The sequence below is a fragment of the Ruegeria marisrubri genome, assembly GCF_001507595.1.
Taxonomy (GTDB): domain Bacteria; phylum Pseudomonadota; class Alphaproteobacteria; order Rhodobacterales; family Rhodobacteraceae; genus Ruegeria; species Ruegeria marisrubri.
Genome location: NZ_LQBQ01000023.1, coordinates 169,478 through 365,478 on the forward strand (window position 1 = coordinate 169,478; position 196,001 = coordinate 365,478).

188 protein-coding genes, 2 tRNA genes, 1 pseudogene, 1 riboswitch and 1 other annotated feature (1 of these 193 cut by a window edge) are annotated in these 196,001 nt (G+C 62.5%); of the genes and pseudogenes, 108 read left to right on the forward strand and 83 right to left on the reverse strand.

Going from position 1 to position 196,001, the window contains the following annotated elements; all coding sequences use genetic code 11:
* Nucleotides 1-781, forward strand: partial view of a molybdopterin molybdotransferase MoeA gene (locus tag AVO45_RS11520; RefSeq protein ID WP_068347099.1) — the 3' portion only. Its footprint begins 509 nt before the window's first position; only the last 781 of its 1,290 coding nucleotides appear in the window; its start codon lies off the left edge, out of view; its stop codon occupies nucleotides 779-781.
* The gene (gene moaA / locus AVO45_RS11525) at nucleotides 771-1,778 is read left to right on the forward strand and encodes a GTP 3',8-cyclase MoaA (protein ID WP_068347100.1); all 1,008 of its coding nucleotides are present in this window, start codon (nucleotides 771-773) and stop codon (nucleotides 1,776-1,778) included. The genes AVO45_RS11520 and moaA overlap by 11 nt, the downstream gene beginning before the upstream one ends.
* A gap of 105 nt (nucleotides 1,779-1,883) precedes the next feature.
* Here the strand turns inward: moaA and AVO45_RS11530 are convergent, their stop codons facing one another.
* Entirely contained in the window at nucleotides 1,884-2,729 is an 846-nt protein-coding gene (locus tag AVO45_RS11530; protein WP_157770146.1) for a hypothetical protein, read from the reverse strand.
* A 659-nt stretch (nucleotides 2,730-3,388) separates the two neighbouring features.
* On the opposite strand from AVO45_RS11530, the gene AVO45_RS11535 reads away from it, so the two are divergent.
* Complete coding sequence (locus tag AVO45_RS11535; RefSeq protein WP_068347102.1) at nucleotides 3,389-4,693, forward strand: UDP-glucose dehydrogenase family protein; 1,305 nt, start codon at nucleotides 3,389-3,391, stop codon at nucleotides 4,691-4,693.
* A gap of 56 nt (nucleotides 4,694-4,749) precedes the next feature.
* Here AVO45_RS11535 and AVO45_RS11540 read toward each other — a convergent pair whose 3' ends face one another.
* From AVO45_RS11540 to AVO45_RS11575, 7 genes are all read right to left on the reverse strand, one after another.
* Complete coding sequence (locus AVO45_RS11540; protein WP_068347103.1) at nucleotides 4,750-6,186, reverse strand: mannose-1-phosphate guanylyltransferase/mannose-6-phosphate isomerase; 1,437 nt, start codon at nucleotides 6,184-6,186, stop codon at nucleotides 4,750-4,752.
* A 114-nt stretch (nucleotides 6,187-6,300) separates the two neighbouring features.
* Nucleotides 6,301-7,194, reverse strand: coding sequence for a UTP--glucose-1-phosphate uridylyltransferase GalU (galU, locus tag AVO45_RS11545; RefSeq protein WP_068347104.1), 894 nt, complete (start codon nucleotides 7,192-7,194; stop codon nucleotides 6,301-6,303).
* 863 nt (nucleotides 7,195-8,057) lie between these two features.
* Nucleotides 8,058-9,368 (reverse strand): HlyD family type I secretion periplasmic adaptor subunit, encoded by a 1,311-nt coding sequence (locus tag AVO45_RS11555; protein ID WP_068347109.1) that lies wholly within the window; start codon nucleotides 9,366-9,368, stop codon nucleotides 8,058-8,060.
* The gene (locus AVO45_RS11560) at nucleotides 9,365-11,104 is read right to left on the reverse strand and encodes a type I secretion system permease/ATPase (RefSeq protein ID WP_068347111.1); all 1,740 of its coding nucleotides are present in this window, start codon (nucleotides 11,102-11,104) and stop codon (nucleotides 9,365-9,367) included. The genes AVO45_RS11555 and AVO45_RS11560 overlap by 4 nt, the downstream gene beginning before the upstream one ends.
* Before the next feature lie 483 nt (nucleotides 11,105-11,587).
* The gene (locus AVO45_RS11565) at nucleotides 11,588-13,087 is read right to left on the reverse strand and encodes a heme biosynthesis protein HemY (protein WP_068347113.1); all 1,500 of its coding nucleotides are present in this window, start codon (nucleotides 13,085-13,087) and stop codon (nucleotides 11,588-11,590) included.
* 10 nt (nucleotides 13,088-13,097) lie between these two features.
* On the reverse strand, nucleotides 13,098-14,288 hold the full coding sequence (locus tag AVO45_RS11570; RefSeq protein ID WP_068347115.1) for a COG4223 family protein: 1,191 nt from the start codon (nucleotides 14,286-14,288) through the stop codon (nucleotides 13,098-13,100).
* A gap of 50 nt (nucleotides 14,289-14,338) precedes the next feature.
* On the reverse strand, nucleotides 14,339-15,064 hold the full coding sequence (locus AVO45_RS11575) for a uroporphyrinogen-III synthase (RefSeq protein WP_068347118.1): 726 nt from the start codon (nucleotides 15,062-15,064) through the stop codon (nucleotides 14,339-14,341).
* Between the two features lie 85 nt (nucleotides 15,065-15,149).
* Here AVO45_RS11575 and tsaD point away from each other — a divergent pair, with 85 nt between their 5' ends.
* The 4 genes from tsaD to AVO45_RS11595 are packed head-to-tail and all read left to right on the forward strand — an operon-like array spanning nucleotide 15,150 to nucleotide 17,899.
* Complete coding sequence (tsaD, locus tag AVO45_RS11580) at nucleotides 15,150-16,247, forward strand: tRNA (adenosine(37)-N6)-threonylcarbamoyltransferase complex transferase subunit TsaD (RefSeq protein WP_068347120.1); 1,098 nt, start codon at nucleotides 15,150-15,152, stop codon at nucleotides 16,245-16,247.
* The gene (locus AVO45_RS11585) at nucleotides 16,244-17,206 is read left to right on the forward strand and encodes an NAD(P)H-dependent glycerol-3-phosphate dehydrogenase (RefSeq protein ID WP_068347122.1); all 963 of its coding nucleotides are present in this window, start codon (nucleotides 16,244-16,246) and stop codon (nucleotides 17,204-17,206) included. The genes tsaD and AVO45_RS11585 overlap by 4 nt, the downstream gene beginning before the upstream one ends.
* 1 nt (nucleotide 17,207) lies before the next feature.
* Nucleotides 17,208-17,477 (forward strand): YciI family protein, encoded by a 270-nt coding sequence (locus AVO45_RS11590; protein WP_068347124.1) that lies wholly within the window; start codon nucleotides 17,208-17,210, stop codon nucleotides 17,475-17,477.
* On the forward strand, nucleotides 17,477-17,899 hold the full coding sequence (locus tag AVO45_RS11595) for an EVE domain-containing protein (protein WP_068347126.1): 423 nt from the start codon (nucleotides 17,477-17,479) through the stop codon (nucleotides 17,897-17,899). The genes AVO45_RS11590 and AVO45_RS11595 overlap by 1 nt, the downstream gene beginning before the upstream one ends.
* A gap of 267 nt (nucleotides 17,900-18,166) precedes the next feature.
* On the opposite strand, the gene AVO45_RS11600 is transcribed toward AVO45_RS11595, so the two are convergent.
* A complete protein-coding gene (locus tag AVO45_RS11600) occupies nucleotides 18,167-18,508 on the reverse strand; it encodes a DUF2853 family protein (protein WP_068347128.1) in 342 nt (113 codons plus the stop codon).
* A 228-nt stretch (nucleotides 18,509-18,736) separates the two neighbouring features.
* On the opposite strand from AVO45_RS11600, the gene trpB reads away from it, so the two are divergent.
* Nucleotides 18,737-19,945 carry a tryptophan synthase subunit beta gene (trpB, locus tag AVO45_RS11605; RefSeq protein WP_068347130.1) on the forward strand — a complete coding sequence of 403 codons (1,209 nt, stop codon included), beginning with the start codon at nucleotides 18,737-18,739 and terminating at the stop codon, nucleotides 19,943-19,945.
* A gap of 67 nt (nucleotides 19,946-20,012) precedes the next feature.
* Here trpB and ahcY read toward each other — a convergent pair whose 3' ends face one another.
* Together ahcY and AVO45_RS11615 are read right to left on the reverse strand one after the other, a co-directional pair.
* Entirely contained in the window at nucleotides 20,013-21,407 is a 1,395-nt protein-coding gene (gene ahcY / locus AVO45_RS11610; protein ID WP_205627889.1) for an adenosylhomocysteinase, read from the reverse strand.
* A 110-nt stretch (nucleotides 21,408-21,517) separates the two neighbouring features.
* On the reverse strand, nucleotides 21,518-21,832 hold the full coding sequence (locus AVO45_RS11615; RefSeq protein WP_068347134.1) for a hypothetical protein: 315 nt from the start codon (nucleotides 21,830-21,832) through the stop codon (nucleotides 21,518-21,520).
* Between the two features lie 205 nt (nucleotides 21,833-22,037).
* On the opposite strand from AVO45_RS11615, the gene AVO45_RS11620 reads away from it, so the two are divergent.
* Nucleotides 22,038-22,631, forward strand: coding sequence for an HD domain-containing protein (locus tag AVO45_RS11620; RefSeq protein ID WP_068347135.1), 594 nt, complete (start codon nucleotides 22,038-22,040; stop codon nucleotides 22,629-22,631).
* Between the two features lie 97 nt (nucleotides 22,632-22,728).
* On the opposite strand, the gene AVO45_RS11625 is transcribed toward AVO45_RS11620, so the two are convergent.
* From AVO45_RS11625 to AVO45_RS11635, 3 genes are all read right to left on the reverse strand, one after another.
* A complete protein-coding gene (locus AVO45_RS11625) occupies nucleotides 22,729-24,444 on the reverse strand; it encodes an adenylate/guanylate cyclase domain-containing protein (RefSeq protein ID WP_240482125.1) in 1,716 nt (571 codons plus the stop codon).
* Between the two features lie 154 nt (nucleotides 24,445-24,598).
* The gene (locus AVO45_RS11630) at nucleotides 24,599-25,153 is read right to left on the reverse strand and encodes an ActR/PrrA/RegA family redox response regulator transcription factor (RefSeq protein WP_068347136.1); all 555 of its coding nucleotides are present in this window, start codon (nucleotides 25,151-25,153) and stop codon (nucleotides 24,599-24,601) included.
* A gap of 85 nt (nucleotides 25,154-25,238) precedes the next feature.
* Entirely contained in the window at nucleotides 25,239-25,859 is a 621-nt protein-coding gene (locus AVO45_RS11635; protein ID WP_068347137.1) for an SCO family protein, read from the reverse strand.
* 90 nt (nucleotides 25,860-25,949) lie between these two features.
* On the opposite strand from AVO45_RS11635, the gene regB reads away from it, so the two are divergent.
* The 8 genes from regB to trxA all read left to right on the forward strand — a co-directional run bounded on the left by regB (nucleotide 25,950) and on the right by trxA (nucleotide 37,777).
* Complete coding sequence (regB, locus tag AVO45_RS11640) at nucleotides 25,950-27,347, forward strand: sensor histidine kinase RegB (protein ID WP_068347138.1); 1,398 nt, start codon at nucleotides 25,950-25,952, stop codon at nucleotides 27,345-27,347.
* Between the two features lie 69 nt (nucleotides 27,348-27,416).
* Nucleotides 27,417-28,925 carry a PAS-domain containing protein gene (locus AVO45_RS11645; protein WP_068347139.1) on the forward strand — a complete coding sequence of 503 codons (1,509 nt, stop codon included), beginning with the start codon at nucleotides 27,417-27,419 and terminating at the stop codon, nucleotides 28,923-28,925.
* Nucleotides 28,926-28,966: 41 nt separating this feature from the next.
* Nucleotides 28,967-29,440, forward strand: coding sequence for a tRNA (adenosine(37)-N6)-threonylcarbamoyltransferase complex ATPase subunit type 1 TsaE (gene tsaE / locus AVO45_RS11650; RefSeq protein ID WP_068347140.1), 474 nt, complete (start codon nucleotides 28,967-28,969; stop codon nucleotides 29,438-29,440).
* Complete coding sequence (locus AVO45_RS11655) at nucleotides 29,437-30,441, forward strand: aminoglycoside phosphotransferase family protein (RefSeq protein WP_068347142.1); 1,005 nt, start codon at nucleotides 29,437-29,439, stop codon at nucleotides 30,439-30,441. The genes tsaE and AVO45_RS11655 overlap by 4 nt, the downstream gene beginning before the upstream one ends.
* Nucleotides 30,438-31,124, forward strand: coding sequence for a nucleotidyltransferase family protein (locus AVO45_RS11660; RefSeq protein ID WP_068347144.1), 687 nt, complete (start codon nucleotides 30,438-30,440; stop codon nucleotides 31,122-31,124). The genes AVO45_RS11655 and AVO45_RS11660 overlap by 4 nt, the downstream gene beginning before the upstream one ends.
* Nucleotides 31,117-34,044, forward strand: a complete 2,928-nt coding sequence (addB, locus tag AVO45_RS11665) for a double-strand break repair protein AddB (RefSeq protein WP_068347145.1) — start codon at nucleotides 31,117-31,119, stop codon at nucleotides 34,042-34,044. The genes AVO45_RS11660 and addB overlap by 8 nt, the downstream gene beginning before the upstream one ends.
* Nucleotides 34,041-37,397, forward strand: a complete 3,357-nt coding sequence (addA, locus tag AVO45_RS11670) for a double-strand break repair helicase AddA (protein ID WP_068347147.1) — start codon at nucleotides 34,041-34,043, stop codon at nucleotides 37,395-37,397. Before addB ends, addA begins: the two co-directional genes overlap by 4 nt.
* 59 nt (nucleotides 37,398-37,456) lie before the next feature.
* Complete coding sequence (gene trxA / locus AVO45_RS11675; protein ID WP_068347149.1) at nucleotides 37,457-37,777, forward strand: thioredoxin; 321 nt, start codon at nucleotides 37,457-37,459, stop codon at nucleotides 37,775-37,777.
* Between the two features lie 270 nt (nucleotides 37,778-38,047).
* Here trxA and AVO45_RS11680 read toward each other — a convergent pair whose 3' ends face one another.
* A complete protein-coding gene (locus AVO45_RS11680; protein ID WP_068347151.1) occupies nucleotides 38,048-38,242 on the reverse strand; it encodes a DUF1127 domain-containing protein in 195 nt (64 codons plus the stop codon).
* A 195-nt stretch (nucleotides 38,243-38,437) separates the two neighbouring features.
* On the opposite strand from AVO45_RS11680, the gene hslV reads away from it, so the two are divergent.
* The 3 genes from hslV to AVO45_RS11695 all read left to right on the forward strand — a co-directional run bounded on the left by hslV (nucleotide 38,438) and on the right by AVO45_RS11695 (nucleotide 41,673).
* Entirely contained in the window at nucleotides 38,438-38,995 is a 558-nt protein-coding gene (gene hslV, locus AVO45_RS11685; protein WP_068347153.1) for an ATP-dependent protease subunit HslV, read from the forward strand.
* Nucleotides 38,996-39,064: 69 nt separating this feature from the next.
* Nucleotides 39,065-40,372 carry an ATP-dependent protease ATPase subunit HslU gene (hslU, locus tag AVO45_RS11690; protein ID WP_068347155.1) on the forward strand — a complete coding sequence of 436 codons (1,308 nt, stop codon included), beginning with the start codon at nucleotides 39,065-39,067 and terminating at the stop codon, nucleotides 40,370-40,372.
* An 80-nt stretch (nucleotides 40,373-40,452) separates the two neighbouring features.
* Nucleotides 40,453-41,673, forward strand: coding sequence for an MFS transporter (locus AVO45_RS11695; protein WP_068347157.1), 1,221 nt, complete (start codon nucleotides 40,453-40,455; stop codon nucleotides 41,671-41,673).
* On the opposite strand, the gene AVO45_RS11700 is transcribed toward AVO45_RS11695, so the two are convergent.
* Together AVO45_RS11700 and AVO45_RS11710 are read right to left on the reverse strand one after the other, a co-directional pair.
* A complete protein-coding gene (locus AVO45_RS11700) occupies nucleotides 41,670-42,257 on the reverse strand; it encodes a Smr/MutS family protein (protein ID WP_068347159.1) in 588 nt (195 codons plus the stop codon). The genes AVO45_RS11695 and AVO45_RS11700 overlap by 4 nt on opposite strands.
* A gap of 247 nt (nucleotides 42,258-42,504) precedes the next feature.
* Nucleotides 42,505-43,161, reverse strand: a complete 657-nt coding sequence (locus AVO45_RS11710; protein WP_068347163.1) for a Tim44/TimA family putative adaptor protein — start codon at nucleotides 43,159-43,161, stop codon at nucleotides 42,505-42,507.
* A 108-nt stretch (nucleotides 43,162-43,269) separates the two neighbouring features.
* Here AVO45_RS11710 and AVO45_RS11715 point away from each other — a divergent pair, with 108 nt between their 5' ends.
* Both AVO45_RS11715 and secB read left to right on the forward strand, forming a co-directional pair.
* The gene (locus AVO45_RS11715; protein ID WP_068347165.1) at nucleotides 43,270-43,770 is read left to right on the forward strand and encodes an FxsA family protein; all 501 of its coding nucleotides are present in this window, start codon (nucleotides 43,270-43,272) and stop codon (nucleotides 43,768-43,770) included.
* A gap of 54 nt (nucleotides 43,771-43,824) precedes the next feature.
* The gene (gene secB, locus AVO45_RS11720) at nucleotides 43,825-44,325 is read left to right on the forward strand and encodes a protein-export chaperone SecB (protein ID WP_068347167.1); all 501 of its coding nucleotides are present in this window, start codon (nucleotides 43,825-43,827) and stop codon (nucleotides 44,323-44,325) included.
* 25 nt (nucleotides 44,326-44,350) lie between these two features.
* Here the strand turns inward: secB and dnaQ are convergent, their stop codons facing one another.
* From dnaQ to AVO45_RS11740, 4 genes are read right to left on the reverse strand one after another with little or no spacing between them, the layout of a single operon-like run.
* Entirely contained in the window at nucleotides 44,351-45,076 is a 726-nt protein-coding gene (dnaQ, locus tag AVO45_RS11725; RefSeq protein WP_068347170.1) for a DNA polymerase III subunit epsilon, read from the reverse strand.
* Nucleotides 45,069-45,662: a dephospho-CoA kinase gene (gene coaE / locus AVO45_RS11730; protein WP_068347172.1), complete on the reverse strand. Its 594-nt coding sequence runs from the start codon at nucleotides 45,660-45,662 to the stop codon at nucleotides 45,069-45,071. Before coaE ends, dnaQ begins: the two co-directional genes overlap by 8 nt.
* The gene (locus AVO45_RS11735; protein WP_068347174.1) at nucleotides 45,659-46,492 is read right to left on the reverse strand and encodes a shikimate dehydrogenase; all 834 of its coding nucleotides are present in this window, start codon (nucleotides 46,490-46,492) and stop codon (nucleotides 45,659-45,661) included. The genes coaE and AVO45_RS11735 overlap by 4 nt, the downstream gene beginning before the upstream one ends.
* Complete coding sequence (locus AVO45_RS11740) at nucleotides 46,489-47,088, reverse strand: Maf family protein (protein ID WP_068347409.1); 600 nt, start codon at nucleotides 47,086-47,088, stop codon at nucleotides 46,489-46,491. Before AVO45_RS11740 ends, AVO45_RS11735 begins: the two co-directional genes overlap by 4 nt.
* Nucleotides 47,089-47,493: 405 nt before the next feature.
* Here AVO45_RS11740 and hemJ point away from each other — a divergent pair, with 405 nt between their 5' ends.
* From hemJ to AVO45_RS11775, 7 genes are all read left to right on the forward strand, one after another.
* Nucleotides 47,494-47,943 carry a protoporphyrinogen oxidase HemJ gene (hemJ, locus tag AVO45_RS11745; RefSeq protein WP_068347176.1) on the forward strand — a complete coding sequence of 150 codons (450 nt, stop codon included), beginning with the start codon at nucleotides 47,494-47,496 and terminating at the stop codon, nucleotides 47,941-47,943.
* Between the two features lie 124 nt (nucleotides 47,944-48,067).
* Nucleotides 48,068-49,339 carry a transcription termination factor Rho gene (gene rho / locus AVO45_RS11750; RefSeq protein WP_068347178.1) on the forward strand — a complete coding sequence of 424 codons (1,272 nt, stop codon included), beginning with the start codon at nucleotides 48,068-48,070 and terminating at the stop codon, nucleotides 49,337-49,339.
* A 31-nt stretch (nucleotides 49,340-49,370) separates the two neighbouring features.
* Nucleotides 49,371-50,657, forward strand: a complete 1,287-nt coding sequence (gene mnmE / locus AVO45_RS11755; RefSeq protein WP_068347180.1) for a tRNA uridine-5-carboxymethylaminomethyl(34) synthesis GTPase MnmE — start codon at nucleotides 49,371-49,373, stop codon at nucleotides 50,655-50,657.
* A 12-nt stretch (nucleotides 50,658-50,669) separates the two neighbouring features.
* A complete protein-coding gene (gene mnmG, locus AVO45_RS11760) occupies nucleotides 50,670-52,538 on the forward strand; it encodes a tRNA uridine-5-carboxymethylaminomethyl(34) synthesis enzyme MnmG (RefSeq protein ID WP_068347411.1) in 1,869 nt (622 codons plus the stop codon).
* The gene (gene rsmG / locus AVO45_RS11765; RefSeq protein ID WP_068347183.1) at nucleotides 52,535-53,158 is read left to right on the forward strand and encodes a 16S rRNA (guanine(527)-N(7))-methyltransferase RsmG; all 624 of its coding nucleotides are present in this window, start codon (nucleotides 52,535-52,537) and stop codon (nucleotides 53,156-53,158) included. Before mnmG ends, rsmG begins: the two co-directional genes overlap by 4 nt.
* Entirely contained in the window at nucleotides 53,151-53,954 is an 804-nt protein-coding gene (locus AVO45_RS11770; RefSeq protein WP_068347185.1) for a ParA family protein, read from the forward strand. The genes rsmG and AVO45_RS11770 overlap by 8 nt, the downstream gene beginning before the upstream one ends.
* A 20-nt stretch (nucleotides 53,955-53,974) precedes the next feature.
* Nucleotides 53,975-54,868: a ParB/RepB/Spo0J family partition protein gene (locus AVO45_RS11775; protein WP_068347187.1), complete on the forward strand. Its 894-nt coding sequence runs from the start codon at nucleotides 53,975-53,977 to the stop codon at nucleotides 54,866-54,868.
* On the opposite strand, the gene AVO45_RS11780 is transcribed toward AVO45_RS11775, so the two are convergent.
* Genes AVO45_RS11780 through rph form a run of 4 tightly spaced genes read right to left on the reverse strand, consistent with a single transcriptional unit; the run spans nucleotide 54,858 to nucleotide 57,686 of the window.
* Nucleotides 54,858-55,211 carry a YbaN family protein gene (locus tag AVO45_RS11780; protein ID WP_068347189.1) on the reverse strand — a complete coding sequence of 118 codons (354 nt, stop codon included), beginning with the start codon at nucleotides 55,209-55,211 and terminating at the stop codon, nucleotides 54,858-54,860. The two genes, AVO45_RS11775 and AVO45_RS11780, sit on opposite strands and share 11 nt — an antisense overlap.
* A gap of 3 nt (nucleotides 55,212-55,214) precedes the next feature.
* Nucleotides 55,215-56,333, reverse strand: coding sequence for a radical SAM family heme chaperone HemW (gene hemW, locus AVO45_RS11785; RefSeq protein WP_068347413.1), 1,119 nt, complete (start codon nucleotides 56,331-56,333; stop codon nucleotides 55,215-55,217).
* 28 nt (nucleotides 56,334-56,361) lie between these two features.
* Nucleotides 56,362-56,976, reverse strand: coding sequence for an RdgB/HAM1 family non-canonical purine NTP pyrophosphatase (rdgB, locus tag AVO45_RS11790; protein ID WP_068347191.1), 615 nt, complete (start codon nucleotides 56,974-56,976; stop codon nucleotides 56,362-56,364).
* A complete protein-coding gene (gene rph, locus AVO45_RS11795; protein WP_068347193.1) occupies nucleotides 56,973-57,686 on the reverse strand; it encodes a ribonuclease PH in 714 nt (237 codons plus the stop codon). The genes rdgB and rph overlap by 4 nt, the downstream gene beginning before the upstream one ends.
* A 111-nt stretch (nucleotides 57,687-57,797) precedes the next feature.
* Here rph and hrcA point away from each other — a divergent pair, with 111 nt between their 5' ends.
* Both hrcA and AVO45_RS11805 read left to right on the forward strand, forming a co-directional pair.
* Nucleotides 57,798-58,862 carry a heat-inducible transcriptional repressor HrcA gene (gene hrcA, locus AVO45_RS11800; protein WP_068347415.1) on the forward strand — a complete coding sequence of 355 codons (1,065 nt, stop codon included), beginning with the start codon at nucleotides 57,798-57,800 and terminating at the stop codon, nucleotides 58,860-58,862.
* Between the two features lie 10 nt (nucleotides 58,863-58,872).
* Nucleotides 58,873-59,436 (forward strand): nucleotide exchange factor GrpE, encoded by a 564-nt coding sequence (locus AVO45_RS11805; protein ID WP_068347195.1) that lies wholly within the window; start codon nucleotides 58,873-58,875, stop codon nucleotides 59,434-59,436.
* Between the two features lie 58 nt (nucleotides 59,437-59,494).
* Here AVO45_RS11805 and mutS read toward each other — a convergent pair whose 3' ends face one another.
* Complete coding sequence (gene mutS / locus AVO45_RS11810) at nucleotides 59,495-62,107, reverse strand: DNA mismatch repair protein MutS (protein ID WP_068347197.1); 2,613 nt, start codon at nucleotides 62,105-62,107, stop codon at nucleotides 59,495-59,497.
* Nucleotides 62,108-62,268: 161 nt separating this feature from the next.
* On the opposite strand from mutS, the gene AVO45_RS11815 reads away from it, so the two are divergent.
* Nucleotides 62,269-64,524 carry an NADP-dependent malic enzyme gene (locus tag AVO45_RS11815; protein WP_068347417.1) on the forward strand — a complete coding sequence of 752 codons (2,256 nt, stop codon included), beginning with the start codon at nucleotides 62,269-62,271 and terminating at the stop codon, nucleotides 64,522-64,524.
* 3 nt (nucleotides 64,525-64,527) lie between these two features.
* Nucleotides 64,528-65,403 carry a ribokinase gene (locus tag AVO45_RS11820; RefSeq protein ID WP_068347199.1) on the forward strand — a complete coding sequence of 292 codons (876 nt, stop codon included), beginning with the start codon at nucleotides 64,528-64,530 and terminating at the stop codon, nucleotides 65,401-65,403.
* Here AVO45_RS11820 and msrA (AVO45_RS11825) read toward each other — a convergent pair.
* Nucleotides 65,400-66,062: a peptide-methionine (S)-S-oxide reductase MsrA gene (msrA, locus tag AVO45_RS11825; RefSeq protein WP_068347200.1), complete on the reverse strand. Its 663-nt coding sequence runs from the start codon at nucleotides 66,060-66,062 to the stop codon at nucleotides 65,400-65,402. The two genes, AVO45_RS11820 and msrA (AVO45_RS11825), sit on opposite strands and share 4 nt — an antisense overlap.
* Before the next feature lie 143 nt (nucleotides 66,063-66,205).
* On the opposite strand from msrA (AVO45_RS11825), the gene AVO45_RS11830 reads away from it, so the two are divergent.
* Together AVO45_RS11830 and AVO45_RS11835 are read left to right on the forward strand one after the other, a co-directional pair.
* Entirely contained in the window at nucleotides 66,206-67,117 is a 912-nt protein-coding gene (locus AVO45_RS11830; protein WP_068347202.1) for a D-amino acid aminotransferase, read from the forward strand.
* Nucleotides 67,114-67,827 carry a sulfotransferase-like domain-containing protein gene (locus AVO45_RS11835; protein WP_068347203.1) on the forward strand — a complete coding sequence of 238 codons (714 nt, stop codon included), beginning with the start codon at nucleotides 67,114-67,116 and terminating at the stop codon, nucleotides 67,825-67,827. The genes AVO45_RS11830 and AVO45_RS11835 overlap by 4 nt, the downstream gene beginning before the upstream one ends.
* Before the next feature lie 36 nt (nucleotides 67,828-67,863).
* Here the strand turns inward: AVO45_RS11835 and AVO45_RS11840 are convergent, their stop codons facing one another.
* The 3 genes from AVO45_RS11840 to AVO45_RS11850 all read right to left on the reverse strand — a co-directional run bounded on the left by AVO45_RS11840 (nucleotide 67,864) and on the right by AVO45_RS11850 (nucleotide 69,892).
* Nucleotides 67,864-68,148 (reverse strand): SCP2 sterol-binding domain-containing protein, encoded by a 285-nt coding sequence (locus AVO45_RS11840; RefSeq protein WP_068347205.1) that lies wholly within the window; start codon nucleotides 68,146-68,148, stop codon nucleotides 67,864-67,866.
* Nucleotides 68,149-68,228: 80 nt separating this feature from the next.
* Complete coding sequence (locus AVO45_RS11845) at nucleotides 68,229-68,669, reverse strand: DUF1810 domain-containing protein (RefSeq protein WP_068347207.1); 441 nt, start codon at nucleotides 68,667-68,669, stop codon at nucleotides 68,229-68,231.
* On the reverse strand, nucleotides 68,666-69,892 hold the full coding sequence (locus tag AVO45_RS11850; RefSeq protein WP_068347419.1) for an argininosuccinate synthase: 1,227 nt from the start codon (nucleotides 69,890-69,892) through the stop codon (nucleotides 68,666-68,668). Before AVO45_RS11850 ends, AVO45_RS11845 begins: the two co-directional genes overlap by 4 nt.
* 155 nt (nucleotides 69,893-70,047) lie before the next feature.
* Between AVO45_RS11850 and ilvA the strand changes: the two genes are divergently transcribed.
* Entirely contained in the window at nucleotides 70,048-71,274 is a 1,227-nt protein-coding gene (gene ilvA, locus AVO45_RS11855; protein WP_068347421.1) for a threonine ammonia-lyase IlvA, read from the forward strand.
* 3 nt (nucleotides 71,275-71,277) lie between these two features.
* Here ilvA and AVO45_RS11860 read toward each other — a convergent pair whose 3' ends face one another.
* Nucleotides 71,278-71,604, reverse strand: coding sequence for an Hpt domain-containing protein (locus tag AVO45_RS11860; protein WP_068347210.1), 327 nt, complete (start codon nucleotides 71,602-71,604; stop codon nucleotides 71,278-71,280).
* A 149-nt stretch (nucleotides 71,605-71,753) separates the two neighbouring features.
* On the opposite strand from AVO45_RS11860, the gene AVO45_RS11865 reads away from it, so the two are divergent.
* Nucleotides 71,754-73,028 (forward strand): PP2C family protein-serine/threonine phosphatase, encoded by a 1,275-nt coding sequence (locus AVO45_RS11865; RefSeq protein ID WP_068347423.1) that lies wholly within the window; start codon nucleotides 71,754-71,756, stop codon nucleotides 73,026-73,028.
* Here the strand turns inward: AVO45_RS11865 and AVO45_RS11870 are convergent.
* Complete coding sequence (locus AVO45_RS11870; protein ID WP_068347211.1) at nucleotides 73,025-73,468, reverse strand: NUDIX hydrolase; 444 nt, start codon at nucleotides 73,466-73,468, stop codon at nucleotides 73,025-73,027. The two genes, AVO45_RS11865 and AVO45_RS11870, sit on opposite strands and share 4 nt — an antisense overlap.
* A gap of 76 nt (nucleotides 73,469-73,544) precedes the next feature.
* Here AVO45_RS11870 and hslO point away from each other — a divergent pair, with 76 nt between their 5' ends.
* From hslO to AVO45_RS11905, 7 genes are all read left to right on the forward strand, one after another.
* Nucleotides 73,545-74,531 (forward strand): Hsp33 family molecular chaperone HslO, encoded by a 987-nt coding sequence (hslO, locus tag AVO45_RS11875; protein ID WP_068347213.1) that lies wholly within the window; start codon nucleotides 73,545-73,547, stop codon nucleotides 74,529-74,531.
* The gene (locus AVO45_RS11880; RefSeq protein ID WP_068347215.1) at nucleotides 74,506-75,120 is read left to right on the forward strand and encodes a CoA pyrophosphatase; all 615 of its coding nucleotides are present in this window, start codon (nucleotides 74,506-74,508) and stop codon (nucleotides 75,118-75,120) included. The genes hslO and AVO45_RS11880 overlap by 26 nt, the downstream gene beginning before the upstream one ends.
* Entirely contained in the window at nucleotides 75,117-76,292 is a 1,176-nt protein-coding gene (locus AVO45_RS11885; protein ID WP_068347216.1) for a CCA tRNA nucleotidyltransferase, read from the forward strand. The genes AVO45_RS11880 and AVO45_RS11885 overlap by 4 nt, the downstream gene beginning before the upstream one ends.
* A 131-nt stretch (nucleotides 76,293-76,423) precedes the next feature.
* Nucleotides 76,424-78,262 carry an ABC transporter ATP-binding protein gene (locus AVO45_RS11890; RefSeq protein ID WP_068347218.1) on the forward strand — a complete coding sequence of 613 codons (1,839 nt, stop codon included), beginning with the start codon at nucleotides 76,424-76,426 and terminating at the stop codon, nucleotides 78,260-78,262.
* A 39-nt stretch (nucleotides 78,263-78,301) separates the two neighbouring features.
* Nucleotides 78,302-79,531: a class I SAM-dependent RNA methyltransferase gene (locus tag AVO45_RS11895; RefSeq protein ID WP_068347220.1), complete on the forward strand. Its 1,230-nt coding sequence runs from the start codon at nucleotides 78,302-78,304 to the stop codon at nucleotides 79,529-79,531.
* A 23-nt stretch (nucleotides 79,532-79,554) separates the two neighbouring features.
* On the forward strand, nucleotides 79,555-80,340 hold the full coding sequence (locus tag AVO45_RS11900) for an ion transporter (RefSeq protein ID WP_082688782.1): 786 nt from the start codon (nucleotides 79,555-79,557) through the stop codon (nucleotides 80,338-80,340).
* Nucleotides 80,341-80,401: 61 nt separating this feature from the next.
* Nucleotides 80,402-80,920, forward strand: a complete 519-nt coding sequence (locus AVO45_RS11905) for a L,D-transpeptidase family protein (protein ID WP_068347223.1) — start codon at nucleotides 80,402-80,404, stop codon at nucleotides 80,918-80,920.
* Nucleotides 80,921-80,927: 7 nt separating this feature from the next.
* Here AVO45_RS11905 and AVO45_RS11910 read toward each other — a convergent pair whose 3' ends face one another.
* The 7 genes from AVO45_RS11910 to cysQ all read right to left on the reverse strand — a co-directional run bounded on the left by AVO45_RS11910 (nucleotide 80,928) and on the right by cysQ (nucleotide 88,920).
* The gene (locus AVO45_RS11910; RefSeq protein ID WP_068347225.1) at nucleotides 80,928-82,361 is read right to left on the reverse strand and encodes a nodulation protein NodH; all 1,434 of its coding nucleotides are present in this window, start codon (nucleotides 82,359-82,361) and stop codon (nucleotides 80,928-80,930) included.
* Between the two features lie 6 nt (nucleotides 82,362-82,367).
* Nucleotides 82,368-84,068: a DUF5927 domain-containing protein gene (locus tag AVO45_RS11915; protein ID WP_068347227.1), complete on the reverse strand. Its 1,701-nt coding sequence runs from the start codon at nucleotides 84,066-84,068 to the stop codon at nucleotides 82,368-82,370.
* Nucleotides 84,065-85,051 (reverse strand): glycosyltransferase family 2 protein, encoded by a 987-nt coding sequence (locus tag AVO45_RS11920; protein WP_068347425.1) that lies wholly within the window; start codon nucleotides 85,049-85,051, stop codon nucleotides 84,065-84,067. Before AVO45_RS11920 ends, AVO45_RS11915 begins: the two co-directional genes overlap by 4 nt.
* Before the next feature lie 187 nt (nucleotides 85,052-85,238).
* Nucleotides 85,239-86,282: a glycosyltransferase family 2 protein gene (locus tag AVO45_RS11925; RefSeq protein WP_068347229.1), complete on the reverse strand. Its 1,044-nt coding sequence runs from the start codon at nucleotides 86,280-86,282 to the stop codon at nucleotides 85,239-85,241.
* Between the two features lie 7 nt (nucleotides 86,283-86,289).
* Nucleotides 86,290-87,273 carry a UDP-glucose 4-epimerase GalE gene (gene galE, locus AVO45_RS11930; RefSeq protein WP_068347230.1) on the reverse strand — a complete coding sequence of 328 codons (984 nt, stop codon included), beginning with the start codon at nucleotides 87,271-87,273 and terminating at the stop codon, nucleotides 86,290-86,292.
* A 49-nt stretch (nucleotides 87,274-87,322) separates the two neighbouring features.
* On the reverse strand, nucleotides 87,323-88,123 hold the full coding sequence (locus tag AVO45_RS11935) for a 3-deoxy-manno-octulosonate cytidylyltransferase family protein (protein WP_068347232.1): 801 nt from the start codon (nucleotides 88,121-88,123) through the stop codon (nucleotides 87,323-87,325).
* The gene (gene cysQ / locus AVO45_RS11940; RefSeq protein WP_068347427.1) at nucleotides 88,123-88,920 is read right to left on the reverse strand and encodes a 3'(2'),5'-bisphosphate nucleotidase CysQ; all 798 of its coding nucleotides are present in this window, start codon (nucleotides 88,918-88,920) and stop codon (nucleotides 88,123-88,125) included. The genes AVO45_RS11935 and cysQ overlap by 1 nt, the downstream gene beginning before the upstream one ends.
* A 121-nt stretch (nucleotides 88,921-89,041) precedes the next feature.
* Here cysQ and AVO45_RS11945 point away from each other — a divergent pair, with 121 nt between their 5' ends.
* The gene (locus tag AVO45_RS11945; RefSeq protein WP_205627882.1) at nucleotides 89,042-89,863 is read left to right on the forward strand and encodes an ABC transporter permease; all 822 of its coding nucleotides are present in this window, start codon (nucleotides 89,042-89,044) and stop codon (nucleotides 89,861-89,863) included.
* 10 nt (nucleotides 89,864-89,873) lie between these two features.
* Here AVO45_RS11945 and AVO45_RS11950 read toward each other — a convergent pair whose 3' ends face one another.
* Nucleotides 89,874-90,476, reverse strand: a complete 603-nt coding sequence (locus tag AVO45_RS11950; protein ID WP_068347234.1) for an alpha-ketoglutarate-dependent dioxygenase AlkB family protein — start codon at nucleotides 90,474-90,476, stop codon at nucleotides 89,874-89,876.
* Between the two features lie 210 nt (nucleotides 90,477-90,686).
* Between AVO45_RS11950 and dnaK the strand changes: the two genes are divergently transcribed.
* The 13 genes from dnaK (at nucleotide 90,687) to radC (ending at nucleotide 102,255) form a co-directional block, all read left to right on the forward strand.
* Nucleotides 90,687-92,594, forward strand: a complete 1,908-nt coding sequence (gene dnaK / locus AVO45_RS11955; RefSeq protein ID WP_068347236.1) for a molecular chaperone DnaK — start codon at nucleotides 90,687-90,689, stop codon at nucleotides 92,592-92,594.
* Between the two features lie 74 nt (nucleotides 92,595-92,668).
* On the forward strand, nucleotides 92,669-93,814 hold the full coding sequence (dnaJ, locus tag AVO45_RS11960; protein ID WP_068347238.1) for a molecular chaperone DnaJ: 1,146 nt from the start codon (nucleotides 92,669-92,671) through the stop codon (nucleotides 93,812-93,814).
* A gap of 133 nt (nucleotides 93,815-93,947) precedes the next feature.
* Nucleotides 93,948-94,054, forward strand: a riboswitch (TPP riboswitch).
* A gap of 45 nt (nucleotides 94,055-94,099) precedes the next feature.
* Nucleotides 94,100-94,903: a bifunctional hydroxymethylpyrimidine kinase/phosphomethylpyrimidine kinase gene (thiD, locus tag AVO45_RS11965; protein WP_068347240.1), complete on the forward strand. Its 804-nt coding sequence runs from the start codon at nucleotides 94,100-94,102 to the stop codon at nucleotides 94,901-94,903.
* Nucleotides 94,900-95,877: an FAD-dependent oxidoreductase gene (locus AVO45_RS11970; RefSeq protein ID WP_068347242.1), complete on the forward strand. Its 978-nt coding sequence runs from the start codon at nucleotides 94,900-94,902 to the stop codon at nucleotides 95,875-95,877. The genes thiD and AVO45_RS11970 overlap by 4 nt, the downstream gene beginning before the upstream one ends.
* A complete protein-coding gene (gene thiS, locus AVO45_RS11975) occupies nucleotides 95,861-96,055 on the forward strand; it encodes a sulfur carrier protein ThiS (protein ID WP_068347244.1) in 195 nt (64 codons plus the stop codon). The genes AVO45_RS11970 and thiS overlap by 17 nt, the downstream gene beginning before the upstream one ends.
* Nucleotides 96,056-96,057: 2 nt before the next feature.
* Complete coding sequence (locus AVO45_RS11980) at nucleotides 96,058-96,828, forward strand: thiazole synthase (protein ID WP_068347246.1); 771 nt, start codon at nucleotides 96,058-96,060, stop codon at nucleotides 96,826-96,828.
* Nucleotides 96,825-97,421, forward strand: coding sequence for a thiamine phosphate synthase (locus AVO45_RS11985; protein WP_068347248.1), 597 nt, complete (start codon nucleotides 96,825-96,827; stop codon nucleotides 97,419-97,421). Before AVO45_RS11980 ends, AVO45_RS11985 begins: the two co-directional genes overlap by 4 nt.
* Nucleotides 97,418-98,380, forward strand: a complete 963-nt coding sequence (locus AVO45_RS11990; RefSeq protein WP_068347250.1) for a HesA/MoeB/ThiF family protein — start codon at nucleotides 97,418-97,420, stop codon at nucleotides 98,378-98,380. The genes AVO45_RS11985 and AVO45_RS11990 overlap by 4 nt, the downstream gene beginning before the upstream one ends.
* Before the next feature lie 20 nt (nucleotides 98,381-98,400).
* Nucleotides 98,401-99,336, forward strand: a complete 936-nt coding sequence (locus AVO45_RS11995) for an ABC transporter substrate-binding protein (RefSeq protein WP_068347252.1) — start codon at nucleotides 98,401-98,403, stop codon at nucleotides 99,334-99,336.
* A complete protein-coding gene (gene tenA, locus AVO45_RS12000; RefSeq protein ID WP_205627883.1) occupies nucleotides 99,333-100,007 on the forward strand; it encodes a thiaminase II in 675 nt (224 codons plus the stop codon). Before AVO45_RS11995 ends, tenA begins: the two co-directional genes overlap by 4 nt.
* Nucleotides 100,004-100,732, forward strand: a complete 729-nt coding sequence (locus AVO45_RS12005; protein WP_068347254.1) for an ABC transporter ATP-binding protein — start codon at nucleotides 100,004-100,006, stop codon at nucleotides 100,730-100,732. The genes tenA and AVO45_RS12005 overlap by 4 nt, the downstream gene beginning before the upstream one ends.
* Nucleotides 100,729-101,463 (forward strand): ABC transporter permease, encoded by a 735-nt coding sequence (locus AVO45_RS12010; protein ID WP_068347256.1) that lies wholly within the window; start codon nucleotides 100,729-100,731, stop codon nucleotides 101,461-101,463. Before AVO45_RS12005 ends, AVO45_RS12010 begins: the two co-directional genes overlap by 4 nt.
* Nucleotides 101,464-101,499: 36 nt before the next feature.
* Nucleotides 101,500-102,255 (forward strand): RadC family protein, encoded by a 756-nt coding sequence (gene radC / locus AVO45_RS12015; RefSeq protein WP_068347258.1) that lies wholly within the window; start codon nucleotides 101,500-101,502, stop codon nucleotides 102,253-102,255.
* 180 nt (nucleotides 102,256-102,435) lie between these two features.
* Here the strand turns inward: radC and AVO45_RS12020 are convergent, their stop codons facing one another.
* Together AVO45_RS12020 and secA are read right to left on the reverse strand one after the other, a co-directional pair.
* Nucleotides 102,436-103,380 carry a hypothetical protein gene (locus AVO45_RS12020; protein ID WP_068347260.1) on the reverse strand — a complete coding sequence of 315 codons (945 nt, stop codon included), beginning with the start codon at nucleotides 103,378-103,380 and terminating at the stop codon, nucleotides 102,436-102,438.
* A gap of 102 nt (nucleotides 103,381-103,482) precedes the next feature.
* Nucleotides 103,483-106,188, reverse strand: a complete 2,706-nt coding sequence (secA, locus tag AVO45_RS12025; protein ID WP_068347262.1) for a preprotein translocase subunit SecA — start codon at nucleotides 106,186-106,188, stop codon at nucleotides 103,483-103,485.
* A 175-nt stretch (nucleotides 106,189-106,363) separates the two neighbouring features.
* On the opposite strand from secA, the gene AVO45_RS12030 reads away from it, so the two are divergent.
* Genes AVO45_RS12030 through mutT form a run of 3 tightly spaced genes read left to right on the forward strand, consistent with a single transcriptional unit; the run spans nucleotide 106,364 to nucleotide 108,843 of the window.
* Nucleotides 106,364-107,215, forward strand: a complete 852-nt coding sequence (locus AVO45_RS12030; protein ID WP_068347264.1) for a peptidylprolyl isomerase — start codon at nucleotides 106,364-106,366, stop codon at nucleotides 107,213-107,215.
* A gap of 6 nt (nucleotides 107,216-107,221) precedes the next feature.
* Complete coding sequence (argJ, locus tag AVO45_RS12035) at nucleotides 107,222-108,448, forward strand: bifunctional glutamate N-acetyltransferase/amino-acid acetyltransferase ArgJ (RefSeq protein WP_068347266.1); 1,227 nt, start codon at nucleotides 107,222-107,224, stop codon at nucleotides 108,446-108,448.
* Nucleotides 108,445-108,843 (forward strand): 8-oxo-dGTP diphosphatase MutT, encoded by a 399-nt coding sequence (gene mutT / locus AVO45_RS12040; RefSeq protein ID WP_068347268.1) that lies wholly within the window; start codon nucleotides 108,445-108,447, stop codon nucleotides 108,841-108,843. The genes argJ and mutT overlap by 4 nt, the downstream gene beginning before the upstream one ends.
* Nucleotides 108,844-109,023: 180 nt before the next feature.
* On the opposite strand, the gene AVO45_RS12045 is transcribed toward mutT, so the two are convergent.
* On the reverse strand, nucleotides 109,024-109,896 hold the full coding sequence (locus AVO45_RS12045; RefSeq protein ID WP_082688770.1) for a sulfotransferase domain-containing protein: 873 nt from the start codon (nucleotides 109,894-109,896) through the stop codon (nucleotides 109,024-109,026).
* Nucleotides 109,897-110,345: 449 nt separating this feature from the next.
* Here AVO45_RS12045 and AVO45_RS12050 point away from each other — a divergent pair, with 449 nt between their 5' ends.
* Nucleotides 110,346-111,344, forward strand: a complete 999-nt coding sequence (locus tag AVO45_RS12050) for a sulfotransferase family protein (protein WP_082688771.1) — start codon at nucleotides 110,346-110,348, stop codon at nucleotides 111,342-111,344.
* 157 nt (nucleotides 111,345-111,501) lie between these two features.
* On the opposite strand, the gene AVO45_RS19430 is transcribed toward AVO45_RS12050, so the two are convergent.
* Together AVO45_RS19430 and AVO45_RS19735 are read right to left on the reverse strand one after the other, a co-directional pair.
* Nucleotides 111,502-112,401: a sulfotransferase gene (locus AVO45_RS19430; protein ID WP_082688772.1), complete on the reverse strand. Its 900-nt coding sequence runs from the start codon at nucleotides 112,399-112,401 to the stop codon at nucleotides 111,502-111,504.
* Nucleotides 112,398-112,715: a hypothetical protein gene (locus AVO45_RS19735; RefSeq protein ID WP_157770147.1), complete on the reverse strand. Its 318-nt coding sequence runs from the start codon at nucleotides 112,713-112,715 to the stop codon at nucleotides 112,398-112,400. Before AVO45_RS19735 ends, AVO45_RS19430 begins: the two co-directional genes overlap by 4 nt.
* Nucleotides 112,716-113,124: 409 nt before the next feature.
* Here AVO45_RS19735 and AVO45_RS12060 point away from each other — a divergent pair, with 409 nt between their 5' ends.
* Nucleotides 113,125-115,302 carry a right-handed parallel beta-helix repeat-containing protein gene (locus tag AVO45_RS12060; RefSeq protein WP_068347275.1) on the forward strand — a complete coding sequence of 726 codons (2,178 nt, stop codon included), beginning with the start codon at nucleotides 113,125-113,127 and terminating at the stop codon, nucleotides 115,300-115,302.
* Between the two features lie 97 nt (nucleotides 115,303-115,399).
* On the opposite strand, the gene AVO45_RS12065 is transcribed toward AVO45_RS12060, so the two are convergent.
* Both AVO45_RS12065 and AVO45_RS19740 read right to left on the reverse strand, forming a co-directional pair.
* A complete protein-coding gene (locus AVO45_RS12065) occupies nucleotides 115,400-116,863 on the reverse strand; it encodes a lipopolysaccharide biosynthesis protein (RefSeq protein ID WP_082688773.1) in 1,464 nt (487 codons plus the stop codon).
* Nucleotides 116,864-116,906: 43 nt separating this feature from the next.
* Nucleotides 116,907-117,266 carry a hypothetical protein gene (locus AVO45_RS19740; protein WP_157770148.1) on the reverse strand — a complete coding sequence of 120 codons (360 nt, stop codon included), beginning with the start codon at nucleotides 117,264-117,266 and terminating at the stop codon, nucleotides 116,907-116,909.
* A 77-nt stretch (nucleotides 117,267-117,343) separates the two neighbouring features.
* Here AVO45_RS19740 and AVO45_RS12070 point away from each other — a divergent pair, with 77 nt between their 5' ends.
* On the forward strand, nucleotides 117,344-119,773 hold the full coding sequence (locus AVO45_RS12070; RefSeq protein WP_068347280.1) for a glycosyltransferase: 2,430 nt from the start codon (nucleotides 117,344-117,346) through the stop codon (nucleotides 119,771-119,773).
* A gap of 1,336 nt (nucleotides 119,774-121,109) precedes the next feature.
* Here AVO45_RS12070 and AVO45_RS20165 read toward each other — a convergent pair.
* The gene (locus AVO45_RS20165; protein ID WP_068347282.1) at nucleotides 121,110-121,466 is read right to left on the reverse strand and encodes a DUF6538 domain-containing protein; all 357 of its coding nucleotides are present in this window, start codon (nucleotides 121,464-121,466) and stop codon (nucleotides 121,110-121,112) included.
* Between the two features lie 222 nt (nucleotides 121,467-121,688).
* Here AVO45_RS20165 and AVO45_RS12080 point away from each other — a divergent pair, with 222 nt between their 5' ends.
* The 6 genes from AVO45_RS12080 (at nucleotide 121,689) to AVO45_RS12100 (ending at nucleotide 124,879) form a co-directional block, all read left to right on the forward strand.
* A complete protein-coding gene (locus AVO45_RS12080) occupies nucleotides 121,689-122,885 on the forward strand; it encodes a tyrosine-type recombinase/integrase (protein ID WP_082688774.1) in 1,197 nt (398 codons plus the stop codon).
* Nucleotides 122,882-123,490: a hypothetical protein gene (locus AVO45_RS12085; RefSeq protein WP_157770149.1), complete on the forward strand. Its 609-nt coding sequence runs from the start codon at nucleotides 122,882-122,884 to the stop codon at nucleotides 123,488-123,490. The genes AVO45_RS12080 and AVO45_RS12085 overlap by 4 nt, the downstream gene beginning before the upstream one ends.
* Before the next feature lie 96 nt (nucleotides 123,491-123,586).
* Nucleotides 123,587-123,757: a helix-turn-helix transcriptional regulator gene (locus tag AVO45_RS12090; protein WP_068347286.1), complete on the forward strand. Its 171-nt coding sequence runs from the start codon at nucleotides 123,587-123,589 to the stop codon at nucleotides 123,755-123,757.
* 174 nt (nucleotides 123,758-123,931) lie between these two features.
* Nucleotides 123,932-124,156 (forward strand): hypothetical protein, encoded by a 225-nt coding sequence (locus AVO45_RS12095; RefSeq protein ID WP_240482127.1) that lies wholly within the window; start codon nucleotides 123,932-123,934, stop codon nucleotides 124,154-124,156.
* 97 nt (nucleotides 124,157-124,253) lie between these two features.
* Nucleotides 124,254-124,424 (forward strand): hypothetical protein, encoded by a 171-nt coding sequence (locus tag AVO45_RS19745; RefSeq protein WP_157770150.1) that lies wholly within the window; start codon nucleotides 124,254-124,256, stop codon nucleotides 124,422-124,424.
* Nucleotides 124,424-124,879: a helix-turn-helix domain-containing protein gene (locus AVO45_RS12100; protein ID WP_068347289.1), complete on the forward strand. Its 456-nt coding sequence runs from the start codon at nucleotides 124,424-124,426 to the stop codon at nucleotides 124,877-124,879. The genes AVO45_RS19745 and AVO45_RS12100 overlap by 1 nt, the downstream gene beginning before the upstream one ends.
* Nucleotides 124,880-124,999: 120 nt before the next feature.
* On the opposite strand, the gene AVO45_RS19750 is transcribed toward AVO45_RS12100, so the two are convergent.
* Nucleotides 125,000-125,359 carry a hypothetical protein gene (locus AVO45_RS19750; protein WP_157770151.1) on the reverse strand — a complete coding sequence of 120 codons (360 nt, stop codon included), beginning with the start codon at nucleotides 125,357-125,359 and terminating at the stop codon, nucleotides 125,000-125,002.
* 139 nt (nucleotides 125,360-125,498) lie between these two features.
* Here AVO45_RS19750 and AVO45_RS12110 point away from each other — a divergent pair, with 139 nt between their 5' ends.
* Both AVO45_RS12110 and AVO45_RS19755 read left to right on the forward strand, forming a co-directional pair.
* Nucleotides 125,499-126,161, forward strand: coding sequence for a hypothetical protein (locus tag AVO45_RS12110; protein ID WP_068347291.1), 663 nt, complete (start codon nucleotides 125,499-125,501; stop codon nucleotides 126,159-126,161).
* Nucleotides 126,162-126,351: 190 nt separating this feature from the next.
* Complete coding sequence (locus AVO45_RS19755; protein WP_157770152.1) at nucleotides 126,352-127,002, forward strand: hypothetical protein; 651 nt, start codon at nucleotides 126,352-126,354, stop codon at nucleotides 127,000-127,002.
* 469 nt (nucleotides 127,003-127,471) lie between these two features.
* Here the strand turns inward: AVO45_RS19755 and AVO45_RS12120 are convergent.
* A tRNA-Leu gene (locus AVO45_RS12120) sits at nucleotides 127,472-127,558 on the reverse strand.
* Nucleotides 127,559-127,779: 221 nt separating this feature from the next.
* Between AVO45_RS12120 and AVO45_RS12125 the strand changes: the two genes are divergently transcribed.
* Nucleotides 127,780-128,763: a complex I NDUFA9 subunit family protein gene (locus AVO45_RS12125; RefSeq protein ID WP_068347293.1), complete on the forward strand. Its 984-nt coding sequence runs from the start codon at nucleotides 127,780-127,782 to the stop codon at nucleotides 128,761-128,763.
* Here the strand turns inward: AVO45_RS12125 and AVO45_RS12130 are convergent, their stop codons facing one another.
* The gene (locus AVO45_RS12130; RefSeq protein ID WP_068347294.1) at nucleotides 128,764-129,567 is read right to left on the reverse strand and encodes an undecaprenyl-diphosphate phosphatase; all 804 of its coding nucleotides are present in this window, start codon (nucleotides 129,565-129,567) and stop codon (nucleotides 128,764-128,766) included. It abuts the gene before it with no gap.
* A 230-nt stretch (nucleotides 129,568-129,797) separates the two neighbouring features.
* Between AVO45_RS12130 and AVO45_RS12135 the strand changes: the two genes are divergently transcribed.
* The 8 genes from AVO45_RS12135 (at nucleotide 129,798) to AVO45_RS12170 (ending at nucleotide 141,994) form a co-directional block, all read left to right on the forward strand.
* Entirely contained in the window at nucleotides 129,798-131,231 is a 1,434-nt protein-coding gene (locus AVO45_RS12135; protein ID WP_068347295.1) for an NAD(P)-dependent oxidoreductase, read from the forward strand.
* A gap of 5 nt (nucleotides 131,232-131,236) precedes the next feature.
* Nucleotides 131,237-131,674, forward strand: a complete 438-nt coding sequence (locus AVO45_RS12140; RefSeq protein ID WP_068347435.1) for a GFA family protein — start codon at nucleotides 131,237-131,239, stop codon at nucleotides 131,672-131,674.
* Nucleotides 131,671-136,203: a glutamate synthase large subunit gene (gltB, locus tag AVO45_RS12145; protein ID WP_068347296.1), complete on the forward strand. Its 4,533-nt coding sequence runs from the start codon at nucleotides 131,671-131,673 to the stop codon at nucleotides 136,201-136,203. The genes AVO45_RS12140 and gltB overlap by 4 nt, the downstream gene beginning before the upstream one ends.
* A gap of 172 nt (nucleotides 136,204-136,375) precedes the next feature.
* A complete protein-coding gene (locus AVO45_RS12150) occupies nucleotides 136,376-137,302 on the forward strand; it encodes a Hint domain-containing protein (protein ID WP_068347297.1) in 927 nt (308 codons plus the stop codon).
* Between the two features lie 39 nt (nucleotides 137,303-137,341).
* Nucleotides 137,342-138,082, forward strand: coding sequence for a monofunctional biosynthetic peptidoglycan transglycosylase (gene mtgA / locus AVO45_RS12155; RefSeq protein WP_068347298.1), 741 nt, complete (start codon nucleotides 137,342-137,344; stop codon nucleotides 138,080-138,082).
* A gap of 58 nt (nucleotides 138,083-138,140) precedes the next feature.
* Complete coding sequence (fzlA, locus tag AVO45_RS12160) at nucleotides 138,141-138,806, forward strand: FtsZ-binding protein FzlA (protein WP_068347299.1); 666 nt, start codon at nucleotides 138,141-138,143, stop codon at nucleotides 138,804-138,806.
* 75 nt (nucleotides 138,807-138,881) lie between these two features.
* The gene (gene queG / locus AVO45_RS12165; RefSeq protein WP_068347300.1) at nucleotides 138,882-139,919 is read left to right on the forward strand and encodes a tRNA epoxyqueuosine(34) reductase QueG; all 1,038 of its coding nucleotides are present in this window, start codon (nucleotides 138,882-138,884) and stop codon (nucleotides 139,917-139,919) included.
* A gap of 71 nt (nucleotides 139,920-139,990) precedes the next feature.
* Nucleotides 139,991-141,994, forward strand: coding sequence for a hydantoinase/oxoprolinase family protein (locus AVO45_RS12170; protein ID WP_068347437.1), 2,004 nt, complete (start codon nucleotides 139,991-139,993; stop codon nucleotides 141,992-141,994).
* Nucleotides 141,995-142,003: 9 nt separating this feature from the next.
* Here AVO45_RS12170 and msrA (AVO45_RS12175) read toward each other — a convergent pair whose 3' ends face one another.
* Complete coding sequence (gene msrA / locus AVO45_RS12175; RefSeq protein ID WP_068347301.1) at nucleotides 142,004-142,516, reverse strand: peptide-methionine (S)-S-oxide reductase MsrA; 513 nt, start codon at nucleotides 142,514-142,516, stop codon at nucleotides 142,004-142,006.
* Entirely contained in the window at nucleotides 142,513-142,962 is a 450-nt protein-coding gene (gene msrB, locus AVO45_RS12180) for a peptide-methionine (R)-S-oxide reductase MsrB (protein ID WP_068347302.1), read from the reverse strand. The genes msrA (AVO45_RS12175) and msrB overlap by 4 nt, the downstream gene beginning before the upstream one ends.
* Nucleotides 142,963-143,108: 146 nt before the next feature.
* Here msrB and AVO45_RS12185 point away from each other — a divergent pair, with 146 nt between their 5' ends.
* The gene (locus AVO45_RS12185) at nucleotides 143,109-143,630 is read left to right on the forward strand and encodes a glutathione peroxidase (RefSeq protein WP_068347303.1); all 522 of its coding nucleotides are present in this window, start codon (nucleotides 143,109-143,111) and stop codon (nucleotides 143,628-143,630) included.
* Here AVO45_RS12185 and AVO45_RS12190 read toward each other — a convergent pair.
* The 4 genes from AVO45_RS12190 to ade all read right to left on the reverse strand — a co-directional run bounded on the left by AVO45_RS12190 (nucleotide 143,606) and on the right by ade (nucleotide 148,344).
* The gene (locus tag AVO45_RS12190) at nucleotides 143,606-144,493 is read right to left on the reverse strand and encodes a DMT family transporter (protein WP_068347304.1); all 888 of its coding nucleotides are present in this window, start codon (nucleotides 144,491-144,493) and stop codon (nucleotides 143,606-143,608) included. The genes AVO45_RS12185 and AVO45_RS12190 overlap by 25 nt on opposite strands.
* Before the next feature lie 170 nt (nucleotides 144,494-144,663).
* Nucleotides 144,664-144,951, reverse strand: a complete 288-nt coding sequence (locus AVO45_RS12195; RefSeq protein WP_068347305.1) for an HU family DNA-binding protein — start codon at nucleotides 144,949-144,951, stop codon at nucleotides 144,664-144,666.
* Between the two features lie 130 nt (nucleotides 144,952-145,081).
* Entirely contained in the window at nucleotides 145,082-146,545 is a 1,464-nt protein-coding gene (locus AVO45_RS12200; RefSeq protein ID WP_068347306.1) for an AMP nucleosidase, read from the reverse strand.
* The gene (gene ade / locus AVO45_RS12205; RefSeq protein ID WP_068347307.1) at nucleotides 146,542-148,344 is read right to left on the reverse strand and encodes an adenine deaminase; all 1,803 of its coding nucleotides are present in this window, start codon (nucleotides 148,342-148,344) and stop codon (nucleotides 146,542-146,544) included. Before ade ends, AVO45_RS12200 begins: the two co-directional genes overlap by 4 nt.
* A gap of 111 nt (nucleotides 148,345-148,455) precedes the next feature.
* Here ade and AVO45_RS12210 point away from each other — a divergent pair, with 111 nt between their 5' ends.
* Complete coding sequence (locus tag AVO45_RS12210) at nucleotides 148,456-148,881, forward strand: VOC family protein (RefSeq protein ID WP_068347308.1); 426 nt, start codon at nucleotides 148,456-148,458, stop codon at nucleotides 148,879-148,881.
* Nucleotides 148,882-148,884: 3 nt separating this feature from the next.
* Here AVO45_RS12210 and AVO45_RS12215 read toward each other — a convergent pair whose 3' ends face one another.
* Nucleotides 148,885-149,763, reverse strand: a complete 879-nt coding sequence (locus AVO45_RS12215; RefSeq protein ID WP_068347309.1) for a LysR substrate-binding domain-containing protein — start codon at nucleotides 149,761-149,763, stop codon at nucleotides 148,885-148,887.
* Between the two features lie 123 nt (nucleotides 149,764-149,886).
* Here AVO45_RS12215 and AVO45_RS12220 point away from each other — a divergent pair, with 123 nt between their 5' ends.
* The 6 genes from AVO45_RS12220 to queF all read left to right on the forward strand — a co-directional run bounded on the left by AVO45_RS12220 (nucleotide 149,887) and on the right by queF (nucleotide 154,095).
* Nucleotides 149,887-150,642, forward strand: coding sequence for a class II aldolase and adducin N-terminal domain-containing protein (locus AVO45_RS12220; protein WP_068347310.1), 756 nt, complete (start codon nucleotides 149,887-149,889; stop codon nucleotides 150,640-150,642).
* 29 nt (nucleotides 150,643-150,671) lie between these two features.
* On the forward strand, nucleotides 150,672-151,661 hold the full coding sequence (locus AVO45_RS12225; RefSeq protein ID WP_068347311.1) for a sterol desaturase family protein: 990 nt from the start codon (nucleotides 150,672-150,674) through the stop codon (nucleotides 151,659-151,661).
* A 191-nt stretch (nucleotides 151,662-151,852) separates the two neighbouring features.
* Nucleotides 151,853-152,545 (forward strand): 7-cyano-7-deazaguanine synthase QueC, encoded by a 693-nt coding sequence (gene queC, locus AVO45_RS12230; RefSeq protein ID WP_068347312.1) that lies wholly within the window; start codon nucleotides 151,853-151,855, stop codon nucleotides 152,543-152,545.
* On the forward strand, nucleotides 152,545-152,901 hold the full coding sequence (gene queD, locus AVO45_RS12235) for a 6-carboxytetrahydropterin synthase QueD (RefSeq protein ID WP_068347313.1): 357 nt from the start codon (nucleotides 152,545-152,547) through the stop codon (nucleotides 152,899-152,901). The genes queC and queD overlap by 1 nt, the downstream gene beginning before the upstream one ends.
* The gene (gene queE / locus AVO45_RS12240) at nucleotides 152,898-153,617 is read left to right on the forward strand and encodes a 7-carboxy-7-deazaguanine synthase QueE (protein WP_205627884.1); all 720 of its coding nucleotides are present in this window, start codon (nucleotides 152,898-152,900) and stop codon (nucleotides 153,615-153,617) included. The genes queD and queE overlap by 4 nt, the downstream gene beginning before the upstream one ends.
* 10 nt (nucleotides 153,618-153,627) lie before the next feature.
* Complete coding sequence (gene queF, locus AVO45_RS12245; protein WP_068347314.1) at nucleotides 153,628-154,095, forward strand: preQ(1) synthase; 468 nt, start codon at nucleotides 153,628-153,630, stop codon at nucleotides 154,093-154,095.
* A gap of 5 nt (nucleotides 154,096-154,100) precedes the next feature.
* On the opposite strand, the gene AVO45_RS12250 is transcribed toward queF, so the two are convergent.
* Nucleotides 154,101-155,045 carry a GlxA family transcriptional regulator gene (locus AVO45_RS12250; RefSeq protein ID WP_068347440.1) on the reverse strand — a complete coding sequence of 315 codons (945 nt, stop codon included), beginning with the start codon at nucleotides 155,043-155,045 and terminating at the stop codon, nucleotides 154,101-154,103.
* Nucleotides 155,046-155,143: 98 nt separating this feature from the next.
* Between AVO45_RS12250 and AVO45_RS12255 the strand changes: the two genes are divergently transcribed.
* From AVO45_RS12255 to AVO45_RS12265, 3 genes are read left to right on the forward strand one after another with little or no spacing between them, the layout of a single operon-like run.
* Nucleotides 155,144-156,304 (forward strand): acyl-CoA dehydrogenase family protein, encoded by a 1,161-nt coding sequence (locus tag AVO45_RS12255; protein WP_068347315.1) that lies wholly within the window; start codon nucleotides 155,144-155,146, stop codon nucleotides 156,302-156,304.
* 2 nt (nucleotides 156,305-156,306) lie between these two features.
* The gene (locus tag AVO45_RS12260; protein WP_068347441.1) at nucleotides 156,307-158,370 is read left to right on the forward strand and encodes an acetate--CoA ligase family protein; all 2,064 of its coding nucleotides are present in this window, start codon (nucleotides 156,307-156,309) and stop codon (nucleotides 158,368-158,370) included.
* Entirely contained in the window at nucleotides 158,367-159,146 is a 780-nt protein-coding gene (locus AVO45_RS12265) for a carnitinyl-CoA dehydratase (protein ID WP_068347317.1), read from the forward strand. Before AVO45_RS12260 ends, AVO45_RS12265 begins: the two co-directional genes overlap by 4 nt.
* A 26-nt stretch (nucleotides 159,147-159,172) precedes the next feature.
* Here the strand turns inward: AVO45_RS12265 and AVO45_RS12270 are convergent, their stop codons facing one another.
* Entirely contained in the window at nucleotides 159,173-159,805 is a 633-nt protein-coding gene (locus tag AVO45_RS12270) for a class I SAM-dependent DNA methyltransferase (protein WP_068347319.1), read from the reverse strand.
* 88 nt (nucleotides 159,806-159,893) lie between these two features.
* Between AVO45_RS12270 and AVO45_RS12275 the strand changes: the two genes are divergently transcribed.
* Nucleotides 159,894-160,745: an SDR family oxidoreductase gene (locus tag AVO45_RS12275; RefSeq protein ID WP_068347320.1), complete on the forward strand. Its 852-nt coding sequence runs from the start codon at nucleotides 159,894-159,896 to the stop codon at nucleotides 160,743-160,745.
* A 5-nt stretch (nucleotides 160,746-160,750) separates the two neighbouring features.
* Here the strand turns inward: AVO45_RS12275 and dxs are convergent, their stop codons facing one another.
* The 6 genes from dxs to AVO45_RS12305 all read right to left on the reverse strand — a co-directional run bounded on the left by dxs (nucleotide 160,751) and on the right by AVO45_RS12305 (nucleotide 166,006).
* Nucleotides 160,751-162,679, reverse strand: coding sequence for a 1-deoxy-D-xylulose-5-phosphate synthase (dxs, locus tag AVO45_RS12280; protein ID WP_068347322.1), 1,929 nt, complete (start codon nucleotides 162,677-162,679; stop codon nucleotides 160,751-160,753).
* Nucleotides 162,680-162,694: 15 nt separating this feature from the next.
* The gene (locus AVO45_RS12285) at nucleotides 162,695-163,561 is read right to left on the reverse strand and encodes a polyprenyl synthetase family protein (RefSeq protein ID WP_068347324.1); all 867 of its coding nucleotides are present in this window, start codon (nucleotides 163,559-163,561) and stop codon (nucleotides 162,695-162,697) included.
* On the reverse strand, nucleotides 163,561-163,803 hold the full coding sequence (locus AVO45_RS12290; protein ID WP_068347326.1) for an exodeoxyribonuclease VII small subunit: 243 nt from the start codon (nucleotides 163,801-163,803) through the stop codon (nucleotides 163,561-163,563). Before AVO45_RS12290 ends, AVO45_RS12285 begins: the two co-directional genes overlap by 1 nt.
* Complete coding sequence (locus AVO45_RS12295) at nucleotides 163,800-164,726, reverse strand: histone deacetylase family protein (RefSeq protein WP_068347328.1); 927 nt, start codon at nucleotides 164,724-164,726, stop codon at nucleotides 163,800-163,802. The genes AVO45_RS12290 and AVO45_RS12295 overlap by 4 nt, the downstream gene beginning before the upstream one ends.
* A gap of 69 nt (nucleotides 164,727-164,795) precedes the next feature.
* On the reverse strand, nucleotides 164,796-165,497 hold the full coding sequence (locus AVO45_RS12300) for a response regulator (protein ID WP_068347330.1): 702 nt from the start codon (nucleotides 165,495-165,497) through the stop codon (nucleotides 164,796-164,798).
* The gene (locus tag AVO45_RS12305; protein ID WP_068347332.1) at nucleotides 165,494-166,006 is read right to left on the reverse strand and encodes a MarR family winged helix-turn-helix transcriptional regulator; all 513 of its coding nucleotides are present in this window, start codon (nucleotides 166,004-166,006) and stop codon (nucleotides 165,494-165,496) included. Before AVO45_RS12305 ends, AVO45_RS12300 begins: the two co-directional genes overlap by 4 nt.
* A gap of 161 nt (nucleotides 166,007-166,167) precedes the next feature.
* Between AVO45_RS12305 and AVO45_RS12310 the strand changes: the two genes are divergently transcribed.
* Nucleotides 166,168-167,034 (forward strand): branched-chain amino acid aminotransferase, encoded by an 867-nt coding sequence (locus tag AVO45_RS12310; RefSeq protein ID WP_068347334.1) that lies wholly within the window; start codon nucleotides 166,168-166,170, stop codon nucleotides 167,032-167,034.
* A gap of 60 nt (nucleotides 167,035-167,094) precedes the next feature.
* On the opposite strand, the gene cobO is transcribed toward AVO45_RS12310, so the two are convergent.
* Genes cobO through aroC form a run of 4 tightly spaced genes read right to left on the reverse strand, consistent with a single transcriptional unit; the run spans nucleotide 167,095 to nucleotide 170,485 of the window.
* Entirely contained in the window at nucleotides 167,095-167,694 is a 600-nt protein-coding gene (cobO, locus tag AVO45_RS12315) for a cob(I)yrinic acid a,c-diamide adenosyltransferase (protein ID WP_068347336.1), read from the reverse strand.
* 56 nt (nucleotides 167,695-167,750) lie between these two features.
* On the reverse strand, nucleotides 167,751-168,686 hold the full coding sequence (locus tag AVO45_RS12320; protein WP_068347338.1) for a DMT family transporter: 936 nt from the start codon (nucleotides 168,684-168,686) through the stop codon (nucleotides 167,751-167,753).
* A gap of 52 nt (nucleotides 168,687-168,738) precedes the next feature.
* Nucleotides 168,739-169,401, reverse strand: coding sequence for an HD domain-containing protein (locus AVO45_RS12325; protein ID WP_099045725.1), 663 nt, complete (start codon nucleotides 169,399-169,401; stop codon nucleotides 168,739-168,741).
* On the reverse strand, nucleotides 169,385-170,485 hold the full coding sequence (aroC, locus tag AVO45_RS12330; protein WP_068347341.1) for a chorismate synthase: 1,101 nt from the start codon (nucleotides 170,483-170,485) through the stop codon (nucleotides 169,385-169,387). Before aroC ends, AVO45_RS12325 begins: the two co-directional genes overlap by 17 nt.
* 254 nt (nucleotides 170,486-170,739) lie before the next feature.
* On the opposite strand from aroC, the gene AVO45_RS12335 reads away from it, so the two are divergent.
* Nucleotides 170,740-171,354 (forward strand): FMN-binding negative transcriptional regulator, encoded by a 615-nt coding sequence (locus AVO45_RS12335; RefSeq protein WP_068347343.1) that lies wholly within the window; start codon nucleotides 170,740-170,742, stop codon nucleotides 171,352-171,354.
* A 26-nt stretch (nucleotides 171,355-171,380) separates the two neighbouring features.
* On the opposite strand, the gene AVO45_RS12340 is transcribed toward AVO45_RS12335, so the two are convergent.
* The gene (locus AVO45_RS12340) at nucleotides 171,381-171,827 is read right to left on the reverse strand and encodes a c-type cytochrome (RefSeq protein WP_068347345.1); all 447 of its coding nucleotides are present in this window, start codon (nucleotides 171,825-171,827) and stop codon (nucleotides 171,381-171,383) included.
* 495 nt (nucleotides 171,828-172,322) lie between these two features.
* Between AVO45_RS12340 and petA the strand changes: the two genes are divergently transcribed.
* The 6 genes from petA (at nucleotide 172,323) to AVO45_RS12370 (ending at nucleotide 176,655) form a co-directional block, all read left to right on the forward strand.
* A complete protein-coding gene (petA, locus tag AVO45_RS12345) occupies nucleotides 172,323-172,883 on the forward strand; it encodes a ubiquinol-cytochrome c reductase iron-sulfur subunit (RefSeq protein ID WP_068347443.1) in 561 nt (186 codons plus the stop codon).
* Between the two features lie 12 nt (nucleotides 172,884-172,895).
* Complete coding sequence (petB, locus tag AVO45_RS12350; RefSeq protein ID WP_068347346.1) at nucleotides 172,896-174,227, forward strand: cytochrome b; 1,332 nt, start codon at nucleotides 172,896-172,898, stop codon at nucleotides 174,225-174,227.
* 18 nt (nucleotides 174,228-174,245) lie between these two features.
* On the forward strand, nucleotides 174,246-175,037 hold the full coding sequence (locus AVO45_RS12355) for a cytochrome c1 (protein ID WP_068347348.1): 792 nt from the start codon (nucleotides 174,246-174,248) through the stop codon (nucleotides 175,035-175,037).
* Between the two features lie 209 nt (nucleotides 175,038-175,246).
* Nucleotides 175,247-175,498 carry a PepSY domain-containing protein gene (locus tag AVO45_RS12360; RefSeq protein ID WP_068347350.1) on the forward strand — a complete coding sequence of 84 codons (252 nt, stop codon included), beginning with the start codon at nucleotides 175,247-175,249 and terminating at the stop codon, nucleotides 175,496-175,498.
* Nucleotides 175,499-175,504: 6 nt separating this feature from the next.
* The gene (locus AVO45_RS12365) at nucleotides 175,505-176,080 is read left to right on the forward strand and encodes a cytochrome b/b6 domain-containing protein (protein WP_068347352.1); all 576 of its coding nucleotides are present in this window, start codon (nucleotides 175,505-175,507) and stop codon (nucleotides 176,078-176,080) included.
* Between the two features lie 59 nt (nucleotides 176,081-176,139).
* On the forward strand, nucleotides 176,140-176,655 hold the full coding sequence (locus AVO45_RS12370) for a helix-turn-helix transcriptional regulator (protein WP_082688776.1): 516 nt from the start codon (nucleotides 176,140-176,142) through the stop codon (nucleotides 176,653-176,655).
* Here AVO45_RS12370 and mtaB read toward each other — a convergent pair.
* On the reverse strand, nucleotides 176,621-177,877 hold the full coding sequence (gene mtaB / locus AVO45_RS12375) for a tRNA (N(6)-L-threonylcarbamoyladenosine(37)-C(2))-methylthiotransferase MtaB (RefSeq protein WP_068347357.1): 1,257 nt from the start codon (nucleotides 177,875-177,877) through the stop codon (nucleotides 176,621-176,623). The two genes, AVO45_RS12370 and mtaB, sit on opposite strands and share 35 nt — an antisense overlap.
* Nucleotides 177,874-178,716, reverse strand: a complete 843-nt coding sequence (dapF, locus tag AVO45_RS12380) for a diaminopimelate epimerase (RefSeq protein WP_068347359.1) — start codon at nucleotides 178,714-178,716, stop codon at nucleotides 177,874-177,876. Before dapF ends, mtaB begins: the two co-directional genes overlap by 4 nt.
* A gap of 211 nt (nucleotides 178,717-178,927) precedes the next feature.
* On the opposite strand from dapF, the gene AVO45_RS12385 reads away from it, so the two are divergent.
* From AVO45_RS12385 to AVO45_RS12405, 5 genes are all read left to right on the forward strand, one after another.
* Nucleotides 178,928-179,003, forward strand: a tRNA-Lys gene (locus AVO45_RS12385).
* A gap of 408 nt (nucleotides 179,004-179,411) precedes the next feature.
* Entirely contained in the window at nucleotides 179,412-179,963 is a 552-nt protein-coding gene (locus tag AVO45_RS19890) for a type IIL restriction-modification enzyme MmeI (RefSeq protein WP_068347361.1), read from the forward strand.
* Nucleotides 179,948-180,385 carry a type IIL restriction-modification enzyme MmeI gene (locus AVO45_RS12395; protein WP_169796007.1) on the forward strand — a complete coding sequence of 146 codons (438 nt, stop codon included), beginning with the start codon at nucleotides 179,948-179,950 and terminating at the stop codon, nucleotides 180,383-180,385. Before AVO45_RS19890 ends, AVO45_RS12395 begins: the two co-directional genes overlap by 16 nt.
* A gap of 249 nt (nucleotides 180,386-180,634) precedes the next feature.
* Nucleotides 180,635-182,020 (forward strand): sensor histidine kinase, encoded by a 1,386-nt coding sequence (locus tag AVO45_RS12400; RefSeq protein WP_068347365.1) that lies wholly within the window; start codon nucleotides 180,635-180,637, stop codon nucleotides 182,018-182,020.
* Nucleotides 182,020-182,667, forward strand: coding sequence for a response regulator (locus AVO45_RS12405; protein ID WP_099045730.1), 648 nt, complete (start codon nucleotides 182,020-182,022; stop codon nucleotides 182,665-182,667). The genes AVO45_RS12400 and AVO45_RS12405 overlap by 1 nt, the downstream gene beginning before the upstream one ends.
* Nucleotides 182,668-182,673: 6 nt before the next feature.
* On the opposite strand, the gene AVO45_RS20055 is transcribed toward AVO45_RS12405, so the two are convergent.
* Nucleotides 182,674-183,522 carry a hypothetical protein gene (locus AVO45_RS20055; RefSeq protein ID WP_240482128.1) on the reverse strand — a complete coding sequence of 283 codons (849 nt, stop codon included), beginning with the start codon at nucleotides 183,520-183,522 and terminating at the stop codon, nucleotides 182,674-182,676.
* Nucleotides 183,523-183,874: 352 nt separating this feature from the next.
* On the opposite strand from AVO45_RS20055, the gene AVO45_RS12415 reads away from it, so the two are divergent.
* Nucleotides 183,875-184,363: a c-type cytochrome gene (locus AVO45_RS12415; protein ID WP_240482129.1), complete on the forward strand. Its 489-nt coding sequence runs from the start codon at nucleotides 183,875-183,877 to the stop codon at nucleotides 184,361-184,363.
* Nucleotides 184,364-184,418: 55 nt separating this feature from the next.
* On the opposite strand, the gene AVO45_RS12420 is transcribed toward AVO45_RS12415, so the two are convergent.
* The 5 genes and pseudogenes from AVO45_RS12420 to AVO45_RS12435 all read right to left on the reverse strand — a co-directional run bounded on the left by AVO45_RS12420 (nucleotide 184,419) and on the right by AVO45_RS12435 (nucleotide 189,400).
* The gene (locus AVO45_RS12420) at nucleotides 184,419-185,387 is read right to left on the reverse strand and encodes a cation diffusion facilitator family transporter (RefSeq protein ID WP_082688784.1); all 969 of its coding nucleotides are present in this window, start codon (nucleotides 185,385-185,387) and stop codon (nucleotides 184,419-184,421) included.
* 144 nt (nucleotides 185,388-185,531) lie between these two features.
* A pseudogene (locus AVO45_RS12425) lies at nucleotides 185,532-186,343 on the reverse strand (flavin reductase family protein).
* 252 nt (nucleotides 186,344-186,595) lie between these two features.
* Nucleotides 186,596-186,712 (reverse strand) — a sequence feature (AL1L pseudoknot).
* The gene (locus AVO45_RS20200; protein ID WP_157770154.1) at nucleotides 186,667-186,927 is read right to left on the reverse strand and encodes a transposase; all 261 of its coding nucleotides are present in this window, start codon (nucleotides 186,925-186,927) and stop codon (nucleotides 186,667-186,669) included. It overlaps the preceding feature by 46 nt.
* 137 nt (nucleotides 186,928-187,064) lie before the next feature.
* Nucleotides 187,065-188,210 carry a glycosyltransferase gene (locus AVO45_RS12430; RefSeq protein ID WP_205627885.1) on the reverse strand — a complete coding sequence of 382 codons (1,146 nt, stop codon included), beginning with the start codon at nucleotides 188,208-188,210 and terminating at the stop codon, nucleotides 187,065-187,067.
* 110 nt (nucleotides 188,211-188,320) lie between these two features.
* Nucleotides 188,321-189,400 (reverse strand): GumC domain-containing protein, encoded by a 1,080-nt coding sequence (locus AVO45_RS12435; protein ID WP_068347371.1) that lies wholly within the window; start codon nucleotides 189,398-189,400, stop codon nucleotides 188,321-188,323.
* A 548-nt stretch (nucleotides 189,401-189,948) separates the two neighbouring features.
* Here AVO45_RS12435 and AVO45_RS12440 point away from each other — a divergent pair.
* The gene (locus AVO45_RS12440; RefSeq protein WP_068347373.1) at nucleotides 189,949-191,397 is read left to right on the forward strand and encodes an O-antigen ligase family protein; all 1,449 of its coding nucleotides are present in this window, start codon (nucleotides 189,949-189,951) and stop codon (nucleotides 191,395-191,397) included.
* A 169-nt stretch (nucleotides 191,398-191,566) separates the two neighbouring features.
* On the opposite strand, the gene AVO45_RS12445 is transcribed toward AVO45_RS12440, so the two are convergent.
* The 4 genes from AVO45_RS12445 to AVO45_RS12460 all read right to left on the reverse strand — a co-directional run.
* On the reverse strand, nucleotides 191,567-192,733 hold the full coding sequence (locus AVO45_RS12445; RefSeq protein ID WP_068347375.1) for a polysaccharide biosynthesis/export family protein: 1,167 nt from the start codon (nucleotides 192,731-192,733) through the stop codon (nucleotides 191,567-191,569).
* A gap of 39 nt (nucleotides 192,734-192,772) precedes the next feature.
* Nucleotides 192,773-193,900, reverse strand: a complete 1,128-nt coding sequence (locus AVO45_RS12450) for a glycosyltransferase (protein WP_169796009.1) — start codon at nucleotides 193,898-193,900, stop codon at nucleotides 192,773-192,775.
* A complete protein-coding gene (locus tag AVO45_RS12455; protein ID WP_082688778.1) occupies nucleotides 193,897-195,084 on the reverse strand; it encodes a glycosyltransferase family 4 protein in 1,188 nt (395 codons plus the stop codon). Before AVO45_RS12455 ends, AVO45_RS12450 begins: the two co-directional genes overlap by 4 nt.
* Nucleotides 195,085-195,159: 75 nt before the next feature.
* Nucleotides 195,160-196,001: Ig-like domain-containing protein (locus AVO45_RS12460; protein ID WP_205627886.1), on the reverse strand; the 842-nt coding region annotated here is incomplete at its 5' end.

Below are 196,001 nucleotides of genomic sequence, written 5' to 3' on the forward strand. Positions count from 1 at the left end.
TCTGGCCCCGCGCCATGTCGGGCTGCTGGCGGCCAATGGCATCACCCGGGTCGAAGTCGTCCGACCGCCGCGACTGGCCGTGTTCTCGAGCGGCAACGAGGTCAGCGACGCGCCACGCGCGCCGGGGCAGATCCCGGACGCCAACCGTCCCATGCTGTTGGCGCTGGCGGCCCAGGCCGGGGCGGATGTGACCGATATGGGCATCCTGCCCGACGACCCCGGAACCATCGCCGATGCCCTTGACGGCCTTGATGAGAGATTTGATCTCGTCCTTACTTCCGGAGCCGTGTCGATGGGAGGCAAGGACAACATCCGGGGCGCGCTTGTGGCCGCCGGGGGCAGCGTCACGGGATGGCGGGTGGCCCTGAAACCGGGCAAACCGGTGATGTTCGGAAGGCTGGGCAGCACCGCGGTGACCGGCTTGCCCGGCAATCCCTTTGCCGTTCATGTGGGTTTTCACCTGTTCGTCGCCCCACAGATCGCCAGACTGGCGGGCACGGAACCTGCCCCCTTTGCACCGGTTCCGGCGCGCGCCGGTTTCAGTTGGCGCCGAAAGCCGGGACGCGCCGAAGTCTTTCCGGTGCGCCTTCGCGGATATGATGCGGGCGTGCCCATTCTGGAGCGGCTCGGGCGCAGTGTCTCGGCGACATTGTTTCCGCTGGCCCGGGCCGACGGGCTGGCCATCGTCCCCGCCGGGACCGACCGGGTCCGCCCCAGCGATCCGCTTCGCTGGCAACCGTTCGGAGTGGCATCCGCAGCGGAGGACCCCCATGCCCCTTGACACCACCCCAGCCCCGCTGACGGACGGGTTCGGCCGGGTGGTGAGCTATCTCCGCCTGTCGGTCACCGACCGGTGCGACCTGCGCTGCACCTACTGCATGGCCGAGAAAATGACGTTCCTGCCCAAGCGCGACCTGCTGAGTCTCGAGGAGCTGGCCCGCCTGTCTGACCTCTTCATCCGTCACGGCGTCCGCAAGCTCAGGATTACCGGCGGCGAGCCGCTCTTGCGGCGGGATGTGATGGACCTGTTCCGCGACTTGTCGCGGCACCTCCGATCCGGCGCGCTGGATGAACTGACATTGACCACGAACGGTACATTGCTGGCCCGCCACGCCGAGGATCTGGCGAAGTGCGGGGTGCGGCGGGTCAACGTGTCGCTCGATACACTGGACTCCCAACGCTACCGAGAGATCACCCGGCTGGGCGACATCCGCAGAGTTCTGGCCGGGATCGACGCCGCTCGGGAGGCCGGGCTGAAAGTCAAGCTGAACACGGTGGCCAGCCGGGGTGCGTTCGAGCGCGAAGTGGACGATCTGATCCGCTTTGCACATGGGCGCGGCATGGACCTGACACTGATCGAGGAAATGCCACTGGGCGAAACCGGCCTGAACCGCAGCGAAAGCGTGCTGTCGCTGCAAAGCCTTCGAGCCGATCTGGCGCGCCGTTGGATGCTGACCCCCGAACGGCACGACAGCGGTGGCCCGGCGCGCTATTTGAGAGTGGCCGAAACCGGCGGCCGGCTGGGTCTGATCTCACCCATGTCATGCAACTTCTGCGCGCTTTGCAACCGCGTGCGGCTAAGTTGCACCGGCCGGCTGTACACCTGCATGGGCGACGAAGGGTCGGTCGATCTGCGCGCGCCCCTGCGCCGGTCCGAGGTCGCCGCCCTCGCTGCCATCCGGACGGCGATTCTCATGAAGCCCGAGCGGCATCGGTTTGACCTTGCACGCATGGCGGCGCCGGCCGTGTCGCGTCACATGTCCGCGCTCGGCGGATGAATCCGGCCGCCGCCGAAACAGGAGCCGGCCAACGAACCTCGGAGGTCCTCACTTGGCCTTGTTCCTGTCCCTGGCACCGGTTGCGGCCCGAAATTTCCCTACACGTCACGAAGCGCCGCTTTCATGTGCGGGTTCCGTCGTGTAGGTCGTCCCCATCTTTTTTTCGGGGAATCGAGCCTTTTGCCGGGTTTCGGATTCGGGCGCGGCCAGCCAGTGCTCGCCCCCTCGAACGAAGGAAAGGACGAAGCTTAGCCTGCCCAGATGTTCCACCAGAACGGCATTCAGGTAAGCAATTCCCAACAACTCGACGGATTCCTCGAGGACCGCTATCAAGCCATAGATGCGATCCTTCGTGACGAAATCAGCGTAGGCGCCGCCAATCGCTTCGATCACGATCGCCCCGGACAGGAAAATCGCAGCACCCCAAAACAGCTGCCTGACCAATGGCTGCGGGCCTTTTCGAAAAAACGGGATGAAACAGATTGCCAATGTCAATGCCACAGCCACCCCGGCAAACACCCAGCCGTGGTCCTTGAAACGCTGCTTGGCGATCGGGGGCGGGATCTTTTCGTGAACCTGGGCGACTTCGTCATATGCCAGCACCAGGAAAAACAAGGCGATCAAAAGCCAATACAGGTTGAACAAGGCCCGCTGTTTTTTCTGCTGCGTGAAAAAGACCAGTAGCGAAAGCTGCGAGGCCGTGAACATGAGAAGATAACTCAGCAGAGTCGGAAAGCTGGTCTCGTTGTTGAGAATGAAGCGATCGGCAATCTCCTCGATCAAGTCGTTGTCGGTAAGGGATTTGATTTCCATCATGATGACAGAAAGGACGGCCATCGCTGGAATTCCGAAAATTATCAGCACCCAGAGATATTTCGCGGATAGCTGAATCCTGGGCTCATTCAGGGCACTGGATGCCCGGTCCGATTCACACATAACTTCACTCGTCATCTCTAATGAACCAACCCACTGAAAAATGGGCCATGGATTAGCGTTCTTCACCAAAGAACGCTCGGAACACGCTGCCGATAGTTTTCAATCCGCCTTCAAGCCAACAAACGGATTTGCCGGCTTGAATCCTACCCCAAGCCCGCCAGACCTTGTTTCACCCGAACCCAACCGCGCCTCTCATTGCGGGTTGCGCAACGGTGTTGGCAGTGCGGGATGATCACGGCCAACCCGTGCCGCCAATTTCCGCATGTTCCCGAAACGCCATTGTTTCCTTCTTGGCCTTTGCGTGAATCACAGCTTAGCACGAAATCGCACAAGCCGAAAATTTCATCGATTTCAGGGCTGTCTTATCCTGCAGCGTGGCGATGCTGCACGCGATTGAGGTTCGGTCGCAATGCCCCTGCAAGGCCGTTTGGTCACGTACTCGCACCCCGGTGACCGCGGCGATCACCGCAATGCCGGCATCCGCCGCAAAAGATCATGCTTGCATTCCCTGCCCACCTGCCGCATCCAACCAACATGATGATTTGCAAGTCCGCGCCAGTTTTTGACGCCTCGCACTTGTTTCGGTTGCAGGCAGGAGTTCAAACCGAGCATCCAGTATCGGCATGCAAATTTCGACGCAATTGATTTCCCAAGATTCATGAGGAGTAGGACACATGCGTGTCGCAATGATTGGAACCGGTTACGTTGGATTGGTCTCGGGCGTTTGTTTTTCGGATTTCGGACATGACGTGATCTGCGTGGACAAGGCCGCCGACAAGATCGAGATGCTGCAAGCTGGTGAGGTGCCGATCTACGAGCCCGGGCTGGATGTCTTGATGGCCAAGAACATCTCTGCGGGGCGGCTGAGCTTCACGACGGATCTGAGTGCTGCCGTTGACGGGGCGGATGCGGTATTCATTGCCGTGGGCACCCCGTCGCGACGCGGCGACGGCCATGCGGACGTCAGCTATGTGATGGCCGCAGCCGAGGAAATCGCGCGCGCCATGACCGGCTACACGGTGGTCGTGACCAAGTCCACGGTTCCGGTGGGCACCAACCGGCAGGTGAAGGACACCATTGCCCGGGTCAATCCGCAGGCCGAGTTCGACGTTGCCTCGAACCCGGAATTCCTGCGCGAAGGCGCGGCGATCTCGGACTTCATGCGCCCTGACCGTGTGGTCGTCGGGGTCGAAAACGACCGTGCCGCCGAGGTGATGGCCGAGATCTATCGCCCTCTCTATCTGCGGGACTTTCCGATCCTGACGACAGATCTGGAAAGCGCCGAGATGATCAAGTACGCCGCAAATGCCTTTTTGGCCACCAAGATCACCTTCATCAACGAAATCGCCGGCCTGTGCGAGCGGGTCGGCGCCGACGTCAAGCAAGTCGCGCGGGGCATCGGCCTGGATGGGCGCATCGGCAACAAGTTCCTGCATGCAGGTCCCGGCTATGGGGGATCGTGCTTTCCCAAGGACACTGCGGCGCTGGCGCGTATCGGGCAGGAACACGCCTTTCCGATGCGGATCACCGAAACCGTCATTCGCGTGAATGACGAGGTAAAGAAACGGATGTTGGACAAGATCCGGGATGCTTGTGACGGTTCGCTGAACGGAAAGACGATCACGGTTCTCGGAGTGACCTTCAAACCCAATACCGATGACATGCGGGATGCCCCGTCCCTGACCATTGTTCCCGCGCTCATCGGCGCCGGCGCAAAGGTGCAGGTCGTGGATCCCCAAGGCAAGACCTTTGGCGAGGCGCTGCTGCCTGGCGTGCAATGGGTGGAGGACCCCTATGAGGCCGCGGATGAGTCCGACATGGTGGTCTTGTTGACGGAATGGAACGAGTTCCGGGCGCTGAATCTCGTGCAACTGGCCGAAAAAATGAAGCACCCGCGGATGGTGGATCTGCGCAACGTCTATTCGCGCTCGGCCGCGGAAAAGGCCGGGTTCGAAACCTATGTCGGGGTCGGGCGCTGAACGGCTGCCACTGAATTTTCCACCCAGCGGCAACCGGAAACCCTGAAAAGGGTCCACTATTTGCGGGCGTATACGTCTTCGTAGCGGATGATGTCATCCTCACCCAGATAGGTGCCGGTCTGCACCTCGATCAGGACCATCGGCACCTTGCCCGGGTTTTCCATCCTGTGCACGGCGCCCACGGGGATGTAGACCGACTCGTTCTCGGTCACCAGCTTCACCTCGTCATCGATCGTGACCTTCGCCGTGCCTTCCACCACGATCCAGTGCTCGGACCGGTGGTGATGCGATTGCAGGCTGAGTGCGGCACCGGGATGAACGTGAATGCGCTTGACCTGGAACCTGTCTCCGATCGCAAGGCTTTCGAACCAGCCCCATGGACGGTGATCCACCGGCAGCTCTTCGGCCTGTTTCGCACCCTTGGCCTTCAGCGCGGTCACCGCCTGTTTCACGTCCTGGGCCTTGTCCATGCTGGCAACCAGAACCGCATCCGGCATCGCCACCGCGATCATGTTGTCCAGCCCCATGGCCACGAGTTCCTGGTTGCCCGCCTCCGAGCGCAACAGCACGTTGTGGCAGTCGATCGCGGTCACCTCACCGGAGGTCGCGACGCCCTCCTCATCCGGATTGCTGAGTTCCTGCACCGCCGACCAGCTGCCAAGGTCGGACCAACCCGCGGAATAGGGAACGACGCTAAGGTTCTTGGCTTTTTCCATCACCGCATAGTCTATGGAAATATCCGCGACCTCGGCCCAGGCCGCCGGATCAAGCCGCAGAAACCCAAGGTCAGCCCTGGCCTGCTCGACCGCTGCCCGCACCGGCGCCATCAGGTCGGGCGCGTGCGCCTGGAACGCAGCAAGGATGTCGCGCACCGCAAAAAGGAAAATGCCCGAGTTCCACAGATAGCTGCCGTCAGCCAGCATCTTCTTCGCAGTGTCCAGGTCCGGCTTTTCGACGAACCGGCCCAATGGCTGCGCCTTGCCGGTTCCGTCTGGAGAGGCCTGCAATTGCAGATAACCATAGCCGGTCTCGGGCCGGTCGGGCGTGATGCCGAAAGTCACGAGATCTTTCTGGTCTGCCGCCACCCGCGCCCCTTCGGCCACGGCAGCAAAAAAGGCTTTGGAATCAGGAATCACATGGTCCGAAGGCGCGACCAACATGATCGCATCCGGATCAGACGCGTTCAGATGCAGCGCCGCAGCCAGAACCGCAGGGGCCGTGTTGCGCCCCTCCGGTTCGATCAGGACGGTGCCCGGGTCAATTCCGACTTCAGCAAGCTGCTCGGTGACAATAAAGCGGAAATCGGAATTGGTCAGGACGATCGGCGCGGCGAAAGGCGCGTCTTCCGGGCCGCGCATCCGTTCGGCACAGGCCTGAAACAGGGTTTGTTTCCCCACCAGCGGCACGAACTGTTTTGGATAGCTCTTTCGTGACAGCGGCCACAGGCGCGTACCAGAGCCTCCACACAGGACAACGGGGTGAATGGTTGCCATGTTTTCAATGCCTTTCATCAAACCTGTCCGAACAATTTGTGCCACACAAAACCGGCCCCTGAAAGACCGAAGAAGGCTATGAGGAGCCCGGACAGGCAGATCGTATTGCCCCTGTTATTGCGCCGCCTTTTCCGTCAGGGCGATCTCTTGCAAGTAGCGGCGCAAGTCGTCGCGCAGATCGTCGCGTGCCAGAGCAAAGGCCACGGTAGCCTGAAGGAAACCTGTCTTGGAGCCACAGTCAAACCGCTGGCCACGGAAGCGGTAGCCATAGACCGGGGTGTCGGAACCGATATCCTCGGCGATGGCGTCGGTCAGTTGAATTTCTCCGCCGCTGCCCTGTTTCAACTTGTTGAGATTTTTCAACACAGACGGGCTCAGGATATACCGACCGATCACGGCCAGGTTGGAAGGTGCCTCTCCGGTTTCCGGTTTCTCGACCATGCCCCTGGCAGCTACGACCGAACCCATGTCCTCGCCGACATCCAGAATGCCATAGGCGCTTGTCTGTTCCGGCGGAACTTCCATCGCCGCGACCATGTTGCCGCCGGTCTCTTCATAGGCCTCGACCATCTGCTGCAGGCAGGGTTTCTCGGCTGCAATCACGTCGTCCGGCAACATCACGGCAAAGGGTTCGTTGCCGATCAGTCGGCGGGCGCACCAGACCGCGTGGCCCAGCCCGAGCGCCTTGTGCTGGCGGATGTAGGCGATGGCTCCGCTTTCCATGTTGGTGGATTTGAGAACCTCCAGAAGGTCGTTCTTCCCTTTCTTCCTTAGCTCCTGTTCGAGGATCAGATTGTGGTCGAAATAATCCTCCAGCGCCGACTTTCCACGCGAGGTGACAAAGATGAATTCCTTGATGCCGGCGGCCCGGGCCTCGTCGATGGCGTATTGCACCAGCGGGCGGTCCACCAAAGTCATGATCTCTTTCGGAACCGATTTCGTAGCTGGAAGAAATCTCGTCCCCAGCCCAGCAACCGGGAAAACTGCCTTGGTCACCTTGCGTGGCATGTTATCTCCAAATCCAATTTGTTCATAAATGGCTGTCTCAGCCTGGTTTCCCCTATTAGGCGTGAAATCACCCGGGAATCAATGTCATACGGCCACATGGCGGCAGGCCGGCGGAAGACCGGATCCACCATAGCCCACCCCCTTCAACGCAAACAGCTTGGCGGGCGCCCCGAGGCGCGCGGCGAGGACGGATCGGCAACAAGGATGCAGTCCCGGCATGTTGCATCAGTTTGTTGTTTTAACGTGCTTTTTCATCTCTTTGCACCGATTTCCGGTTTCTCGGTTGCCTTGCAGGCCCTGCACCGAGAGGCGGCCATCCCTGTTGAGCATATTCGATGCCAGCGGCCTTCGGCGGCGTCTTGCCGATTTCCGCCTGACGCGCCTCTTCTCTGTGTATGCCGTCGAAAATTTTGCTAACCGTGCGCCAAGTAGCAGGTTTCAGCGGTAAATACAGGTGTTTGGGAAGGTTTCGATCGCAACAGATCGAGATTGCCCAATTGATGTCACAATACTGAACCAAGATCGGCCGGGATCTCGACTTCTTGGCGTTTTCTTGCGAAGGTTGTGAAAACAAAGAAACTGGAGGCATAGGGCAAGCAATGATCGTTGGCTTCTTGGCAGTAGGTATGCTGGTGGGCGGCATCGCCGGAGGAACCGCCGTTTATTTGGGGTACCCCTTTCTGGTTGCGGTTGGTTTCTTTTCCATTTTCGGATCAATCGCCGTATTGTGCAGCGCAGTCGCAACCTTGTACGCTCTTCCCTTTTTCAGGGTTAGGATCCTCCGCCACGACTGACCAGAAGACTAGGCGGTCGTTTCGGTCAAACCCCGCCTGCCTGCAACGGCTTCCAACTTCCCGCCAGCCCTAGCTCTCCCGGAAGGCCTTTGTGAAATAATTTGTCAGCGGGCGGACGAGATACGCGATCGGCGAACGGTCGTCGGTGCGGATGAATACATCCACCGGCATACCGGGCAGCAGGTTCGCCCCTTGCGGAAGTTTGCTGAACTCACCTTCCGACAAGGTAATCTCGACCCGGTAATAGGCGGCTCCGGTGTGTTCGTTGATGAAGGCATCTGCGGACACGCGGTCGACATAGCCATTCAACTCGGGCGTCGTGCGGCCATCAAAGGCCGCGAAACGCACAGCGACGGATTGGTTCTTTTGCACTTGGTCCACATCGATGGCGGCAATATGCGCTTCGATGACCAGCGGCCGGTCCTGGGGCACCACATACATCACCGGTTCTGCCGGGCGAATGACGGCATCGGCTCCGAAGACCTGTGGGTCGTGGATGATACCGGAAACCGGCGCGCGCAAATCCAGCCGGCTCAGCCGTTCCTGCAATGATCTGCGGCGCTCCAGCAGTTCCATTTCGTTGTAGCGCAGATCGCGCAGCTGCGAGATCGCCTCCTGGCGGCGTTGCGAGTTGAGCTTCAACTCCTCGATTTCCAGTTCGGCGATACGCTCCAACGCCTCGGCCTTTCTGGCCGTCAGGTTCCCCAACTCGCCAGCCAGCCGGGCTTCTTCGCGCTGCAGGGATATCACCCGCGAAGCCTGAGCCAACCCCTTTTCCAGCAGCGCCTTCTGGCTCTTCAATTCCTCGGCAATCAATGCGTTCTGACGCGCCAATGCCTCGCTCTGGGCCTGAATGCCGTCGATCTGCGAACGCAGTTGCTTTCGCCTGTTGCGCAACTGTTCCGTTTCTCTGGCAATCGAGGTGTTCCGGGCCTGGAACAGTCGGCGTTGCCCGGCCATCTGCCGCCCGACCTCGGGCCGTTCCTCTTCCATGGCCAGCAGTTCCGGGTCGAAAACGATCTCTGCCGCCTCGTCGCGCTCCGCCTCCAGACGCCCGCGCCGCGCCATCAATTCTACCAGCCGCCCCTCGACGACGGCCAGTTCGGATTTCAGGTCGCTGGCCTGAAGCCGAAGCAGAAGATCGCCGGCCGCAACCGGATCACCCTCTTCGACGAGGATTTCGGCAACCACCCCGCCATCCGGGTGCTGAATCACCTGACGGTTCTGATCGACGACGATCCGGCCAGTCGCCACCACCGCCCCGGAAATATTGGCGCGCGCGGCCCAGGTGCCGAAACCGCCGAGCAGAACCAGCAGGGCCAGAAATCCGATGGCAAGCGGCAAGCTGGCGGAGAAGCCGGGTTTTTCCTTGCCGTTCATGTCACACCAACCGGGTTGCCGCCCGCCCGTCGGATCTGCTGATAGTTCTGAACCACGTCGGCCAGAACCTTCTCCCGCGGACCCCAGGCCTTGCGCATTCCGCCCTCAAGCACCAGCAGCAGGTCGCATTCCATGATCGCCGCCGGCCTGTGTGCCATGATGAGCACCGAGCGCCCCTCTTCCTTCATCTGACGGATCGCTTTGTTGAGCGCGACCGAACCCTCGTTGTCGAGGCTGGAATTGGGCTCGTCCAGAACCAGAAGCACCGGGTCGTCATACATGGCCCGGGCCAGGCCGATGCGCTGAATCTGGCCACCTGACAGCTGACCGCCCGCGACAGAGACCGGGGTGTCGTAGCCGTCCGGCAGTTGCAGGATCATGTCATGCGCAGCCGCCTTCTTTGCCGCTTCGACCACCTTGGCATCGTCCGGTGTCAGGCTCAGCCGGGCGATGTTCTCTGCGATGGTTCCGTCAAACAGCTGCACCCTCTGCGGCAGGTAACCGATGTAGCGCGCCAGTGCCTCGGGCGCGTATTGCTCGATCGGCGCCCCGTCCAGGCGAATCCTGCCGCCCGAGGCGGGCCAGACTCCGGTCAGCGCGCGGGCCAGCGTCGACTTGCCCGAGCCCGAAGGGCCAATCACCCCGACAGCCTGCCCCGGTTGCAACTCGAAGCTGACCAACCGCAATGCGGCCTGGGTTGCGCCCGGCGGCACGATGGTAAGCTGCTGCACCTCGAGCCGGGCCTGTGGTCGGGGCAATTCCGTCCGCGACGGCTCTTCAGGTATTGCCGACAACAGTTGAGCCAGGGCATTCCAACCATGTCTGGCGCGCTGCACCAAGGGCCATTGGCCGATCACAAGATCCACCGGGGCCAACGCCCGCCCCAGCAGGATCGAAGCTGCGATCATCGCTCCGGGAGTCAACTGGCCACGCAACACGAGAAACGCGCCCAGGCCCAGCATCGTGGACTGCAGGAAAAGCCTGAAGGTCTTTGATGTCGACGCGAAACTGCCGCCCATGTCATTGGCACGCAGCCCCTCCTTCAGTGCGGTTTTCCGAGCGAGGTACCAGCGGCTGAAGAAGTTCTCCTGCATTCCCAGACCGCGTATCATTTCGGCTTCGGTCACCAGATGTTCCGCCATCCGGTCGGATGCATTCCTTGCCGTCCCGGCCTTCGCCTGTGCCGCGCGGGTTGTGATCTGGTTCAAACCCGTGACGAAAATCAGAACGCCGCCTCCGACAACGGCCAGCAGGCCCAGCCAAGGGTGAAAAATCGAGATGCCGACAAGAAACACGGGTGTCCAGGGCAGGTCGAACAGAGCGGCAAATACCTGCGAAGCATAAAAGGTTTGCACCGCTTCGAGGTTCTTGAGCTGGTTTTCGCTCTCGCGCGGATCGGGGCTGCGGATCGTCTTGCGAAGAACCGCGTCGAAAACCCGCCTGTCGAGCAGCGTCTGAAAGCGGGCGCCAACCCGCGCCAGGACCCTGCCGCGCGCCCATTCCAATATCCCCATCATGAGGAACAGGAACGCCATCAGCACGACAAGCGCCGCCAGCGTTTCCTCAGACCGGCTGCCGAGAACGCGGTCATAGATCTGGAGCATGAAGATCGGCCCGGTCAGCATCAGCAAATTGACGAAAACGCTGAACAGGCCCACGCACCAAAGCAAAGCGCGACTTTTACGACGGGCTTCCCGCAGTTCTGTTAACCCTGAAGCGCGGTCACTTGTCAGCATCCGCTTGTTCCACTCAATCACTGGTCGGCAAATGGTCCACCGAAATCAACGCTGTTGCGACCATGGCACACTAAAAATTACCCCAAGACTAACAATAACATCGAAACATGTCATCTAGGTTGATGACTGACCTGCTGCCGGGAAAATCTCCAGCCGGGTGGTCCAAACACGCCGAGCAGGACATCCTTCCGTTTTCACGAACATAACGGCGGACCACTTCTGTGGGGGGAGGATCACCTGCGCACGGTCCATTCCACGCCCAGTTCCTGCTGTTCCAAGCTCGGGATCGAGAAAGCGCGCATGTTGCCGATCCAGACAAACATGAAGCTGATAGAGGTCGCCCTGGCCTGCGGATTCAACAGCCGGCCACTTTTCGAAAGTTTACAAAAGACACTACGGAATTGCTCCGAACGAAGAGAGGGGTGTCAATCTCATTGCCTGATCGAAGGTGCGGGGCAATTCCTCGCCGCATCATTCAGCCGGTTACGTCCGGTTCTCATCTCCGACCAGTTCAACGTCCGCTTCGATCACGTCCGCTTCCGTGGACTCGGCATCTTCCTCTTGGGACTCGCCAGCGTCCGGCTCCGATTCTTCGGATTTGTCGTCCAAGGCGCCGACGATCAGCGGCAGCATGTGAACACCGGTGGCCGATGCGATCTCGGGTGTTTGCGGAGTCTGCCAGCTGAGCGTGTCGAAACTGTTGCAGTTCTGGCAGACCGGCGCCCATTCGGCGTGAATGTCATGACAGTTGTCGCAGACCCACTGAGGCCCACGCGGCGCATTCAAGGCTTTGGCGAGCCAGCCCTGCACCACCGCATCCGACGCACCTTCGCCCCGCTCGATCGCGGCCATCAGCGTGTAAGCCCGCGCATCGGCCTGGTTCTCGATCAGGTTGCCCAGCGCACGGCGTGCCTCGGGGAAATCCTCGGCCACGATATTGAGCTCGGCCAGGATCAGGCGGGTTTCGGGGTGATCGGGGTGGACCCGGGTCAGCGCGGTAAAGCGGCGGACGCGTTCCTCGGGTGTTTCATTGGGCTCGATCTCCGCAAAGGCATGCGCCAGATCCGGGTGCGGCTGCGCTTCCCAGGCCTTTTTCAGTATCTTGGTGGCATAGCGTGGCTTGCCCTTGGCAATATAGGCGCGGGCGGCCATCGCGGCGGCGGGAACCAGATCCGGTGACAGGCGATTTGCCTCGATGGCTTTTTCCTGCTGTTCGATGGTCGCAGTCTCGTCCAGCAGGGTCTTGGCCTCGGACAGGGCCAGCACCGCGTCGCGGCGCTTGTAGACATCACGCGGAAGCGTTCCGGCCTTCAGTTTGGCAGTCAGAGTCGACCGCGCGCCCGCCCAGTCCTGCGCCTTGGTCTGAAGTTGCAGCAGGACGTCCTGAGTTTCCGCGTGGCGCGGCTTGAGCGCCAGCGCCTTTTCGGCCAGCTTGCGTGCGGTTTCGTCGTCGCCCTCGGCCAGTTTCTGCTTCATGATCCCGCGCACCCCGACAAAGCGGGTGGACGGGTCGGTGATCAGTTTCTTGTAGGCGTCCGACGCCTTTTTGGTGTTACCGGCCATCTCGGCGGCCTGCGCCACAAGAAGATTGGTCAATTCGGGCTTGTTCAGCAGCTTTTCGGCCTTGGCCGCCCGGGTCAGGGCAAGCCGGCCTTCGCCAGAGGCCAGCGCCATCAAGGCGTCCGCCAGGGCCTGATATCCCCTGCGTTCGCGGCCGCGGTCGAAATAGCGCGACAGCGCGGTTTCATCGCCATTGAGAAACTTGAGCGTGGCCACAAGCAGGGTCAGCAGCTTGAAGAACAGCCAGACCAGGAACACCAGCACCAGGAAGGCAATGACCGATTGCAGCGGCCCCAAGGTATATTCGGTGCCCGCGACCGTGATCTGAACGCCACCGCTGGTTTCCATCAGCAACCCGGCGCCAAAGGCCAGCAGGCCGACGATTGCCACAAAAACCAGTATCTTCAGCAGTGACCAAAGCATGGCAGGCCCCTCAGTTCGTGTTCAAGCTTTGCGCAAGCGCATCCGCGGCTACGATTGCCGCCTGTCGTGTACGGGCCTTGCTGACCCAATCCGCCAGCGCGGGTTGCGCGGCTTCTGGCAAGGCGTCCAGTTCATTCAACGCCGCAGGCACGTCGCCGGCGATCAGGGCCGCTTCTGCCCGTGAAAGGATCGCGTCAGGATCATCGCCGTCGCGCGGGGCCACTGATCTGGCACCCGTCTGGCGTTGCAGGAAAGCGACCAGCCCCGTGCCCTTTTCCGCCTCGCGGGCATCGGCCAGCGCCGCACGCGCCGCGGGCGGGAACTCGTCCTGCAGCGCGGTCAGTGTCGGAATGCCCGTGGTTGCGTGGGCGGCCAGTTCGTCCGGCACGCTCATGCCGCCGGCTTCAAGCTCGGCCACCAGGTCCGCATAGGACGCCCCGGAATCCAGTTTCACCTGAAGACGGGAAATCGTCGCCGCATTGGCGGCTGTCTGTGCATCGGCGGCCGCCTTGGCCTCGAGCGCCTGCGCCTCGGCCACCATCTTTTCGACTTCGGCCCTCTGAGCCGCCAGCGACTCGCGCAACCTGTTCAGTTCCTGTTCATAGGCTGCGACCGCCTCGGGCGAGGCGCCCTCGGTGATCGGGCGCTTTTCCAGTTCGGTCAGGCGCTGCTGCAGCGGCTCGACCGAAGCTGCCAGCGCATCCAGGCCGGACCGCAGCGTCTCCAGCTCGGCCAGAGCCGGTGAAATCTTGTCCGACAGGTCAGAAACAGCGCCGGGCAGGGCGGTCAATTCGGGAATCTCGGCCACGGCTTGCTCAAGACCCGCAATCCGTGCGTCCTGTTCGGCCAGCGCCGCCTCGAGCGCCGCGATCTGGTCGTCGGTATTCGATCCTCCGGGCAGGATCATGTCGCTGCGCCCGGCGGCAAAGCCCAGCGCGGCCGCGATCACGCCACCCAGAAGGGCAGGAATGAAACCGCCGCGCTTTTCGACGGTGCGTTCGACGATCTTTTCCTCGACGGCCGGAGCGGCTTCGGCTTCGGCTTCGGCTTCGGCTTCGGCTTCGGCTTCGGAGGTGGATTCCTCGGTCACCGCTTTTTCGTCAAGGGCCTGTTCAGCCTCTTCGGCCTTGCCCTTGTCGATTTCGGTTTCCGGCTTTGGGTCGGTTCCCGGTTCCTGATCGGTATCCTTCTTATCAGCCACCGTTAATGCCCTTTCGATTCCAAATAGCCTGAACTACAGACCAAAGCAGGTTAATCCGCGTCCCCGACACCCTCAAGCCGCATCGCGTGTTTCACGAGCTTCCTGACCGCCTTGCCCATCTGTTCCGAATTGGGTTGTTTCGCGATCTTCAGACAATGAAAGTTCATCGATTCAAGGGGTTCCGCGGCTGCCTCGCTGATTGCGGCCAACATCAACGGAACCGACCCGGACCACAGGTCGGCAAATTGTCGCGCCGTCCTCGGAGAGAACACGGGGGCAATCACCGGCTGGTCGCCCAGCATCGCCTCTGTCGCCTCATCCGAAAAAGGCAGCAAAAGCTGCCGATAGATCGCCTGATCCCGCACCGTCAGCCCCGATTGCGTCAGCCGCTCGGCCAGGTTGCCTCGGCTGTGTTCGCCTCTCAGATGCAAAAGCGGGCCAGGCGGTCTGCGGCGCAGAAGGTTCGCGAAAAGCGCCTCGGCCGTTTCACCTGCCATTTCGGCCTGCCAGCCCGCCCTGGCCGCGGTTGCCGTGGTCACCTCTCCGACGCAATAGGCAGGCAACGACCTGTCACCCGTCAAACGTGCGGCGGCCTGAACCCCGTTCGCCGAGGTAAAGATCAGCCCGCCATGACCCGACATCCCTATCTTTCCCTCAATCGGGCGGATGTCGAGCAACGGAGAATAGATGACCTTCACCCGCTCAAGCACTTTGGGCGGCAGTTGCGCGACAAACCTCTCCGAGGCGGCGCGGGGGCGGGTCATCAGCAGGTACATCGGGCGATGCCTTCGACCTCGGGATTGTTTGACTGCGCGTGGGGTGATACCCCGCTGTGCAACCATCATGCAACGGTTAAACGGAATGGCGCAAACACTAACGATACTCGGACTGGAAAGCAGCTGCGACGACACCGCGGCCGCGGTTGTCCGGCAGACCGAGGGCGAACCGGCGCAGGTTCTGTCCTCGATCGTTCATGGCCAGACCGAATTGCACAGCGCCTATGGCGGCGTGGTGCCCGAGATCGCGGCGCGCGCCCATGCCGAAAAGCTGGATATCTGCGTCCGGCAGGCGCTGGAGGAGGCCGGGCTGGAACTGGCCGATCTGGACGCCATCGCCGTGACTGCCGGACCCGGCCTGATTGGCGGCGTCATGTCGGGCGTGATGTGCGCCAAGGGTCTGAGCGCGGCGACAGGCCTGCCCCTGATCGGCGTCAACCATCTGGCCGGCCACGCCCTGACCCCCCGCCTGACCGACGCCATCGCCTATCCCTACCTGATGCTGCTGGTCTCGGGTGGCCACTGCCAATACCTGATCGTCCACGGGCCCGAGCAGTTCACCCGCCTCGGCGGCACCATCGACGACGCGCCGGGCGAGGCCTTTGACAAGACCGCCCGCCTTCTGGGCCTGCCACAACCCGGCGGCCCCTCGGTCGAGGCCGAGGCGCGCGAGGGCGACCCCGACCGGTTCCGCTTTCCGCGCCCGCTGCTTGATCGCCCCGACTGCAACCTGTCCTTTTCCGGGCTCAAGACAGCCCTGATGCGGATGCGCGATCAGATCGTTGCCGAAAAGGGTGGGCTGACCCGGCAGGACCGGGCCGACCTCTGCGCCGGGTTCCAGCAGGCCATCGTCGAGACACTGGCCGAGAAAACGCGACGCGCGCTCAGCCGCTACATGGAAGAAAACCCGCCCGAGCCGGTGGTCGCCGTCGCCGGTGGGGTGGCCGCAAACACCGCCATTCGGTCCGCGTTAGAGTCTGTTTGCGCGGAACAGGGCGCGAAATTCACCGCGCCGCCGCACAGCCTGTGCACGGACAACGCCGCCATGATCGCCTATGCCGGACTCGAGAGGTTCCGCACGGGCGCCCGCGACGGGCTTGACCTGACCGCCCGCCCGCGCTGGCCTCTGGACAAGAGCAGCCCGGCGCTGCTGGGCAGCGGCAAGAAGGGGGCCAAGGCATGAGTGTCGCCGTGTTGGGTTCGGGTGCCTTTGGCACCGCACTGGCGGTTTCGCTTGCGGGCAAGGGGCCGGTGACCTTGTGGGCGCGCTCCGCCGAACAGGCCGAGCTGATGCAGACCGGCCGCGAAAACGCGCTGCGCCTGCCGGGGGTGCGCCTGCCCGACTCGCTGCGCGTCACCGCCGATATTGCCGACGTGCAGGCCTGCGAGACGGTGCTGCTGGCCGTGCCCATGCAAAAACTGCGCCAGGCGCTTGCCGATCACACCGAGGCCCTGGGCCGTCATGTTCTGGTCGCCTGCTGCAAGGGGATCGAGCTGAAAACCGGGATGGGGCCGGTCTCCATCATTTCCGAGGTTCTGCCCGATGCCCGACCGGCGCTTCTGACCGGCCCCAGCTTTGCGCAGGACATCGCGCGCGGCCTGCCGACCGCCCTGACGCTTGCCTGCGCCGAGGCCGATCTGAGCGCGGCGCTGCAGGAGGAACTGACCACCGCCAACCTACGGCTCTATCGCACGACCGACACGATCGGCGCCGAGCTGGGCGGCGCACTCAAGAATGTCATGGCCATCGCCTGTGGCGCGGTGATCGGGGCCGGCTTGGGCGAGAGCGCGCGGGCGGCCCTGATGACGCGCGGCTATGCCGAGATGCAGCGCATGGCGCTGGCGCTCGGTGCCCAGGCCGAGACCCTTGCCGGGCTCAGCGGTTTTGGCGACCTGGCGCTGACCTGCACCTCGGAGCTTTCGCGCAACTACCGGCTCGGGCTCGCCCTCGGCCGGGGTGAGTCGTTCGATCCGTCGATCACCGTCGAAGGCGTCGCGACCGCCCACGCCGTCAATGCCAAGGCCCTCGAATTGGGGCTGGACATGCCGATTACCCGCTGTGTCACCGGCCTGGTGGATCACAGCCTGACCCTGAACGACGCCATGGCCCAGCTGCTGGCGCGCCCCCTGAAGGAGGAATGACATGCTGATAGCCCTGATTGCCCGCGACAAGGAGGGCGCCCTGCAAACCCGTCTCGACAACCGTGCTACGCATCTCGCCTATATCGAGGAAACCGGTGTGGTCTCGCAGGCCGGGCCTTTGCTGGATGGCGACCAGATGATCGGGTCGCTCGTCATTCTGGATGTCGAGGACATGGCGGCGGCGCAACGCTGGGCCGACAATGACCCCTACGCCAAGGCAGGCCTGTTCCAGTCGGTCGAGCTGATCCCGTGGAAAAAGGTGATCGGCTGATGGCCTACTGGCTTTTCAAATCCGAACCCTCGACCTGGAGCTGGGATCAGCAGGTCGCCAAGGGCGACGCGGGCGAGGAATGGGACGGCGTGCGCAACTATCAGGCTCGCAATTTCATGCGCCAGATGAAGCTGGGCGACCGCGGATTCTTTTACCATTCGCAGAAGGACAAGGCGATCGTCGGTATCGTCGAGGTCTGCGCCGAGGCACATCGCGACAGCACCACCGATGACGACCGCTGGGAATGCGTGGATATCAAGGCGGTGCGGCCCTTCGAAACCCCTGTGACGCTCGAGCAGATCAAGGCCGACCCAAGGTTGGCAGACATGGTGCTGGTGAAGAATTCGCGCCTGTCAGTGCAGCCTGTCACCGAGGCCGAATGGGCGGCGATCTGCGAACTGGGGCAGACAAGACCCGATTGATCGGACATTCCGTCAACCAAAGCCTAATGACCGAACCGTTACTGACGCTGTTCTGAAAGGAAAACGGGAAGGCCCCGACGACGCGGAACCTTCCCCACCCCGCGTGCTCCCTACCACCACACGCGAATTGAATTCTCTGGTTCCGACCGTCCTGGTCTTGCCCCCATGTCTAACCTGTTTCGGCAGGTTCGGGCAAACTGTAAGTCCCTAGAATATAGCTAAAATCGTCAGCGCCCGCGGGATCGCGGGCGCGTCCTGCCCGCCGGGTCAACCGTAGACGGATTCCTTTCCGAAATGCTTGGTCAGCATGTAATAGACGACCGCGCGATACTTGTTGCGCTCGGACTGGCCATAGGTGTCGATCACCTTGTTGATCGCCTCCATCAGTTCCGGCCCGTCGGACAGACCCAGTTTCTTGATCAGGAAGTTCTCCTTGACCGTCTCCAGCTCGCCTTCCTGCGTCGCGGCGACCGTGGATGCATCGGCGTCATAGATCGCCGGCCCGCAGCCGATGGTCACTTTGGTCAAAAGGTCCATGTCGGGTTCCATCCCGCATTTGTTTTTCAAGTCATCGGCATATTTTGCGATCAGTTCATCACGCTTGCCCATCAAATCTCTCCCTGTGTCTTAGTTGAAATCGAATTTTCGGCTTCGATCTCCGAAGATTACCCGTCAAGGAGAACCGGACAAGAGATTTCCGCCCGACCGGCATGAAGATCCGGGCAGGGAACAGTGAAGGCGGCAAATTTCGGTATCCGCGACAAAATCGTTTCTTGGCAGGCTCGCGCGACTTCGGTCTTATCCCTTCGTGCGACAAATTCATTGGAACGGACAGGAATGACCAAATACCTCAAGATCACACCGACCCGGGACGGCTATTTCGGCGAGTATGGCGGCGCGATGCTGCCGCCCCCGCTGGAGCCGCATTTCAAGGAAATCTCCGAGGCCTATGACAAGATATCCAAATCGGCCGAGTTCATCCGGGAGCTGCGTTACATCCGCAAGCATTTCCAGGGGCGGCCGACGCCCGTTTCCTACCTCAAGAACCTGTCCGACCTGTGCGGCGGCGCCCAGATCTATGCCAAGCGCGAAGACCTCAACCACACCGGCGCCCACAAGCTGAACCACTGCATGGCCGAGGGCCTGCTGGCCAAGCACATGGGCAAGACCAAACTGATGGCCGAGACCGGCGCGGGCCAGCACGGCGTGGCGCTGGCCACGGCGGCCGCCTATTTCGGCCTGGAGTGCGAGATCCACATGGGCGAGATCGACATCGCCAAAGAGGCCCCCAACGTCACCCGCATGAAGCTGCTGGGCGCCGAGGTGGTGCCGGTCGGATTCGGCGGCCGGTCGCTGAAAGAGGCCGTGGACAGCGCCTTCCAGAGCTATCTGAACCAGGCCGATACCGCGCTGTTCGCGATCGGCTCGGTGGTCGGCCCGCACCCGTTCCCCAAGATGGTGCGCGACTTCCAGCACATCGTGGGCATCGAGGCGCGCGAACAGTTCCTGGAAATGACCGGCGACCTGCCGGACATGGTCGCGGCCTGCGTCGGCGGCGGCTCGAACGCGATGGGCATCTTCGCCGGCTTCATCGAGGACGAAGGCGTCGAGCTCTACGGGGTCGAACCGCTGGGCACCTCGTCGCGACTGGGCGAGCACGCGGCCACCATCACCTATGGTCAGGACGGCGACATCCACGGCTTCCGCACCATGGTTCTGGTCGATGAGAACGGCGAACCGGCGCCGGTGCACACGGTGGCCTCGGGGCTGGACTATCCCGGCGTCGGGCCCGAGCACGCGCATCTCTACCGCACCGGCCGCGCCAACTACACGGCCGCCGACGACAAGGAGGCGCTGAACGCCTTCTACGCGCTGTCCCGGCACGAAGGCATCATCCCGGCGCTTGAAAGCGCCCATGCCGTGGCTTTCGCCATGCGCGAAGCGAAAAACAACCCGGGCAAGTCGATCCTGATCAACCTGTCTGGCCGCGGTGACAAGGATATCGACTATGTCACCGAGACCTTCGGCTTTGGCGACAACGCCTGACGCATCCGCAATGTAAAAGGGCGGCCCCGATACGGGCCGCCCTTCGATACTGCGCAATTGACCGCAATCAGTAGCGGTAGTGTTCCGGCTTGAACGGGCCTTCCGGCTTGACGCCGATGTAATCCGCCTGTTCCGAGCTCAGCCGGGTCAGCTTGACGCCGATGCGATCCAGATGCAGGCGCGCGACCTTCTCATCCAGGTGCTTGGGCAGGATATAGACCTTGTTCTCGTATTGATCGCCCCGGGTCCACAGCTCGATCTGGGCCAGAACCTGGTTGGTGAACGAGGCCGACATCACGAAGGACGGATGGCCGGTGGCGTTGCCCAGGTTCAGCAGGCGGCCTTCGGACAGCAGGATGATGCGGTTGCCCGAGGGCATCTCGATCATGTCCACCTGGTCCTTGATGTTGGTCCATTTGTGGTTTTTCAGGCTGGCCACCTGAATCTCGTTGTCGAAATGGCCGATATTGCCGACGATGGCCATGTCCTTCATCTCGCGCATGTGCTCGATGCGGATCACGTCGCGGTTGCCGGTGGTGGTGATGAAAATGTCGGCGGTCGAGACCACGTCCTCCAGCAGAACCACCTCGAACCCGTCCATGGCGGCCTGCAGGGCACAGATCGGGTCGACCTCGGTGACCTTCACGCGGGCGCCGGCACCGCGCAGGGACGCGGCCGATCCCTTGCCCACGTCGCCATAGCCGCAGACCACGGCGACCTTGCCGGCCATCATCGTGTCGGTGGCGCGGCGGATGCCATCGACCAGCGATTCCTTGCAGCCATACTTGTTGTCGAATTTCGACTTGGTGACCGAGTCGTTCACGTTGATCGCCGGGAAGGGCAGGTGACCCTTTTCCATCATCTTGTAGAGACGATGGACGCCGGTGGTGGTTTCCTCGGAAACGCCCTTGATCATGTGGCGCTGCCTGGTGAACCAGCCGGGGCTCTCCTTCAGGCGTTTCCTGATCTGGTTGAACAGGGCGACCTCTTCCTCCGACTGCGGGTTCTCGATGATGTCGGTCTCACCCTCTTCGACGCGGGCGCCCATCAGGATGTACAGCGTCGCATCGCCGCCATCGTCGAGGATCATGTTGGCGCCGCCTTCCTCGAACTGGAAGATGCGGTCGGCGTAATCCCAGTATTCCTCGAGCGTTTCGCCCTTGATCGCGAACACCGGAATGCCGGCGGCAGCGATCGCGGCGGCGGCGTGATCCTGGGTCGAGAAGATGTTGCACGAGGCCCAGCGCACCTCCGCGCCCAGCGCGACCAGCGTTTCGATCAGAACGGCGGTCTGGATCGTCATGTGCAGCGAACCCGCGATGCGCGCGCCCTTGAGCGGCTTGCTGTCGCCGTATTCCGCGCGCAGGGCCATCAGGCCCGGCATTTCGGTTTCGGCAATATCCAGTTCCTTGCGGCCGAACTCGGCCAGTGAAATGTCCTTGATGATATAGTCCCCGGCCATCAGATGCTCCATTCCGGTAAATCCTGATCCGGGATGCCACTAACACTCCTTGAGTTCAGTGGCAACGACGATGGCCGAACATCCAATTCGGCGCGTTGCCGCGCCTGGGCTCAGCTGGCCGTACCCTTGGCCTTTTCCTTGGGTGACGCCTGGAAGAAGTCCGTTCCGGCCGCCACGATGCAGCTTACCCCGTTGGGGTGCGTCAGCAGAACCGTGAACGTGCCTGTTTCATTCGACGCCCAGACCTCCATCACCGTCTGCCCGCCCCTGACACCTTGCAGCCCCCCGAAGGTCAGCTCTTCGGAGTAGGCTTCCTGCAGTTTCGCGATGATGGTGTCTCGCATCGCGCAACTTGCGGCCAGCGCAGGGGGCGCGGTCGCGGCCATGCCAAAGGCAAGGGCAATACCGAACAAACGCTTGAACATGGCAAGCTCCTTTCGATACAGGTTTCGCTGTGTGGGGGACGCGCGGGGAGGAACGCACGCCCCCCACGCCACTTGATATCGTGATCAGCACGCGCCGCTTCAAAGCACGGTCCTTCAAGAAGGCGTCGGCAGCATGTGATCAAGATGTATTCAGGATACCACAATTCCACGGCGCGGGCACGGCCGGCAAAGGGGGCATGGCAGAATGGCAACACAACCCAGAGCGTGGCAGAGGATGCTGTCGGGGCGCCGTCTGGACCTGCTGGATCCAACCCCGGTTGATATCGAGATCGAGGATATCGCGCACGGGCTGGCTTTCGTGGCGCGCTGGAACGGTCAGACCAAGGGGGACTTCGCCTATTCCGTCGCCGAGCATTCCCTGCTCGTCGAAGAGCTGTTCGGTCGGATCGCTCCCAAGGCACCGGTCAAATGGCGGCTGGCGGCATTGCTGCATGATGCGCCGGAATATGTGATCGGCGACATGATTTCACCGGTGAAGGCTGCCGTTGGACCGGGCTACGGAGAGCTGGACCATCGCCTGTCAGCGGCCATTCACATCCGCTTCGGCCTGCCGGCCGCCATTCCCAAGACCATCAAGAAACAGATCAAGCGGGCCGACCGGATCAGTGCCTGGATGGAAGCGACCCAGATCGCGGGGTTTTCAGAAGCCGAGGCAACCAAGTTCTTCGGCCGACCGGACAAGGCGCTGATGGAGGGGTTGCAGATCACGCTAAGACCACCGATTGAGGTGCGCCGAGCGTATCTGGCGCGGCATGCGGAGCTGTTGGCGGAGCTGTAGCACGTGATGCCCGTCCGATGTCCGCTTTGAGCCCGGAGCGGACACAGTGGCTATCAGTTTCCAAGAAGAATTGCGTTGCTGAAAATCAGCGTTGCACTTACTCGGGCAAGCCGGCCGAACGCAGAGACGCGCAGTCTTTCTCCAATCGTTCTGCATCAGAGAAAAGCTGAGTTTTCGCCCAGTCTGATATGGAAAACTGAGGGCGATATTTCATCACATTCCGTGCTTCTCCGCGAGCGGCCTCAACGTTACCCGTTTCCACGTGTACGATTACGAGGTCGAGGTGCCCAAAACCTTCAACCCTTTGACCGTATTCGGTGAATGCCTTCTTGGCTTCCTCGTATTGACCGTCGAGCCGAAGGGCCAAGCCCAGAACGCCAGCATACCAGCCCGGATAATGAGGGTTGAGAGTAATGGCTTGCCGCGCCACGCGGATAGCTTCTTTTGCCTGCGCATTGAATGCCAATGTAATCGACAGCCTTGCAGCCACATCAGCGTGGTTTGGATTTAGCTGCAGTGCTTCGTTGAACTTCTCGATAGCCGATTCCAGCTTGCCATCGATTGCATCCGCGAAACCCGCAATTGCGTGAGCCTCTGGGTTGTAGCTGTCTATTTCCAGAGCACGTCGAGCGCAGTCACGTGCCTCGGCCAGCGCCGCATTTCGGTCTGCTACAAAGCCGTGCCTTGCTTCGACAGTACAAATGAACCCCAAAGTGCAATATGGCGCAGAGTAGCCAGGATCCAGGGAAATTGCCTGCTGAGCAAACCGGCGAGCGTCAGCCTGTGCTTCCTTTGTTATTCTGCGCGACGCCTCCACGGCTTGCAATTGAGCAGTCCAGGCATCCAGATTTTTAGTCCCCGAACCTCTGAAACGCGCCATCTCGCCTGCCAGCAATTCGACTTGAAGCTCAGTCGCAATTCTCAGGGCAATTTCATCCTGAACCTCGAATACGTCTTCTATCAGGCGATCAAACCGGTCTGCCCAAATGTGCATTCCGGACTTCGCGTCGATCAGCTGCGCAGTAATTCGCACACGACTACCGCTTTGGCGGACACTTCCCTCGAGAACAAGATCGACTCCTTGTTCCAGTCCGACCTGTTTCACATCCACGGAGCGCCCCTTGTAGACGAAAGTGGAATTCCGCGCGACGACCAGTAGGTTCGGGAGTTTTGACAGAGTGGTAATTATCTCTTCGGTAATGCCATCGGCAAAAAATTCCTGATCGGGGTCAGAAGAAAGATTGTCAAAGGGCAGGACGCCGATCAGCAATGACTTCGAGTGACTGGCTGGCGTCACTCGCGGTGGAGCGGAGCCGGGTGGCGACCATTGGAATACTTCCACTGGTGACGGGGCATTCTTGAACTGCCGTTCGCCAGCGCGGTGAAATTGCTCGGCCAGCCTCTCGTCAAGGCTGCGATGGACGACATCGGAAATCAACACAGCCTCTTCGTCGGCAGCCTCTTGTAGCCGCGAGGCTATGTTGATCCCGTCGCCGAAGATGTCATCTTCGTCGAATACTACATCTCCCAGATGAACGCCCACTCGCAGTTTAAGTGAAGACTGGGCTGACACTTGGCTTTGAAGGTCGAGGGCGCACCGCACAGCGTCCGAGACCGAGTTGAACTCGACTATCCATCCATCGCCCATTCTCTTTACGATATTGCCGCGATGATCGCTAACCAATGGATCGAATAACTCTCGACGCAGGACACGGAGTTCGCTGAGAGTTCTGTTCTCATCCGCCTTTATCTGGCCCGAGTAGTTCACTACATCGGCCGAGAGTACTGCGGACAGTCTACGGTCTCCGGTCATGTCTCTTCGTAACGCATAATACGTTGCGTGGAAAAGACATCTTGTTTTGGGAATCTTCGCACGAACTTCGACCGGCTGCTTTGTCCGCGCTGCAGCCATTCCAGCTTGCTATTAAACGAACTTGGACTTCGAGCCGGCGTAGCGCGGCACGATATTACCGCGGGCTGCGTTTCGCCAGAATCCGCTGCAAGGTCCGGCGGTGCATGTTCAGCCGCCGTGCGGTTTCGCTGACGTTCCGGTCACACAGCTCATAGACCCGCTGGATATGCTCCCACCGCACGCGGTCGGCGCTCATCGGGTTTTCCGGTGGCGGCGGCAGCTCGTCCGGCTTGGCCAGCAGCGCGTTGGTGATGTCGGTGGCGTCGGCGGGTTTCGACAGGTAATCCGTCGCCCCGATCTTGACCGCCGCGACGGCCGTGGCGATCGCGCCATATCCGGTCAGCACCACGACCCGGCAATCAGGCCGCTTGTCACGCAGCACTTCGACCACATCCAGCCCGTTGCCGTCCTCGAGCCGCAAATCGACCACCGCATAGGCGGGCGGCCTCGCGGTTGCGATCGCGCGACCCGCCGCAACCGACGCTGCGGTTTCAATCTCGAACCCGCGTTTCTCCATGGCCTTGGCCAGACGCCGCAGGAACGGCTCGTCATCATCTACCAGCAACAGCGACTTGTCGGGTCCGATTTCAAGCTGGGTGGTTTCGGCCATGCTCTTACTTTCCGCTGTTCTTGGGTCGTTGGCTTGCCGCCGAGTATTACCAGCGCCTCAGGAAAGGTCAAACGCCCCGTTTCGGCTACATGTTTTCCAGGAAGCAGCCGATCCGGTCGGCCATCTCCTCGGCCGTCTCATCCCGCTTGAAGAACTCGACGAACCCATATTCGGGCAGGACCAGGTATGAGAAGGTCGAATGATCGACCAGGTAGTATTCGTCGCTCTTGTCCTGAGCCTTGTAATAGGTCTTGTAGGCCTTGCTTGCCGCCTTGACCTGTTCCGGCGAGCCGGTCAGGCCGATCATCCGCTCGTGCAGGTTGCTGGCGAACTCGCCCACCACCTCGGGCGTATCGCGGTCGGGGTCGATCGAGATGAAGATCGGCGTGACCATCTGGCCGCGCTCTTCCAGGATATCGACGGCTTCGGCGTTGCGCGAGGTATCCAGCGGGCAGACGTCGGGGCAGAAAGTGTAACCGAAATAGAGCAGCGAAGGGCCGGTGATCACGTCCTTGTCGGTGACCGTTTCCCCCTTGGAGTTCACCAGCTCGAACGGCCCGCCGATCGCGGCCGTGCCGCCCGCGACCTGCCCGGCCCGGCATTGGGCGAACCGGTCATCCGACCCACCTCCGACCGCAAGCAGCCAGGTGATTGCCAGCGAGACGATGACGATGGCGGCGGCGGCAATGGCATAAATCCGATTCATGGTATCTCACCCGAGGCTTGGCACAGTTGATCGTTCTGCCGCAGACACCTATCAAGGTAGCCAGCGGTTGCAACAGGACATAATCGACCGATGGCAGAATCCAACATGAGCCTCTGGCGCGGGCACGAGCGCAGCAGCTGGATTCGCCTCCGCACGCTGATCCTGCTGCGCTGGGTCGCGATCATCGGACAGATCATCGCCATCACCGTCGCCCAGCGCATGTACGACCTGCAGCTGGAACTGGGCCTGTGCTATTTCGCAATCGGCATTTCGGTCATGGGCAACCTGACGGCGATCCTGATATTCCCGGAAAACAAGCGCCTGTCAGAGTTCGAGAACTTCCTGATGGTTCTGTTCGACCTGCTGCAGCTTGCCTTCCTTCTTTACCTGACCGGCGGCCTGCACAACCCGTTTGCGCTGCTGCTGGTGGGTCCGGTGACGATCTCGGCAAACGTGATGAGCCTGCGTTCCACCATGATCATCGGTGGTGTGGCGATCTTTCTCGTCACGCTTCTGGCCCAGTTTCACCTGCCGTTGCGGACGGATATGGGCTTCGTCATGCGCATCCCCGACATTTTCGTCTTTGGCAACTGGGTGGCGATCGTGATCGCAATCGTCTTTCTGGGTGCCTATTCGCACCGCGTCAGCTCCGAGGTCCAGTCGATGTCCGAGGCGCTGGCCGCCACCCAGATGGCGCTGTCCCGCGAACAGAAGCTGACGGATCTGGGCGGCGTGGTGGCTGCCGCCGCCCACGAGCTTGGAACGCCGCTGGCGACGATCAAGCTGGCCAGTTCGGAACTGATCGAGGAATTGGACGACCGCCCGGACCTGCGCGAGGACGCCGCCCTGATCCGGGACCAGGCGGATCGCTGCCGCGACATCCTGAGGAACATGGGGCGGGCCGGGAAGGACGATCTGCACCTGCGGCAGGCCCCCCTGTCGACGGTGGTGCACGAGGCCGCCGAACCGCATCTCAACCGCGGCAAGCAGATCCATTTCGACGAGGGGCCGGCGCAGGGCGGAGACGTTCAGCAACCCTCGATCCTGCGCAAGCCCGAGATCATCCACGGGCTGCGCAACCTCATTCAGAATGCCGTGGATTTCGCCCGTACGAATGTCTGGGTCGAGGCGGAGTGGACCGAGGACTGGATCGCCGTCAGCATCATGGATGACGGGCGCGGATTTCCGCCTCACATGATCGGCCGCATCGGCGACCCCTTCGTCCGGCGGCGGCGGGCCGAGTCCGACCAGAAGACACGCCCGGAATACGAAGGCATGGGTTTGGGTCTGTTCATCGCCAAGACCTTGCTGGAACGCAGCGGCGCGCAGTTGAAATTCGCCAACGGCTCCGATCCCTACCAGACCCTGACGGACCAGCCCGACCGGCGAGGCGCCGTGGTCAGAGTGATCTGGCCGCGGAACCTGATCGACGCCCAGATCGGCGACTACCCCGTCCCGTCCGGCCTCAACGAGAAATTCCAGGTCTGAGTTAACACGTCGTTAACCTTTGTCGCTCCATGTTTTCCTGGACGGACTAGACTGGCACGGGCAGAATTCATGGCCGACTGGATCATTCTGGGCGCAATCAGCCTCTTGTCGTCCGGCCTCGCCGTCTTGTGGTTGTCACCGCGGCGGCGGCGCCGGGATACGACCTTTGGCCTGTTGTCTCCGCATTCCATTTTTGACGCCGTGTTCCTGTTCGACGGCGACAGGCTGGTCGCGCATTCGGACATCGCTCTGGCCGGCTATCGGGACGTCACCGACTGGGGCGGCCTGAGACAATTGCTGCGCCGGGATTTCCCGGAGTTTCCCGATGCGCCCGACGCCGTGCGCACCGCCGGAACCATCACCGTACCTGCAATCGACCATGCGATCGAAAGAGAGGTTCTGTGCGAGTGGATCGACGGTATCGTTCGGGTGCAGCTGCGCGATCTGACCGAGCTTCCCCGTTCGGACCATAAGGGCGGCCCGGCAAACGACCCCATGCGGCTGGCCATGGACAAGGCGCCCTATCCGGTCTGGCTGTGCGAGGCCGACGGCAAGGTGCGGTGGTGCAATGCCGCCTATGTCGCCTTGGCGCGCCGGATTCGTGGGGCAGCTGCGGATCTGACCCTGCCGCTGTTTCCGAATCCCGAGGAGAGCGGACAGTTCGGCAAGAAAAGGCGGGTGTCCATCACCGCAGACAAGTCGGACCGAAGGCTATGGTTCGATCTGACCACGGTGGAATGCGAGCCTGACATGCTCTGCTATGCCGTCGACATCAATGCGATCGTCGAGGCCGAAATTGCCCAGCGCAAATTCGTTCAGACCTTGGCCAAGACCTTTGCGCAGCTTTCGATCGGATTGGCGATTTTCGATCGCAACCGACAGTTGGCGCTGTTCAACCCCGCACTCGTCGATCTGACCAGCCTGCCCGCCGATTTCCTGAGCTGCCGGCCCAGTATTTCCAGCTTTTTCGACCAGCTCCGGAACAACAACATGATGCCCGAGCCCAAGAACTATCGCGGTTGGCGCAAGCAGATGGACGACCTTCTCGAAGCTGCGCAGGACGGCAGATACCAGGAGACCTGGTCTTTGCCGTCGGGCTCTGTCTACTCGGTCAGCGGCCGCCCGCACCCGGACGGTGCGGTGGCATTCCTGTTCGAGGACATTACCGCCGAGATCACCCTGACCCGGCGGTTCCGATCCGAACTGGAGCTTGTTCAGGCCATTCTCGACAAGCTGGCGGACGCGATCGCGGTCTTTTCGGCCGACGGCACGCTGGCTTTCACCAATGACGCGTATCACAAACTCTGGGGTGACAATCCCGAGTCGGGCTTTGTCCAGACATCGGTGCTGGACTCGACGAAAATGTGGCAGGACCAATGTATTGCCACACCGATCTGGGGTGAAATCCGCGATTTCGTGGACATGCGCGAAAACCGGGCCGAGTGGTCGGCGCAGGTCCGCGCGCGCAGCGGCACGTCCATGACCTGCACGGTCAGCCCGATCCAGAACGGGGCGACGATCGTAAGGTTCGGCGTGGAGGCATATGAAAACTCGGAACTGGAACCGGTCGGCACCTGATCCGGCTTGCAGCCGACTCCGCTCGGGGCCATTGTGGCGCCATGACGTCCACGCTCGTGAAACTGACCCCCGAATCCCCCGAGGAAACCGCGGATATCGCGGCGCGGATCGGGGCCGAATTGCAGCCGGGTGACTGCCTGTTGCTGCGCGGCGAAATCGGCAGCGGCAAGACCCACTTTGCCCGCAGTCTGATCCAGTCGCTGATGGTCGCGCCCGAGGATGTCCCCTCTCCGACCTTCACCCTGGTTCAGGTCTATGACACGACCAGGGGAGAGGTCTGGCATTCAGATCTCTACCGCCTGTCCGCGGCCGAAGAGCTGGAAGAGCTAGGCCTTTCGGAGGCATTCGAATCCGCCATTTGCCTTGTCGAATGGCCTGACAAGCTGGGCCCACTGGCGCCGCCCTCGGCCCTGACACTCACTTTCGCGACCGATCCCGAACACGAGGAAACCAGGCACTTGACGGTTTCCGGACCTGATCCGAAATGGTCGCCCCTGCTGGAGATGCTTTCATGACGAACCGGACGGTATTGGCCGAGGCCCTGATCGCCCGGACTCCGTGGGCGAACGCGACCCGCGCGCCTTTGGCCGGAGATGCCTCCAATCGCCGGTATGAACGCCTGACCGATCCCGAGACCGGCCGCACCGCCGTCCTGATGGATGCGCCACCCGAAAAGGGTGAAGACGTCCGACCATTCGTCAGGATCGCAAACCACCTGCGCTCAATTGGCCTGAGCGCACCCGAGATCTATGCCGAAGATGCCGAACACGGCTTCCTTTTGCTCGAGGATCTGGGCGACGACCTGTTTGCCCGCCTCCTGGAGAAGCACCCCGAGATGGAACGGACGCTGTACGAGGCGGCGACGGATGTTCTGGTCACGCTTTTCGAGGCTCCGACGATTCCTCTCGACAGCTACGGGCCGGCGCTGATGACGGAACTGGCCGCGCTGGCCTTTACCAAATACGCAAGCGGCATCACCGGAGAGCCTGACGATGGCAGGCGAGAGCGGTTTGAGCGCCGGTTCGAGGACATCCTGCACCGCGAGGTTCAGGGACCCAAGGTTCTGATCCAGCGCGACTATCACGCGGAAAACCTGATCTGGCTGCCGGATCGCGAGGGCGTGAAGCGCGTGGGGCTGCTGGATTTCCAGTGCGCCATGCTGGGCCACCCGGCCTATGATCTGGTGTCGCTGTTGCAGGACGTCCGCCGCACGGTGCCGGCCGGGATCGAGATGACGATGGTCAACCGCTACATCAAGGCGACCGGCATCGACGATCACGGGTTCCGCACCGCCTATGCCGTGCTGGGCGCCCAGCGCAACCTGCGGATTCTGGGCGTGTTCGCCCGTCTGGCCACTGAATACGGCAAGCCACGCTACGTGGACATGATCCCGGCCACATGGGCGCATCTGATGCGCGACCTCGACCATCCCGCACTGGCGTCAGTGGCGGACATGCTGCGCGAGGCCCTGCCGCCCCCGACACCGGAAAACCTGGACAGGCTGAGGGTGGCATGACGAGAAGCCCCGACGCCGTGATGCTCTTTGCCGCGGGTTTCGGCACCCGCATGAAAGAGTTGACCAGGGACCGGCCCAAACCGCTGATCGAGGTCGCCGGCCGCCCGCTGATCGACCACGCACTCGATCTTGCCCAAGGCGCGCGCGTGTCGCGGATCGTAGCCAACCTGCACTATCTGCCGGATCAGCTCGAGGCGCATCTGGCGCCGAAAGGCGTTCTGCTGTCACGCGAAGAGCCCGAGATTCTCGAAACGGGGGGCGGGTTGCGCGCGGCCATGCCGCTTTTGCAGTCCGACCCGGTGTTCACACTGAACACGGACGCGATCTGGGCCGGCCCCAATCCGTTGAGGATGCTGCGCCAAGCCTGGGATCCCGAGAGGATGGATGCCCTGTTGATGTGCGTACCGGTTGCGCAGGCGGTGGGCCATTCCGGGGCAGGTGACTTCGTTGCCGACGCCGAGGGGCGGATACGGCGTGGGCCCGGTCTGATCTATGGCGGGGCGCAGATCATCCGCACCGGGGAACTGGCGGAATTCGAGGAACGGGCATTCTCGCTCAACCTTCTGTGGGACAGGATGCTTCAGCGAAACCGGCTGTTCGCTCTCACCTATCCCGGCCGCTGGTGCGATGTCGGCCATCCCGGCGGCATCTCGCTGGCCGAGGAGATGCTGGCCGATGTTTGAACCCGGGACGAAACCAAGGGTTTTCGCGGTTCCGCCCGGGGTGGATTTTCCCAAGGCGCTGGTGTCGGGGTTGCGACAGCGCAGCGCCCATCTGCCGCCCGAGGCGCTGGCGCGGGTGCAGCTGGTGGTCAACACCCGCCGCATGGCCCGGCGCATCCGCGACCTGTTCGATCAGGGGCCGGCCTGCCTGCTGCCGCGCCTGTCGCTGGTGACGGACCTTGGTGAAAGCGCCGAACTGGCCAAGCTGCCCCCGGCCGTTCCGCCGCTGCGGCGCAGGCTGGAACTGACCCAGCTGATCGCCAAGCTGCTGGACGAGCAGCCGGACCTTGCCGCGCGGTCCTCGCTGTTCGATCTGGCCGACAGCCTGGCCGCGCTGATCGACGAGATGCAGGGCGAGGGCGTTGCGCCGGCCGCGATCCGCGAACTGGATGTCAGCGACATGTCCGGTCACTGGGCGCGGGCGCAGGCCTTCATCGAGATCGCGGACAGGTTCATCGCCGCGGATGACGACGCGCTGGATGTTCAGGCCCGCCAGCGCCGCGTCGTCGAAAACCTGATCGAACATTGGCAGGACGCGCCTCCGCGGCACCCGGTCATTCTTGCCGGCTCCACCGGCTCGCGCGGCACGACCCTGATGCTGATGCAGGCGGTGGCCCGCCTGCCCCAGGGCGCTCTGATCCTGCCCGGATACGACTTTGATCAGCCGGATCACGTCTGGTCGGGGCTGGATGACGCCCTGCTGTCCGAGGATCACCCGCAATTCCGGTTCCGCAAGCTGATGCGCGAGCTTGACCTCGCGCCTTCCGAGATCCTGCGCTGGACCGATGACAAGCCGCCCTCGCCGGCCCGCAACCGGCTGGTTTCGCTGGCGCTGCGCCCGGCGCCCGTCACCGATGCGTGGATGACCGAAGGCCCGCTTCTGACCGATCTCGACGAGGCCATGTCGAACGTCACGCTGGTCGAGGCACAGTCCCCGCGGGCCGAGGCGCTGGCCATCGCCCTGCGCCTGCGGCAGGCGGCGGAAACCGGCCAGACCGCCGCCCTGATCACGCCCGACCGGATGCTGACCCGACAGGTCAGCGCCGCGCTGGACCGCTGGAACATCCTGCCGGACGACAGTGCGGGCCTGCCGCTGCAACTCTCGCCGCCGGGCCGGTTCCTGCGCCATGTGGCGGCGCTGTTCGTCAGTCGTCTCGACGGCGAGGCGCTCTTGACCCTGCTGAAACACCCGCTCTGTCATGGCGGCGGAGACCGGGGCGCGCATCTGCTGCATACGCGCGATCTGGAACTGGACCTGCGCCACAACGGCCCCCCGTTTCCCGATCCAGACAGCCTGGCTGCCTTCGCCACCCGCAAGGACGTGCCCGAGGACTGGCTGGCCTGGCTCTCGGCCCATTTCTGCGGTCAGGTGGTGCAAGGCGAGCTGCCCTTGACCGACTGGGTTCAGCGCCTGCGGCGCCTGGCCGAGGCGATCTCGGCCGGCAGCACCGGCGAACCCGGTCCGCTCTGGGACAAGAATGCGGGCCAAAAGGCGCTGTCGGTGATCACCGCGCTCGAGGACGAGGCATCGCATGGCGGCCCGATGACGGCCCGCGACTTTGCTGACCTTCTAGGGGCCCTGCTTGCGGGTGAGGAAGTCCGCGACCGCGATGCGCCGCATCCCAGCATCATGATCTGGGGCACGCTCGAGGCGCGGGTGCAGGGGGCCGACCTGCTGATCCTCGGTGGGCTCAACGAAGGCAGCTGGCCCGAATCCGCCTCTCCCGACCCGTGGCTGAACCGCCAGATGCGCGACAAGGCCGGGCTGCTGCTGCCCGAGCGGCGGATCGGGCTTTCGGCGCATGATTTCCAGCAGGCGATCGGCGCGCCCGAGGTCTGGCTGACCCGCGCAACCCGCTCGGAAGATGCCGAAACCGTGCCGTCCCGCTGGTTGAACCGCCTGACCAACCTGTTGCAGGGGCTTCCCGGTCAGGGCGGCCCCGACGTTCTGGCAGCCATGCGCGGGCGCGGGCAGCAATGGCTCGACTGGTCCAAGCAGTTGGAGGACGCGCCACCGATCCCCGCCGCCGCGCGCCCGTCGCCCCGGCCACCCGTCAAGGCGCGGCCGCGGCAACTGTCGGTGACCGAGATCAAGCGGCTGATCCGCGACCCTTATGCGATCTATGCCAAGCACGTCCTGCAGCTGAAACCGCTCGATCCGCTGGTACAGGCCCCGGATGCCCTGCTGCGCGGCATCGTGATCCACGAGATCCTCGAGCATTTCGTCAAGGACAGCGTGCTGGACGGGGCCCTTCTGACCCGCGAGAACTTTCTGAAGCGCGCCGAGGCGCTTCTGGTTGAAAATGTCGCCTGGCCCACCGCCCGCAAGCTCTGGCTGGCACGGCTGGAGCGCATCGCAGATGCGTTTCTGGCCGCCGAGGCCGACCGCCACGCCGATGGCGGCCCGGTCGCCTTCGAGGTCAAGATGAAAGCGCGCCTCGATCCGCTGGATTTCACCATCGTGGGCCGCGCCGACCGCATCGACCTCAACAGCCGCGGCGCGCTGCGGATCTATGACTACAAGACCGGCCAGCCACCCACCCGGAAACAACAGGCCAAGTTCGACAAGCAACTGCTGATCGAAGCCGCCTTGGCCGAGCAATACGGCATCGACGGTTTCGATCCCATGCCCGTGGCCGAGGCGGTCTTCATCGGCATGGGCGGCACCTACAAAGAGGTCGCGGCCCCCTTGGACGAGGAACCGGCCGACAAGGTGCTGGCCGAGCTCAGACAGCTGATTTCGGCCTATTTAGAGCCTGATCAGGGCTTTTCCTCGCGCCGGATGCTGCACCGGGACAGCGATGTCGGGGATTATGACCACCTGGCCCGGTTCGGAGAATGGGACCGCACCGCCATGCCCAGGCCGGAGGATCTGACATGACCCCGCGCGACGAAGCGACGGAGCGCCAGGTTCAGGCCGCGCGCCCGAATGCCTCGACCTGGCTGGCCGCCAATGCCGGCTCGGGCAAGACGCGCGTTCTGACCGACCGCGTTGCGCGGCTGCTGCTGAACGACGTGCAGCCGCAGCACATCCTGTGCCTGACCTACACCAAGGCCGCCGCCAGCGAGATGCAGAACCGGCTGTTCAAGCGGCTGGGGCAATGGGCGATGCTGGAGGATGCCGCGCTGCAGGCGCAACTGACCGATCTCGGCGTCGATGGCAGCATCGATCCCGCACGGCTTGCCCATGCGCGCACGCTGTTTGCGCGGGCGATCGAGACGCCGGGCGGGCTGAAGATCCAGACGATCCACTCGTTCTGCGCCTCGCTGCTGCGCAGATTCCCGCTCGAGGCCGGGGTCAGCCCGCAATTCTCCGAGATGGAGGACCGCGCCGCCGCGCTGCTGCGCGAAGAGATCGTCGAGGACATGGCCGAGAGTGCGCACGGGCATCTGGTCGAAGCGGTCGCGCGTTTCGTCACCGATACCGGATTCGACGGATTGACCAAGGCGATCGTGCAGAACCGCGACGGGTTCGCGCAGCCGCTGGATTGGGCGGCGCTGCTGCGACTGTTCGATCTGCCCGAAGGGTTCGATGAACAGGCCTTGCTGGACCGCGTCTATCTGGGCGGCGAAGTGGAACTGATCCGCTCGATCTTGCCGGTGCTGATCGAAAGCGGCGGCAACAATGCCAAGGCGGCCGACAAGCTTGCCGCGTTCACCGAGCCGACGCTTGCCAACCTGGCCGTGCTCGAAAGCGTTCTGCTGACCGGGGCGGGGGCCAAGGCGCCGTTCTCGGCCAAGGTCGGCTCTTTCCCGACGAAAGTGGTGCAGGCCGTTCTGGCAGACAGGATGCCCCAGATTGACGCCCTGATGCGACGGGTCGAGGCGGCGCGCGAGCAACGCCTGGCACTGGTGGCGGCGCAGAAATCGCTGGCGCTGCACCGGTTTGCCGCCGTTTTCCTGCCGGAATACGAACGCCGCAAGCAGCTGCGCGGCTGGCTTGATTTCGATGATCTGATCTTCAAGGCGCGGCAGCTGTTGAGCGACCCGGCGGTGGCGGAATGGGTGCTCTATCGCCTCGATGGCGGCATCGACCACATCCTGGTGGACGAGGCGCAGGATACCAGCCCCGAACAATGGGACGTGATCGAGAAACTGGCGCGGGAGTTCACCTCGGGCGAAGGCGCGCGGTCGGACGTGGAGCGGACGATCTTCGTCGTCGGCGACAAGAAGCAGTCGATCTATTCCTTCCAGGGCGCCGACCCCGAGGCCTTTGACCGGATGCAGCGGGAATTCGGACAAAGACTGCGCGATTCAGGCTCTAACCTTGAGAATCTGACGCTGGAATTCTCTTTCCGCTCGTCGGATGCGATCCTGCGGCTGGTCGATCTGGTGTTCGAAAACCGCACCGATGCTGGGTTTCACAAGGATGCGCTGCACCGCGCCTTCAAAAGCGATCTGCCGGGGCGCGTGGACTTGTGGCCGGTGGTCGAGAAGGTCGAGGAGGAGGAAGAGGGCGACTGGACCGACCCCGTCGACCGGCCTGGGGCACGGCATCACAACGTGGTGCTGGCCGAGCAGGTGGCGCAATCGATCAAGCAGATGATCGCGCGTGGCGAGACCATTCCGGTGGATGGCGACAAGCCCGGCCAGCTCAGGCGCCGCAAGGTTCGGCCCGGAGATTTCCTGATCCTCGTGCAGCGCCGCTCGGACCTGTTTGCCGAGATCATCCGCGCCTGCAAGGCCGCCGGGCTACCCATCGCCGGGGCCGACCGGCTCAAGGTCGGCGCGGAACTGGCGGTCAAGGATCTGGCCGCGCTGCTGAGCTTTCTCGCCACGCCCGAGGACAGCCTGTCGCTGGCGACGGTGCTGAAATCGCCCCTGTTCGGCTGGACCGAACAGCAACTCTTCGATCTGGCGCATCGGCGCGAGGAGAAGTTTCTCTGGACGGCGTTGCGCAAGCGGGCGGACGTATTTCCCGAAACGCTGGCCGTTCTGGACGACTTGCGCGATCACACTGATTTCCTGCGCCCCTATGACCTGATCGAGCGGGTTCTGACCCGCCATGACGGGCGGCGCAAGCTGCTGGGGCGGCTGGGGGCCGAGGCCGAGGACGGCATCAACGCGCTGCTGTCGCAGGCGCTGGCCTATGAGCGCACCGACATCCCCAGCCTGACCGGATTTCTCGTCTGGATGCAGACGGATGACCTGGAGATCAAGCGCCAGATGACCGGGGTCGGGGACATGATACGGGTGATGACCGTGCATGGTTCCAAGGGGCTCGAGGCGCCGATCGTGATCCTGCCCGATACCGGCGCGCGGCGGGCACCATCGGATGACGAGGTGATGCTGGCCGACGGCACCCCTTTGTGGCGCATGTCCCGTGACCTGTCGCCCGCCATCATCGCCCGGGCGCGGGCCGAGGCTCAGACCCGCCAGCTGAACGAACGGATGCGGCTGCTGTACGTCGCGCTGACACGGGCCGAGAAATGGCTGATCGTGGCCGCGGCCGGCGATATCGGCAAGGATGGTTCCAGCTGGTATCAGATGGTCGAGGACGCGATGGGCCGCGCAGGGGCCACGCTTGTTCCCGGCACAGGCATTCGCCGGCTGGAGCATGGCGACTGGCACGCCCCCCCGCCGGCCGATGTCGCCAAAGCCACCCACATCCCGGCGCCATTGCCGGAGGCGTTCTGGAAACCGGCCCCGGAACCCGTTTCCGCGCCAGAGGTCCTGAGCCCCTCTGATCTGGGTGGCGCAAAGGCCCTTCCAGGCGATCAGGGGCTGGACGAGGAGGCCGCCAAATTGCGGGGCACGCGGATTCACCTGCTGCTGGAGCACCTGCCCGGACTCGAGCCCCGGGACTGGCCGGAAAGCTGCGTGCATCTGCTGCCCGACGTGACCACCTCAGAGCGGGACGGCTTGCTGGCAGAGGCCGCCGCCGTTCTGACCGCACCGCATCTGGCGCAGGTCTTTGCCGCGGACGCTCTGGCCGAGGTGCCGGTCACCGCCGATTTGGGCGCGTTCCGGGTGCATGGAGTCATCGACCGTCTCATCGTGACCGAGACCGATGTTCAGGTCATCGATTTCAAAACGAACGCCACCGTTCCCGACCGGCCCGAAACCTGCCCCGAGGGCCTGCTGCGGCAGATGGGGGCCTATGCCCGGGCGCTGGCCCAGATCTATCCGGATCGCCAGATCAGGACCGCCATCCTCTGGACGCGCACGGCCGACCTCATGTGGCTGCCGCACGATCTTGTGACAGAGGCGCTGGGCCGCAGCCCGATACCTTGACCTCGCTCTGGGCCGCACCTAATTTCTTGTCTCAAGCACATCTCATTCAGGAGACACACATGTCCACCGTAGCCGTCACCGACGAAACCTTTGACGCCGAAGTGAAGAACTCGGACATCCCCGTTGTGGTGGATTTCTGGGCCGAGTGGTGCGGCCCCTGCAAGCAGGTCGGCCCCGCCCTGGAAGAGCTGGCCGCCGAGTATGACGGCAAGGTGAAGATCGCCAAGGTCGATGTGGACAGCAACCCGAACTCCGCCGCCGCAATGGGTGTGCGAGGCATTCCGGCACTGTTCATCTTCAAGGATGGCCAGGTCGTTTCGAACCGCGCCGGCGCCGCTCCGAAGGCCGCGCTGCAAAGCTGGATCGAGTCGTCGATCTGAATCCGGCTACTGACGATTTTTCCGAAGCGCCCGCAGGGGCGCTTCTTTTTTGTCCGTTTCGTACGCGGTTTTCAGGGGTCTTCTTCCGTTTTGTACAAACCGGTTTGGCCGTTGCCCGTGGGACGCCGCCCGCGTTGCCGGTCTCGTCCCGGTTCGTCCGGATCGCGGGACAACATGGCCAAGTAGACACCAGGACCAGCGCCGGCAAACAAGAAAAAAGCCGCTCGTCGTTTCGAGCGGCTTTTCATTCGGTCGATCGATTCATTGGCATCAGATCTTGGCGATGTCGCTGCGGGTCAGGCCGATATCGTCCAGCTGGGCATCGGTCAGCCGGGACAGTTCCTTGCGGGTCACACGGGCCTCGTTCCATTCGACGATGGCGTTCTTGGCCGAGATGATTGCGTCCACTACATGGAGAACGGTGACTGCTCCGAGCGGCGCATTGATGTTTGCGGTGTTTGCCATTGCGCATTTCCTTCCAACAGAAACAGCCGACCCCTCGTCGGTTGCAGGTCTCATCTAGGAACAAGGGCCGCGATTCACAATTGTTGGTTCGACAGCCCCGGAATGCACGCAATGCATACCGTTGGGTCAGCCTTAAGCCGTTGCGCTTGCCCGCGACCCGGCCCATATACTGACTTCAACAGTTCGGAGGCACGCATGGCGGACAGCGATTTTCCCGGTTGGCACGGCACCACGATCATTGGCGTGAAAAAGGATGGCGAGGTCGTCGTGGCCGGGGACGGGCAGGTCAGCCTGGGCCAGACCGTCATCAAGGGCTCTGCGCGCAAGGTGCGGCGGCTGTCCCCCGGCGGGTTCGAGATCGTCGCGGGCTTTGCCGGATCGACGGCCGATGCCTTTACGCTGCTGGAACGGCTGGAAGCCAAGCTCGAGGCCACGCCGGGGCAGCTGGCGCGCGCCTCGGTCGAGCTGGCCAAGGACTGGCGCACCGACAAATATCTGCAAAAGCTCGAGGCGATGCTGATCGTCACCGACGGGGCGGACATGTTCGTGATCACCGGGGCGGGCGACGTGCTGGAGCCCGAACATGACGTGGCCGCGATCGGATCGGGCGGCAATTTCGCGCTGGCGGCGGCGCGGGCGATGATGGATGGCGACAAGAACGCCGAACAGGTGGCCCGCGACGCCATGGCGATCGCCGCCGATATCTGCGTCTATACCAACGGCAACCTGACCGTGGAGCGGATCGCGAAATAGCGGGGTTCCGCCTTGTGTTTCCGCAGCCCATGCTTAGGTTCCCGGCGAAACAACGGGATTTGAAAGCACATGACCGACCTGACCCCGCGCGAGATCGTCAGCGAACTGGACCGTTTCATCATCGGCCAGAAAGAAGCCAAACGGGCCGTGGCCGTGGCGCTGCGCAGCCGCTGGCGGCGCAAGCAGTTGCCCGATGATCTGCGCGAAGAGGTGTTTCCCAAGAACATCCTGATGATCGGCCCCACCGGGGTCGGCAAGACCGAGATCAGCCGCCGTCTGGCCAAGCTGGCGCGTGCGCCCTTCATCAAGGTCGAGGCGACCAAGTTCACCGAGGTCGGCTATGTCGGCCGCGATGTCGAACAGATCATCCGCGATCTGGCCGATGCCGCCATCGTCCAGACCCGCGAATTCATGCGCGAAGAGGTCAAGGCCAAGGCGCACCAGGCCGCCGAGGACCGGGTGATCGAGGCGATTGCCGGATCGGACGCCCGCGAGGCGACCCGCGAGATGTTCCGCAAGAAGCTGAAATCGGGCGAGTTGGACGACACGGTGATCGAGCTCGAGATCGCCGACCATTCCAACCCGATGCCGATGTTCGACATTCCCGGCCAGCCCGGCAGCCAGATGGGCATGATGAATCTGGGCGACATTTTCGGCAAGGCCTTCGGCGGGCGCACGGTCAAGCGCCGGATGACCGTGGCCGAAAGCTATGACATCCTGATCGGGGAAGAGGCCGACAAGCTGCTGGATGACGAAACCGTCACCCGGACCGCGCTGGACGCGGTCGAGCAGAACGGAATCGTGTTCCTCGACGAGATCGACAAGGTCTGCGCCCGGGCCGATGCGCGGGGCGCCGATGTCAGCCGCGAGGGCGTGCAGCGCGACCTGCTGCCGCTGATCGAGGGCACCACCGTCTCCACCAAGCATGGCCCGGTCAAGACCGACCACATCCTGTTCATCGCGTCGGGTGCGTTCCACATCGCCAAGCCGTCGGACCTGCTGCCCGAGCTTCAGGGCCGACTGCCGATCCGGGTCGAGCTGCGCGCGCTGACCGAAGAGGATTTCGTGCGCATCCTGACCGAGACCGACAACGCCCTGACCCGCCAGTACACGGCTTTGATGGGCACCGAGGACGTGAGTGTCTCGTTCACCGATGACGGCATCGCCGCGCTGGCCCGGATCGCGGCCGAGGTGAACCGCAGCGTCGAGAATATCGGGGCGCGGCGGCTCTACACGGTCATGGAGCGCGTGTTCGAGGAGCTGTCCTTTGCCGCGCCGGACAAGGCCGGGGCGCAGATCACCGTGGATGCCGATTTCGTGCAGGAGAACCTCGGTGAGCTGACCAAGTCGATGGATCTGAGCCGCTACGTTCTCTAGACGGGCCGGAAATATCCGCTAGCGTGGGGCGGGTGCGACCGGTGGTCCGCGCGCCCAACTCACCGTGGATATCCAGGCTGATGAAACCGTCGGGGTTACGCCAATACCTGTCCGACAACGCCGCGTGGCTGGCGGCTGGCGTGCTGTTGACGTTTCTGTCCAGCTTTGGCCAGACCTTCTTCATCTCGATCTTCGCCGGGGAAATCCGGGCCGAGTACGGGCTGAGCCACGGTGAATGGGGCGGCATCTACTCGCTCGGCACCACCGTTTCGGCGATCGTGATGCTCTGGGCAGGACCTCTGACGGACAGGTTCCGCGTGCGCGTGCTGGGGCCCGTGGTTCTGGTCGGGCTGGCGCTGGCGGCACTGGCGATGGCGTTCAATAGGTGGCTTGTCCTGCTGCCAGCGGTCATTTTCCTGCTGCGTCTGTTCGGTCAGGGCATGAGCATGCATATCGCCGTTGTCGCGATGGCTCGCTGGTTCACGGCCACGCGGGGCAGGGCGTTGTCGATCGCAACCTCGGGCTATGCCCTCGGCGAGGCGCTGCTGCCCATTCTTTTCGTCTCCGCCATGGACCTGGTGGACTGGCGCCTGCTCTGGGTTGCGGCGGCCGGCATTGCGCTGCTGGGACTGCCGATCCTGGCGCGGCTGCTGCGTCAGGAGCGCACGCCGCAGAGCCTGTCCGACACCCATTCCGCCACGGGGATGGAGGATCGCCACTGGACCCGGCGCGAGGCGCTGGGGCATCCGCTTTTCTGGTTCGTGGTGCCCGCGCTGCTGGGCCCCGGAGCCTTCATCACCGCGTTCTTCTTCCACCAGGTCCATCTGGCCGAGATCAAGGGCTGGCTGCATGTCGAACTGGTGGCGCTGTTTCCCGCCTTTACGACCGCCGGGGTGCTGGCGATGTTCGCCTCGGGCTGGGCCCTGGACAGATGGGGCACGGCGCGGATGATGCCCTTCTATCAACTGCCGATGGCTGCCGGATTCCTGGTCCTGACATTTGCCGGAACATTGGCCGGCGGCCTGGTCGCGATGCTCTTTCTGGCCCTGTCGACCGGTGCCAACAGCACCCTTCCCAGCGCCTTCTGGGCCGAGTTCTACGGAACCCGCCACATCGGCGCGATCAAGGCGGCGGCGGCGGCGGTGATGGTGCTGGGATCGGCCATCGGCCCCGGTGTGACCGGGGTTCTGATCGACCTGGGCATCGGACTGGAGACGCAGTTCGCCGGAATCGCGGCCTATTTCGTGGCCACCTGCGCCTTGCTGTGGATCGGCGTGTCCCGGGCCGCCAGAACGCTTTAGCGGCTGCGGCGCAGGTAGACGTAATAGGCGCCGTCGCCGCCGTGGCTGACATGCGCGGTGGTGACCTGAAGCACCGCCTGCGCCAGGGGCGGCAGGTTCAGCCATTGCGGCACCTGGTTGCGCAGAACACCCCGGGGCGTCGGAATCGGGCCGGGCTCGTCGCGGTCCTTGCCCTTGCCGGTGATGACCAGGACCAGCCGCTTGCCCGAGGCCTGCGAGGACAGGATGAAGCGGATCAGGGCCGGATGCGCCGTATCGACCCGCATCCCGTGCAGATCCAGCCGCGCTTCGGGCTTCAGCTTGCCGCGCTTCATCCGCGCGAACGCCTTGCGATCCATCTGCACGGGCGCCGCCGCCAGATCTTCTGTCACCGTCGGCTTGAGGCTGTTTTGCCGCGGCCGGGATCGGGACATCTGGCCCAGTTCAAAGGACTCGATCCGCGCGGGCGGCAGCCTGGTCGGTTTCGGCTTGGGCAGGGTTTTGGGGTGCACCGATTTCGGCATCTCGGGGTGCAGCCGGTCGGCCTGCCGCGCCACCTTGCGCCACAGCTCGATCTCCTCTGCCGTCAGTCGCCGCCGTGTCATCAGGAGCCTTCCGTCGTCGGCGCCTGGCCCCCTGGACCCGACGGCAACACGCGCCCCCGGACCGGTCCCCCCGGAAGGACGGCCGCTTTGCCGACGGGGTCACCACAGGTGTCAGGGAAAGCCGACAGGGCCGCAGCCCAGCCCTTCGGGTCGTCACAGGTCAGGTCGGTTTGCATGACCCGGGCCCCGGCGTCGCTTGCGGCGGCCGTGACGGCTCCTGCCGGAAAAAGCGACCGGAGCGCGGCAATCATGCGTCCGTTGCGACAAGCAGCCAGTTCGGATCGTCAGAGCCCATGACGCGGGCGAAGGTCCAGCTGTCCTTCTGGCGCTTGACGGTGTTCGGGCTGCCTTCGACGATTTCGCCGCTGGCGTCACGCACGACCGAGGTCAGTTCGCCCACGAAGCGCATGGTGATTTCGGCCCGGTTGGTGTCCTTGTCGAACTTGACGTCCGTCAGCGCGGTTTCGCGGATGCCGATGAACTCGGCCTCGATGGTCAGGCCTTGATCCTCGCGCGCGGCGACGCCGGCGACGAAGGTTTCGAAAACCTCTTCCGACAGGAAGGGCTGGATCTCGTCCAGGTTGCCGCGCTCATAGGCCATGACGATCATCTCGTAGGCCCCGCGCGCGCCCTGCACGAACTCGGTGACCGAGAAGCTTGGCTCGACCCGCTTCATCGCCGCAAGGGCCTGCGCCTGCGGGCTGTCTTCGGGCACGTGGTCGATGATGTCCTGATCCGGCCCGCCTTCGATCACCTCGAAGTCCCGACGCTTGGTGCCAGCGGGCTGTTGCGGCAGGGGCGGTTTCTCGAACCCCTCGCGGGTGCCCAGAACGCTTCTCAGGCGCAGGATCAGGAAGATGGCAATGCCAGCCAGCACCAGAAGCTGGATCAGGGGTGAGTTCATTTCGTCCTCTTTTCCGAACCGAGACTTTGTAGAAAGGGCCTCGTGTCACTATGTAGGGGACAGTCGGGGGCAAGTCCACCGTCCGACACGAAGGAAAGGATAAGCTGAATGTACCTGTTTCTGGCCTTTTTGCTGGTCCCGATCATCGAGATCGCCCTGTTCATCCAGGTCGGCGGCCTGATCGGGCTGTGGCCGACGCTGGCGATCGTGGTGCTGACCGCGATCCTGGGCACCTGGCTGGTCAGGACGCAAGGGCGCATGGCGCTGGGCCAGTTGCAGCGGGCGTTCAACGAGTTGGACGACCCGACCGAGCCGCTGGCCCATGGCGCCATGATCCTGTTTTCCGGTGCGCTTCTTCTGACGCCGGGGTTTTTCACCGACGCCGTGGGCTTTGCCCTGCTGATACCGGGCGTGCGGGTGGCGGTGTTCCGCTATCTGCGGTCGCGGGTGACCGTCACCCAATTTCAGATGGGTTCCGCTGCCCAGTTTCATGCCCGGCGCGATCCGTTCGACCAGGGTGACATCATCGACGGCGAATTCACCGAGGTGCACCCGGGCCGTGAGCCCGGAAAACCCTCGGGCTGGGTCGAAGGACCGCACCGGCATTGAGGTGCCGCGCCCAAGTTGCTAAGCAAGGACGATTTTCAAACCCGGAGTTGATCCATGACTGAAGAAACCGCCGCAGAAAACAAGGCGGCCAGCCAACCCCCGCAGGTTCAGATGCGTGTATTGGGGCAGTTCATCCGCGACATGTCCTTTGAAAACGTGATGGCGCAGAAGGGCGTCTCGGGCGAGGTCCAGCCCGAGATCACGGTTCAGGTGAACCTGGATGCCAAGAAGCGCCAGGCCGAGCATCAATACGAGGTGTCGATCAAGCTGAACCTGAAATCCAAGGCCAAGGGGATGGAAGACGTTCTGTTCCTGCTCGAGATCGACTATTGCGGCCTGTTCCACGTGGAAGGCGTGCCGGAAGACCAGCTGCACCCGTTCCTGCTGATCGAATGCCCGCGGATGCTGTTCCCGTTCCTGCGCCGGATCGTCAGCGACATCACCCGCGACGGCGGCTATCCGCCGGTCAATCTGGACACGATCGATTTCGTGCAGCTTTACCGCAACGAATTGCTGCGCCGGCAGGCCGCGCAGGCCCAAAAATCCGAAGCCTGATCACAAGGGCCGCGCCTGACGGGTGTCAGGCGCGGTTCCACAGGGCTTTTTCCCCCAGTTTCTCGACAAAGGCGTCATGCGCCGCGCGTTCCTCGTCGGTGATCCGCGAGGGCAGAGGGTTTGGCCGGGCGGTGGGACGCCAGACCTGACCCGCATCGGCGGTATCGGTCGTGGCAACCGCCGACAGGCCGAAATCCGGCTGGCGCCCGCCGATCAGTTCCAGATAGACCTCGGCCAGGATCTCGGAGTCGAGAAGCGCCCCGTGCAGCACCCGGTTCGAGTTGTCGATGTTGAACCGGCGGCACAGCGCATCCAGCGAGGCCGGCGAGCCGGGAAACCTCCTGCGTGCAATGGCAAGCGTGTCCACCGCCTGCGCCATCGGGATCAGCGGCAGGCCGATCCAGCCGAGTTCCGCATTGAGGAACTTCATGTCGAAGGCGGCGTTGTGGATGATCAGCTTTGCATCCCCCACGAAGTCGCGGAACGCCTGACCGATCTGCGCGAAGACCGGCTTGTCCTTCAGCGTCACCTGACCCGGTTCGGGGGTCTGCGGCGGCTCCAGCAGGTCGGGGCCGATGCCGTGCACGCCAAAGGCCTCGGCCGGCATCGAGCGTTCGGGATTGATGTATTGGTGGTAGGTTTCACCGGTGGCCACGTGGTTCCACAGCTCGACCGCGCCGATCTCGACGATGCGGTCGCCGTTCTCGGGTTCGAAACCGGTCGTTTCCGTATCAAGAACAATCTCACGCATCTGCCAGTCCTGCTCTTATCTGCCTGACGATATCCTGCACCTGCTGGCGGGCATGGTCCAGAGTGTCGGTTTCGATGACGAAATCAGCCCGGGCGCATTTTCCCGCGTTCGGCATCTGCTTGGCGCGGATCTGCTCGAACTGCTCTTCGGTCATGGTGCCGCGGGCCATGACCCGTTCCTTCTGCACCTCCGGCGGGACGGTGACGCAGGCCACCGCATCCATTGCCGCGTCGCCCCCGGTCTCGAACAGCAGGGGAATGTCGAAGACGATGATGTCGGCCTTGGCATTGGCCCGGAACGCCGCCCGGTCCTGAGCCACCAGCGGATGCACGATCGCCTCGATGGTCTTCAGCGCCGCGGGGTCCTGGGAAATGATGCGCTTCAGGGCCGCGCGGCTGACGGCGCCATCTTCGATCGCTTCGGGGAAGGCGGCGCGCATGGGCTCGACCGCGGCACCGCCGGGCGCATAAAGCCGGTGCACGGCCGCATCCGCGTCCCAAAGGGCGCAGCCCTCGTCCACGAACATCTGCGCCGTGGTGCTTTTGCCCATGCCGATCGAGCCCGTCAGGCCAAGCGCGAAACTCATGCCAGCGCCGCCGCCCGGGTTGCGTCATCGACGTCGGGCCGTTTGCCGAACCAGCTTTCGAAACCGGGAACCGCCTGGTGCAGCAACATGCCCAGACCATCGACGGCAATGCACCCCGCCTCTTCCGCCTCGCGCAGAAGCCGGGTTTGCAACGGCGTATAGACCAGGTCCGTGACAACGGCGCCGGGTTGCAGCCCATCCAGGGGCACGCGCAGTTCCGGCTGACCGACCATGCCCAGCGAGGTGGTGTTGACGACAAGTTCCGCATCCTCGACCACGTTTCCGGCCTGCACCCAATCGACAACGGTGATGGTATCTCCGAATTCCTGCTGCAACTGCTCGGCGCGGGCGCGGGTTCGGTTGGTCAGCAGGATTTCAGGCACGCCGGCCTCGATCAACGCCGCGATCACGGCCCGAGCCGCGCCTCCGGCCCCGAAAATCACCGCGGGCCCGTCTTTGGGGTTCCAGTCCGGCGCGCCGCTGCGGAGGTTTTCCATGAAGCCGTACCCATCGGTGTTGTCGGCCCGGATCGTTCCGTCGCTTGCGAAAGTCAGCGTATTCGCCGCGCCGATCCGGCTTGCCTGCTCGGTGACGGTATCGGCGATCCGCAGGGCGGCCTCTTTGTGGGGAACCGTGACGTTTGCGCCGACGAACCCGGCCTTGGGCAAGGTGCGCAGAACCTGTTCGAGATCCTCGGGCGCCACGTCCATCGGGATGTAATGGCCCGCCAGACCGTATGTCTTCAGCCAATGCCCATGCACCTTGGGGGACCTGGAATGCGCAATCGGATGCCCGATCACGCCGGCCAAAGGGATCCGGTTCTCTGTCATTGGTCGATTACCCCCTGCAAGGTCAGGAAATGAAGCAGCTCCAGCAGGGGCATACCCAAAACGTTAAAGTAGTCCCCGTCAATGCTGGTGAACAGGCGCACGCCTTCTTCCTCGAGCTTGTAGGCGCCGACCGCGTGGCGGATGCTGTCCCAGTTGCGGGCCACGTAGCCTTGCAGATAGGCGTCCGAACTGTCGCGCATCCGCAGGCGCACTTGTCCGACATGCCGCCAAAGCGGTTCACCGTTTCGATAGATGACCGCGGCGGACAGCAGCATGTGGCGCTTGCCGCGCATTGCCTTGAGCTGCTCCAGGGCCGCCTCGGGGCTTTCCGGTTTCGACAGCAGGCTGCCTTCGAAATCGAGAACCTGATCGCACCCCAGAACCATCGCACCGGGGGTCTTGTCGCTGATCTTGCGCGCCTTCAGCTCGGCCAGGGCATCGGCGATGTCGCGCGGTGACGCGTTTTCGGCGATCAGGGCGCGTTTTGCGGTATCCTCGTCCACGCGCGGCACCTCTTTGGTGAACGGCACCGCCGCGTTTCGCAGCAGCCGGGCGCGGATCTCGGACCCCGAAGCGAGGATCAGAGGGACAGACATGTGGAAAACCCCGTGGGCAAGTGAATGAACGGTCCAGAACGGTTTGTATGGTTTTCCGGTTGACACGCAACCCCGGCGTTTTCGGGAAATTGATGCTCGAGTCGCTCTGTATCCGCCCATACGGGACAAGGATAACTCGGCCATTCTGGAAAAAGAGGATACTCGAAAACTGTCCACGAGTTATCCACGGAAAAGCGGAGCTATCAACCGTATAAGTTATTGTTTTTCAATACCTTTGATTGGTTCTTCAACATGCCGGGGAAATCGCCCGGCCGGCTCGTCCACCTGGGGAAAACCTGCCGACAAAAAAGTAATCCACGGATTTTGTCCCCCCTACAAAACCATCATCCTTTTTCTTTTCTTTCTTTTTTATTAGGGAGGGCCTGTCCAAACGAGAGATCCCGGATGACCGACCTTCTTTACACGCTGTACCCTTGGGTGAAGTCGCTCCATGTCATGGCCGTGATCTCGTGGATGGCCGGTCTGTTCTATCTGCCCAGGCTGTATGTCTATCATGTCGAGCAGGCGCAGAAGGTCGAAGGCGCGCCCAGGATCTTCCTTGAAATGGAAGAGAAGCTTTTGCGGGTGATCATGCGCCCGGCGATGGTCGTATCCTGGGCTTGCGGGCTGATCATGGTCTTCACGCCGGGCATCGTGGACTGGCAATGGGCGTGGCCCTGGGCCAAGGGGGCAGCCGTGATCGCGATGACCTGGTTCCATCACTGGCTGATGGCGCGGCGCAAGGATTTCCTGGAAGGGCGCAACAGGCTGTCAGGCCGCCAGTATCGCATGATGAACGAGGTTCCGACCGTTTTGATGATCGTGATCGTTCTGGCGGTCATCGTGAAGTTCTGAGCCGGGTTTGACTCCGCGCCTGCGCTCTCTTATGTAGGGAGGAACGCGCCCGTCCGGGCGATGTGTCTTCCTGTTCGAAATTCTCATCCATGCCGCTGAACCTGCGGCCAAGGGTCTTATCATCATGACAACCGAAACCCTGAACCTGTCCGATCTCAAGGCGAAGAGCCCGCAAGACCTTCTGGCCATGGCCGAAGAGCTCGAGATCGAAAACGCCTCGACCATGCGCAAGGGCGAGATGATGTTCCAGATTCTGCGCGAACGCGCGGATGAGGGCTGGACCGTGGGCGGTGACGGCGTGCTTGAGGTGCTGCAGGACGGCTTCGGGTTCCTGCGCTCTCCCGAGGCGAACTATCTGCCCGGCCCGGATGACATCTACGTCTCGCCCGAGATGATCCGCCAGTATTCGCTGCGCACCGGCGATACGGTCGAAGGCGAGATCAAGGCCCCCGAAGAGAACGAGCGCTACTTCGCGCTGACCAAGGTCACCAAGATCAACTTCGAGGACCCGGAAAAGGCCAAGCACAAGATCCTGTTCGACAACCTGACGCCTCTCTATCCCAACGAGCGGCTGAAGATGGAGATCGAGGATCCCACCATCAAGGACAAGTCGGCCCGGGTCATCGACCTGGTGGCGCCGATCGGCAAGGGCCAGCGTTCGCTGATCGTGGCGCCGCCGCGGACCGGTAAGACGGTGATCCTGCAGAACATCGCGCACTCGATCGAAAAGAACCATCCTGAGTGCTACCTGATCGTCCTGCTGATCGACGAACGCCCCGAAGAGGTGACCGACATGCAGCGCTCGGTGAAGGGCGAGGTGGTGTCCTCGACCTTTGACGAACCGGCGTCGCGCCACGTGGCCGTGTCGGAAATGGTGATCGAAAAAGCCAAGCGTCTGGTCGAGCATAAACGAGATGTTGTTATCCTTCTCGACTCGATCACAAGACTTGGTAGGGCCTTCAACACCGTGGTGCCGTCCTCGGGCAAGGTTCTGACCGGCGGTGTGGACGCCAACGCGCTGCAGCGGCCCAAGCGGTTCTTTGGCGCGGCCCGGAACATCGAAGAGGGCGGTTCGCTGACCATCATCGCCACCGCGCTGATCGACACCGGCAGCCGGATGGACGAGGTGATCTTCGAAGAGTTCAAGGGCACCGGCAACTCGGAAATCGTTCTGGACCGCAAGATCGCCGACAAGCGCGTCTTCCCGGCCATCGACATTCTCAAGTCGGGCACCCGGAAAGAGGACCTGCTGGTCAACAAGGCCGATCTGCAGAAGACCTTCGTGCTGCGCCGGATCCTCAACCCGATGGGCACCACCGACGCGATCGAGTTCCTGCTGTCGAAACTGAAACAGACCAAGACCAACTCCGAGTTCTTCGATTCGATGAACACCTGAGGCCGTCTCGGGACATAGGCGAGGCCTTCGAATGGACACGATCTTTGCCTTGGCCAGCGCGCAGGGCAAGGCAGGGGTGGCGGTGATACGCCTCTCTGGCCCCCAGGCGCATGAGGCGGCCGCCGTGCTTGCCGGACCGGGCCTGAAGGGCCGCGGGATGCATCTGCGTACCCTGAGGGCACCGGACGGCGAAAGGTTGGACGAAGGCCTGGTTCTGACCTTTCAGGCGCCTGCGAGCTTTACCGGCGAGGATGTGGCGGAGTTGCAGATCCACGGCAGCACCGCCGCGGTGAACGCTGTTCTGCGCTGCCTGTCGGAACTGGACGGGGTGCGCATGGCCGAACCCGGAGAGTTCACGCGCCGGGCGCTGGAGAACGGCAAGATGGACCTGGCGCAGGTCGAAGGCCTGGCCGATCTGATCGACGCGGAAACCGAGGCGCAGCGCCGGCAGGCGCAGGCGGTTCTGGCTGGCGAACTCGGGCAGCTCGCCGAGCGCTGGCGCAAGGATCTGATCCGCGCCGCGTCGCTTCTGGAGGCGGTGATTGATTTTGCCGACGAGGAAGTGCCTACCGACGTCACCCCCGAAGTGCGGTCTCTGGTTTCCGGCGTCATGGCCGATCTGGAGCGCGAGGTGGCTGGGGTCAGGATCGCCGAGCGGATCCGGACCGGGTTCGAGGTTGCCATCGTCGGCCCGCCGAATGCGGGGAAATCCACGCTTCTCAACGCTCTGGCCGGGCGCGAGGCGGCCATTACGTCGGAATATGCCGGAACGACGCGGGATGTGATCGAGGTTCGCATGGACCTTGCTGGCCTGCCTGTCACGCTGCTGGACACCGCCGGACTGCGTGAGACCAGCGATCATGTCGAAGGCCTGGGAATCGCCCTGGCACGTCAAAGGGCGGAATCGGCGGATCTGCGGGTCTTTCTGGCAGAGACGGTGGATGGGCTTGGAATCGCCTTTCAGGACGGCGATATCCATGTTCTGCCAAAAGCCGATTTGCGCGACGAGGCGGGAAACGCGATTTCCGGGCAGACCGGTGCGGGGATAGATCGGCTGATTTCCCAGATTTCGTGTGTTCTGACCGAAAGAACCACAACTTCTGGTATTGCGACGCGGGAACGGCATCGGCAAGCGATGAAAAAGGCGCTGACGGCCTTGGGCGAGGGGTTAGGCGTTCTGGAATCCGGGCCGGATATGTATGATATCGCCGCAGAAGAGCTGAGAACAGCGATCCGGGCCTTGGAATCACTGGTGGGCAGAATAGATGTCGAGAACTTGCTGGACGAGATTTTCGCAAGTTTCTGCCTCGGGAAGTAAGGAGTGTTTCACGTGAAACATTCACAATTCGATGTCGCGGTGATCGGGGCCGGCCATGCCGGAACCGAGGCGGCGCATGCCGCTGCCAGGATGGGTGCGCAAACCGCGCTGATCACCCTGTCGGAAAACGACATCGGCGTGATGTCCTGCAACCCGGCGATTGGCGGCCTGGGAAAAGGGCATCTGGTCCGCGAGATCGATGCCATGGATGGCGTCATGGGCCGGGTCGCCGACCGCGCCGGCATCCAGTTCCGCCTGCTCAACCGCAGAAAGGGCCCGGCCGTGCAGGGGCCGCGGGCACAGGCCGACCGCGCGCTTTATCGCGCGGCGATGTTGCAGGAAACCGTTGGTCGTCCGAATCTGTCGATCATCACCGGAGAGGTGACCGACTTCCTGATGGCGGGAGATCGAGTTGCGGGTGTGATTCTGGCAGATGGCTCGGAAATTCCAGCGAAAACGGTGATCCTGACCTCGGGGACCTTCTTGCGTGGCGTCATTCATATCGGCGATGTTTCGCGCCCGGGTGGACGCATGGGAGACCGGCCTTCGGTCAGATTGGCCGAGCGGCTGGACAGTTTCGATCTGCCGACCGCGCGCCTCAAGACAGGAACACCCCCGCGGCTGGATGGGCGAACCATCGACTGGTCGGTCCTGGAACGCCAGGAAGGGGACGAAGAGCCGACGCTGTTCTCGTTCATGTCCAGGTCCGTCGTCGCGCCTCAGATCGCCTGCGGAATCACGCATACCAATGCCAGAACGCATGAGATCATCGAACAGAACCTGTCCCGGTCGGCCATGTATGGTGGGCATATCGAAGGGGTAGGCCCAAGATATTGTCCATCGATCGAAGATAAGATCGTCCGTTTTGCCGACAAGGACTCGCATCAGGTGTTTCTGGAGCCCGAAGGCGTGAATGACCACACGGTCTATCCGAACGGGATTTCGACCTCTCTGCCGGAAGACGTCCAGCTGGAATATGTCCGGTCGATCAAGGGATTGGAAAACGCGGAAATTCTGCAGCCGGGTTACGCGATCGAGTACGACTATTTCGATCCGCGCATTCTGACGCCGCGCCTGTCCTTGCCGCAGATCCCGGGCCTTTACCTGGCTGGTCAGATCAACGGCACGACGGGCTATGAGGAGGCTGCCGCGCAGGGATTGGTCGCGGGGCTCAATGCGGCCTTGGAGGTCAGGGGGGCCGATCCGCTGCATTTCACGCGATCGAACAGCTATATCGGCGTCATGATTGACGATCTGACGACGCGAGGAGTCGCCGAGCCATATCGAATGTTCACCTCGCGGGCCGAATTCCGCTTGTCGCTGCGCGCCGACAATGCCGACCAAAGACTGACGCCGACCGGGATTTCGATTGGCTGCGTCGAAGAGGCGCGAAAGGCCGAATTTTCCGTGAAAATGGAGCGATTGGAGGCGGCCAAGGCCCGTCTGACGGCTGAAACATACACGCCGCGTCAGATTCGGGAGGTTGGCATCGAGGTCAACCAGGACGGAACGCGGCGGGACGGAATGGCCCTTCTGGCCTTCCCGAAAGTGGAGTTCGAGCACCTGATTCCCCTGATCGAAGGATTGTCGGACGTGGATGAAGAGATCCGCCGGCAGCTGGAGCGGGATGCGATGTATGCGAACTACATCGCGCGGCAGCAGCGGGATGTCGAAGCGATGAAGAGGGATGAAGCCTATGAAATCCCAGACGATTTCGATTATGATTCGCTGGAAGGGCTGTCAAACGAGGTGAAGCAGAAGCTATCCCTCGCGAGGCCGGGCAATATTGCACAGGCCGGCCGTGTTGAGGGGGTTACTCCGGCGGCGCTTACCTTGATTCTGGCGCGCCTCAGGCGAGATCTGAAGGTGCGCAACGCATGACACCGGAACAACTCGCCGGGTTTTCCGATCTCGATGTTTCACGTGAAACATTCGATCGCCTGACGGTTTTCGCCACGCTGCTGGAGCGGTGGAACCCACGGATCAACCTTGTCTCCCGAAACAGTCTGAAAGATTTATGGACCCGACACATACTTGATTCCGTTCAGGTTTTCCGTTGTGTCGAGGCAAAGGGTCATTGGGTGGACCTGGGCAGCGGTGGCGGCTTTCCTGGAATGGTTTGCGCAATCATGGCTGCAGAGGAAGCCCCGGACGCCCATTTCACGCTTGTCGAAAGCGACCAGAGAAAAGCGGCGTTTCTTCGCAGTGCCGCGCGCGAGTGCAGAGCGAAATGCACGGTCCTGAGTCGGCGAATCGAGAAGATCGCCCCCTTGGAGGCAGACATTCTTTCGGCTCGGGCCCTGGCGGATCTGACGGTTCTTTTGTCCTATTGCGACAGGCATTTGCGGGATACCGGCGTGGCGCTGTTTCCGAAAGGCGCCACATGGGAAAAAGAGGTCGCCGAAGCGCGCAAACAATGGAATTTCGCCGCCGAGCCGATTACTAGTTTAACGGAGCCCCAGGCGGTTATCCTGAAAATCAAAGGAGTGTCACGTGGTTGATCTGTCCCGTCCTTCGGCCCCCCGGATCGTAGCGGTTGCGAACCAGAAGGGCGGCGTGGGAAAGACCACGACGGCGATCAACCTTGCGGCGGGGCTGGTCGAGTGTGGTTGCCGGGTGCTGGTCGTGGACCTGGATCCGCAAGGCAACGCGTCCACGGGATTGGGCGTCGAGGACCGGGACTGGACGACTTATGACCTGGTGATCGACGACGCACTGCTGGAGGCGGTCATTCAAGAGACCGAGATCGACGGGCTTTACATCATTCCCTCAACGGTGGATCTCAGCTCGGCGGATATCGAGCTGATTTCGAACGAAAAGCGCAGTTTTCTGCTGCACGATGCCTTGCGGCAAACCGGGATGGACGCGTTTCGGTTCGATTATATCCTGATCGACTGCCCGCCGTCGCTGAACCTGTTGACGGTGAACGCAATGGTTGCGGCCGATTCAGTCCTTATTCCGCTGCAAAGCGAGTTCTTCGCCTTGGAGGGGTTGTCGCAGCTGATGTTGACGGTTCGCGAGGTCCGGCAGACCGCCAATCCGGACCTGAGAATCGAAGGTGTTGTGTTGACTATGTTCGACAACCGCAACAACTTGTCCCGTCAGGTCGAGAAAGACGCCCGTGACAATCTGGGAGAGATGGTATTTAAAACCAAGATACCCAGGAATGTCCGGGTCAGCGAAGCGCCATCCTACGCGTTACCGGTTCTGCAATACGACTCGGGCTCTTTGGGCGCGATGGCCTACAGGCATCTGGCACGCGAAATGTTGCAGAAACACAGGAAAATGGCCGCTTGAACGGCGGATAGGGGGCTGAGGTGAGCGTCAAGAAAGGCAAATCGAGGGGATTGGGCCGGGGGCTGTCCGCGCTGATGGCGGATGTTGCACAGGATACCGCGGCGGCTTCGGTTGAACCCAGACGCCCCGACATGCGGGTTCCGATCGAAAAGGTCAGGGCCAACCCCAATCAGCCGCGCCGGACGTTTTCGCAGGATCAGCTTGATGAGCTGGCCGCCTCGATCAAGGAAAAGGGTATCATTCAGCCGCTGATCGTGCGCCCGGTGGCGGGTGGAGAGTATGAGATCGTTGCCGGCGAGCGCCGTTGGCGCGCGGCGCAGTTGGCGCAATTGCATGAAATCCCGGTTCTCGTGCGGGAATTCGACGATACCGAGGTTCTCGAGGTCGCGATCATCGAGAATATTCAGCGGGCCGACCTGAATGCGGTCGAAGAGGCGGCCGGCTACAAGCAGTTGATGGAACGATTCGGCCATACGCAGGAAAAACTCGCGGAGGCCTTGGGCAAAAGCCGCAGCCATATCGCGAACCTGCTGCGTCTCTTGTCCTTGCCGAAGGACGTTCAGGCGCTTGTCGTCGAGGGAAAGCTGTCTGCAGGCCACGCACGCGCCCTGATCACGGCGGAAAACCCGTCTGAACTGGCCCGAATCGTCGTTCGGGATGGGTTGTCTGTTCGCCAGACCGAGGCCTTGGTGAAAAAACAACAGAACCGTGGGGGTGAAGCGGGGCCTGCGCGTTCCAGTTCGCCGTCTTCTGCAAAGGATGCGGATACACGGGCGCTGGAAAAGGATCTGTCGGCCATTCTGGCGATGAAGGTCGTGATCAACCACAAGCCGGGCACCGAGACCGGGCAGGTGGTCTTGACCTACGAGAACCTCGATCAGCTGGACGATCTCTGCGCCAAGCTCAGCCGTTAGGACGCGACCAGATGAAGATCAGGACGCCGCTGAGGATGATGGCCTGAAAGATCAGAACGAAAACCGGCGCATTGAAGACGTAGGAAATCACCAGAACGGCGGCGATCGACAGGGTTGCCGCCTTTTTTGCGCGCGGATTTATGGCGCGGTTGGTCTGCCAGTCCAGGATAAGCGGACCAAAGACCCGGTGCGTCAAAAGCCAGGTGTGCAGCCGGGACGAGGATCGGGCGAAAAAGAAGGCCGCCAGCAGAAGGAAGGGAACGGTCGGCAGAAGCGGGAGAAAGACGCCCATGAACGCCAGAGCGACGCAGATCAATCCCAATCCGGCCCAGAGAAACTGCATCGTTCAATCCGCCAGCAATTCGCGGATGACCGCGTTCAGGACAGCTCGACCGTCTGGGGTCGCCCGGATACGGTTGTGATCGGTTTCGATCATGCCCAGTTCCGTCAAGTGATCCAGCTTATTGGCTGGCAGTGGGGCACTGGACAAACGCTCGAATCTCTCAATATCTAGTCCTTCCACAATCCTCATACCGATCATGAGGTATTCGTTTGCCTGATCCTGACGTGACAATTCGAAACGGACCGACTCGCCGGTACCCTCTGCGACCGCCGCCAGCCAAGATGTTGGCGACAGGTGGGTTTCGGTTGCGAACTTTCGGCCGCCGATGGTCAGACGGCCATGCGCGCCGGGGCCGATCCCGACATAGTCGCCATAGCGCCAGTAGATCAGGTTGTGGCGCGATTCGGCTCCGGGCCGCGCGTGGTTCGATACCTCGTAGGCTGGCATGCCATGCGCCTCGCAGATCTCCTGCGTGGCCAGATACATGTCGGCGGCGCTGTCGTCCTCGGGCAGGCCGCGCAGTTTTCCGACGGCATAGCGGTCACCGAACGCGGTGCCGTCCTCGATGGTGAGCTGATACAGAGACAGATGATCGATCGACATCGACAGGGCTTCGGTCAGTTCCGCCCGCCATGCCGCGACCGTCTGGTGCTGTCTGGCATAGATCAGGTCAAAGCTGACGCGGTCGAAACAGTCGCGCGCGATGTCAAAGGCGGCGCGGGCCTCGGCCACGGTGTGAATCCGCCCCAGACGGCGCAGGTCTTCGTCGTTCAGGGCCTGAATGCCCATCGAAACCCGGTTCACGCCTGCGTCGCGATAGGCGGCAAAGCGTCCGGCCTCGACCGATCCGGGATTGGCCTCGAGGGTGATTTCCATGTCATTGGCCGGGCGCCACAGCGACCGCGCCGCGTCGATGATGGCGGCAACGGTTTCGGGATCCATCAGAGAGGGCGTTCCCCCGCCGAAGAATATCGTGTTCAGGACACGGTCGGGGGTTTCGGCCGCCGCGCGTTCCAGTTCGGCGAGATATGACATAAGCCATTGTTTTTGTTCTATATTTTTTGAAACATGGCTGTTGAAGTCGCAATAGGGGCACTTGGCCTCGCAAAACGGCCAGTGCATATACAGGCCAAAGCCCCCGTTGCGCCAATCATCCGCCAAAACAGCCCTTCACGAATTTCTCCACCGCTTTCGCGCGATGGCTGATCTTGTTCTTTTCCCACCGGTCCATCTCGGCAAAGGTCTGGTCATAGCCTTCGGGGACGAACATCGGATCATAGCCGAACCCTTCGGCCCCCCGGATCGGCCAGACCAGATGGCCGGGCGCCACGCCTTCGAACACCTCGTCATGCCCGTCGGGCCAGGCCAGAACCAAGGTGCAGCGGAACTGGGCGGTGCGGGGGTGGGGCGCGTTTTTCGCCTCCAGTTCTTCATGGGCGCGGGTCATCGCCATCAGGAAGTCACGCCCTTGGCCGGTTTCGGCCCAATCGGCGGTGTGAACCCCGGGGGCGCCGTCCAGCGCGTCGATGGTAATGCCGGAATCATCCGACAGAGCCGGCAGGCCGGTGGCCCTGGCGGCGGAATGCGCCTTGATCCGGGCATTTCCGACAAAGGTTTCTTCGGTTTCCTCGGGCTCCGGCAGGTTCATTTCACCTGCGCCGACCACCTTGACGCCGAAAGGTGCGAGGAGATGCGCCATCTCCTCGAGTTTTCCCTTGTTGTGGGTCGCCACCAGCAGCGTGTCGCCCTCGAACCGGCGGGTCATGCGGTGGCGGCCTTTTGTGCGGCGACCAGTTCCCCGACGCCTTTTTCGGCGAGGGTCAGCAGCTGGTCCATCTGGTCCCGCGAGAAAACGGAACCCTCGGCGCTCATCTGCACCTCGATCAGCTTGCCCGAGCCGGTCATGATGAAATTGCCGTCGACGCCGGCCTCGCTGTCCTCGGGGTAATCGAGATCCAGAACCGGCTGGCCGGCATAGATGCCGCAGGACACGGCGGCGACCGGATCGAGCAGCGGATCGGAGATCACGTCGCCGGCCTTCATCAGCTTGTTCACCGCCAGACGCAGCGCCACCCAGCCGCCGGTGATCGCGGCGCAGCGGGTGCCGCCGTCGGCCTGGATCACGTCGCAGTCCACGGTGATCTGGCGTTCGCCAAGGGCCACGCGATCGACGCCGGCCCGCAGGGCGCGGCCGATCAGGCGCTGGATCTCGACCGTGCGACCGCCCTGCTTGCCGGCCGACGCCTCGCGACGCATCCGGGTGTTGGTCGCGCGCGGCAGCATGCCGTATTCGGCCGTCACCCAGCCCAGCCCCGATCCCTTGATGAAGGGCGGAACCCGGTCCTCGATCGTGGCGGTGCAAAGCACATGGGTGTCGCCGATCTTGATCAGGCACGAGCCTTCGGCATGTTTCGTGAAACCGGTCTCGATTGAAACCGGGCGCATTTCGCTTAAATCTCGTCCAGAGGGTCGCATGGGAAATCCTTTGTTAGCTGGGTTGGGGATACCGCCCGGCGGCCTGATGATGCAACCCCGATTGACCTTACCGTGGCCTGAGATTTAATGGGCCGCAACGAGGAACTGGCGATGAGCGAAGCGAGCAAGATTCTGGACGAAATGAACGACCGGTCACGGGAAGTGTTCCGGTTGATCGTCGAGAGCTACCTCGACAGCGGCGAACCGGTCGGCAGCCGCACTCTGACCCGCGCCATGAGCGAGAAGGTCAGCGCCGCCACGGTTCGCAACGTGATGCAGGACCTGGAGTTTCTCGGGCTTCTGAACAGCCCGCATGTCAGCGCGGGGCGGGTTCCGACGCAGATGGGCCTGCGCATGTTCGTGGACGGCCTGCTGGAGGTCGGCGATCTGAACGCCGATGACCGCAAAAAGCTGGACGAGACCCTGGGCGACAATGCCGGCGACGTCGGCGGCATGCTGGATCGTGTCGGATCGGCCTTGTCGCGGGTGACACATGGGGCGTCTCTGGTGCTGACGCCCAAGCACGAGGCCGAAATCCGGCATATCGAGTTCGTGTCGCTTGCCCATGACCGGGCGCTGGTGGTTCTGGTCTTTGCCGATGGCCATGTCGAGAACCGGCTGTTCACCCCGCCGCCGGGACAGACGCCGAGTTCCATGCGCGAGGCGGCCAATTTCCTGAATGCCCTCATCGAGGGGCGGACGCTGACCGAGGTGCGCCGGATCATCCAGACCGAAATCGCGGCCCGCCGTCAGGAGATCGACGAGCTTGCGCGCGAGATGGTGGAAAGCGGGCTGGCCGTCTGGGACAGAGAGGGCGAGGACTCGGCCCGCCTGATCGTGCGCGGGCGGGCGAATCTGTTGGCAGAGACCGGTCAGGAAGAAGAACTGGAGCGTATCCGCACCCTGTTTGACGACCTGGAACGCAAGCGGGATATCGCCGAATTCCTCGAATTGACCGAGGAAGGCGAGGGGGTGCGCATTTTTATCGGCTCGGAGAACAAACTTTTCTCACTTTCGGGTTCCTCTTTGGTGGTCTCTCCATATATGAACGCGGATCGGAAGATTATTGGCGCCGTGGGCGTCATCGGCCCGACGCGTCTGAATTACGGACGGATCGTGCCGATCGTGGATTATACGGCACAACTGGTCGGCAAGCTGATTTCCGACCGGAGCTAGAGGTAGAGAAATGGCAGAGCCGAAGAACGAAGAATTTCTGGACGATATTGCCACCGCCGAGGCCGAGGAACTGGCCGAGGAACTGGCGGAGATCAGCGAAGAGGCGCTGGAGCTGGACGCGCTGCGCGCCGAGCGTGACGAACTGAAGGACAAGTTCATGCGCGCTCTGGCCGATGCCGAGAACGCCCGCAAGCGGGGCGAACGGGCGCGTCGCGAGGCCGAGCAGTATGGCGGCTCGAAACTGGCCCGCGACATGCTGCCCGTCTATGACAACATGAAGCGCGCGCTCGAAGCCGTGACGGATGAGCAGAAAGAAGTCGCTGCCGGTCTGCTCGAGGGGATCGAGCTGACGATGCGGGTGCTGAAGGACGTGTTCAAGAAACACGGGATCGAGGTGATCGCGCCCGAGGTCGGTGACAAATTCGACCCGAACCTGCATGAAGCCATGTTCGAAGCGCCGGTGCCGGGCACCAAGGCAGGCGAGATCATCCAGGTTTCGGCCGAAGGGTTCATGCTGCATGACCGCCTGCTGCGTCCGGCGCAGGTTGGCGTGTCGTCAACCCCGGCAAGCTGAAACGCGCCCAAGGGCACGTGACTTCGGCGAGAGTATTTGGGAAAAGATGAAGGGGCGGTCAGGTTCTGGCCGCCTCTTTCAGTTTGTAGATCAGGTCCAGCGCCTCGCGCGGGGTCAGCTCGTCCGGCAGGATATCCTTGAGCATCACGTCCACAGCGGAGGTTTTCGGCGTGGGCGGCGGCGGTGGCGCCGCAGAAAACAGTGGCAGATCGTCGATCAGGGCCTTCTGCTTGCCGCCTTCGCGTTCGGTTTTCTCCAATTGGTCCAGAACCACACGCGCGCGCTCGACGACCGAGGCGGGCAGGCCCGCCAGTTGCGCGACCTGCACGCCATAGGAGCGGTCGGCGGCGCCCTTGTGGACCTCGTGCAGGAAGATCACTTCGCCGTCCCATTCCTTGACCGCGACGGTGGCGTTGTCGACACCTTCCAGCTTGCCGGCCAGCGCGGTCAGCTCGTGGTAGTGGGTGGCGAACAGCGCGCGGCAGCGATTGGCGGCGTGCAGATGTTCCAGCGTGGCCCAGGCGATGGACAGGCCGTCATAGGTGGCGGTGCCACGTCCGATTTCATCGAGGATCACCAGCGCCCGGTCATCGGCCTGGTTCAGAATGGCCGCGGTTTCCACCATCTCGACCATGAAGGTCGACCGGCCCCGCGCCAGATCGTCGGAGGCGCCCACGCGGCTGAACAACTGGCTGACCAGCCCGATATGCGCGCGCTCGGCCGGGACGAAACTGCCCATCTGCGCCAGCAGCGCGATCAGCGCATTCTGGCGCAGGAAGGTCGATTTACCGGCCATGTTCGGGCCGGTCAGCAGCCAAATGGCGGCGCCGTCCTCGGCGCTCAGGTCGCAGTCATTGGCGATGAAGGCATCGCCCGATTGCTGGCGCAGCGCGTGCTCCACCACCGGATGGCGGCCTGCAACGACATCAAAAGCGCGCGAGCCGTCCACCTGCGGGCGGCACCAGTTCTCGCCCCGCGCCAGATCGGCCAGCGCGGTGGTCAGGTCCAGCTCGGCCAGCCCGCGCGCGGCCTGGTTCAGGCGGGCAGCCTGGGCCAGAATCTCGTCAGAAAGCCTTTGATAGAGCCGCTTTTCGATCTCAAGCGCCAAGTTGCCGGCATTCAGGATGCGGGTTTCGATCTCGCTGAGCTCGACCGTGGTGAACCGCACCTGGTTGGCGGTGGTCTGGCGGTGGATGTAGGTCTCGCTGAGGGGCGGGTTCAGCATCTTTTCGGCATGGGTGGCCGTGGTTTCGATGAAATAGCCCAGCACGTTGTTGTGCTTGATCTTCAGCGACGCGATGCCGGTGTGTTCGGCGTATTTCTGTTGCAGCCCGGCAATGACCGAGCGGCCTTCGTCGCGCAGGGTGCGGGCCTCGTCCAGTTCGGCGTCGAAACCCGGCGCGATGAAGCCGCCATCGCGTGCCAGCAGCGGCGGGTCGGCGACCAGCGCCTGATCCAGCAGGTCGAGCAGATCATCAAAGCCCACGAGGTTCTGCACCGCGGTCGCCAGCAGCACCGGCAGGTCCTGCCCGGCGCAGATTTCGGCAATCGCCTGGGCCTGCGCCAGCCCGTTGCGGATGGCGGCCAGGTCGCGCGGGCCGCCGCGCTCGAGCGACAGGCGCGACAGGGCGCGGTCCAGATCGGGCGTTTTGCGCAGCGCCTCGCGCAGATCGGCGGCGATCAGGCTGTCCTGGGCGGCAAAATCGACCGCGTCCAGCCGCGCCTGGATCACGTCCAGATTGCGCGAGGGGCTGGACAGGCGTTGTTCCAACAGGCGCGCACCGCCCGGGGTCACCGTGCGATCCACCACCGACAGCAGCGATCCGGCCCGCCCGCCCGACAAGGATCGCGTCAGTTCGAGGTTGCGGCGGGTGGCCGCGTCTATCTGCACGACGCGATCCTCGGATTCCTTCATCGGCGTCTGCAGCAGCGGCAGTTTGCCCTTTTGCGTGATTTCCAGATAGTCGATCAGCGCGCCCATGGCCGAGATCTCGGCCCGGCCAAAGCTGCCGAACGCGTCCAGCGTGCCCACGTGAAACAACCCGCAGATGCGTTTTTCTGCCGCAGTGCTGTCGAAACTGGCCCGCCCGATCGGGGTGAGCGCGATACCCAGGTCGTCGACCGTGGCGCGCAGTTTCATCTCGGACCCATCGGCCACGATCAGCTCGGACGGGGCCAGCCGGGCCAGCTCGGGGCTGAGGCGCACCGAGGTCAGCGGCATCACGTGAAACGCCCCGGTCGAAATGTCGGCCCAGGCCAGCGCGGCCTCGTCGCGCACCTCGGCATAGGCGGCCAGAAAGTTGTGGCGGCGCGCCTCCAGCAGGGCGTCCTCGGTCAGGGTGCCGGGGGTGACAAGGCGCACGACATCGCGCTTTACCACCGATTTAGAGCCTCTTTTCTTGGCCTCGGCCGGGCTTTCCATCTGTTCGCAGACCGCCACGCGAAAGCCCTTGCGGATCAGCGTCAGCAGATAGCCTTCGGCCGAATGCACCGGCACGCCGCACATGGGGATGTCTTCGCCATTGTGCTTGCCGCGCTTGGTCAGGGCGATGTCCAGTGCCTCGGCGGCGTTCACGGCGTCCTCGAAGAACATCTCGTAGAAATCGCCCATGCGGTAAAACAGCAGGGCGTCTTTGTGGGCCTCTTTGATTTCCAGGTATTGCGCCATCATCGGCGTGACGTTGGACAAGGCTGCTCCCCTCTGGCGTATTCCGGGCGCGACCTTACAAATCCCCCAACCGCGACGAAAGGTGAAAACGCATAGTCGTTGAGGCGCGCCCCCGCCTGCGGTATGAGGCGGAAAGCCCCGAAGTCATGGAACCGACCGTCAAAATGCCCAAAGCGAAGATCACCAAAGAAGAGGCGCTGGCCTTTCACCTGGAACCCACCCCCGGCAAGTGGGAGGTGCAGGCCACCGTTCCCATGACCACGCAGCGCGATCTGTCGCTGGCCTACAGCCCGGGCGTGGCGGTTCCATGCGAAGCCATCGCCGAGAACCCCGAAACCGCCTATGACTATACCAACAAGGGCAACCTTGTGGCCGTGATCTCGAACGGGACGGCGGTTCTGGGGTTGGGCAACCTGGGCGCGCTGGGCAGCAAGCCGGTGATGGAGGGCAAATCCGTCCTGTTCAAACGCTTCGCCGACGTGAACTCGATCGACATCGAGCTGGACACCGAGGACCCCGACGAATTCTGCCGCGCGGTCAAGCTGATGGGGCCGACCTTTGGCGGCATCAACCTGGAAGACATCAAGGCGCCCGAGTGCTTCATCATCGAACAGCGCCTGAAGGAAGAGATGGACATCCCCGTCTTTCACGACGACCAGCACGGCACGGCGGTGATCTGTGCGGCGGGGCTGATCAACGCGCTGCACATCTCGGGCAAGAAGATCGAGGATGTGAAGATCGTCCTCAACGGGGCCGGGGCGGCGGGGATCGCCTGTATCGAACTGCTCAAGGCGATGGGTGCCAAGCACGAGAACTGCATCGTCTGCGACACCAAGGGCGTGATCTATCAGGGCCGGACCGAGGGCATGAACCAGTGGAAATCGGCCCACGCGATTTCGACCGAACTGCGCACGCTGGAAGAGGCCATGAAGGGCGCCGACGTGTTCCTGGGCGTATCCGTCAAGGGCGCGGTCACGCAGGAGATGGTCGAAAGCATGGCCGACAACCCGGTGATCTTCGCCATGGCCAACCCCGACCCGGAAATCACCCCCGAAGAGGCGCACGAGGTCCGGCCGGACGCGATCGTGGCCACCGGGCGCAGCGACTACCCCAACCAGGTCAACAACGTTCTGGGCTTTCCCTACCTGTTCCGCGGGGCGCTGGACATCCACGCCCGCGCCATCAATGACGAGATGAAGATCGCCTGCGCCCATGCGCTTGCGCATCTGGCCCGCGAAGATGTGCCCGACGAGGTGGCGATGGCCTATGGCCGGAACCTGAGCTTTGGGCGCGACTACATCATCCCGACGCCCTTCGATCCGCGGCTGATCTACCGTATTCCTCCGGCAGTGGCCAAGGCCGGGATGGAAACGGGGGCCGCCCGTCGCCCGATCATCGACATGGAGGCCTATGAGCTGGGCCTCAAGACGCGGATGGATCCGACCGCCAGCATCCTGCGGGGCATCAACGCGCGCGCCCGCAAGGCGCAAAGCCGGATGATCTTTGCCGAGGGCGACGATCCGCGCGTGTTGCGTGCGGCGGTGATGTATCAGCGGTCCGGCTTCGGCAAGGCGCTGGTCGTGGGGCGCCCCGACGACGTGAAGAACAAGCTCGAGGCTGCCGGCCTGGGCGACGCGGTGCGCGAGATCGAAGTCGTCAATGCCGCCAACACCGCGTATCTGGATCAATACAAGGATTTCCTCTACCGCCGCCTTCAGCGTCGCGGCTTCGACCAGAAGGACGTTCACCGCTTGGCCGCACGCGACCGGCACGTGTTCTCGGCATTGATGCTGGCGCATGGGCATGGCGACGGGCTGGTCACCGGCGCGACCCGGAAATCCGGGCACGTCCTCGATCAGATCAATCACGTTTTCGACGCGGATGCGGCGCATGGGGCGGCGGGGGTCACGGCCTTGCTGCACAAGGGCCGGATCGTTCTGATCGGCGACACCCTGGTGCATGAATGGCCCGACGAGAACGACCTTGCCACCATCGCCGAGCGCGCCGCCGCCGTGGCCCGCCACATCGGGCTTGAACCGCGCGTGGCGTTCGTCAGCTTCTCGACCTTCGGCTATCCGGTCTCGGAGCGCACCGAGAAGCTCTACAAGGCCCCGCAGGTTCTGGAACAGCGCGGCGTCGATTTCGAGTTCGAAGGCGAGATGACCGTTGACGTGGCGCTGAACGTAAAGGCGCAGGAGGCCTATCCCTTCTCGCGCCTGACCGGCCCGGCGAACATCCTGATCGTCCCGGCGCGGCACTCGGCCTCGATCTCGACCAAGCTGATGCAGGAGATGGGCGGGGCGACGGTGATCGGTCCGATCCTGACCGGCGTCGACAAGCCGATCCAGATCTGCTCGACCGTTTCGACGGCCAATGACATCCTGAACATGGCGGTTCTGGCCTCGGCCAAGATGGGCTAGGTCATGGCGATCTGGAACCTCGGCTCGATCAATGCGGACATGGTCTATGCCGTGCCGCATCTGCCGCGGCCGGGCGAGACGCTTGCGGCGACGGAGCTGTCGCATTTCCTGGGCGGCAAGGGCGCGAACATGTCCGTTGCCGCCGCGCGGGCCGGGGCAACAGTCCACCATATCGGCGCTGTCGGCCCGGATGGGCGCTGGACGGTCGGGCGGTTGGCCGACTATGGCGTGGACACGGAACATGTGGCGCAGGTCACGGTTCCCACGGGTCACGCGATCATTGCCGTCGAAGAGACGGGCGAAAACCTGATCGTGCTGTTTCCTGGCGCCAACCAGGAAATTGCCGTGGAACAGCTGGAACAGGCGCTGGCCGGGGCAAAGGCGGGCGATCTTCTGGTCATGCAGAACGAAACCAATGCCCAGGTCGAGGCGGCGCAGATGGGGCGGGAACGCGGGCTCAAGGTCTGCTACGCCGCGGCGCCCTTTGATGCCGAGGCGGTAAGCGCGCTGTTGCCCCATCTCGATTTCCTGATCCTCAACGAGGTCGAGGCCGAGCAGTTGCAGCAGGCCACCGGCCTTGCGCCCTCGGAGCTGCCGGTGGCGCAGGTCATCGTTACGCTCGGCTCGAAAGGTGTGCGCTATTTCGACTCTGACACAGGGGAATCGCAGGAATTTCCCGCCTACAAGGTCAAGGCGGTCGATACCACCGGCGCGGGTGATACCTTTACCGGATATGTGCTGGCGGGGATGGATCAGGGGATGTCCATGCCGCAGGCGATCGACCTGGCCATGCGCGCGGCCGCGATCATGGTCACGCGCCACGGAACGGCGGATGTGATCCCCTTACTCGACGACGTGCGGCAGGCCCGGCTGGGTTAACTGCCGGCGAACGGCGCCGCATCGCCCCAAAGCTGCCTGACCCGCGCGTCGCGGCCACAGGCCTTGCGGTAGGCCTTGTAGGCGCTGGCTTGGCGCTTGGGGCCGAAGCGGGTGAGGACGATCTTGGTCCCCTTGTAGTAATCCTGATGATAGGCCTCGGCCGGGTAGAAGGCCGAGGCCGACAGGATCGGCGTGACGATCTTTTGACCCAGATCCGTCTGCGCGCGCGCCTTGGCCTGCTCGGCAATGGCTTTTTCGCCTTTGTTAGAGACGAAAATCGCGGTCCGATAGCTAGGGCCCCGGTCACAGAACTGCCCCCCGGCATCGGTGGGATCAATCGAGCGAAAGAACATGTCGAGCAGCCGTTCGCGCGAAACCTTTGCCGGGTCGAAGGTGATCCGGACCGCCTCGTAATGGCCGGTATTGCCGCCCGTTACCTGTTTGTAGGTCGGGTTCTTGACCGTGCCGCCGGTATAGCCGGAAACCGCCTCGATCACGCCGGGTACCTTCTCGAAATCCGCTTCGACGCACCAGAAACACCCGCCCGCGACGGTCAGTGTTTCCGGTTGCGCCGCCGAGGCGGGCAGGCAGCGCAGGATGGCGGCGAGGGTGAGCAGAAGGAAAAGCGCGAGGGGCCTGATCGTGTCGAGCCGGGTCATGTCGATACTCCTTTGCAGGAACGCTGCCGCAGCACGGTCAACCGGGCAATCCTCTGTCATGGAATGTCACGCTCAGGTGAGTGGAGTTTACCCCTTGGCCCCGGATCGACAGCCGACTAGCTTGCGGCCATCAGGAGGAGTCCATGACCGAAAAAATGAGCACCCACCAGGCCGCAGAGGATGCGCGCAACGAAGAGATCCTCATCTATGTGGACGGCCGGATCGTTCCCAAGGCCGAGGCCACCGTCAGCGTCTATGACAGCGGTTTCATGCTGGGCGACGGCGTATGGGAGGGGCTGCGCCTCTACAATGGGCGCTGGGCGTTCCTCGACGAACACATGGACCGCCTGTTCGAGGCCGCCAAGGCGATCGATCTGGATATCGGCATGGATCGGCAGGGGGTGATCGATGCCTTGACCGCGACGCAACAGGCCAACGGCATGACGACCGATGCCCATGCCCGCCTGATGGTGACACGCGGCGTCAAGATGCGCCCGTTTCAGCACCCGTCGCTCAGCCGGTCGGGACCGACCATGGTCATCATCATGGAACACTCGCGCCCGAACCTGCCGCGCCCGATCCGTCTGGCGACCGTGCCGCATATCCGGGGCCTGCCGATGACGCAGGATCCGAAACTGAACTCGCATTCCAAGCTGAACTGCATCCTGGCCTGCATCGCGGCGGAAAAGGCGGGTGCGGACGAGGCGTTGATGCTGGACGTGAACGGGTTCGTGAACACCACCAACGCCTGTAACTTCTTCATCGTGCGCAAGGGCGAGGTTTGGACCTCGACCGGCGATTACTGCATGAACGGGATCACGCGGCAGAAGGTGATCGACCTGTGCCGGGAAAACGGCATTCCGGTTTTCGAGCGGAACTATTCGCTGGTCGATACCTATGGCGCGGACGAGGCCTTTCTGACCGGCACCTTCGGCGCCCAGACACCGGTGGGCGAGATCGACGGCCGCGTGATCGGCACCGGCGAGATGGGGCCGATGACCAGGCGGATACGCGAGCTTTACAAGGCCTTGATCGAAAAGGAGGTTTCGGCATGAAGATCGCGATGTGGTCGGGGCCGCGCAACCTTTCGACGGCGATGATGTATGCCTTTGGCGCCCGCACCGATTGCGCGGTGATCGACGAGCCATTCTATGCCGCCTACCTGGCGATGACAGGCCTGGACCACCCCATGCGCGAAGAGATCCTGGCCGCGCAGCCGCAAGACCCCGAAGAGGTGGCCCGCGCGCTGGTCGGCCCCAATCCCGGAGCAAGGCCGTTCTGGTATCAGAAGCACATGACCCAGCACATGATCCCGGGCGTGCCGCGCGACTGGATGCGCCAGGTGCGCAACGTGTTCCTGATCCGCCACCCGGCCCGTGTGATCGCCAGCTATGCGGCCAAGCGCGAGAACCCGACGCTGGACGACATCGGTTTCCGGCAGCAGGCGGAACTGTTCGACGAGGTGCAGGGCTGGGGCGGCGAGCCGGTCGTGATCGACAGCCACGACATCCGCGAAGACCCCGCCGGAATGCTTGAAAAGCTGTGCGACGCGATCGGCGTGCCGTGGTCGCCGCATATGCTGAGCTGGCCCAAGGGCGGGCACAAGGATGACGGGGTTTGGGCGCCGCACTGGTATGGCGCGGTCTGGAACTCGACCGGCTTTGCCGGGCCCGAAGGGCCGCTGCCCGAGGTGCCCGAGCATTTGCAGCCGGTGCTGGGGGCGGCGTTGCCTCACTACGAGAAGATGAAGGCGGTCAAGCTGTGACCTGAAAAAGGGATTGTCCGCCCTTCGGACAAGGGCCTACTTGAGCAGCTGCCCCAGCTTCATCGCCACGCCCATATCGCCCGAGATCTTGAGCTTGCCCATCATGACGCCGGTCATCGGGTTCAGCTTGCCGGTCAGCAGCCTGGTCAGGTTCTCGCGCGAGATGCGGATGGTGCAGTCGGTTTCCTGGTCCTGTGTCGTGGCGGACCTGTCCGCCAGAACGATCACGCCGTCCTTGCCGCAGTCGAATTTCAACGAGCCTTCGAAGTTCATGTCGGACAGACCGGCCCGAATGCCATCTGCGATGTCCTGAAGCGCCATTTCACTCTCCGTCTTTGACGTTCGAGGGTTATGCGCACCGACAGGACGCGGCAAGCCTGACCAGACGAGAGGTGCCTGGGTTACGGCAGGTCAAGCGCCTTCCGGGTCATCGGGCAGGCCTTGCCGCCATAGAAGCTGTCAAGGATCTCCTGAAACTCGGCGGGCGCGCCGGGGACGGCGGCGAACAGGGTCATGGATGACCGCAGTTTCTTGGCGTCGATGTGCCCCAGAATCTCCGCCGGGTCCTTGCCCTTGTGCGTCAGCATCAGGCGGCTGACCTCGATCAGGCGGCGGCGCAGTTCCGGGTGGTTCAGATAGGCCGTCGCCTCGGCCAGATCCTCGATGCCGAACAGCTGGGACATGCGGGACCGCCCCAGTTCGGCCAGCTGCGGAAAGACGAACCACATCCAGTGGCTGGTTTTCTGGCCGGCGGTCAGTTCACGCAGGACATCGTCCCAGACGGTGTCCTGCGCCTCGATGAAAATGTCGAGCTCGTCGTCGATATCGTCTTCGATGCTCACTTGGCGGTGCGCCTGTTGCGCATCGCCAGCAGGCGCAGACGCAGGGCGTTCAGCTTGATGAAGCCTGCGGCGTCCTTCTGGTCATAGGCGCCGGCGTCCTCTTCGAAGGTCACGTGCTCTTCGGAATAGAGCGAGTGATCCGACCAGCGGCCCACGGTCGAGGCCAGACCCTTGTAGAGTTTCACGCGAACGGTGCCGGTGACATGTTCCTGGCTCTTGTCGATGGCCGCCTGCAGCATCTCGCGCTCGGGGCTGTACCAGAAGCCGTTGTAGATCAGTTCGGCATATTTCGGCATCAGCTCGTCCTTCAGGTGCATCGCGCCGCGGTCCATGGTGATGGACTCGATGCCGCGATGCGCCTCGAGCAGGATGGTGCCGCCCGGCGTCTCGTAGATGCCGCGCGACTTCATGCCGACGAAGCGGCCCTCGACCAGGTCGAGACGCCCGATGCCGTGCTTGCGGCCATATTCGTTCAGCTCGGTCAGCAGGGTGGCCGGGCTCATGGCGACGCCGTTGATGCTGACCGGGTCGCCTTTTTCAAAGCCGATCTCGATATATTCCGGCTCGTTCGGGGCGTCCTCGGGGTGGACGGTGCGCTGATAGACGTAATCGGGTGCCTCGACGGCTGGGTCTTCCAGAACCTTGCCCTCGGACGAGGTGTGCAGCAGGTTCGCGTCCACCGAGAAGGGCGCCTCGCCGCGCTTGTCCTTGGCGATCGGGATCTGGTGCGCCTCGGCAAACTCCAGCAGCTTGGTGCGGCTGGTCAGGTCCCACTCGCGCCAGGGCGCGATCACCTTGATATCGGGGTTCAGCGCATAGGCCGCCAGTTCGAACCGCACCTGGTCGTTGCCCTTACCGGTCGCGCCATGCGCCACCGCGTCGGCGCCGGTTTCCTCGGCGATCTCGATCAGGCGCTTGGAGATCAGCGGCCGCGCGATCGAGGTGCCCAGCAGATAAAGGCCCTCGTAAACCGCGTTGGCGCGGAACATCGGGAAGACGAAATCGCGGACGAATTCCTCGCGGATGTCCTCGATATAGATGTTCTCGGGCTTGATCCCGAGCATCTCGGCCTTCTTGCGGGCCGGCTCCAGCTCTTCGCCCTGGCCCAGATCGGCGGTGAAGGTCACCACCTCGCAACCATATTCGGTCTGCAGCCATTTCAGGATGATCGAGGTATCAAGGCCACCGGAATAGGCCAGAACAACTTTCTTGGGCGCGGACATCTGACTTCCCTTCATGCGTATGACGCTTGGCCCCTAGCGTTTTTTCCACCGGGGGGCAAGTTGTGCCGCGTGACGAGGCGGAGTTTGTCGCAAGCGGGCAGTGTATTCCGATGTATTCCTTGCGCGTGGCGCGGTGTTGCGGCACTGAATCGGCCATGACCGACTTCATGACCCGCGCCCGCGCTGCCGAAAATGCCATGCGCACCGTCTTTCCCGCAACGCCGCTGCAGCGGAATGCCCATCTGTCCGAGAAGTATGACGCCGACATCTGGCTGAAACGCGAAGACCTCAGCCCGGTGCGATCCTACAAAATCCGCGGCGCGTTCAACGCCATGCGCAAGCAGCAGGGGCAGGGCCTGTTCGTCTGCGCCAGCGCCGGAAATCACGCCCAAGGCGTGGCCTATATGTGCAAGCACATGGATGTGAAGGGCGTGATCTTCATGCCGGTGACGACACCGCAGCAGAAGATCCAGAAAACCCGGATGTTCGGTGGCGACAATGTCGAGATCCATCTGGTCGGCGACTATTTCGACGACACGCTGGCTGCGGCGCAGAAATGGTGCGCCGAGCAGGGCGGGCATTTCCTGTCGCCCTTCGACGACGAGGACGTGATCGAGGGGCAGGCCTCGCTGGCCGTCGAGATCGAGGAGCAGCTTGGCCGCCTGCCGGATCACGTCGTCCTGCCGGTCGGCGGTGGTGGGATGTCGGCGGGGGTTGCGACCTGGTTCGGGGATCGCACCCATTGCCTGTTCGTCGAACCGGCGGGCGGGGCCTGCCTGCGCGCGGCGCTGGCGGCGGGCCATCCGGTTTCGCTGGGTCGTGTGGACACGTTCGTGGACGGGGCCGCCGTGGGGCGGATCGGTGACAAGACGTTCGAGTTGCTCAAGTCGCGGCACCTGTCGGACGTGATCGTTCTGCCCGAGGATCGCATCTGCACCACGATCCTCGAGATGCTCAATGTCGAGGGCATCGTGCTGGAACCCGCCGGTGCCCTGGCGATCGAAGCGATCGGCGACGTGCAAAGCTTCATTCGCGGCAAGACGGTGGTCTGCGTCACCTCGGGCGGCAATTTCGATTTCGAGCGCCTGCCCGAGGTCAAGGAACGCGCCCAACGCTATTCGGGCGTCAAGAAATACCTGATCCTGCGGCTGCCCCAGCGCCCCGGCGCGTTGAAGGAGTTTCTGAACATCCTCGGACCCGAAGACGACATCGCCCGGTTCGAATACATGAAGAAATCGGCCCGAAACTTCGGTTCGGTGCTGATCGGCATCGAAACGACGAGGCCCGAGAATTTCATGCGCCTCTTCGCCCATCTGGACGATGCCGGGTTCACCTACACCGACATCACCGAGGACGAAACATTGGCGCAATTCGTCATCTAGGGATCACGAGTTCTGTTGCAGGCCCGTTTGAAACAGCAGCCGTGACTGCCGGAAGGCTTCGAAGATCGCGTCGAGATCGACGGCCTGCGCGGATCCGGCCGCCGCGCGGAGTTCGCCGTCCTGACACAGGTCGGCAAAACTCTGGAACCCGAGACTTGCGGCGCCGCCCTTCAGGAAATGCAGGTTCTGTTCCAGCCCTGTCCGTCCCGTGTCCGCCTTGATCCGCCCGATCACTTCTTCGACTTCCTCAAGAAAGATCCGGACGACCTCGTCGAACTCATCGGCGCCGACTTCGTCGCGCAGTTGCTGGACCCTCGGCCAGTGAATCATGCTGCGTCCCTCCCTGTTCCGGCTTCTGACGTGCTATCGCACAGGCGTGAATGCCCGGTTAAGGGATTGCGGTTTCACATTTTCAGAGGATGTTAACGGGCTCCTCCTACGGTCGGTCGCATTCTTTATGATGCAAGCAGCTGGGAATGATGGTTTTTCACGGCAATGGCGCGGATGTTCGGGCGGACCTGGATTTCGGCGCCATTCGCAGGGTTCTGGTCGTCGATGACAGCCGCCTTCAGCGGCGGATACTTGTGGGCTCTCTCAGGAAATGGGGTTTCGAAGTCGTCGAAGCCGACTGCGGGGAAACGGCGATGGAACTTTGCCGGGCCGATCCTCCCGATCTCGTTCTCAGCGACTGGGTCATGCCGGGCATGAGCGGATTGGAATTCTGTCAGGCATTCCGGCGGCTGGAGGCGAACGACTACGCCTACTTCATTCTGCTGACCGCCAAAAGCGAGAAGAACGAGATTGCACAGGGGCTGGATGCGGGCGCCGACGACTTTCTGGTCAAGCCGCTGGGCGCCGACGAGTTGCGTGCCCGGATTTCGGCCGGAGCCCGCATTCTGAACATGCAGAGGGAACTGTCCGAAAAAAACCGCATCATCGAAAGCGCACTGGATGAGTTGAAGATCGCGCATGACGCGATCGACAAGGACTTGATGCAGGCCCGGAAGATCCAGGAATCGCTGGTGCCCGAGCTGTCGCGCAGTTTCGGCAAGTCGCGCGTCAGCCTGTTGCTCAAGCCCTGCGGCCATATCGGCGGCGATCTGGTCGGCATGTTCGCCCCCAGCGACAACCGGCTGGGATTCTACAGCATCGACGTCTCGGGCCACGGGATCACCTCGGCCATGATGACGGCGCGGCTGGGCGGATACCTGTCCAGCACCTATTTCGACCAGAACGTCGCGATGCAGAGGCGATTCGACCGGTTCTATGCCCTTCTTCCCCCCGAAGAGGTTGCGGCCATGCTCAACGCGCGCCTGCTCGCCGATACCGGGATCGACGAATACTTCACCATGGTCTACGCCACCATCGACCTGCGCAACGGCCACTTGAAGATGGTGCAGGCCGGTCATCCGCATCCCCTGCTCATGCGCAGGGACGGGCAGACCGAATTCCTGGGAGAGGGCGGAATCCCGATCGGCCTGCTGCCCGGCGTTTCCTATCAGCAGGTTGAAACCTACTTGCAGCCCGGTGACCGCCTGCTGCTGTATTCGGACGGCTTTACCGAATGTCGCCTGACAAATGGAGAGATGCTGGAGTCAGAGGGGCTGGTGCGGCTGGTGCGGGACTGCGGCCCCGATCGCGGCGGGCCGGAGTTTCTGGACGATCTGTATTGGCGCCTGACACAGGCCATGTCGCCGGAACATGGTCTCGACGATGATCTTTCCGCCGTATTCTTCGAGTATGAAGGGAACTAGAGCCCGCGGGCATGCAGCGCGGCAAAGTGCCGGTCGCCAGCATTGCCGAGGCGACGGGCGGCCTCGCCGGCCTCCATCCACAGGGGCTGGTGCTGGGCCTCGGTGGGCGGGCCAAGCCGTCGCACGGGTTTCGCGCGGTAGATCAGGCAGACCTTTTCCGCCCACAGATCGTATTCCGGCATGTAGGTAAAGCGCCGGAACGCGCCGATCCGGCGGGGCGCGGAGATCATCCAGCCGGTTTCTTCGTACACCTCGCGATGCAGGGCGGGCACCGGCGATTCCCCCGGATCGATTCCGCCGCCCGGGAGTTGCAGGTCGGGGCCCGGCTCCAGCTGCCACGTCAGCAGCAGCGAGGACCCTTTCGGCAGCAGCGCGTAGACGCCGACGCGACGGATATATCTGCGATCCGGTTCGGGGCTTTCGCCGAAACGTCTGATCATGTATGGCCCCTTTCAACCCTTAGCATTCGACATATATGGTTGCGATATGCCAACCTGTGGCCTGTAAGGAAACCCCATGTCTCTTGGTACCAAAATCGCGTGGGACGACACCGTCCTGCCCTTTCAGCTTGACGCATCCGACATGCGCGGCCGCGTGGCCCGCCTGGACGGTGTGCTGGACGGAATCCTGAAACAGCACGACTACCCGGCCCAGGTCGAGGCGCTGGTGGCCGAAATGGCCCTGCTGACGGCCCTGATCGGGCAGACCATTGATTTGCGGTGGAAATTGTCTCTGCAGGTCCAGTCCAACGGCCCGGTGCGGATGATCGCCACCGACTATTTCGCGCCGCGGGAAGAGGGGCGGCACGCAAAGATCCGCGCCTATGCCAGCTATGACGAGGACCGGCTGACCGAGGGCGCGCCGTTCGACCAGTTCGGCGAAGGCTATTTCGCCATCCTGATCGACCAGGGCAAGGGCACGCAACCCTATCAGGGGATCACGCCGCTGGCCGGGGGCTCTCTGCGCGCTTGCGCCGAATCCTATTTCGCCCAGTCCGAGCAGCTGCCCACCCGGTTTTCGCTGAGTTTCGGCAAATCGACCGAGGCGGGTTCCGACGAACGGTGGCGGGCCGGGGGGATCATGCTCCAGCATATGCCCAAGGCGTCCCCGTTTGCCGCGACCGGGTCCGGCAGTGGCGGGCTGCTGACCGCCGAGGACCTGGTGGACGGTGAGCAGGGTGAGAACTGGAGCCGGGTCAACATCCTGTTGGATACGGTCGAGGACCTGGAACTGATCGGGCCGTCGGTGCAGATGCCCGACCTGCTGGTGCGCCTGTTTCACGAGGAACAGCCGCGGGTCTATGACGCGCAACAGGTGCAGTTCGGCTGCACCTGTTCCGAGGACCGGGTGCGGCAGAGCCTGTCGATCTATTCGGCCAGGGACATCGAGAAGATGACAACGGACGAGGGCACGGTCACCGCCGACTGCCAGTTCTGCGGGGCGCATTACGTGCTCGATCCCAGCACCGTCGGATTCGATGCCGACTCGCAAGACGGTGCGTGACCCGGTTGCCGACCTGCTGGCGGCGCTGAACCGTCCGGGGGACGGGTCGAGCGATTTCGACCTGAACCCGGACACGGTGCTGCCTGCGGGGCGCAAGCTGCGCCCGGCGGGTGTGTTGGTGCCGATCTCGCTGGTCTCGGGCGCGCCTCGCGTGATCCTGACCAAGCGGTCCTCGGCCCTGAAACATCACCCCGGCCAGATCGCCTTTCCCGGCGGCAAGCAGGACGAGGGCGACGCGGACGTGACCGCGGCCGCGCTGCGCGAGGCGCAGGAGGAGATCGGCCTGCCCGCGCATCTTCCGCGCATCCTCGGGCATCTGCCGGCGCATGAGACCGTGACCTCGTTTTCTGTGACGCCTGTCGTTGCCGTGTTGGAGCAAGCCTTCGAGCCGGTGCCCGAGCCGGGCGAGGTCGAAGAGGTGTTCTCGGTGCCCTTGGGCCATGTGTTGAACCTGGACAACTACATTGTAGAGTCCCGCATATGGCGTGGGCAGAGGCGGTTCTACTTCACCGTCCCCTTCGGCCCCTATTACATCTGGGGCGCCACGGCGCGCATGTTGCGGGGGCTTGCGGTGCGGATGAACGGATGACACGGATCAAGGAAGCCTGGGTGAACGACCCCGACACGCAGAAGGTCTGCGCGGCCCTGACCGATGGTGGCGCGCAGGCGCTGTTCGTCGGCGGCTGCGTGCGCAACGCGCTGCTGGGTGTTCCCGTGTCGGATATCGACATCGCCACGGATGCCCGCCCCGAGCGGGTGGTGCAGCTTGCGGAAAAGGCGGGGATCAAGGCCGTTCCCACCGGGATCGACCACGGGACCGTGACGCTGGTCAGCGGTGGCGTTCCGCACGAGGTGACCACCTTTCGCCGGGACGTGGAAACCGACGGGCGACGCGCCAAGATTGCCTATTCCGACCGGGTCGAGGAGGACGCGGCGCGGCGGGATTTCACCATGAACGCGCTGTATGCCAGTCCGGACGGCACCGTTCTGGACCCGCTGGGCGGGCTGCCCGACCTCAGGGCGCGGCGCGTCCGGTTCATCGGCAGGGCCGAGGACCGCATCCGCGAGGATTATCTGCGGTCCTTGCGGTTTTTCCGGTTTCACGCCTATTACGGCGACGAAGAGGCGGGCTTTGATCCCGACGCCCTGTCGGCCATCGCGTCGAATCTCGACGGGCTGTCGAAACTCTCGCGCGAGCGGGTGGGGGCCGAGTTGCTCAAGCTGCTGGGCGCCCCCGACCCGGCGCCTTCGGTGGCCGCCATGCGCACCGCTGGGGTTCTGGCGCGGATCCTGCCGGGCGCCGGGGACCGCGCCCTGGCCCCGCTGATCGCGCTCGAGGCGCAGGCCGGTGTCAGTGCGGATCCGGTCCGGCGCCTTGCCGCGCTAGGCGGGGACGATGTCGTCTCGACCCTTCGGCTCAGCCGAGCGCAGCTCAGGCGCGTGGGCCGTATCCGCATGGCTGCGGAAGGGTCGGCGGGTGCGGCCGAACTTGGCTATCGCCTTGGCGCGGATGAAGGGCTGGACGCGGTGCTGTTGCGGTGCGCTTTTCTCGAACAGCCGTGGCACCCCGAACTGGCAAAAAGTTTGCAGAAGGGCGCAGGGGCGCTCTTTCCTATCAAGGCAAAGGACCTGGTTCCGGATTTCCAAGGCGTCGCGCTGGGCCGCAAGCTGGCCGAGCTTGAGGCGCGCTGGATCGCGTCCGGTTTCGCGCTGGGCAGGGACGAATTGCTGGCGCAGGCGAACCAGCCGCCGGCGGGGTGACAATCGGCGGTATTTGCGGCTAGGCTGCGCCTGTTCGCATGGATGGAGGGTGCGGACTGGGCGCGGCTTTGGCTTTCCGATGCCGCCTTGCCGCGCGATGTTTGATTGTCCGCTCGAATGGAGCATCTTCCATGTTTCGCTTTTTCGAAGACCTGATCGACCCGTTTCGCCCAAGCGACACGCCGCCGCCGCAAACCCTGTGGGCCTTCGTGCGCTGGTGCCTGTCGGGGGCCTGGCCGATGCTGGTCCTGGCGGCCTTTTTCTCGGCGGCCGCGGGCGCGATGGAGGCCGTGACGGCCTGGGTGCTGGGCCTGGTGATCGACCTGACGGTAGCCAGCGGCCCCGAGGGTTTTCTGACCGCCGACAATCTGTGGGTCATCATCGGCGCGGTTGTGTTCTTCATGCTGTTGCGGCCGGCCCTGTTCGGCCTGTCGTCGCTGTCGAACAACTACATCGTGATGCCGAACGTCCCGCCGCTTGTGCTGTCCAAGCTGAACCGCTGGACGCTGGGGCAGTCGGTCACCTATTTCGATGACGATTTTGCTGGCCGTATCGCCCAAAAACAGATGCAGACCGCCAACGCGCTGAGCTCGGTCGTGTCCGACACGATCAGCGCGGTGGTTTTCGCGCTGGCGTCATTGGTCGGCTCTTTGGCCTTGTTAGGGTCTATTCATCCCCTGGTGATGCTGCCATTCGTGTTGTGGCTGGCGGTCTATTTCGTCCTGATCCGCTGGTTCCTGCCGCGCATCCGCATCCGGTCGGGCGCCCGGGCCGGCGCGCGCGCGATGGTGTCGGGGCAGGTGGTCGACACGATCACCAACATCAAGACGGTCAAGCTGTTCGCCCATGCCGAGCATGAGGATCAGGCCGCCCGCGACGCCATGGTCGAACTGCGCGAGAAGGCGCTGGATTTCGGGCGCCTGTCGGTCAGTTTCCGGGTGGTCCTGATGGGGCTGGCGGGGGTGCTGCCGGTGTTGTTGCTGGCGGCCACGCTGCTGCTGTGGCAGGCGGGCCACGCGACAACCGGCGATATCGTTGCGGCCGGAACCGTTTCGATCCGCATCTCGCAGATGACCGGCTGGGTCAGCTTTACCCTGATGGGTCTGTTTGCCCATCTCGGCGAGGTCGAGAACGGGATGAAGACCCTTGCCGTGCGCAACCGGATCGAGGACGACATGTCAGCCGCCGAGCTGACCGTGACAAAGGGTGAGATCGCGTTTGACGATGTGAGTTTTTCCTATGGGCGCGACACGGGCGGTGTGCAGGGCATATCGCTGACGGTCAGGCCGGGGGAAAAACTGGGCATCGTCGGGGCATCCGGGGCCGGCAAGTCCACCTTGGTTGCGCTTCTGCTGCGGCTCTATGACGGGGAAAAAGGCGCGATCCGGGTCGATGGTCAGGACATTGCGACGGTGACACAGGACAGTTTGCGCCGGCAGATCGGCATGGTCACGCAGGAAACCGCGATGTTCAACCGTTCGGCGCGAGACAACATCCGCTATGGCCGTCCCGATGCCACCGAGGAACAGGTGATGGCGGCCGCCCGGAAGGCCGAAGCGCATGAGTTCATCCTCGGGCTTGAAGACGCGCAGGGGCGCAAGGGGTATGACGCGCATCTGGGCGAGCGGGGCGTCAAGCTGAGCGGCGGTCAGCGCCAGCGCATCGCCCTGGCGCGCGCCATTCTCAAGGATGCACCGATACTGGTGCTGGACGAGGCGACCTCGGCGCTGGATTCCGAGGTCGAAGCCGCGATCCAGACCGCCCTGCACCGGGTGATGGAGGGCAAGACGGTTCTGGCGATCGCGCACCGCCTGTCCACGCTCGGCGAGATGGACCGGATCGTCGTTCTGGACCAGGGGCGCATCGTGGAAAGCGGCACGCATGAAAGCCTTCTGGCCAGGGGCGGGCTCTATGCCCGGTTCTGGCACCGGCAGTCGGGCGGGTTCATTCGGACCGAGGCGGCGGAATAAGGCTTTTGCCGGCCCGCAGGCAACGTTATCAGGCAGGCCATGACACAGGCGTTCACCATTCTCAGGCTGGGGCATCAGGGCGACGGCATTGCCGAGGGCCCGGTCTATGCCCCGCGCACCTTGCCCGGAGAGGTGGTCAGCGGCACGCTGGCCGGAAACCAACTGACCGATATCCGGGTCGAGCAGCCCTCGGACCATCGCGTCAAGGCGCCCTGCCGGCATTACAAGGCCTGCGGGGGCTGTCAGTTGCAACATGCCTCTGACGCTTTTGTCGCCGACTGGAAGGTCGGGGTCGTCCGGAATGCCCTGGCCGCGCAGGGGCTCGAGGCGGAGATGCGGCCGATCCACACCTCGCCCGCGCAATCGCGGCGCCGGGCCGTGATCGCGGTGCGCCGCACCAAGAAGGGCACTTTGGCGGGGTTTCACGGGCGCGCGTCGGACGTGATCACCGAAATTCCAGACTGCCTGCTGCTGGACCCCGCCCTGATCGCCGGCATTCCGGTGGCCGAGGCGCTGGCGCTGTTGGGCGGCAGCCGCAAGGGCGTTCTGGCCGTGACGCTGACCCTGTCCGAAACGGGCCTCGACGTGGCCGTGAAGGGCGGCAAACCGCTGGACGGGCCGCTGGAGCTGGCGTTGGCCCAGGCGACCGAGAAACACGGGCTGGCGCGGCTGACATGGGATGACGAGGTGATCGCCATGCGCGTGCCGCCGGTGCAGCGGTTCGGCCGCGCCGAGGTGGTGCCGCCGCCGGGTGCGTTCCTGCAGGCAACAAAGGACGGTGAACAGGCGTTGTTGCAAGCGGTTCAGGAGGCGGTTTCCGGCGCGAAACGGGTGGCGGACCTCTTTGCCGGCAGCGGCACGTTTTCGCTGCCGCTGGCCGAGGATGCCGAGGTTCACGCGGTCGAGGGTGACGCGGCGATGACGCGGGCACTGGAAAAGGGCTGGCGCAAGGCGCAGGGGTTGAAACGGGTAACGGTGGAGGCGCGCGATCTGTTCCGCCGCCCCCTGATGCCGGACGAGTTGACAAGGTTCGATGCCGTCGTTCTGGACCCGCCCCGCGCCGGGGCCGAGGCGCAGGTGTCGGAGCTGGCGCAGGCCAAACGCCCGGTGATCGCCTATGTCTCGTGCAACCCGGTCACTTTCGCCAGGGATGCAAAAACGCTGGTCGAGGCAGGATACCGCCTGAATTGGGTTCAGGTAGTTGACCAGTTCCGCTGGTCATCCCATGTGGAACTGACCGCAAGCTTTGCACTGGAGAACGAGGGCTGATGAGCAATCAGGAGAGCGTTTCGATGGGATTTCGACAGCGTCTGTGTGCGCTGACCGAGGCACCGGCGTTCGGCCAGTTCATCACCGGCGTCATCCTGTTCAATGCCGTTGTTCTTGGCATGGAAACCTCGCCGGCCCTCATGGCGTCCTACGGCGTGGCGATCAAGTTCCTGGACGGGCTGTGCCTGACCATCTTCATTGCCGAGATCGCGATGAAGCTGGTCGCGCGCGGGCACCGGTTCTTTCTGAACGGCTGGAACCTGTTCGACTTTGCCGTTGTCAGCATCGCCCTTGTGCCAAGCGGTCAGGGCCTGTCCGTTCTGCGGGCCCTCAGGATTCTGCGGGTGCTGCGGGTCATCTCGGTCGCGCCGAGACTGCGGCGCGTGGTCGAAGGTTTCATCCAGGCGCTGCCGGGCATGGGCAGCGTGTTCCTTCTGATGACGATCATCTTCTATATCGGTGCCGTCATCGCGACCCGGCTGTTCGCCAGCGCCTTCCCCGAATGGTTCGGCGATCTGGGTCTGTCGGCCTATACGCTGTTCCAGATCATGACGCTGGAAAGCTGGTCGATGGGGATCGTGCGGCCGGTGATGGAGGTCTATCCCTACGCCTGGATGTTCTTCGTGCCGTTCATCATGATCACCACCTTCGCCGTGGTGAACCTGCTGGTCGGTCTGATCGTGAATTCCATGCAGGACGCTCATCATGCCGAGGACGAGGTCAAGACGGACGCCTATCGCGACGAGGTGCTGGAACGGCTGGACTCCATCGAACGGCGCCTGATCGGCCAGGATGACGCGAAAAAGTGATTTTTGGATCTGCGTTATTCTGGCATAATGGGGTCAAAACAAACATACGGGCAGTGAGACAATGGACCGTCGAGCATTCGGTTTGGGCGCGGTGGCGATGCTGGGGCTGTCGGCATGCGCATCGGGCGACCCGAGATTCCGCAGCTACAATGGACCTGAGGTGACCTCGGTCGTGGTCAACAAGAGCGCGCGGAAACTCTATCTGTTGCATCATGACAAGGTGTTGAAGCAATACGACGTCGATCTGGGGTTCGCGCCCAACGGCACCAAGAAGGCGCGCGGCGACGGCCGCACGCCCGAGGGCACCTACCTCATCAATCGCCGCAACCCGAACAGCCAGTTCCATCTGTCGATCGGGATTTCCTATCCCAATGCACAGGACATGGCCGCGGCCAAGGCGGCAGGCGTCGATCCGGGGGGTGACATTTTCATCCACGGTGAGCCCAACAAGCGGAAAGACCGCCGCCGGGCCCGCAAGACGCCGGATTGGACAGCCGGCTGCATCGCGGTCAAGAACGACGAGATCGAAGAAATCTACGCGATGGTGAAGAACGGAACGACCATCTCGCTGCGGCCCTAGCCGGGGGTCAATCGGGCTTCCAGGCCTGGAACCCAAACAAGAGATAGTCCCGCTGGTAGACGTCCGACGCCAGCTTCTCCAGTTCCGCGTCGTGGATTTCAGACAGCGAGAATGGCGCGTCCGGCAGCGGTTTGCGGGGTATTTGGGGGTCGCTGTGTCCGACGGTTCGCGCCAGATCGGGAAGGGCCGCGATCGCGTCCTCTTCGCGCAAAACCAGATCCGGCGGGGCAAATTCCGAGAAACTACTCAGGATTTGGCTCTGCGAGCGCCAGTTCGCGTCGACGCGGATCGAAGTCTGGCCTGCCAGGTTCAGGCGCAGAAATTCGAGAAACGCACCGAAGGCGGCCCGGTGTTGATCCGGTGAATAATCCGCTCCCGGGCCGTCGGCGGGTATGGGCAGTTTGAACTGGCGCCGCAGGAGGTTGCGAATGCGCGAGAAGGCGCCCGGCCCGGTGCCGAGAATGCGGCGGCAAAACACGCCGTGTGCCCGCAAGAGGGGGTGCCGTATGACGGTAAAGCGGCGGTGGCCCGGATGTGCCTGCATCCATCTCTGCGCCCGCCTGCGCGTCAGGCCGGTGGTCAGTTCATCGGTTCCGACTCCGTCCAGATTCGCCATCCATTCCCTGATTTCGTCACCGGCGCTTCCATCGATCGGCAGAAACATAAGGGGCGAGCGGGCGGCCAGGACGTAACTTGGGACGGAGGGGCCCCGGCGAGGCTCGAAATTCGGAGTGAGGGCGAGGTTGAACTGATCCAGTTCGGCCAGAGCCTCGGTCATCGCATCCGGATTGCTGACCTTCTGCGAGACCGGGCCGGGATTCTGACGCTTCAGGTTCTGGTTCAGGTTCGCGAGCCGGGACTCAAGCCCCAGCCATCGGACAAGTCCGTTCATCACCTCGATATCCTGCAGGTCTTCGTATGCCAGGTAGAACGGCGTCTGGCCGGATCGCTGCAACGCCTTCAGCAAACGCAGCTGAAAGGCCTGCAGCCTTTCGACATAGGCGACGAATTCGCCGGCTTCGAATTCGGCCTTGGCCTGACGCCTGCGCTTGATGTTGGTCAGTTTCCACTGGCCGGTCTGCCGCGCAATCTTCAGCGAGACGTAGCTGTCCAGAGGATTGCGCGTCAGAATGATCTTGGCGCAGCGCGGATCGTCCAGAACGCTGTCCAGAATGCGGGGATCATGGTCGTGAAAGTAGCGAAACCCGTTCAGCGCCCCCGGTTCAGCGCGGATCGCCTGGATCAGCGCTGCCGGGTCCGCATTGCGGGCCGGTTTGTCCAGTCCGAGAATTTCGGTCCTGTTCGGGTATCCGATGAAATGCGGATTGAAGGCTTCACCGAAGCAGGTGACGCCCTCCAGCGTGTTCAGCTGGGATTCCAGGAAGTTGGACCCGGTGCGCATTTCCGCAAAGATGACGAAATAGTCGAATTTTCCCGTCATGTCCGATCAATGCACCAGATAGGGCTTCAGAATGGGCCGCGGGGCAGGCTCGTTGTGGTCTTCAACGGGGTAATCTCCCATGAGATACGGGTGCATTCCCTGGTTCTTCAGGTTCTGCAGGAACTTCCCGAATCCGCTGAGGTCCACCGGCCTGGGCGCCTGTGACAAGGGCGGTGAATTTGTCGGCAGGATCTCGTCGATCACGGTCCGGATCGGCTCCATCGGAGCTTCGACGAATTCGGCCATCGTCCAGATGCGGACCCGGGCCTTGGTCCAGGTCGAACGCAAGATCTCGAGCTGCTCGGTCTCTATGCGCTGCAGGCGCGCCGCTTCGCTTCGTATCTCGGAAAAGCTGCGGCCCGACCGGAACAGTGGCACGGCCCAGGCGCCGGTTACGACGGAAATCTGGGCATTGATGTCTCGGGCCAGAAACCAGTTGATGTCCTGGTTGTCGCCAGGCCCATACTGAAAACACTGCCGTTCGCCGCGCGTGTTCCAGATCAGGTTCGACAGGAAAGCAGTCGGGTTGTAGTCGCGCAGACCGACATGGTTGGTGAGCCCGCCGTTCATCACCGCTACGCCACCGGCGAAGGCAACCCGGTCCGGCGCAAAAAGATGCCCGTGAACCCTCATGCCGGTGACCTTTGCCAGCCACGGCTCGAAATCCTCGAACATCTCCGAGAAGCCCTGGAAAACCGAGTAGGGACCGGATGTCAGACGGTTTTCGCAGCCATGCCGGGGAAAGCGGCTTTGCATGTAGAGCCCGTCGCGCCCGCGGGTTCTGCGCTCGACCGCCTTCGTGAACACGCGGTCTATCTTTGACGGGTTGGGCTCGGCGGGTTTCAACGTTGCAGCCTGATCGTTCAGAAAGGTCTGGTACAGGCGGTCTGCATCCCGCCAGATCTTTCGCGCGACAAAGCAGTCTGATCGGCGCAGGAGGTGCAGATGGTCGTCGTAGAAAATATGCGGCTTGCCCTGAAAATCGAACTTGGACAGGGTCAGGGAGCGGCTTTCGATATCGGTCGAATACCGCCTTGCCAGCGTTTGGAAGTAACTCTCATCCGGTATCCAGACCCGGCGGAAATAGCGATCGTAGATCGGGCGGTTGGGGTCCTCCAGAATGGCCGACAAGGTCCGGCGGGTCAGGCACCACCACTGGCTGCCCATATGCGGAACCAGCCCGTCGGGGATCTTCCGCTCGGTGCCGATCCGGCGCTGGAACCTGACGTAGGCGTCGAACAGCTTGCGCTGTTTGCGCCAGGAAAACGGAAACCGCAGCGTGAATCGTTCGTGATCCAGACCGCCGACGGGCCAGGTCACGTCTTTGGTCGTCGCGCTTTCGATGAAGTCGGTTCGGGGCCGCGCCGCCAGATAGTCGATCAGCTCGGGAACCGGTCGCAGCGGCAGGCAGGCGCCCGAGGCCAGGTAGACATGACGGACATCCGGGAAACGCTGCAGCAGCATGTGCGCCGCCGATTGCGTGGCCGCGACGATGCCCCAGCCGCCCCAATTGCAGACATGGCGTTCCGAGAACAGGATCTTGGGGTCGTTCGAGCAGGATCTGACGAAAGCCTCGTAAACGGATCTCGGCACCTTTCGGTCCACATGGATCACGACGGGACAGCCCGCGGCGGTCCAGTGCCGCGCCACCTGTTCGGCCCGGTCCAGTGCCGTGTGAACCAGCATGACGAAACCCAGCGTGCTCATGCCCAGTTTCCCTTCGACATGAGGCCCAGAATTTCAAGCTGGCGCCAGTTGATGTATTTTTCGGACCATTCGCACCAGAAGGTCGGCGCGTCAGTCAGGTGTCTGGCATAGGCCTTGTATTCCGCCGAGGCGCCATAATGCTGCGCGCGCGTCAGCTCTTCTTTTGCCTTGGCCGGAAAAGTGTCGATCAGTTTCGCATGGAGCAGCACGCCGCTGGACTTTTCGCCACCGTTGTCGTCGTAAACCAGGTTGAGCCCCCGCGGCAGCAGCGCGTGCGTCGAGCTGACATAGGTATAGCGGCGGTTCCAGCGCACCAGAGGAATCTTGTTCAGCGCCGGCGCCTTGCCGGGGTTGTCCCCGAAAAAGACGCGGCACCGCGGACCGCCCTGAATCCAGAGGTTGCCGTAGATCGGGTTCCTGGTGATCGTGTAGTTCCCGGAGTCGAACCAGCTTGCGATTTCAAGCGGATCCTGCCCTTCGCGATAAGGTTCTTCGGTCAGCGGACCCTTGGGGTAGACATCGATCAGCATTGCGCCAAAGCTCCGCACGCCGGTGTTGTCGAGCCAATCGGTGAGCGCCCGGATCGGCCGGGTGTCGCAGAACGGATAGACGAAGAATTCATCCGGATCGACGGTCAGAACCCAGTGGCCATGGGCGTAGCGGCGCAGCAGATAGTTCACCCAGTCCACGCCGAAAGTTGCGCGCTTGTAGCTGTGGCTGGTTGTCCACAGGGAAACATCCGGCTGTGCCGAAAGATATTCCGGCGTTCCGTCGTCGCTGTCATTGTCGATGAAAAGAAAGTGGTTGATGCCCAGTTTGCGGTAGTAGCGCAGGAAATAGGGCAGGCGGATCTTTTCGTTGCGGACGGTGCTGACCAGCAGGATGTCATCCGGCTGGATCGTTTTTGTGCGGTCGCGGACGATGGACAGTTCCCGGGATTTCAGCAGGCATCGATAGACGCGGCGCTTGCGCCGCAATCTCATCCGATATGAATCCAGAATGCCCACGCGACTGCCCAATCCTCTTTGAAACGCGAGCGCGCCCGGCTTTGTCGTTGCCTGCAACGGGCCGGGCGATTGATGCTTTATGTCACTAATGCAACTTGCATGGCAATGATTAAGAAATCCGTGCCGGTCGCGCCTGGCAAGATGTGTTCGTCATCGCACCGCGTCACTCCCACCCGCCTGAACTCATGAGACCGAGTTCCTCCAGTTGACGCCAGCCCATGTAGCGGACCGAAGACACCGTCCATAGCGTGGGGCCTTTCGCGATGGCGTCATAGTAATGGCCGAACAGGTCCGGGCTGTGGAAGTGCTGGCGGCGGGCCTTTTCCGTGATCGACTTCCCGACCACCTCCGGAAGGAATTTCGTGTGCAGCAGAACCCCGGACGGAGCGCTGCCGCCGGGTCCGTCATAGGCGAAGTTCAGGTGCCGGGGCAGTGCCGAATGGCTGGAATTGACATAGGCAAAGCGCCGGTTCCAGCGCACCAGCGGGATCTTGTTGAGCGTCGGGGAGCGGCGCGGCTCCTGCGCAAAGAACACGCGCTCTCGCGCGCCGCCCTGCACCCACAAGTTCCCCATCGGGTGCTGCCGCTGCGCCCGGTAGGGGCCAGCGTCGAACCAGTTCACGACCCGCGTCGGGTCCGTGCCGGGTTCATAGGTTTGATCGTCCAGGCGACCCTTGGGATACAGGTCCAGCATGTGGGCGCCAAAAACGCCCAGCCCCTGCTGGTCCAACCAGCGTGTCAGATCATGCAGCGACCGCGTTTCGTGATGCGCATAGACCAGCAGCTCGTCGGCATCGACCATGAGCGTCCAGTGCCGATGCGCGTATTTCATCTGGAGCCAGGTCATCCAGTCCAGCCCGAACCGGGAGGCGCGATAGCTGTCCCAGGTCTGCCAGAGCGACACGTCCGGCTGTTGTTCCAGCAACTCGGCGGTGCCGTCATCGCTGCCGTTGTCCACGACGAGGAAATGATCGACGCCCAGGCGGCGGTAGTACTCCAGAAACCAGGGCAGGCGCGAGATTTCGTTGCGCACGGTGGCGACGGCGAGAATGTCATGCGCCCCGATCCGTCCCGTGCGGTCGGCCCGGGCCGTCAGTTGGCTGCGGCTGCGGAACGACCGCCACAGCAGCCGGCGCCGTTTCCACCGCAACCGATAGGCGCCAATCCAGCCGGGATCCTGAGCCGTGACGGAAGAAACCGGGGTCATTCAGGCGTTACCGTTCGTAGTGACCGTTCTGGTGCCAGCGCCAGGCGTCGGCGATCATGGTCTCCAGCGTGGAGCGTTTCGGGCTCCAGCCCAGCTCGGCCTTGGCGCGGGTCGAGCCGGACACCAGCTTGGTGCAGTCGCCGGCACGGCGCGGGCCGATATTGTAGGGCACCTCGCGGTTGGTCACCGCTTTCGAATGCTCGATGACTTCCATCACCGAAAAGCCCGAGCCGGTTCCAAGGTTGAAGACCCGGCTGCCCTTGTCGTCCTCCAGCCATTTCAGGCCCAGCACATGCGCGTCCACCAGGTCGCAGACATGCACATAGTCGCGAATGCAGGTGCCGTCGGGCGTGTCATAGTCGGTACCGAATACCGTCAGCGCATCCCGCTTGCCGTCGATCGCGTCCAGCATCAGCGGCACCAGATGGGTTTCGGGCCGGTGGAACTCTCCGACCTCGCCGTCAGGGTCGGCGCCCGCCACGTTGAAATAGCGGAAGATCACGTGCCTGAGCCCATGAGCGGCCTCGAAGTCACGCAGGATGTCCTCGATTGCCCGTTTCGAAGCGCCATAGGCGTTCAGAGGCAGTTGCGGCGTGTTCTCGTCCAGCACCACGTTGTCGTGGTCGCCATAGGTGGCGCAGGTCGAGGAAAAGACGAAGTTCAGGCAACCGGCCGCCACCGCCGCCTCGATCAGGTTCAGAGATCCGGTGACGTTGTTGGACCAGTACCGGCCGGGTTGGGTCATCGCTTCGCCGACCTGGCTGAGGGCTGCGAAATGCATGACCGCAGCCGGTTGATACCTGGCGAAAACCTCGTCCAGACGTGCCCGGTCCAGCAGGTCGCCCTGTTCGAAGGGGCCAAACTTTACCGCGTCCTGCCAGCCGGTGACCAAGTTGTCGTAGGTTACGGGCGTGTAACCTGCGTTTGCCAAGGCCTTGCAGGCATGAGATCCGATATAGCCTGCGCCGCCGGTAACAAGGATATTGGTCATTTCAAATTCCGTTCTTGCGCTCCGCTCCGTTGTGTCGGGCAGGCGAGGCCTAGTCCAGCCCCATCGCGGCCATCATCTCTTCGATCTTGGGCACGTCCTGCGGGTTGTTCAGTTCCCAGAACTGCCGGCCCCTCGATTCGACCTCGACGCACAGAACCTTGCGGCCGTTTTCCATGAAACGCAGCTGTTCGAGCCCTTCCAGCGTTTCCAGCGGGCCGGTGGGCCAGCCGGGATAGGCGCGCAACGCGTCGGGGCGATAGGCATAGACGCCCACATGGTGAAAGACCGGCGTCGGGTCAGTGTCGCCATAGGTCTGCGAGGTGAAGGGGATCACCTCCTTGGAAAAGTAGAGCGCGCCGTGATCGGCTGCGAAAACCGCCGTCGTGCCGCCCACGCGGCCATGTCGGCGATCGTTCAGCAGGCTGTTCAGCGCGCCGCCGTCGCAGCGCAGAACCGGGGTGGCGACACCGGCATCGGGCGCGGCGCGCAGGCCGGTGACCAGGTCTTCGACGAACCACGCGGGGGTCAGCGGCGCGTCGCCCTGCAGGTTCACGACGATCTCGTATCCGCCGCCCAGTTTCTCATGGGCCTCGGCGCAACGCTCGGTGCCGTTGGCGCAGGTCGTCGAGGTCATCACCACCTCGGCGCCGAACCCCTCGGCCACCTCGCGGATGCGGTCGTCATCGGTCGCCACCACGACCCGATCCACGCCCGACACGGCCTTGGCCGCGCGCCATGACCGTTCGATCAGCGTCATGGTGGTGCCGCTTGCCCCGACCAGCGGCACCAGCGGTTTTCCGGGATAGCGGGTCGAGGCATAGCGGGCGGGGATCGCGATGAGAACCGACATCAGGCCTCCTTCAGATCGACGCCCGGCGCGTAGGCGATGAAGAACGGGTTGGCATAGCCTTCCTTGCCATAGGTCAGCGGGGTGTGGTCATCGAACCGGATCACCTTGCCGCCCGCGCCGGCGAGAACCGCGTGGCCCGCGGCGGTGTCCCATTCCATCGTGCGCCCGAGGCGTGGATAGAGATCGGCCTCGCCGGTGGCGACGAGGCAGAATTTCAGCGAAGATCCCGCGCTTTTGCTGTCCTTGACCTGGTACTTGCCGATGTAGTCGTCGGTCGCCTGGTCGCGATGCGATTTCGAGGCCACGACCATCAATGCGGAATTGTCCGGTTCAGAGACGGAAATCGGGCTCGCCTGTCCGGCGCCGGACTTGTCGAACGGACCGCTTTCCTCGACCGACCGGCCGTCGGCCAGGGTATAGAACATGCGCCCCTTGGCCGGAGCATAGACGACGCCGCGCGTGGGCGTGCCGTTTTCGACAAGCGCGATGTTGACGGTGAAGTCGCCGCGCCGGTTGATGAATTCCTTGGTGCCGTCCAGCGGATCGACGATCAGGAACGTATCGCCGGTCCGGGTGTGCGAGGCGGCCTGCTCTTCGGTCACCAGCAGGATGTCGGGAAACGCCTCGGTCAGGCCGGCCGAGATCAGCGCGTCCGCCGCCTCGTCTGCCTCGGTCACCGGGCTTGCGTCGGATTTGACCTTCACCTCGAAATCATCGGCGTTGTAGATTTCCATGATCTTGTCGCCCGCTTCCAGCGCCAGCCTGCGAATGACGGGGATGAGTTCGTCATAGGTCACAAAATTGCTCCGATCCTGTGATTTGTTGATCTGCACGGTCGCCGAACTTATGCTGTGTTGCAAACGGAACGGCAAGAATTCCGTGACATGATCCGGCCAAAGACGCAGGAAAAACGAAAACGTGTTCTACTACAGGCGAAATAGCACCCTGTTGGGCGGCGCCTTCACCATGGCCGAATTGGTGTTTCATGCTGTGGTGCGCAAGATCCGTTCGACCCACAGCAACGCCGTGATGGCGATCCTGATGAACATCCTGCAGGTTCTGGTCATGATAGTGGTGTTCTATCTGATCATGTCTTTCATGGGGCTGCGCGTCGCGAAGATCCGGGGGGACTACTTTCTGTACCTGATGTCGGGCATCATGCTGTTTCAGTGCCACGTCAAATCGGTGTCGGCGGTCGCGGGGGTGGGGACCGGCAACAACCCGATGATGTTGCATTCACCGATGAACATGATGGTCATGCTTCTGTCTTCGGCGTTCAGCACCCTCTACACGCAGATCATGTCCCTGATCGTCATTCTGTTCGTGTACCATATCGCGCGGGGGCCGCTCGAGGTTCAGGAACCTGCGGCGGCCTTTGGCATGCTGGTGCTCGCGTGGTTTACCGGCTGCGCCGTGGGACTGCTGTTTCTGGCGATCAAGCCCTGGTTTCCGACCGTTGCCGAGATACTCAAGAACATTTATCGGCGGATGAACATGGTCTTCTCGGGCAAGATGTTCGTTGCCAACGCGTTGCCTCCCTTTATGCTGAAGATGTTTGACTGGAACCCTCTGTTCCACCTCATCGACCAATGTCGCGGCTTCGTGTTCCGCAACTATTTTCCACGCGTGACGAGCTGGGAATACGCGGTGTGGGTCGGCATCGTCCTGGTCATGATCGGCCTGATGGGTGAGTACTATACCCGCCGCCAGGTGTCGAAAAGCTGGTTCGCCCGCCGCTGAGGTCCGCATTTCAGGTGGCCACACGCAGGGTCAGGTTCAGCCGCCCGCCCTTTGGCAGCAGCCGGGACGAGCCGAACCTGATCCGGTCGATGCCGTGATAGGTCAGGCGCGCGGGGCCCCCCATGATTACCACGTCGCCCGAGTTCAGCCAGACCGACTCGGTCTTGCCGCCGCGGGTCGTGTTGCCGATGCGGAACAGGGCGTCGTCGCCCAGCGAAACAGAGACGACGGGCCAGGAAAAATCGGCCTCGTCCTTGTCCTGATGCAGGCCCATCCGGCTGCCTTCGCCGTAGTAGTTTATCAGGCAGCAGTCCGGCTCTCGTTCCAATCCGGTGACGTCCCGCCAGATGTCGAGAATGTCGTCCGGGATCGCGGGCCAGGCCATGCCCTGGGGGTGGGTTGACTGGTATCGGTACCCGCCCCGGTCCGACACCCAGCCCAAGGCGCCGGCGGACGTCATCCGAACCGACATTTCCTTTCCCGACGCCGTTGTCGGCCGGAATGGCGGCGCCGCCTTCAGAACCGGGCGCAGGCATTCGATCAGCCGGGCCTGCGCGACCGAATCCAGATACCCCTTGCGAATGTCGAAACCGCGCACGAGCAGCCGTGTCATCTGCCAAGTTCCAGTCCTTGCCAAAACCGAGAAAAAAGACTGCAGATTCTCTAAAACCGTCATTTCGTGAAGGTTGCAGGCCCACAATCTGCTCCTTATATACGCCGAGACGCGCGATGGTGTAATGCCTGAGCGCCAGACAGATCGGGGCCGGGATGCCGTAACGGGTTCGGGTCTCGGGAAATCGCCTTGAAAAGAAAGGGATCGAATATGGGAAAAGTCATCGGTATTGACCTCGGCACCACCAACTCGTGCGTGGCCATCATGGACGGCTCGCAGCCGAAGGTCATCGAAAACGCAGAAGGGGCGCGGACCACGCCCTCGATCGTCGCCTTCACCGAGAACGAGCGACTGGTCGGTCAGCCGGCAAAGCGCCAGGCGGTCACCAACCCCGACAACACCATCTTTGGCGTCAAGCGCCTGATCGGCCGCCGCGTCGATGACCCCGAGGTCGAGAAGGACAAGAAAATGGTGCCCTATCGCATCGTCGATGGCGGCAACGGCGACGCATGGGTCGAAGCCCGCGGCGAAAAGTACTCCCCGAGCCAGATTTCGGCCTTCATCCTCGGCAAGATGAAGGAAACCGCCGAAAGCTACCTGGGTGAGGAAGTCACGCAGGCCGTCATCACCGTTCCGGCCTATTTCAACGACGCCCAGCGGCAGGCCACCAAGGACGCCGGCAAGATCGCCGGCCTGGAAGTGCTGCGGATCATCAACGAACCGACCGCCGCTGCGCTGGCCTATGGCCTGGACAAGAAAGACAGCCAGACCATCGCGGTCTATGACCTTGGCGGTGGTACCTTCGACGTGACCATCCTGGAGATCGACGACGGCCTGTTCGAGGTCAAGTCGACCAACGGCGACACCTTCTTGGGTGGCGAAGACTTTGACATGCGCATCGTCAACTACCTGGCCGAAGAGTTCAAAAAGGAACACGGCGTCGACCTGAGCCAGGACAAGATGGCGCTGCAGCGTCTGAAGGAAGCCGCCGAAAAGGCCAAGATCGAGCTCTCCTCGACCACCCAGACCGAGATCAACCAGCCGTTCATCTCGATGGGCTCGAACGGCCAGCCGCTGCACATGGTCATGAAGCTGACCCGTGCCAAGCTGGAATCGCTGGTCGGCGACCTGATCAAGAAGTCGCTGAAACCCTGCCAGGCCGCGCTGAAAGACGCCGGCATCTCGGCCAGCGACGTGGATGAGGTGGTTCTGGTCGGTGGTATGACCCGGATGCCGAAAGTCATCGAAGAGGTGACCAAGTTCTTCGGCAAAGAGCCCCACAAGGGCGTGAACCCGGACGAAGTGGTGGCCATGGGCGCCGCCATTCAGGCCGGTGTTCTGCAAGGCGACGTCAAGGACGTGGTTCTTCTGGACGTGACCCCGCTGAGCCTGGGTATCGAAACCCTGGGCGGCGTATTCACCCGTCTGATCGACCGCAACACCACGATCCCGACCAAGAAGTCCCAGGTGTTCTCGACCGCCGAGGACAACCAGAACGCGGTGACCATCCGGGTGTTCCAGGGCGAGCGTGAAATGGCGGCCGACAACAAGCTGCTGGGCCAGTTCAACCTTGAAGACATCCCGCCGGCCCCGCGCGGCATGCCTCAGATCGAGGTGACCTTCGACATCGACGCCAACGGCATCGTCTCGGTTTCGGCCAAGGACAAGGGCACCGGCAAAGAGCAGAAGATCACCATCCAGGCCTCGGGCGGTCTGTCGGAAGAAGACATCGAAAAGATGGTCAAGGACGCCGAAGAGAACGCCGAAGCCGACCGCAAGCGCAAGGAGCTGGTCGAAGCCAAGAACCAGGCCGAAAGCCTCATCCACTCGACCGAAAAGTCGATGGAAGAGCATGGCGACAAGGTCGACCCGGCCACCATCGAGGCCATCGAACTGGCGATTGCCGCTCTGAAGGACGAGATCGAGTCGGACAATGCCGACAAGATCAAGGCCGGCATCCAGAACGTGACCGAAGCCGCGATGAAGCTGGGCGAAGCCATCTACAAGGCTCAGGCCGAAGAGGCGGGCGAAGAGCCGGCCGCTGCGGATGCAGGTCCCGGCGAAGACGACATCGTCGATGCCGAGTTCGAAGACCTGGATGATGACAAGCGTAGCTGACGGGTAACCGGGCCAAGGCGGGCCGGTCCGGTTGCCGGACCGGCCCTTATTCGTTGAGGCAGAAGGAATGACTTATGTCCAAACGTGACTTTTACGACGTGCTCGGTGTGTCCAAGGGCGCTTCTGCGGACGAGATCAAGAAAGCCTATCGCAAGAAGGCGAAAGAGCTGCACCCCGACCGCAACAAGGACAATCCGGATGCCGAGGCACAGTTCAAAGAGGTGAACGAGGCCTACGAGATCCTCAAGGACGGCGAAAAGAAGGCTGCCTATGACCGGTTCGGCCATGCCGCGTTCGAGGGCGGTATGGGTGGCGGCGGCGGTCACCCCGGTGCTGGGTTCGGCTCGGGCGACTTTTCCAGCGCCTTCTCGGACGTTTTCGACGATCTCTTTGGCGACTTCATGGGCGGGCGTCAGGGCGGTGGGCGGCGCGCCGCTCGGGGATCCGATCTGCGCTACAACCTGAAGGTGACGCTGGAAGAGGCGTATTCGGGCCTGCAGAAAACGATCAGCGTGCCGACGGCCGTGGCCTGTTCGTCCTGCAACGGCACCGGCGCGGAAAGCGGCGTCGAGCCCACCACCTGCCCGACCTGCTCGGGCATGGGCAAGGTCCGCGCACAACAGGGGTTCTTCACCGTCGAGCGCACCTGTCCGACCTGCTCGGGCATGGGGCAGATCATCAAGAACCCCTGCAAGTCGTGCGGGGGGGCGGGCCGTGTCGAAAAAGAGCGCTCGCTGTCGGTCAACATTCCCGCCGGTGTGGAAACCGGCACGCGCATCCGTCTGGCCGGCGAAGGCGAGGCGGGCATGCGGGGTGGTCCTCCGGGCGACCTCTACATCTTCATCGAGGTTGCCCCCCACAAGCTGTTCGAGCGCGACGGTATGAACCTGTATTGCCGCGTGCCCGTCAGCATGACCAAGGCGGCGCTGGGCGGTGCGATCGAGGTGCCCACCATCGACGGCGGTCGTGCCCGGGTGCAGATCCCGGCCGGCAGCCAGTCGGGCCGCCAGATGCGCCTGCGCGGCAAGGGGATGCCGGCCCTGCGTGGCGGCGGCGTCGGTGACATGTTCATCGAGCTGGCGGTTGAGACGCCGGTCAACCTGACCAGCCGGCAGAAGGAACTGCTGCGCGAGTTCGAGGAGTTGGGCGAAAACAACAACCCCGAGTCGAAAAGCTTCTTTTCTTCGGTGAAATCCTTCTGGGATGGCATGAAGGGCTGATTGCCCGGAACGAGGTGAACAGGGCCGGTCCGCCTGGGCCGGCCTTTTCATTTGGCTTTGTTCATAAGTCCAGTTGGGGCATAATGTTCGCCGATTTGGCGCTTGATTCCAGTCGCGTCACCTGAGATTGTCGCGCCAACCGTTGGGGTGCCCGGTTTCGCGGGCTGAGAGGCGCAGCAGCGTCAACCCATCGAACCTGATCCGGGCAATACCGGCGGAGGGAACGGTCTTACATCGCTCAGACGTTTTCCAAGCCCCGTTGCCCAAGAAGAATGGAGCAACGAGATGGCGCATATCGCTCTGACCATAGCAGGATCCGACAGTGGCGGCGGGGCCGGCATCCAGGCCGACCTCAAGGCGATGTCGGCGCTGGGGGTTTACGGGGCCAGCGTGATTACGGCAGTCACCGCCCAGAACACGCGCGCGGTGACGGCGGTGCATGGTATTCCGCTGGACGTGATCGCGGCGCAGATCGAGGCGGTTCTGTCCGATCTCGACGTGGGCGCGATCAAGATCGGCATGTTGGCGACGCCCGAGATCATTCAGACCGTGGCCGACGGTATTGCAGAGTTTCCCGGCCCGGTGGTTCTGGATCCGGTGATGATTGCCAAATCCGGTGACGCCCTGCTGGCGCGCGAAGCGGTGCAGACTCTGCGCGATGTGCTGTTGCCACGCGCGACGGTGCTGACGCCGAACCTGCCCGAGGCGGCTTGCCTGCTGGATCAGATGGTTGCGGAAACCACCGACGAGATGACGGCGCAGGGCCATGCCCTGTGCGATCTGGGTGCGGGCGCGGTTTTGATGAAGGGCGGGCATGGCAAGGGCGATGTCTGTCGGGATCTGCTGGTATCTCCGGACGGGGTCGTCGCTCAGTTCGAGGCCCCGCGCGTGGACACGAGGAACACGCATGGCACTGGTTGCACCCTGTCCTCGTCCATAGCGGCGGGATTGGCCAAGGGGCTGAGGCTGGCGGATGCCGCCGCGCAGGCGCACTCCTATCTGCAGGGCGCGATTGCGGCGGCGGACGCTCTTGGGGTCGGGCACGGGCACGGCCCGGTTCACCACTTCTATCGGGTCTGGGAGTCGTGACGGTCTGGTCGGTCATAGGCGCCGGGGTGGCCGGTCTGGCCGTGGCCTCGGAACTGGTCGCACGGGGTGCGCGGGTGCAGGTTTTTGACCCCGGCGGCCCACCGGGGCCGCATGGCTGTTCCTGGTGGGCGGGCGGCATGCTGGCACCGTGGTGCGAATATGAAAACGCCGAGGAACCGGTGCTGCGGCTGGGGCGGCAGGCCATTGACTGGTGGGCGGCCCGCACGCCGGTGACGCGGCAGGGAACGTTGGTCGTGGCCAACTCACGTGATCTGCCCGACCTGCGCCGCTTTTCCCGCCGGACCGAGGGGTTCGCCCAGGTCGATCAGGCAGAAATTGCCGGGTTAGAGCCTGATCTGCACGGTTTCTCGCAAGGTCTTTTCTTCGCGGACGAAGCCCATCTGGACCCTCGAAAGGCGCTGCAAGACCTGTATCGCGAGTTGGTGTCCAAGGGCGTTGAGTTTCACCGCAAGCTGGCCCCGTCGCGGCTGGACAACGCCATCGACTGCCGGGGCCTGCACGCGCGCGACATCCTGCATGACCTGCGCGGCGTGAAGGGCGAAATGCTGGTGATCCGGTGCCCCGACGTGACGCTGACCCGGCCCGTGCGCCTGCTGCATCCCCGGATGCCGCTCTATGTCGTGCCGCGGGGCGAGGGCATCTACATGCTGGGCGCCACGATGATCGAATCCGAGGACAGCAGCCGGATCACCGCGCGCTCGATGCTGGAACTGCTCAGCGCGGCCTATGCGCTGAACCCGGCCTTCGGCGAGGCCGAGGTGCTGGAGATCGGTGTCGATCTGCGCCCGGCCTTTCCCGACAACCTGCCGCGCATCCGCCGGCTGGGCCGGACGATCTATGCCAATGGCCTCTATCGCCACGGCTACCTGCTGGCGCCGGCTCTGGCCCGGGGCGTGGCCGATCTGGCGCTGGAGAACACACATTCGGAGATGGTCGATGAAGATCGTGCTTAACGGCGAGCCGCGCGAGGTCCGCGCCGAAACCCTTGGCGAGCTGCTGGCCGAATGCGGCTTTTCCGGCCGCGTCGCCACCGCGGTGAACGAGGAATTCGTGCCCTCCGGCCTGCGCCTTGCGCACAAACTGGCCGAGGGCGACCGGGTCGAGGTCGTCGCACCGATGCAGGGGGGCTGAGGATGAAGACGTTTTACGGCACCGAACTGCCCAACCCGCTGATGCTGGGCACCGCGCAATATCCCAGCCCGGCGATCCTGGAACAGGCGTTTCGGACCAGCGGTGCGGGTGTCGCCACCGTGTCACTGCGGCGCGAGGGCGCGGGCGGGGCGGGGCAGGCGTTCTGGTCGATGATCCGCGATCTGGGCGTGCTGATCCTGCCAAACACCGCGGGCTGTCACACGGTCAAAGAGGCCGTCACCACCGCCCACATGGCGCGCGAGGTGTTCGACACGCCATGGATCAAGCTGGAGCTGATCGGCCACACCGACAGCCTGCAACCGGATGTGTTCCAACTGGTCGAGGCCGCGCGCATCCTGACCGACGAGGGGTTCCAGGTGTTCCCCTACACCACCGAAGACCTGATCGTGGCCGAGCGTCTGCTGGCCGCCGGGTGCCAGGTGCTGATGCCTTGGGGCGCGCCGATCGGATCGGGGCGGGGCTTGAACAACGAATACGCCCTGCGCGCGATGCGGGCCGAGTTTCCCGACGTGCCGCTGGTGGTGGATGCGGGCATCGGCCTGCCCAGCCACGCCGCTCATGCGATGGAACTGGGCTATGACGCGGTTCTGCTGAACACCGCCGTTGCCCGCGCGGGCGATCCGGTGGCGATGGCGCGGGCCATGGCGCTGGCGGTGCAGGCCGGGCAACTGGCGCATCAGGCCGACCCGATCGAGCCGCGCGACATGGCCGAACCCTCCACCCCCGTGATCGGAAAGGCCTTTCTGTCATGACGCTCGACCGCTTCTATCCGATCTTCGATCACACCGACTGGCTGCGGCGGATGCTGCCCCTGGGCGTGAAGCTGGTGCAACTGCGGATCAAGGAGCAGCCCGACGCGGTGGTGCGCGCGGAAATCGCCACCGCGCAGGCCCTGTGCCGCGACCACGGCGCGGTGCTGGTGGTGAACGACTATTGGCAGGCGGCCATCGACGCGGGCTGCGACTGGATCCACCTGGGGCAGGAGGATCTGGACGACGCCGATCTGCCCGCCATCCGCAAGGCGGGGCTGAAACTGGGCGTCTCTACCCATGACGATGACGAGCTTGAACGCGTGTTGGCGATGGACCCGGACTATGTGGCGCTGGGGCCGGTCTATCCGACCATCCTGAAGAAAATGAAATGGCACCAACAGGGCCTGCCGCGCGTGACCGAGTGGAAACGGCGCGTGGGCGACATCCCCCTGGTCGGCATCGGCGGCATGAGCGTCGAGCGCGCGCCGGGCGTGTTTCAAGCCGGGGCCGACATCGTCTCGGCCGTCACCGACATCACCTTGAACCCCGACCCCGAAACGCGGGTGCGCCAGTGGATCGAGGTCACGCGATGAGCCGTTACGCCCGCCAGATGATCCTTCCCGAGATCGGGGCCGAGGGGCAGAGCCGCCTTGCCCGCGCGCGGGTTCTGGTGGTGGGCGCCGGAGGGCTGGCCGCGCCTGCCCTGCCGCTGCTGGCCGGGGCCGGGGTGGGGCATCTGACCATCGTCGATCCCGATACGGTGGACCTGTCGAACCTGCATCGCCAGACGCTGTTTGCCGAATCCGATTGCGGCCGCCCCAAGGCCCAAGCCGCCGCCGACCACTGCCGGGCGCTGAACAGTGAGATCACTGTCGAGGCGCGAAAACAGACTCTAACGCCGGCAAATGCCGCTGATCTGGTGGCCGAGGCCGACCTGGTTCTGGACTGCGCAGACAGTTATGCGGCCAGCTATACGCTGTCGGATACCTGTCTGGCGCAGGGCACGCCGCTGATCAGCGCCTCGGTTCTGGGCCTGTCGGGCTATGTCGGCGGGTTCTGCGGCGGCGCGCCGTCGTTGCGCGCGGTGTTCCCCGACGCGCCCGACAGCGGGGCCAGTTGCGCCACCGCGGGCGTCTTGGGCCCGGTCGTGGCGATGATCGGCGCGATGCAGGCACAGATGGCGCTGGGCGCGATCCTGGGCCTCGATCCCTCGCCGCTGGGCCAGATGGTGCAGGTGGACGGGCGCAGCTGTATCAGCGGCGGCTTCCGCTTTGATGCCGCGCCGGAACCCGACAGCCATTTCCCCTTTGTCGCCCTCTCGCAGCTGACCCAGAACGACCTGATCGTCGATCTGCGCAGCGTCGATGAGGCCCCCGTGCCGATCCACCCCAACGCCCATCGCCTGACGGTCGAGGCGCTGAATACAGACCCTAACATGGGCAAAACGCTGGCTCTCTGCTGTGCCACCGGGCTGCGTGCCTGGCGCGCGGCCGAGGAACTCCACCCCCATTGGCCCGGCCGGATCGTTCTGGTCGCCGCCGCAACGTCGTGAAGCAAAAGGAAACGCAGACCATGAAGAAACTGATCACCGCCATCGCCCTGCTGGCCGCCGCGCCCGCTTGGGCGCAGGACAAGATGACCGTCCTGCTGGATTGGTTCGTGAACCCCGACCACGGGCCGATCATCGTGGCGCAGGAAAACGGCTATTTCGCCGAACAGGGGCTTGAGGTGGAAATCGTCCCGCCCGCCGATCCGTCGGCCCCGCCGCGCCTTGTGGCCGCCGGTCAGGCCGATCTGGCCGTGTCCTACCAGCCGCAGCTGCATCTGCAGATCCATGAAGGCCTGCCGCTGAAGCGGGTCGGGACGCTGGTCGCCACGCCGCTGAACTGCCTGCTGGTGCTGGAGGATGGCCCGATCAAGACGCTGGCCGACCTCAAGGGCAAGAAGATCGGCTTTTCGGTCGCCGGCGTCGAAGAGGCGATTCTGACCGCGATGCTGAACGCGCATGGCGTGTCGCTGGACGATATCGAGATGATCAACGTCAACTTCTCGCTGTCGCCGTCGCTGATGACCGGCCAGGTGGATGCCGTGATCGGTGCCTTCCGCAATTTCGAGCTGAACCAGATGGAGATCGAGGGCGTCGCGGGCCGCTGCTTCTATATCGAGGAGGAAGGCGTGCCGCCCTATGACGAACTGATCTATGTCGCCAACCCCGAGACGATGGACGCCGACAAGGTCGCCCGCTTCCTGGCCGCCACCGAGAAGGCCACGCAGTATATCGTGAACAACCCCGAGAAAAGCTGGGAGGTCTTCGCCGCCACCTCGCCCGAGTTGCAGGACGAGCTGAACGCCCGCGCCTGGGTCGATACCCTGCCGCGTTTCGCGCTGCGCCCGGCGGGGTTCGATGCCGGCCGCTATGCCCGGTTCGAGGCCTTTCTGAAAGATGCGGGCATGATCGACAGCATCAACCCGGTCAGCGCCATCACCATCGACGTGACCGCGCAATGAGCGAGTATGGCAAAGCCTTCGCGCTGATGCGCGATGCGGCGCAGGGGCCGTGGCGGGAGTACACCCGCCACGCCTTTGTCGAGGGGCTGAAGGACGGCACCCTGCCGCGCGCGGCCTTTCTGCATTATCTGCGGCAGGATTACGTGTTCCTGATCCACTTCTCGCGCGCCTGGGCGCTGGCGGTGGTGAAATCGGAAACCCATGCCGAGATGCTGACGGCCGTTGCCACCGTCAACGCGCTGGTGGCCGAAGAGATGCAGTTGCATATCGGCATCTGCGAGGCGGCGGGCATTTCGCAGGACGAGCTGTTCGCCACGCCTGAACGCCCCGAGAACCTGGCCTATACCCGCTATGTGCTCGAGGCCGGCTACAGCGGTGATCTGCTGGATCTGCTGGCGGCGCTGGCGCCCTGCGTGATGGGATATGGCGAGATCGGCACCCGGCTGGCGGCCGAGGCCACCTCGGACACCTATCGCGACTGGATCGATACCTATGCCGGGGACGACTACCAGGCGGCCTGCCGCGCGGTGGGTGAGCTGCTGGATTCGGCTCTGACACGGAGACTTGGGGCGGATTTCCGCAGCGCGCCGCGCTGGGAACGCCTGTGCCGGACCTTCCGCACCGCGACCGAGCTCGAGGTCAATTTCTGGCAGATGGGCCTGACCCCATGACCCCGCCCCCCGATCTGATCCTCAGCGGACAGGCCAGCATCGACGGCGCGCCTCTGTTCGCGCCGCTGACCCTGTCGCTGACGGCCGGGCAGTGGACCTGTCTGCTGGGCGGATCGGGGGTCGGCAAGACCACGGTTCTGCGCCTGATCGCCGGGCTGGCGACCGGGGCCGAGTTCACCGGCGAGATCCGCGCCAGCGACGGGCTGCCGGTGGCCGACCGCGTGGCCTACATGGCGCAGGACGATCTGCTGCTGCCCTGGGCCACGGTCGCGCAGAACGTGGCGCTGGGCGCGCGGCTGCGCGGCGAACGGGTCGATCAGGACCGCCGCGCCCGGCTGATCGCGCGGATGGGCCTGCAGGATCACATGGCCAAGAAACCCTCGGGACTGTCCGGCGGGCAGCGTCAGCGCGTGGCGCTGGCCCGCACCCTGATGGAGGACAAGCCGATCATCCTGCTGGACGAGCCCTTTTCGGCGCTCGATGCGCGCACCCGCGCCGACATGCAGGACCTGGCCGCCGAAGCATTGCAGGGCAGGACCGTCCTGCTGGTCACCCATGACCCGGCCGAGGCCGCGCGTCTGGGCCAGTCGATCATGGTGATGACGCGCCACGGCCTGACCCCGTGCCAACCGCCCCATGCGCCGGTGCCGCGCAAGGTGGATGATCTGGAGACGCTGGAGACGCAGGGCGCGCTGCTGAAACTGCTGCGCGAGGAGGTGGCATGAAGATGCTCTCGGCCCTCGCTGCGACCCTGTTTGCGCTGGTCCTCTGGCAGGCGATCGTCACCCTGACCGGCCTGCCGAAATTCATCCTGCCCGGCCCGGCGGTGGTGGCCGAGACCTGGTGGCAGAACCGCTGGCTGATCGCCGAACACACTTGGATCACCGCCGTCGAAGTGCTGATCGGCCTGGTCTGCGGCACCGTGCTGGGCGTCGTCACCGCGCTGCAACTGGCCAATTCCCGCGCCGCGCGGGTGCTGGTGCAGCCGATGCTGGTGTTCACCCAGGCACTGCCGGTCTTTGCGCTGGCGCCGCTGCTGACCCTGTGGCTGGGCTATGGGCTGTGGTCCAAGGTCGCGATGGCGGTGCTGATCATCTATTTCCCCATCACCTCGTCGTTTTTTGACGGGCTGATGCGCACGCCGCCCGGCTATCTGGACCTGGCCCGCACCATGCAGGCCAGCCCGCGCAGCGTGTTGTGGCATATCCGCATCCCGGCAGCGCTGCCCTCGCTGGCCTCGGGGATGCGGCTGGCGGCGGTCTATGCCCCGATCGGGGCCGTGATCGGGGAATGGGTCGGCTCGTCTCAGGGGCTGGGATACCTGATGCTGCTGGCCAATGGCCGCGCCAAGACCGACCTGATGTTCGCCGCGATGCTGACGCTGGGGGTGTTCTCGATCCTGCTGCACCTGGCAGTGCGCCGCGCCACGGCCCGCATGGCCGGCGAGGCGCGTTAACCTCTCGGAAACCGATTCTGCGGCAATCATGGGCGCATGACCAAGGACGCCTTTGCCGAAGCCCCATCGCTGTTCGAAAGTGACGAAGCGCCGGTCACGCCGCTGCCCACGGGGCGGCTGCCCTCGTATATCAAGGACCACCGCAAGCGCCTGCGCGAACGGTTCATGTCGGGTGGCGCGGGGGCGATGCCGGATTACGAGCTGCTGGAACTGGTCCTGTTCCGCTCGATCCCCCGGCAGGACGTGAAACCGCTGGCGCGGCGGCTGCTGGATACGTTCGGCGATTTCAACCGGGTGCTGACCGCCCCGGTCGAGCGCCTGCGCCAGATCAAGGGCGTGGGCGATACGGTCATCACCGACCTCAAGATCCTCGAGGCCTGCGCCCATCGCATGGCCCGCGCCCGGGTGATGCAGCGGCATGTGATTTCCAGCTGGGACGCGTTGCTGGATTATTGCCACACCACCATGGCGCATCGCGAGATCGAGCAGTTCCGCGTGTTCTACCTGGACCGCAAGAATGTGCTGATCGCGGATGAGGAGCAGGCGCGCGGGACCGTGGATCATGTGCCGGTCTATCCTCGCGAGGTGGCCAAACGGGCCTTGGAACTGAATGCCTCGGCGCTGATCCTGGTGCACAACCACCCGTCGGGCGATCCGACCCCGTCGCAGTCGGACATCGACATGACCTGCCGCATACAGCAGGCCTGTTCCGCACTGGGGCTGGCGCTGCACGACCACCTGATCATAGGCAAATCCGCAGAGCTCAGTTTCCGGTCGGCGGGATACCTGTAGGGATCTGCTCTCTCCCCCCTCTCGGAATGCGCCTCGTTGCCGATTGCGCCGTGGCTGCGAGAACCAGCCATGCGGAGTTTTCCGTGGCGCAATCAGAGTAGAACCACGGCAAAGGCGGCCTCCATCGAACCGTCCGCGCGGGCCACGCCGGATTGCCGGATCCCCGGTTGCGCCTGCGATTTATCTTGCCGCGATCTTCAGGTCTTCGAGAAGGTTGTCCAACACCAGAAATTCGCCGGTGGCGCCGCAATCAGGCATTTTCAGCGACAGCTCGCGAAATCGCAGCGCCAAGTTCGCCCGCAGTTCAAAGGACTGGGCGCTGAATTCCCGGCCGCAATTGTCATCTGTCACCTCGGCCTCCAGCGACAATGCGATGGTACCGGAGCGGCGGGCCGCGTCCGAAGGAAAGGAATAGATCTCGACCACCTGCGCCTCGGGGAAACCGGCCTTGCCCAGATGCGTCACCGTGCCCTGGCCGCGGGCCGCAGGGTCGGCCCAGACATGCCCGGCCTGGCCATAGCTGGCGCCAAATTCCAGGGCATGGATCTGGAAACCGGCTTTGCCGGCCCACTGCAGCGCAATGCGGTCGTACCCGCCCAGGTCATTCACGCGGGCCGATGCAACAGCACCGTGACGGTCATCGAGGGCCACGACGAACACCGCATTTTCCGCCAGGGCTGGGATCGTTACGTCGAGGCGCCCGTCCGGACCCGTGGTTTCCGTGAATGAGAGGCCACTGTGATGCACGGTCACGCGCTGGTTCCCATGGCAGGGCGCGCTGACCGAAAGATCGACGCTGGCCATCGGCGCCGCAGTGGCAGTGGCCGCCACCTTGCAGTCGGTGCGGCCCGCCGGGCCGGGCAACTCTGGGGCGACCCGCGTGGGGGTCTTGGCTGGCGGTGCTTTCCCGCCTTCCCGGGGCGTGACCGACGTCAGAGCAATGTTGCGCAGTTCCGGCAGAACCGCGACTTCGACATCCGCGACCCTCAGCGGCGCCGAAGCCACCCGCTCCGCGACCGCGTCGGGATCGGTTGGAGCCGCCAAGCCGTTCTGCACCAGGTATCCAGTGCTCAGTGCGCAGCAGAGCGTTCCGCCTATGGTCACAAAATTTCCAAACAGCGCCATCACACCCACCTCTGTCGCAAGGGGAATGATGACGGTCGAAAGGAAAGGCGGCCAATATGTGGCCGCCTTGGGGATTTTTCATGCCGTCGCGCGGGCCGAGGTTCAGGCCAGGCGCCCGTGGCAATGCTTGAACTTCTTGCCGGAACCGCAGGGACACCGGTCATTGCGCGAGGGATTTCCCCAGGTTTCGGGATCATCCTCGACGAAACCCGGCCGAGCGTCACCGGACGCCTCGGCTTCGGCGATCGCCTCGGCCTGTTCGGCGGCCTGTTGCATCTGCGCCTGCTGCGCCGCCATCTGGGCCAGCATCTGGCGCTGTTCTTCCTCGGTCAGGGGACGCACGCGGGCCAGCTGCTGCGTCACCGCTTCGCGCAGGCTGTCCAGCATGGCTTCGAACAGCTGGAAGCTTTCGTTCTTGTACTCGTTCAGCGGATCGCGCTGGGCGTAGCCCCTGAACCCGATCACCGAGCGCAGGTGTTCCAGCGTCAGCAGGTGTTCGCGCCACTTGGAGTCGATGGTCTGAAGCAACACCTGCTTTTCGATGTTGCGCATGTTCTCGGGGCCGAAATCGACGGCCTTTTTCGCCATCATCTCGTCGGTGGCCTTGATCAGGCGTTCGCGGATCTCCTCGTCATCGACACCTTCCTCTGCGGCCCATTCCATGACCGGAACGTCCACGCCCAGCTTTTCGATCACGGCGGCGTAGAGCCCTTCGGTGTTCCATTGGTCAGCATAGGAATTGGGCGGCATGTACTGGTCGAGCAGGTCGTCGATCACCTGTTCCCGCATGTCCGAAACGATCTCGGACAGATCCTCTGCCGCCATGATCTCGCGACGCTGGCTGAAGATCACCTTGCGCTGGTCGTTCATCACGTCGTCGAACTTCAGCACGTTCTTGCGCATGTCGAAGTTGCGGCCCTCGACCTTGGCCTGCGCACGTTCGAGCGATTTGTTCACCCAGGGGTGAACGATCGCCTCGCCTTCCTGCATGCCCAGCGTGGTCAGCACCTTGTCGAGCCGCTCCGAGCCGAAGATGCGCATCAGGTCGTCTTCGAGGCTCAGGTAGAACACGGTGCGGCCCGGATCGCCCTGGCGGCCCGAACGACCGCGCAGCTGGTTGTCGATGCGGCGGCTTTCGTGGCGCTCCGAGGCCAGGACGAACAGGCCGCCGGCCTCCAGAACCTTCTGCTTTTCCTCGGCGTGCCGCGCCTCTTCGGCGGCCCGCAGCTCGACCGGATCGGCCTCGGGGTTCGCCGCGATGGCCTCAAGCACCTTCATCTCGACATTGCCGCCCAACTGGATGTCGGTGCCGCGCCCGGCCATGTTGGTGGCGATCGTCACGGCGCCCAGACGGCCCGCTTCGGCCACGATCTTGGCTTCCTGCTCGTGCTGGCGGGCGTTCAGCACGTTGTGCTTGATGCCTTCCTTGGTCAGCATCTGGCTGAGCATTTCCGATTTCTCGATCGAGGTGGTGCCCACCAGGACCGGCTGGCCCTTTTCGTGGGCTTTCTTGATCTCTTGGATCATGGCCGCGTATTTCTCGGCCGCGGTGCGATAGACCTGATCGTCCTCGTCGACCCGCGCGATGGGCTTGTTGGTCGGCACTTCGACCACGCCCAGCCCGTAGATCTCGGCGAATTCCTCGGCCTCGGTCAGGGCGGTGCCCGTCATCCCGGCCAGCTTGTCATACAGGCGGAAATAGTTCTGGAAGGTCACGCTGGCCAGGGTCACGTTCTCGGGCTGGATCTGGACGCCTTCCTTGGCTTCGATGGCCTGATGCAACCCGTCCGACAGCCGGCGCCCCGGCATCATGCGGCCGGTGAATTCGTCGATCAGAACGACATTGCCGTCGCGGACGATGTAATCCTTGTCGCGCTGGAACAGCTTGTGCGCGCGCAGGCCCTGGTTGACGTGGTGAACGACGGTGGTGCTTTCGGGATCATACAGCGACTGACCCTCGGGCAGCAGGCCACGGGCATGCAGTTGCTGCTCGAGGAACTCGTTGCCCTCGTCGGTGAAGGTCACGCTGCGGGTCTTTTCGTCCAGCGTGTAGTGGTCTTCCTGCAGAGACGGAATCACCTGGTCGATCGCGATGTAGAGGTCCGAGCGGTCCTGCGACGGGCCGGAAATGATCAGCGGCGTGCGCGCCTCGTCGATCAGGATCGAGTCCACCTCGTCCACGATCGCGAAATTGTGGTGTTTCTGATAGACCTCGCTCAGGTCCGACTTCATGTTGTCGCGCAGATAGTCGAAGCCCAGCTCGTTGTTGGTGGCATAGGTGATGTCGCAGGAGTAGGCCGCCATCTTTTCTGCGTCAGGCTGGCCGGAATAGATCACACCCGTGGTCATGCCGAGCATCCCGAACACCTTACCCATCCATTCGGCGTCACGCTTGGCCAGGTATTCGTTGACCGTGACCACATGCACGCCCTTGCCCGTCAGCGCGTTCAGATAGGCCGGGAACGTGGCGACTAGCGTCTTGCCCTCGCCGGTCTTCATCTCGGCGATGTTGCCCTGATGCAGGAAGATGCCACCCATCAGCTGCACGTCGAAGGCGCGCAGGCCCAGCGCCCGCTTGGCCCCCTCGCGCACATTGGCAAAGGCCTCGGGCAGCAGGTCGTCGAGGCTTTCACCATCGAGGGCGCGCTTGCGCAGATCCTCGGTCTTGGCCTTCAGTTCGTCATCCGAGAGTTTCTCGAACTCCGGTTCCAGCGCGTTGATCTTTTCGACCAGCGGGCGGGTCGCCTTGATCTTGCGGTCGTTCGGTGTTCCGAACACCTTTTTGGCGAGCGTTCCGAGTCCCAGCATGTTCACTCCAGCGGATCTGTTCGTGTCGAGGTTGCGACAGGCTTGCCCGCCTTGCGCGCAACCCATAGATACGGGGGGTGAAAGGCGGTCCTGTCCTAGGCTTCAAGCGATGTAAGCGGCAGGTTCTGGAGTGTCAACGCCGCGCCCCGTCGCGGCATGAGAATAGGATGATTCAATGCCCAAAGGCTTCACTTTTCTGCCATCGCTGGCCCTGACCGTCGCGATGGCCCTTCCGCTGGCGGCCGAAACCCAGGCGGATGCCGACACCGTGGTCGCCCGAGTCAACGGGGACGAGATCACTTTGGGGCACGTGATCCTCGCGCGGGCCTCGTTGCCGGCGCAGTATCAGGAAATCGACGACAAGCAGCTCTACGACGCCATTCTGGACCAGCTCATCGATCAGAGCCTGCTGAAACAGGCGCAGGACGGGGTGGTGCCGAAACACGTCGCGCTGGCGCTGGAAAACGAAGAGCGGTCATTGCTGGCGGCCGAAACCATCGAAGACGTTCTGCGGGCCTCGCTGACCGAAGAGGCCCTGCAGGCCGCCTATGACGCGAAATACGCAAACGGCTTTGACGAAGACGAATACAATGCCTCGCATATCCTCGTCGAAACCGAGGAAGAGGCCAAGGCGATCAAGGCCGAGCTGGACAACGGTGCCGATTTCGCCGAACTGGCCAAGGAAAAATCCACCGGCCCGTCCGGCCCCAACGGCGGTGAGCTGGGCTGGTTCGGCAAGGGCATGATGGTGCCCGAGTTCGAACAGGCCGTGATCGGCCTGGAAAAGGGCCAGATTTCCGAACCCGTTCAGACCCAGTTCGGCTGGCATGTCGTGATCCTGAACGACAAGCGCACGGCGGCAGCCCCCGAGCTTGACGAGGTGCGCGGGGAACTGGCGCAGAAAATCCAGCAGGACGCGATTCAGGCGAAGATCGACGAATTGAGCAAGGGTGCCCAGATCGAACGTCCGGCGCTGGAAGGCGTCGGCCCAGAGGTCATCCGGCAGCTGGACCTGGTGCAGGAGTAAGGCCGGATGGCGAAGATCGCTCATGTTTCCCCGCTGGCCCCGGCAGGTTTTCCCGATCTGCCGGCAATCGCGGGGGTGCGTTTTGCCTCGGTCGAGGCGGGCGTGCGCTATCAGGGTCGGACGGACGTGATGCTGGCGGTGATGGACCCGGGCACGTCGGTCGCCGGCGTCTTTACCCGCTCGGCCACGCGCTCGGCCCCGGTGCTGGATTGCCAGGACAAGATCGGTGGTGCCAGTGACGGGCCGGCGGCCATTCTCGTCAACTCGGGCAATGCCAACGCGTTCACCGGCCATTACGGGCAGACCTCGGTGGCCGAGGTGACGCGGGCTGTGTCGGAAGTGACGGGCGTGCCGGTGCAGCGCGTCTTTACCTCGTCGACGGGGGTGATCGGCGAGCCGTTGCCGCATGAGCGCATCCTGGCAAAGCTCGACACTCTGAACGGCGCGCTGAGGCCGGATGCCCTGAAAGAGGCGGCAGAGGCCATCATGACCACCGACACCTTCCCGAAAGGGGCCTCGGCGCAGGTGGAGATTGGCGGCAAAACAGTCTCTGTTTCGGGGATTGCCAAGGGATCGGGCATGATCGCGCCGGACATGGCGACGATGCTGGTCTACATCTTTACCGATGCGCGGGTCGAGCAGGGCGCCTTGCAGCAGATGCTGGGCGAGTTGACCGAGCGGACCTTCAACTGCATCACGGTGGACAGCGATACCTCGACCTCGGACACGCTGCTGCTGTGCGCGACGGGTGCTTCGGGCGTGGATGCCACCGGCAATGCCGACTTTGCAGCGGCGCTGGAAGGCGTGATGCTGGATCTGGCGCAGCAGGTGGTGAAAGACGGCGAGGGCGCCACGAAGTTCGTCGAGATCCGCATCACCGGGGCGGCCTCGGATGCCGATGCCAAGGTGCACGGTCTGGCCATCGCCAACTCACCGCTGGTCAAGACCGCCATCGCGGGCGAGGACCCGAACTGGGGCCGCGTCGTCATGGCGATCGGCAAGTCCGGCGCGGCGGCCGATCGCGACAAGCTCAGCATCTCGTTCGGCGATATCCTCGTGGCGGAAAATGGTTGGGTCAGCCCGACCTACCGCGAGGAAGACGCCGCCGCCTACATGAAGGGGCAAGAGCTGGTGATCGCCGTCGATCTCGGGCTGGGTGCGGGCAAGGCCACCGTCTGGACCTGCGACCTGACCCACGGTTACATCGAAATCAACGCGGATTATCGCTCGTGAAAACCCTTCTCGTTTCCGCGGTTGCGCTGATCGACGTGGATGGCCGGGTGCTGCTGGCGCAGCGCCCGGAAGGCAAGTCCATGGCCGGCCTGTGGGAGTTTCCCGGCGGCAAGATCGAAACCGGCGAAACCCCCGAGGCCGCCCTGATCCGCGAATTGCATGAGGAACTGGGCATCGACACCTGGGCGTCGTGCCTGGCGCCGCTGACTTTCGCCAGCCACAGCTATGACGACTTCCACCTGTTGATGCCGCTGTTTGCCTGCCGCAAGTGGCAGGGGATTCCGCAGTCGAAAGAGGGCCAGGCCCTAAAATGGGTCCGTGCGGCGGATCTGAGAAACTATCCGATGCCACCCGCCGACATTCCGTTGATCCCGATCCTGCGGGACTGGCTCTGAGGCCCTGCGGGCACGGGACGCCGCTTGCGATCGCATTGCACTTTGTCATCTGCCCGGCATGACCGTCCTTTTGGCGCCGACCCAGCATCGCCGCGATGCGATGGCCGCCAGGGTCGCGACCGGGCGACGTTCTGTCGGCAAGTTTGAGGGGCGCATCAAAACCGAGTTGCAGGGTTTTGGTCACCAGCCGAAATCACGGCCGAGATAGGCAGTGAGCTTTTTGTTGTAGGGGCGGTAGAATTCTTCGAGCCGATGCGCGGCGGCTTCGTCAACCTTGGGATACGAGCGCGCTTCGGTGCGGGTTTTCCGGTATTCGAACCGGTGGTCGTCCAGTTTCAGGAAGTCCGTCGAAACCGACCGCAACACACTGGCCGGGTTCGCGAAATAGTCCGCGCTGTTGAGGACAAGAAGCTGATCTTTCGGGACCACCGCGTGCCAAAACTTTAACTGCTCTACATAAACGCCTCGCAGCAGTGCCAATGGAACGTTTTCGAGAGAGTGGCCACCCGACAGGAGTTCAGCAAACATTTCCTGATCTATGGCCCGGCCGGCCAGCCGGGCAAAATCCCGGTCGATCCAGTCTTGAAAGGAAATATCGGTCATCCCGCCCCGGATGTTGTACTGGTAGGTGGAATAGGCGCGCTGGGCCGGATTACGCAGCAAGAAGATGAATTTGCACGTCGGCAGACACTGATGAATCATTTTTGGAAGGTGCGGGAAAAGGCAGTAGGAAGGACTGGCTTCTCCGGTAATGCCTCCAATATCTGCCAGCTCGCGCTCGGTGGGGAAATGCGCGCGGTACCAGTCAAGAGATGGACGTTCTGCCTGGTCGAAATAATGGATCTCCTTGGTCCAAGCGGGCAAAATCTGGGGATGGGTCGCCAGGTTCTTGTAAAAGGACGTCGTGCCTGCCTTTTGGGCGCCGATCACTATGAAACTTGGAAGTGCGCGTGAACTGTCCCGAAGGTTCCGAAGATGAAGCTGTGTGCCGCGCGCAAATGAATATAGGATACTGCGCCGCACGCGGCGACGTATCTTGTCAACGGCGCTCATGATGCACCATCCTCGTCATTTGGCCCCGAACGCGCTGCCTGAGCGCCGTTGCCGAGGTTGGCTTGACCCGGCTGCTGCCCGTATCTGCGTATTGGTTCATAGCTTGTTGACCCCAGCATCGACGCGGCAAGGTTCAACAACTCCTACGAACGCCGCCTGTCCGATTTGTTCCCGGATTGTGTCATCATTGGTGAGGGTCAGCAATGCTTTGGCCAAGACAGCAGTCTGCTCGGGAGAAACATCCGGGGCAGGCCGCTGTCTTTAGGATCAGGGTGCATTGTAACTGACGACGCGGCGCGATTCCCGGTCCGAATGACGACCGACGATATGCCTGATCCCGTCTGGCAGAGCGTTGCTGCCCGCCGCGACCGGTGCCAAACGATTGACTAACCGAGTGCGGTCGGTAACCTTGTTGCGGTTATTTTCGGCTGTTTCGGGTTGACGAGTTTATGCAAGAATACTCCGGGCCGTTGTTCCTAGTTGGAAGCCCAAGAAGCGGGACAAAACTGCTTCGCGACCTGCTGAACAGACATTCCGTTATCAATCTCTGCAATCCCGAAACCTATTTCGTTCCGTATCTGTTCCAGAAGCATGGCGGTGATCCCAAGAATTTTGACGCGGATCTTGACCAATTGTTTGCCGATTTCGACCGAACGCCATTCCAGCTCTACAGCCGGGCGATGGGAAAGCCGACCATGACCCGGGCGGATTTCGATCAACTGAGGTTCGCGCGGACGTGGAGCGACGCATTCGAAATCATCATCAGGTTTTACTCGGATGGCGGAGCTGATGCGCAAGGTCTGTGGGGAGACAAAACCCCTTCCTATGTGTTGGAAATGGATCTTTTGAAAGAGATTTTCCCGGCTGCGCGGTTTTTGCATATCATCAGGGATCCGCGGGATGTGGCCGTGTCGGCGCATAAGGCATGGGGCCACAATGTGTTGCGAGTGGCAGCCAAGTGGGCCCGCGACATGGAGGCAGCGCATCGGAGTGCGCCCAAACTTGGGTCTGACTATCTAACTGTCCATTATGAAAGCCTGCTCGCGAACCCCGGAATTGAGTTGCGGCGGATATCGGAATTCCTCGAGCATCCATTCGAAGAAATCATGATGTCCCTGACGGTTCCGTCCGAAAACCTGGGCAACGCAAAAGGAAAGCTGGAAATCGACCAGAACAACTTCGGGAAATACCGCCAGGCGCTCAAGCCGCGGGTGCAGAAACGAATTGAAGAGATCGTCTATGACGTGATCGAAGCCACCCCTTACGAAGTGGAATACGCAGAGCGTTACAGACCCTTGTCGCGACCTGCGCTGATCTGCCTGACAGCTGCGGACGGTATGAGATCCATGATGCACGTGGTTCGTAGGCGCGGATTGGTGAATGGTGTTCGGGTCACAATCGGACGAAGGATTCAGAAAAAGCGAAACTCGCGCATTCGGCGAAGCTGACCGGGATCGGTTTCGCCGCTTTTGTTGTCACGATTGCAACAAGAGGTTCTCCTGCACGTGAGTGGTCAACGTTGATTGTTGGTGCATGGCGGGCCACTTGGATCGGCAGTGATTGCCGCGCGACTGGCGCGCCGGACCAGATAGAGGCCGTCGTGGCTCAATCATATCCAAGCTGCCGCATCAGGGGGCCGCAGCTTTCCTCTATTAGCGATCTGAGATTTTCCGGCAGTCGGGCGTGGGCTGAGGTATTCACATCTGCCCGCAGATGAGTGCTTGCACTGGAGATATCATAAAATGCGTCCACCTTCTGCATCCCGACGACCTGACCGTTCTTGTCAAAGATACGTGCCTTGTCCTGCAGGCAGAACCCTGAGACCGCCCTGGGATCGAGACCGCAGAATGAGAACACCTTGGCGCTGGTCGCAACAATGTCGGTGATGATCTCTTCGAAACGGAGCAGAATGATGGGGAAGTCTTCGCCGGCAAGTTCAAGAAATGTCCGTGCAACGGATTGGTACAGTTTCACGGATTTTTCCGGCGTTGCACCGCGCGAAATCATGCTTTCGCAAAGGCCGACAGCGTCGCGCACAATGCCAATGAAGATGGCGTTGGGATAGATCTGACGCAAGTCCCGGGCAAGTTCCACATTGTAGTTGACCAGTTTCACGACCATTCTGGAACTTTTGGCGGGGCCGTTCCGGTAAAACCCGTGCGCCTCCATGGCGGCCTTGTATCTGGAAACTTCTGCTTGATTTCGCAGTGTTGATTGCGTGAGCCTCTCTGAGACCCAGACCCGCATGCGTTGGTCCATTGCAGAGGGGCGCATTGGCTTGTGTGGGTTCAGCAAATCCCCTTTTGCGACCAAGACCGGCAGGTAGTGGTACGCGATGCGGGCGAAATCCAGCAAGGTGTTTTTGTTTTCCCAACTCGGTCGCAGTACCTCGTGAAATTCTCCGTTCGGCCAGGTCGTGTCCGGGTGAGACCGCAAGATGTTCAGGAGTTGATTGGTGCCGCCACGCTGTAGCCCAAGAATGAAGATTGGTCCGTCCGGTTTCATACGCGACCTCCACCGGTTCGGAAGACATGGTGTAACGCAGGAACTGGCGCGGGAATTGGGTTGCCGCTTGATACGGTGCAGGCCGCAAGCAGACGTTCGGCGGTCTGCCGAATGCCGAACCGTTCGCGGATCGTTTCAGCCGCATGCCCGGCAAATGTCTGGCACAGCCCGGCAGCGCAGCCTTGGACATCCTCTGAAGGGCTGGTTGAACGGGCCTCGAACCTCTCGCGATCCAGCGCTGACAAAAGCATCTTGCTATCGAAAGCGAGGCCTGTCGCTGATTCCGTGTGAGCGAGAACCTTGGTTTTTTTCATTCCAGTAACCGCTGAACACCAACAACTGATCAAAAACCGCCAAACAAAGCTCTCGCATTGTACAGCCGGGAAATGTTGAAACCGCCTTCGGTCGCGTTTTTTGCATCGCGGCCTCGGCGCAGTTTAGCCGAAAACAGCCGTCTTGCGGCAAAAACTTGCTCAAAAGGATTGGAAACACCCAGGTCTGTGCAGCAATTTGCCAATAAGTGCCACCTACAAGAAATAATTCGCCGATATAGAGTTTGGGATATCGCACTTACGGTTTTAAAAAAGAGTCATGGCGTATAGGCAGCGCCGCGCATGTTGGGATGCATGCAGTCCAAGGGGCACCACTCAGGCCCTAATGAAACCAATAAGACGGATCGGTACGGGTGGCGTGCCGTCCGGTTGAGATCGAGAAGGAATCCGGATGAACGGAGATTTGACCAGCGCCGATTTGGCGTTCGATGGCGCGCAGGGCTTCGGCTCTGGGGCGGATGGCGGTCGCGGCGGCGAAATCGTCAAGGTCACGACCCTGGCGGATTCGGGGCCGGGATCACTCAGATGGGCCCTCGAAGAACTCGACGGACCGCGGATCGTGGTCTTCGAGGTGAGCGGCGAAATCCAGCTACAGGATGCGATCAAGGTAAACGGCGACGTGACGATCGCCGGTCAGACCTCGCCCGAGGGCATCACGATTACGGGCGCCAAACTGCGCATCGTCGAAAGCGATGTCATTATCCGCGGTTTGCAGTTCCGACCCGGAGATGGCGACGGGGATACACCAGAGAACCGGGACGGGATCTCGATTGGCAGCAGCACCCAAACCGTCGAAAACGTCGTCATCGACAGCAACTCGTTCAGTTGGTCGATCGACGAGTTGATCACGGTTTGGTACGGCGCGAAGAACATCACCATCTCCAACAATATCTTCGCCGAAGCGTTGCAAAGCTCGTTGCACCCGAAAGGCGACCATTCGATGGGCATGCTGATCGGAGATGGCAGCTCGAACGTCACGGTGGTTGGCAACCTGCTGGCTCATAATGAGTTTCGGAATGCCACGGTGAAAGACGACGCCAAACAGATCGAGTTCATCAACAACGTGGTCTACAATTATGGTCCGAACGGCTTCCTCGGCCACGAGGGGACGACGGCTCATATCATAGGCAATATCTATCTGGCGGGCCAGGATTCGGCGGGCCGCGCGGCCATTCGTCTGGAGTCTCCGGAAAGTGGCACGGCATATTATGTCCATGACAACCAGGCGGAAGTTGACGGCGCAGCCATGTCGAAGATTTCCGACAGCTACGTGTTTGAGCCGAGCAATGTCACCGTACTGTCCTCGGACGAGGTTCTGGACTACGTCCTGTCAAATGCCGGCGCACGTTATCCGGAGCTAAGCCCGATTGATGCACGGATCATCCAGTCGGTGATCGACGGAACCGGCCGCATCATCGATTCCCCTGACGATGTGGGGGGGTATGTGTTCGTGCCCAACACCACGGCGCCAAAGGATAGCGACGATGACGGGATCCCGGACTACTACGAGGAGATCCTCGGCTCGAATCCGGATGTGTTCGACGCACATGGCGACGCAGACGGGAACGGCGTGCACAATATCGAAGACTACATCAACGGTTTGCTCGACGGTTATGCTTCGGATACGCAACCGGCACCCGCACCCGCACCTGCACCCGCCCCTGAGGAAAGCGGTGATGCGGTCGCCGACGGTGCTTCCGAGCACCGTATCGAGGCCGAAACCTTCGACTTGACCAACGGGTTTTCCGTAACTTCGATCGAAGGTGCTTCCGACGGCAAAGTGATCGGTGTCAAAGCCGGGACGAGCGGTGAAGCCTCGACCGTCTTCAACGGAACAAGCGGTACCTATGACTTCATCATCGGCTATTACGATGAGAACGATGGCGCGTCGAACCTGTCTGTTCTGGTAAATGGAAGTGTTGTCCATAACTGGACGTGGAATCAGGACCTTGGTTCGAACCTTGCGGATGGCGCTACCGCCACCAAAATCACCATATCGAACGTCCAGCTGAATCCCGGCGACGTGATTACGTTCTCGGGATCATCGGACGGCAAGGAACCGCTCAGAATCGATTATCTGGAACTGGTTCAGCCGGAAGCTGGCGGAGAAGAGGACGACGCCGCTCTGTCTGCGCCGGAGAATGGCACGAAGAAAACCCATCTGGTCGAAGCGGAAACGCTGCAACTCGAAAGCGGCTGGAGGGTCAGGGAGAGTTCGGTTGCCTCTGGCGGTGAAATGATCCAGGCCGTTGGGAAAGGACAGGCGAAAGCGTCGACGGCGTTCGAAGGCGAAACCGGGTTCTATGACATTGTCGTCAACTATTTCGACGAGGCCGATGGCGAAAGCAACCTGAGTGTCATGGTCGGTGGCGAAACCGTCGACAGCTGGGTCTGGGATCAGGAGACCGAACAGAAGTTTGCGGCCCGTGACAGCCTGACAAGCCACGTCATCGAAGATGTCTGGATCGAAAACGGCGAACTGATCGCATTTGAAGGGACCCGCGATGGCAGCGAGCCCCTTCGCGTGGACAGCGTCGAATTCTATTCGGACGACTTCATGATCGCGTAGTGCCAGCGTCGCTGGGATGGGGCCTGCCGGTCTGAACTGGAATGGCTGGCCCCAACGCAGAATACCGCCTCTGTGCGTAGCGGGCTGGGCTCTGATTTCAGGCCCCGCCCGTTTTTTGCATCCAGCGCAGAGCAATTTCCCGAAAGATTTCTGGTGCCGTGATGCGCAAAGACACCAGAAACGCTGTGGCAAAAGCCGCTCCCATCATGAACAGCAGCACGAGGTCGCTGTCTGTTTTAAGGGCGCTTTGAACAATCAGCGCCATTGCAGACGCGACCGCCGCGCAAACCGCGCCGGGTACCAGGGCTTCGAATGTCCTGTGCCCGGAAATATCCAGCCTGCTTTTGAGAAACAGGTAGTTGGACATCAACCGGATGATCGCCAGCACCAGTTGAATGAAAGCAACCGCCGTTATTCCGTACGGAACCGCAAGCCAAATCAGCACAAGGAAAAATGGCAGATTTATCAACGAGATCTTGAACATAAGGTCGGTTCGGCCGAGGGCTTTCATCAGATTTCCCGGAACCATGTCTATCGTTCCCGCCGCAAATGCGATGGCCAGAATCTGCATTGGTACAATCATTGCGTACCATTTCGGGGGGTAGAGCACATGCACCAGAGGCTCTGCGAGAACCGCGATGCCCGCGCCGGTCCCGAACATCAGAATGGCGCAGTATCTTAGAGAACCGTAGAAATACGATTTGAGTGCCTCCGGGTCGGATTGGATTTTTGACATGACCGGGTGCAGGACAAAGCCTGCAACGTTGGTGAAGCTCTTGATTCCCAGCGCAGGAATGCGAAAGGCCACCGAATATATTCCCAGCGCCGTCGCCCCCAGAACCTTGCCGATCAGAAGATTGTCCAGAAGTCGCGGAGTCGCGTTGATGAATTGTGCGCCAATCAAATGCGCCCCGAAACCGGCAATGTATTTGAATGTTGCCAGATCAGGTTTGCGGGTCGGCCGCCAAGGCCTGATGATCCAGGTCGTGATGGCGCCGACGGTGATCCCGGCGAGATGGCCCAACACCAGCGACCAGACACCAAAGTCCAGAACTGCAAGCAATATCGAGACAAGTCCCTTGGTCAGTCCACGCAATACGTCGGGCACCAGTTTGGCCTTGAGACGCAATTCCCGGACCAGGAAATTCAGATTCACAACGGCCGTTGCCCGCATCACCAGTGTAAGGGCAATCACGGGCAGAAGGCTCGAAAGAAGCGGATCACCGTACCAGTCGGCGATTCGCCCTGCGGTCAGCCAGAGCAACGTGGCCAGAGAGCCTGAAAACAACAGGCCACACAGGAGAACCGCGCTGGCTGTCTCTTCCACCTTGTCACGGGTGGAAACAAGCGCTGCCCCCATGCCGAACTGCGAGACGATTTCGAAATATCCCATGATCGCCAGGCAAATGGCCATGGTTCCGAACTCTGCGGGCTCAAGGTACCAGGCCAGGACAACAATCGATAAGAGATTGAGAACCTTGGTGCTGAAAAAGGAGAGGTAGGCCCACAAGGCGTTCCTGACGCTTTCGCCTACGTTATCGGAACGCGCTTTCTCAACCATTCGGACACGCTACACAGCTGCGCGGTATGCGGTAAGGCACTCGCTAAAATACATTGATACAGAAACTCCTGATAGCACAGTTTAGAGATACTTGTAAGCACGCGTTGCAGGTTGCTTTTCTGTGCAGCTCGCCTTTGGAGGAAAAGCGGGCACCAAGCGAAATGGTGCCGCGACAGGACCAGACCTGTTCGTGCCGGGACACCAATTGGTCAATGCCGCAATTTGAGTTCGGGTGATCAAGATCATGCCCTTCGGCCTTGCCAGACCCGATTTTCCCCGAAGGCAGGGGCAAATTTTCGCCACCGGCTGGCGATTTTCGTCTAAAGTAAGCTGACATTGCATTGCGGCTGAGCGGGTCAGAACTGCCCAATTTCTCTTTTTCGTCCAATTTGGCGCGGTGCACGCATTCCTCTGGCGCCAATCTGAAGGCGTTTTTTGGCAATTTGAGCAAATGGTTCTTGGTTCTCGGTTGGTATCGATATGCGAAAAACAAAAATCCTGGCACTGACGAAATCGACCGGCGGTATCGCGTTCTACAACAAGCTGCTGCTGTCATCCTTGAACCGAGAACAGTTCGAGTCGCACACCATTTGCCTTTCGGAAGGATCGCAAAGCTATGCGGAGGGTTTGCGCAGCCTTGGTCTGGGTGCGGAAGAGTTCCCCATGGACCGGTACAGGATCAGCCCGGTCGGCGACCTTCGGGTCTTGCGGCATGTGCTGAAGGTTGCGCGGAGCAGGAACATTGACATTCTGGTGTGCCACGGCAGCAAGGCGGGTTTCCTGGGCCGGGTTGCCGGGCGTATTTTGAAGATCCCGGCGATAAACCGTCAGGCGTCCATGCCGTTCCTGAAGCGGGTTCAAGGCCGGAAGGCCCCGATTTATTGGGCGCTCGAAGCCGGAGCCGGATTTTTTGGGGGCACGACCGTCGCGATCACCGACCATGCGCGTCGCGAGAGCCTGAAGAAACGGGTTGTCTCTGCCAACGCGATCCACGTGATCCGAACGGGTGTCGATACCGACAGGTTCCGGCCCCTGGGCTTGCGCGAAACCGTGGCTGCAGAGCTTGGGTTGGACCCGGCACGCCCCATCGTCGGGTGGCTGGGCCGGCTGGAGCCGCAAAAGGCGCCGCTGGATTATGTCGAGGCGCTTCGCGAGGTGGCCCCTGGACACCCGGACGTTCAGTTCGTCATCGCCGGGGAGGGAAACTTGCGGAAAGAAGTGGAACATGAGGTGCGCAAGGACGGGCAGCTGGAAAATGTTCTGCTTCTGCCGTGGCAAAAGGATCCGGCCCGCGCGCTTCAGGCCATGGACATCTTTGCCATGAGTTCGCACTGGGAGGGGTTGCCGCTGACTCTCCTCGAAGCGATGGCCAGCGGGTGCGCGCCGGTGTCAACAACCGTGGACGGTTGCGTGGAGGCGATCGAGTCCGGCGTCAGCGGATTGCTTGTCCCGCCCGGAGATCCATCGGCGATGGCCAAGGCTTTGGATGAATTGCTCTCCTTTCCCGACCGCAGGCGCAGCATGGCCATTGCCGCGCGCCAACGGGTCCTGGATCTGTTTGACCGGCGGCGGATGATCCGGGAGTGGGAGGAGTTTCTTTTGCAGCAGGTCGAAAGTTCCAGGCCGGATGGCCCGGAGAAAGGCGGGCTGGAACCACCACAACAGCCCACCACGCCCGAGGCATCGGCCCCGCAGGCGCCGATGAGGATCTGCATGGTGATCTCGTCTTACCACCCCGTTGTCGGCGGTGCCGAAAAGCAGGTGGCGCAGATTGCGCGCATCATGACCGACATGGGGCATTCCGTACGTGTGATAACGCGCCGTTATCCCGGTCTGGCCCCTTTCGAAACGATCGACGGCGTCGATGTGCAGCGTGTCGGGGGCGGCGGCCCCAAAACCGTGGCCGCATTGCGATTTGTCCTTGGGGCAACGCGTGCGATCCGAAGCTTCGCCCCCGACGTCATTCATTGCCATTCGGCCTTCTCTCCGACCCTCGCTGGGTTGCTGGGGGGGGTGTTCCCCGACCGACCGGTGCTGGTGAAGCCGATGTGTGGCGGTGAATTGACCTCGGTTCTTTCCAAGACCGGCGGCCATCTGCGCGGCGCAGCGATGAAGCGCAAAGTGAGTCGCTTTGTCGCTGTAAGCAGCGAAATCGAACAGGAGCTTCTGCAATTCGGATTTCCCGCCTCCAGGATTCTGCGCATTCCCAACGGCGTGGATACCGACCGGTTCCGTCCGTGCCGGGAGCCGCTCGAGAAATCCAAACTGCGAGAAAGCCTTGGCCTGCCCGACGGGATACTGGTGCTGTTTGCCGGACGCCTGGCGCGACAAAAAAGGTTGCCGCTGCTGCTGGAAGCCTGGCCGGAAGTACGGTCTCGCTGTCCGGACGTGACGCTGCTGATAGCCGGCGCCAACCGAAAGACGTCATCGGGATTTTCGGCAGCTATTGGCGATGCCGAGGACGTCCCCGCACATTTGCTGGAACAGGACGGCGTTCTGTTTCTGGGGCATGTGGATGACATGCCCTCCTGTCTCCGGGCCTGCGATATCTTCGTTCTTCCGTCGGCCAGAGAGGGGCTGTCCAACGTCCTGCTCGAGGCCTGTGCGTCCGGGTTGATCGTCGTGGCCTCGCAGGTCGGAGGAACCGAAGACGTGATCGAGAATGGCAGGAACGGCGTAATGTTTGCGCCGGACAGTCTTGATGAATTGTCTGCGGCGCTGGTCCAGTTGACTGCCGATATCGAGCGCCACCGCGGTCTTGGCGCGTCGGCTCGGGAAACCATCTCCCGGCGCTTTGACGTGAGAAAGACGGCTGAGCGTCTCTTGATGACCTATGCTACGCTGTGCAGCAGTGGCGAACACCCGCCCGAAGCCGGTATTCCCCGCGCGTCAGATCCCAACAGGAGTTAGGCGAAATCCACGGGGGTCCCGAACGCAGACGGGATGACAGCGCCAGGCAACGCGTTGTCATCCGTCCGGTATCTCGATGCTTTCTGGACTTGCCGCGCGGCCTCGGAGACCCTTGCCGCCTTGGATCGTCAGGATAGCGCAAGGGCCGTGCAATTTGCGTACCGGATATGGGGTCGATCCAGTGGCTGCTATCCGCAGCGAGCTGACAACAGATCCGTCTCGCGTTCAGTTCCTCAACTGGGGCGCTCATCGAGCCACCAACGCTTTCAAGGACATCCCCAACGTTGTCTTGGCGGGAACGCCCTTCCTGCCAGAGAGCCAGTATCTCGGTCTCGTTTACGCCAGCACCGGCTTACCTATCGAACAGGAAATCCCCGCTGACCTCCTCAAGGAGATGCGCCTCGGTGAGCATGGTCATGAGATCCTGCAGGGCCTCTGCAGAGCTTCGGTTCGGGGAGGTGGATCTCGCTGTCGTCCCTGCAATGGCTATATCGTCGCTGCCCCGAAGTCCGGCATACGGAAAGCACTGCCAACATGGTTCCCCGGCTGCGAGGTAAAGACCTGGAGGCCCCGGCACAAGCCGCTGAGGGGCAAGGTGAGCGGCATTTCAATGGTGGGGGAGGATCGCTCTTCCCCCCATACCCCTTGCCAACGTCATACCCGCCCCAACAGCATCGCGGCAGGACACCGCCCGCATAGGCCGATTGAAGTTCGCCGCCGGAAACCGCACTGGGCCTGCAGAGAGAGGTGAGGGGCTGCGCAGGCTACCGTAGACCAGATCGTAGACCATCTGGTGCCTGTTGACGCCGTCTGTCCTCTGCTGTTAGCCCTTGTTTCGTTGAAGGGAGACCCAAAGAGGGTGCCTGTAACGGGAACGGAACCGGAGACACAGCTTCTCCTGGGCACCATTCCCTACAGATAAGCCTCTGTTTCCCTTCAGTTTTCGCTACTGAGAGCTGGAGGCGTAGACCATGCTGGAGCTATGCTGCCGTGTTCAACCATTTGGCCAGCACTTCTAGCGGGTATCCATTCCCATATCCGTGTCCGACACCTTCGGTTTGCCAGCCGCCTATCTGGTCGACGATGTCAGCAGGACACTCCACGGCGCGAAGTCGGTCTCGCATCGAATGGCGGAACGAATGCATGGTGCAGTTCTTCGGCACGAAGCTCTTAATCCATTTGTTCAGTGCTGCACTTGCAGAGTTCGCATTCGTCTGGTCGCTTCGGTTATATCGAGGAAAGGCGAACTTCTGCCCGTTGGCACTTGAGACAACGCGCTGCGCAGCCCATAGGGAAGAGCCAACCAGCGGTACAAGCCGTTTGCTCCCGGCGGTCTTCAAGCGTCGCCACTCGTGTTCCTGAATGACGACGTGGGGTATTCAGTGAGCTTCACAGAGGTTTCCAAGTTCGTGGGTGCAACTGACGACCCAATGGCTGGTGCGACTGCACCCAACCTCAGCAAGTGTTTTCCCGGAAGGTCGATGTCCTGAACGCGCAGGTGGTACCAGTGTTCATCCAGCTGCTGGGCAGCTCGTTGCGCTCGCGATCTGGCCACTACAGCTGACCTCGTGCGAAGCGAGAAGCTGATCCTGCTCGCAGTGTAGTGGTGGGACAGGTCACTCGGAACCCGTCGTGAGAAGTAGAAAACCCCCTGCTTCACAAATGTGAACGGGGCAGTTTTGGTCTCCAGCATGGTCTACGCCTCCAGCTCTCAGTAGCGAAAACTGAAGGGAAACAGAGGCTTATCTGTAGGGAATGGTGCCCAGGAGAGGCATCCAAGTCCTATATCTTGGGGTGCCGTGGGATATCGATATTTCTCTAACCACTTCTAAAATAGACTTTTCATTGTTTCAACCTGTTCCGTTCTGCCCTATTGTACCCCATATGTAGGGGTGGACAGAGAGGTGGACAGGAAATGGCGCGCCCCAAGCACAAACTCTCCAGTGCGGAACTAAAAGCCAAGCCCCCAGGCAAGTATTCAGACGGTGATGGGCTTTGGTTTCACAAAAGGCCGGATGGTGGCGCGCAATGGTTCCTGCGCTACACCCTGTTTGGACGGCGGCATGAAATGGGGTTGGGCAGCTTCCCGGCAGTTTCACTGAAAGCAGCGCGGCAGGAGGCCGAGAAATGGCAGGCCGTGGTTCGCGACGGCAAGGACGCTATCAAGGAACGGGAACGCCAGAACCGCGAAGCCGAGCGCAACCTGAACATTCTGGCCGATATCGCCAAGGACGCCTTTGAGAGCCGCAAGGCGGAATTGAAAGGTGACGGGAAGGCGGGCCGGTGGTTCAGCCCCTTGGAACTGCATGTCCTGCCTAAGCTGGGCAAAATGCCGGTTTCGCAGATCGACCAGCGCGACATACGCGACACCCTTGCGCCGATCTGGCACACGAAGGCCGACACCGCGCGCAAGGCGATGAACCGGCTTTCCATTTGTATGAGACACGCGGCGGCGCTGGGCTTGGACGTGGATCTGCAAGCCACGGACAAGGCCAAGGCCCTGTTGGGCAAGCAACGGCACACGGCAACCAATATCCCCGCCCTGCCTTGGCAGGATGTGCCCGCGTTCTATCAATCGCTGGATGGCGGCAGCGTTACCGAACTCGCCTTAAGACTTCTTATCCTGACTGCGGTGCGCAGCTTCCCCCTTCGCAACATTCACCTAGACCAGATCGACGGCGATATCTGGACCATACCCGCAGAGGCCATGAAAGGCCGCAAGGGCGCGACCAGTGATTTCCGGGTGCCACTGTCGCAAGAGGCACAAAAGGTCATTGCAGAAGCCACCCCGCTTGCCCGAAATGGGTTCTTGTTTCCGGGTGTTCGCAAGGGTGTCGTATCCGACATGACAATGAGCAAATTCATGGAACGGCGCGGTATGGCCGAACGTCCGCATGGCTTCCGGTCCAGTTTCCGCGATTGGGTGGCTGAAACCACCAACACCCCGCACGATGTGGCAGAGATTGCATTGGGTCATACTGTCGGCGGTGCAGTGGAGCGGAGTTATCGGCGGACGGATTTTCTTGAACAGAGACGGAAGTTGATGGAACGCTGGGCGTTGGCGATTACAAGCCAATCAACCCACGTGGTGAAGTTAGAGGTACCGCGATGACGCCTGACGACCGGCAAGACCCAGTTAATTTTTCAGGTAGATTTCGAGAACAATTGCGCGTCGAGTTTGGAGACGATTTTGAAACTTGGTTGGAACAACTTTATCCACTATTGACGAAGGATTTTTGGGCCGCGTTTGATACCCTAGAAAGCCTAGCAAAAAGAGCTGAGCAGATAGACAGGTTCATATCGGCTCTAAAAAAGGCGAGCTCCGAAGCAGATTCCCTATTATCATCTATGCCGCAGTGGCTTCACTTGATGGAAGAGCGCGACGATATCGACTTCTATGCAACATATAAAACTTTGAAACAGGCCGAGAAATCCTTCGAACAGTGGCGCGACAAGGTTGACAAGGTCCTTCGTCAGATTTCCCGGCGCGGTGGTCGCGACCCTAGGGCGATTATGTTGGCTCAATTAACGGCAGGGGCTTTTTCGGAATTAGGCGAACCAGTCACATTCGGCCAAACCTACGATGGCAAGCCTTCTACGAGATTTGGGCGAGTTGTCGAAATGCTGCTGGAGGTAAACGGAATCCCCAGTCACTGGCGAAGGCCAACTCAAAGGGCGTGTGAAGAACATAAAAAACGTAGTGAGCTGAAAAGCTAAAATGCCGAAAAAGCCGAAAAGAATATTTTCTTTGGCATTTTGAAGGAGCTATAAGTTTTCCCCATTGTGTTCCCGTGGCAACCATGGAGCAGCACAATGCGTTATCTTACCTTCCGCGACCTGCAGGAAAAACTCGGCGGCCGAGGTCGCACGACTCTGTATCGTGATATCGAACTTGGGCGCTTGCCCAAGCCCGTGAAAATCGGTGGACGCCTGTATTGGGCTGAAGCAGATATCGACGCCGCAATCGCAGCACATGCGCAATAAGACCCACCCCACCCAGACTAGGTGTCTGGGCGTGGGGCGGGAATGTTCTTTGGCGGGAACACCTGCACCATACGCCCAGCGCCTTTTTGGCTCAACCAAGAAAGGCACAAGGCTATGAGCAGAAATCAATGGTATTCAAACCAGAGTCAGGTTTTCTGGACCTGTAAGGCGCTCTTGGACGGGCGCACAATCTCGCACAAGACGGAAATCCGCGAGGTGCGCGGCTGGCGGTTGGGCGCAATCGTTCACCGGCTGAAATCCGAATACGGCTGGCCGATCCTGACCGAGTATCGCGGGCCGGAAAACGTCGCCTACTACTCGATGAAGCCCGGTTTCGACCGTGCGGCTTTGCGGTTTCCCAGATCCGCGCGCAGCCTAAACGACGGGGAGGCGGCGTGATGGATCGACTGCGCATCGCTCACCTTCGCCGCCGGTTTGGCCTGACAGAAATCCAGGCACGGCTTGTTGCCGGTCTGGCCTATGGGGAGGCCCGCTGATGGCCGGTCAATTCAAACTGTCCCACAACGGCCAATCATGGCAAATCATGGCCCGCAAGGGCGCTGGAGCGGCCACAGAAGCGGCGTGGGTTTCTTTGGGTGGCTGCCCTGACCAGATTGTCGCGGTGCGCGTCTGGCTGGCGCTTGTGGCCCGTGAGGGGCGCGGCTGATGGCGAAGCCCTACAAACGGCAGAAAAAGGGGGCTGGGCGTCACGTCCAGCTTCCCGAATGGCTGCAAGCGTCCGAGGCTTGGGCAACCCTGCCACCTGGGCCAAGGGCGCTCTACGTCGAACTGAAACGCCGCTACAACGGCAGCAACAACGGCGAGATAATCCTGAGCCACCGTGACGCGGCAACGGCACTGAACGTCCACCGCAACACGGTTGGCCCTTGGTTTCGGGAACTGGAGGAACGCGGGTTCATCGCCATGACGCAAGCCCCGCACCTTGGCCCTTCCGGTATAGGGAAAGCATCGGTCTGGGCGCTGGGCGAGGTGCCAACCCGCGACGGAAAACCGGCTGAAAAGCGGTTCATGTCATGGCGGCAAAAACAGAAGCCCCGCACAAAAAACAGGACACCCCGTCACAATGGTTGTGACACTTGGCCGGTCATCGAAACAATATGAGGCGAAACCGTCCTGAATTTTGTGACGCCGGAACGGGAATCGGCCCGAATGGCGTCACAAATAACCGGACACATATACATCTAGCCATAGGCAAGAATGCCGGTACGTTGCTCGCGGCTATCACTCGCAGTCAATCTTGGGCTTTTCAAATCCGACGACCGTATAGCTTCCTTGCTTGTTCGGCTGCGCGTAGAGCGTATAGAAGCACGAATAGCTGCCCACGCCACCGCCGTATGTTGTCGAAGAAACAGTTGCGGTGTTGCCATATCCGGTCACATAGGAGTTCGTTGTCGTCGGCATTGCATACGCAACATTCTGATGCCACTGGAAGGCTGTTCGGCCATCTGGCATCTTGAACTGCGCTACTGGAGGGCCGTAATCGACAACGACTTGAGAGATATCTTTGCCCACATAACTCTGCATGATTTGGCTGGCACATGCACCTAATAGCATTCCCAGAAGAACCATGTACTTTTTCATCATAACCCCTTATGCCTGCTCGTAAAAGCTTAGGTTTCCACCACGGCCAACAACCGGTAAGTTGGCAAAATCACGCTATACTTACACTTGAATTCATCCAAGAGTTTTCAATTGATTTCGACAAAATCTGGAGGCGCAAATGGGCGGTGTCGGAAGCGGCAGACATTGGCACTGGAACGCGAAAGCGACCACAAGCGAGTATCTGCGCCTGGATGTGCGGCGTTTGGAACGAGAGGGCTTACTTGAACCCGGTTCCTACTTTGGTTGGTTCTGGAAACGCGACGGCGAGCCTGTCGGGGATATCAGAATCCGAGCCGAGTTTGAGCAGATCCACCTGAACTATCGGACTCGAAGCCACGGGGGCGACTGGGAACAGATGGACTACCCCGTCCGCTTGCTTTCTCAACCGTGCCACTTTGGCGGCAATCGCAGATGGTTTGCCTGCCCGGCGCGCGGTTGCGGGCGGCAGGTCGCCATTCTTTACGGAGGCGGGGTCTTTGCGTGCAGGCATTGCCACCAGCTTGCCTACCCGTCACAGCGGGAAAAGGAGTTTCAACGCTATTCCCGGCGCGCGGACAAAATAAGGGAGCGACTTGGCTGGGAAATCGGATTGGACGTCCCATTTGGCAGCAAGCCAAAAGGCATGCACTGGAGAACCTTCGACCAGCTAGTCACTGAACTGGCGTATTGGGAGGACGCGTCCGACATGGCGTTTACGCACCATTGCGAAATGGTGCTCCAAAAAACGACGCGCGCCGCACCAACCTTTCGAGGCAGCACGAAGCGCCTAGGTTCAAATTAAGCCCAAAAGAGCTGAAGAAATCCGTCTCGGTTAACGGGTGTTGGCGCGGACATCGGCCAGGCGCAATGTCAAGCCAACGCTCCTACAGGTATGGCATCCTACCTTTAGAGGAGACCAATAACGAGGGTTGAATTGCATGAAATGTAATCCCAAATGATATTTTGGGAGCGTTGAGTGAGGGGGACTGTTTATGAGTTTGAGAACATTGGTCGCAGCAAGCATTTTCGCCTTTGCAGGTCAGGCGAACGCGGCGGACACAGCTGACAAAGTTTGCTCGTGGCGCCCGAGTGTCATTTTGGGAAGTGGTGGGTCTGCTTCTGTAGCCGCCGCGGGTGCGGGTGTATCTGCGGCAGGAGCAGGAGCCAAAGCGGCGGGTTTCTACACGTTAACCCACTCCGTAACGGGCGCAACAATGCTAGGGTCAACTGCCGGGGGCGCATCTGCTGCTGGAACAGTGGGCATCATGGGCGGCACTGGGGGACTTGTCGGCACAGTCACCGCGTTTGTCACGGCCCCCGCCACCATAATAGCAGGTGCGGTCTTGGCCGCGGGTGTAGCTGCCTATGAGGGAGCGTGTTATTTCACCGATGAACGAATAACTGAATATGACGAAGTTTTGGCCGTTATGCAGAAGGTTGCTGAGAATGCCAACCCTGAGATGTTCGAGGTTTCGATGAATAACGGAAGCGGCGGGGCGGAAATAATAATTCGCGGCGCGGAAGGCTATGACAAGTACGATGTAAAAAACCTTTATATCGTCAATGGCGTACTGATGCATAGAGACTGGTTCAGGAATACAACCGTTGCCAGCCTAACTCTTGTTGTTCCAATGGAAAACTAGGGCTTGTAGACACCGCGTCTAACGTCGGCTTGATTCCCAGATTGCGATTGCTACGGGCATGGTGCAATGGCTTGGCTCGATTGCAAAATCTGCGCTGCTGTCAGGGCATTTTTCAGAATTTTCAGCTATGCCGCATGAGCAGAACTGATCGATCTCCGGTTCAAGTCCCTGATACCAAGTGTGGGGGGCCGTGCGGATCTCTGCCGGTTTTCTGCATCAAACCGCCCTTCTGGGCTTTCGCTTGCATCCGCAATTCAGAAAAACGGTTCGATAGAGGTAGCGGGCGTTCCGGCAAGGCCATGCGGCTCATTTTCGCCACATCGGACTCATTCTGCCCGGGTCAGGCAGCTTTACCGCAGATATCTTAGAGCGTTGGATTATGCGCCCGCCGTTAGGTGGACGATAGGGTGGATAACGGGGCGGTTAATCCCAGTTTAACCTTAAATATCAATAAGTTGTCTGAGGATTTTGGTGCCCAGGAGAGGACTCGAACCTCCACGTCCATACGGACACTAGCACCTGAAGCTAGCGCGTCTACCAATTCCGCCACCTGGGCAGGTGTCGTGGGGGGCGTTTAAGCCTACTCGCGGGAGGCGTCAACCGGATTTTGAAGGTTTTTCGAAAGTTTTTTCTCGGCGAAGATGCGCCCGGTTCAGAGCGGAACGCGGATGTCGCGGAAAGTGCCTGAAAATAGGGGATGTGCGGTGTTATTGCGCCTTGTTTGCGGGATGCGGGGGCGGTAGATCGATGCAAGACCCAGTTAGCAGGAGCCATTCCATGTCGAAACTTGTCACGATTTACGGCGGATCGGGATTTGTCGGCCGCTACATTGCGCGGCGCATGGCGAACGAGGGGTGGCGTGTGCGCGTTGCGGTGCGACGGCCGAATGAGGCAATGCATGTCAAGACTTACGGGGCCGTCGGGCAGGTCGAGCCTGTTCTGTGCAATATCCGCGACGAGGCCTCTGTCGCTCTGGCAATGAAGGGAGCGGACGCGGTGGTGAACTGCGTCGGCGTTCTGAACGAGCTTGGCAAGAATGGCTTCGACGCCGTGCAGGCCGAAGGGGCCGAGCGCGTCGCGCGGTTCGCCGCCGAGCAGGGCATCGATCGGCTGGTGCATATCTCGGCGATCGGTGCCGATGCGGATTCTGACAGCGACTATGCCCGGACGAAGGCTGCAGGCGAGGCAGGTGTGCTCAAGCACATGCCCAACGCCGTGATCCTGCGCCCGTCGGTCATTTTCGGCCCCGAGGACCATTTCTTCAACCGCTTCGCGGCCATGACGCGGCTGACACCGATTCTGCCGCTGGTCGGGGCCGAGACGCTTTTCCAGCCGGTGTATGTGGACGACGTGGCGAAGGCTGCGGTCAAGGGGGTTCTGGGCGAGGCCGCGCCGGGGATCTACGAGTTGGGTGGGCCGGAAGTGAAAAGCTTTCGCGAACTGATGGCCCAGATGCTCGAAGTGATTCACCGCCGCCGCATCCTGGTCGGCCTGCCGTTCTGGGTGGCGCGAATCATGGCGGGTGTTCTGGATATCGTGAAGTTCGTCAGTTTCCAGCTGTTCCCGAACAACATCCTGACCCGGGATCAGGTCAAGAACCTGCGCCGCGACAATGTCGTGGCCGAAGGGGCCAAGGGATTCGCGGAACTGGGCATCGAACCCACGACCCTGGAATCGGTGCTGCCCGAATATCTGTGGAAGTTCCGCCCGTCCGGTCAGTATTACGACATTCAGGAATCCGGCAAGAACCTGCGGGTCTGATCAGGAATAGGCGATTCCCAGAAGGATCACCCCAAGGATCACCCTGTAGATCACATACGGGGTGAAACTGGTGGTGCGCAGCAGGCGCATCATGATGCTCAAGGCGAGCAGGCCCGAGAAAAAGGCCAGCCCTGTGGCAATCGCCGCATCCCGCATGACCTGCGCGTTGGCCTCGATCGCCACTTCTGTCCCCAGCAGGATGCCGGATGCGGTGATCGCCGGAATGGACATCAGCATGGCTAGGCGCGCGCCGTCTTCGCGCCGGTAGCCAAGTTGTCGCGCGCCGCTGATGGTGATGCCCGATCGCGAGGTGCCCGGAATCAGGGACAAGACCTGCCACAACCCCATGATCAGGGCATCGCGCAGGCTCCAGTCTCCCGAATCCTTGATCTGTTCGCCCTTCTGGTCGGCCCAATACAGCACGAGTCCGAACAGCAGCATGGTCCAGCCGATCACGGTGATCGATCGCATTGCCCCGCTCAGCCCGGTGAAATGCAGAATGGTTCCGACGATGACCGTCGGGATCGTGGCCACGATCAGGCCCATTGCCAGACGCGCCCCGGGCGTATCGGTGCGCCCCTTCATTGCGCGCGGCAATCCGATCAGCCCTTTCTTCACGTCGGCCCAGAAATACAGCACAACTGCCCCCAGCGTGCCGACGTGGACTGCCACGTCGATGATCTGCCCCTGATCATCCAGTTCGGTCAGGCCGGGCAATAAAATCAAGTGGCCCGAAGACGAAATCGGCAGAAACTCGGTTATGCCTTGAATCAAGGCCACCAGAATCAACTGGAAAAGACTCATGAGGGGTGCCGTCTCGTTTGCGCGAAGGGTTTGGGCCTAGGGGGTATATTTGCCCAGCCAAAAAGGGAAGAGTGCAATTGGGACCGGACCGGACCTAAAAATGGTGGCAACCAGAAATTTTTTTCGCCAGACACGCAGATTTTCCGCCATTAGGTCAGTAAGGCTGACTTTTAATCCTGAAACCCTTCTTTTAAGGAAACTCGACCAAGAAAATTCACGGAGTCTGACCAGTGGCCAAGCAACCGATGCTGAAATTCGTGCAGATCGAACGCGACATGCCGGAAAAGCGTGCTGCAGAAGCGCGCAAGCAGGACTTCGACGAGATCTACGCGGAATTTGCCGCCGCCAAGGCCGCAGAACAGGCCAGCCGTTGCAGCCAGTGCGGCGTGCCCTACTGCCAGAGCCATTGTCCGCTGCACAACAATATTCCCGACTGGCTGCGTCTGACCGCGACGGGCCGGTTGGAAGAGGCCTATCAGACCAGTCAGGCCACCAACACCTTTCCCGAGATCTGTGGGCGCATCTGCCCGCAGGACCGTCTGTGCGAAGGCAATTGCGTCATCGAGCAATCGGGCCACGGCACCGTGACCATCGGGTCGATCGAGAAATACATCACCGACACCGCGTGGGAGAATGGCTGGGTCAAGCCGGTCGCGCCGGCGGTCGAGCGGTCCGAGAGCGTCGGAATCATCGGGGCCGGGCCGGGCGGTCTGGCGGCGGCGGACATGCTGCGCAAGGCCGGTATCCAGGTAACCGTCTATGACCGCTACGATCGCGCGGGAGGGTTGCTGACCTACGGCATTCCCGGCTTCAAGCTGGAAAAGGACGTGGTGATGCGCCGCAACGAACTGCTGCAGGAAGGCGGCGTCGAATTCGTGTTGAACTGCGACGTGGATGCCGAAAAATTCGCCGAGATTCGCGCCAGGCATGACGCCGTCATCATCGCCACCGGTGTCTACAAGTCGCGCGATCTGGCCATGCCGGGCAGCGGGCTGCCGGGGATCGAAAAGGCCATCGACTTCCTGACCGCGTCGAACCGCAAGAGCTTTGGTGACGAGGTCGAAGACTTCGACAACGGCCGCCTGAACGCCAAGGGCAAGCGTGTCGTGGTGATCGGCGGGGGTGACACGGCGATGGACTGTGTGCGCACCTCGATCCGGCAGGGCGCGACTTCGGTCAAGTGCCTCTATCGCCGCGACCGCGCCAACATGCCCGGCTCGCAGCGCGAGGTGCAGAACGCCGAAGAGGAAGGCGTCATCTTCGAATGGCTGAGCGCGCCCAAGGGCTTTACCGGCGACGACAAGGTGACCGGCGTGATGGTCCAGAAGATGCGCCTGGGCCAGCCCGACGCCACCGGCCGCCAGGCGCCCGAAGTGATCGAAGGCGCCGACTATGTGGAAGAGGCCGACCTGGTGATCAAGGCGCTGGGATTCGAGCCCGAGGACCTGCCGACCATGTTCGGTCAGCCCGATCTGCCGGTCACCCGCTGGGGCACCATCAACGCCGCGTTCCAGACCGGCGAGACCAAGATGGATGGTGTCTATGCCGTCGGTGACATCGTGCGCGGTGCATCGCTGGTGGTCTGGGCGATCCGTGACGGGCGCGACTGCGCTCAGGCGATCATCGAACGCTTTGGCGCACGTGCCGCCGTCGCCGCGGAATGACGTCGATGACAGAGCTTTCGGGACAATGCATGTGTGGCGCGGTCACGGTGACCGCGACACCCGCGCGCAAGGCGCTGGGCGCGTGCCATTGCGACATGTGCCGCCGCTGGAGCAGCGGCGCCTTCATCAGCTTTCAGGCCGAGCCGGGCTATGCCGCGCTGGGGCCGGTTCGAACCTTTCAGTCCTCGGACTGGGCCGAGCGGGCCTTCTGCGAGGAATGCGGCTCGCCGCTGTGGTACAGGGTGACCGCGCCCGGGGCGATGCATGGGCAGACCCAGATGGCGGCCGGCCTGTTCGACAACGCCGCCGGCGGCGAACTGAAACTGGAATTGTTCATAGACAAGAAGCCCGAGGGATACGCGTTCGAGGGTGAACGCCGGCAAATGACCGAAGCCGAATTCACGGCCATGTATGCCCAATCGGAACAAGGAGACAGCCAATGACCAAATACGATGCCGACTGGGTGCGCGCAGAAGAAGCCAAGCGCAAGTGGATGGCCGAGAATGGTCTCTATTCCGAGGAAGAAGAGCATTCTTCCTGCGGCGTGGGCCTTGTCGTTTCGGTGGACGGCAAGAAAAGCCGCAAGGTGGTCGAGGCCGGGATCGACGCGCTCAAGGCGATCTGGCACCGCGGCGCGGTCGATGCGGACGGCAAGACCGGTGACGGCGCGGGCATCCATGTGCAGATCCCCGTTGCCTTCTTCTATGACCAGATCAAGCGCACTGGCCACGAGCCGCGCCGGGATCAGCTGGTCGCGGTCGGCCAGGTTTTCCTGCCGCGCACCGACTTTGGCGCGCAGGAACGCTGCCGGACCATCGTGGAAACCGAAGTTCTGCGGATGGGCTACTACATCTACGGCTGGCGCCATGTGCCGGTGGACATCACCTGCTTGGGCGAAAAGGCCAACGCGACCCGCCCCGAGATCGAGCAGATCCTGATCTCGAACGCCAAGGGCGTGGACGAGGAAACCTTTGAACGCGAGCTCTACGTGATCCGCCGCCGCATCGAAAAGGCGGCGACCGCGGCCGGGATCTCCGATCTCTACATCGCGTCGCTGTCCTGCCGGTCGATCATCTACAAGGGCATGATGCTGGCCGAGCAGGTGGCCGTGTTCTACCCGGACCTGATGGACGAGCGCTTTGAATCCGCCTTTGCCATCTACCACCAGCGCTATTCGACCAACACCTTCCCGCAATGGTGGCTGGCGCAGCCGTTCCGGATGCTGGCGCATAATGGCGAGATCAACACGCTGAAAGGCAACCTCAACTGGATGAAGAGCCACGAGATCCGCATGGCCTCGTCCTCTTTCGGTGAGCTTGCCGAGGACATCAAGCCGATCGTGCCGGGCGGGGCCTCGGACTCGGCGGCGCTGGACTGCGTGTTCGAGGTGATGGTGCGCGCCGGCCGCAACGCGCCCATGGCCAAGACCATGCTGGTGCCGGAAAGCTGGTCCAAGCAGGCGGTGGAACTGCCGCAGGCCTGGGTCGACATGTATTCCTACTGCAACTCGGTGATGGAGCCCTGGGACGGCCCCGCCGCGCTGGCGATGACCGACGGCCGTTGGGTCTGCGCGGGTCTCGACCGCAACGGTCTGCGCCCGATGCGTTATGTCGTGACCGGTGACGGTTTGCTGATCGCGGGCTCCGAAGCGGGCATGGTGCCGGTGGACGAGGCCGCCGTCGTCGAAAAAGGCGCGCTGGGTCCGGGGCAGATGATCGCGGTCGACATGGCCGAGGGCAAGCTCTACCACGACCGCGCGCTCAAGGATCTGCTGGCCGCGTCGCGCCCGTTCGGAGAATGGGTCGGCAAGATCAACAACCTCGAAGACGAGCTGAACGGCGCAGAGGAAAAGCCGCTGTTCACAGGCGAAGAGCTGCGCAAGCGGCAGATCGCGGCAGGCTACACCGTGGAAGAGCTGGAGCAGATCCTGGCGCCGATGGCAGAAGACGGGAAAGAGGCGATTGCCTCGATGGGTGACGACACCCCGTCGGCGGTGCTCAGCAAGATGTATCGCCCGCTCAGCCATTTCTTCCGCCAGAACTTCAGCCAGGTGACCAACCCGCCGATCGACAGTTTGCGCGAATACCGCGTCATGTCGCTGAAAACCCGGTTCGGCAACCTCAAGAACGTGCTGGACGAGGACAGCAGCCAGACCGAGATCATCGTGCTGGAGAGCCCCTTCGTCGGCAACGCCCAGTGGGAAAAGCTGGTCGAGAACTTCAACGCGCCGATGGCCGAGATCGACTGCACCTTCGGTGCGGGAGAGGGTGCGCTCGGCGAAGGGCTGGCGCGGATCCGGGCCGAAGCCGAAGAGGCCGTGCGCTCGGGCGCCGGGCACCTGGTGCTGACCGACCAGTATTCGGGGCCGGGCAAGGTGGCGATGCCGATGATCCTGGCCACCTCGGCCGTGCATTCGCACCTGACCCGCAAAGGGCTGCGGACCTTCTGTTCGCTCAACGTGCGGTCGGCCGAATGTATCGACCCGCATTACTTTGCGGTACTGATCGGTTGCGGCGCCACGGTGGTGAACGCCTATCTGGCCGAGGATTCGCTGGCCGATCGGATCGAGCGCGGCCTGCTTGAGGGCAGCCTGACCGAGAACGTTGCCCGCTATCGCGAGGCGATCGACCAGGGCCTGCTCAAGATCATGGCCAAGATGGGCATCTCGGTGATCTCCTCCTATCGTGGCGGCCTGAACTTCGAAGCCGTCGGCCTGAGCCGCGCCATGTGCGCCGAATACTTCCCCGGCATGGTGTCGCGCATCTCGGGCATCGGGGTGAAAGGCATTCAGGCCAAAGCCGAAGAGATTCACGCCAAGGGCTGGGAGAGCGGCCTGGACGTGCTGCCCATCGGCGGTTTCTACAAGGCCCGCGCATCGGGCGAGACTCACGCCTGGCAGGCGACCACGATGCACATGATGCAGATGGCCTGCAACAAGGCGTCCTACGAGCTGTGGAAGCAGTATTCGGCCAAGATGCAGTCCAACCCGCCGATCCACCTGCGCGACCTGATGGACTTCAAGCCGCTGGGCAAACCCGTGCCGATCGAAGAGGTGGAATCGATCACCTCGATCCGCAAGCGGTTCGTCACGCCGGGCATGTCGCTGGGCGCGCTCAGCCCCGAGGCGCACAAGGCGCTGAACGTGGCGATGAACCGGATCGGCGCCAAGTCCGACTCGGGCGAGGGTGGCGAAGATCCGGCGCATTTCGTGCCCGAACCCAATGGCGACAACCCGTCGGCCAAGATCAAGCAGGTGGCATCGGGCCGGTTCGGCGTCACCGCCGAATACCTCAACGCCTGCGAAGAGCTCGAGATCAAGGTGGCCCAGGGCGCCAAGCCAGGCGAGGGCGGCCAGCTGCCGGGCATGAAGGTCACCGACCTGATCGCGCGTCTGCGGCACTCGACCAAGGGCGTGACGCTGATCTCGCCGCCGCCGCATCACGACATCTACTCGATCGAGGATCTGGCGCAGCTGATCTATGACCTGAAACAGATCAACCCGCGCTGCAAGGTGACGGTGAAGCTGGTGGCGTCCTCGGGCGTCGGTACGATTGCCGCCGGGGTGGCCAAGGCCAAGGCCGACATCATCCTGATCTCGGGCCATAATGGCGGCACCGGCGCGTCTCCGGCGACCTCGATCAAATATGCCGGCCTGCCGTGGGAGATGGGCCTGACCGAGGCGCATCAGGTTCTGGCGATGAACAACCTGCGCGACCGGGTGACCCTGCGCACCGATGGCGGCCTGCGCACCGGGCGCGACATCGTCATGGCGGCGATGATGGGGGCCGAGGAATACGGCATCGGCACCGCCGCCCTGATCGCGATGGGCTGCATCATGGTGCGCCAGTGCCAGTCGAACACCTGCCCGGTGGGCGTCTGCACGCAGGACGAAACCCTGCGCGCCAAGTTCACCGGCTCTGCGGACAAGGTGGTGAACCTCATCACCTTCTACGCGCAGGAGGTGCGCGAGATCCTCGCCTCGATCGGCGCACGGTCCCTGGACGAGATCATCGGGCGGGCCGATCTGCTGGCGCAGGTCAGCCGTGGTTCGGCGCATCTGGACGACCTGGACCTCAACCCGCTGCTGATCACCGTCGATGGCGCGTCCGAGATCGTCTATGACCGCGAGAAAGAGCGCAACGCGGTGCCCGACACGCTGGACTCCGAGATCGTGCGCGATGCCGCCCGGTTCCTGAAGGATGGCGAAAAGATGCAGCTGTCCTACGCGGTGCAGAACACGCACCGGACGGTGGGGACCCGTGTTTCGAGCCACATCGTTCAGAATTTCGGCATGCGCAACACGTTCCAGCCGGACCACCTGCATATCAAGCTGCAGGGCTCGGCCGGCCAGTCGCTGGGCGCCTTTGCCGCGCCGGGGCTCAAGCTCGAGGTCTCGGGCGATGCCAACGACTATGTGGGCAAGGGCCTGTCGGGCGGCACCATCGTCGTGCGTCCGCCGCAGGTCAGCCCGTTGCAGGCCGACCGGAACACCATCATCGGCAACACGGTCCTGTATGGCGCGACCGACGGCTATCTCTTTGCCGCAGGCCGGGCGGGCGAGCGGTTCGCCGTGCGCAACTCGGGCGCGAAGGTCGTGGTCGAGGGCTGCGGCTCGAACGGGTGCGAATACATGACCGGCGGGGTCGCGGTGATCCTCGGTGAGATCGGCGCCAATTTCGGCGCCGGGATGACCGGCGGCATGGCCTATCTCTATGACCCCGAAGGCAAGTCCAGGCTGTTGATGAACATGGAGACGCTGGTGACCTGCCCGGTCGAGGTCGAGCATTGGGAAAACCAGCTCAAGGGCCTGATCGAGCGTCATGCCCGTGAGACCGGCAGCCGCAAGGCCGCCGACATTCTGCAGCACTGGGACATGGAGCGGACCAACTTCGTGCAGGTCTGCCCGAAGGAAATGCTCGACAAGCTGAGCCACCCGCTGAGCCGGGAAAAGACGGCGGTTCCGGCTGAATAACCGGGCCATTCTGCCAACCCTTCACGCCCCGCGCATCTCTGGTGTGCGGGTCGTATCATTTTGATTTTAAATAATTCTTGATAAATTGATCACGTATTGCCAGACCGCATCAAGGCTTTGTCGAGGTTTTCCGGTGACAATCGAATGAAGTGGGGCAGGCAGAGGGCGCGGCGTGGCAACAACCTATAACGACCAGTTTTTCTTTCTTGATCCGGCAAACCCCCCGGCGGTCGGAACGGCCCTGACCTTTCAGCGTCTCGATCTGGTTGACCGGAACGACGACGGTGACATCGACCGCCGCAACGGGGACTCGGTCAACGGGTCGGATGTCACCCGATCTTGGCCGGGTGATACCGTCACGATCAACGTGCCCGGTGTCGGTGACATCACCTATACCGGCACGACCTTTTACCTGGCCGATGGCACACAGGTGTTCACCCCGACCGACGGGCAGGTCTTGCAGAACGGAACCTTCGTTTCCTCGAGCTGGGTAACCAGCCAGGGGCCCTTGCTGGTGGATACCGATCTTGGCCCGGCCTGTTTCACGCCCGGCACCATGATCCGAACGCCGGATGGCGAACGGCCGATCGAGGAAATCGCGGTCGGAGATCTCGTCGAAACTGCGGACCGCGGCCCGCAGCCGGTTTTGTGGATCGGCCGGGCGCGCGTCGAGGCGCAGGGAAAATTTGCCCCGATCCGTTTCGAGGCCGGGGTTTTCGGGTTGGACCGACCGCTTCTGGTGTCGCCGCAGCACCGGATGCTGATCGACGACTGGCGCGCGGAGTATTTTTTCGGTCTGGGCGAGGTTCTGGCTGCGGCCCATGCATTGGTCAACGGAACGACCGTCGCACGCATGGAAGGCGGCGAGGTGGAATACATCCACCTGATGTTCGCAAGGCACGAGATCATCTTTGCCAATGGGGCGAAGACGGAAAGCTATCTGCCGGGTCATGCCGTGTCGCGGGCAGATCGCGAAACCCAGGCCGAACTGATCAGCCTGTTCCCCGAATTGGCCCGCATGACCGGAAAATGGGAGGGCGCGAATCTTGCGGCCCGGCCGGTCCTGCGGCCGCGCGAGGTGCAGGCCTTCGCGAAATAGGGCATTTCCCCTGTTTGCCGGGCCAAGTATAGCTGGGGCATGGCAAAGAAAGCAGTTCGAAAAACAGGCTCGAAAACCAAGGCCAAGGCAAGAAAGTCCGAAGGCGTTCCGGTTCTGACCCGTATCAGCACATGGCTGTTGCGGGGAGGCGTGATCATGGCAGCGATCGTGGTGGCGTTGGTCCTGCTATTCTCGGTCGTGAATCCTCCGGTCACATATACGATCTGGTCCGAATGGCGGCGGCTGGGCCGTGTCGAACGCGACTGGGTTCCGATGGACCAGATCGCCCCGGTCATGGCGCGATCGGTGGTTGCGGCCGAGGATGCGAATTTCTGCCTGCACTGGGGGTTCGACGTGAACGCGATCCGCGCGGCTCTGGATGAGGGCGGAAACCGCGGTGCGTCCACGATCTCGCAGCAGACGGTGAAGAACGTGTTTCTGTGGCAGGGTCGCAGTTGGTTCCGCAAGGCCTTGGAAACGTCGATCACGCCTTTGGTCGAGCTGTTCTGGACCAAAAGGCGCATTCTAGAGGTCTATCTGAACGTCGCCGAGATGGGTGAGGGCGTGTTCGGCGTCGAAGCCGCGGCGCGGAAATACTACGGTGTCAGCGCCGATGCCCTGACGCCGACCCAGGCGGCGCGCCTTGCGGCCATTCTGCCGGCGCCACGCCAGCGATCGGTCGTCGATCCGTCCGTGGGAACGCGCCGAAGGGCGGCCGCGATCCGTGATGGTGCGGCCACCATCCGCGCAGACGGGCGCGACGATTGTTTCGAGGATTGAAACCGGTCGCAGAGCAGGGCTATTGCTGTAGGGCATTCACTGGTTCGATTGGAAGTCCATGGCGCGTCTGTTTCACGTTTCCCTCTCTCCGTTTTGCCGCAAGGTCCGTCTGTCGCTGGCGGAAAAGAAGATCGAAGTCGAACTCGTCGAGGAAAGGTACTGGGAGCGCGACCCGGATTTCCTGCGCCGCAACCCGGCCGGCAAGGTGCCGGTTCTCCGCCTCGATGGACATACGATGTCGGAAAGCACTGCCATCTGCGAATATATCGAGGAAACGCGGCCCGAACCGGCACTGATGCCCGCCAAGCCCGAGGCCCGGCTGGAGGTGCGGCGGCTGGTCGGCTGGTTTGACGACAAGTTCCACAAGGAGGTGACCTCGAAGCTGCTCTATGAGCGGGTCAACAAGAAGATGACCGGGCAGGGTTATCCGGACAGCAAGAACGTCAAGGAAGGCGCGCGGGCGATCAAGTATCACCTGGACTACATGGCCTGGCTGCTGGACCACCGGCGTTGGCTGGCGGGAGACCAGATGACCTTGGCCGATTTTGCCGCGGCTGCACATCTGTCGGCGCTGGACTACATCTCGGACGTGGATTGGAACCGCAGCCAGGTGGTCAAGGACTGGTATGCCAAGATCAAGTCGCGCCCGGCTTTTCGCTCGATTCTGGCCGATCAGGTTCCAGGCTTCCGCCCGCCGCCACATTACGCCGATCTGGATTTTTGATAAGGTGGGCGAGGGGGCTGTCTGCCCCCTCTTGGCCCGTTGGGCCAATTCACCCCCGAGGATATTTTGGGCCAGATGAAGAGCGAAATGGGTTTGAAGGAAAGGCTGGTGGCACAGGCCCTGGCCGAGGGGTTCGTGGCCTGTCGGATCTGTCGCCCTTGGGATGTGCCGCAGGTGCCGGAGCGGTTGGAGGCTTTTCTGGCGGCGGGCTATCACGGGCAGATGGGCTGGATGGCCGAGCGGACACACTGGCGCAGCGATCCGGCGGCGCTATGGCCCGAGGCGCGATCGGTCATCATGCTGGCCGAAAGCTATGCGCCTGAACATGATCCAACCGAGATTCTGAACCATCCCGACCGCGGGGCCATTTCCGTTTATGCGCAGAACAAGGATTACCATGACCTCGTCAAGAAGCGGCTCAAGCGGCTGGCGCGGTGGCTGATCGCCGAGGCCGGGGGAGAGGTGAAGGTCTTTGTCGATACGGCTCCGGTGCCGGAAAAGGCGTTGGGCCATGCGGCGGGGTTGGGCTGGCAGGGCAAGCACACCAATCTGGTGAGCCGGGACTGGGGAAATTGGGCCTTTTTAGGGTCTGTTTTTACCACGCTCGACCTGCCTGCGGACGCACCGGAAGTGGACCATTGCGGGTCTTGCCGGTCCTGTCTCGACAGTTGCCCGACGGAGGCTTTTCCAGCCCCTTATCAGCTGGATGCACGGCGCTGCATTTCCTATCTGACGATCGAGCACAAGGGGCCGGTGGCAGAGGATTTGCGCGCGAAGCTGGGCAACCGCATCTATGGCTGCGACGACTGTCTGGCGGCCTGTCCCTGGAACAAGTTCGCGGTGGCGGCCAGCGACATGCGCTATGCGGCGCGTGAAGAGCTGAAGGCGCCGAAACTGGCCGAACTGGCAGCGTTGGACGATGCGGCGTTCCGGGCGGTGTTTTCAGGCTCGCCCATCAAGCGGATCGGTCGGAACCGTTTCGTACGTAACGTGCTGTACGCCATCGGCAATTCGGGATTGCCTGAGTTGCTGCCCGCGGCCCGGGCCCTTGTGGATGATCCCGACCCTGCCGTTGCGGATGCGGCGCGCTGGGCGGTGAAACGATTGTCCTGAATGCCGCAAACAGGCTGGACGTGCCGCGCCAAGTCGCTAAACCCTGCGCGAGCGAACAGATGGAGGGCCCGATGGCGCTGGCTTTGGGTGTGGATACGGGTGGAACCTATACGGATGCGGTTCTGGTTCGGGACGAGAAAGAGGTCGTCGCTTCGGCCAAATCCCTTACCACCCGGTCGGACCTGGCGATCGGTGTGGGCAAGGCCATTTCGGCTGTTCTGGACAAGACCGGCGTCGCACCCGCCGAGATCTCCATGGCGTCGCTGTCAACCACCCTGGCGACCAACGCGCTGGTCGAGGGACAGGGGGGCCGGGTCGCGCTGATCTATGTGGGATTCCGGGAAGGCGATCTGGAAAAGCATGGTTTGAAGGAGGCGCTCAAGGGCGATCCGGTTCTGGTTTTGCGTGGTGGTCACAGCCATGCGGGGAACGAGGTCGAGCCGCTGGATACGGATACCCTGCTGGAGTTTTTGGACACTAACAAAGGGATTTCTGGCTTTGCCGTTGCAGCCCAGTTTGCGACCCGCAACCCGGCGCATGAGCTTGAGGTGGCGCGGATCGTCAGCGAGCGAACCGGGGCGCCGGTGACCTGCTCGCACCACCTGTCGGCCAGGCTGAACGGGCCGAAGCGGGCGGTGACGGCGGTGCTGAACGCGCGGCTGATCGGGATGATCGACCGCCTGATCGGCCGGGCGCAGGACAGGTTGCGCGATCTGGGCATTGACGCGCCGATGATGGTGGTGCGGGGTGATGGCGCGCTGATGAGCGCCGAGCAGGCGCGGGAGCGGCCGATCGAAACCATCCTCAGTGGTCCGGCGGCCTCGATCGTCGGGGCGCGCTGGCTGACGGGGGTCGAGAACGCATTGGTGTCGGATATCGGCGGCACGACCACCGACGTCGCCCTGATCCGCGACGGAAAGCCGGCCATTGATCCGGCTGGGGCCCGCGTGGGTCGGTTTCGCACCATGGTCGAAGCGGTCGCCATGCGCACGCATGGTCTGGGCGGCGACAGCCAGGTGCATGTCGTGACCGAGGGGCTTGGTGGCGGCGTGTTTCTTGGGCCTCGCCGGGTGCTCCCGGTGTCCCTGATTGCAGCGGAGGCCGGAGAAGTTGTTCACGCGGCGCTGGATGAACAGTTGCGTGCGACGACCGTCGGCGAGCATGATGTTCGGTTTGCCCGGGTGGTGCCGGGGGTTCCGACCGAAGGCGTCGGCCCGCGTGAGCGCGTGCTGTTGGACCGTCTTGGCGAGCGGGTCATGTCGCTGGGTGAGCTGTTGCGGACCCGGATGGAGAATGGTGCGCTGACGCGGCTGGTGGATCGGGGCATCGTGCAGGTTTCCGGCGTGACGCCTTCGGATGCCAGCCATGTTCTCGGGCGGCTTGACAGTTGGGATGCAGAGGCCGCGCGAAAGGGGCTGGAACTGTTCGCCCGCAAGCGCGTCGGATCGGGTGATCGGCTGGCACAGAATGCCGAAGAACTGGCGCAGAAGATCATCGATCAACTGACCGAACAGACAGCTTTGACCTTGTTAGAGACTGCTTTTGCCGAAGAGACCGAGGATTTCGGCCTGCCGCCAGAGGAGTTGGCGCGGCATGTGCTCACCCGGCGCGGGTTGGCCCGGCATCGTGGATTGCTGGCGCTTGACGCCGCGCTCAACCTGGATGTCGTGGGGCTGGGGGCCTCGGCGCCGACCTATTACCCGGCGGTCGGTGAGCGCCTGCATTGTCGAATGATCCTGCCAGAACATGCCGGTGTCGCGAACGCGGTCGGGGCCGTGGTGGGGCGCGTCACCTTCCGCCGGAGCGGGTCGGTAACCAGCCCTTCCGAGGACCGTTTCCGTGTGCATCTGGAGGATGGCCCGCAGGATTTCCCGGACGCCGACGAGGCGCTGGCGCTGTTGGAGGAAATCCTGCGCGCCGAAGCGGAAGGCGCGGCGCGGGCCGCCGGGGCCGAGAACATCCGGGTTCTGGTCGAGCGCGACATTCGCACCGCCCAGGTCGAGGGGCGCGACGTCTTTGTCGAGGGAACGCTGACGGTCGAGGCAAGCGGCCGCCCCAGGGTTGCCTCGGAATAGGCGGCGGGGCTATTCGGCGGCGTCCGAGCGTTTCGGCAGCACCCAGTCCGGGCGCGGGAAATGGCAGGTGTAACCGTTGGGTATCCGCTCCAGGTAATCCTGATGCTCGGGCTCGGCCTCCCAGAAATCGCCGACGGGTTCGACCTCGGTCACGACCTTGCCCGGCCACAGCCCGCTGGCGTCCACATCGGCGATCGTGTCCAGCGCCACCTGTTTCTGCTCGTCGTCCACATAGTAGATGGCCGAGCGATAGCTCATGCCGATGTCATTTCCCTGTCGGTTCAGGGTCGTCGGGTCGTGGATCTGGAAAAAGAACTCCAGCAGCTCGCGATAGCTGATCTTTTCCGGGTCGAACCAGATCTCGATCCCTTCGGCATGGGTGCCGTGGTTGCGATAGGTGGCGTTCGGAACGTCTCCGCCGGTATAGCCGACGCGGGTCCGGTTGACGCCGGGCAGCTTGCGGATCAGGTCCTGCATCCCCCAGAAACAGCCTCCGGCGAGAACGGCGCGGTGTTCGGTCATGCGAAATCCTCCACTTGGTCGAGATAGTCCCCGTAGCCTTCCGCCTCCATGTCGTCGCGATGGACAAAGCGCAGGGCGGCCGAATTGATGCAGTAGCGCATGCCGCCGCGATCCCGTGGCCCGTCTGGAAAAACGTGGCCCAGATGGCTGTCGCCGTGTTTCGAGCGGACCTCGGTGCGGATCATGCCCAGGCTGCGATCTTCGAACTCCTGCACGTTGGCGGGCTCGATCGGCTTGGTGAAGCTGGGCCAGCCGCACCCGGATTCATACTTGTCCGACGAGGCGAACAGCGGCTCGCCCGACACGATGTCCACATAGATGCCGGGCTGATTGTTGTGCAGCAGTTTGCCCGTGCCGGGGCGTTCCGTGCCGTTTTCCTGCGTCACATGGTATTCTTCGGGCGAGAGGGCGGCGATGGCCTCGGGGCTTTTGGTATAGCGGGTCATGGCTCCTCCGGCGCGTTTGGTTCTTGACGGGATAATTGGGTCTCACCGCGGCAAAAGCAACGCCCTGTTTCACACTGCTCGCGCGATCGTGCGGGTGATCTGGTACGGTGCTTTGAGCGTATCATTTGCAAACAGGAGGTCACGCGATGTTCAGAATGCTGGTTCTATCCGCCTTGTTGCTGATCGGACGAATGGTGCAGGCCGCGCCTGTGTCCGGAGAGTTTCCTTCGATCGACGGGGGCACACTGTCGCTGGAGGATTGGCGCGGCCAGCCTGTTCTGGTGGTCAACACGGCCTCGCAATGCGGTTTTACCGGGCAATATGCGGGCTTGCAGAGGTTGCAGGACACCTATGGACCCAAAGGGCTGGTGGTGCTGGCGGTCCCGTCGGATTCCTTCAACCAAGAGCTGGCGACGGCCGGCGAGGTCAAGGATTTCTGCGAACTGAACTATGACCTTACCCTGCCGATGACCGACATAACCCCGGTGATCGGCCCGCAGGCACATCCTTTCTACAAGGCGGTTGCGGCGGAAACCGGATTCGTGCCGGGCTGGAATTTCAACAAGATTCTGCTCAGCCCGGAAGGCGAAGTCGTGGCGACCTTTGGTTCGACGACCCGGCCCGAGTCGCGCAAGCTGCGCCGTCAGGTCGAGGCCATGCTGCCCTGAGCCGGCTGGCGCGACAGCTGCACGGCTAGGATGCCCAATGTCGTGATCGCCACGCCCATCGCATCGAGCAGCCCCAACTTCTCCCCCAGCAAGGCCGCGGCGATGGCGACGCCGAACACCGGATTGAGAAAGTGGAACGTGGCGGCGCGGATCGCGCCGATGCGGTTGAGCAGCAGAAACCATACCAGCGTCGCCGTCAGACCGGGCACCAGCGTGGTGTAGGTAAATGCCAGCGCAAGCGAGACCGTGGGATTGATGCGGATCGTTTCGAAAATGGGTGCTGCCAAGAACAGAACTGCCGACCCGACGAACATCTGCAACCCGACCACCATCATGAAATTGCCACCCGACGTGGCCCCGCGCACGGCCAGGGTTGCAAAGGTCAGGGCCAGGGCAGCGACACCGCACAGGAATACGCCGAACAGATCGACGCCGGCGTTGATCCGTGCCCCCATGATCAGTGCGACCCCCGCAAACCCGGCCAGAAGGCCTATGATGCCCAGTGTCCGAAGTTTTTCACCATAGAGAATCCAGCTTGCCAAGGCGACGAGCAGAGGCATGGTCGAGGCGATGATGGCGGCCAATGAGGCCTCTACCGTTTGCATGGCATAGAAGTTGAGGCCCAGATAAAGCGCGTTCTGGCAGATGCCGAACAGGATCGTGGCGCGCCATTGCGGCCGGGTCAGGCGCCAGCTCTGTCCCATTGCCCGCGCAATCATCACGCCTAGGGCGCCCGAAATCAGAAACCGCAGGGCAAGGGAAAACAGCGGAGACGCGTCGGCCACGATGATCCGGGCCGAGGTGAAGGCGGACGACCACATGAATGCAAAGGCCAGTCCCATGGCCATGGCGCGCGGATCCATGATGCCCCCCTTCCCGAAACGGGGCGACTGTTTCGCATAGCCATCGGGATTGCAAGCCCCCGAACCGCGGCGCAGGGAAAGGATCGCTCCGGTCTTGCGGGAATCCAGGCCAAAGAAAAAGGGCCGCGCGATGGCGACCCTTGATCGATCCGGATCGGTGCGTGACCCGATCAGCCGTTCACGCTGTCCTTCAGCGCCTTGGCGATGGTCATCTTGACCACCTTGTCGGCTTCCTTGGTGAAGGTCTCACCGGTGGCCGGGTTGCGCACCTGACGCTCGGGGCGCTCACGGCAGTAGATCTTGCCGACGCCCGGCAGGGTGACTGCACCGCCGGCCGAAACTTCGCGGGTGATCAGGCCGGTGATGGCCTCCAGCGCGGCGTTTGCGGATTTCTTGTCGGTTCCCATTTCCTCAGCGAGAGCAGCAACCAGCTGAGTCTTGGTCATAGGCTTTGCCATTTCTTGGTCTCCTTACAGTGCCCGATCCATAGGGCCTCACCGCGTAACTGTAACGGGATATTGTGGGCGAACACAACGAATAGTAGCGGTGGAACCCCTAAAAATATGGGGATTTCGTTGCTTTTTTACGTCAGAGGAAGGCCGTTTCGGCGAAAGAACGCAATTTCCGGCTGTGAAGACGCTCCAGCGGCATGCCGCGTAGCAGCTCCATCGCGCGTATTCCGATGGCCAAATGGCGGCTGACCTGCGTCTTGTAGAAATCGGATGCCATGCCGGGGAGTTTCAGTTCCCCGTGCAGGGGTTTGTCCGAAACGCACAGCAGCGTGCCGTAAGGAACGCGGAACCGATAGCCGTTTGCGGCGATGGTGGCGCTTTCCATGTCCAGCGCAATGGCGCGGGACTGGCTGAGCCGCTGCACCGGGCCCGACTGGTCGCGCAGCTCCCAGTTCCGGTTGTCGACCGAAGCAACCGTTCCGGTGCGCATGATGCGCTTGAGCTCGTAGCCATCCAGTTTCGTCACTTCGGCCACCGCTCTTTCCAGCGCGACCTGGATCTCGGCCAGTGGCGGCACCGGAACCCAGACCGGCAGGTCATCGTCCAGCACCTTGTCCTCGCGCAAGTAAGCATGGGCCAGCACGAAGTCCCCCAATGCCTGGGTGTTGCGCAATCCGGCGCAGTGGCCCAGCATCAGCCAGGCATGGGGCCGCAGCACCGCGATATGGTCGGTGGCCGTCTTGGCGTTCGAGGGGCCGACGCCGATATTGACCAGCGTGATGCCCGACCCGTCCTCGCGTTTCAGATGATAGGTCGGCATCTGGGGCAGTTTCAGCGGCTGCCCGATTTCCGCGCCGGATTCGGTGATCTCGACATTTCCCGTCGCCACGAAACTTGTATAGCCGCTGGACGGGTCGGCCAGCTGGGCGCGGGCAAAGGCTTCGAACTCCGAGACATAGAACTGGTAGTTGGTGAACAGGACGTGGTTCTGGAAATGCTCGGGATCGGTCGCGGTGTAATGCGCCAGCCGGGCCAGCGAATAGTCGATGCGCTGCGCAGTGAACAAGGCCAGCGGCTCGACCCCGTTTTCGACGACATGCGTACCGTTGACGATGTCGTCATTGGTCGTGGTCAGGTCAGGAACGTCGAACACGTCGCGCAGGGTGAACTCGGCGGCGCCTTGGTGCGGCATGACGAGCCTGGGGTTGGTGGCAACCGCGAAATGCACCGGAATCGGTGTCTCGGACGGGCCGATGACAACAGGCTGGCCGTGATTTCTGATCAACAGGGCGATCTGTTGCGTCAGGTAGGAGCGGAACAGATCCGGGCGCGTCACCGTGGTCGCGTGTATGCCGGGTTCGGACACGTGGCCAAAGCTCAGCCGACTGTCCACATGGGCATAGGAAGAGGTCGAGATGCGGATTTCCGGGTAGAAGGCGCGATAGCGGCCCGAGGGCGCGCCGTTCTTCATCACCTCGGCAAAGGCGTCGCACAGGAAGCCGGTGCCCTGCCGATACAGGTCTTCGAGCCGGGCAACCGCCGCGGCGGGGTCGGTAAAGCTTTCCGGGGCGGGTGCGTCGGGTGTTTTTATTGTCGTCATGCAAGCGGCTCCAGAAGGTCGATCTTTTCGAAGGTGCGCACATCGACCAGCCCGAGATCGGAAATGCGCAGTTCCGGGATCACCACGAGGGCCAGCAGCGAGTGCTGCATGTAGGCATTGTTCAGCTTGCAACCGCATGCCTGCATCGCCTCGACCATCTGTTGCGCCTTTGCGGCCACTTGCGTCGCGGGGCTGTCGGACATCAGGCCGGCGATGGGCAGTTCGACCAGCGCCAGCTCTTCGCCATCTCGGAAGATGGTGACGCCGCCGCCCACTTCGGCCAGACGATTGGCGGCCAGGGCCATCTGCTCGCGGTCGGTGCCGACCACGATCATGTGGTGGCTGTCATGCGCCACGGTCGAGGCCATGGCCATCTTTCCCCGATAGCCAAAGCCGGACACGAAGGCGTTGGTGACGCCACCCGTGGCACGGTGCCGCTCGACCAGCGCGATCTGGCAGACATCGCCTTCGCCCTCGACCAACCCGCCGATGATCGGCAACTCGGCCTTCAGCGCCCGGGTGGGGGCCTGGTTTTCCACCACGCCGATGACGTTGGCGCGCACGCGGTTGGCGCCCTCGGGCGCGGGGATCTCGAAATCGGCGGCGGTCAGGGCATGGCCCAGATGCACCGTGTTGCGCGCCCAGTCGGGCCAGTCGTAATGCGGGCACTCCACCGTGATCCCGCCGTTCTCGGCCACCACCTGTCCGCGCGCGACGACCATCTCGATCGGCAATTCGGTCAGGTCCGAGCTGAGGATCACATCGGCCCGGCGGCCCGGCGTGATCGAGCCGATCTCGCGCTCCAGCCCGAAATGGGTGGCGGTGTTGATCGTGGCCATCTGCAACGCGATCAGCGGGTCACAGCCGCAGGCGATGGCATGGCGCACGACGCGGTTCATGTGGCCCTCGTTCACCAGCGTGCCGGAATGGCAGTCATCGGTGCACAGGATGAAGTTGCGCGGGTCCAGCCCCTTTTCGGTGACGGCGGTGATCTGGCTTTCCACGTCATACCAGGCCGAGCCCAGCCGCATCATCGACCGCATTCCCTGCCGCACGCGGGCAATGGCATCGGCCTCGCAGGTGCCTTCGTGGTCATCCGCCGGGCCGCCGGCGACATAGGCGGCAAAATCAGGCCCCAAATCAGGGGATGCATAGTGCCCGCCAACCGTCTTGCCCGCGCGCTGGGTGGCGGCGATTTCGGCCAGCATTTTAGGGTTGGCGTTGATCACGCCGGGGAAGTTCATCATCTCGCCCAGCCCGATGATGCCGGGCCAGGTCATTGCCTCGGCCACGTCTTCGGGGGTGATCTCATAGCCGGTGGTTTCAAGACCCGGCGCCGAGGGCGCGCAGGACGGCATCTGGGTGAAGATGTTGACCGGCTGCATCAGCGCCTCGTCATGCATCATCCGCACGCCGTCCAGCCCCAGCACGTTGGCGATTTCATGCGGGTCGGTGAACATCGAGGTCGTGCCATGCGGGATCACCGCGCGGGCGAACTCGGCCGGGGTCAGCATGCCGGATTCGATGTGCATATGCGCGTCGCACAGGCCGGGGATCATGTAGCGGCCCTTGGCTTCGATGATTTCGGTCTCGGGGCCTATGCAATGGCTGGCGTCAGGGCCGACATAGGCGATACGACCCTCGGTGATCGCGATGGAGTGATCGGGCAGTGCCTCGCGGCTGTGGACATTGATCCAGATACCGTTGCGAATGACTGTGTCTGCGGGTTCGCGCCCGGCCGCCACTGCGATGAGTCGGGGGGCGACCTCGGGCCAGGTGGGAAAAGTTCTTCGTTCCATGGCTCAACTTTCCCGAATGTTGAGGCGGGTGCAAGCCCTGCCATTCACTTGTCATCAAAGGGTCACGAAACACCGCTTGACCACCGGCGGGCGAGAGCGGAAGCTGCGATCATGGATTACGAGACGATAGATGCCGACGGGTTCGGACGGTCGTTGCGGGGGTTGGGCCTGAACCTTCTGGTGCGCGATGTAAGGGCGGAATGTGCTTTTTTAGAGTCTGTTTTTGGTATGAATTGTCATCAGGTGACAGAGGATTTCGCCATCGTCACCTATGGGACGCAGGTGTTTCAACTGCACGCTGACGGAACCTATCACTCGAACCCGCTGCTGGGCCTTCTGCCAGAAACGCCACCGCGCGGGGCCGGGATCGAGATTCGTCTGTACGACACCGATCCCGATGTTGCCGAAAGCCGGGCTGTGGAGATCGGTGTGACCATACTGCAACCGGCCGCAGACAAGCCCCACGGCCTGCGCGAGACCTACATCCTGTGCGAGAACGGCTATGCCTGGGTCGCCAGCCGCCCCAAGGACGGCTGAAGGTCAGGCGGGGTTTTGCTCGGCGGCGATTTCCGCCCGGATCCAGTTGGCAAAGGCCACCGCACCCGGCGTTTCCTCGGCCTGTGGCGACAGCAGCAGGTAGTAGGCTTCGGGCATCGGCGCGCGATGGGCGAACGGGGCAATCAGGCGGCCTTCGTCCAGCAGCCGCCGGGCGATCGTGTCATGGGCCAGGCACAGCCCGCCGCCGGCCATCGCGACGGACAGGCCGACCATGTAGGTCGTGGCATAGGTGATCTGCGGATTATCCCATGTTAGACCCTGATCCTCGGCCCAACTGGCCCAGTTCGACAGCAGGTTGGAACAGTCATACAGCGGCTGCTGCTGAAGGGTTTCCAGCGTGACCGGATAGTCGGGGGCGCAGACCGGGTAGTAGTGATCGCTGCGCAAAAGCTCGGTGCGGACCGTGTCGGCCGGGCGCAGAGAGTAGCGGATCTCGACCGCCGCGCCTTCGGCCATTTCGCGCGGCTCCCACAACTCGGTAAAAATGTTCAGGTGGACATCGGGGTGAAGCGCGCGGAACGCGGGCAGGCGTGGCGCCAGCCAGTTCACCGAAAAGGTGATGTTGCATTGCACCTGAACGGTGTTTTCCTGCTGCCCGGTCACGGCCTGGGTGCCACGCACCAGTGTCCGGAACGCCTCGCGCACCACCGGCAGATAGGTGATCCCTGCCTCGGTCAGTTCCAGCGCCCGGGGGCGGCGGTGAAACAGCGGCTGGCCCAGATAGCCCTCCAGCGATTTGATCTGCTGGCTGACGGCGCTTTGCGTCATGTTCAGATCGCGCGCCGCGCCGGTGAAGGACAGGTGGCGGGCCGCGGCCTCGAAGGTGCGCAGCCAGCCGAGAGGAGGGAGCGGGTTTCTCATCGCATAACCCTGCCATAAGTTTTGCTAATGCCAAAGCGCCGAATTTTTCGTTGGTCAAAAAGATGGGGCAGATGCAGGTTTTCAAAAGTCAGGGAACCAACCGCGTCAACAGGGAGAAGCGGGATGAGCGTCACCAGTCTGAAGCCGAATATCGACCACTGGCAGGAGCGTGTGGACATGGCCGCCGCCTTCCGCTGGACTGAGCGGTTGAACATGCATGAAGGCGTGGCCAACCATTTCAGCCTTGCCGTGAACGAGGATGGCACGCAGTTCCTGATGAACCCCAACCAGATGCATTTTGCGCGAATCCGTGCCTCGGATCTGCTGCTGCTGGACGCCAACGACTCCGACACGATGAGCAATCCCGGCGCCCCGGACCCCACGGCATGGGGGCTGCATGGCTCGATCCACCGGCGCTGTCCACATGCGCGCTGCGTGATGCATGTGCATTCGATCTTTGCCACCGTCCTGGCCGCGCTGGCCGACAGCACCCTGCCGCCGATCGACCAGAACACCGCGACCTTTTACAACCGTTATGTCATCGACGAGGAATTCGGCGGTTTGGCCTTTGAAAGCGAGGGGGAACGCTGTGCCGCGATGCTGTCCGACCCGCAAAAGAAGGTCATGATCATGGGCAATCACGGCGTGCTCGTGATCGGCAGTGACGCGGCAGATGCCTTTAATAGACTCTATTATTTCGAGCGCGCCGCCGAAACCTACATCCGCGCCCTGCAGACGGGGCAGCCTTTGCGGGTGCTTTCGGACGAGATCGCCGAAAAGACCGCGCAGGAGCTGGATGACTATCCGGGACAGGCCGAGGCGCATCTGCGCGAGATTAAGGCCGTTCTGGATGCCGAAGGCTCGGACTACGCAACCTGACCCCCCGTTTCTTGCCCGGAGGTGACGCCATGACCGATGTCTCGCAAGATCCCGAAGCCGCCCGCTGGCACTACCGGCCGTCCGAGCCCGTCGGGTTGAACCCGCTGTTCAGCTGGCCACCGCGCCCGGCCGCCGTGCTGAAATGGTATGCCGGCGCATGGCTGCCGATCACCGCGTTGACCCTGTGTCTGACGCTGGCCGTGATCGCCTATGCCATGTTCCTGCCGCCGCTCGAAGTCATGAAAAGCTTTGCGCCCGGCTGGATGTTCCGTGTCTGGTTGCTGAACCTGGTGCCGCAGACCCTTGTGGCGGGCGGGCTGCACTGGTGGCTCTACATGCGCAAGGGCCAGGGCATGTACAAGAAGTTCGACCGCCGCGACCTGACGCGCAAGAACGGCATCTTCACCTTCAACAACCAGGTCTGGGACAACATCTGGTGGACGCTGGGCAGCGCGATGACGGTGGCGACCGTCTATCAGTGGGGCATCTACTGGGCGATGGCCAACGGATGGGTGCCAACCGTCACATGGGAACAGGCGCCGGTCTGGTTCGTGGTCTGGATGATGTTCATCCCGATGTGGTCGGGGCTGCATTTCTACTGGGTGCACCGGCTGGAACATCACCCGAAACTGTTCAAACATGTGCACGCCGTGCATCACCGCAACGTCAACGTGGGGCCTTGGTCCGGCATCTCGAACCACTGGTACGAGAACCTGCTCTATTTCACGACCTACTTCATCCACCTGATCGTGCCGTCGCACCCGCTGCACCTTCTCTTCCATACCTATTTCCAGCAGGTCAGCCCGATCCTGTCGCATTCGGGGTTCGAGAAGCTGAAAGCCGGGGAAACCGAAGCCGCGCGCGCGGGCGACTTCTTTCACCAGCTTCACCACCGCTATTTCGAGTGCAACTACGGCACCGCCGAGATTCCCTTTGACCGGTGGTTCGGCACCTATCACGACGGCTCGGCGGACGCGACGGAACGCACCCGCGCCTACAAGAAAAAGCGGTTCGGCTGAGGCCCGCGTCAACGCAAACTGGCCGTGGCAATACTGGAAAAGCCGCCGATTGGCGGCTTTCCTCTTTCCCGTGTCGGGCCAGCGCCGGCCGACCCTTTACCTCTCCCCTCAGATTCTGATACACACCGCTGGTCCGGATGATCCGGGCGCCGGTCGCAGCCTACCCGGCTTACAAAACAAGGATCTGAAAAGTGAAAACAATCGTCATCTGCTCGGGCGGACTGGATTCGGTTTCGCTGGCGCACAAGGTTGCCGCCGAAAACAAACTGATCGGCCTGATCTCCTTCGACTACGGTCAGCGTCACCGCAAGGAGGTCGAGTTCGCCGCCCGCTGCGCGGAGCGGCTGGGCGTGCCGCATGACCTGATCGACATGAGCCATATCGGCAAGCATCTGTCGGGGTCGGCCCTGACCGATGATGTGGACGTGCCCGACGGGCATTACGCCGAAGAGAACATGAAGGTCACCGTGGTCCCGAACCGCAACGCCATCATGCTGGCCATCGCCTTTGGCGTCGCCGCCGCCAAACAGGCGGACGCCGTGGCGACGGCCGTGCATGGCGGGGATCACTTCATCTATCCCGACTGCCGGCCGGAATTCACCGAGGCCTTCGAGGCGATGCAGGCCAAGGCCTTGGACGGATATGCCAATGTCAGGCTCTATACGCCTTTTGTTCACATCCCGAAATCGGCCATCGTGACCGAGGGCGCAAAACACGGCACGCCGTTTGCCGACACCTGGTCCTGCTACAAGGGCGGCGAGAGCCATTGCGGCCGCTGCGGCACCTGTGTCGAGCGGCGCGAGGCGTTCCACATCGCCGGCGTCGAAGATCCAACCGTCTATGCCGACCCGGATTTCTGGAAAGCCGCGGTGGAGGGGCACTGATGTTCCGTATCACCAAGGAATTCCACTTCTCGGCCTCGCACCAGCTGTGCCACCTGCCCGAGGACCATCCCTGCGCGCGCCTGCACGGGCACAACTACATCGTCGAGGTGGAGCTGGCCGCCGAGGATCTGGATGCAAACGGTTTCGTGGTGGACTACCGCGATCTGAAGCCGCTCAAGACCTATATCGACGAGGAACTCGACCATCGGCACCTGAACGACGTGTTCGGGCATGACATGGTGACCTCGGAACGGCTGGCGAAAGAGATCTATGACTTCTGCAAGGCGCGTTGGGCGCAGACCAGCGCCGTGCGGGTCAGCGAAACACCCAAGACCTGGGCGGAGTATCGGCCGTGAAACCCCTGCGCATCGCCGAGATCTTCGGCCCCACGATCCAGGGCGAAGGCGCCGTGATCGGGGTGCCGACCGTGTTCGTGCGGGCGGGCGGCTGCGATTACCGCTGCAGCTGGTGCGACAGCCTGCACGCGGTGGACAGCGCCTATCGCCACGACTGGACGCCGATGACCCCCGAACAGGTCTGGGCGCAGGTCGAAACTCTGTCCGGCGGCGCGCCCCTGACCGTGTCGCTGTCGGGCGGCAACCCGGCCATTCAGGATTTCGGCCCGCTGATCGCGCTGGGCCGGTCCAAAGGCTATGACTTCGTGATGGAAACCCAGGGGTCGGTGGCGCAGGACTGGTTCCGCGAATTGTCCACCCTGATTCTCAGCCCGAAACCGCCCTCGTCCGGCGAAACCGTCGATTGGGCGCGGTTCGAGGACTGCGTCGCCCGGGCCGAGGGCGCGCCCACCGTCATGAAGATCGTGGTCTTCGACGACGACGACTATCACTGGGCCCGCGCGGCGGCCGACCGGTTTCCGTCGCTGCCGCTCTATCTGCAACCGGGCAACCACACCCCGCCGCCACCCGACGCCGAGGATGCCGCGATCGACATGGACGGGATCATGTCCCGTTACGAATGGCTGATCGACAAGACCCTCGGCGATCGCTGGTTCACCCCCACCATCCTGCCGCAGCTGCATGTCCTGATCTGGGGCAACAGGCGCGGCGTATGAGGCTCTAACAATGGCAAACCAAGACATCTATGCAAACCTGACCCAACTGGGCAGCAAGACCGACCTGCCGAACTCGCCCGAAGAGGCGGTGCTGGAGCGGGTGCCGAACCCGCAGGCCGGCACCGATTATGCGGTGCGCTTCACCGCGCCGGAATTCACCTCGCTCTGCCCGCTGACGGCGCAGCCGGATTTCGCGCATATTGTGATCGACTACGTGCCGGGCGACTGGCTGGTGGAAAGCAAGTCGCTCAAGCTGTTCCTGGGCTCGTTCCGCAACCACGGCGCGTTCCACGAAGATTGCAGCGTCACGATCGGCAAGCGGCTGGAAGAAGTGCTGGAGCCGAAATGGCTGCGTGTCGGCGCCTATTGGTATCCGCGCGGCGGCATTCCGATCGACGTGTTCTATCAGACCGGGCCGGAACTGCCGGGCGTGTGGATCCCCGATCAGGGCGTTCCGACCTATCGCGGGCGCGGCTGAACGCGTTACGAGGCCGCCCGGATCGCACGCGGCGAGGTGCCGAACTCGGCGCGGAAGGCGCGGGTCATGGCGCTGGGGTCGTCATAGCCCGCGCGCAGGGCGATCTCTCCGATGGGCAGATCGGTCTCGCTCACCAGTTTGCGGGCCAGGTTCAGGCGCAGCCGGCGATAGACCTGTGCGGGGCTGGCCCCCAGATCGGCCCGCATCCGCGATTCCAGCGCCTTTTGCGACCGGCCGACCCGCCATGCGATCTCGGGGATGGGCAGCGGCGTTTCCAGATGCTCCTGCATCAGCGCCAGCGCCTTGTTGACAAAGGCACTGGCCGACCCGGCCCCGCCCATGTGCGAGCGCGCGGAATCGCGGGTCATGAACAGTTGCGCCACCTCCAGCGCCAGCGCCTGGCCGTGATCCCGCCCGATCAGGTGCATCACCAGGTCGAACGCCGCCATCGCGCCCGAGCAGGTGATGCGGTTGCCGTCGATGACGTATCGTTCGCGGCAGGCCTCGACCTCGGGGAAGCGTTCCGAGAAGCCCGTCAACTCCTCCCAGTGGATGGTCGCGCGATGGCCATCCAGCAACCCGGCCTCGGCCAGCAGCCAGCTGCCGGTGTCCATCCCGGCCATGATGCGAAACCGTTGCGACGCGGCGCGCAGGCTGGCCTGCGTGCGCCAGCCGCCGTGATCGCGAAAGCCATAAGAGGGCATGACCGCCAGCAGGTCGCCGGACACGTTGCCGAGCCTGTCATGCGGCGACACCTGAAGCCCCGAGGATGACGTGACCGGCCCCGCGTTCAGCGACAGAAACTGCCATTTGTAGAGCGTGCGTCCCGACAGCGTGTTGGCCGCGCGCAGCGGCTCGACCGTGTTGGCCAGGCAGTGGTTCGAGAACCCGTCGAACAGCAACACACCGAAATGCTGCATCGCAGAGGTTGATTTAGTCCATTTCTGCATATTGAACATCTAATTCCGCATGAAACAGGGCGCAAGACCGGTCACGCTGTTCGCAACATCTGCACTTGGAGAGCAACATCTGCACTTGGAGAAGCGCCATGCAATTCGGTCTGTCCGAAGAACAGGAAATGATCATCTCGACCGTCCGCAGCTTTGTGGAAAATGAGATCTACCCCCACGAAGAGCTGGTCGAACGCACCGGCGAGGTGCCGAAAGAGATCGCCGACGAGATCAAGCGCAAGACGATCGAACTGGGCTTCTACGCCTGCAATTTCCCCGAAAGCGTGGGCTGCGCCGGGCTGAACCATCTGGAATTCGCGCTGGTCGAGCGGGAGCTGGGGCGCGGGTCGATGGCGCTGAACCATTTCTTCGGGCGGCCGCAGAACATCCTGATGGCCTGTCAGGGCGATCAGGTCGAACGCTACCTGATGCCCGCCGTGCGCGGCGAAAAGATGGACGCGCTGGCGATGACCGAGCCGGGCGCGGGTTCGGATGTGCGGGGCATGAAATGCTCGGCGGTGCGTGATGGCGGCGATTGGGTCGTGAACGGCACCAAGCATTTCATCTCGGGCGCGGAACATGCCGATTTCATCATCGTCTTCATCGCCACGGGCGAGGATCAGACGCCGAAAGGCCCCAAAAAGCGCATCACCGCCTTTCTGGTCGATCGCGGCACGCCGGGCTTCACCATCCGCGACGGCTACAAGTCGGTCAGCCATCGCGGCTACAAGAACATGGTGCTGGAATTCGACGATTGCCGCCTGCCGGATGCGCAGGTGCTGGGCGAGGTCGATGGCGGGTTCGAGGTGATGAACACTTGGCTCTACGCCACCCGCATCACCGTGGCGGCCATGTGCGTGGGCCGCGCCCGCCGGGCCTTCGACTATGCGCTGGACTATGCCGCCACCCGCGAACAGTTCGGCCAGAAGATCGGCAAGTTCCAGGGCGTCAGCTTTCAGATCGCCGACATGATCACCGAGATCGACGCCGCCGACCTGCTGACGCTGGCGGCCGCCGACCGGCTGGACAAGGGCCTGCCGGCCAACCGCGAGATCGCCTCGGCCAAGCTCTATGCCTCGGAAATGCTGGCGCGGGTGACCGACGCGGCGATCCAGGTGCATGGCGGGATGGGTCTGATGGATGACTACCCGCTGGAACGCTTCTGGCGCGATGCCCGGGTCGAGCGGATCTGGGACGGCACCAGCGAGATCCAGCGCCACATCATCAGCCGCGACCTGCTGCGCGCGTTGGGGGCATGAACATGGCGCCGGGCCTGAACGGCGCGGCGGATGCGCTCGCGCCGGGAAAACTCGCCGCGCTGAGGCGGATGCTGGGGTTCCGTTCGCTGGCGGTGATCGGCGGGGGCGCATGGTGCGCTCAGGTCATCCGGCAGGTGCGGAAACTGGGGTTCACCGGCCCGGTCTGGCCGGTGCACCCCAAGGCCGAGGAGGTGGCGGGCGAGCGCGTGTTCGCCACCATCGAAGACCTGCCCCAAGCGCCCGACGCGGCCTTTGTCGGCATCAACCGTCGCGCCACCATCGAGGCGGTCGAGGTTCTGTCGCGCGTGGGCGCAGGCGGGGCGGTGTGTTTCGCCTCGGGTTTCACAGAGGCCAGTGCAGAGGACGCGGATGGGTCCGATCTGCAGGCGCAACTGGTCGCTGCGGCGGGGGACATGCCGATCCTCGGCCCCAACTGCTACGGCTTCGTCAACGGGCTGGACCGGGTGGCGATCTGGCCCGACCAGCACGGGATGCGCCCGGTGGAAAGGGGCGTTGCGATCCTGACGCAAAGCTCGAACATCGCCATCAACATGACCATGCAGCGCCGGGCACTGCCGCTGGCTTTCATGCTGACCTGCGGCAACCAGGCCCAGACCCATCAGGCCGAGATCGCGATGGCCCTGCTGGATGATGACCGGATCAGTGCCATCGGTGTGCATGTCGAGGGCTTTGGCGACCTGCGCAAATGGGAGGCGCTGGCCGCCCGGGCCCGCGCGCGCGGCGTGCCGATCGTGGCGCTCAAGATGGGCCGGTCGGAACACGCCCAGGCAGCAACAATCTCGCACACGGCATCGCTGGCAGGTGGCGATGCCGGGGCGCAGGCCTTTCTGGACCGGCTGGGTATCGCGCGATTGGGCGATGTGCCGAGTTTCCTGGAAACGCTCAAGCTGTTCCACGTCGCCGGCAGGCTTGATGGCAACGGCCTCGGCATGATCAGCTGTTCGGGGGGCGAGGCCAGTCTGGGCGCCGACATGGCGGTCGGGCGGGACCTGCATTTCCCACCGCTGACGCCCGGCCAGAGGACGGAACTGCGCGAAGCCTTGGGGCCGATGGTGGCTCTGGCAAATCCGCTCGATTACCACACCTATATCTGGCGCGACACGCAGGCGATGACACGGGCGTGGAAAGGCATGACGGGCCGAAATGTGGCTCTGACATTGTCGATCGTGGATTATCCGCATACGGATGCCACCGACTGGACCTGCGCGACGCAGGCGGCGCTGAACTGTGTCAGGGAAACCGGCAGGCCCTTTGGTGTGGTCGCGACCCTGCCCGAGCTGATGCCCGAGGACGTGGCGCAACAGTTGCTGGATGGCGGCGTGGTTCCCTTTGCCGGCCTGCACGAGGCGCTTGCCGCAGCCGAGGCCGCCGCCCGCGCACTGCCCGAGCCGGCCGCGCCGGTTCAGATGCCCGGCAATTGCGCGGCGGACACAACCCTGACCGAGGCCGAAGCGAAACAGGGGCTGGCCGAACACGGTCTGACGGTGCCCCGCAGCGCGGTCGTTCCCGCCGATCAGGCCGAAGCGGCGACAGGCCAGCTGACCGGCCCCTTTGCGGTCAAGGGTGTCGGGCTGGCGCACAAATCCGAACATGGTGCGGTTCTGCTGGGCGTGACCACCAGCGAGATCGGCGACGCCGCCCGCCGGGTGGGAACCGCCGACGTGCTGATCGAGGAAATGGCGGGCGGAGGGGTCGCGGAACTGCTGATCGGCGTCACCCGCGATCCGGCGCATGGATTCGTGCTGACCCTCGGCGCCGGGGGTGTCCTGACCGAGATCCTGCGCGATACCGTTTCGCTGCTGGTGCCCTCGGATCGCGACGCGACCCGGGCGGCGCTGGGCAAGCTGGCCTGCGCTCCGCTACTGGCAGGCTATCGTGGCAAGCCCGCCGCCGATCTCGAGGCGATTCTCGATGCCATCGACGCGGTGCAGTCCTATGTGATTGCCAATGCCGACACCGTCGGCGAAGTTGAAATCAACCCTCTCATCTGCAACGCGAAAGGCGCGGTTGCTGTCGATGCCCTGATCAGAAAGGCAAGCTCATGAATCCAGTGAAGACCAAGCGCGACGGCGCCATTCTGGAAGTCACCCTCGACCGGCCCAAGGCGAACGCCATCGATCTGGCCACCAGCCGCGTCATGGGCGAGGTGTTCCGCGACTTTCGCGATGATCCCGACCTGCGCGTGGCGATCCTGACGGGGGGTGGAGAGAAGTTCTTTTGCCCCGGCTGGGACCTGAAGGCCGCTGCCGAGGGCGATGCGGTGGATGGGGACTACGGCGTTGGCGGTTTCGGCGGCCTGCAGGAGTTGCGCGACATGAACAAGCCGGTGATCGCCGCAGTCAACGGTATCGCCTGCGGCGGCGGGCTGGAACTGGCGCTGAGCGCCGACATGATCCTGGCGGCCGATCACGCCACCTTTGCCCTGCCGGAAATCCGCTCGGGCACGGTAGCGGATGCGGCCAGCGTCAAGCTGCCCAAGCGCATCCCCTACCATATCGCGATGGAACTGCTGCTGACCGGCCGCTGGTTCGACGCCGAAGAGGCGCATCGCTGGGGGCTGGTGAACGAGATCGTGCCGACCGACCAGTTGATGGACCGCGCGTGGGAGCTGGCCCGCCTGCTGGCGAGCGGCCCGCCGCTGGTTTATGCCGCGATCAAGGAGATCGTGCGCGAGGCCGAGGATTCCAAGTTCCAGGACATCATGAACCGCATCACCAAGCGGCAGTTGCGCACGGTGGACGTTCTCTATGGCTCCGAGGACAATCTGGAAGGCGCGCGCGCCTTTGCCGAGAAACGCGACCCGGTATGGAAAGGCAGGTAGCGGTACGCAAATTGGCCTGACGTCGCTCAGGCCTTTTCAAACAGCGCGATATAGGCGGTGTCGTCCTTGTTGGGGCCTGCGGCGAGGTCGCCGTAGATGCGGACTTCTTTAAGCTGCAGGTTCTCGATCTTGCCCTTCTCCAGTTCGCGCAGCGCCGAGGCGAATCCCTTGGCCTCGTAATGCTGACTGTTGATCGACAGGGCGAACTGGGCGCCGTGGCGGGCGACCCGGAGCAGGGCGGGCAACACCTCGGGGCCAAGGTGGCCATGGGTGAAGGTGCCGGATGACACGACACCGGAATAGCTCTCGCGCGGAACCGGAATGCCTTCGTTCAGGTCGGCTTCGATGGCATCGCGGTAGATGTCCTTGCGCATGGCTTCGTGCAGCATCTCGGAACTGATGTCGGTGGCGTCGATCGGCCCGACGCCCAGCCCGGAAAGCACCGCGCCACACAGGCCCGTTCCGGCCCCCACATCCAGAACCGGCCCCTGCCCCCCTGCGGCGACGAAGGCGCGGGCGGTGTGGATGTGCAGCTGGTAATCCTCGAGCGCGGCAAAGCCCTCGTCATAGTCCCCGGCCCATTCGGCATAGAGCCTCTTGTTGTCATCCGGCGATTCCAATGCGTATGCCGCGTGCAGGTCTGGTTTCTTTGCGCTCATGGTTCAATCAAAGGCCCAAGCGGGGATTCGAATCAAGTGCGTCGATCAGGCGCTTGCATTGCATTGTCCGGGCGATCATCAAGAAGGCATGACAGGCACGCTTCTTTCTTTCGGTCACGGATATTCGGCACGGGCGCTGTCGCGGCTGCTGGCGCCGCGCGGATGGCGGATCATCGGGACGACCCGCAACCCCGAGCAACTGCCTCGGATCGAGGGCGCGGGGGCGGAACCGCTTCTGTGGCCCGGGGAAACACCGAGTTTCGACGCAGTCACGCATCTGTTGATCTCGACCGCGCCGGATGCGCAGGGCGACCCGGTTCTGGCGGCGCTGGGGGACGAGATTGCCGCCCGGGCCGGTCAGTTCGAATGGGTCGGATACCTTTCGACCACCGCTGTCTATGGCGATCACCAAGGCGGCTGGGTGGACGAGGCGACGCCGCCTGCGCCGACGGCAAAGCGTGGCCAGTGGCGGGTCATGGCCGAACGACAATGGGCCGCGATCGAGGGCCTGCCGCTGCACATCTTCCGACTTGCTGGCATCTACGGGCCGGGGCGCGGGCCGTTTGCCAAGCTGCGCAAGGGCGGAATGCGGCGCATCATCAAGCCGGGGCAGGTGTTCTCGCGCATTCACGTCGACGACATCGCGCAGGTGCTGGCGGCTTCGATGGCGCGGCCCAACCCGGGGGCGGTCTACAATGTCTGCGATGACGAGCCGGTGCCGCCGCAGGACGTGATCGGATACGCCGCCGAGTTGCAGGGCCTGCCGCTGCCGCCCGCGGTGCCGTTCGAAGAGGCCGAGATGACCCCGATGGCCCGCAGTTTCTACAACGAGAACAAGCGGGTGCGGAATGACCGCATCAAGGAAGAGTTGGGGGTGAAACTGCTCTACCCGAACTACCGGGTGGGGTTGGAGGCCCTGCACGCACTCGAGCAGGAATAGCCGGGTCAGGCCCGTTTCTCTCCGATCGTCGCGACGCCCAGCACCTCCAGAACCTTCGCCTCGATATGCTCGGCGTTCATACCGGCCACCGCATACATGTCCCTGGGGCTGGCCTGGTCGATGAAGATGTCGGGCAGCACCATCGAGCGGTATTTCAGCCCGTGGTCGAACACCCCCTCATCCGCCAGAAGCTGCGCCACATGGCTGCCAAAGCCGCCGATGGCGCCCTCCTCGATGGTGATCAGGGCCTCGTGGTTTGCGGCGAGATCAAGGATCAGGTCGCGGTCCAGCGGCTTGGCGAAACGCGCGTCGGCAATGGTCGGAGAGATCCCCCGCGCCGTCAGCGCCTCGCCCGCCCTGCGCACTTCCTCCAGCCGGGTGCCGAAGGACAAAAGCGCAACCCGCGACCCTTCCCGGATGATCCGGCCCTTGCCGATTTCAAGAACTTCGCCCCGTTCGGGCATGTCCACGCCCACGCCTTCGCCGCGCGGATAGCGAAAGGCGATGGGGCCATCGTCATGGGCGGCGGCGGTCGCGACCATGTGCACAAGCTCCGCCTCGTCGGCGGCGGCCATCACCACCATGCCCGGCAGGTTGGCCAGATAGGCGATGTCGAAGCTGCCCGCGTGGGTGGCGCCGTCGGCCCCGACCAGACCGGCCCGGTCGATGGCGAAGCGCACCGGCAGGCGCTGGATGGCCACGTCATGCACGACCTGGTCATAGCCGCGCTGGAGAAAGGTCGAATACATCGCGCAGAACGGCTTGAGTCCCCCGGCGGCCAGCGCGGCGGCGAAGGTCACGCCGTGCTGCTCGGCGATGCCCACGTCGAAACAGCGCGAGGGGTAACGCTCGGCGAACAGGTTCAGCCCGGTGCCATCGGGCATGGCCGCCGTCACCGCGACGATCTTGTCGTCGCGGCTGGCCTCGTCGACCAGCGTCTTGCCGAAGACCGAGGTGTAGGACGGCGCGTTCGACGGCGCCTTGTATTGCTTGCCGGTCACCACGTCGAATTTCGCGGTGGCGTGGCCCCGGTCGCGGGCACGCTCGGCAGGAGCATAGCCCTTGCCCTTTTTGGTCAGCGCATGGATCAGGATCGGACCGGTCGCGCGGGCCTTGACCGTGCGCAGGATCGGCAGCAACTGCCCCATGTCATGCCCGTCGATCGGTCCGATATAGCTGAATCCCAGCTCCTCGAACAAAGTGCCGCCCACGGTCATGCCCTTGAGCATCTCCTTGGCGCGTTTGGCGCCTTCGCGGAACGGCTCGGGCAACAGCGACACCGCGCCTTTGGCGGCGGCCTTGAGTTCCTGGAAAGGTTCCTCGGCATAGAGGCGCGACAGGTAGGACGACAATGCGCCCACGGGCGGGGCGATGCTCATCTCGTTGTCGTTGAGGATCACGATCAGGCGTTTGCCCAGGTGGCCGGCGTTGTTCATCGCCTCGAAGGCCATGCCGGCCGACATCGACCCGTCGCCGATCACGGCGATCGCATCGCCCAGACCCTCGGGCGTCACGCCGCCCAGATCGCGGGCCACGGCAAATCCCAGCGCCGCGCTGATCGAGGTCGAACTGTGCGCCGCGCCGAACGGGTCATAGGGGCTTTCGCTGCGCTTGGTGAACCCGCTCAGGCCATCCTTCTGCCGCAGGGTGCGGATGCGGTCGCGCCGCTCGGTCAGGATCTTGTGCGGATAGCACTGGTGCCCGACATCCCAGATGATCTTGTCGCGCGGCGCGTCGAACACCGCGTGCAGGGCCACGGTCAGTTCCACCACGCCCAGCCCCGCGCCCAGATGCCCGCCGGTCACCGACACGGCCGAGATCGTCTCGGCCCGCAACTCGCTGGCCAGCTGATGCAACTGCGCGTCCGAGAACTGCTTGAGATCCGCCGGGCGGTTCACAAGGTCCAGAAGCGGGGTGTTCGGGCGGTCTGACATGGCATCCCTTACGGTTCAGCTTTCACGCGCAATAACGAAGCGGGCGGCTTCCTTCAAGGTTTCGGCCCGCTCGCCGTAACTATCGAGGGCGGAGCAGGCTTCATCGACCAGCTCGGCCGCGCGCGCCTTGGCCGCATCCAGACCCAGCAGCGAAACGAAAGTTGCCTTGCCCGCCTCGGCGTCCTTTTGCAGGCGCTTCCCGGCCTTCTCGGCATCGCCCTCGACATCCAAGATGTCGTCGGCGATCTGGAAAGCAAGACCCAGCGCACGGGAATACTGACGCATGTTTTCGGGATTTTCCCCGGCCAGCCGGGCCCCGGCACAGCCGGACCATTCGATCAGCGCCCCGGTCTTGCCCGCCTGCAGCCGGGTGATTTCCGCAAGCGAGAGAGGCCGCTGTGCCGTTTCGGCAGCGATATCCAGCGCCTGCCCCAGCACCATGCCCTGCGCGCCTGCGGCCTGTGCCAGCGTCAGGGTCAGGTCTGCGCGGATCTCCGCCGGTCCCACCTCGGGCCGGGCGCACAGCTCAAAGGCCAGCGTCTGCAGCGCGTCACCGGCCAAAACCGCAACGCCCTCGTTCCATTTCACATGCACCGTCGGGCGGCCGCGCCGCAGGTCATCATCGTCCATGCAGGGCAAATCGTCATGCACAAGGCTGTAGGCATGCAGTGCCTCGATGGCCGTCGCGGGCCAAATCGCAGAGGTTTCATCGATGCCATGCAGGCGCGCGCTTTCCAGCACTAGGAAGCCGCGCAACCGCTTGCCGCCTTCGGTGGCATAGGCCATCGCCCGCGTCACATCGAGATCGTCATAGGCCCCAAGAACCAGGTCGAACTGCTCCTGGATCCGCCTGGCGTCCCGCGCCAGCTGTTCCCGAAACATCAGAGATCTTCGACAGGCTTGGTCCCGGTGGGCTGGCCATTCGCATCCAGCGTGATCGCGGCCACTTTTTCTTCGGCGCGCTTCAACTCGTCCTCGCAGCGTTTCTTCAGGGCCGCGCCGCGTTCATAGAGTGCAATCGACTGGTCCAGCGCAACGTCGCCACGCTCCAGCTGGCCGACCACGGCCTCCAGTTCTTTCATCGCCTGTTCAAAGGTCATCTGCTCAACGGGTGTATCGGTCATCGGGCGGCCTTCATCAGTTCTTCCACATGCGCGCGCGTTGCCGCGGCCAGTGCGTTCAGATCATAACCGCCTTCGAGAGTCGAGACGATACGGCCGTTGCAGACCTCATCGGCAATGGCGCAAAGCTCGGCGGTGATCCAGGCGAAATCCTCGGTTTCCCAGTTCAGATTGGCAAGGGGATCGTCCTTGTGGGCATCGAATCCGGCCGAGATCACGATCAATTCGGGGCGGAAGCTACGCAGCCGCGGGAACGCCTTGTCACGCCACGCCGCCCGCATTTCCGTGCCGCCGGTGCCTGGCGCCAAGGGCAGATTGAGCACGTTGCCATGCGCGCCGGTTTCATCCGGCCGCCCGGTGCCGGGCCAGAGCGGCATCTGCTGGCTGGTGACGACCAGCGCCCGCGCCTCGTCCCACAGAATGTCCTGCGTGCCGTTGCCATGGTGAACGTCGAAATCCACCACCGCCACCCGGGCCAGCCCATGATGGTCCAACGCATGTTTCGCCGCCAGCGCGGCGTTTCCGAACAGGCAGAACCCCATGGCCGTTGCGGTTTCCGCGTGATGTCCCGGCGGGCGGATCGCGCAGAACGCATTCGGGGCTTCTCCGCCCAGTACCATGTCGACGGCGCGAACAACCGCCCCCGCCGCGCGATAGGCCGCATCCACCGAGCCCGGCGACATGAAGGTATCGGCGTCGATCTGGGTAAATCCCTCTTCGGGCCGCGCATCGCGGATGCTGCGGATGTAACTCTCGGGATGGATGCGCAGCAGGTCGTCATCCGCCGCCAGCGGCGCCGTTACCCGGTTCAGGTCCAGCGGCTCCAACGCATGCAGGATATGCTCCAGCCGCGCGACGCGCTCGGGGTGACCATTGGGCGTGACATGCCCCAGGCAATCGGCATGGGTCAGAAGCGCGGTTTTCATGGCTGTCCCTTCTTCATCTGGCCAACAAATATCCTCGCCGAAGGCGAAAAACGCCGCGCAGCGGCAAAATCAATCCGGCGCCAGCATATATCCCGCGCCGCGCACCGTCTGCAGGTAACGCGGCTGCTTCGGGTCGGCCTCGATCTTGCGGCGCAGGCGGGTGATCTGCACATCCACCGCGCGCTCCTGCGCCTGCCCCTTGTCGCGCCCCAGATCCTCGACCAGCTTGGCGCGGCTCACGGGCTCGCCCGGTTGCGCCGAAAAGATCTTCATCAACTGGCTCTCGGTCTGCGTCAGGCGTACAGGGGTTTCTCCCTGCCACATCTCGCCGCGTTCGATGTCATAGCGGATCGGTCCCAGATGCAGGATCTTGGGCGTGGAGTCCTGTGCCGCCGATTCAGGCATCCTCCGCAGGATCGCGTTGATCCGCAACAGCAGTTCCTTGGGTTCGAAGGGTTTTGACAGGTAATCGTCCGCGCCGGCCTCGAGACCCGCGATCCGATGCTCCGTCTCTCCCCGCGCGGTCAACAGCAGGATCGGGGTCGAGTGGGTTTCGCGCAACGCGCGGGTCAGGCTGACTCCGTCCTCGCCGGGCATCATCACGTCCATGACGATCAGGTCGAAGTCCAGCCCTGACAACACCCGGCGCGCATGGGCAGCGTCACGGGCGGCCGTCACCAGAAACCCGTTGCGAATCAGAAACTTCTTCAGCAGATCGCGAATTCGCTCGTCGTCATCGACGATCAGCAGATGGGAATCCTTTTCGCTCATGAACCCGTTTCCCGCAATTTCGCATACGCCCCGCGCATGTCGGCATCCATCATCGCCTCCAGGACCTTGCGGAAGCCGGCCACGGCTTCGGGTCCGGCCTCCTTGTAGGCTGCGCGCATCCTTGCGCGCTGGGCATCGGACAGCTTTGCCTCCAGCGCCTTGCCGGCCTCGGTCAGAAACAGGTGGCGTTCGCGCTTGTCAACCGTGCCGACCCGGCTTTCCACCAAGCCATCGGCAATCAGGGTTCTGAGTACCCGGTTGAGGGATTGCTTGGTCACGCCGAGAATGGCCAGCAGGTTGTTAACAGTTGTTCCGGGGGCGCGGTTGATGAAGTGGATCGCACGGTGATGCGCCCGGCCATAGGCCAGTTCAGCGAGAATCCGGTCCGGATCCGCGGTAAAACCGCGATAAGCGAAAAACATCGCTTCGATCCCCTGCCGCAACTGCTCGTCGGTCAGAAACAGCAGGCTTTCACCACCGAAGGCCGGAACGGTGCGGGTTTCGGACATGGAGCGCCTCTTTGGTTTGCCTGATCCGAGTTTATGTCAGTCTTGTTGACATTCCAATAGCGAACAGGTATCGAATCGCAGCTTTTGCGCAATTTTGTGTCCGCTTCGGACCTAGCATGCGCAACAAATGTAAAAATCGGCCCGGTTCAGGAGGATACGGCATGGCGGGTTATGACGATCGTGATGGAGTCATCTGGATGGATGGCGAGTTTGTACCCTGGCGCGATGCCAAGGTGCATGTTCTGACTCATGCGATGCACTATGCCTCGTCCGTCTTCGAGGGCGAGCGGGCTTACAACGGCAAGATCTTCAAGAGCCGGGAACATTCCGAGCGTCTGATCGCCTCGGCCGAGGCGCTGGACATGCCGATGCCCTATACCGTGGACCAGATCGAGGCCGCGAAAGCGGAAACGCTCAAGGCCAGCGGTCTGCAGGATGCCTATGTGCGCGCGCTGGTCTGGCGTGGTTCTGGCGAGGACATGGGCGTCGCTTCGGCCAAGAACCCCGTGCGCATGGCGATCGCGGTCTGGGGCTGGGGCGCCTATTACGGTGATGCCAAGATGCAGGGCGCCAAGCTGGACATCGCCGAATGGAAACGGCCGAGCCCCGAGACCATCCCGGTTCATGCCAAGGCCGCAGGTCTCTACATGATCTGCACCATCTCCAAGCACAAGGCCGAGGCCAAGGGCTGTTCGGACGCGCTGTTCATGGATTACCGCGGCTATGTGGCCGAGGCGACCGGTGCCAACGTGTTCTTCGTCAAGGATGGCGAGGTGCACACACCGCTGCCTGACTGCTTCCTGAACGGCATCACCCGCCAGACGGTGATCCAGATGCTGAAAGACAAGGGCATCACCGTGCATGAGCGTCACATCCTGCCCGAGGAAATGGCCGATTTCGAACAGTGCTGGCTGACCGGCACCGCCGCCGAGGTCACGCCGGTGGGGCAGATCGGCGACTACACCTTCGAGGTGGGCGACATGACGCGGGATATCGCGGAATCCTATGAAAAGCTGGTTCGCAGCTGATGAACACGAGAAAACGGGCGCCCTTGAGAGGCGCCCGTTTTCTCTGTTGGAACGGAATTTCTAGAAATCAACGCCGCGCTGGGCCTTGATGCCTGCCTGGAACGGGTGCTTCTCCTCGGTCATCTCGGTGACCAGATCGGCACGGTCGCGCAGCTCTTGCGGCGCGTCGCGGCCCGTCAGGAACACGCTGGTGCGGTCGGAACGCGCCTTCAGCCCGTCCATCACCTCGTCCACCGAAAGGTATTCATATCGCAGCGCGATGTTGATCTCGTCCAGCACGACCAGATCATAGTCGCCGCTTTCCATCAACTCGCGCGCCTTGCCAAAGGCTGCCTTGGCCGCCGCGATGTCGCGCTCGCGGTCCTGGGTGTCCCAGGTAAAGCCTTCGCCCATCGTGTGCCACGTCACCAGCCCGTGCTTTTCAAAGAACAGCCGCTCGCCACTCTTCCATTTGCCCTTGATGAACTGGACCACGGCCACGGTCTGCCCCCAACCCAGCGCGCGCACGACGACGCCGAAGGCAGCCGAGGACTTGCCCTTGCCCTTGCCGGTGTTGATCAGCACCAGCCCGCGGCCGGGATCGACCTTTTCGGACACCTTCTTGCGGTGCTCGGCCTGCACCTGCTGCATCTTTTTCTTGTGATCCTGCGCGTCGCTCATGGGGATTCCTCGTTCAGTGTTCCGGCCAAACTAGGGGATGTGGCCGAAAGGTAAAGTCAGGCTTTGGGGTCGGTGACCGAGCGCACCTTGCCGCGCTCCAGCCCGAGCTGCCGCTCGCGCCAGATCACGAGCACGTTGCCGGCGATGACCAGCGCGGCGCCGGCCAGCATCACCAGGGTCGGCAGCTCGTCGAACCAGACATAGCCGATCACGATGGCGAACAGCATCGTCGTGTAATCATAGGGCGCCAGCATCGACGCCTGTCCAAAGCGGTAGGACGAGGTGACCAGAATCTGTGCGACCCCGCCCACAAGGCCGGTGGTGATCAGCAGGGCCGCCTGCTGCCACGTCGGCACGGTCCAGCCGAAGAACACCGTCAGCCCTGACAGCAGCGTCGCCGTCAGCGAGAAATAGAACACGATGGCCGCCGGGTGATCGACCTGCACCAGTTGCCGGATGTGAATCTGCACGAAGGCGCGGGCGATGGTGGCGCCCAGAACGCAGAGCGCGCCAATGGTTGCGGCGGTTTCCATCTGGCCCCCGCCGAGGCGCGGCCAGAGCATGATGAGGACGCCCAGCAACCCGACGGCGACGGCGCCGATCCGGATCAGGCGGATGCGTTCCCCCAGCATCAGCGCCGCCAGAATCAGGGTGAAAATCGGCGTGGCATAGCCGATCGCGGTGACCTCGGGCAGGGGCAGCAGGCTGAGGCCGGTAAAGGTCAGCCCCATCGCGGTCGTCCCCAGAACCCCGCGCCAGAAATGGCCCATAGGTTTCCGGACGACGAAACCCTGCGCCAGTTCGCCGCGCGAGATCAGCCAGAGGACGATGACGGGGATGGCAAAGAGCGAGCGGAAAAAGACCATCTCGCCGGGTGGGAAGTCTTCAGAGAGCGCCTTGACCAGCGCCGACATCGAGGTGAACAGGAACAGGGCGCTCAGTTTGAGCACCACGGCCAGAACGGGTCGATGCGATGTTAAGGAAGTCGCCATTTTCGCGACCCTGCGCTTTTACGCGCCAAAGTGCAATGGCAAGGATGCGTGCTCAGTCCGCAGTCCAGCCGGGCGGCAGAGGGTGGCCGATCTCTTCGGCGAAGGCATCCAGAAAGTGCAGCATTCGCGCCACGCGGTCGCGTGCCATCGCTCTGCCGCCTTCGGTCAGCATGTCCGAGGGCAGGGTCAGCAGCTTCACCTTCCAGTGGTCGATCGAGAACAGCAGATCGTCCAGCGGGCGGTTCTCGGCAAAGGGGTCTGCCGGGTCGTAAAGCGCGCGGCCCAACGAGCCCGCCACCGAGAAATTCCGGGCGATTCCGATGGCCCCCAGTGCATCCAGCCGGTCGGCGTCGCGCAGAATGCGGGCCTCAGGCGTTTCGGGCGGGATCTGCGCCGAGAAGCTGTGCGCCGCAATCGCGTGCTGGGTCGTCCGGATTTCCGGTGGCGAATAACCCAGATCATCCAGAATCGGCGCGGCCTGTTCGGCCGACTGCCGCGAGGCCAGGTGCCGGTCGGGCGCGTTCTTGGGCAGGTTGACCAGATCGTGCAGGTAGCAGGCCGCGATCAACACCCGCAGGTCGGTCTTTTCATCCGCGATCGTGCTGGCATTGACCCAGACCCGGTCAAGATGCGCCAGATCATGCGCCGGGTCCACCGCCATGCGGGCCTCGGCGATCTGGCGCAGCCGGGTGTGAAGTTCAGCCGATGCGGCCACGATTCTCGCCGATCTGGCCGCGATGCAGCAGCAGGTGGTCCAGGATCACGCAGGCCATCATCGCCTCACCCACCGGGACGGCGCGGATGCCGACGCAGGGGTCGTGGCGGCCCTTGGTGATGATCTCGGTCTCTTCGCCCGATTTGGTGATGGTCCTGCGCGTGGTCAGGATCGACGAGGTGGGTTTGACCGCGAAACGCACCACGATGTCCTGCCCGGTCGAGATGCCGCCCAGGATGCCGCCGGCGTGGTTCGAGCTGTATTGCGGGCCGTCGGGACCCATGAAGATCTCGTCGGCATTGGCCTCGCCGGTCAGCTCGGCGGCGGCCATGCCTTCGCCGATCTCGACGCCCTTGACCGCGTTGATCGACATCATCGCCGCGGCGAGGTCGGTGTCGAGCTTGCCATAGACCGGCGCGCCCAAACCGGCGGGAACGCCGCGGGCGACGACCTCGACCACCGCGCCGACCGAGTTGCCGGATTTGCGCAGATCATCGAGATAGGCCGCCCAGTCCTGTGCGGCCTGCGCGTCCGGGGTCCAGAACGGGTTCCGTTCGATCTGCGCCCAGTCGAAATTGTCGCGATCGATCCGGTGCGGGCCGATCTGGGTCATGTAGCCGGTGATCTGGACGTTGGGGGCGATCTGCCGGATCGCCTCGCGCGCCAGCCCGCCCGCAGCCACTCGCGCTGCCGTCTCCCGGGCCGAGCTGCGCCCGCCACCGCGATAGTCGCGGATGCCGTATTTCTGCCAGTAGGTGATATCGGCATGGCCGGGACGGAACTTGTCCTTGATGTCCCCGTAATCCTTCGAGCGCTGATCGGTGTTCTCGATCATCAGCTGGACGGGGGTGCCGGTGGTCTGGCCCTCGAACACGCCCGACAGGATTTTTACCTGATCGGGCTCGCGCCGCTGGGTGGTGAACTTGTTCTGCCCCGGTTTGCGCCTGTCCAGCCAGTGCTGGATCATCGCCGCGTCGATCGGAACGCCCGGCGGGCAGCCGTCGACGGTCGCCCCCAAGGCGGGTCCGTGACTCTCGCCCCAGGTGGTGACGCGGAAGAGGTGTCCAAAACTGTTCATCGACATGGGGCGGGCTCCTTTGGGATCGTGATTAGCGGGGAGCGCCTTGAGCCTCAAGCGGATTTGCGACCCCAGGGACATGGGGGGCGCTGCCCCCGCCGCGGCAAGCCGCGGCTCCCCCGGAGTATTTCGGAAAAGATGAAGGCGCGATTGCCGGGGAATTGCATGTCGCCGGATTGGCCAAGGGTCAGGCGTGATGCGATGCTTGTCAAAACCATGGCCCATCTGGGAAAGGATGTGGGTGAACAGGGAGAATCGAGATGCATCCGAACCCGGCCTTCCGCGTAGAGGACAGAGCTCGCAACATTGCCTTCGCCCGCGACCGGGCCTTTGGTGTTCTGGCGGTTCCGGGGGCAGAGGCTCCTCTATTGAGCCACGTTCCTTTCCTGCTTGATCAGGAGGGGCAGGTTGCGGAGATGCATCTGGTGCGGTCCAATCCGATCGTGCGGGCGCTTGAGCGACCGCAACCGGTTCGGATCGCGGTTGCAGGCCCCGACAGTTATGTCTCGCCTGACTGGTATGGTGTCGCGGAACAGGTGCCGACCTGGAATTACGTTGCCGTGCATCTGATAGGGGTTCTGGAACTGCGCCCGCAAGCCGAGTTGCGGGATCTTCTGGACAGGCAGTCTGCCTTTTTCGAAACCCGCCTGGCGCCGAAACCTCCCTGGACCGCCGACAAGATGGCGCCCGAGGCGTTACAGAGGCTGATGCGGATGATCGTGCCCTGCCGGATGCGGGTCGACGAGATTCAGGGCACGTGGAAGCTGAACCAGAACAAGGACGAGGCGGCCCGTCTTGGGGCGGCCGATCAGGTTGGAGGCGCGGATTTCGGCAGTGAAACCCGCGCGCTCTCGGCGTTGATGCGCAAGGTGTGATCCGCGCCCTCGCCGCGTTCATGCGGTCATTCGGCGTTGAAGGTGGCCAGATAGGCGGCGATGTCCTCGGCGCCTTTTTTCAGCTTGACGCTCATGTTGGGACGGGCGCCGTCGTCTTTCAGGAATTCGCGGATGAACCCGATCGGGTCGCGGGAATAGGCGGCGATGTTTTCCTCGGTCCAGACGAGTCCCTTTTCGCCGGCGCGGATCATGTCGTCGGTGAACATGCCGATCGGAAGGCGCTCGCCGCCGTAGCGATAGTCGTTCTCGGTGCCGGCAACCCGGCCGACGACGCCATAGAGATTGGGGCCGGTGATTCCGCCCTTCACCAGGACCTCGCCGTCCCGGATGATGGCGTGACAGGACGAGCAGCGATTGTAGAGCATCTCTCCCTTTTTCGGATCGCCCGCGGCAAGCGCAGGGGCCGTGCCGAGCGCGGTCAGGATCATGGCGGCCAGGGTTTGCTTGATCATGCATGTTCTCCATGGTGTCTTCGCGCGACGGGGCTTATCCATGTTCCCGTTAAAAGTGCAACGAGAAAATCCCCCCATGTCGCAGGGCAATAAATGCAAGTAAAATTAATGATTTGAAGGTATTCAGCGCCACTTTTCGGATAGTCTGTTTGCAAGTGGTGTGCGCTGGGAGCAATCCCGTGAAGATGGCCCGTGCCTGGGAGGATCCCGGGTCTTTGCCTTCACCCGTCAAATGCACCGGGCGAATCAATCCCGGAGCGTTTCGGCGCGGCTTGACTGGTCTGATTTCGGCTGCAAATCGCAGGAAAACGGACCCGGCCTTGAAATTCTGTGTCTGCATTGCGACATGAATCGCCACATGCGGCGTAGTGCGCGGCTTTGACCGCTGGACGAACCGTTTTCTCCCGGATAGATACGCGCGATGAGATACCGCTATTCATGCGGTGCTGATGCATGTTTGCCCGAAAGCCGGGCGCTGGAATCGGAGAAAACCTCGTGTCCCACGCAGAAGACCACGAAGGCACCCGCAGAGATTTCCTCTACTACGCCACGGCTGGCGCAGGTGCCGTAACCGCAGGGGCTGCCGTCTGGCCCCTGGTCAATCAGATGAACCCGTCAGCAGACGTTCAGGCGTTGTCCTCGATCCGCGTGGATGTCAGCGACGTCGAGGTCGGAACCCAGATCACCGTCAAATGGCTGGGCAAGCCGGTGTTCATCCGCCGCCGCACGCAGGAAGAGATTGAAGAGGCCCGCTCGGTCGATCTGTCGGAACTGCCGGACAAGGACGACCGCAACGCCAACAAGCCGGGCCTGGATGCCTCGGACGAGAACCGCTCGCTGGACGAGGCCGGCGAATGGCTGGTGATGATGGGCGTCTGCACCCATCTGGGCTGCGTTCCGCTGGGTGATGGCTCGGGTGACTATCACGGCTGGTTCTGCCCCTGCCACGGTTCGCACTACGACACCTCTGGCCGTATCCGCAAAGGACCCGCGCCCGAGAACCTGCACGTTCCGGTGGCCGAGTTCGTCGAGCCTACCGTCATCAAGCTGGGATAAGGAGGCGCGCTCATGTCCGGAATTCCGCACGATCACTACCAGCCGAAGACCAATGGCGAGAAGTGGCTGAACAGCCGCCTGCCCATCGTCGGCCTGATTTACGACACCATCATGATCCCCACCCCGAAGAACCTGAACTGGTGGTGGATCTGGGGCATCATCCTGGCGTTCTGCCTGGCGCTGCAGATCGTCACCGGCATCGTTCTGGTGATGCACTACACCCCGCATGTCGACCTGGCCTTCGCCAGCATCGAGCACATCATGCGCAACGTGAATGGCGGCCACATGCTGCGCTATCTGCACATGAACGGCGCGTCGCTGTTCTTTGTCGCCGTCTACATCCACATCTTCCGCGGCCTGTTCTACGGCTCGTACAAGGCCCCGCGCGAGATCACCTGGATCATCGGCATGCTGATCTATCTGTGCATGATGGGCACCGCCTTCATGGGCTACGTCCTGCCGTGGGGTCAGATGTCCTTCTGGGGCGCCACCGTGATCACCGGCCTGTTCGGCGCGATCCCGTTCATCGGCGAAAGCATCCAGACCTGGCTGCTGGGCGGACCCGCCGTGGACAACGCCACGCTGAACCGCTTCTTCTCGCTGCACTACCTGCTGCCCTTCGTCATCGCGGCGCTGGTCGTGGTGCATATCTGGGCCTTCCACACCACCGGCAACAACAACCCCACCGGCGTTGAAGTGCGCCGCGGGTCGAAAGCCGAGGCCGAGAAGGACACCCTGCCGTTCTGGCCCTATTTCGTGATCAAGGACCTGTTCGCGCTGGCGGTCGTCCTTGTGATCTTTTGGGCCATCGTCGGCTTCATGCCGAACTATCTGGGTCACCCGGACAACTACATCGAGGCCAACCCGCTGGTCACGCCGGCGCATATCGTTCCCGAATGGTACTTCCTGCCGTTCTACGCGATCCTGCGCGCCTTTACCGGCGAGGTCTGGGTCGTGCAGTTCGCCAGCTTCATCACTGGTGGCATCATCGACGCCAAGTTCTTCGGGGTTCTGGCCATGTTCGGTGCGATCATCGCGATGGCGCTGGCCCCTTGGCTGGACACCTCGAGCGTGCGTTCGGGCAAGTATCGTCCGATGTTCAAGTGGTGGTTCTACCTGCTGATCATCGACTTCTTTGCCCTGATGTGGCTGGGTGCGATGCCGGCTGAAGAGCCCTATGCGACCTTCGCGCTGATCGGTTCGGCCTACTGGTTCGCCTATTTCTTCGTGATCCTGCCGATCCTCGGCGTGATCGAGAAGCCCGAGGCGCAGCCGGAAACCATCGAAGAAGACTTCAACGCGCATTATGGCAAGGCCGACGCCGAAGCCACGCCTGCCGAGTAAGAAGAGGGACCGGAAACCATGTTCAAGAAACTTGCAATCGGTGCCGCTTTTGCCCTGGCCCTTGCTCCTGCCGCGTCCTTTGCGGCAGGCGGCGGCGAGCAGCATGTCGAGGACTACCAGTTCTCGTTCGAAGGCCCCTTCGGCACCTATGACCAGAACCAGCTGCAGCGCGGCCTTCAGATCTATACCGAGGTCTGCGCGGCCTGCCACGGCCTGAAATACGTGCCGTTGCGCACGCTGAGCGACGAAGGCGGCGTTGGCCTGACCGAAGATCAGGTGCGCGCATACGCGGCCGAGAACTTCACCGTGTATGACCCGGAACTGGACGATGATCGTCCGGCCATCCCGACCGATCACTTCCCCGAGAACACCGCAGCGGGTGCGCCCGACCTGAGCATGATGGCGAAAGCCCGTGCCGGGTTCCACGGCCCTTATGGCCTGGGTCTGAACCAGCTGTTCCGGGGCATGGGTGGCGCGGAATACATCGCGTCGCTGCTCAACGGCTATACCGGCCACGAAAAGGAAGAGGCTGGCGTGATCCTCTATGAGAACACCGCCTTCCCCGGCGGCTGGATCTCGATGGCGCCGCCGCTGTCGGACGAGCTGGTCGAGTTCGCAGATGGTCATGCCAATGACGTCGAAGCCATGTCGCAGGACGTTGCGGCCTTCCTGATGTGGGCGGCCGAGCCCAAGATGATGGCGCGCAAGCAGGCCGGTTTCGTCGGGGTGATCTTCCTGACCATCCTGTCGGTTCTGCTGTACCTGACCAACAAGCGCCTGTGGGCACCGGTGAAAGGCAAGAAGGGCTGACAACAGTTCTTGTTGAACATTCAAGAGCCCCCGTGTTCCGGCACGGGGGCTTTTTCATGCCGAATTTGGGTATTTCGGCAAGGTTTCGCTGTCAGCATCTGCTTAATCGGGTGAAATAAGCCCTGCAGAGATGGAAGCGACTCGATCCGAATACCTAGCTGTTTCCCGCGGCCGATGGTCGGCCGGCGTATCACGAATGGAGAAACGGCATGAAAACCCTTGCAGTCATCGCTTCGCTTGTTCTGGCAACACCGGCGCTGGCGAGCCAGCTGTCCGCCGACACGCAACTCGGCACCACCAATGAAGAGATCACCGCTTCGCTTCAGGATCTGGGCTACAAGGTCCGCAAGATCGAGGTCGAAGACGGCAAGATCGAGGCCTATGTCATCAAGGGCGACGAAATGGCCGAGGTCTATATCGACCCGGAAAGCGGCAAAGTGGTCAAGGTCAAGGCCAAGTGATCCGTCATGGCTGATCAAAGCTCGATATTTCGCGGGCGCTCCGAACCTCGCGGCATTCGGGTGTGGGACCCCCTGGTGCGGATCGTGCACTGGGGGATCGCTCTGTCCGTTCTGTTGAACGGATCCGTGAACGACCCCGATGGCGTCGTGCACGAAAGGATCGGATACGCGGTTCTGGGCCTCGTGGTGCTCCGGTTGATCTGGGGCTTCATTGGGCCTTCCACGGCTCGCTTCTCGGCCTTTCCCCCCAATCCCGTGGCCGCTCTGCGCCACCTGAAAGCCATTCTGAGAGGCGACACGACGGTTCATCTGTCCCACAACCCATTGGGGGCCTTGATGGCCTACAACCTTTGGCTCACACTTCTGGTCATATGCGTTACGGGAATCATGATGGGCACCATCCGCTTTTTCGGTGCCGATTGGGTCGAGGAATTGCACGAAGCCGCGTTTGACTGGCTGATGATTAGTCTTGTGCTCCATGTCGGGGGTGTATTCCTCGATCAGTGGCGCACGGGCGTCAGGCTGGTTCGGGCCATGGTGACCGGATACAAGAACGTCGATCGGAACGGGCCGCTCAAGTGATTGGATGGAACACAGCAAATCCCAGGCTCGGCGAGCGTGAAGCCCGCCGGGCCGCGCTCATGGCCCTGATGATCGTGGTGCAGGCGCTGTGCGCGGTATTTTTCATTGGCGATGTTCTTCTGGATGCAACCGAAGGCTCAGCGGATTCCAGATGGCACCTTGCGTTTGAAACGGTAGCCGCCATCGTTCTGTGCATCGGAACGCTCTACTTCATGGTTGAACTCAGACGTCTCTGGGTGCGGATGGCGCAGGTCAACGCGGGTCTGCGCGCGGCGCGTGGCGAAATGTTCCAGGTGATCGACGCCTTTTTTGCAAGCTGGGGGCTGACGCCGGCGGAACGGGACGTGGCCCTGCTGATACTCAAGGGGCTCGACAACGAGTCCATCGCTCAGATCCGCGGAACGGCGGCGGGCACCGTGCGGGCTCAGTCGGCGGCGATATACGCCAAGGCCAATGTCGATGGCCGCGCCCAGTTGCTGAGCCTTTTCATGGAGGAGCTTCTGGCGGGCGACTCCGGCGACAGTGATCCTTCGGAGCAGTTCAAGCCGTCAGTTGCTGCCCGGTCTGCCCGGTGATTTTCGCCTCGACGATCGCACCCTCGGTCTGAGGCTGAGCGAAGCTCACCTCGGTAAACTGCTCGGTCCGGCCCATATGGGCGTTCTCCATCAGGATGCGATGGGTTTTTCCCACCTGAGTCGCAAGATGTTTTGCCACCTGCGCGTCACCCGCCTCACGTAGCCTGGCGGCACGTTCCTTTATGACCTTGCCGTTGACCTGCTGCGGAATGCGCGCGGCCGGGGTGCCTTCGCGCTTGGAATAGGGAAAGACGTGCAGCCAGGTCAGGTCGCAGTCGGTGACCAGTTTCAGCGAATTTTCGAAATGCGCCTCGGTTTCCGTCGGAAAGCCCGCGATGATGTCGGCGCCAAAGGTGATCTCGGGGCGCAGCTTGCGCGCCGTTTCGGTAAAGCGGATGGCGTCGTCGCGCAGGTGGCGGCGCTTCATCCGTTTCAGGATCAGGTCGTCGCCATGCTGCAGCGACAGGTGCAGATGCGGCATCAGGCGCGGCTCGGTCGCGATGGCCTGCATCAGGTTCTCGTCCACCTCGATCGAATCGATCGAGCTGATGCGCAGGCGCGGCAGGTCGGGCACCAGTTTCAGAATGCGCATGACCAGATCGCCCAGCTTGGGGCTTGCCGGCAGGTCGGCGCCCCAGGATGTCAGGTCGACTCCGGTCAGCACGACCTCGTTGTAGCCCCGGTCCACCAGCCGCTGGATCTGGTCCACCACCACGCCCGCTGGAACGCTGCGCGAGTTGCCGCGGCCATAGGGGATGATGCAGAAGGTGCAGCGGTGGTCACAGCCGTTCTGGACCTGCACATAGGCGCGCGAGCGGGTGCCGAACCCGTCGATCAGATGGCCCGCGGTTTCGGTGACCGACATGATGTCATCGACCTGCACCGCCTCGGTCTCGCCGATGAAATCGGTGGCCATGCCTTTCCAGGTTTCTGGGCGCATCTTTTCGGTGTTGCCGATCACCGCATCGACCTCGGCCATCTCGGCAAAGGTCTGTGGCTCGGTCTGGGCCGCGCAGCCGGTGACGATCAGCCGCGCGTTGGGGTTCTCGCGGCGCAGCTTGCGGATCTCCTGCCGGGCCTTGCGCACGGCCTCGGCGGTGACGGCGCAGGTGTTCACGATCACCGCGTCGGTCAGCCCGGCCTGCTGCGACAGCTCTTTCATCGCCTCGGTCTCGTAGGCGTTGAGCCGGCAGCCCAGCGTGGTGAATTTCGGCGGGTTCATCCCAGCGACTCCAGGAATTCGGGCGTCAGCGTGCCCGAGAAGACATGGCAGGTGGGGCCGGTCATCCAGACGCCGTCCTCGTGCCAGTCGATCCAGATTGTGCCGCCGTCCAGCTCGATCTGCACCTTGCGTCCGGTCAGGCCGCGCCGGGCCGCTGCCACCGCCGTGGCACAGGACGACGAGCCCGAGGCCAGCGTGATGCCCACGCCGCGTTCCCAGACGCGCATACGGATGTGATCCGGTCCGATGATCTGGGCGACCTGCACGTTCGTGCGTTCCGGGTAAAGGGGGTGATGCTCATAGCGCGCGCCGAATTCCTCCAGCGGAATCGCCTCGGCATCCTCCACGAAGAAGGTGCAGTGCGGGTTTCCCATGCCGGTGGCCACCGGGCTGCCCTCGATCGGTAGTTCCAGAGTGTCCATCTCTTCGGACAGGGGGATGTCCTGCCAGTTGAGTTGCGGAGGACCCATGTTCACCGAGGTCAAATCCTTGCCGGCGTCGCGGGCGATCAGCGTGCCCCGATCCGTGGTCAGTGTCAGGTCGGACTTGCCGGTCTCGTTCATCAGGTGCCGTGCGATGCAGCGGGTGGCATTGCCGCAGGCGGCCGAGGTCGTGCCGTCGGCATTGTAAAAGACCAGATGCGCGTCGCCTGTTCCCTTTTGAATCACCGCAAGCTGGTCGAATCCGACCCCGAATTGCCGGTGCGCGATTGCTCGCGCCAGCGCCGGCGTGATCTCGATGTCACGCGCGCGCGCGTCGACAATGACGAAGTCATTGCCCAGCCCATGCATCTTCAGGAAGGGCAGACCGGTATCCGTAAGGCGTTTCATGGCGGGCATATAGCGCCGGGCTGACGATGAATCCACCCTGTGGCGAAGATTCCTGAAAAAAGGGGTTGACCCCCCTGCACGCTCTCCCTAATTAGGCCGCCTATCGGGTCGCCGGAAACACCGGAAACAAAGGCGGCACGAGGCGCAAAATAGGGCCTTGAACCCGGTCGGGAAAATGTCCTACAGAGCGCCACGGATCGCAAAGATCCAACAGAAAAGTGGGCCGTTAGCTCAGTTGGTAGAGCAACTGACTTTTAATCAGTGGGTCGCAGGTTCGAATCCTGCACGGCTCACCACTTTCTTCAAGATAATCAATATCTTGTGGGTGTGAGAGTTTTCTTGCGCCGGTGCGCTTCGTCTGCCGGAAGCAATACGGAAGCACCGTGACAGCCATTTTCACCGCTATTGGCCGTTGCAACTCCGTCACATATCCTACGTTTGCGCCTGACCTATCTCGCCCTTGTTGGTTCAGTCGAATCTGCGCGTTGCCACCCGCGATAGCTGTGTGCATCAATGGCGCAAAAGTGGTGATTTGGGCGAATGCAGACGATTTCCGAATTCATTGAGCGTTGGGCAAAATCAGGTGGCAGCGAGCGAGCCAACTACGCCCTTTTCCTGACCGAATTGACTGAGGTGCCGGGCGTCGAATAACCGTTGCCAGCAACCGAAACCGGGAAAACGATCACTACCGGCCAGAGCGCCCGGTGTCGTCAGCAGCGATAGGTGAATCGTCTAAGAAGTTCATAGACTTTTACCGACGCGGGTCCTTCATTCTTGAGACCAAGCAGGGATCACAGGCACAGGCGTCCGATCCCGACCAACTCTCCTTGCCGACCATTCCCAAGGTCAAGCGCGTCGGCCACGGTGTCAGGGGCAGCCGGACATGGGACAAGGCAATGGTCAAGGCGCGTGGACGAGCCGACAACTACGCGCGGGGTATCGCTCGTGAAGACGGGTGGCCGCCTTTCATCATCGTCTGCGACGTTGGCTACGTTTTCGAGATTTATGCCGGCTTCTCGGGGCAAGGGCACGGCTACACACAGTTCCCGGATGGTAACTCGTTCCGCATCTTTCTGGACGACCTGGCAAAACTGAAATCCAAGACCTGTTCCGAACCATCTGGAACGATCCACAGTCCTTGGACCCATCCAAAAAGGCCGCAAAGGTCACGCGCGAAATTGCTGACCAACTGGCGCGGCTTGGCCGGTCTTTCGAGGCTCAGGGCCACGAACCGGGCAAAGTGGCAGCATTCCTGATGCGCTGCCTGTTTTCGATGTTTGCCGAGGACGTGAAGCTGATTCCGCCGGACAGCTTCACCAATCTGCCGAAAGACATGGCGAAGACCCCGGAAAACGCCGCACCCATGTTGCAAGAGCTTTGGGAAAAGATGAACGTGGGCGAGTTTTCGACCGCGATCCGCCACAAGGTTCTGCGCTTCAACGGTGGCTTGTTTGCCGATTCCACGGCCCTGCCGTTGGACAGCCAGCAAATCGCCCTGCTGATCTGTGCGGAGAACAAAGACTGGAAAACCGTCGAACCGGCGATTTTCGGCACGCTCGCACACTTCGGGGGAATACTTGTTCGTCGTCTTGCTCATGATGCTCCATCCTACTCAAGAGTTGGAGCCTCCGGCAAACCCGGTGCGGTTCGCTCCGCCGCTTTGAAAAGGATCAAGTAAGCTGACTACCCAACCTGGCAACTGTGTTTGTCCTGTGAGCAGAACGCTCCACTTTTGCCGTGATTTGCACAACGCGTTCGCGATTGTGACAAGCTTTCTGGCGACGGCTGTGATGATGACCTAATGTGGTTTGCCAGCAGCGCGACGACGGTTGGCGAAGATCTTGAGGGCTGGCCAAGGGGCTGCCTGACAGTCCCAAATCGGACCAAAGTCCCTTTTCAGTCTCGTCACATGTGCCATTAAGTAGGAATGAGCCTGTTCGTTCGTTTCAGCAATCGATGGCGCCGGATGTCGCTGGCCACGCAGTTCGGGCTGGCCGGTGGTGTCGTTCTCGTCGTTGCGGCGGTCATCGTGGGGGCCATCGTCACGCGTCGGATCGAAGAGAGCGTGGTGCGGAATTCGGCCAATGCGACTGCGCTCTACATGGAAAGTTTTCTCGCGCCCCTTTCGCAGCAACTGGCGAAGAGTGATCATTTGTCCGACACGGCCCGGCGCGCATTGGAAGAGGTCTTCACCAACACTCCGCTGGGTGAGCGGGTCGTCTCCTACAAGATCTGGAAGAAGGGCGGGAGGGTCGTGGAGGCGTCCGACCCCTCACAGATCAACAAGGTCTTCGAGGTGAGTCAGCCGTTGAAGGATGCGTGGCAAGGCCATGTCAGCGCGGAGTTCGAAGAACTGGACGGCGCCGAGGCAGTGGCGGAGAGCGCGTTGGGTGTGCCGTTGCTGGAAATCTACTCTCCAATCCGCGAGGTCTGGACGGGCGACGTGATTGCCGTGGCGGAGTTTTACGAGGCCGCTCCCCAGTTGCGCGAGGATCTGATCGCCGCGCGGCGCCTGGCCTGGGCGACCGTGGTGGGCGTTATGTTGACCATCGGCGGTGCGCTTTATCTGATAGTGATGCGGGGCAGCCGCACGATCGAAACCCAGCGTGCCGATCTCGACGCGCAGTTTCGGGATTTGCGCGCATTGTCCGCGCGCAACCTGGAGTTACGCATGCGGGTGCAGGAGGCCGCTGCCCGTAGTGCAGCCAGCACCGAGGCCGCGCTGCGTCGCATCGGTGCCGATCTTCACGACGGCCCCGCCCAATACCTCGCATTTGCCGCGCTGCGTCTGGATGATCTGCGCGAAAAACTGGATCAAGACGATGCCCGCGCCGAGCTTGACGGCGTCAATGACGCCCTCAAGCAGGCGATGACAGAAGTGCGATTCATTTCCCAGGGTCTGTCCTTGCCGGATATCGCCGAAATTTCGCTGTGTGAGGTCGTCGGAAAAGCCGTTGATGCTCATATCGGTCGCACAGGTCACGCGGTAGAAGTGACCTGCAAATGCGATGACTTTCCTGCCTCTACTGCCGTTCGCATCTGCGCCTACCGGCTCGTGCAAGAGGGTCTGAACAACGCCTCGCGCCACGGCGGCGGAAGCGGTCTGGCCGTGCAGTGTTCCGGCAATTCCCGGCGACTTGAACTGAGCGTTTGCGACAACGGCCCCGGTTTCGGCCCAGACGGCGTCAGAATGGGACTGGGCCTGACTGGCCTGCGCGACCGCGTCGAAAGCCTCGGAGGGTCATTCCAGGCGGTCAACCGTCCGACCGGTGGCAGCAGGATAACCATGATACTTGAGACGGGAGACCAATGATGGCGAAAACCCGGGTCGTATTGGCAGACGATCACCCGCTATTTCGAGAAGGCGTGGCCCGCACCCTGGAAGAAAGCAACCAGTTCGAGGTGGTCGGTCAGGGTGCCTCGGGCCGGGAGGCCGTGGATCTGACGGCGAGATTGAAGCCGGATCTGGTGCTTCTGGACCTGTCCATGCCTGACGGAGGCCAATGGGCGTTGACCCAGATCGTGTCGGGCGAACACAAACCCCTGATTGCCATGCTGACCGTTTCCGAGGACGACGAGAATATTCTGGCCGCCCTGTCGGCAGGGGCCGCGGGTTATGTGCTCAAGGGCGTTGGATCGCGCGAACTCATCCGCATTCTTACCGACCTCGTGGCCGGGCGCAGTTACGTTTCACCCTCTCTTGCGGCCAAGGTCCTGACCCGAATGAACAGCCCCCGCCGGGCTGAACAGGAACAGAGCCCGGTCGACTCCCTTTCGAAACGCGAGGAAGAAATCCTGCGGCTGGTCGCGCAAGGCAAAAGCAACAAGGAGGTCGGCTTGGCGCTCGACCTCCAGGAAAAGACCGTGAAACATTACATGACGGCGATCCTGCAAAAGCTTCAGGTGCGCAATCGAACCGAAGCCGCCCTGCTGGCTCGGGACCATTGGGGCGACTCCTGATCCGATCTACTCGAATGCTCCGAACAGACGGTCGACATCCCGCTGCGTCGCATTTCGTTCGACCACCGTATTGTTGTTTGCGTCTTTCATTTCGTAGCGGCCATTCTGGATTTCCTCTTTCCAGCCGTCCACATAGGTGACCTCGACATCGCGCCCATTGATTTCAAAGCTCGCGACCACGCCGCCGCCTCTGGCGCGACCAAGTCCGGCTCTCCGGTCGACGTTGTGGCTGCGCGCATTCGCAAGCATCGCGCGGTCGGCTGCCGTTGCCGGGCGTTCCTCGATGGTCCGGCCTTGCGGGTCCTTGCGCTCGAACCGGCCGTTTTCGATTTCGATCCTGGAGCCGTCCGAGAAGGTCACTTCGTTCGAGTCGTCGCTGCGGCTGTCATCCGATCCGCGCCCGCGGCCCCGGCCACTGTGGTCATCGTCGCGATCGTCATCCCGATCGTCCGCGCGGTCGTCATCGCTGCCGCGGCCGCTGTTGTCGTCACCATCGTCATCACCACCACCACGGCCGCTGTTGCCACCGTCGTCGTCACCATCGTCGCCGTCGTCGCCACCACCATGGCCGCTGCTGCCGCCACCGCTGTCATCGCCGTCATCACCGTCGTCGCCACCGCCGGGTCCACTGTTGCCACCGCTGTCGTCGCCGTCGCTGTCGCCGTCGTCGCCATCGTCGCCACCGCCACCGGGCCCGCTGCTGTCACCGTCGCCGTCATCGCCGCCATCCTTGGCCAAAGCGACCGAGGGGGCAATCTTCAACGCTCCACCTTCATCGAGAGAGATGGTCAGAGGTGCCGCCGCCATGGCTGTCGCCATTGCCAGTGTCAGGGCGGTTCGGGAAACCAAGGTCATCATATCCTCCTTCAACAGTGTCCAATAATGTCGCGGACGCCTCGATCCGCGCCTGTTCCCTGACATCAGCACGGACAATGAGTTCTGAAATCAGACTTTGGTCAGGCAAATTGAGTCGAGCCTTCCTTTTCGGACCATTGCGTTGCCCCGCCAAGACCCAAGCCCGTCGGGTCGGGCGAGTTTGTCAGACTTTAGTCCATGTCCGCGTCGCTCATGTTGTCGCAGGTTGAACCATGCCGTGCGAACAAGGCAGATCGAAGCCAAGGCGCCCCTGGGAAAAGCCGGGGTTTCGAATATGCACCCTGTCACGGAAGGAAAATTTTCGTCGCGCTCCCGCATCCGGGGACGCCAAATGACATTCGACATGAAGGGTATGTGCACCATGAAGAAAACGCTGATCACGATCGCACTGACTGCAACATTCTGCGCGGGTACCGTGCTGGCGCAAGACCACAGTGCCGTATTCAAGGCGCGGCAGGGGCAGATGCGGCTGCTTGCGCTGAACCTCGGCATTCTCGGCGGCATGGCCAAGGGCGAAATGGAATACGACGCCGAACTGGCCCAGGCCGCAGCCGGCAACGTGGCGACCGTGGCCCGCCTGAGCCAGGCGACCATCTGGCCGGAAGGGACCGGCATGGATGCCATCAAGGACTCGACCGCCAAGGCAAATATCTGGACCGATTTTGCGGGCTTCCAGGACAAATGGAATGCTCTTGCGCCCGCCGCCGAGAAACTTCAGGCAGCCGCCGGACAGGGGCCTGCGGAAATAGGTGCCGCCATCGGTGCGGTCGGAGGGGCCTGCAAGGGCTGCCACGACACCTACCGCGCTCCGAAGGAATAGGACGGACCGATCGGCCAGGGTCGGTCGCGCCCGACCCTGGCCGCTGTTTCAGCAATTACAGAGCCTCGCCGGTGCGATTGCCGCGCCGGTTTTCCGTTTGCGTGTCATCCCCCTCGGAAGAGGATCGTCGGTCATTGGCCGGGAGTGCGGGGCGGTAGGGATCCTTGTGGATCAACACGTCGATCTCCGGATGGGCTGCCAGAATGCGCCGCTTGAGCCCCGCGCCAATCTCATGGGCCTGGCTCAGGGGCAGGGATCCGTCGATTTCCACATGAAAGTCAAAGAACACCCGGCCGCCGGCCGTCCGTGTTCGCATGTCGTGGAAACCCTCGATTTCAGGGTAGTCCGATATGATCTGTTCCACCGCCGCCACCAGTTCCGGGCTCGCGCCTCGATCCATCAGCGCGTCCCATGCCCCGTTCCCGATCCTGAAGGCCCCGTAGACCAGGATGACCGAGGTCAGCAGCGCGATGGCGCTGTCCACGCCGGTCACGCCGAACCGCGCCGATACCCAGAGCGCGAACACCGCGCCGAGATTGGGAACGAGATCGCTCAGGTAGTGAAGGGAATCGGCGGCCACGACACGGTTCCCGGTCCGGCGGGCGACATATCTCTGCCAAAGGACAAGCAGCAGGGTCAGCAGGATCGAGGCCAGCATGACGGCGATGCCGGTCCCTTCTGCCTCGAGCATGATGACCTCATCCGACAGAAGGCGGCGCACGGAGACCACCGCCAGCACTGCGGCGGCCCCCACCAGGAACAGAGCCTGCCCAAGCGCGGCCAGATCCTCGGCCGAGCTGTGACCATAGGCGTGATCCTGATCCGGCGGTCGCGCCGCATAGGCGATCGCCGCGAGACCGGAGGCAGACACCAGCAGATCCAAGGCGCTGTCAGCCAGCGTGGCCGCGATGGACAGGGATTTCGTTTCGGCAAACGCCCATGTCTTGAGCGCGATCAGGGAAATGGCGACCGCGACCGAGGCGATCGCTGCAGACAGACTCAATGCTGTTTTTGACGGCGCCATCAGGCCCTCCACGTCCTGCCGCCTCCCCCCCCCCAACAGGCACGGGATGGGTCGGGCTTGACAGAGATATGCCCGAAAGCGCGCCCGCCCGTCCAGAGACGACCGTGTCCTTGCCGATGCGGAAACGGCGCGCCAGCGGACTCGTCACACCTCCACGCTGACCCTGCCGAGAGGGTGCGAGCGGCAGGCAAGGATGTATCCCGCCTCGACGCCATCCTCGGAAATCCCGCCATTGTGGACCATGTGCACGTCACCTTCGGTTTTCCTGACCTTGCAAGTGCCGCAGACACCAAAGGTGCAGCCTGATGGGGTGTTGCGGCCTGACGCACGCGCCGTAGCCGGGATCGCATCCGTTTCAGCGCATTTCGCCCTGACGCCCGATATGCTGAACGTGACTTCGGCCCTGCCGTCTTCCGCGAGGATCACGTCATTCAGTGCCGGTTGGTCCGCGGTCGTTTCGATCGGGGCATGGAAACTTTCCTGATGGTAATCGCTCCATGTCGAATCCCAGACCCGCCAACGCGTCGCGCACCGCCTGCATGAACGGCTCAGGGCCACAGCAATGGACTTCGCGCTCAAGGTAGTCGGGCGCCATCAGGCCCGGCATCAGCGATTGAACAGTCCCGCCGGGCCAATGGCTTTGATCCGCGATCCGGGCCTGAGATTGTCCAGCATCCAGCAGGTGCCGATGCTGTCAGGCTGTGCCTTGGCGGTGACGGTGATCGACCTTGGCCGTGAGGCGATGATGAAATGGTGTAGGTGCGGTGCACGGGGCCGCCGGGCACGGGGATTTCCAGTGTCAGAAACTGACCGGGCAGGTAGTCGAACAGCGCGCCCGAAGGCGCGCGAAAGGTGAAGGAAGCAGTGTTGGGGATTTCCGGGATTACCCAAAAACATTCCAACAGTTCGCTGCCCTGCCAGATGGTCGGGGCGGGCTTGGGCGTCATCGTGTTCATCGGTCGCACTCCGCGGCCATGGCTTCGGGCGCCCGATGCGCCGACAGCGTCTGGCAATACCACTCGACGGACTGGGCGACGCCCGATTCCTGCGCGTCCGAATAGGGGGCGGGCGCGCAGGCGGGTGCCGTAGCGACCCCGGCTGGCGTCAAAGACGCGCTTGATCGCGGCTTTGTCTGACAAGTCGCGTTTGGCGCGGTCAGACAACAGATCGGGATCGCGCGAGATTGCAACCCTGGCATAGAACGTCGATGGTGCGTTCCCCAGAACCCGGCAGATCGGCCCGACACCAAAGACAGCCCGGTGTTTCTCGATGAAGGCGATCATGGCTTGAACGGGCGGTCGAGCTCCTCCGCCGCGAAATACGCAGATGCTTTCTTCAGGATCTCATTGGCGGTGCGAAGTTCTCGGTTCTCCCGCTCCAATTCCTTGATCCGATCCTTCTCGGTGCTCGTCAGCCCGGCCCGCTGTCCGGCATCGCGCTCGGCTTGCTGGCACCAGCTGCACAGACTGTCCGGCGAACAGCCCAGCTTCGGCGCGATCGCGCGGTATGCTGCTGTATCACTGGTGTAATCCGCTCGGATCTCTCAAAACAGCCGAACACCGCGCTCGCGAAGTTCAGCCAGACAGGCGGGGGTGAATCGTCTCTTCGTCATAAGGTTCATCCTTTGAGTGTTTTACTCTCCGGCAAACCCGGGGCGGTTCACCTCGGAGTGCTGCGCTATTTCCGAGCACCTTCCCCGTAGATCTGCATCAGCCTTTCAACCCATGAATCGACGCCGTACTGTTCTTGCACGCGCCTCTGCGCGGCCCGCCCGATCCGGTTCCGGGCTTCAGCGTCGCCGAGCATTTCGACCAGCGCCTCAGCCAGTAAGCCGGGCTGCCGGGCGGGAACGACGGGGCAACCTGTCTCTGTCAGGACACGGGCGTTGTCACCCACATCCGTCACGACGCAGGGAAGGCCATTGGCCATGGCTTCGAGCACGGAGACCGGCAGTCCTTCCCAGTGCGAGGAGCTGACGAATATGTCAGCCGCGCGCAACAGCGCCGGAATGTCCCGCCTGAGGCCCAGAAACTTCACCTTCTCTTCGAGTCCCGACGCACGCGACTGTTCCTGCAAATTTTCGAAGCGGTCAGGCTCCGGCGCATTGCCGGCTATCCACAATACGGCATCAGGGGCGTGTTTCGCCACGCTGCTGAAAGCGGTCAGAAGGTCATCATAGGCCTTCTGTCCAATGATCGCTCCGACCGCGATCACGACCGTTTCCCGGGCCACCCCCATTTCCGCTCGAATTGTCTCCCTCACGTCGGGTGATGCTATGGCGTCGGGTGCGACGGCATTTGGAACAACAATACAGTCCCTGCCGCCGGTATCGGCGCGTGCCGCCTGGGCTACGGCCTGACCGACGGCAATTCGCGTCGTTCGCGTCATTCTGAGCACGCTGCGATAGAGATACCCCCGGGCTTTGCCGACCCGCGCCGTGCTGGCTTTGACATTGTGAATCGTGGTTGCAAAGGGAATGCCAAGCAGTGCCGCAGCGTATCCGCCCACCACGGTAGAGGATATCAGATGCGCATGGACATACTCGATCGACCGAGATTTCAGTTCCCAGACCGCGTGAAAGAACCGGACCGGGTCGATCAGGCTTTTCCCGGGCAGGTACACAACCTCCACGCCCAACTGCTCCAACTCCGCGCAAAACGGCGTGCCGCCTGCGCTGAGAACGAAAACCGTCAGATGCACGTCCGGACGGTTCCTCGCCGCTTTCGCGAAAGTCACGACCAACCGTTCCGCCCCCCCGGTGACGAGGGTATCGACCATATATGCCAGTCGAAGCGGCGAATCTTCGCGGTGGTCGCGTGACACGTTCCCTCCGGTTTCACTGCGGAATTGTCAAAATACGCCCCAAGGCAACGGGAAACGCCCTCTGTCGCGGGCAGCAGGCCATGGCGCCACGAAAGATCGAAAGGGCCAATTCAGCGCGTTCTGTTCTGCAAGTTGACTCCGAACTGCCGGTTTTGCGACTGCAGGTGTTCGAATACCGGGTGCCTGCCGGTATGCACAGTGCCGTTTTTTTGCTGGTTGTCCAGGCCTTCGCTACCGGTGCCTCCCGGTTCGGAACTTCTCAGGATGGAGACGAGGCCGGCCACGGAAATACCTGCAAGCAGCGAAACGATCGCCACGATTGCCAGTTGAACCTTTTTCGACGCCGTACTTGACTCGAGCGGAGGCACCGCATCTTCGATGACCCGGACGTTGCCTTCCTCATTCTCGGCGTAGGCCTGACTGTCGCGAAGTCTCAGTTTCAGGTTGGCAATCCGATCGGCCTGTTGTTGCTGAAGTTCGATCAAGGGTCTGAGTTTTGGCATCACGCTGGAGAGGTTTTCGACCTTCTTGCGATTTTCGACCATGGACCGTTCAATATAGTCGATCCGGGCCTCTTCCTCCTCGATTGCGATATTCGTCGCCAACATCAGATCTTCGACGCCCAGGCGTTTCGAATAAAGTTCCTGGCGTGCCTCGAGCGCCGCCAAGTTGGTTCGCGACTGCCGCATCAGCCTCTCCAGATTGGCTTGATCCTGCGAGGCATTTTCGAGATCCGCCACGAAGAACTGGGGGTCGACGCCACCGAGCAGCTTGGAAATTTCATTCTCGATTTCGGCAGCCTGGCTTACCGCAGCTCCAAGGCGGGTCAGCAACGTGGACCTTTCCGTAGCAGCATACAGGTCGCGCCTGCGATCCAGGAATGCACCCGTCAGGGCGTTGGTCAACTCGGCGGCTATGATGGGGTCTTTGTGCTTGACCGCGACCTTGACCACATAAGACCCGGTGATCAATTCGATGGTGGTCGCATCCTGCAACCAGACCACCGCCTTCCAGACGGAGTCTTCATCATCCGGCAATCCTGGGAAGGCGCGCTGGATTCCAACGGTTTCCAATGCCTGGCGACTGAGTTCCGGGTTGTCGAGCAACAGCATCTCGGCGTTGACGACGCCTTGGAAATCGCCCGGGTTGGGTGCTCTGATGCCGGATTCCGTGGAGTCGGGTACATACACATACTCCCTTCCCAGAGCGAACAGGATCAGCGACCTTGCCTCATATACCGGAGCCTTTTGGAGCACGTAGTATGCAAGAACAGGGAAGACGCAGATTGCGACGGTTGCGGCGATCCTTATGAAGCCTTTCGAAAATCTTATCTGCCCGTACAATTCCCAACTCCCAACACAACAAACGCACAAATACTCCGATCCAGCCTATCACTTGAGCCTCGTTCTCACAACAAAACGCGATATTTTGGTTCGCGGAATGAAACTTTGCTATTTTTCGGCCAGAGACCTAGACTTCCTTGGTAACTATTGGCTTTGAGTAATTTCCTGACGGACCGGGTTATTCCCTTGAGGGGCGTCAAGCATCACGTCTTTTGGATCTCTGGCCAGGCCGCTGGCCCAACGAGACGCCCGGGAACGCGACGAGTCCGCTGCGGGGAGGGTGCGGTGATCGGTTTTCGAGTTCCTATGTCCCATGTAGTTCATTGCGTTTCCCAGCAATATCGCGGGTCGATCCTGACGCGGCATGTTTCGCTGTTTTTCAAGGAGTTGCCGCAATGATCATGACAGGGCAACGCAAGGAACTTGCGACGATCGTCGGGGTCGGTCTCATCGTTTTTTGGGTCGCGTTGGTAATCGGGGATTCCTCGCCGGTTAAGCTGGCCGCTCTGGTCGTCTTTTGGGGCGTTTGCGTGTTGACGCTGCTTAAGCCATTGATCGGCCTGTCGATACTGGTCGTGATGATCGTGTCGAACCTATCTAACAACTTGATAGAAATTGGTTTTCCCGGACCGTCCGTGGCCAAGCTCGCGGCGCCGGGATTGATCGCCTTGCTTGGTGCACGCTACTTGCTCTGGGGGGATCGGCCCTATGTCGGCTGGCTCGCGCTGTGGCTGATGGTGGGCTTTCTCGCGCTCAAGTTGTTCGGCGCGACCTACGCTGTAGATTGGCGCGTCACTCTCGACGTCGCTTCGGGCTTCGGCAAGGATGCGATCATTGCCATGCTCGCCCTTGCGTTCATGAATTATCGAAACGGCGTTAAAACGGTCGTGCTTTCGGCGGTTTTGACCGCCGCTGTGATCTGTGCATTGGGGTTAGTGCAGGTGATTGGTTATTCGTTGCCATCGAATCTGGAGATTTTCGCACATTTCGGGCGCTTCCACGGCCGGTTCGAAGGGCCGATCGATGATGCAAACTTCTTCGCCGTCGTCCTGGTGTTCTGCATACCGGCGGCACTTTTCCAGTTGCTGCAGACGCGCAATCCACTCAAGCTCATCTTCTGGTCCATAGCGCTCGCCCTGTTGCTGTTCGGCTTTCTGGCCACGCAGTCACGAGGAGGAATTGTCGCTTTGAGCGTGGCATTCGGCATCTTGTTTCTTCGATTGAACGCGAGCCAGAAACTTGCCGCGATAGTGGCGCTCGCCGGACTTGCCGTCGTGGCAGCGACCTTGTTGGGGCCGGAGGTTTTCGACAGGCTCTCGACGATCGTCGACTTGGTGCAGGAACAGCGGGTCGATCTCAGCACAGAGGGTCGACTCGTCAGTTGGGCCGTAGCGGTCGAGATCTTCTTTTCCAATCCCTGGCTGGGGGTTGGGGGTGGGAATTTCAACATCCTTTTTCAGGATTTGGCCCTGGAAATGGGACTGATGTTCCGTGGCGAAGGCCGGTCCACGCACAGCCTGTATCTGGAGGTTCTGGCGGAACAGGGCATACTGGGACTGCTGTATTTCCTCTTCATCATTTGGTGTGCAGCTGTCGGTTTGCTTGGGGCGTACCAACAGGCGAAGACGCATCGCAACAAACGTCTGGAAAATCTTTATCTGGCCTTGGGGGCAGGTCTTGCCGGGTATTTGACGGGAATGGCATTGCTGCATGACGCCTATCCGCGTTTTCTTTGGATCCTGATAGCCCTTGCCATCGAGGCCGGGCGAATCGCGCAGTTGAACTTCGAACGGCAAAACACGGAGACACCGCATCGTAGCGAAAATGCCAGCGCAGAAGCTTAGCAGATCGTCACCAGCCTCCGCTGCCTGGCAATCGACGGAGGCGACATGTCTCGATCCGCGTTTTTCCGTGCTCAGCCGGTAGGAAGGAAGCCAATGCCGGAATGACAGGGCGAAACACCCGACCGGCGCCATGCACCTGAACGGGAACTGGCCGCCGCAATCCTGCGGGTCAGTTCGTGACTTCTTCGAACTTGACGACCAGAACGTCGCCGGGTTGAATTTCGCTGGTCAAATCGACCTGCTCCGGCTGCCCTTTCGTGCCGGCGCGATACACTTCGAAAACGGTTTCGACCTTCGTGTTCACGGCCATCGCGGCGGTCGGTGAAACCTGCCGCAAATAGTCCATCGAAGCGTTGAGCTGGGACCGCAGCAACTGAATTCTTTCTTCCGCTGCAATTTTCCCGGAAAGCAAGTCACGGTGATAGCGGGCTAGCGCGACATCGCTCTCGTTGCGGGCGTTCACGGCGGTCTGCTCTGCCCGGGCGGCATAAGCCGTCGTCTGCAATTCATCGGAACGGAAGTTGTCCGCCTCGACCTTCAGCTCGACCAATCTGTCGCGCCGGGACAGACCTTGCGCCACCAGGCTGTTGATATCCGCAAGCTGTTCCTCGGTGACCTGCAGCTGGCGGGCAATGAGTTCGCGTCGTTGCGCGTAAAGTTCGGCCTCGGCATTGGCCAAGGCTTCCCTGCGAGTGAACCCTTCGATCGATTCGTTCAGAATTTCCCGGTCCTTGGTCAGAAGTTCGACCTGATCAGGATCGATATCTTCGGGCGCGGCCGCGTCACCTTGGGCTTCGCGGCCCTCCAGCCGGGCAAGTTCGGCCGTGATCGCTTTCAGCCGGTTTTCGGCAAACCCCAGGCGAATTCGGGCTTCCAGCGCGCGCTGCTGCACGTCCAGAACGTTGCGTTCATTCGTGGTTTCGGCTCGGCCTCTTTCATATCCTCCGGCAAGCGCAATCGCCTGGATGACCGTCATCCCGCGCGCATACGGATAGGAGCCCGGCGTCTGCACGTTGCCCATGACAAAAATCGGCCTGTACTCTGCCATTTCCACGACAACCGAAACCGAGCCGTCGAACAATTCGTCCGCACGTTTGATGATGATGTCCTCGATTTCGGCCAAAGTGTGCCCTGCGGCCTGCACTTTTCCCAGCTTGTGAAGTTGAAACGAACCGTCACCCCTGACTTCGGTGACGCGTGAAAATTCGTTTTGCCCGAGGATCGAAACGTTCAGCTTGTCGCCGGGTCCGACTTTGTAGTTCTCCGCTGCAGTTTGAGACACACAGGCGACGCACAGGACAAACGCCCAAAACAGCTTTTTTACGATTGCTTGCATCTACTCGTCTCCAATCTACAGAATTCACCTTAACATGTATCAATCGTCAGAAATTCGAACTGCCGATGCAGGCCGCGAATAGACCGACCACAGCCGGTCTGTCATGGCAGCCGAAGAATATCGTGTGCGCACCGTCTCCAGACCGGCATTGCCGAGACGGCGGCGGGCAGACGGGTCAGAGATCAAGTGCCCGATCGCTTCTGCCAATGCCGTAGGATCTGATGGCTGCACCAGCATGCCATTCTCGCCGTCATTTATCAAATCCGGTATGCCGCCAACCGCCGTTGAAACGACGGGGACGGACATGGCCATCGCCTCCAGCAGCGCCATCGGCAGCCCTTCCCACCTGGATGCAAGGGTGAAAATGTCGACAGCGGCCAGCAGTTCCGGCATTTCCCGCAGGTTGCCGGTGAAAGTCACCCTGTCGTCGCCCAGGCCGAGATCGCGTGCGCACTCCCTGATATCTGCCGACAGCTCACCTTCGCCTGCGATCAGGAAATGCGCCTGCGGGTAGCGCTCTGCAAGTTGCGAGGCGGCCAGCAGAAAGTTTGCATGATCCTTCTGCTCCGAAAGCCGGCCTATCTTTGCAATCACCACCGCATCGTCCGGTATCCCATAGCCGGACAGGTCCATTGGCGGAACGTGACCGGCGTTGAAACGGTGCAGATCGACGCCGTTCTGGATCACTTCGATGGCGCTGCGGTCGCAGCCGCCGTATTCGGCGACATAGTCTGCGACATTGCTGGTCACCGCCAGACAGGCATCCGCGCCACGGGTTATTTCGCGATAGATTCCCGAGAAAATGGCGTTCTTTCGCCACGGATCGGTGTTGTGCAGGGTCAAAACACGGCGGCGTTTCGAAAGGCGCGCAGCCAGCTGGCCGACGAGATCGCTCTTGGTCAGGTGGGTATGGACGACGTCCGGATCCCAGGCCCGCATCAGTCTGAGCGCGCGAAACAAAGCAAGCGGATCCCGCAGCCCGTGCCGGCTGAGCCGCGTCGCTTCGACCCCGCGCCGGACGACTTCGGGCTCCAGCGGCCCCGGTGTGAAATAGGCGACGCGTGCCGCGTCTCCACGTCGTCGTGCAGCATCGAGAAGATCAAGAAGAAGGGTCTCGGCCCCGCCGACACGAAGGCTGTCGATGACATACAAGAGCCGAAGACTCACCACTGCAACCCTTCGGCAGAGGAAGAGGCCGTAACCCCGGGGGCATGTTCCAGTATCCGCCTTGCAACGGCCTCCCAGGTGAACTGCCGGCCCCGGTCCAGCCCGGCACGCCCCATTTCGCGGCACGTTCCCGCGTCCGCGAGAACTTCGTACAGGGCCTGGGCCAGGTCGGCACTGCTATTTGGCTGCACCAGGCGGCCGGTTTCGCCATCCAGAACGATTGCTCCGATATCCCCTACGGTGGTCGAGACCACCGGCAATCCGAACTGCATCGCTTCCAGAAAGACTATCCCGAACGGTTCCACCCGAGACGGCATGCAAAAACAGGATGCGCGCTGGAAATATTCCTCGATCTCCGAGATCGGCAGCCTGCCGAGAACCTCACAGCCGTCCGCCGCAACGTCAGGGGAACATCCTACGATGGTCAGGGTGACATCCGGCAAGCGCCGCTTGAGTTGGAGAAACGCGTCCACCAACTCAGGGCCGCCCTTGCGTTCCCAATCGACGCCGACGAACAGGATATTTCTGCGCTTGTAGCGTTCGACGGATGTGCTGGGGGCTGTTTCAGGTCTTACGGATGCGCCTGCACCGATGGCCGAAACCTTTTCCGATGAGATGCGATACTCATCAACGAGAAAGTTCCGGATCTTTGGCCCAAAGGTAAAGACATGCGCGGCGTCCTCGTAGATCTGGCGTTCGCATTCCAGCCAGGCCTGCGACGGATGCCCGGTTCCAGCCTGGTCTTCGTCGGCAAGACGGGCACGGGCGACATGGTCGGTGTAGACGTAATTTGGACAGCCAGGAAGCGCGGCGGAAAAGATCGATTGTGTCTGCACGGTGAAATCGAACCGGCGGCCACCGAAACGCCGCTGCAACATGCGACTGACGGCCTCGAAGTAGCTGCGGCTTCGAAACAGGCGGTATCGAAGAATTTCGCGCGATCCAAAGCTCGACACTCCGTATTCGCGCGCAACACCCGACAGGCAACGCAACAAGGTCGGATAATCGGTACGCAGCGCGTCGGACACGCTGAACGTCTCGAAGTCCACCTCAGGGAATTCCCTTTCAAAGGCCTTCAGCAACTGCGCGTTGATATGCGAGAACCCGCCAAGCGTTACGAGGAGCGCTTTCACGCTTGCGCCCTGGTCCGGGTGTCGGTCAGCGGCAGTGATAGTGTCTCGCATCAGTCGCAGCCTCCTCTCGGGCCGTTGAGGCCTGCCGAGCGGCACCGACGCGCCGCCCGTCCAGTTTTACTCCATCTAGGCGAACAAATCGTCGACAAACTGGAAGTCGATGTAATCGGTGCGCAGAGGTTCGCCGCCGTCACTGGTGCCGACGATCTCGATGACGTCGCCGGTGGACAGCGCCACGCCGCTGATGGTGCGCTCGACAAAGGAGGTCTGGTCGGCAAGCGGCCCGCCGGCATCGAGGTTCCAGACGAAGCTGTCGATCTGGGTGCCGTTCACCAGAACGCTCATCTGCGATTGGCCGTCGGACTCGTCGAAATGGCCGAGGCCGAGGTCGTAGACGCCGCTGGCCGCCGTGAAGGTATAGGACGCCCTCTGCTCGCCGCTGTCGCCGGCCTGCAGGAACTGGTCGCCCGAGCCCTGGCCGTTGTTCTTCACGACAAAGCCGCTCAAGATGGTGAAGGTCTCCGCCTCGACCCGGAACGGATCTGATGGTGGCGGCGGCGGGGGCGAGGACAGATCGACCGTGAAGCCATCCAGCGTCGGGTCGGCGGCCACCGGGTTGCCGCTGGTGTCCAGCACCTCGCCCGCCGCGAGCGCGACGGTATAGGCGCCGTCATCGGCCGAATCCCAGCTCCCGCCCGGCGCCGCGACGGTGTAGGTCGCCGTGCGCGGGGTGCCGTCGCTGTTGGTGTCGACGCTGACGCCGGTCACCGAAAGCGCGCCGCCCGGCCCGGTCACCGTGATGTCGCTCAGGCCGATGCTGGACACGTCGAGCGAGACGTTGTCCGAGAAGGTGACGGTGATGTCGGTGGTCGTCGTTCCGTCCTGGGCCGGTCCGATATCGGGCGCCGAGGACGACTGAACGACCGGCGCCGTCGTGTCGCCGCCTCCGCCTCCGCCGCCGACAAGCT

Bases quoted from the DNA above. Each gene is read 5' to 3' on its own strand.
- AVO45_RS12370 (WP_082688776.1), top strand. From the start codon at position 176,140: ATGGCCCTGATGATCGTGGTGCAGGCGCTGTGCGCGGTATTTTTCATT.
- AVO45_RS11935 (WP_068347232.1), bottom strand. From the start codon at position 88,123: ATGTCGGTTCTCATCGCGATCCCCGCCCGCTATGCCTCGACCCGCTAT.
- queD (WP_068347313.1), top strand. From the start codon at position 152,545: ATGTTCCGTATCACCAAGGAATTCCACTTCTCGGCCTCGCACCAGCTG.
- AVO45_RS12060 (WP_068347275.1), top strand. From the start codon at position 113,125: ATGAACGGAGATTTGACCAGCGCCGATTTGGCGTTCGATGGCGCGCAG.
- AVO45_RS11870 (WP_068347211.1), bottom strand. From the start codon at position 73,468: ATGATCAGACGTTTCGGCGAAAGCCCCGAACCGGATCGCAGATATATC.
- AVO45_RS12085 (WP_157770149.1), top strand. From the start codon at position 122,882: ATGACGCCTGACGACCGGCAAGACCCAGTTAATTTTTCAGGTAGATTT.
- AVO45_RS12140 (WP_068347435.1), top strand. From the start codon at position 131,237: ATGACAGAGCTTTCGGGACAATGCATGTGTGGCGCGGTCACGGTGACC.
- rph (WP_068347193.1), bottom strand. From the start codon at position 57,686: ATGCGACCCTCTGGACGAGATTTAAGCGAAATGCGCCCGGTTTCAATC.
- AVO45_RS12045 (WP_082688770.1), bottom strand. From the start codon at position 109,896: ATGAGCGCCGTTGACAAGATACGTCGCCGCGTGCGGCGCAGTATCCTA.
- AVO45_RS11805 (WP_068347195.1), top strand. From the start codon at position 58,873: ATGGCAGAGCCGAAGAACGAAGAATTTCTGGACGATATTGCCACCGCC.
- addB (WP_068347145.1), top strand. From the start codon at position 31,117: ATGTTTGAACCCGGGACGAAACCAAGGGTTTTCGCGGTTCCGCCCGGG.
- AVO45_RS11885 (WP_068347216.1), top strand. From the start codon at position 75,117: ATGACACGGATCAAGGAAGCCTGGGTGAACGACCCCGACACGCAGAAG.
- AVO45_RS12110 (WP_068347291.1), top strand. From the start codon at position 125,499: ATGGGCGGTGTCGGAAGCGGCAGACATTGGCACTGGAACGCGAAAGCG.
- AVO45_RS11680 (WP_068347151.1), bottom strand. From the start codon at position 38,242: ATGGCAAACACCGCAAACATCAATGCGCCGCTCGGAGCAGTCACCGTT.
- AVO45_RS11585 (WP_068347122.1), top strand. From the start codon at position 16,244: ATGAGTGTCGCCGTGTTGGGTTCGGGTGCCTTTGGCACCGCACTGGCG.
- gltB (WP_068347296.1), top strand. From the start codon at position 131,671: ATGACCAAATACGATGCCGACTGGGTGCGCGCAGAAGAAGCCAAGCGC.
- rsmG (WP_068347183.1), top strand. From the start codon at position 52,535: ATGACACCGGAACAACTCGCCGGGTTTTCCGATCTCGATGTTTCACGT.
- AVO45_RS19750 (WP_157770151.1), bottom strand. From the start codon at position 125,359: ATGAAAAAGTACATGGTTCTTCTGGGAATGCTATTAGGTGCATGTGCC.
- AVO45_RS11735 (WP_068347174.1), bottom strand. From the start codon at position 46,492: ATGACAGAGAACCGGATCCCTTTGGCCGGCGTGATCGGGCATCCGATT.
- AVO45_RS12190 (WP_068347304.1), bottom strand. From the start codon at position 144,493: ATGGATCCGCGCGCCATGGCCATGGGACTGGCCTTTGCATTCATGTGG.
- AVO45_RS12320 (WP_068347338.1), bottom strand. From the start codon at position 168,686: ATGGCGACTTCCTTAACATCGCATCGACCCGTTCTGGCCGTGGTGCTC.
- AVO45_RS12215 (WP_068347309.1), bottom strand. From the start codon at position 149,763: ATGAGAAACCCGCTCCCTCCTCTCGGCTGGCTGCGCACCTTCGAGGCC.
- dxs (WP_068347322.1), bottom strand. From the start codon at position 162,679: ATGTCAGACCGCCCGAACACCCCGCTTCTGGACCTTGTGAACCGCCCG.
- hslO (WP_068347213.1), top strand. From the start codon at position 73,545: ATGTCTCTTGGTACCAAAATCGCGTGGGACGACACCGTCCTGCCCTTT.
- AVO45_RS12255 (WP_068347315.1), top strand. From the start codon at position 155,144: ATGCAATTCGGTCTGTCCGAAGAACAGGAAATGATCATCTCGACCGTC.
- AVO45_RS12365 (WP_068347352.1), top strand. From the start codon at position 175,505: ATGGCTGATCAAAGCTCGATATTTCGCGGGCGCTCCGAACCTCGCGGC.
- mtgA (WP_068347298.1), top strand. From the start codon at position 137,342: ATGGCAAAGAAAGCAGTTCGAAAAACAGGCTCGAAAACCAAGGCCAAG.
- radC (WP_068347258.1), top strand. From the start codon at position 101,500: ATGACCAAGGACGCCTTTGCCGAAGCCCCATCGCTGTTCGAAAGTGAC.
- tsaD (WP_068347120.1), top strand. From the start codon at position 15,150: ATGGCGCAAACACTAACGATACTCGGACTGGAAAGCAGCTGCGACGAC.
- AVO45_RS12080 (WP_082688774.1), top strand. From the start codon at position 121,689: ATGGCGCGCCCCAAGCACAAACTCTCCAGTGCGGAACTAAAAGCCAAG.
- trxA (WP_068347149.1), top strand. From the start codon at position 37,457: ATGTCCACCGTAGCCGTCACCGACGAAACCTTTGACGCCGAAGTGAAG.
- AVO45_RS19745 (WP_157770150.1), top strand. From the start codon at position 124,254: ATGGCCGGTCAATTCAAACTGTCCCACAACGGCCAATCATGGCAAATC.
- hrcA (WP_068347415.1), top strand. From the start codon at position 57,798: ATGAGCGAAGCGAGCAAGATTCTGGACGAAATGAACGACCGGTCACGG.
- AVO45_RS11895 (WP_068347220.1), top strand. From the start codon at position 78,302: ATGACACAGGCGTTCACCATTCTCAGGCTGGGGCATCAGGGCGACGGC.
- AVO45_RS11540 (WP_068347103.1), bottom strand. From the start codon at position 6,186: ATGGCAACCATTCACCCCGTTGTCCTGTGTGGAGGCTCTGGTACGCGC.
- regB (WP_068347138.1), top strand. From the start codon at position 25,950: ATGGCAGAATCCAACATGAGCCTCTGGCGCGGGCACGAGCGCAGCAGC.
- AVO45_RS11625 (WP_240482125.1), bottom strand. From the start codon at position 24,444: ATGACCGGAGACCGTAGACTGTCCGCAGTACTCTCGGCCGATGTAGTG.
- AVO45_RS11900 (WP_082688782.1), top strand. From the start codon at position 79,555: ATGGGATTTCGACAGCGTCTGTGTGCGCTGACCGAGGCACCGGCGTTC.
- AVO45_RS11630 (WP_068347136.1), bottom strand. From the start codon at position 25,153: ATGGCCGAAACCACCCAGCTTGAAATCGGACCCGACAAGTCGCTGTTG.
- AVO45_RS11950 (WP_068347234.1), bottom strand. From the start codon at position 90,476: ATGACACGGCTGCTCGTGCGCGGTTTCGACATTCGCAAGGGGTATCTG.
- AVO45_RS12335 (WP_068347343.1), top strand. From the start codon at position 170,740: ATGCATCCGAACCCGGCCTTCCGCGTAGAGGACAGAGCTCGCAACATT.
- AVO45_RS11835 (WP_068347203.1), top strand. From the start codon at position 67,114: ATGAAGATCGCGATGTGGTCGGGGCCGCGCAACCTTTCGACGGCGATG.
- secA (WP_068347262.1), bottom strand. From the start codon at position 106,188: ATGCTGGGACTCGGAACGCTCGCCAAAAAGGTGTTCGGAACACCGAAC.
- AVO45_RS12455 (WP_082688778.1), bottom strand. From the start codon at position 195,084: ATGCGAGACACTATCACTGCCGCTGACCGACACCCGGACCAGGGCGCA.
- AVO45_RS11700 (WP_068347159.1), bottom strand. From the start codon at position 42,257: ATGACACGGCGGCGACTGACGGCAGAGGAGATCGAGCTGTGGCGCAAG.
- AVO45_RS11890 (WP_068347218.1), top strand. From the start codon at position 76,424: ATGTTTCGCTTTTTCGAAGACCTGATCGACCCGTTTCGCCCAAGCGAC.
- AVO45_RS12355 (WP_068347348.1), top strand. From the start codon at position 174,246: ATGTTCAAGAAACTTGCAATCGGTGCCGCTTTTGCCCTGGCCCTTGCT.
- galU (WP_068347104.1), bottom strand. From the start codon at position 7,194: ATGCCACGCAAGGTGACCAAGGCAGTTTTCCCGGTTGCTGGGCTGGGG.
- AVO45_RS11915 (WP_068347227.1), bottom strand. From the start codon at position 84,068: ATGAGCACGCTGGGTTTCGTCATGCTGGTTCACACGGCACTGGACCGG.
- thiD (WP_068347240.1), top strand. From the start codon at position 94,100: ATGGCGCATATCGCTCTGACCATAGCAGGATCCGACAGTGGCGGCGGG.
- AVO45_RS11820 (WP_068347199.1), top strand. From the start codon at position 64,528: ATGGCGATCTGGAACCTCGGCTCGATCAATGCGGACATGGTCTATGCC.
- secB (WP_068347167.1), top strand. From the start codon at position 43,825: ATGACTGAAGAAACCGCCGCAGAAAACAAGGCGGCCAGCCAACCCCCG.
- argJ (WP_068347266.1), top strand. From the start codon at position 107,222: ATGGCGAAGATCGCTCATGTTTCCCCGCTGGCCCCGGCAGGTTTTCCC.
- AVO45_RS11620 (WP_068347135.1), top strand. From the start codon at position 22,038: ATGGCAACACAACCCAGAGCGTGGCAGAGGATGCTGTCGGGGCGCCGT.
- rdgB (WP_068347191.1), bottom strand. From the start codon at position 56,976: ATGACCCGCCGGTTCGAGGGCGACACGCTGCTGGTGGCGACCCACAAC.
- AVO45_RS12305 (WP_068347332.1), bottom strand. From the start codon at position 166,006: ATGTCCGAAACCCGCACCGTTCCGGCCTTCGGTGGTGAAAGCCTGCTG.
- AVO45_RS11635 (WP_068347137.1), bottom strand. From the start codon at position 25,859: ATGAATCGGATTTATGCCATTGCCGCCGCCGCCATCGTCATCGTCTCG.
- coaE (WP_068347172.1), bottom strand. From the start codon at position 45,662: ATGAGTTTCGCGCTTGGCCTGACGGGCTCGATCGGCATGGGCAAAAGC.
- AVO45_RS11710 (WP_068347163.1), bottom strand. From the start codon at position 43,161: ATGAACTCACCCCTGATCCAGCTTCTGGTGCTGGCTGGCATTGCCATC.
- AVO45_RS12090 (WP_068347286.1), top strand. From the start codon at position 123,587: ATGCGTTATCTTACCTTCCGCGACCTGCAGGAAAAACTCGGCGGCCGA.
- dnaJ (WP_068347238.1), top strand. From the start codon at position 92,669: ATGTCCAAACGTGACTTTTACGACGTGCTCGGTGTGTCCAAGGGCGCT.
- queF (WP_068347314.1), top strand. From the start codon at position 153,628: ATGGCAAACCAAGACATCTATGCAAACCTGACCCAACTGGGCAGCAAG.
- AVO45_RS11815 (WP_068347417.1), top strand. From the start codon at position 62,269: ATGCCCAAAGCGAAGATCACCAAAGAAGAGGCGCTGGCCTTTCACCTG.
- cobO (WP_068347336.1), bottom strand. From the start codon at position 167,694: ATGAGCGACGCGCAGGATCACAAGAAAAAGATGCAGCAGGTGCAGGCC.
- AVO45_RS11865 (WP_068347423.1), top strand. From the start codon at position 71,754: ATGGTTTTTCACGGCAATGGCGCGGATGTTCGGGCGGACCTGGATTTC.
- AVO45_RS12360 (WP_068347350.1), top strand. From the start codon at position 175,247: ATGAAAACCCTTGCAGTCATCGCTTCGCTTGTTCTGGCAACACCGGCG.
- AVO45_RS11910 (WP_068347225.1), bottom strand. From the start codon at position 82,361: ATGACGGGAAAATTCGACTATTTCGTCATCTTTGCGGAAATGCGCACC.
- hemW (WP_068347413.1), bottom strand. From the start codon at position 56,333: ATGCACTGGCCGTTTTGCGAGGCCAAGTGCCCCTATTGCGACTTCAAC.
- hslU (WP_068347155.1), top strand. From the start codon at position 39,065: ATGACCGACCTGACCCCGCGCGAGATCGTCAGCGAACTGGACCGTTTC.
- addA (WP_068347147.1), top strand. From the start codon at position 34,041: ATGACCCCGCGCGACGAAGCGACGGAGCGCCAGGTTCAGGCCGCGCGC.
- AVO45_RS11925 (WP_068347229.1), bottom strand. From the start codon at position 86,282: ATGACCCCGGTTTCTTCCGTCACGGCTCAGGATCCCGGCTGGATTGGC.
- AVO45_RS11655 (WP_068347142.1), top strand. From the start codon at position 29,437: ATGACGAACCGGACGGTATTGGCCGAGGCCCTGATCGCCCGGACTCCG.
- AVO45_RS12300 (WP_068347330.1), bottom strand. From the start codon at position 165,497: ATGAGCGAAAAGGATTCCCATCTGCTGATCGTCGATGACGACGAGCGA.
- AVO45_RS19755 (WP_157770152.1), top strand. From the start codon at position 126,352: ATGAGTTTGAGAACATTGGTCGCAGCAAGCATTTTCGCCTTTGCAGGT.
- ahcY (WP_205627889.1), bottom strand. From the start codon at position 21,407: ATGGCCGGGGACTATATCATCAAGGACATTTCACTGGCCGAGTTCGGC.
- AVO45_RS12020 (WP_068347260.1), bottom strand. From the start codon at position 103,380: ATGGCGCTGTTTGGAAATTTTGTGACCATAGGCGGAACGCTCTGCTGC.
- AVO45_RS12070 (WP_068347280.1), top strand. From the start codon at position 117,344: ATGCGAAAAACAAAAATCCTGGCACTGACGAAATCGACCGGCGGTATC.
- AVO45_RS11575 (WP_068347118.1), bottom strand. From the start codon at position 15,064: ATGTACCTGCTGATGACCCGCCCCCGCGCCGCCTCGGAGAGGTTTGTC.
- AVO45_RS12225 (WP_068347311.1), top strand. From the start codon at position 150,672: ATGACCGATGTCTCGCAAGATCCCGAAGCCGCCCGCTGGCACTACCGG.
- AVO45_RS12295 (WP_068347328.1), bottom strand. From the start codon at position 164,726: ATGAAAACCGCGCTTCTGACCCATGCCGATTGCCTGGGGCATGTCACG.
- rho (WP_068347178.1), top strand. From the start codon at position 48,068: ATGACAACCGAAACCCTGAACCTGTCCGATCTCAAGGCGAAGAGCCCG.
- msrA (WP_068347301.1), bottom strand. From the start codon at position 142,516: ATGACCGAACACCGCGCCGTTCTCGCCGGAGGCTGTTTCTGGGGGATG.
- hemJ (WP_068347176.1), top strand. From the start codon at position 47,494: ATGACCGACCTTCTTTACACGCTGTACCCTTGGGTGAAGTCGCTCCAT.
- AVO45_RS19430 (WP_082688772.1), bottom strand. From the start codon at position 112,401: ATGAAACCGGACGGACCAATCTTCATTCTTGGGCTACAGCGTGGCGGC.
- dnaK (WP_068347236.1), top strand. From the start codon at position 90,687: ATGGGAAAAGTCATCGGTATTGACCTCGGCACCACCAACTCGTGCGTG.
- AVO45_RS12065 (WP_082688773.1), bottom strand. From the start codon at position 116,863: ATGGTTGAGAAAGCGCGTTCCGATAACGTAGGCGAAAGCGTCAGGAAC.
- AVO45_RS12265 (WP_068347317.1), top strand. From the start codon at position 158,367: ATGAATCCAGTGAAGACCAAGCGCGACGGCGCCATTCTGGAAGTCACC.
- hslV (WP_068347153.1), top strand. From the start codon at position 38,438: ATGGCGGACAGCGATTTTCCCGGTTGGCACGGCACCACGATCATTGGC.
- AVO45_RS12260 (WP_068347441.1), top strand. From the start codon at position 156,307: ATGGCGCCGGGCCTGAACGGCGCGGCGGATGCGCTCGCGCCGGGAAAA.
- AVO45_RS11715 (WP_068347165.1), top strand. From the start codon at position 43,270: ATGTACCTGTTTCTGGCCTTTTTGCTGGTCCCGATCATCGAGATCGCC.
- AVO45_RS12125 (WP_068347293.1), top strand. From the start codon at position 127,780: ATGTCGAAACTTGTCACGATTTACGGCGGATCGGGATTTGTCGGCCGC.
- AVO45_RS11850 (WP_068347419.1), bottom strand. From the start codon at position 69,892: ATGTCCGCGCCCAAGAAAGTTGTTCTGGCCTATTCCGGTGGCCTTGAT.
- AVO45_RS11660 (WP_068347144.1), top strand. From the start codon at position 30,438: ATGACGAGAAGCCCCGACGCCGTGATGCTCTTTGCCGCGGGTTTCGGC.
- AVO45_RS12400 (WP_068347365.1), top strand. From the start codon at position 180,635: ATGAGCCTGTTCGTTCGTTTCAGCAATCGATGGCGCCGGATGTCGCTG.
- ade (WP_068347307.1), bottom strand. From the start codon at position 148,344: ATGGAACGAAGAACTTTTCCCACCTGGCCCGAGGTCGCCCCCCGACTC.
- AVO45_RS12005 (WP_068347254.1), top strand. From the start codon at position 100,004: ATGACCCCGCCCCCCGATCTGATCCTCAGCGGACAGGCCAGCATCGAC.
- moaA (WP_068347100.1), top strand. From the start codon at position 771: ATGCCCCTTGACACCACCCCAGCCCCGCTGACGGACGGGTTCGGCCGG.
- petB (WP_068347346.1), top strand. From the start codon at position 172,896: ATGTCCGGAATTCCGCACGATCACTACCAGCCGAAGACCAATGGCGAG.
- AVO45_RS11985 (WP_068347248.1), top strand. From the start codon at position 96,825: ATGACGCTCGACCGCTTCTATCCGATCTTCGATCACACCGACTGGCTG.
- AVO45_RS12310 (WP_068347334.1), top strand. From the start codon at position 166,168: ATGGCGGGTTATGACGATCGTGATGGAGTCATCTGGATGGATGGCGAG.
- AVO45_RS12130 (WP_068347294.1), bottom strand. From the start codon at position 129,567: ATGAGTCTTTTCCAGTTGATTCTGGTGGCCTTGATTCAAGGCATAACC.
- tenA (WP_205627883.1), top strand. From the start codon at position 99,333: ATGAGCGAGTATGGCAAAGCCTTCGCGCTGATGCGCGATGCGGCGCAG.
- AVO45_RS11905 (WP_068347223.1), top strand. From the start codon at position 80,402: ATGGACCGTCGAGCATTCGGTTTGGGCGCGGTGGCGATGCTGGGGCTG.
- AVO45_RS11595 (WP_068347126.1), top strand. From the start codon at position 17,477: ATGGCCTACTGGCTTTTCAAATCCGAACCCTCGACCTGGAGCTGGGAT.
- AVO45_RS19735 (WP_157770147.1), bottom strand. From the start codon at position 112,715: ATGAAAAAAACCAAGGTTCTCGCTCACACGGAATCAGCGACAGGCCTC.
- AVO45_RS11980 (WP_068347246.1), top strand. From the start codon at position 96,058: ATGAAGACGTTTTACGGCACCGAACTGCCCAACCCGCTGATGCTGGGC.
- AVO45_RS11695 (WP_068347157.1), top strand. From the start codon at position 40,453: ATGAAACCGTCGGGGTTACGCCAATACCTGTCCGACAACGCCGCGTGG.
- AVO45_RS12275 (WP_068347320.1), top strand. From the start codon at position 159,894: ATGACAGGCACGCTTCTTTCTTTCGGTCACGGATATTCGGCACGGGCG.
- AVO45_RS12415 (WP_240482129.1), top strand. From the start codon at position 183,875: ATGACATTCGACATGAAGGGTATGTGCACCATGAAGAAAACGCTGATC.
- AVO45_RS12195 (WP_068347305.1), bottom strand. From the start codon at position 144,951: ATGGCAAAGCCTATGACCAAGACTCAGCTGGTTGCTGCTCTCGCTGAG.
- AVO45_RS11920 (WP_068347425.1), bottom strand. From the start codon at position 85,051: ATGAGATTGCGGCGCAAGCGCCGCGTCTATCGATGCCTGCTGAAATCC.
- mutS (WP_068347197.1), bottom strand. From the start codon at position 62,107: ATGATGGCGCAATACCTGGAAATCAAAGAGGCCCACAAAGACGCCCTG.
- AVO45_RS12405 (WP_099045730.1), top strand. From the start codon at position 182,020: ATGGCGAAAACCCGGGTCGTATTGGCAGACGATCACCCGCTATTTCGA.
- dnaQ (WP_068347170.1), bottom strand. From the start codon at position 45,076: ATGCGTGAGATTGTTCTTGATACGGAAACGACCGGTTTCGAACCCGAG.
- trpB (WP_068347130.1), top strand. From the start codon at position 18,737: ATGACCAAATACCTCAAGATCACACCGACCCGGGACGGCTATTTCGGC.
- AVO45_RS20055 (WP_240482128.1), bottom strand. From the start codon at position 183,522: ATGACCTTGGTTTCCCGAACCGCCCTGACACTGGCAATGGCGACAGCC.
- AVO45_RS12170 (WP_068347437.1), top strand. From the start codon at position 139,991: ATGGCGCTGGCTTTGGGTGTGGATACGGGTGGAACCTATACGGATGCG.
- AVO45_RS12285 (WP_068347324.1), bottom strand. From the start codon at position 163,561: ATGTTTCGGGAACAGCTGGCGCGGGACGCCAGGCGGATCCAGGAGCAG.
- mtaB (WP_068347357.1), bottom strand. From the start codon at position 177,877: ATGAACCCGCCGAAATTCACCACGCTGGGCTGCCGGCTCAACGCCTAC.
- AVO45_RS11565 (WP_068347113.1), bottom strand. From the start codon at position 13,087: ATGCTTTGGTCACTGCTGAAGATACTGGTTTTTGTGGCAATCGTCGGC.
- AVO45_RS12185 (WP_068347303.1), top strand. From the start codon at position 143,109: ATGTTCAGAATGCTGGTTCTATCCGCCTTGTTGCTGATCGGACGAATG.
- AVO45_RS11600 (WP_068347128.1), bottom strand. From the start codon at position 18,508: ATGGGCAAGCGTGATGAACTGATCGCAAAATATGCCGATGACTTGAAA.
- AVO45_RS12220 (WP_068347310.1), top strand. From the start codon at position 149,887: ATGAGCGTCACCAGTCTGAAGCCGAATATCGACCACTGGCAGGAGCGT.
- AVO45_RS11590 (WP_068347124.1), top strand. From the start codon at position 17,208: ATGCTGATAGCCCTGATTGCCCGCGACAAGGAGGGCGCCCTGCAAACC.
- AVO45_RS11860 (WP_068347210.1), bottom strand. From the start codon at position 71,604: ATGATTCACTGGCCGAGGGTCCAGCAACTGCGCGACGAAGTCGGCGCC.
- AVO45_RS11645 (WP_068347139.1), top strand. From the start codon at position 27,417: ATGGCCGACTGGATCATTCTGGGCGCAATCAGCCTCTTGTCGTCCGGC.
- AVO45_RS11880 (WP_068347215.1), top strand. From the start codon at position 74,506: ATGCCGACTCGCAAGACGGTGCGTGACCCGGTTGCCGACCTGCTGGCG.
- galE (WP_068347230.1), bottom strand. From the start codon at position 87,273: ATGACCAATATCCTTGTTACCGGCGGCGCAGGCTATATCGGATCTCAT.
- AVO45_RS11740 (WP_068347409.1), bottom strand. From the start codon at position 47,088: ATGTCTGTCCCTCTGATCCTCGCTTCGGGGTCCGAGATCCGCGCCCGG.
- tsaE (WP_068347140.1), top strand. From the start codon at position 28,967: ATGACGTCCACGCTCGTGAAACTGACCCCCGAATCCCCCGAGGAAACC.
- AVO45_RS11995 (WP_068347252.1), top strand. From the start codon at position 98,401: ATGAAGAAACTGATCACCGCCATCGCCCTGCTGGCCGCCGCGCCCGCT.
- msrB (WP_068347302.1), bottom strand. From the start codon at position 142,962: ATGACCCGCTATACCAAAAGCCCCGAGGCCATCGCCGCCCTCTCGCCC.
- AVO45_RS12010 (WP_068347256.1), top strand. From the start codon at position 100,729: ATGAAGATGCTCTCGGCCCTCGCTGCGACCCTGTTTGCGCTGGTCCTC.
- AVO45_RS11840 (WP_068347205.1), bottom strand. From the start codon at position 68,148: ATGGCGCTTCAGGACATCGCAGATGGCATTCGGGCCGGTCTGTCCGAC.
- AVO45_RS12290 (WP_068347326.1), bottom strand. From the start codon at position 163,803: ATGACCGATACACCCGTTGAGCAGATGACCTTTGAACAGGCGATGAAA.
- AVO45_RS12210 (WP_068347308.1), top strand. From the start codon at position 148,456: ATGGATTACGAGACGATAGATGCCGACGGGTTCGGACGGTCGTTGCGG.
- AVO45_RS12250 (WP_068347440.1), bottom strand. From the start codon at position 155,045: ATGCAGAAATGGACTAAATCAACCTCTGCGATGCAGCATTTCGGTGTG.
- AVO45_RS11535 (WP_068347102.1), top strand. From the start codon at position 3,389: ATGCGTGTCGCAATGATTGGAACCGGTTACGTTGGATTGGTCTCGGGC.
- mnmE (WP_068347180.1), top strand. From the start codon at position 49,371: ATGGACACGATCTTTGCCTTGGCCAGCGCGCAGGGCAAGGCAGGGGTG.
- AVO45_RS12270 (WP_068347319.1), bottom strand. From the start codon at position 159,805: ATGAGCGCAAAGAAACCAGACCTGCACGCGGCATACGCATTGGAATCG.
- fzlA (WP_068347299.1), top strand. From the start codon at position 138,141: ATGGCGCGTCTGTTTCACGTTTCCCTCTCTCCGTTTTGCCGCAAGGTC.
- AVO45_RS12445 (WP_068347375.1), bottom strand. From the start codon at position 192,733: ATGCAAGCAATCGTAAAAAAGCTGTTTTGGGCGTTTGTCCTGTGCGTC.
- ilvA (WP_068347421.1), top strand. From the start codon at position 70,048: ATGACCGACTTCATGACCCGCGCCCGCGCTGCCGAAAATGCCATGCGC.
- dapF (WP_068347359.1), bottom strand. From the start codon at position 178,716: ATGCCCGCCATGAAACGCCTTACGGATACCGGTCTGCCCTTCCTGAAG.
- thiS (WP_068347244.1), top strand. From the start codon at position 95,861: ATGAAGATCGTGCTTAACGGCGAGCCGCGCGAGGTCCGCGCCGAAACC.
- AVO45_RS12340 (WP_068347345.1), bottom strand. From the start codon at position 171,827: ATGATCAAGCAAACCCTGGCCGCCATGATCCTGACCGCGCTCGGCACG.
- AVO45_RS12050 (WP_082688771.1), top strand. From the start codon at position 110,346: ATGCAAGAATACTCCGGGCCGTTGTTCCTAGTTGGAAGCCCAAGAAGC.
- AVO45_RS12440 (WP_068347373.1), top strand. From the start codon at position 189,949: ATGATCATGACAGGGCAACGCAAGGAACTTGCGACGATCGTCGGGGTC.
- aroC (WP_068347341.1), bottom strand. From the start codon at position 170,485: ATGTCGATGAACAGTTTTGGACACCTCTTCCGCGTCACCACCTGGGGC.
- AVO45_RS11555 (WP_068347109.1), bottom strand. From the start codon at position 9,368: ATGAACGGCAAGGAAAAACCCGGCTTCTCCGCCAGCTTGCCGCTTGCC.
- AVO45_RS11780 (WP_068347189.1), bottom strand. From the start codon at position 55,211: ATGCAGTTTCTCTGGGCCGGATTGGGATTGATCTGCGTCGCTCTGGCG.
- AVO45_RS11990 (WP_068347250.1), top strand. From the start codon at position 97,418: ATGAGCCGTTACGCCCGCCAGATGATCCTTCCCGAGATCGGGGCCGAG.
- AVO45_RS12200 (WP_068347306.1), bottom strand. From the start codon at position 146,545: ATGACGACAATAAAAACACCCGACGCACCCGCCCCGGAAAGCTTTACC.
- AVO45_RS11530 (WP_157770146.1), bottom strand. From the start codon at position 2,729: ATGACGAGTGAAGTTATGTGTGAATCGGACCGGGCATCCAGTGCCCTG.
- queG (WP_068347300.1), top strand. From the start codon at position 138,882: ATGAAGAGCGAAATGGGTTTGAAGGAAAGGCTGGTGGCACAGGCCCTG.
- AVO45_RS11615 (WP_068347134.1), bottom strand. From the start codon at position 21,832: ATGTTCAAGCGTTTGTTCGGTATTGCCCTTGCCTTTGGCATGGCCGCG.
- AVO45_RS20165 (WP_068347282.1), bottom strand. From the start codon at position 121,466: ATGCTGGAGACCAAAACTGCCCCGTTCACATTTGTGAAGCAGGGGGTT.
- AVO45_RS12100 (WP_068347289.1), top strand. From the start codon at position 124,424: ATGGCGAAGCCCTACAAACGGCAGAAAAAGGGGGCTGGGCGTCACGTC.
- AVO45_RS11560 (WP_068347111.1), bottom strand. From the start codon at position 11,104: ATGCTGACAAGTGACCGCGCTTCAGGGTTAACAGAACTGCGGGAAGCC.
- msrA (WP_068347200.1), bottom strand. From the start codon at position 66,062: ATGACCCGGCTCGACACGATCAGGCCCCTCGCGCTTTTCCTTCTGCTC.
- AVO45_RS11830 (WP_068347202.1), top strand. From the start codon at position 66,206: ATGACCGAAAAAATGAGCACCCACCAGGCCGCAGAGGATGCGCGCAAC.
- AVO45_RS12030 (WP_068347264.1), top strand. From the start codon at position 106,364: ATGCCCAAAGGCTTCACTTTTCTGCCATCGCTGGCCCTGACCGTCGCG.
- AVO45_RS12420 (WP_082688784.1), bottom strand. From the start codon at position 185,387: ATGGCGCCGTCAAAAACAGCATTGAGTCTGTCTGCAGCGATCGCCTCG.